The sequence below is a fragment of the Acinetobacter gandensis genome, from assembly GCF_001678755.1.
GTDB classification, from domain to species: domain Bacteria; phylum Pseudomonadota; class Gammaproteobacteria; order Pseudomonadales; family Moraxellaceae; genus Acinetobacter; species Acinetobacter gandensis.
In genome coordinates, this window is sequence record NZ_LZDS01000029.1 from 1 (window position 1) to 227,608 (window position 227,608).

212 protein-coding genes and 8 pseudogenes are annotated in these 227,608 nt (G+C 39.1%); 92 read left to right on the forward strand and 128 right to left on the reverse strand.

Going from position 1 to position 227,608, the window contains the following annotated elements:
• Positions 1 to 479 precede the first annotated feature (479 nt).
• From A9J31_RS13550 to ftsY, 4 genes are all read right to left on the reverse strand, one after another.
• Positions 480 to 1,133 carry a DUF2057 domain-containing protein gene (locus A9J31_RS13550; protein ID WP_067767043.1) on the reverse strand — a complete coding sequence of 218 codons (654 nt, stop codon included), beginning with the start codon at positions 1,131 to 1,133 and terminating at the stop codon, positions 480 to 482.
• 193 nt (positions 1,134 to 1,326) lie between these two features.
• Positions 1,327 to 1,920: a nitroreductase family protein gene (locus A9J31_RS13555; RefSeq protein WP_067767046.1), complete on the reverse strand. Its 594-nt coding sequence runs from the start codon at positions 1,918 to 1,920 to the stop codon at positions 1,327 to 1,329.
• 231 nt (positions 1,921 to 2,151) lie between these two features.
• Positions 2,152 to 2,838 carry a nitroreductase family protein gene (locus A9J31_RS13560; RefSeq protein WP_067767050.1) on the reverse strand — a complete coding sequence of 229 codons (687 nt, stop codon included), beginning with the start codon at positions 2,836 to 2,838 and terminating at the stop codon, positions 2,152 to 2,154.
• 175 nt (positions 2,839 to 3,013) lie between these two features.
• Positions 3,014 to 4,105 (reverse strand): signal recognition particle-docking protein FtsY, encoded by a 1,092-nt coding sequence (gene ftsY, locus A9J31_RS13565; RefSeq protein WP_067767053.1) that lies wholly within the window; start codon positions 4,103 to 4,105, stop codon positions 3,014 to 3,016.
• Between the two features lie 241 nt (positions 4,106 to 4,346).
• On the opposite strand from ftsY, the pseudogene A9J31_RS13570 reads away from it, so the two are divergent.
• Positions 4,347 to 5,681, forward strand: a pseudogene (locus tag A9J31_RS13570) (M16 family metallopeptidase); the annotation flags it as partial.
• A gap of 114 nt (positions 5,682 to 5,795) precedes the next feature.
• The gene (locus A9J31_RS13575) at positions 5,796 to 7,364 is read left to right on the forward strand and encodes an insulinase family protein (protein WP_067767056.1); all 1,569 of its coding nucleotides are present in this window, start codon (positions 5,796 to 5,798) and stop codon (positions 7,362 to 7,364) included.
• On the opposite strand, the gene A9J31_RS15500 is transcribed toward A9J31_RS13575, so the two are convergent.
• Together A9J31_RS15500 and A9J31_RS13580 are read right to left on the reverse strand one after the other, a co-directional pair.
• Entirely contained in the window at positions 7,288 to 7,611 is a 324-nt protein-coding gene (locus A9J31_RS15500; protein WP_081410338.1) for a hypothetical protein, read from the reverse strand. The two genes, A9J31_RS13575 and A9J31_RS15500, sit on opposite strands and share 77 nt — an antisense overlap.
• 109 nt (positions 7,612 to 7,720) lie before the next feature.
• Complete coding sequence (locus tag A9J31_RS13580) at positions 7,721 to 8,080, reverse strand: hypothetical protein (protein ID WP_067767059.1); 360 nt, start codon at positions 8,078 to 8,080, stop codon at positions 7,721 to 7,723.
• A gap of 223 nt (positions 8,081 to 8,303) precedes the next feature.
• On the opposite strand from A9J31_RS13580, the gene A9J31_RS13585 reads away from it, so the two are divergent.
• The 4 genes from A9J31_RS13585 (at position 8,304) to A9J31_RS13600 (ending at position 10,054) form a co-directional block, all read left to right on the forward strand.
• Positions 8,304 to 8,537, forward strand: coding sequence for an SEL1-like repeat protein (locus A9J31_RS13585; RefSeq protein ID WP_067767062.1), 234 nt, complete (start codon positions 8,304 to 8,306; stop codon positions 8,535 to 8,537).
• Between the two features lie 152 nt (positions 8,538 to 8,689).
• Complete coding sequence (locus A9J31_RS13590; protein ID WP_067767591.1) at positions 8,690 to 9,067, forward strand: DUF2750 domain-containing protein; 378 nt, start codon at positions 8,690 to 8,692, stop codon at positions 9,065 to 9,067.
• A 108-nt stretch (positions 9,068 to 9,175) separates the two neighbouring features.
• Positions 9,176 to 9,607, forward strand: a complete 432-nt coding sequence (locus tag A9J31_RS13595; RefSeq protein WP_067767065.1) for a CBS domain-containing protein — start codon at positions 9,176 to 9,178, stop codon at positions 9,605 to 9,607.
• Positions 9,608 to 9,784: 177 nt separating this feature from the next.
• Complete coding sequence (locus tag A9J31_RS13600; protein ID WP_067767068.1) at positions 9,785 to 10,054, forward strand: hypothetical protein; 270 nt, start codon at positions 9,785 to 9,787, stop codon at positions 10,052 to 10,054.
• An 8-nt stretch (positions 10,055 to 10,062) separates the two neighbouring features.
• Here the strand turns inward: A9J31_RS13600 and trpB are convergent, their stop codons facing one another.
• The 10 genes from trpB to A9J31_RS13650 form a co-directional block, all read right to left on the reverse strand.
• Positions 10,063 to 11,271 (reverse strand): tryptophan synthase subunit beta, encoded by a 1,209-nt coding sequence (gene trpB, locus A9J31_RS13605; protein ID WP_067767071.1) that lies wholly within the window; start codon positions 11,269 to 11,271, stop codon positions 10,063 to 10,065.
• A 141-nt stretch (positions 11,272 to 11,412) separates the two neighbouring features.
• Positions 11,413 to 12,600, reverse strand: coding sequence for a vWA domain-containing protein (locus tag A9J31_RS13610; RefSeq protein WP_067767073.1), 1,188 nt, complete (start codon positions 12,598 to 12,600; stop codon positions 11,413 to 11,415).
• A gap of 147 nt (positions 12,601 to 12,747) precedes the next feature.
• A complete protein-coding gene (locus tag A9J31_RS13615) occupies positions 12,748 to 13,302 on the reverse strand; it encodes a hypothetical protein (protein ID WP_150922981.1) in 555 nt (184 codons plus the stop codon).
• Between the two features lie 9 nt (positions 13,303 to 13,311).
• Positions 13,312 to 14,163, reverse strand: a complete 852-nt coding sequence (locus A9J31_RS13620) for an AAA family ATPase (protein ID WP_067767077.1) — start codon at positions 14,161 to 14,163, stop codon at positions 13,312 to 13,314.
• 21 nt (positions 14,164 to 14,184) lie between these two features.
• A complete protein-coding gene (locus A9J31_RS13625; protein ID WP_067767080.1) occupies positions 14,185 to 14,568 on the reverse strand; it encodes a hypothetical protein in 384 nt (127 codons plus the stop codon).
• A 21-nt stretch (positions 14,569 to 14,589) separates the two neighbouring features.
• Positions 14,590 to 14,898 (reverse strand): YcgL domain-containing protein, encoded by a 309-nt coding sequence (locus A9J31_RS13630; protein WP_067767594.1) that lies wholly within the window; start codon positions 14,896 to 14,898, stop codon positions 14,590 to 14,592.
• A 123-nt stretch (positions 14,899 to 15,021) separates the two neighbouring features.
• On the reverse strand, positions 15,022 to 16,164 hold the full coding sequence (locus A9J31_RS13635) for a ribonuclease D (RefSeq protein WP_067767083.1): 1,143 nt from the start codon (positions 16,162 to 16,164) through the stop codon (positions 15,022 to 15,024).
• A gap of 199 nt (positions 16,165 to 16,363) precedes the next feature.
• The gene (recR, locus tag A9J31_RS13640; RefSeq protein ID WP_067767086.1) at positions 16,364 to 16,960 is read right to left on the reverse strand and encodes a recombination mediator RecR; all 597 of its coding nucleotides are present in this window, start codon (positions 16,958 to 16,960) and stop codon (positions 16,364 to 16,366) included.
• A gap of 12 nt (positions 16,961 to 16,972) precedes the next feature.
• Positions 16,973 to 17,302 (reverse strand): YbaB/EbfC family nucleoid-associated protein, encoded by a 330-nt coding sequence (locus A9J31_RS13645; protein WP_067767089.1) that lies wholly within the window; start codon positions 17,300 to 17,302, stop codon positions 16,973 to 16,975.
• A 32-nt stretch (positions 17,303 to 17,334) separates the two neighbouring features.
• The gene (locus A9J31_RS13650; RefSeq protein WP_067767092.1) at positions 17,335 to 18,522 is read right to left on the reverse strand and encodes an O-succinylhomoserine sulfhydrylase; all 1,188 of its coding nucleotides are present in this window, start codon (positions 18,520 to 18,522) and stop codon (positions 17,335 to 17,337) included.
• Between the two features lie 142 nt (positions 18,523 to 18,664).
• On the opposite strand from A9J31_RS13650, the gene A9J31_RS13655 reads away from it, so the two are divergent.
• From A9J31_RS13655 to A9J31_RS13700, 10 genes are all read left to right on the forward strand, one after another.
• Positions 18,665 to 19,768 carry an alpha/beta fold hydrolase gene (locus tag A9J31_RS13655; protein ID WP_067767095.1) on the forward strand — a complete coding sequence of 368 codons (1,104 nt, stop codon included), beginning with the start codon at positions 18,665 to 18,667 and terminating at the stop codon, positions 19,766 to 19,768.
• Between the two features lie 9 nt (positions 19,769 to 19,777).
• A complete protein-coding gene (locus tag A9J31_RS13660; protein WP_067767098.1) occupies positions 19,778 to 20,650 on the forward strand; it encodes an NAD(P)-dependent oxidoreductase in 873 nt (290 codons plus the stop codon).
• A gap of 87 nt (positions 20,651 to 20,737) precedes the next feature.
• A complete protein-coding gene (locus A9J31_RS13665; RefSeq protein WP_067767101.1) occupies positions 20,738 to 21,007 on the forward strand; it encodes a YARHG domain-containing protein in 270 nt (89 codons plus the stop codon).
• Between the two features lie 32 nt (positions 21,008 to 21,039).
• Positions 21,040 to 21,453 carry an HIT family protein gene (locus A9J31_RS13670; protein ID WP_067767105.1) on the forward strand — a complete coding sequence of 138 codons (414 nt, stop codon included), beginning with the start codon at positions 21,040 to 21,042 and terminating at the stop codon, positions 21,451 to 21,453.
• 305 nt (positions 21,454 to 21,758) lie between these two features.
• Positions 21,759 to 22,838 (forward strand): porin, encoded by a 1,080-nt coding sequence (locus A9J31_RS13675; RefSeq protein WP_067767108.1) that lies wholly within the window; start codon positions 21,759 to 21,761, stop codon positions 22,836 to 22,838.
• A gap of 430 nt (positions 22,839 to 23,268) precedes the next feature.
• Entirely contained in the window at positions 23,269 to 23,460 is a 192-nt protein-coding gene (cydP, locus tag A9J31_RS13680; RefSeq protein ID WP_067767111.1) for a cytochrome oxidase putative small subunit CydP, read from the forward strand.
• Entirely contained in the window at positions 23,460 to 25,046 is a 1,587-nt protein-coding gene (locus tag A9J31_RS13685; RefSeq protein WP_067767114.1) for a cytochrome ubiquinol oxidase subunit I, read from the forward strand. Before cydP ends, A9J31_RS13685 begins: the two co-directional genes overlap by 1 nt.
• Positions 25,043 to 26,188, forward strand: a complete 1,146-nt coding sequence (cydB, locus tag A9J31_RS13690) for a cytochrome d ubiquinol oxidase subunit II (RefSeq protein ID WP_067767117.1) — start codon at positions 25,043 to 25,045, stop codon at positions 26,186 to 26,188. Before A9J31_RS13685 ends, cydB begins: the two co-directional genes overlap by 4 nt.
• 24 nt (positions 26,189 to 26,212) lie before the next feature.
• On the forward strand, positions 26,213 to 26,314 hold the full coding sequence (gene cydX / locus A9J31_RS13695) for a cytochrome bd-I oxidase subunit CydX (RefSeq protein WP_002120988.1): 102 nt from the start codon (positions 26,213 to 26,215) through the stop codon (positions 26,312 to 26,314).
• A gap of 3 nt (positions 26,315 to 26,317) precedes the next feature.
• Positions 26,318 to 26,620, forward strand: a complete 303-nt coding sequence (locus A9J31_RS13700) for a cyd operon YbgE family protein (RefSeq protein WP_067767119.1) — start codon at positions 26,318 to 26,320, stop codon at positions 26,618 to 26,620.
• A gap of 54 nt (positions 26,621 to 26,674) precedes the next feature.
• On the opposite strand, the gene A9J31_RS13705 is transcribed toward A9J31_RS13700, so the two are convergent.
• The gene (locus A9J31_RS13705) at positions 26,675 to 27,289 is read right to left on the reverse strand and encodes a MarC family protein (protein ID WP_004981851.1); all 615 of its coding nucleotides are present in this window, start codon (positions 27,287 to 27,289) and stop codon (positions 26,675 to 26,677) included.
• Between the two features lie 12 nt (positions 27,290 to 27,301).
• The gene (locus A9J31_RS13710) at positions 27,302 to 29,362 is read right to left on the reverse strand and encodes a choline transporter (RefSeq protein WP_067767122.1); all 2,061 of its coding nucleotides are present in this window, start codon (positions 29,360 to 29,362) and stop codon (positions 27,302 to 27,304) included.
• Positions 29,363 to 29,907: 545 nt separating this feature from the next.
• On the opposite strand from A9J31_RS13710, the gene betI reads away from it, so the two are divergent.
• The 6 genes from betI (at position 29,908) to A9J31_RS13740 (ending at position 37,801) form a co-directional block, all read left to right on the forward strand.
• Positions 29,908 to 30,534: a transcriptional regulator BetI gene (betI, locus tag A9J31_RS13715; RefSeq protein ID WP_067767126.1), complete on the forward strand. Its 627-nt coding sequence runs from the start codon at positions 29,908 to 29,910 to the stop codon at positions 30,532 to 30,534.
• On the forward strand, positions 30,527 to 31,999 hold the full coding sequence (betB, locus tag A9J31_RS13720; RefSeq protein WP_067767129.1) for a betaine-aldehyde dehydrogenase: 1,473 nt from the start codon (positions 30,527 to 30,529) through the stop codon (positions 31,997 to 31,999). Before betI ends, betB begins: the two co-directional genes overlap by 8 nt.
• A gap of 119 nt (positions 32,000 to 32,118) precedes the next feature.
• Entirely contained in the window at positions 32,119 to 33,783 is a 1,665-nt protein-coding gene (gene betA / locus A9J31_RS13725; RefSeq protein WP_067767131.1) for a choline dehydrogenase, read from the forward strand.
• A 493-nt stretch (positions 33,784 to 34,276) separates the two neighbouring features.
• Positions 34,277 to 35,911, forward strand: coding sequence for a malate dehydrogenase (quinone) (gene mqo, locus A9J31_RS13730; RefSeq protein ID WP_067767133.1), 1,635 nt, complete (start codon positions 34,277 to 34,279; stop codon positions 35,909 to 35,911).
• 73 nt (positions 35,912 to 35,984) lie between these two features.
• Positions 35,985 to 37,259 (forward strand): MFS transporter, encoded by a 1,275-nt coding sequence (locus A9J31_RS13735; protein ID WP_067767138.1) that lies wholly within the window; start codon positions 35,985 to 35,987, stop codon positions 37,257 to 37,259.
• Positions 37,260 to 37,315: 56 nt separating this feature from the next.
• Positions 37,316 to 37,801, forward strand: a complete 486-nt coding sequence (locus A9J31_RS13740) for a hypothetical protein (protein WP_067767140.1) — start codon at positions 37,316 to 37,318, stop codon at positions 37,799 to 37,801.
• An 81-nt stretch (positions 37,802 to 37,882) separates the two neighbouring features.
• Here the strand turns inward: A9J31_RS13740 and rodA are convergent, their stop codons facing one another.
• The 6 genes from rodA to A9J31_RS13770 form a co-directional block, all read right to left on the reverse strand.
• Positions 37,883 to 39,019 carry a rod shape-determining protein RodA gene (gene rodA, locus A9J31_RS13745; RefSeq protein ID WP_067767141.1) on the reverse strand — a complete coding sequence of 379 codons (1,137 nt, stop codon included), beginning with the start codon at positions 39,017 to 39,019 and terminating at the stop codon, positions 37,883 to 37,885.
• 96 nt (positions 39,020 to 39,115) lie between these two features.
• A complete protein-coding gene (ispD, locus tag A9J31_RS13750) occupies positions 39,116 to 39,838 on the reverse strand; it encodes a 2-C-methyl-D-erythritol 4-phosphate cytidylyltransferase (RefSeq protein ID WP_067767143.1) in 723 nt (240 codons plus the stop codon).
• On the reverse strand, positions 39,801 to 40,193 hold the full coding sequence (locus A9J31_RS13755) for a septum formation initiator family protein (RefSeq protein WP_067767145.1): 393 nt from the start codon (positions 40,191 to 40,193) through the stop codon (positions 39,801 to 39,803). The genes ispD and A9J31_RS13755 overlap by 38 nt, the downstream gene beginning before the upstream one ends.
• A gap of 16 nt (positions 40,194 to 40,209) precedes the next feature.
• Positions 40,210 to 41,499 carry a phosphopyruvate hydratase gene (gene eno, locus A9J31_RS13760; protein WP_067767147.1) on the reverse strand — a complete coding sequence of 430 codons (1,290 nt, stop codon included), beginning with the start codon at positions 41,497 to 41,499 and terminating at the stop codon, positions 40,210 to 40,212.
• A 62-nt stretch (positions 41,500 to 41,561) separates the two neighbouring features.
• On the reverse strand, positions 41,562 to 42,419 hold the full coding sequence (kdsA, locus tag A9J31_RS13765) for a 3-deoxy-8-phosphooctulonate synthase (protein ID WP_067767149.1): 858 nt from the start codon (positions 42,417 to 42,419) through the stop codon (positions 41,562 to 41,564).
• A gap of 30 nt (positions 42,420 to 42,449) precedes the next feature.
• Positions 42,450 to 44,090 (reverse strand): CTP synthase, encoded by a 1,641-nt coding sequence (locus A9J31_RS13770; protein ID WP_067767597.1) that lies wholly within the window; start codon positions 44,088 to 44,090, stop codon positions 42,450 to 42,452.
• Positions 44,091 to 44,319: 229 nt separating this feature from the next.
• On the opposite strand from A9J31_RS13770, the gene A9J31_RS13775 reads away from it, so the two are divergent.
• Positions 44,320 to 44,733, forward strand: a complete 414-nt coding sequence (locus tag A9J31_RS13775) for an internalin (protein ID WP_067767151.1) — start codon at positions 44,320 to 44,322, stop codon at positions 44,731 to 44,733.
• Positions 44,734 to 44,844: 111 nt separating this feature from the next.
• Here A9J31_RS13775 and A9J31_RS13780 read toward each other — a convergent pair whose 3' ends face one another.
• Complete coding sequence (locus A9J31_RS13780; RefSeq protein WP_067767153.1) at positions 44,845 to 45,729, reverse strand: LysR family transcriptional regulator; 885 nt, start codon at positions 45,727 to 45,729, stop codon at positions 44,845 to 44,847.
• A 110-nt stretch (positions 45,730 to 45,839) separates the two neighbouring features.
• Between A9J31_RS13780 and dkgB the strand changes: the two genes are divergently transcribed.
• Together dkgB and A9J31_RS13790 are read left to right on the forward strand one after the other, a co-directional pair.
• Positions 45,840 to 46,646, forward strand: a complete 807-nt coding sequence (gene dkgB, locus A9J31_RS13785; protein WP_067767155.1) for a 2,5-didehydrogluconate reductase DkgB — start codon at positions 45,840 to 45,842, stop codon at positions 46,644 to 46,646.
• A 1-nt stretch (position 46,647) separates the two neighbouring features.
• Positions 46,648 to 47,820, forward strand: coding sequence for an MFS transporter (locus tag A9J31_RS13790; RefSeq protein ID WP_067767159.1), 1,173 nt, complete (start codon positions 46,648 to 46,650; stop codon positions 47,818 to 47,820).
• Between the two features lie 56 nt (positions 47,821 to 47,876).
• Here A9J31_RS13790 and A9J31_RS13795 read toward each other — a convergent pair whose 3' ends face one another.
• The 3 genes from A9J31_RS13795 to A9J31_RS13805 form a co-directional block, all read right to left on the reverse strand.
• The gene (locus tag A9J31_RS13795; protein WP_067767600.1) at positions 47,877 to 48,971 is read right to left on the reverse strand and encodes a YheT family hydrolase; all 1,095 of its coding nucleotides are present in this window, start codon (positions 48,969 to 48,971) and stop codon (positions 47,877 to 47,879) included.
• A 157-nt stretch (positions 48,972 to 49,128) separates the two neighbouring features.
• On the reverse strand, positions 49,129 to 49,536 hold the full coding sequence (locus A9J31_RS13800; protein WP_067767161.1) for a nuclear transport factor 2 family protein: 408 nt from the start codon (positions 49,534 to 49,536) through the stop codon (positions 49,129 to 49,131).
• A 172-nt stretch (positions 49,537 to 49,708) separates the two neighbouring features.
• A complete protein-coding gene (locus tag A9J31_RS13805; protein WP_067767162.1) occupies positions 49,709 to 51,733 on the reverse strand; it encodes an NADPH-dependent 2,4-dienoyl-CoA reductase in 2,025 nt (674 codons plus the stop codon).
• Between the two features lie 182 nt (positions 51,734 to 51,915).
• Between A9J31_RS13805 and A9J31_RS13810 the strand changes: the two genes are divergently transcribed.
• Both A9J31_RS13810 and A9J31_RS13815 read left to right on the forward strand, forming a co-directional pair.
• Positions 51,916 to 52,455 carry a PadR family transcriptional regulator gene (locus A9J31_RS13810; RefSeq protein WP_067767164.1) on the forward strand — a complete coding sequence of 180 codons (540 nt, stop codon included), beginning with the start codon at positions 51,916 to 51,918 and terminating at the stop codon, positions 52,453 to 52,455.
• Between the two features lie 26 nt (positions 52,456 to 52,481).
• Positions 52,482 to 53,396, forward strand: coding sequence for an alpha/beta fold hydrolase (locus A9J31_RS13815; protein ID WP_067767167.1), 915 nt, complete (start codon positions 52,482 to 52,484; stop codon positions 53,394 to 53,396).
• Positions 53,397 to 53,470: 74 nt separating this feature from the next.
• On the opposite strand, the gene A9J31_RS13820 is transcribed toward A9J31_RS13815, so the two are convergent.
• Positions 53,471 to 54,382: a LysR family transcriptional regulator gene (locus A9J31_RS13820; protein ID WP_067767170.1), complete on the reverse strand. Its 912-nt coding sequence runs from the start codon at positions 54,380 to 54,382 to the stop codon at positions 53,471 to 53,473.
• A gap of 277 nt (positions 54,383 to 54,659) precedes the next feature.
• Between A9J31_RS13820 and A9J31_RS13825 the strand changes: the two genes are divergently transcribed.
• Entirely contained in the window at positions 54,660 to 55,559 is a 900-nt protein-coding gene (locus A9J31_RS13825; RefSeq protein WP_067767173.1) for a LysR substrate-binding domain-containing protein, read from the forward strand.
• Positions 55,560 to 55,867: 308 nt separating this feature from the next.
• On the opposite strand, the gene map is transcribed toward A9J31_RS13825, so the two are convergent.
• The gene (gene map / locus A9J31_RS13830) at positions 55,868 to 56,662 is read right to left on the reverse strand and encodes a type I methionyl aminopeptidase (RefSeq protein WP_067767175.1); all 795 of its coding nucleotides are present in this window, start codon (positions 56,660 to 56,662) and stop codon (positions 55,868 to 55,870) included.
• A gap of 348 nt (positions 56,663 to 57,010) precedes the next feature.
• Between map and brnQ the strand changes: the two genes are divergently transcribed.
• Together brnQ and A9J31_RS13840 are read left to right on the forward strand one after the other, a co-directional pair.
• Positions 57,011 to 58,303, forward strand: a complete 1,293-nt coding sequence (gene brnQ, locus A9J31_RS13835; RefSeq protein WP_067767178.1) for a branched-chain amino acid transport system II carrier protein — start codon at positions 57,011 to 57,013, stop codon at positions 58,301 to 58,303.
• Between the two features lie 562 nt (positions 58,304 to 58,865).
• Positions 58,866 to 59,102, forward strand: coding sequence for a hypothetical protein (locus A9J31_RS13840; protein WP_067767180.1), 237 nt, complete (start codon positions 58,866 to 58,868; stop codon positions 59,100 to 59,102).
• A gap of 213 nt (positions 59,103 to 59,315) precedes the next feature.
• Here the strand turns inward: A9J31_RS13840 and A9J31_RS13845 are convergent, their stop codons facing one another.
• Positions 59,316 to 59,777, reverse strand: a complete 462-nt coding sequence (locus A9J31_RS13845; protein ID WP_067767183.1) for a hypothetical protein — start codon at positions 59,775 to 59,777, stop codon at positions 59,316 to 59,318.
• Positions 59,778 to 59,935: 158 nt separating this feature from the next.
• On the opposite strand from A9J31_RS13845, the gene A9J31_RS13850 reads away from it, so the two are divergent.
• The gene (locus A9J31_RS13850; RefSeq protein WP_067767186.1) at positions 59,936 to 60,796 is read left to right on the forward strand and encodes an alpha/beta hydrolase family protein; all 861 of its coding nucleotides are present in this window, start codon (positions 59,936 to 59,938) and stop codon (positions 60,794 to 60,796) included.
• A gap of 182 nt (positions 60,797 to 60,978) precedes the next feature.
• The gene (locus A9J31_RS13855; RefSeq protein WP_067767188.1) at positions 60,979 to 61,464 is read left to right on the forward strand and encodes an Lrp/AsnC family transcriptional regulator; all 486 of its coding nucleotides are present in this window, start codon (positions 60,979 to 60,981) and stop codon (positions 61,462 to 61,464) included.
• Between the two features lie 139 nt (positions 61,465 to 61,603).
• On the opposite strand, the gene gltS is transcribed toward A9J31_RS13855, so the two are convergent.
• The 6 genes and pseudogenes from gltS to A9J31_RS13885 form a co-directional block, all read right to left on the reverse strand.
• Positions 61,604 to 62,827, reverse strand: coding sequence for a sodium/glutamate symporter (gene gltS, locus A9J31_RS13860; RefSeq protein ID WP_067767189.1), 1,224 nt, complete (start codon positions 62,825 to 62,827; stop codon positions 61,604 to 61,606).
• Positions 62,828 to 62,951: 124 nt separating this feature from the next.
• A pseudogene (locus A9J31_RS15505) lies at positions 62,952 to 63,173 on the reverse strand (hypothetical protein).
• Positions 63,174 to 63,278: 105 nt separating this feature from the next.
• Positions 63,279 to 65,450, reverse strand: coding sequence for an ATP-binding protein (locus A9J31_RS13870; protein WP_067767193.1), 2,172 nt, complete (start codon positions 65,448 to 65,450; stop codon positions 63,279 to 63,281).
• An 81-nt stretch (positions 65,451 to 65,531) separates the two neighbouring features.
• A complete protein-coding gene (locus tag A9J31_RS13875) occupies positions 65,532 to 68,171 on the reverse strand; it encodes a bifunctional aconitate hydratase 2/2-methylisocitrate dehydratase (RefSeq protein ID WP_067767198.1) in 2,640 nt (879 codons plus the stop codon).
• Between the two features lie 297 nt (positions 68,172 to 68,468).
• Positions 68,469 to 68,738, reverse strand: coding sequence for a hypothetical protein (locus A9J31_RS13880; RefSeq protein WP_067767201.1), 270 nt, complete (start codon positions 68,736 to 68,738; stop codon positions 68,469 to 68,471).
• 166 nt (positions 68,739 to 68,904) lie between these two features.
• Positions 68,905 to 69,264 carry a hypothetical protein gene (locus tag A9J31_RS13885; protein ID WP_067767203.1) on the reverse strand — a complete coding sequence of 120 codons (360 nt, stop codon included), beginning with the start codon at positions 69,262 to 69,264 and terminating at the stop codon, positions 68,905 to 68,907.
• Positions 69,265 to 69,655: 391 nt separating this feature from the next.
• On the opposite strand from A9J31_RS13885, the gene A9J31_RS13890 reads away from it, so the two are divergent.
• The 4 genes from A9J31_RS13890 (at position 69,656) to xseB (ending at position 73,219) form a co-directional block, all read left to right on the forward strand.
• On the forward strand, positions 69,656 to 70,294 hold the full coding sequence (locus A9J31_RS13890; RefSeq protein ID WP_067767212.1) for a LexA family protein: 639 nt from the start codon (positions 69,656 to 69,658) through the stop codon (positions 70,292 to 70,294).
• 15 nt (positions 70,295 to 70,309) lie between these two features.
• Positions 70,310 to 71,605 carry a Y-family DNA polymerase gene (locus tag A9J31_RS13895; RefSeq protein WP_067767215.1) on the forward strand — a complete coding sequence of 432 codons (1,296 nt, stop codon included), beginning with the start codon at positions 70,310 to 70,312 and terminating at the stop codon, positions 71,603 to 71,605.
• Between the two features lie 146 nt (positions 71,606 to 71,751).
• Entirely contained in the window at positions 71,752 to 73,032 is a 1,281-nt protein-coding gene (xseA, locus tag A9J31_RS13900; RefSeq protein WP_067767219.1) for an exodeoxyribonuclease VII large subunit, read from the forward strand.
• Positions 73,025 to 73,219: an exodeoxyribonuclease VII small subunit gene (gene xseB / locus A9J31_RS13905; RefSeq protein WP_067767225.1), complete on the forward strand. Its 195-nt coding sequence runs from the start codon at positions 73,025 to 73,027 to the stop codon at positions 73,217 to 73,219. Before xseA ends, xseB begins: the two co-directional genes overlap by 8 nt.
• A 67-nt stretch (positions 73,220 to 73,286) precedes the next feature.
• Here the strand turns inward: xseB and A9J31_RS13910 are convergent, their stop codons facing one another.
• Both A9J31_RS13910 and A9J31_RS13915 read right to left on the reverse strand, forming a co-directional pair.
• Positions 73,287 to 77,807, reverse strand: coding sequence for a translocation/assembly module TamB domain-containing protein (locus A9J31_RS13910; RefSeq protein WP_067767228.1), 4,521 nt, complete (start codon positions 77,805 to 77,807; stop codon positions 73,287 to 73,289).
• Positions 77,808 to 77,830: 23 nt separating this feature from the next.
• A complete protein-coding gene (locus A9J31_RS13915) occupies positions 77,831 to 80,569 on the reverse strand; it encodes an autotransporter assembly complex protein TamA (RefSeq protein ID WP_067767230.1) in 2,739 nt (912 codons plus the stop codon).
• 177 nt (positions 80,570 to 80,746) lie between these two features.
• Here A9J31_RS13915 and A9J31_RS13920 point away from each other — a divergent pair, with 177 nt between their 5' ends.
• On the forward strand, positions 80,747 to 82,066 hold the full coding sequence (locus A9J31_RS13920) for an MFS transporter (protein WP_067767233.1): 1,320 nt from the start codon (positions 80,747 to 80,749) through the stop codon (positions 82,064 to 82,066).
• Between the two features lie 3 nt (positions 82,067 to 82,069).
• The gene (gene coq7, locus A9J31_RS13925; protein ID WP_067767236.1) at positions 82,070 to 82,705 is read left to right on the forward strand and encodes a 2-polyprenyl-3-methyl-6-methoxy-1,4-benzoquinone monooxygenase; all 636 of its coding nucleotides are present in this window, start codon (positions 82,070 to 82,072) and stop codon (positions 82,703 to 82,705) included.
• 69 nt (positions 82,706 to 82,774) lie between these two features.
• On the opposite strand, the gene A9J31_RS13930 is transcribed toward coq7, so the two are convergent.
• The 7 genes from A9J31_RS13930 to A9J31_RS13960 all read right to left on the reverse strand — a co-directional run bounded on the left by A9J31_RS13930 (position 82,775) and on the right by A9J31_RS13960 (position 88,012).
• Entirely contained in the window at positions 82,775 to 83,455 is a 681-nt protein-coding gene (locus A9J31_RS13930; RefSeq protein ID WP_067767239.1) for a hypothetical protein, read from the reverse strand.
• A 77-nt stretch (positions 83,456 to 83,532) separates the two neighbouring features.
• Positions 83,533 to 84,111, reverse strand: a complete 579-nt coding sequence (locus tag A9J31_RS13935; protein ID WP_245668237.1) for a DedA family protein — start codon at positions 84,109 to 84,111, stop codon at positions 83,533 to 83,535.
• A gap of 137 nt (positions 84,112 to 84,248) precedes the next feature.
• Positions 84,249 to 84,698 carry a 2-amino-4-hydroxy-6-hydroxymethyldihydropteridine diphosphokinase gene (locus A9J31_RS13940; protein WP_067767242.1) on the reverse strand — a complete coding sequence of 150 codons (450 nt, stop codon included), beginning with the start codon at positions 84,696 to 84,698 and terminating at the stop codon, positions 84,249 to 84,251.
• Positions 84,655 to 85,035, reverse strand: coding sequence for a dihydroneopterin aldolase (gene folB / locus A9J31_RS13945; protein WP_067767245.1), 381 nt, complete (start codon positions 85,033 to 85,035; stop codon positions 84,655 to 84,657). Before folB ends, A9J31_RS13940 begins: the two co-directional genes overlap by 44 nt.
• A gap of 133 nt (positions 85,036 to 85,168) precedes the next feature.
• Positions 85,169 to 86,467 carry an ABC1 kinase family protein gene (locus A9J31_RS13950; RefSeq protein ID WP_067767248.1) on the reverse strand — a complete coding sequence of 433 codons (1,299 nt, stop codon included), beginning with the start codon at positions 86,465 to 86,467 and terminating at the stop codon, positions 85,169 to 85,171.
• A gap of 57 nt (positions 86,468 to 86,524) precedes the next feature.
• The gene (locus tag A9J31_RS13955) at positions 86,525 to 87,304 is read right to left on the reverse strand and encodes a HesA/MoeB/ThiF family protein (protein ID WP_067767251.1); all 780 of its coding nucleotides are present in this window, start codon (positions 87,302 to 87,304) and stop codon (positions 86,525 to 86,527) included.
• A gap of 105 nt (positions 87,305 to 87,409) precedes the next feature.
• Positions 87,410 to 88,012 carry a TetR/AcrR family transcriptional regulator gene (locus A9J31_RS13960; protein ID WP_067767254.1) on the reverse strand — a complete coding sequence of 201 codons (603 nt, stop codon included), beginning with the start codon at positions 88,010 to 88,012 and terminating at the stop codon, positions 87,410 to 87,412.
• Positions 88,013 to 88,083: 71 nt separating this feature from the next.
• Between A9J31_RS13960 and A9J31_RS13965 the strand changes: the two genes are divergently transcribed.
• The gene (locus A9J31_RS13965; RefSeq protein WP_245668238.1) at positions 88,084 to 89,283 is read left to right on the forward strand and encodes a multidrug effflux MFS transporter; all 1,200 of its coding nucleotides are present in this window, start codon (positions 88,084 to 88,086) and stop codon (positions 89,281 to 89,283) included.
• A gap of 101 nt (positions 89,284 to 89,384) precedes the next feature.
• Here A9J31_RS13965 and A9J31_RS13970 read toward each other — a convergent pair whose 3' ends face one another.
• The 3 genes from A9J31_RS13970 to A9J31_RS13980 all read right to left on the reverse strand — a co-directional run bounded on the left by A9J31_RS13970 (position 89,385) and on the right by A9J31_RS13980 (position 93,464).
• Positions 89,385 to 91,028: an AMP-binding protein gene (locus tag A9J31_RS13970; protein WP_067767256.1), complete on the reverse strand. Its 1,644-nt coding sequence runs from the start codon at positions 91,026 to 91,028 to the stop codon at positions 89,385 to 89,387.
• A 290-nt stretch (positions 91,029 to 91,318) separates the two neighbouring features.
• A complete protein-coding gene (locus tag A9J31_RS13975) occupies positions 91,319 to 92,455 on the reverse strand; it encodes an acyl-CoA dehydrogenase family protein (RefSeq protein ID WP_067767259.1) in 1,137 nt (378 codons plus the stop codon).
• A 238-nt stretch (positions 92,456 to 92,693) separates the two neighbouring features.
• On the reverse strand, positions 92,694 to 93,464 hold the full coding sequence (locus A9J31_RS13980; protein ID WP_067767262.1) for a 3-hydroxyacyl-CoA dehydrogenase: 771 nt from the start codon (positions 93,462 to 93,464) through the stop codon (positions 92,694 to 92,696).
• Between the two features lie 122 nt (positions 93,465 to 93,586).
• Here A9J31_RS13980 and A9J31_RS13985 point away from each other — a divergent pair, with 122 nt between their 5' ends.
• From A9J31_RS13985 to A9J31_RS14000, 4 genes are all read left to right on the forward strand, one after another.
• Positions 93,587 to 94,630: an AraC family transcriptional regulator gene (locus A9J31_RS13985; protein ID WP_081410339.1), complete on the forward strand. Its 1,044-nt coding sequence runs from the start codon at positions 93,587 to 93,589 to the stop codon at positions 94,628 to 94,630.
• A gap of 218 nt (positions 94,631 to 94,848) precedes the next feature.
• The gene (locus A9J31_RS13990) at positions 94,849 to 95,202 is read left to right on the forward strand and encodes a hypothetical protein (protein WP_067767266.1); all 354 of its coding nucleotides are present in this window, start codon (positions 94,849 to 94,851) and stop codon (positions 95,200 to 95,202) included.
• Between the two features lie 311 nt (positions 95,203 to 95,513).
• Entirely contained in the window at positions 95,514 to 96,482 is a 969-nt protein-coding gene (locus A9J31_RS13995) for an aliphatic sulfonate ABC transporter substrate-binding protein (protein WP_067767269.1), read from the forward strand.
• A gap of 2 nt (positions 96,483 to 96,484) precedes the next feature.
• Entirely contained in the window at positions 96,485 to 97,315 is an 831-nt protein-coding gene (locus A9J31_RS14000) for an ABC transporter permease (protein ID WP_081410340.1), read from the forward strand.
• Between the two features lie 122 nt (positions 97,316 to 97,437).
• On the opposite strand, the gene prmC is transcribed toward A9J31_RS14000, so the two are convergent.
• Positions 97,438 to 98,256, reverse strand: coding sequence for a peptide chain release factor N(5)-glutamine methyltransferase (gene prmC / locus A9J31_RS14005; protein WP_067767273.1), 819 nt, complete (start codon positions 98,254 to 98,256; stop codon positions 97,438 to 97,440).
• Positions 98,256 to 99,344 carry a peptide chain release factor 1 gene (prfA, locus tag A9J31_RS14010; protein WP_067767276.1) on the reverse strand — a complete coding sequence of 363 codons (1,089 nt, stop codon included), beginning with the start codon at positions 99,342 to 99,344 and terminating at the stop codon, positions 98,256 to 98,258. The genes prmC and prfA overlap by 1 nt, the downstream gene beginning before the upstream one ends.
• A gap of 367 nt (positions 99,345 to 99,711) precedes the next feature.
• On the opposite strand from prfA, the gene A9J31_RS14020 reads away from it, so the two are divergent.
• The 5 genes and pseudogenes from A9J31_RS14020 (at position 99,712) to A9J31_RS14040 (ending at position 103,681) form a co-directional block, all read left to right on the forward strand.
• A complete protein-coding gene (locus A9J31_RS14020) occupies positions 99,712 to 100,143 on the forward strand; it encodes a glycine zipper domain-containing protein (protein WP_067767282.1) in 432 nt (143 codons plus the stop codon).
• Between the two features lie 308 nt (positions 100,144 to 100,451).
• The gene (locus A9J31_RS14025; RefSeq protein ID WP_067767285.1) at positions 100,452 to 100,979 is read left to right on the forward strand and encodes a hypothetical protein; all 528 of its coding nucleotides are present in this window, start codon (positions 100,452 to 100,454) and stop codon (positions 100,977 to 100,979) included.
• Positions 100,980 to 101,155: 176 nt separating this feature from the next.
• On the forward strand, positions 101,156 to 102,163 hold the full coding sequence (locus tag A9J31_RS14030; RefSeq protein ID WP_067767288.1) for an LLM class flavin-dependent oxidoreductase: 1,008 nt from the start codon (positions 101,156 to 101,158) through the stop codon (positions 102,161 to 102,163).
• Between the two features lie 208 nt (positions 102,164 to 102,371).
• Positions 102,372 to 102,848, forward strand: a pseudogene (yiaA, locus tag A9J31_RS14035) (inner membrane protein YiaA).
• A 272-nt stretch (positions 102,849 to 103,120) separates the two neighbouring features.
• Complete coding sequence (locus tag A9J31_RS14040; protein ID WP_067767290.1) at positions 103,121 to 103,681, forward strand: NAD(P)/FAD-dependent oxidoreductase; 561 nt, start codon at positions 103,121 to 103,123, stop codon at positions 103,679 to 103,681.
• 300 nt (positions 103,682 to 103,981) lie between these two features.
• On the opposite strand, the gene A9J31_RS14045 is transcribed toward A9J31_RS14040, so the two are convergent.
• Together A9J31_RS14045 and ppsR are read right to left on the reverse strand one after the other, a co-directional pair.
• Positions 103,982 to 104,194, reverse strand: coding sequence for a hypothetical protein (locus tag A9J31_RS14045; protein WP_067767293.1), 213 nt, complete (start codon positions 104,192 to 104,194; stop codon positions 103,982 to 103,984).
• A 406-nt stretch (positions 104,195 to 104,600) separates the two neighbouring features.
• Positions 104,601 to 105,437, reverse strand: coding sequence for a posphoenolpyruvate synthetase regulatory kinase/phosphorylase PpsR (gene ppsR, locus A9J31_RS14050; protein ID WP_067767296.1), 837 nt, complete (start codon positions 105,435 to 105,437; stop codon positions 104,601 to 104,603).
• 153 nt (positions 105,438 to 105,590) lie between these two features.
• Between ppsR and ppsA the strand changes: the two genes are divergently transcribed.
• From ppsA to alr, 15 genes and pseudogenes are all read left to right on the forward strand, one after another.
• On the forward strand, positions 105,591 to 107,969 hold the full coding sequence (gene ppsA / locus A9J31_RS14055) for a phosphoenolpyruvate synthase (RefSeq protein WP_067767300.1): 2,379 nt from the start codon (positions 105,591 to 105,593) through the stop codon (positions 107,967 to 107,969).
• 81 nt (positions 107,970 to 108,050) lie between these two features.
• The gene (locus A9J31_RS14060; RefSeq protein ID WP_067767305.1) at positions 108,051 to 108,842 is read left to right on the forward strand and encodes an RDD family protein; all 792 of its coding nucleotides are present in this window, start codon (positions 108,051 to 108,053) and stop codon (positions 108,840 to 108,842) included.
• A gap of 303 nt (positions 108,843 to 109,145) precedes the next feature.
• Complete coding sequence (cyoA, locus tag A9J31_RS14065) at positions 109,146 to 110,213, forward strand: ubiquinol oxidase subunit II (RefSeq protein ID WP_067767308.1); 1,068 nt, start codon at positions 109,146 to 109,148, stop codon at positions 110,211 to 110,213.
• Between the two features lie 3 nt (positions 110,214 to 110,216).
• On the forward strand, positions 110,217 to 112,205 hold the full coding sequence (gene cyoB, locus A9J31_RS14070) for a cytochrome o ubiquinol oxidase subunit I (protein ID WP_067767311.1): 1,989 nt from the start codon (positions 110,217 to 110,219) through the stop codon (positions 112,203 to 112,205).
• 4 nt (positions 112,206 to 112,209) lie between these two features.
• On the forward strand, positions 112,210 to 112,830 hold the full coding sequence (gene cyoC, locus A9J31_RS14075) for a cytochrome o ubiquinol oxidase subunit III (protein WP_067767313.1): 621 nt from the start codon (positions 112,210 to 112,212) through the stop codon (positions 112,828 to 112,830).
• Positions 112,830 to 113,156, forward strand: coding sequence for a cytochrome o ubiquinol oxidase subunit IV (locus A9J31_RS14080; protein WP_067767316.1), 327 nt, complete (start codon positions 112,830 to 112,832; stop codon positions 113,154 to 113,156). The genes cyoC and A9J31_RS14080 overlap by 1 nt, the downstream gene beginning before the upstream one ends.
• Before the next feature lie 10 nt (positions 113,157 to 113,166).
• Positions 113,167 to 114,045 carry a heme o synthase gene (gene cyoE / locus A9J31_RS14085; RefSeq protein WP_067767318.1) on the forward strand — a complete coding sequence of 293 codons (879 nt, stop codon included), beginning with the start codon at positions 113,167 to 113,169 and terminating at the stop codon, positions 114,043 to 114,045.
• Positions 114,046 to 114,142: 97 nt separating this feature from the next.
• Positions 114,143 to 114,649, forward strand: a complete 507-nt coding sequence (locus tag A9J31_RS15930) for a hypothetical protein (RefSeq protein ID WP_342669186.1) — start codon at positions 114,143 to 114,145, stop codon at positions 114,647 to 114,649.
• A gap of 2 nt (positions 114,650 to 114,651) precedes the next feature.
• The gene (locus A9J31_RS14090; protein ID WP_342669187.1) at positions 114,652 to 116,190 is read left to right on the forward strand and encodes a PA5441 family protein; all 1,539 of its coding nucleotides are present in this window, start codon (positions 114,652 to 114,654) and stop codon (positions 116,188 to 116,190) included.
• A gap of 125 nt (positions 116,191 to 116,315) precedes the next feature.
• Positions 116,316 to 117,055: pseudogene (locus A9J31_RS15975) on the forward strand (DUF3142 domain-containing protein).
• 165 nt (positions 117,056 to 117,220) lie between these two features.
• The gene (gene rpsF / locus A9J31_RS14100) at positions 117,221 to 117,607 is read left to right on the forward strand and encodes a 30S ribosomal protein S6 (RefSeq protein ID WP_004696436.1); all 387 of its coding nucleotides are present in this window, start codon (positions 117,221 to 117,223) and stop codon (positions 117,605 to 117,607) included.
• A gap of 12 nt (positions 117,608 to 117,619) precedes the next feature.
• Complete coding sequence (gene rpsR / locus A9J31_RS14105) at positions 117,620 to 117,847, forward strand: 30S ribosomal protein S18 (protein WP_004278792.1); 228 nt, start codon at positions 117,620 to 117,622, stop codon at positions 117,845 to 117,847.
• 9 nt (positions 117,848 to 117,856) lie between these two features.
• Entirely contained in the window at positions 117,857 to 118,303 is a 447-nt protein-coding gene (rplI, locus tag A9J31_RS14110) for a 50S ribosomal protein L9 (protein ID WP_067767320.1), read from the forward strand.
• 238 nt (positions 118,304 to 118,541) lie between these two features.
• A complete protein-coding gene (gene dnaB, locus A9J31_RS14115; protein WP_067767323.1) occupies positions 118,542 to 119,984 on the forward strand; it encodes a replicative DNA helicase in 1,443 nt (480 codons plus the stop codon).
• A 48-nt stretch (positions 119,985 to 120,032) separates the two neighbouring features.
• Entirely contained in the window at positions 120,033 to 121,106 is a 1,074-nt protein-coding gene (gene alr, locus A9J31_RS14120) for an alanine racemase (protein WP_067767325.1), read from the forward strand.
• 47 nt (positions 121,107 to 121,153) lie between these two features.
• Here the strand turns inward: alr and A9J31_RS14125 are convergent, their stop codons facing one another.
• The 5 genes and pseudogenes from A9J31_RS14125 to A9J31_RS14145 all read right to left on the reverse strand — a co-directional run.
• On the reverse strand, positions 121,154 to 121,576 hold the full coding sequence (locus A9J31_RS14125) for a BLUF domain-containing protein (RefSeq protein ID WP_067767328.1): 423 nt from the start codon (positions 121,574 to 121,576) through the stop codon (positions 121,154 to 121,156).
• A 98-nt stretch (positions 121,577 to 121,674) separates the two neighbouring features.
• On the reverse strand, positions 121,675 to 122,409 hold the full coding sequence (locus tag A9J31_RS14130) for a proteasome-type protease (protein ID WP_067767331.1): 735 nt from the start codon (positions 122,407 to 122,409) through the stop codon (positions 121,675 to 121,677).
• An 18-nt stretch (positions 122,410 to 122,427) separates the two neighbouring features.
• Positions 122,428 to 123,207 (reverse strand): transglutaminase family protein, encoded by a 780-nt coding sequence (locus tag A9J31_RS14135; RefSeq protein ID WP_067767334.1) that lies wholly within the window; start codon positions 123,205 to 123,207, stop codon positions 122,428 to 122,430.
• Positions 123,204 to 123,806 (reverse strand): alpha-E domain-containing protein, encoded by a 603-nt coding sequence (locus A9J31_RS14140; RefSeq protein WP_067767336.1) that lies wholly within the window; start codon positions 123,804 to 123,806, stop codon positions 123,204 to 123,206. The genes A9J31_RS14135 and A9J31_RS14140 overlap by 4 nt, the downstream gene beginning before the upstream one ends.
• Before the next feature lie 25 nt (positions 123,807 to 123,831).
• Positions 123,832 to 125,265, reverse strand: a pseudogene (locus tag A9J31_RS14145) (circularly permuted type 2 ATP-grasp protein); the annotation flags it as partial.
• A 380-nt stretch (positions 125,266 to 125,645) separates the two neighbouring features.
• On the opposite strand from A9J31_RS14145, the gene A9J31_RS14150 reads away from it, so the two are divergent.
• Together A9J31_RS14150 and A9J31_RS14155 are read left to right on the forward strand one after the other, a co-directional pair.
• Positions 125,646 to 126,650, forward strand: a complete 1,005-nt coding sequence (locus A9J31_RS14150; protein WP_067767341.1) for a helix-turn-helix transcriptional regulator — start codon at positions 125,646 to 125,648, stop codon at positions 126,648 to 126,650.
• 543 nt (positions 126,651 to 127,193) lie between these two features.
• The gene (locus tag A9J31_RS14155) at positions 127,194 to 128,864 is read left to right on the forward strand and encodes an FMN-binding glutamate synthase family protein (protein WP_067767344.1); all 1,671 of its coding nucleotides are present in this window, start codon (positions 127,194 to 127,196) and stop codon (positions 128,862 to 128,864) included.
• An 82-nt stretch (positions 128,865 to 128,946) separates the two neighbouring features.
• Here A9J31_RS14155 and A9J31_RS14160 read toward each other — a convergent pair whose 3' ends face one another.
• The 4 genes from A9J31_RS14160 to A9J31_RS14175 are packed head-to-tail and all read right to left on the reverse strand — an operon-like array spanning position 128,947 to position 132,713.
• Complete coding sequence (locus tag A9J31_RS14160; protein ID WP_067767346.1) at positions 128,947 to 129,990, reverse strand: alpha/beta hydrolase; 1,044 nt, start codon at positions 129,988 to 129,990, stop codon at positions 128,947 to 128,949.
• Entirely contained in the window at positions 129,991 to 131,124 is a 1,134-nt protein-coding gene (locus A9J31_RS14165) for a YdcF family protein (RefSeq protein WP_067767347.1), read from the reverse strand.
• A gap of 23 nt (positions 131,125 to 131,147) precedes the next feature.
• A complete protein-coding gene (murB, locus tag A9J31_RS14170) occupies positions 131,148 to 132,188 on the reverse strand; it encodes a UDP-N-acetylmuramate dehydrogenase (RefSeq protein WP_067767348.1) in 1,041 nt (346 codons plus the stop codon).
• Positions 132,189 to 132,197: 9 nt separating this feature from the next.
• Positions 132,198 to 132,713: a low molecular weight protein-tyrosine-phosphatase gene (locus A9J31_RS14175; protein ID WP_067767351.1), complete on the reverse strand. Its 516-nt coding sequence runs from the start codon at positions 132,711 to 132,713 to the stop codon at positions 132,198 to 132,200.
• A 117-nt stretch (positions 132,714 to 132,830) separates the two neighbouring features.
• Here A9J31_RS14175 and A9J31_RS14180 point away from each other — a divergent pair, with 117 nt between their 5' ends.
• The 3 genes from A9J31_RS14180 to A9J31_RS14190 all read left to right on the forward strand — a co-directional run bounded on the left by A9J31_RS14180 (position 132,831) and on the right by A9J31_RS14190 (position 135,694).
• Positions 132,831 to 133,991, forward strand: coding sequence for an iron-containing alcohol dehydrogenase (locus A9J31_RS14180; protein WP_067767354.1), 1,161 nt, complete (start codon positions 132,831 to 132,833; stop codon positions 133,989 to 133,991).
• A gap of 305 nt (positions 133,992 to 134,296) precedes the next feature.
• Positions 134,297 to 135,115, forward strand: coding sequence for an OmpW/AlkL family protein (locus A9J31_RS14185; protein ID WP_067767616.1), 819 nt, complete (start codon positions 134,297 to 134,299; stop codon positions 135,113 to 135,115).
• Between the two features lie 141 nt (positions 135,116 to 135,256).
• On the forward strand, positions 135,257 to 135,694 hold the full coding sequence (locus tag A9J31_RS14190; protein WP_171256709.1) for an acyl-CoA thioesterase: 438 nt from the start codon (positions 135,257 to 135,259) through the stop codon (positions 135,692 to 135,694).
• 39 nt (positions 135,695 to 135,733) lie between these two features.
• Here A9J31_RS14190 and dnaX read toward each other — a convergent pair whose 3' ends face one another.
• The 5 genes from dnaX to A9J31_RS14215 form a co-directional block, all read right to left on the reverse strand.
• Positions 135,734 to 137,899: a DNA polymerase III subunit gamma/tau gene (gene dnaX, locus A9J31_RS14195; protein WP_067767360.1), complete on the reverse strand. Its 2,166-nt coding sequence runs from the start codon at positions 137,897 to 137,899 to the stop codon at positions 135,734 to 135,736.
• Positions 137,900 to 138,033: 134 nt separating this feature from the next.
• Positions 138,034 to 138,483, reverse strand: coding sequence for a copper resistance protein NlpE N-terminal domain-containing protein (locus tag A9J31_RS14200; protein WP_067767618.1), 450 nt, complete (start codon positions 138,481 to 138,483; stop codon positions 138,034 to 138,036).
• Positions 138,484 to 138,567: 84 nt separating this feature from the next.
• Positions 138,568 to 139,878, reverse strand: a complete 1,311-nt coding sequence (locus tag A9J31_RS14205; protein WP_067767362.1) for a serine hydrolase domain-containing protein — start codon at positions 139,876 to 139,878, stop codon at positions 138,568 to 138,570.
• 76 nt (positions 139,879 to 139,954) lie between these two features.
• A complete protein-coding gene (locus A9J31_RS14210; RefSeq protein ID WP_067767364.1) occupies positions 139,955 to 140,809 on the reverse strand; it encodes a MaoC family dehydratase in 855 nt (284 codons plus the stop codon).
• A gap of 171 nt (positions 140,810 to 140,980) precedes the next feature.
• Positions 140,981 to 142,372 carry a 3-oxoacyl-ACP reductase gene (locus A9J31_RS14215; protein ID WP_067767367.1) on the reverse strand — a complete coding sequence of 464 codons (1,392 nt, stop codon included), beginning with the start codon at positions 142,370 to 142,372 and terminating at the stop codon, positions 140,981 to 140,983.
• Between the two features lie 241 nt (positions 142,373 to 142,613).
• On the opposite strand from A9J31_RS14215, the gene A9J31_RS14220 reads away from it, so the two are divergent.
• Positions 142,614 to 144,134, forward strand: coding sequence for an acetyl-CoA C-acetyltransferase (locus tag A9J31_RS14220; RefSeq protein WP_067767370.1), 1,521 nt, complete (start codon positions 142,614 to 142,616; stop codon positions 144,132 to 144,134).
• 57 nt (positions 144,135 to 144,191) lie between these two features.
• Here the strand turns inward: A9J31_RS14220 and A9J31_RS14225 are convergent, their stop codons facing one another.
• Both A9J31_RS14225 and aceI read right to left on the reverse strand, forming a co-directional pair.
• Complete coding sequence (locus A9J31_RS14225; RefSeq protein ID WP_067767373.1) at positions 144,192 to 146,384, reverse strand: YncE family protein; 2,193 nt, start codon at positions 146,382 to 146,384, stop codon at positions 144,192 to 144,194.
• 201 nt (positions 146,385 to 146,585) lie between these two features.
• The gene (gene aceI / locus A9J31_RS14230) at positions 146,586 to 147,008 is read right to left on the reverse strand and encodes a chlorhexidine efflux PACE transporter AceI (RefSeq protein WP_067767376.1); all 423 of its coding nucleotides are present in this window, start codon (positions 147,006 to 147,008) and stop codon (positions 146,586 to 146,588) included.
• Between the two features lie 100 nt (positions 147,009 to 147,108).
• On the opposite strand from aceI, the gene aceR reads away from it, so the two are divergent.
• The 4 genes from aceR (at position 147,109) to A9J31_RS14250 (ending at position 151,263) form a co-directional block, all read left to right on the forward strand.
• A complete protein-coding gene (aceR, locus tag A9J31_RS14235) occupies positions 147,109 to 147,999 on the forward strand; it encodes an HTH-type transcriptional regulator AceR (RefSeq protein ID WP_067767379.1) in 891 nt (296 codons plus the stop codon).
• 89 nt (positions 148,000 to 148,088) lie between these two features.
• A complete protein-coding gene (gene tal, locus A9J31_RS14240; RefSeq protein ID WP_067767382.1) occupies positions 148,089 to 149,078 on the forward strand; it encodes a transaldolase in 990 nt (329 codons plus the stop codon).
• Positions 149,079 to 149,152: 74 nt separating this feature from the next.
• A complete protein-coding gene (leuE, locus tag A9J31_RS14245) occupies positions 149,153 to 149,803 on the forward strand; it encodes a leucine efflux protein LeuE (RefSeq protein WP_067767392.1) in 651 nt (216 codons plus the stop codon).
• A 281-nt stretch (positions 149,804 to 150,084) separates the two neighbouring features.
• Positions 150,085 to 151,263 (forward strand): benzoate/H(+) symporter BenE family transporter, encoded by a 1,179-nt coding sequence (locus A9J31_RS14250; RefSeq protein ID WP_067767394.1) that lies wholly within the window; start codon positions 150,085 to 150,087, stop codon positions 151,261 to 151,263.
• A 2-nt stretch (positions 151,264 to 151,265) separates the two neighbouring features.
• Here the strand turns inward: A9J31_RS14250 and A9J31_RS14255 are convergent, their stop codons facing one another.
• From A9J31_RS14255 to A9J31_RS14265, 3 genes are all read right to left on the reverse strand, one after another.
• Positions 151,266 to 151,832 (reverse strand): TetR/AcrR family transcriptional regulator, encoded by a 567-nt coding sequence (locus A9J31_RS14255; protein WP_067767396.1) that lies wholly within the window; start codon positions 151,830 to 151,832, stop codon positions 151,266 to 151,268.
• Positions 151,833 to 151,840: 8 nt separating this feature from the next.
• Complete coding sequence (locus A9J31_RS14260; protein WP_067767621.1) at positions 151,841 to 152,173, reverse strand: SMR family transporter; 333 nt, start codon at positions 152,171 to 152,173, stop codon at positions 151,841 to 151,843.
• Positions 152,174 to 152,305: 132 nt separating this feature from the next.
• Positions 152,306 to 153,295 (reverse strand): alpha/beta hydrolase, encoded by a 990-nt coding sequence (locus A9J31_RS14265; RefSeq protein WP_067767399.1) that lies wholly within the window; start codon positions 153,293 to 153,295, stop codon positions 152,306 to 152,308.
• Between the two features lie 371 nt (positions 153,296 to 153,666).
• Here A9J31_RS14265 and A9J31_RS14270 point away from each other — a divergent pair, with 371 nt between their 5' ends.
• Both A9J31_RS14270 and A9J31_RS14275 read left to right on the forward strand, forming a co-directional pair.
• Positions 153,667 to 154,110 (forward strand): universal stress protein, encoded by a 444-nt coding sequence (locus tag A9J31_RS14270; protein ID WP_067767402.1) that lies wholly within the window; start codon positions 153,667 to 153,669, stop codon positions 154,108 to 154,110.
• A gap of 106 nt (positions 154,111 to 154,216) precedes the next feature.
• The gene (locus tag A9J31_RS14275; RefSeq protein WP_067767404.1) at positions 154,217 to 154,663 is read left to right on the forward strand and encodes a universal stress protein; all 447 of its coding nucleotides are present in this window, start codon (positions 154,217 to 154,219) and stop codon (positions 154,661 to 154,663) included.
• 51 nt (positions 154,664 to 154,714) lie between these two features.
• Here the strand turns inward: A9J31_RS14275 and A9J31_RS14280 are convergent, their stop codons facing one another.
• The 3 genes from A9J31_RS14280 to A9J31_RS14290 all read right to left on the reverse strand — a co-directional run bounded on the left by A9J31_RS14280 (position 154,715) and on the right by A9J31_RS14290 (position 158,490).
• The gene (locus A9J31_RS14280) at positions 154,715 to 154,927 is read right to left on the reverse strand and encodes a hypothetical protein (protein ID WP_067767406.1); all 213 of its coding nucleotides are present in this window, start codon (positions 154,925 to 154,927) and stop codon (positions 154,715 to 154,717) included.
• 349 nt (positions 154,928 to 155,276) lie between these two features.
• Positions 155,277 to 157,886: an aminopeptidase N gene (pepN, locus tag A9J31_RS14285; protein ID WP_067767408.1), complete on the reverse strand. Its 2,610-nt coding sequence runs from the start codon at positions 157,884 to 157,886 to the stop codon at positions 155,277 to 155,279.
• Positions 157,887 to 158,211: 325 nt separating this feature from the next.
• Positions 158,212 to 158,490 (reverse strand): hypothetical protein, encoded by a 279-nt coding sequence (locus tag A9J31_RS14290; protein WP_067767411.1) that lies wholly within the window; start codon positions 158,488 to 158,490, stop codon positions 158,212 to 158,214.
• A gap of 490 nt (positions 158,491 to 158,980) precedes the next feature.
• Between A9J31_RS14290 and A9J31_RS14295 the strand changes: the two genes are divergently transcribed.
• The 3 genes from A9J31_RS14295 (at position 158,981) to thiM (ending at position 161,417) form a co-directional block, all read left to right on the forward strand.
• Positions 158,981 to 159,244, forward strand: a complete 264-nt coding sequence (locus A9J31_RS14295; RefSeq protein ID WP_067767417.1) for a hypothetical protein — start codon at positions 158,981 to 158,983, stop codon at positions 159,242 to 159,244.
• Between the two features lie 136 nt (positions 159,245 to 159,380).
• Positions 159,381 to 160,535 (forward strand): hypothetical protein, encoded by a 1,155-nt coding sequence (locus A9J31_RS14300; RefSeq protein WP_067767420.1) that lies wholly within the window; start codon positions 159,381 to 159,383, stop codon positions 160,533 to 160,535.
• A gap of 12 nt (positions 160,536 to 160,547) precedes the next feature.
• Positions 160,548 to 161,417, forward strand: coding sequence for a hydroxyethylthiazole kinase (gene thiM, locus A9J31_RS14305; RefSeq protein ID WP_067767423.1), 870 nt, complete (start codon positions 160,548 to 160,550; stop codon positions 161,415 to 161,417).
• 77 nt (positions 161,418 to 161,494) lie between these two features.
• Here thiM and A9J31_RS14310 read toward each other — a convergent pair whose 3' ends face one another.
• The 3 genes from A9J31_RS14310 to A9J31_RS14320 all read right to left on the reverse strand — a co-directional run bounded on the left by A9J31_RS14310 (position 161,495) and on the right by A9J31_RS14320 (position 164,734).
• A complete protein-coding gene (locus tag A9J31_RS14310) occupies positions 161,495 to 162,010 on the reverse strand; it encodes a hypothetical protein (protein ID WP_067767426.1) in 516 nt (171 codons plus the stop codon).
• A gap of 64 nt (positions 162,011 to 162,074) precedes the next feature.
• Positions 162,075 to 162,806 (reverse strand): hypothetical protein, encoded by a 732-nt coding sequence (locus A9J31_RS14315; protein WP_067767428.1) that lies wholly within the window; start codon positions 162,804 to 162,806, stop codon positions 162,075 to 162,077.
• A 404-nt stretch (positions 162,807 to 163,210) separates the two neighbouring features.
• Complete coding sequence (locus A9J31_RS14320) at positions 163,211 to 164,734, reverse strand: TerC family protein (protein ID WP_067767431.1); 1,524 nt, start codon at positions 164,732 to 164,734, stop codon at positions 163,211 to 163,213.
• 660 nt (positions 164,735 to 165,394) lie between these two features.
• Between A9J31_RS14320 and A9J31_RS14325 the strand changes: the two genes are divergently transcribed.
• Positions 165,395 to 165,859, forward strand: coding sequence for a MarR family winged helix-turn-helix transcriptional regulator (locus A9J31_RS14325; RefSeq protein WP_067767435.1), 465 nt, complete (start codon positions 165,395 to 165,397; stop codon positions 165,857 to 165,859).
• Positions 165,860 to 165,880: 21 nt separating this feature from the next.
• On the opposite strand, the gene A9J31_RS14330 is transcribed toward A9J31_RS14325, so the two are convergent.
• The 6 genes from A9J31_RS14330 to A9J31_RS14355 all read right to left on the reverse strand — a co-directional run bounded on the left by A9J31_RS14330 (position 165,881) and on the right by A9J31_RS14355 (position 173,698).
• Entirely contained in the window at positions 165,881 to 166,540 is a 660-nt protein-coding gene (locus tag A9J31_RS14330) for an SOS response-associated peptidase family protein (protein ID WP_067767439.1), read from the reverse strand.
• 107 nt (positions 166,541 to 166,647) lie between these two features.
• Complete coding sequence (locus tag A9J31_RS14335) at positions 166,648 to 168,090, reverse strand: aldehyde dehydrogenase family protein (protein ID WP_067767442.1); 1,443 nt, start codon at positions 168,088 to 168,090, stop codon at positions 166,648 to 166,650.
• Positions 168,091 to 168,201: 111 nt separating this feature from the next.
• A complete protein-coding gene (locus A9J31_RS14340) occupies positions 168,202 to 168,678 on the reverse strand; it encodes a hypothetical protein (protein WP_067767445.1) in 477 nt (158 codons plus the stop codon).
• A gap of 89 nt (positions 168,679 to 168,767) precedes the next feature.
• Positions 168,768 to 170,930: a malate synthase G gene (locus A9J31_RS14345; RefSeq protein WP_067767448.1), complete on the reverse strand. Its 2,163-nt coding sequence runs from the start codon at positions 170,928 to 170,930 to the stop codon at positions 168,768 to 168,770.
• Positions 170,931 to 171,454: 524 nt separating this feature from the next.
• Positions 171,455 to 172,606 (reverse strand): cell division protein ZapE, encoded by a 1,152-nt coding sequence (gene zapE, locus A9J31_RS14350; protein ID WP_067767451.1) that lies wholly within the window; start codon positions 172,604 to 172,606, stop codon positions 171,455 to 171,457.
• A gap of 84 nt (positions 172,607 to 172,690) precedes the next feature.
• Complete coding sequence (locus tag A9J31_RS14355) at positions 172,691 to 173,698, reverse strand: AraC family transcriptional regulator (RefSeq protein WP_067767454.1); 1,008 nt, start codon at positions 173,696 to 173,698, stop codon at positions 172,691 to 172,693.
• A gap of 154 nt (positions 173,699 to 173,852) precedes the next feature.
• On the opposite strand from A9J31_RS14355, the gene A9J31_RS14360 reads away from it, so the two are divergent.
• Both A9J31_RS14360 and A9J31_RS14365 read left to right on the forward strand, forming a co-directional pair.
• Positions 173,853 to 175,382 (forward strand): flavin-containing monooxygenase, encoded by a 1,530-nt coding sequence (locus A9J31_RS14360; protein ID WP_067767624.1) that lies wholly within the window; start codon positions 173,853 to 173,855, stop codon positions 175,380 to 175,382.
• 50 nt (positions 175,383 to 175,432) lie between these two features.
• Complete coding sequence (locus tag A9J31_RS14365; RefSeq protein ID WP_067767457.1) at positions 175,433 to 176,341, forward strand: LysO family transporter; 909 nt, start codon at positions 175,433 to 175,435, stop codon at positions 176,339 to 176,341.
• A gap of 76 nt (positions 176,342 to 176,417) precedes the next feature.
• Here A9J31_RS14365 and pyrF read toward each other — a convergent pair whose 3' ends face one another.
• From pyrF to A9J31_RS14505, 28 genes are all read right to left on the reverse strand, one after another.
• Positions 176,418 to 177,098, reverse strand: a complete 681-nt coding sequence (gene pyrF, locus A9J31_RS14370; RefSeq protein ID WP_067767459.1) for an orotidine-5'-phosphate decarboxylase — start codon at positions 177,096 to 177,098, stop codon at positions 176,418 to 176,420.
• Positions 177,099 to 177,350: 252 nt separating this feature from the next.
• Complete coding sequence (locus A9J31_RS14375; protein WP_067767461.1) at positions 177,351 to 177,716, reverse strand: lipopolysaccharide assembly protein LapA domain-containing protein; 366 nt, start codon at positions 177,714 to 177,716, stop codon at positions 177,351 to 177,353.
• Between the two features lie 26 nt (positions 177,717 to 177,742).
• Positions 177,743 to 178,045, reverse strand: a complete 303-nt coding sequence (locus A9J31_RS14380; protein ID WP_067767464.1) for an integration host factor subunit beta — start codon at positions 178,043 to 178,045, stop codon at positions 177,743 to 177,745.
• Between the two features lie 162 nt (positions 178,046 to 178,207).
• Positions 178,208 to 179,887 carry a 30S ribosomal protein S1 gene (gene rpsA, locus A9J31_RS14385; protein WP_067767467.1) on the reverse strand — a complete coding sequence of 560 codons (1,680 nt, stop codon included), beginning with the start codon at positions 179,885 to 179,887 and terminating at the stop codon, positions 178,208 to 178,210.
• 107 nt (positions 179,888 to 179,994) lie between these two features.
• The gene (gene cmk, locus A9J31_RS14390; RefSeq protein ID WP_067767470.1) at positions 179,995 to 180,678 is read right to left on the reverse strand and encodes a (d)CMP kinase; all 684 of its coding nucleotides are present in this window, start codon (positions 180,676 to 180,678) and stop codon (positions 179,995 to 179,997) included.
• 15 nt (positions 180,679 to 180,693) lie between these two features.
• Complete coding sequence (locus A9J31_RS14395; RefSeq protein ID WP_067767473.1) at positions 180,694 to 181,125, reverse strand: SRPBCC family protein; 432 nt, start codon at positions 181,123 to 181,125, stop codon at positions 180,694 to 180,696.
• A gap of 27 nt (positions 181,126 to 181,152) precedes the next feature.
• Complete coding sequence (gene tadA, locus A9J31_RS14400) at positions 181,153 to 181,704, reverse strand: tRNA adenosine(34) deaminase TadA (RefSeq protein ID WP_067767476.1); 552 nt, start codon at positions 181,702 to 181,704, stop codon at positions 181,153 to 181,155.
• A gap of 3 nt (positions 181,705 to 181,707) precedes the next feature.
• The gene (locus A9J31_RS14405; protein ID WP_067767479.1) at positions 181,708 to 182,832 is read right to left on the reverse strand and encodes an enoyl-CoA hydratase/isomerase family protein; all 1,125 of its coding nucleotides are present in this window, start codon (positions 182,830 to 182,832) and stop codon (positions 181,708 to 181,710) included.
• A complete protein-coding gene (gene ung, locus A9J31_RS14410; protein WP_067767482.1) occupies positions 182,829 to 183,542 on the reverse strand; it encodes a uracil-DNA glycosylase in 714 nt (237 codons plus the stop codon). The genes A9J31_RS14405 and ung overlap by 4 nt, the downstream gene beginning before the upstream one ends.
• Positions 183,543 to 183,580: 38 nt before the next feature.
• Positions 183,581 to 184,177, reverse strand: coding sequence for a 6-pyruvoyl trahydropterin synthase family protein (locus A9J31_RS14415; protein WP_067767484.1), 597 nt, complete (start codon positions 184,175 to 184,177; stop codon positions 183,581 to 183,583).
• 173 nt (positions 184,178 to 184,350) lie between these two features.
• The gene (gspK, locus tag A9J31_RS14420; protein WP_067767487.1) at positions 184,351 to 185,298 is read right to left on the reverse strand and encodes a type II secretion system minor pseudopilin GspK; all 948 of its coding nucleotides are present in this window, start codon (positions 185,296 to 185,298) and stop codon (positions 184,351 to 184,353) included.
• A gap of 36 nt (positions 185,299 to 185,334) precedes the next feature.
• Complete coding sequence (gene gspJ, locus A9J31_RS14425; RefSeq protein WP_067767490.1) at positions 185,335 to 185,964, reverse strand: type II secretion system minor pseudopilin GspJ; 630 nt, start codon at positions 185,962 to 185,964, stop codon at positions 185,335 to 185,337.
• Positions 185,961 to 186,341 carry a type II secretion system minor pseudopilin GspI gene (gene gspI, locus A9J31_RS14430; RefSeq protein ID WP_067767493.1) on the reverse strand — a complete coding sequence of 127 codons (381 nt, stop codon included), beginning with the start codon at positions 186,339 to 186,341 and terminating at the stop codon, positions 185,961 to 185,963. Before gspI ends, gspJ begins: the two co-directional genes overlap by 4 nt.
• Entirely contained in the window at positions 186,331 to 186,888 is a 558-nt protein-coding gene (locus tag A9J31_RS14435; protein ID WP_067767496.1) for a type II secretion system protein, read from the reverse strand. The genes gspI and A9J31_RS14435 overlap by 11 nt, the downstream gene beginning before the upstream one ends.
• A 9-nt stretch (positions 186,889 to 186,897) precedes the next feature.
• The gene (locus tag A9J31_RS14440) at positions 186,898 to 187,512 is read right to left on the reverse strand and encodes a TetR/AcrR family transcriptional regulator (RefSeq protein ID WP_067767499.1); all 615 of its coding nucleotides are present in this window, start codon (positions 187,510 to 187,512) and stop codon (positions 186,898 to 186,900) included.
• Positions 187,513 to 187,556: 44 nt separating this feature from the next.
• Positions 187,557 to 188,330, reverse strand: coding sequence for a TatD family hydrolase (locus A9J31_RS14445; RefSeq protein ID WP_067767502.1), 774 nt, complete (start codon positions 188,328 to 188,330; stop codon positions 187,557 to 187,559).
• Between the two features lie 31 nt (positions 188,331 to 188,361).
• Positions 188,362 to 188,703: a PilZ domain-containing protein gene (locus tag A9J31_RS14450; protein WP_067767505.1), complete on the reverse strand. Its 342-nt coding sequence runs from the start codon at positions 188,701 to 188,703 to the stop codon at positions 188,362 to 188,364.
• A gap of 15 nt (positions 188,704 to 188,718) precedes the next feature.
• Positions 188,719 to 189,702: a DNA polymerase III subunit delta' gene (locus A9J31_RS14455; protein ID WP_067767508.1), complete on the reverse strand. Its 984-nt coding sequence runs from the start codon at positions 189,700 to 189,702 to the stop codon at positions 188,719 to 188,721.
• Between the two features lie 12 nt (positions 189,703 to 189,714).
• The gene (gene kdsB, locus A9J31_RS14460; RefSeq protein WP_067767511.1) at positions 189,715 to 190,476 is read right to left on the reverse strand and encodes a 3-deoxy-manno-octulosonate cytidylyltransferase; all 762 of its coding nucleotides are present in this window, start codon (positions 190,474 to 190,476) and stop codon (positions 189,715 to 189,717) included.
• A 3-nt stretch (positions 190,477 to 190,479) separates the two neighbouring features.
• On the reverse strand, positions 190,480 to 191,493 hold the full coding sequence (gene lpxK, locus A9J31_RS14465) for a tetraacyldisaccharide 4'-kinase (protein ID WP_067767514.1): 1,014 nt from the start codon (positions 191,491 to 191,493) through the stop codon (positions 190,480 to 190,482).
• Positions 191,494 to 191,496: 3 nt separating this feature from the next.
• The gene (msbA, locus tag A9J31_RS14470; protein WP_067767517.1) at positions 191,497 to 193,224 is read right to left on the reverse strand and encodes a lipid A export permease/ATP-binding protein MsbA; all 1,728 of its coding nucleotides are present in this window, start codon (positions 193,222 to 193,224) and stop codon (positions 191,497 to 191,499) included.
• Positions 193,224 to 193,646, reverse strand: a complete 423-nt coding sequence (locus tag A9J31_RS14475; protein WP_067767521.1) for an ExbD/TolR family protein — start codon at positions 193,644 to 193,646, stop codon at positions 193,224 to 193,226. The genes msbA and A9J31_RS14475 overlap by 1 nt, the downstream gene beginning before the upstream one ends.
• A 14-nt stretch (positions 193,647 to 193,660) precedes the next feature.
• On the reverse strand, positions 193,661 to 194,302 hold the full coding sequence (locus tag A9J31_RS14480; RefSeq protein ID WP_067767524.1) for a MotA/TolQ/ExbB proton channel family protein: 642 nt from the start codon (positions 194,300 to 194,302) through the stop codon (positions 193,661 to 193,663).
• A gap of 31 nt (positions 194,303 to 194,333) precedes the next feature.
• Positions 194,334 to 195,221: a ParB/RepB/Spo0J family partition protein gene (locus tag A9J31_RS14485; RefSeq protein ID WP_067767528.1), complete on the reverse strand. Its 888-nt coding sequence runs from the start codon at positions 195,219 to 195,221 to the stop codon at positions 194,334 to 194,336.
• Positions 195,218 to 196,000: a ParA family protein gene (locus tag A9J31_RS14490; protein WP_067767530.1), complete on the reverse strand. Its 783-nt coding sequence runs from the start codon at positions 195,998 to 196,000 to the stop codon at positions 195,218 to 195,220. Before A9J31_RS14490 ends, A9J31_RS14485 begins: the two co-directional genes overlap by 4 nt.
• 24 nt (positions 196,001 to 196,024) lie before the next feature.
• The gene (gene rsmG / locus A9J31_RS14495) at positions 196,025 to 196,657 is read right to left on the reverse strand and encodes a 16S rRNA (guanine(527)-N(7))-methyltransferase RsmG (protein WP_067767533.1); all 633 of its coding nucleotides are present in this window, start codon (positions 196,655 to 196,657) and stop codon (positions 196,025 to 196,027) included.
• Between the two features lie 84 nt (positions 196,658 to 196,741).
• On the reverse strand, positions 196,742 to 197,431 hold the full coding sequence (gene murU, locus A9J31_RS14500) for an N-acetylmuramate alpha-1-phosphate uridylyltransferase MurU (RefSeq protein ID WP_067767536.1): 690 nt from the start codon (positions 197,429 to 197,431) through the stop codon (positions 196,742 to 196,744).
• Positions 197,431 to 198,444, reverse strand: a complete 1,014-nt coding sequence (locus tag A9J31_RS14505) for an aminoglycoside phosphotransferase family protein (RefSeq protein WP_067767539.1) — start codon at positions 198,442 to 198,444, stop codon at positions 197,431 to 197,433. The genes murU and A9J31_RS14505 overlap by 1 nt, the downstream gene beginning before the upstream one ends.
• Before the next feature lie 120 nt (positions 198,445 to 198,564).
• Here A9J31_RS14505 and A9J31_RS14510 point away from each other — a divergent pair, with 120 nt between their 5' ends.
• Complete coding sequence (locus tag A9J31_RS14510; protein ID WP_067767627.1) at positions 198,565 to 201,036, forward strand: LPS-assembly protein LptD; 2,472 nt, start codon at positions 198,565 to 198,567, stop codon at positions 201,034 to 201,036.
• Positions 201,036 to 202,343, forward strand: a complete 1,308-nt coding sequence (locus A9J31_RS14515) for a peptidylprolyl isomerase (protein WP_067767542.1) — start codon at positions 201,036 to 201,038, stop codon at positions 202,341 to 202,343. Before A9J31_RS14510 ends, A9J31_RS14515 begins: the two co-directional genes overlap by 1 nt.
• Before the next feature lie 127 nt (positions 202,344 to 202,470).
• Here the strand turns inward: A9J31_RS14515 and hfq are convergent, their stop codons facing one another.
• The 4 genes from hfq to tsaE form a co-directional block, all read right to left on the reverse strand.
• Entirely contained in the window at positions 202,471 to 202,986 is a 516-nt protein-coding gene (gene hfq, locus A9J31_RS14520; RefSeq protein ID WP_067767545.1) for an RNA chaperone Hfq, read from the reverse strand.
• A gap of 92 nt (positions 202,987 to 203,078) precedes the next feature.
• Positions 203,079 to 204,023, reverse strand: a complete 945-nt coding sequence (miaA, locus tag A9J31_RS14525) for a tRNA (adenosine(37)-N6)-dimethylallyltransferase MiaA (RefSeq protein ID WP_067767548.1) — start codon at positions 204,021 to 204,023, stop codon at positions 203,079 to 203,081.
• Between the two features lie 6 nt (positions 204,024 to 204,029).
• Positions 204,030 to 206,054: a DNA mismatch repair endonuclease MutL gene (mutL, locus tag A9J31_RS14530; protein ID WP_067767551.1), complete on the reverse strand. Its 2,025-nt coding sequence runs from the start codon at positions 206,052 to 206,054 to the stop codon at positions 204,030 to 204,032.
• Entirely contained in the window at positions 206,044 to 206,523 is a 480-nt protein-coding gene (gene tsaE, locus A9J31_RS14535) for a tRNA (adenosine(37)-N6)-threonylcarbamoyltransferase complex ATPase subunit type 1 TsaE (RefSeq protein WP_067767630.1), read from the reverse strand. The genes mutL and tsaE overlap by 11 nt, the downstream gene beginning before the upstream one ends.
• A gap of 132 nt (positions 206,524 to 206,655) precedes the next feature.
• On the opposite strand from tsaE, the gene A9J31_RS14540 reads away from it, so the two are divergent.
• From A9J31_RS14540 to A9J31_RS14550, 3 genes are all read left to right on the forward strand, one after another.
• The gene (locus tag A9J31_RS14540) at positions 206,656 to 207,561 is read left to right on the forward strand and encodes an RluA family pseudouridine synthase (RefSeq protein ID WP_067767554.1); all 906 of its coding nucleotides are present in this window, start codon (positions 206,656 to 206,658) and stop codon (positions 207,559 to 207,561) included.
• Between the two features lie 112 nt (positions 207,562 to 207,673).
• The gene (locus tag A9J31_RS14545) at positions 207,674 to 208,021 is read left to right on the forward strand and encodes a type II toxin-antitoxin system RelB/DinJ family antitoxin (RefSeq protein ID WP_067767557.1); all 348 of its coding nucleotides are present in this window, start codon (positions 207,674 to 207,676) and stop codon (positions 208,019 to 208,021) included.
• Positions 208,022 to 208,117: 96 nt separating this feature from the next.
• Positions 208,118 to 208,561, forward strand: coding sequence for a GNAT family N-acetyltransferase (locus A9J31_RS14550; RefSeq protein WP_067767559.1), 444 nt, complete (start codon positions 208,118 to 208,120; stop codon positions 208,559 to 208,561).
• A gap of 168 nt (positions 208,562 to 208,729) precedes the next feature.
• Here the strand turns inward: A9J31_RS14550 and A9J31_RS14555 are convergent, their stop codons facing one another.
• Complete coding sequence (locus tag A9J31_RS14555) at positions 208,730 to 209,437, reverse strand: pseudouridine synthase (protein ID WP_067767562.1); 708 nt, start codon at positions 209,435 to 209,437, stop codon at positions 208,730 to 208,732.
• Positions 209,438 to 209,588: 151 nt separating this feature from the next.
• On the opposite strand from A9J31_RS14555, the gene A9J31_RS14560 reads away from it, so the two are divergent.
• Positions 209,589 to 210,044, forward strand: coding sequence for a DUF441 domain-containing protein (locus A9J31_RS14560; RefSeq protein WP_067767565.1), 456 nt, complete (start codon positions 209,589 to 209,591; stop codon positions 210,042 to 210,044).
• Positions 210,045 to 210,102: 58 nt separating this feature from the next.
• Here A9J31_RS14560 and A9J31_RS14565 read toward each other — a convergent pair whose 3' ends face one another.
• The 9 genes and pseudogenes from A9J31_RS14565 to hrpA form a co-directional block, all read right to left on the reverse strand.
• Positions 210,103 to 211,266: an MFS transporter gene (locus A9J31_RS14565; RefSeq protein WP_067767568.1), complete on the reverse strand. Its 1,164-nt coding sequence runs from the start codon at positions 211,264 to 211,266 to the stop codon at positions 210,103 to 210,105.
• A 90-nt stretch (positions 211,267 to 211,356) separates the two neighbouring features.
• Positions 211,357 to 212,375, reverse strand: a pseudogene (locus A9J31_RS14570) (GAF domain-containing protein).
• Positions 212,376 to 212,576: 201 nt separating this feature from the next.
• Positions 212,577 to 212,905: pseudogene (locus A9J31_RS14575) on the reverse strand (gamma-glutamylcyclotransferase family protein).
• A gap of 18 nt (positions 212,906 to 212,923) precedes the next feature.
• Positions 212,924 to 213,844: a LysR family transcriptional regulator gene (locus tag A9J31_RS14580; RefSeq protein ID WP_067767570.1), complete on the reverse strand. Its 921-nt coding sequence runs from the start codon at positions 213,842 to 213,844 to the stop codon at positions 212,924 to 212,926.
• A gap of 231 nt (positions 213,845 to 214,075) precedes the next feature.
• Complete coding sequence (locus A9J31_RS14585) at positions 214,076 to 215,791, reverse strand: AAA family ATPase (protein WP_067767573.1); 1,716 nt, start codon at positions 215,789 to 215,791, stop codon at positions 214,076 to 214,078.
• Between the two features lie 90 nt (positions 215,792 to 215,881).
• On the reverse strand, positions 215,882 to 217,912 hold the full coding sequence (locus tag A9J31_RS14590) for a hypothetical protein (RefSeq protein ID WP_067767576.1): 2,031 nt from the start codon (positions 217,910 to 217,912) through the stop codon (positions 215,882 to 215,884).
• Between the two features lie 134 nt (positions 217,913 to 218,046).
• Positions 218,047 to 218,811 carry a 1-acyl-sn-glycerol-3-phosphate acyltransferase gene (locus A9J31_RS14595; protein ID WP_067767579.1) on the reverse strand — a complete coding sequence of 255 codons (765 nt, stop codon included), beginning with the start codon at positions 218,809 to 218,811 and terminating at the stop codon, positions 218,047 to 218,049.
• A gap of 9 nt (positions 218,812 to 218,820) precedes the next feature.
• On the reverse strand, positions 218,821 to 219,936 hold the full coding sequence (locus A9J31_RS14600; protein ID WP_067767582.1) for a beta-ketoacyl-ACP synthase III: 1,116 nt from the start codon (positions 219,934 to 219,936) through the stop codon (positions 218,821 to 218,823).
• Between the two features lie 30 nt (positions 219,937 to 219,966).
• On the reverse strand, positions 219,967 to 223,887 hold the full coding sequence (gene hrpA, locus A9J31_RS14605) for an ATP-dependent RNA helicase HrpA (RefSeq protein WP_150922979.1): 3,921 nt from the start codon (positions 223,885 to 223,887) through the stop codon (positions 219,967 to 219,969).
• Between the two features lie 544 nt (positions 223,888 to 224,431).
• On the opposite strand from hrpA, the gene ahpC reads away from it, so the two are divergent.
• The 4 genes from ahpC (at position 224,432) to A9J31_RS15510 (ending at position 226,185) form a co-directional block, all read left to right on the forward strand.
• Positions 224,432 to 224,995 carry an alkyl hydroperoxide reductase subunit C gene (gene ahpC, locus A9J31_RS14610; protein WP_067767636.1) on the forward strand — a complete coding sequence of 188 codons (564 nt, stop codon included), beginning with the start codon at positions 224,432 to 224,434 and terminating at the stop codon, positions 224,993 to 224,995.
• Between the two features lie 282 nt (positions 224,996 to 225,277).
• Positions 225,278 to 225,445 carry a hypothetical protein gene (locus tag A9J31_RS15620; protein ID WP_155857608.1) on the forward strand — a complete coding sequence of 56 codons (168 nt, stop codon included), beginning with the start codon at positions 225,278 to 225,280 and terminating at the stop codon, positions 225,443 to 225,445.
• Between the two features lie 33 nt (positions 225,446 to 225,478).
• On the forward strand, positions 225,479 to 225,754 hold the full coding sequence (locus A9J31_RS14615; RefSeq protein ID WP_067767585.1) for a hypothetical protein: 276 nt from the start codon (positions 225,479 to 225,481) through the stop codon (positions 225,752 to 225,754).
• 224 nt (positions 225,755 to 225,978) lie between these two features.
• Positions 225,979 to 226,185: a KTSC domain-containing protein gene (locus A9J31_RS15510; protein ID WP_081410344.1), complete on the forward strand. Its 207-nt coding sequence runs from the start codon at positions 225,979 to 225,981 to the stop codon at positions 226,183 to 226,185.
• Positions 226,186 to 226,262: 77 nt separating this feature from the next.
• Here the strand turns inward: A9J31_RS15510 and A9J31_RS14620 are convergent, their stop codons facing one another.
• Together A9J31_RS14620 and A9J31_RS14625 are read right to left on the reverse strand one after the other, a co-directional pair.
• Entirely contained in the window at positions 226,263 to 226,856 is a 594-nt protein-coding gene (locus A9J31_RS14620) for an O-methyltransferase (protein WP_067767588.1), read from the reverse strand.
• Between the two features lie 64 nt (positions 226,857 to 226,920).
• Positions 226,921 to 227,139, reverse strand: coding sequence for a DUF1653 domain-containing protein (locus tag A9J31_RS14625; RefSeq protein ID WP_067767639.1), 219 nt, complete (start codon positions 227,137 to 227,139; stop codon positions 226,921 to 226,923).
• A 284-nt stretch (positions 227,140 to 227,423) separates the two neighbouring features.
• Between A9J31_RS14625 and A9J31_RS14630 the strand changes: the two are divergent.
• Positions 227,424 to 227,608, forward strand: a pseudogene (locus A9J31_RS14630) (alkyl hydroperoxide reductase subunit F); the annotation flags it as partial.

Below are 227,608 nucleotides of genomic sequence, written 5' to 3' on the forward strand. Positions count from 1 at the left end.
TTAATTTCTCAAATAAACTTCGAGTAATTTCTACCATCAATCAATGAAAATAATTTCGACTGATCAACTAGTAAAAATCCACACAAGTTGTTCTTCATAATCTCTTAATGATCTTCTTACTGATTCGTCACCAGCAAGTAAAACCAAACACTCAACAATTTAGCACTTCGTGCGTTTGCTTGTCTGCGTTGGTATGCAGCGTATTCTATAGAGTTTAAAAACAAACACAAGCCCCTATTGTAGAAACTTCCACAATATTAGTCACAAGTGATCATATTTTAAACTAAAAGCATTTTTCTGCTTAGTATTCATTCAATATAAGCCGTTTTTTAGTTTTATTAAAGTGCTTACTTAAGCCAATTTTGAATTTATTAACACTATATAAAGATAAAGCCCATCCAAAGATGAGCTTATAATTTTATAAGGCAAAGAAATAAAACCTGAGCTTCATTGGATCCTTTTCTAATTAGGCTTTAATCTTAATTGGACTGTTCAGCCAACCAACTCATAAATTTCTGGCGTTCAACTTTGGTCGCCTTTTGCCATAACTGAATTAATTGTTGATCTGAAGCACTCACAACAGACTGTGCTTTTTGAGCTGGCACAATTACTGATGTATTTTGTGTATATACTGGCGCTGGCTGATTTGCAGGTGCAGCCGTTTTTTTGGTTAGATCAAGATTATTTCGAAAAATTGTATTTGAGAAAATTGCTTTCTGCTCTTGTTTTGCTCCTTGTTGCTCAACCAAAAGTTGATTCGCTTTATTGTATAAACCAAAAATTGGCTGATCTTTATAGTTTTGCGCTTTATCAAAGTCTTTAGGTGCATCTATTAAAGCCAATCGATATTCTTGACCATCAACCAGAACCGGTGTGCGTATTGAAGCAACTCCAGATTTTAAAATATCGTGTGAATTGTCTGGATGTTGAAAAAACTCGGTATAACGAACACTAATGACATTTTCGCCAGCGTTTAAAGTGTATTTTTCTGCCGAACGGAATAAACCACCACTTATCTCTTGATCATTAACAGCCACAATCTTAATTTCTTCTGGAACTGTTAATGTTACTGCAGCAAAACCTACACTACTCATCAATAATGTCGCAGCAGCAACTGTAAAGCGTAAAGTCATGGTTATCACTCATATTCAAATTTTAAAGTTGGTTTGCACTATGCTATGCATATATGACAATGGTATGACATCAATTTATTACTCTACGCTTAGCTTCAATCCATAATTCAGATATCTTTTTTTATTTTATACATATAAAAAAAAGGGCGAAATACGCCCTTTTAATATTCTGAATGCCTTTAAGTCACAAAACTTAATTAAATATTTTAAAGCGCTCAGCATCATCTATGAAGGTTTTCTCACCCGCTGGGGCTTCAATAGAACCAAATACAAGTTGCGCACGTAATTTCCAATTCTCAGGCACTGAAAATGCTGCCGCTACTTCTTCATCTACAATTGGGTTGTAATGCTGCAAAGATGCACCAATATTTTTTTCCGCCAATGCCGTCCATGTGGCAAATTGAGCAATAGCCGTCGAATGTTCTGACCAAACTGGAAAATTGTCGGCATATAACGCAAATTGCTCTTGAAGTGCTTTCACAACTGCTTGATCTTCATAAAACAGAGCTGTACCAAAACCAGCTGCAAAACTATTGATTTTGCCATTAGTACCTTCAAAAGCATCAGCAGGTACAATTTTTCTCAAGGTTTCGCGGACAATATTCCAAAATTGTTGATGTGAATCACCAAATAAGATAACCACACGAGATGTCTGTGAGTTAAATGATGATGGGCTTAAACGCACAGCATCTTTAATCGTCTGTTCAATTTCAGCTTGTGACAAAGTTACATTATTACCAATCGAATAAATGGTACGACGTTGTTCAATTTGGTTAAGGAATGACATAGAAAGCCTCTTTTTATTTTCAGATCATATAAATGGATTGAAATAATCTTAATTGAAGTTTTTAACAATTACATGACTGTATTTACAACATTGTGTTTTATTTCTAGAACAATGATTTTTAACTTTGTAATATTGTTTTATCTTAAAAAATACAGCGACAGCACAGACACCGCTGTATTTACACTATCTTCACATATTCATCATAGGTTAATTTTAAAAAGTTCAATTCAATTAAGTGTAAATTCGAAAGCGTTCTTGATCTTCAGGCTCTTCTCGCTCAGGTGCATTTCCTTCTACAGAACCGAAAACCAATTGTGCACGGAGCAACCAATGTTCATTAATCCCTAAAAAGTTTGCAATGGCTTGATCAATGTGTGGATTATAGTGTTGTAATGATGCCCCCATTCCCGCATCCGCAATGGACGTCCAAACAGCAAACTGCGCCATCCCTGATGTTTGTTCAGACCATACTGGGAAATCTTCGGCACTAAACGGTACTTTTTTCTGTAATTGCTGAATTACTTGTTGATCCTCATAAAATAATACCGTGCCAAAAGCATCAGCGCATTGATCAACTTTTAAGGCAGCCCCTTCAAAAATATGTGCAGCCACATTTTTACGCTGTACCTCTTTAACAATATCCCAAAATTGTTGATGTGAATCACCAAACAACACAACGATACGGGTACTTTGCGAGTTATATGCAGACGGACAACAACGAACAGATTCCTGAATTAATCCAGCAATATAAGCTTGGCTAAAATGAACTTTTTTGCCTAAATCATAAATACTTCGTCGTTTCTTTAAGTGCTCTACAAAAGAAACTGGTGTATCCATTTCGATATTTTTCTTTTTTAATTTAAAGTCTTTCGTGATATCCGCAGTCAATACATGACCAATTTTATCGAGCAACGCCACACCTACACCCCAAATTTAAAATTATTCAAATGAAATAAATCCATGTTTATTTTAAGGGTTTCTATGCCTATATTTTGATTTATAAAATTATTTACTGTTCCTTTTTAAATCAATCAACCACGCAAAAAACAACAAACTCCGCATTTAACGGAGTTTGTGTGAATTGTCACGCATTTCACTTATCGGTTTCAAATAGCGCAGCAACAAAAGATTTGGCAGAGAATGGGCGTAAATCATCAATTTTTTCACCCACACCAATAAAGCGAATTGGCACATGTGTACGGCTGGCAATATTAAATAAAACACCGCCTTTTGCTGTACCGTCCAACTTGGTAATGGTCAAACCTGTTAGTCCAACTGCTTCATCAAACATTTCAACTTGATTAATTGCATTTTGACCTGTACCTGCATCAACCACCAACATCACTTCATGTGGCGCTGTTGCATCAATTTTCTGCATCACACGTTTAACTTTGGTCAATTCTTGCATCAAGTGCCCTTTGTTATGCAAGCGACCAGCGGTGTCTGCAATCAGCACATCAACACCTTTGGCACGTGCACTCTCGAATGCATCGAAAATCACAGATGCTGAATCTGCACCATGACCCTGTGCGACAACGGGGATATTGTTACGTTCACCCCAAATTTGAAGTTGTTCTGTTGCTGCTGCACGGAAGGTATCACCTGCCGCCAGCATAACCTTCTTACCTTCACCTTGTAAGCGTTTTGCCAATTTGCCAATAGTGGTTGTTTTACCAACCCCATTCACACCCACAACTAAAATCACATACGGATTTTTGTTTGTATCGATATGCAAAGGTTTTACGCGTGGTGCAAGCAAAGCAACCAATTCTTCTTGTAAAGCTTTATACAATGAGTGCGAATAAATTAAATCACCACGCTCAGTACGCTCCGTCAAATTTGCAATAATGGTTTTTGTTGCTTCTACACCAATGTCAGCGACCAGAAGTTGTTCTTCCACTTCTTCCAAAAGCTCATCGTCAATTTCCTTACCACCAATCAGGATATTGACCATACCATCGGCTAAGTTTTTACGAGACTTTGATAAGCCTTCTTTCATGCGGCTAAAGAAACCACCTTTAGATGGTGCTTCAGTCTCACTCACTTCAGGTACAATTTGTTCCTGTGCTTTTGCTGTTTCGATAATCGGCACATTTACCGCAGGTAAACTCGGTAACGTGACATCGTCATCACCGATATCAGCATCAATCAAAAATTTATTCTGCCCATTAGATTGCTGTTGCATGCCGAATCCTTGAAAAGCACTGCGTTAAAAAAATGAGATTCTAACATAACTTATCTTAATTTGAGCCTTTCCTGTGCTATGAGCCACACACACACCAAAAAACAACACGTTTCAGTTGCTTTCAAAGCACGCTTAGGCAAAATATCAGTATATAAAATAGATTTTACCGGATAGATTTGTGTCCTCTAAAAAAACGATTTCTCCTCGTCTTTTCAATTATTTAATTCGCTCTCTTCTTCATATTGGCCTAGCTGCAAGCAGCATTTTGGCAAGCAGTTATTTATATGCTGATACACGTAGCCAACTTACGCGAACAACGTTTGAAACCACACTTAAAAATGGTTTAAAAGTCATCATTCGTGAGGATCATCGCGCGCCCATGGTCATGACGCATATTTGGTACAAAGTTGGGAGTAGCGATGAATCCGGCAATCTGCTCGGTATATCTCATGCCTTAGAGCATATGATGTTCAAAGGAACGACCAAGGTTCCGAATGATGAATTCACACGTTTAAGCCGAATTTACGGTGGCAGTATTAATGCCGCAACATTTACCAATTACACCAATTATTATCAACTCTATCCTAAGGCTTATTTTCCAATGGCTTTGGAATTAGAAGCCGATCGTATGAGTAATCTACGCTTACAACAGCAAGACTTTGACCCAGAAATTAAAGTTGTGATGGAGGAACGTCGTCAGCGTACCGATGACAATCCTCGGTCATTAGCATTCGAACGCTTTAAATGGATTTCATACCCCACCAGTCATTATCGCCAACCTGTGATTGGCCATATGAAGAATCTACAAAACATCAAATTAACAGACTTAAAGCAATGGTACAAAGAATGGTATACACCCAATAATGCGATTTTAGTCATTGTTGGAGATGTGGATGCAGAATCTGCGATTCGACAAGTCCAAAAGTATTTTGGAGACATCCCATCACGTAAAACGCCTGAACGGAATGATGTTTTAGAATTTGAGCGTATTGGTTATCGCCATATGGAACTTAAACTTCCTGTACAAGTACCAAATCTTTACATGTCTTGGAATGTACATTCACTTGCTACAGCAAAAAATCCGCAAGATGCGTATGCGTTAAACATCATTCGAAATGTCTTAGACAGTGGTATTTCATCACGCCTACAAGACAAGTTGGTACGTCAGCGTAAAATATTAACCGCGGTCAGCGCCTCTTATGATCCTTATAATCGTGGCGATAGCCTATTTAGCATCTCTGCACTACCCGCAGATGGCATCAAAATGGAACAGGCGCAAAAAGCCATTCAGGATGAAATTGATTTACTTAAAGCAGAATTAGTCAAAAGCCCTGAAGTAGAACGTATTACAACACGATTTATTTCCAATTTAATCTATAGCCAAGACGATATTAGTGGTCAGGCAAAAATGATCGGTAATTTGGAAGTCAATGGATTAAGTTTTCGCTTGATGGATGAACTTCCAAAATATTATGAAAACGTGAGTGCTCAAGACATTCAACGCGTTGCCAATGCTTATTTTGTACGGGAGAACTTAAGTACCATGTATCTCTTGCCTGAACAAGAAAACAATCAAATAAGCACCATTAACCCAGCCCCTGCTGACAAAAATGAAAAAGTTGAAGCAACGCCAAGTGTGCCACAAAATGCTCAATCTATCGAAACAGATAATGCGATTTAAGGAATAAACATGTCTACATTGAAAATTTTATGCCTGAGCGTGTTATCCATTACGAGCGGTCTGGTTTTTGCGGAAAGTTATACTGAAAATATACCTGATATTAATGACAATCCGAGTCAACTACAGTCCATTCCAATGCTGCAAAGTCTGCGAAACGTGCAGTTAGAGAAAGAATATCGTGCACCTCATGTGCAGGAACTAAAAAACCGAAATGGTGTTCGCACACTTTTTGTAGAATCACAAGATTTACCAATGGTCGATATTCAGCTTACTTTCAATGCAGGTGCCGCACGTGATGAAGAAGTTGGAAAAGGTTTATTTGGTACAGCGAATATGGCCGCTCGCCTGATGGATGAAGGCACGGAAAAATATAATGCTGCAGAAATAGCATCGGTATTTGATCAATCTGGTGCCCAGATGAGCATACAAGCACACCGAGACATGTTTGTGATGCGACTACGGGTTTTATCCGACCCTAAAAAACTTGAGCCTGCACTCGGCATGATGATGGAGATACTCAAAAATGCAACATTTAAAAATTCCAGTATTAGCTTAGCCTTAAGCAATAACCAAGCAGGTCAAAAGCAACTACAAGAAAGCCCAAGCCGACTCATGGGTATTCGCTTTAATCGTGAACTATATGGCACGCATCCTTATGCAGAGCCAATTACAGGAACAAATGGTAGTATCAAAAAAATCACACCGGAAATTCTAAAAACGTTTCGCGATAAATTTCTCGTTGCACAAAATATGAATATTGCGATTACAGGCAAATTGAGCACTAAAGAAGCCCAAAATCTTGCCGAACGACTTTCAGGTAACTTAAAACAAGGTGAAAAAGCAAAACCGTTAGCAACCCCAGTTGAAAAGAATGGTTTTAACATCGTTTATATGCCATTTAATTCGACACAAGCCAATGTGATGTTTGGGCACTTAGGCACTATTCGTAATAATCCAGATCGTTTAGCCTTAGAAGTTGCCAATCGAATGTTTGGTGGTGGTGGTTTTAACTCCATACTAATGCAAGAACTTCGTATAAAGCGCGGCTATACCTATGGAGCTTATAGTTCTTTTAGCTTTAGCCAATCCCCTGGAACATTTAGTTTTAGTTATGGCACACGTCAGGATCAACTCGTTGATAGCATCAAAGTAGCACACAAAGCCTATGTCGACTTTGTAAAAAAACCGATTGATGCAAAACAGCTTGAAGAAACAAAAGCAGGGATGCTTCGGGCTTTCCCCAACAATTACAGCAGTAACTCAACTATTAACGCTCAACTAGGGCTACTCGGTTTTTATGATCAACCAACGGATTACTTATCCCAATATCCAAAGCTTTTGGAAAAAATAACAGTAAATGATGTACAACAAGCTGTGCAAAAATATATGCATCCAGAAGATATGACAGTAATTGTTGTCAGTCAGCAACTGGACAAAGAACAACTGAAACACATTTTACAAGAGAATTTAGGAACAACACCTGAGCCTAAGCAATTACCCTCTAATGTTGCTCCTCTGCCAATGCCGGCAACTGATGTGCCCGCACAGACTCCATCTGATAAGCGTGCATCAATTTAAGATAAGCAGCCATTCGTATTTTATCTTGCTGTTTTAATAACACAGCCATTTCTTGAGTTTCAGGATAGCTTTGCTGAACAGCAAGACTTGATACGTTTTGATACTGTTGCACGGAAATAGGACGGCATAATGCAATTACAGCGAGAATCAAAATAATCGCAATCATCATTGAAACGAAAATATTATAGACTTGCTCAAGCTGTATTTTAGATTTGAATTGAATAATTTTTTCTAAATCAATAGTCATACACTACCTCAGGTTAAAAGTAGTGTATGGCTGACGTTAAATAAGTTCAAGTAATCCTGCTTAATTCATAAGCAATTCAAAATGGTGCCATGTGACTAAATCGTATCTTTTAATGAATAATGGTACGAATCACAGCAAAATAAAGGATTAATGCAATAATAGCCAACACAATAATGACGGCAAAAATACTCATCCCACCTTCTGCATGTGCAGGATGCAAATCATCATCATCAGCTATTTTTAATAGTTCTCCGTTATAAGCATTGTAAAATTCTAAGCGTTGATTCTTATCTAAATCACGCGTGAAATCATAAACCCGTTTACGCTGTGCTAAACCAAAATCCCCTAAATGTATTTCTTGATGAAAAATTGCATCATCTAAGTTGCGTCGATGTTGATGCGCCAACTCCACAATTTGAGACATTGTAGGAGGATAATCTAAAGTCAAACCGTCTAAAATTCTACTCATGTCCTTCTCCTTATTATCTACAACTTCTTATGTTAGTATTTTAATCAATTAAGCAAATGTTCATTGTTTAATCATGTAAACTATACCAACAAGTAAAATATTTGCAGTAATAGTTGACAATTCAAGCTAATTGTAATATTAGTTTAATAATACTTAGTTATATTAGTTAAAAGGGCTAAAGAATGGGCCCTTGAATGATCATAATTAGAATAAGGAGTTTAATATGATTCAACAATTCTCTCAGCATGAACTTGAACACGTTTATGCAACAGCAGTAAATACAATCCAATCTCAAATGAACTTCAGCGATGCAGTACATGAATTGGAACAAGCAGCTCGCGCTGGCCATGGTAAAGCAGCAATGTTTTTAGCTGAACTTTATTACCAAGGTTTCCGTGTAGAGCGTGACTCACTTAAAGCGCAATATTGGCAAAACATGGCCACATTGCAAGCATAATCAAACGTCACCCAGGTGGCGTTTTTTTCACCCTTTACTTTTTGACTTAGCTATTTATATACATAAATTCTTACAATCAAGTTCAAGACATACACAGTAATTTCATTTGAATTTTCTACAATAGGAGCAACATCAACAACACGCTGCATATGATGTCTAAATTAAAGCAATATAAACCGATTCAAAAAGATATATTTTTTAAAATTAATATTTTAAAAACCATGATGTACTGTGGTGTTTTATGGGGACTTTATCACCAACAAGGCTGGGCGATGACCAGCGATCAAGATGATATTATCTTCCCCTTTTGGTTAAATGGTATTCAGGCACATAAATATGCCAAGAAGAATTGGCCAAACTACACACCACGACGTATTACTCCACGTGATTTTGAAGTCGCGCTATTACCAACACTCACAAGGCTCAAAGTCACACCTGCCTTATATAGTTCAAATAACATCAAATTAAAACTTACGACTATGCAAATGCGCCATTTCTTTTTTTCAACGCCAAATATGCGTACTGTTTAATTCAAATTGACTAACAAAATAACTGATGCAGACACTGAAAAGTGTTTGCATTTTCTAAATTTCACGCTAATTTAAATTAAACAAAAAATACTATAAGGGACAAAATATATGACTACTGTTGCACAAGTTTTGAAAGACAAAGCCTACAAAGAAATTTACACAATTACACCGGATGCAACCGTACTCGAAGCGATCTCACTTATGGCTGAGAAAAGCATTGGTGCGCTTGTCGTTACTCATGAAGGCAATGTGGTTGGAATTCTCTCAGAGCGTGACTACACGCGAAAAATTGCCCTCATGGAAAGAACCTCTTTTGATACCACAGTAAGTGAAATTATGACCGGTAGCGTGATTACCGTGACTACAGCAGCAACGGTTGAAGAGTGCCTTGAATTGATGACAGATCGCCACTTGAGACATTTACCTGTAGTTGAAGATAAACAGCTGAGTGGTCTTATTTCGATTGGTGATTTAGTCAAAGCTGCGATGGATGATCAACGTAAATTGATTGAACAACTTCAACAATACATTTCAGGCTAAATTAATTTCCCCTTTATCAAATAGTTAAAGGGGGAGAATTAATCAATATCATTGCATAATTTTAAGCACCCAATAAACGTAATGACAATAAAATTACAAAGCAATTACTCAATACTAAATTCAGCTTCAGATAACTTAAATCAAATTGATTGCATAATTTCAAAACTTGAATCATTAATGGTATCAATGAAACATGATCCTTTACTCAGTTCACATAGACGTACCATTAACCTTGAGCTTGCGGCAGCAGTCACAGAACTATTAGATAGCAAAGCTGTTATCTATACCTTACATCCTGAACTTATTCCAATTTCATCAGTCTTTGACCACAGTTTTTATAAAAGCTATGTCAAAAAAAATATCCCAGTTAAAAACTGGGATATTGATGATCAAGTTCAGAAAATTTATACATCTTCAAACAAGGATGCACAACTTAGTCTTTTTTAATTGAGCGATTAGTTAAGACCTAATTTTGCAGCTACATAATCAGCATCTTTATCACCACGACCTGACACATTGACTACGATTTTTATGTCTCTAGTCAGTTTTGGTGCTTCACGTAATGCCCACGCAACTGCATGAGAACTTTCAAGTGCAGGGACAATACCTTCCACACGAGACAAAGTCATAAACGCATCCAAGCATTCTTGGTCAGTCGCTGTAGTATATTCAACACGACCTAAATCTTTAAGCAAACTATGCTGTGGACCAACACCTGGGTAATCTAGACCGGATGCAATTGAATGCACTGGTAACGGTTGACCTTGTTCATCTTCAAGTACATAACACGCCATACCATGAATTTGACTTGGCTTACCTAAAGTTAAGGTTGCAGAATGCATATCTGTATCCAAACCATGACCCGCAGGCTCTACACCTACCAATTTCACATCTGCTTCATTTAAAAATGCGCTGAATGCACCGACTGCATTTGAACCACCACCAACACATGCAACGACATAATCTGGATTAGAGCCAAAGCGGTCATTCGACTGAACTTTAATTTCTTCACCAATAATTGCTTGAAAGTCACGCACCATTTTAGGAAACGGATGTGGGCCAACCACAGAACCAATCGCATAAATGAAATTTTTCGGATCTTTTAAATATTCTTCAAACGCACTATCCACAGCATCTTTTAATGTTGCGGTACCACGTGTAACCGAAATCAGGTTGGCACCTAAAATCTTCATTTTCACCACATTAGGGTGTTCTTTTTCAATATCAACCTGTCCCATGTGAATTTCACATGGAATACCTACAAGTGCACATGCTGTAGCCAATGCAACACCATGCTGCCCTGCACCCGTTTCAGCAATCACTTTGGTTTTCCCCATGTATTTTGCTAAAAGTGCTTCACCTAAACAGTGATTAATTTTATGTGCACCCGTATGATTTAAATCTTCACGTTTAAGATAAATCTGTGCGCCACCTAATTTATCTGATAGACGCTTTGCATAGAACAATGGACTTGGACGGCCAACATAGTGTGCAAATAATTCTTTTAATTCATTTTGGAATTCTTCTGTATGACGGATCTGTTCATAAGCAACATTAATGTCGTCCATTGCCTGCTTTAAATCAGGTGGAATAAATTGACCACCGTATTCACCAAAGAAACCTTCTTCGTTGGGTAAAGCAATGCCATTAATTTGATGATCCATCGTATTTCCTTCGCTCTAAGAAATTAGGTATAAAAAAGACTGCTCCGATACTAACGAATTTTGACTTTATACAACAAGTCAAAACACATCTTCTCACTTAAAGCAGTCTATTATTTCTACAGCCTACCGCATTAAAATGATTTACCGCGCTAAATATTTTGTCATATCTTCTACACCCTTAAGGGTCATCGGATACATATGATCTTCAAATATTTGCTTAATCGCACCAATCGTTTGGGTATAGTGCCAATAGTTATCTTCTTCAGGATTTAACCAAGCTGTTTTATCAAAGTGATTACGTAAACGCTGTAACCAAACTTGTCCTGCCTCGTCATTCATATATTCAACTGAGCCGCCCGCAGAATTTAACTCATACGGTGCCATACTGGCGTCACCTACCACAATCACCCGATAATCCCGTCCATAGGTATTAAACAAATCCCACGTATTCATACGTGAACTTGAACGACGGATATTATCTTTCCATACATAATCATATAGACAGTTATGAAAGTAAAAATATTCTAAAGTTTTAAATTCAGTTTTGGCTGCACTAAATAGCTTCTCACACTGTGCAATATGTGCATCCATAGATCCACCAACATCAAACAACATCAAAACTTTGATGCGGTTACGACGTTCTGGCACCAATTGAACATCCAAAATACCTTGTTTGGCTGTTTCACGAATAGTGCCGTCAATATCCAATTCTTCTGCTGCACCTTGACGCGCAAATTTACGCAATCGACGTAATGCCATTTGCATTTGTCGACTACCCAAAATTTGATCGTCATCCAAATTGCGATATTGGCGTTGTTCCCAAACCTTAACGGCAGAACGCTTACGCCCAGGCCCACCAATGCGCACACCTTCAGGATGATCACCATAAGCACCAAAGGGCGATGTCCCTCCCGTGCCTATCATCTTGTTTCCACCCTGATGTTTTTTATGTTGCTCACGCAAACGTTCTTCAAGCATTTTCATGAGTTCTTCTAACGAACCCGCTTTCTTTAATTCTTCGCGTTGTTCAGGAGTTAAATGCTTTTCAATAAGCTCTAGATCAAACCAGTCTTTTGGCAGCTTATGAACCTGATTCAGCAATTCATCTAAATCAAACGTTGCAATGCCATCAAAATAATCTTTCATCGCTCGGTCAAACTTATCAAAGAAGCGCTCATCTTTTACCATGATGGTTTTTGCAAGCTGATAAAATTCGTCTTGATTCGCAAAAACAAGCCCTGCTGCAACCGCTTCATTAAGATCAATGAGTTCTCGTGTCGATACTGGCACGCCATATTTTCTGAGGGTATAAAACAGTCGCACAAACATAGGCGAGTAAAATCCAATAAAATTAAGTTTTCGGAAGGCCAAGCCAGTTTAATTGCATGAGATATTTTTATGCGTTATGCAACTGAGCTAACCTCTATACTGCACACATTATGAAAAATTGCACCTAGCAAGTAAAGCGAAAAGCTTTCACTGCCTATTCATATCATTCGAGCTGACATTATTGAGATTTTGAGTTTCTAGAGGTAAATGACAAGGAAAAGCTGTACCGATTAAAGTTTGCTGAAGCGCAACGAATTTATGGTTGATGTCGGCATGCTCCTGTTTCAGCTTTTGCACATCCACTTCCCGCGTAAAACCCATTTCTCGGCGGTATTGCTGATATTCTTTAAAATTCGTTAGTATAAAATCATAAAATTGCAGCTCATAATACTTCGAGATACATTGCTTAGATTGGATCGCCTGTTGAACTATTTCATTCTCAGCTTGCCCCATTAGCTTTTCTTCTAATTGTTTTTCGGCCACTTGTGCCCAATAGCCATCTTTTATCAATTGATCATGTGTTTGTTGAAATGTTTCCGCATCCATTGCTGAAATTTGTACAGAAATGCAGCTTAAATTTATTATCAGCGCCATTGTAAACAGCACATGAAATTTCATCTTTGAAAACTTAAACATAAAATACAGACCTGTAGCCTTAATACATACAAAAGAAAAGCCGGACAAACCGGCTTTAAATTTCAAATATGCAACTTAGCGACGTGACATAAATGCTAAACGTTCAAGCAATTGCACATCTTGCTCGTTTTTAATCAACGCACCATACAACGGTGGAATTGATTTTGATTTATCAGTGTTACGTAAAATATCTTCTGGCATATCATCTGCCATCAATAAACTTAACCAATCAATCAACTCAGACGTTGAAGGTGGTTTTTTCAGGCCTGGAATTTGGCGTAACTTAAAGAACACTTGTAATGCTTCAGATACCAATGTGTTTGAAATATTATCAAAATGTACATCGATGATTTCACGCATGGTCGCTTCATCAGGGAATTCAATATAATGAAAGAAACAACGACGTAAAAAAGCATCTGGTAATTCTTTTTCATTATTCGAAGTAATAATCACAATTGGACGCTGTGCCGCTGTGATTGTTTCGCCAGTTTCATAGACATAGAACGACATTTTGTCGAGCTCATGCAATAAGTCGTTAGGAAACTCAATGTCTGCTTTATCAATTTCATCAATCAATAAGACACAGCGTTCTTCGCTAGTAAACGCTTCCCAAAGCTTACCCGGCTTAATATAGTTTTTAATATCATAAACACGGTCGTCACCAAGTTGGCTATCACGTAAACGTGAAACAGCATCATACTCATACAGACCTTGCTGTGCTTTCGTGGTTGATTTGATATGCCATGTAATCAGTTTAAGGCCCAAGCTTTCAGCTACTTGTTCAGCCAACAGGGTCTTACCCGTGCCAGGCTCACCTTTAACAAGGAGCGGCTTTTGAAGTGAACGAGCAGCTTTTACAGCCAGTTTTAAGCTATCTGTAGCGATGTATTGCGCTGTACCAGTAAATTGTTGCATTTCAACAGACATGACATAACCTTATTTTTTTATTTAAAGCGGTGAAGTTTTCTTTTTTACAACCTGTGTAGGCTTTGTAGCAGCATATCGTGACCAGAAATAACCAATCACCAAGCCAATACCAACCACAAACATAATCAGAGATAAATTTGACCAAACTAATGGCTGATCTTTCGTCAACACACCAAAAATCAAACCAAAAATAGCCGGTGCAATTGAAGCATTGGTTCCAGCAGAAACAGTTGGTGTTAATAAAATAGCAAATACCAATAACCAACCTATTGCACCAAATGGCTTAGGTACGCGCTTCATGAGCCCATACCAACACAACAATGCAATCAACGCTCCCCCAAGGTATACCGTGATTGCAATGCTGCTTTCAGGAATTGAGTCCAATACAGTTACTACACCATTCATTTCACAACTCCTGAATTATTGTTATGCACCACGCAAGCCTTCTGGAGCTACTGCGTTTGGATCGATTAAACCTTCAGGCGGCACTTGAATAAAGAAGCCTTTGGTTTCAATTGAGTCCATAACATGCAACACATTAACACGTGCAAGTTTACGAGACTCAGTCAACTCTAAATCCATAACAAATGTCGCACGGCCAAAAGCCTTACGTAACGCTTCAGACAATACATCTAACGGATCGGCAGCTTCAGCTTCGTTTTCTTTCACTTCAGGGCGAGCAACGTAAAGATACATTTCATCTTTTTTGCTCGATTTGTAGATAGAACAGAACATAATTGAATCAATACTCATAAATCGCAAGGCAAAGGATACATCAAAAAAAAGACTGATACATTAGTGTTTATTAACGCATCAGTCGTGAATTTGTATAAGTGATAGTTCTTTAATCAATCTACCCTATTCCATCACCTTCATTTGACGTGATAGATACGTTTCATCTGCATGTAATACCTCTATTAAAGGCTTAGTTAACAAATCATAACGCCAGCCCAATAAATAGTTTGGCAAATCTTGTTCATCATTGTGAAAGACCACGTGTTGATACAAAGCATTTAGCCATTTTTTACGCATCAGCACTTCTTTCGGAACAGTGGTTTCATGCACAGCCTGCTGAATCACTTCATCTACACGAGCACCGATATCCTGCGAAGAGTGACGAATAGGACGTGCCATACGTAATGGCCATTCTGCTTGCTCAGGCAAGAACTTCAATAAATCCAAAATAGTCTTGCCATGTTCGCGCACGATATTGGCACGAATGTCTTTAATTGAACTCAACTGAAAATTATTACGCGGATTCTTTTCGACCATATCAATAATAGTTGAATTTTTTAAAATAAAACTACGCGGCTGATTTAACGCCTTCACCATTTGCTCACGCCATACCGCTAAATGCTGAATTTGCATAAGCTGACGACGCGAATGGCGATAATTACCAATATCATGATAAAGCTGATGGATTGGTGTTTCTGTACCAATTTCATGCGTTAAATTTTTACAGTCTTCAAGTACACAAGTTAATAAACTTTTTTCAGCCAAATCTTTTTGGATATTTTGACTCAAATTCATTAAATAATGCACATCATTCGCTGCATACATCATTTGTTCAGGTGTTAGTGGTCGAGCTAACCAATCAGAGCGTGTTTGATCTTTATCAATATCAACATTGAGCATGGTTTTAAGCGCATTTTGATAACTCACTTGCAAACCATGTCCTAGGAATGACATTCCAACTTGAGTATCAAATACATTTTGCAAAGACTTGTTCTGTGCATAATGATAGATCAAATCAATATCTTCACTGCATGCGTGAAAAATATTTTGCTGTGCGTTAAACAATTTGTCCCAAAACTGAGTCAAATCAAGGGTTGTACCATCAAGTAAATACACCTGATTTTGCACATTGATTTGAAAAAGTCCCAGTTTTGGCCACAAGGTATCAACTTTAATAAACTCGGTATCGAGTCCATAAATTGAGTTCTGGTTCATCAGATTTAGAACTGTATCTAAGTCCGTTTGCTTTTGAATAAATTGATACATAAATTGCTGAGTCTAATATTAGATGCTCTTTGAGCTTATCTTAACCGATATATAATATTTTTCTATAAGGGTTGATTAAATTTTGAGTATTTATTTCCGTTATATCGGTTTTTTATAAAATAATTCGTTTTTCTGTTATCGTTATAAACTATAACCAATTAAATAATTTAAGAAAAGCGAAACGAATTTCGCTCTACCTTTATTTCATTCTCATGCGGTTGTGTACAGCCTGACTGAGTGTATGGCTATCAACATATTCTAACTCACCGCCTTGTGGTACACCTTGCGCAATACGTGTCATTTGCACTGGTAAATGCTTGGTTGCTTCAACAAGATAATGTGCTGTTGCCTGACCTTCTACCGTGGCATTTGTCGCCAAAATGACTTCCTGAACCTTTCCATCACTTAAACGATGTACCAAGTGTGGAATACCAATTTCATCTGGCCCAATACCATCGAGTGGTGATAGATGCCCGCCAAGGACATGATATTTCCCTCTAAAGCTTCCACTTTGTTCAATTGCCATGACATCTGCTGGTGACTCAACTACACATAATAATTGCTCATCTCGCTCTGTAGATAAACAAATATTACATACTTCATCTTCAGTCAACGAATGACAGATTGAACACTCATGAATATAGTTCGTAGCTTCAGTCAATGCATGCGCTAGACCAATTGCCCCCTCTCTATTTTTCATGATTAAGTGGAGTGCCATACGCTGAGCCGATTTCGGCCCAACGCTTGGCAAAATCCGCAATGCCTGTACAAGTTGATCAAAACGATCACTAAACATTGGGATATTTCCTTAGAATAGACCAGCTAGACCTGGTGGTAGACCCATACCTGAATTTGCAGATTTCATTTTTTCTTCTGCCACCGCTTCAGCTTGACGAGAAGCATCATTCATTGCTGCTGCAATTAAGTCTTCAATCATATCAGCATCATCTTGAAGTAATTCAGGGTTGATTTCGATACGTTTAACGACATGACGTGCAGTCATCGTTACTTTCACCAGGCCACCACCTGCTTCAGCATGAACTTCGACTTGTGCAAGCTGTTCCTTGGCTTTTTTAATGTTGCTTTCAGCTTCTTTTTGCATGCGCTGAGCTTGCTGCATGAGCATATTAATGTTCATAAAAATCTCCGAACAAAACTGACTAATTGAGTTTAGATAAGATCTAAACCGCGTGAAATATCGCGAATAATATCATTAATATCTTCCAAACCAACAGATACGCGAATTAAACCTTCGCTAATACCTGCAACTTTCTTCACTTCTGCTGACATACGACCATGTGATGTCGTTGCTGGGTGTGTAATGGTTGATTTCACATCGCCCAAGTTACTTGTAATTGAAAGGAATTTAGTATTATCAATTACAGTCCAAGCACCTTCACGCTCACCTTTTACAACAAATGATACGACACCGCCGAAACCTTTTTGTTGCTTTTTCGCCAAAGCATGACCTTCATGATTTGGAAGACCTGCATAATATACTTTTTCAACTTTTGGATGTGCATCCAACCATTCAGCCAAAACTTGTGCACTTTCGCAATGTGCTTTCATACGTAGACTGAGTGTTTCTAAGCCTTTTAAGAAGATCCATGCATTAAATGGACTCATAGAATTACCAAGTGTACGAATTACACCAGTAATTTCTTCCATTAATTTTGCACTCCCCACGACCGCACCACCTAAAGCACGACCTTGACCATCAATATATTTGGTTGATGAGTAAATCACGAGATCTGCACCAAATTTAATTGGCTGTTGTAATACAGGTGTACAGAACGTGTTATCTACTGCAAAAAAAGCACCATGTGCATGTGCAATATCAGCAATCGCTTGTAGGTCGCCTACTTGCGCTAATGGATTTGATGGTGTTTCAATAAATAAAAGGCGCGTATTCGGTTTGATTGCTTGTTTCCAAGCATCTAAATCTTCTAAATCTACAAATGTAACGTCTACACCAAATTTGATGACATATTTTTCAAATAGAGAAATGATTGAACCAAAGACTGCACGTGAACAAACAACATGGTCACCAGACTTTAAATAGGCCAAAGTAATCGCATGTACACCTGCCATACCCGAACTTGTGGCAACGGCTGCCTCAGCACCATCTAAAACAGCTAAACGTTTTTCAAACGCTTGAACAGTCGGGTTGGTATAGCGTGAATAAGTATTGCCTTCAATTTGACCTGAAAATTTTGCGGCTGCGTCTGCGGCGCTTTCACAAACAAAAGATGAAGTCAGGAAAATTGGCTCACTATGCTCACCCTCAAAAGTACGAGTATGACCTGTACGAATCGCAAGCGTTTCTAATTGATATTCGATGTCGTCTTGTTGGCTCATCTGCATTACTCAGTCTCTGGGACTGCCTTTTGTGAAGAATTGCCAATATTTTGAGCGTCTAAGCTATTTAAGGTCAAGGAATAATACGCAAATATCGCTTAGACTTCGATCAATCCTACAAGGACTCAGGCAATTGACAGTTATGCACCCATTCAAACAAAAATTTATGACGCAGCAGAAAAAATTTAAGCACCTGTCTACTCGGGTATTTAATGCTAAATCGCTCATACTTTCACAATCCACGCCTTTTGAAGTCATTACCGAATATAAACATGCCAAAGTTCGATATTACGCCTCACCAGAACGTAAGTTTAAAGAACCTTTGGTTTTTGTCGCACCACTTGCCATAAATATGTCAATTTATGACCTGTATCCTTATCGTTCACTTGTTAAACATTTTCAGCATAGTGGATTTGATGTCTACCTTTTGGAATGGGGCAAACTCAGCTATCAGGATCGATTCTTAAACTTTATGTCTTTTATTGACGATGTCATACCCTATTGTATTGATCAAATCTGTGAACATTCCAATAGCCGTTATATTTCTTTACATGGTTGGAGCATGGCAGGCGTTTTTGTCACACTTTATACTGCACTTCACCAACCTGAACATGTCAAAAACCTGATGGTGATGGGTGCACCAATAGACAGTTATGCTTCGGGTAAAATTGGTACTTTATTTAAAAAGACCAATCAAATCATTTCGCGTAATAAACGACTTCAAGACACCTTTTATACAGGTAAAATTCCGAAGCATTTTCTGCATACACCAGGCCTAGTCAATGCGCTCGGCTTTAAAATTGTGGACCCTGTCGGATGGTTTAAGAGCCAAAAGCAATTTTTATCTAATTTAGACAATGTGCATGATTTATATGAACACGCAACCATGGGCAACTTTCTCAACCACATGATCGACTATCCTGGCGGTATTAATCAGGACATGGTGTTTAATGTCTGGCTGCAAAATCCACTAAAGACTGGAGTAATTCAGTTAAAAGAACAAAAAATTGAACTTAAAAATATCAATTGCTCTTTACTTATTGGTGCCGGTAAAACCGATCAGATTGTGACAGCAGATGCAGCAAAGCCTTTAAGCGAATTGACAAATAGTCATGATGTCACGTTTACTCTGATTCCCGGTGGTCATCTTGGTTTAATGTCGAGTTCTAAAAGCGCGAATATTTTCTGGCCTGAAATGACCACATGGTTAGAACAACGATCAAGTTTAGTGAAAGACAATATTTAGAGGGTAATTATGATTCAGTCAGTAGCATTTATCGGCTTAGGTGCAATGGGTTATCGAATGGCAGCGCACTTGCCAAAGCAATTTGATACTGTCTACGTATGGAATCGTAATTTTGCTAAAGCAGAACAGCATGCATCAGACTTCGGCACACAAGCGGTCTCACTAGAACAAGCCACTCAAGCCGATGTTATTTTTTCATGTCTACCGACCAGCCAAGATGTCGATAATCTAATTGCAAGTGTTCAACTTAAAGCTGGCTCTATTTGGGTAGATTGTACCAGCGGTGTGCCTGAATCAGCACAAAAGCTTGCTCAAATTGTTAAATCACAAGGCGTAGATTTTTTAGATGCACCTGTCAGTGGTCAAACCATTGGTGCAGAAAATGGCACACTTACTGTAATGGTCGGTGGTGATATAAAAGCTTTTGAACGTGCACTTCCAGCAATGCAGTGCTTTGGAAAATTGATTAAACATGTAGGGGCATCTGGTGCAGGATTCGCTGTTAAAGCTGTAAACAACATGTTAATGGCTGTAAATCTTTGTGCAGTTGCAGAAGGCTTTACTACACTCAAAGCACATGGCGTTAATCTCAATGAAGCCTTAGATTGTATTAATGCATCAAGTGGCAAAAGCATGGTCACGGAAACCGTTTTACCGCAACGTATATTAAATCGTCAATTTCCATTAACCTTTGCACTTCCGTTACTTGCAAAAGATACTGGCATTGCAGTTGATCTTGTTCGCCAAGCAAAACTGTCCGCACCCGTGTTATCATTAACACAGAATCTAATACAGGCAGCCAGTGATTTATCTGAAGAAAATAGTGACTTTTCCACTGCCGTAACTATGTATGAAAAATGGAGTAAAATTACAATTGAGTAATATCTCGCCATTGAATAAAGATAAATAACCATAATATTGTACTCTAGTGTCAAACACACATTGTTACAAATGACTGAGGAAACTCTCATGAACAAATTTACCCTTGCAACTTTGCTAGGTGCTGTAACGCTAATCGGGGCTTCAACTGCTGTACTTGCTTCAGAGCAAGAATGCCAGAAGTTAAAAAATGACCATGATGTGATTTATGCTTCAAAAGGTTTCTGCTTTAAAGATCCTGATGCGAAAGCGAAGTTCGGCAATGACAATTGCTACACAACTAAGCCTAAATTTTCAGAAAAAGAGCAACAACGACTTGACGCAATCAAAGAACGTCAGAAAGAATTGAGCTGTAAATAATTACGACTTAATTTAGCTTAAGGAATTTAGCAATGGCTTATGATGATCAAAACATTTTCGCACGTATTTTACGTGGCGAACTTCCAGCATTTAAAGTCTATGAAGATGAGCAAGTACTCGCTTTTATGGATGTAATGCCTCAGGCTGAAGGTCATACCCTAGTCATTCCAAAAACTCCTGCTGTTACCCTACTCGACCTAGATCCAGAGGCTGCTGCATATACCATCCAAATTGTACAAAAAGTTGCGAAAGCAATTGAAAAAGCATTGGATGTCAAAGGCATTGTTTTAATGCAATTGTCTGGTGCAGCTGCAGGTCAAACAGTGCCGCATGTACACTTCCATCTGATTCCAACTTCAGTACACGAATTGGGCAAGCATGCTGCAAAAATGGGTGACATGGAACAAATCAAAGCAATAGGCGAAAAAATTAAAGCCGCACTTTAAAATTCAACTGAATTTTTAGTTGTCATAAATGGAGCTTCGGCTCCATTTTTAATGCCTGCAAATTATACTTTTTCTCAAACGACCAAAATGCTCACCCCAAATAGATATAAGACATTAATAATTAATACTTTATTTATATACATCTCCAACACATCCTTAAATCAACTTTCACCATTTTGAAATATTTCCTTAATCGAACTGTCTTATTTGTAATGAATACTTAGCGCCATTAGATAGCAAATCATTTTAGCCAAGCTACTGATAAAACATATTGATATGACTAAAAAAGTCTTATGGAGCTTCAAATGAAAAAAACTCTATGTGCATTAGCAATCGGGGCAACAATTCTTACACCAGTGATGGCAACAGCAGCTGACGTTAAAGTTTATGGCCGTGCACATGTTTCACTAGACTACCTAGATGATGGTAAAGATTACAACGAATTTGGCCTTTCTTCGAATGCTTCACGTTTGGGTTTCAAAGTCGATCAAAAAATTAATGATGACTTAAACGTATTTGCACAAATTGAGCAAGAAGTTAACTTTGCAAGTGGTAGCGCTGATTCTAAAGGCGTAGATTTTTCAACACGTGACACATTCGTTGGTTTAAAAAGCGCTACTTATGGTCAAGCACGTGTAGGTCGCTTTGACAGCCCATTTAAAGTTGCACGTAGCCCTGTCAACTTCTTCGGTGACATGGTTGGTGATGTACGTAACGTAACACGTGTGGGCAACCTTAAATTTGATGAACGTAATGAAAATACCATTGAATATAAATCACCAAAATTTGGTGGTGGCTTCAATGTCCTTGCAGCAATGTCAATGCACTCAGGCACTCAAATTGATAAAGACGCAAACGGTGAAGGCGTAGATGATAACAAAGCTTATGATCTTGCATTAACTTATAAAGAAGGCCCAATTGACTTTGCAGCAGCATATGAAAAATATGACGAAAATGCTGCAAACGCAGCTGGTGGTGCAAGCCGTGATGCATTCCGTATCGCTGGTGCATATAAACTGACTGAAGAATTTAATCTTGGTGCGCTATACCAAATGGCAAAGCATGATAATGATACGGCCAATCCAGACGCTCAAGTATTTGGCCTAGCTGGTGAATACAAACTTACGCCTAAAACATCTGTACGCGGTGAATACTTCTACCGTGATGTCGACGCTGATGACGCAAATGCAAGCTTGATCGGTGTGGGCGTTGAACATAAGTTAGACAGCACTTTACGTGTATACGGTAACTTAGCCACTGTGATTAACGACAAAAACTCTAAGCTGAATCCTTGGAAAGAAGGTCGCAGCTTTGGTAACAGCATCAGTGGTGTAGCTGATGAAAATGCGACTACTCTATCAGTTGGTATGCGTTACGATTTCTAAGCATGATCAAAATGTAAAACAGTAAAGACATACTACGGTATGTCTTTTTTTTGGACTCTATTTTTTTGAGACACAATTCAATTTTTTTAATTATTTAGTGAGCTTTATCATTCAATGATGTTTTGCTGAAATATTCAATATAACAACTTACAAAACAATATATTGTTAAGATAATATTAAACAAAGCATTTTAGTCGGAATTAAAATATATTAAATATAAGCAAAATAGTCAGAATTAAATTCTATAAATACAACTGTTTTACTCAAGTATTATTACTCTCATTTTAGTTTATTTTTTAACTAACTAACAATATAAATTATTGTTTTTTATTAATTTAATAATATATTTTTATTTTAACTGTTCTAGCTATTTCATTTTTGTTTCGTTTTGTTAATAATATAGCTAAGTTTAAAAAATAGGCTTTATTTAATGAGCTTAGCATTCAAAGATTTAAATCGTCGCGTGGTCAAAGAAATAACCGCAATACTAATAATAAAAGTGATTATTTTAATGATCATTAAGAACATCTGGTTCGACGCCCCAACTATTCCCAAAAATTTTGACAATCAAGTTGCCGAGCATATTGCTGGCAGTCCTTCTCAAATCAAGGAGACACGTTGATGATTTCTGAAAGCGTGGTCGATCTTTCGCGGTTCCAATTTGCAATGACCGCGATGTATCACTTTATTTTTGTTCCACTGACTTTAGGTCTGGCTTTTATTCTTGCCATTATGGAAACCACGTATGTGATTTCAGGTAAAGAAATTTATAAAGACATGACTAAATTCTGGGGAAAACTCTTCGGTATTAACTTCGCATTAGGTGTTACTACCGGTTTGACCATGGAATTTCAGTTCGGTACTAACTGGGCATATTACTCACACTATGTCGGTGATATATTCGGTGCTCCATTGGCCATTGAAGGTTTAATGGCATTCTTCCTCGAATCAACTTTTATTGGTTTATTCTTCTTCGGCTGGGATCGGTTATCTAAAGTTCAGCACTTGGCTGTGACTTGGCTAGTAGCACTCGGTTCAAATATGTCAGCCTTATGGATTTTGGTTGCAAACGGCTGGATGCAAAACCCTGTTGGTTCTGCATTTAACTATGAAACCATGCGTATGGAAATGGTGGACTTTGGTGCACTCATTTTCAACCCTGTTGCTCAGGTTAAATTTGTCCATACCGTTTCTGCGGGCTATGTAACTGGCGCAATTTTCGTACTTGCTATTTCAAGTTACTACTTACTGAAAAAACGTGATTTACCATTTGCGCGTCGCTCTTTCGCCATCGCTGCAATCTTTGGTTTAGCGTCTACACTTTCAGTAATTTTACTGGGTGACGAATCTGGTTACGAAATTGGCGACGTTCAAAAAACAAAACTCGCTGCAATTGAAGCAGAATGGGATACTCACCCTGCACCAGCACCGTTTACTTTATTTGGTATTCCAAACAAAGAAACTATGTCTACAGATTATGCCATCAAAATTCCTTATGTGATGGGTATCATTGCAACACGTTCAACAACCAAAGAAGTGACAGGTATTAAAGACCTGATCGTTCAACATGAAGAACGTATTCGTAACGGTATGGTTGCATACTCTCAGCTAGAAAAACTTCGTGCAGGTGATACCTCTCCTGAATTAAAAGCTGCATTTGCTGAATCACAAAAAGATTTGGGCTACGGCTTATTGCTTAAGAAATACACTGACAACGTAGTTGATGCATCTGATGAGCAAATTAAAGCCGCTGCGAAAGACACTATTCCGCACGTTCCAAGTTTGTTCTGGGCATTCCGTGCAATGGTTGCTTCTGGCTTCTTGATGCTACTGTTATTCGTACTTGCAACATTTGCTGTAGGTAAACGCAATGCTGAAAACAAACCATGGTTATTGAAATTTGCCTTGTTTGCACTTCCACTCCCTTGGATTGCTGCTCAAACAGGTTGGTATGTTGCTGAAGTTGGCCGTCAACCATGGACTATTGGTGAAGTCCTACCAACTCACCTTTCAGCTTCTAGCTTAAGCACTGGTGATGTATGGGGTTCAATCCTTGCATTGGCCGCGTTCTATACTGTACTTCTTATCATTGAAATGTATTTAATGATCAAATTCTCACGTCTTGGCCCAAGCTCACTTCACACTGGTAAATACCATTTTGAAAAACTTGAAGCTGCGAAAAAGGCAACTGAGGAGTCACAAGCATGATCGAATATGAATTACTCAAAATAATCTGGTGGGTGCTTGTGGGTGTACTACTCATTGGCTTTGCCCTTACAGATGGCTTCGATATGGGTTCAATGGCAATCATGCCATTCGTAGGTAAAAAAGACGAAGAACGTCGTGCGGCAATCAATACGATTGCCCCACATTGGGACGGTAACCAAGTTTGGTTCATTACTGCAGGTGGTGCGTTATTTGCTGCATGGCCTATGGTTTATGCAACAGCATTCTCAGGCATGTATTGGGCACTATTACTGGTTTTATTTGCCCTGTTCTTACGCCCAGTTGGCTTCGACTACCGTTCTAAACTTGAGAACACCAAATGGCGTAACTCTTGGGACTGGGGCCTAGCTGTAGGTGGCGCTGTTCCTGCATTAGTATTCGGTGTAGCTTTTGGTAATATGTTCCTCGGTGTTCCTTTTACACTAGATGAAACTGTACGCTCAACTTATACAGGTAGCTTTTTCGCGCTACTTAATCCATTTGCCTTGGTATGCGGTATTGTAAGTTTATCTATGCTTTGCGCGCACGGTGGTGCATGGCTCATGCTACGTACAGATGGCGACTTACGTGCACGTTCTGCTAAAGCGACTCAAATTATGGGTATCGTTTTCTTGGTTTGCTTCTTGTTAGCAGGGGCTTGGTTATACTTCGGCAACATTCAAGGTTACACTTTGGTTCAACCTTTTGATACCAATGGCGTTGCTAACCCATTAGCCAAAGAAGTCATTACTAATGCTAATCCGGGTTGGATGAACAACTACAGCACATATCCAATTACGATGATTGCTCCAATCATGGCAATTTTGGGCGCTTTAATAGTCATCCTTGCCGCTGGTAAAGGCAAAGCTGGTTTTAGTTTCCTTGGTTCAAGCCTAGCAGTAACAGGTGCGATTCTAACTGCTGGTTTTGCACTATTCCCTTTCCTAATGCCTTCAAGCCTTAATCCAACTGTAAGTTTGACTATGTGGGATGCGGTATCAAGTAAAAATACGCTGACTGTAATGACAGTTGCTGCATGTATTTTCGTACCACTTATTTTGTGTTACACCACTTGGTGTTATTACAAAATGTGGGGCGTGGTCACTAACAAACATATTGAAGAGAATTCACACAGCCTCTACTAAGGCTGTGTCTAAGGAGATAAAACAATGTGGTATTTTGCTTGGATTCTCGGTATTTTGATGGCCTGCTTTGCTGGCGTACTCAGTGCCTTGTATATTGAACATCATCAAGATCTAGATGAGGAATAACAAATGACTGAAGCTGCAATCGAAAAACCTCGTGTAGAAAAAAAACCAAATAAGTTTGCAATGGTCATTTCCTGCCTATTGGCTTTTCCTTTGGCAGCCGTGTTACTTGTACATCCAGCTGCAATGCTGGACGATCAAGGTGGATATAGTCATCGTGCACTAATGTTCATCATGATTGGTATTTCTGGTGGTTTTGTCCATGGTGTTGGCTTTACACCACACCATTGGTTTTGGAAATGGCTGTTTAGCCCGTTTCTATCGTGGCCACTGATGATCTGGGGTTATTACACTTGGTTCTTCAGTTAAATAAAAAAGCCCTCATTGACTGAGGGCTTTTTTATGGTTCGTTTTTCTTGGATTCTACATTTCAGCCATGACACCAATAATCCCATTAATAATCATATCTACCGCAATAGTCCCAATCAGTAAGGCCGACAGTCGCCCCACAATATCAACATAACGGTCAATATATTTGGCATGCTTGTAACGCAAATGGTCATGCGCAAATTTCATTAAAATCATCAAGCCACAGGTCAACGCCAAAGTCAGGAAAATAATCATGGCCGCGCCGCTGATTGGCAGTGCCATACCGGTCACCACAGCAGCACTGATGGTTCCTGGACCAATCATAAAAGGCATGGCAATAGTTCCTGCCAAATGCTCAGGCGCACCACGCATTTCACCAATGGTATCTGCTCCCTGAAACACGTAGCGATAACCAATCACCAAGAAGATCAGACCACCAAATATTTGAAAGGCTTCAAAGCGTACATTTAAATATTTACTAAAAATCGCTTCCCCACCCCATGCGAACAGCATAAATACTATAAAAGCAATGAGACAGCCCTGAATCAAGGCCTTATTAAACACTTTAGCTTCGGAGTTCCGAATCATGCCAATCATGTAAATACTCATTAAAAACGGATTCAGCAATGAGAAAAACAAAGCAAAAGCATGTAAATATGAGGTCAACATGGTTCCTCCTAATTATCCTTGAGGGTCTGGAAATAAGGGACGATTCCCCGGACTGATTCGATTGATGTGTAAGAAGGTCATGTGACGTTCATAACGATCCAGCACATCATTAATCACTTGCTCTTTGGTGTACCCGACTAAGTCGTTGCCTTGAGAACCTTCATACAAATAAGTTTCAAGACGGTAATAGAAGCGTTTACCCAGTTTGCCACGCTCACTAAAGGTCGGCGCGATATAACGCACTGGCCAAATTTGATAGACAAAGTTTTGCTCTTCTTCCAAATGAATCATCAAATCTAAATGATACAGATTTGGGTCTTCTTCTAGCGCACTTTCTTGAACACTGATGTCGATACCTCGTTTTTGCATTTCTTCTGCAACGGCCATTACCGCAGGTCGGCAGATGTCATCGAGCATACGCCGAGTATCAGTTGTTCCTGGATGGTGCATGACTCGGGACAAACGCTTTTTCCAGTTGAGGATGTCGACATTGCCCACCACGGGTGCGGCATTTAAGCTGCTACTGGCTTGTCGATAGTCTTCTAACCGCAGTGATTTATACAAACCTGCCATCACCAAGAACATCACAAAACTAAACGGCAACCCCATAATAATCGTGGCATTTTGTAGTGCCGTAATCCCGTTAGCCATCAACATTGCAAGGGTCAATAAACCAATCGCTATTGCCCAGAACACGCTCAACCATCGCGGTGCATCATGATCGACATTGGTAAATTGAGTGGTGAAATTACCCAATACCAGTGCACCAGAGTCCGCTGAGGTCACATAAAATAGTAAACCAGTAATTGTGGCTACACCTGCAATAAACGGAAACCATGGATACTGTGCTAGCAAGTCATAAAAACCATGTGCTGGGTTGGCAATGACACTTTGTGCAAGGGCTAAATTACCATCAAAAATCACACTATGTAGTGCACTATTTCCAAAAATTGATAACCACGTAAGTGTGAAAAACAGAGGAATAATGAGAGTTCCACTAACAAACTCACGAATGGTTCGACCACGTGAAATACGTGCTAAAAACAAACCTACAAATGGTGACCAAGCCACCCACCATGCCCAAAAGAATAATGTCCAACTGTTCATCCATTCTTTCGGTTGTTGAAAGGCAAAACTCTCCAAAGTCATACTTGGAAAACGGTTAATGTAATCCCCAATATTTTGCACAAAAGCATTCAGTAAAAACTCGGTATTGCCTAAAAACAAAATAAATAGCATCAACCCGACAGAAACATAAATATTGATCTCAGAGAGAACTCGCAGTCCCTTATTCACCCCTGAAGTCACTGAAATAATCGTCATTGCCACCGCAACCACAATTAATGCGGTTTGCATCCAGAGGTTTTCAGGTAAATCGAACAACACATGTAAGCCATAGTTCAGCTGTACTACCCCAATCCCGCAGGTTGTCGCAATACCAAAAATAGTCCCAATGACCGCAGCGGTATCAACACTATGACCGATCGGCCCATGAATCTTATTGCCAAAGATTGGATATAAAGCAGAGCGAATGGTCAGTGGTAAGTTATAGCGATAACTAAAATACCCTAATGCCATGCCAATCAAGGCATACATACACCATCCCGTTAGACCATAGTGAAACAGGGTCCACACCATGCCTTGACGTGCAGCTTCTAGGGTCTGCCCCTCACCCACAGGTGGATGCATATAGTGGGATAAAGGCTCCGCTACCGAGAAAAACATCAAATCGATGCCTATCCCAGCTGAGAACAACATTGCAGACCAGCTTAAAAGGCTAAATTCTGGCTTGGAATGTTTGGGGCCTAATTTAATGTTGCCGTAGCGAGAACAGGCAATAAAAATGACAAAGACCATATACAAGGTCGCTGCGAGTAAGTAATACCAACTAAAAGTTGAACTTACCCACGCCAAAACCGTATTCAAGGTTCGGTTAGCAAAGTCATTAAACAAAATGGTGGTAATAGAAAAAATTAAAATAATGAGAGCTGAAATATAAAAGACCACACCATTTAAACGGTCTTTAGGCGCTAATGTTTGATCATCAACTGCTCTTGGATTATCTGTCGCCATACAATCCTCAAGAAAGTAAATAAAAAAAGACAAAAGCCAATTTTTAAACTTCTCGTGGTCGAGAGCTTAAAAATCGACTAACGAAAACGACAGTATTTTTATCAGGAATAAAAACGCTATCTTCTTTAAACCTGAAGGTCTAAATCATTTATGCGGTACATTTGCTACACAGTTTTAAAATGTGAGCCACCCTTGTTCATCGATATTTTGATAGGAATCTTACACATGTCTCCCTTCAACATGACTATAAGAGCTTTCTCAACTCGAGAAAAGTATAAAACCGTAAGCCTATAGCTCATCAGCTCACTTTTCTGAAAGATGTCCTGAGATTAAACCTTATGACACATCCTTTTGATAAATAAACAGTTATGTGGAATATACAAAGCAATTTAGCAGTATTTTGCTTTGAATATAACCATAAGTGTACTTTTTATTGATTGAACGTTCAATCAATAAAAAGTATCATAAAAAAATGCTATGATGCTTTCCATGTAAGTTATTGAATCTAACGCCTTTAAATTTAAGGCAAATTGTTCTGGATTGTCATGAATAAACGTAGAGTAAAACCTGAGCATGAGCGCCGTGAAGAAATCATTAATGCTGCCTATGCAGTCATTTATGAAGTGGGCTTATCCAACACCACTATTGCTCAAATTGCGAAAAAAGCACAGCTTTCTACGGGCATTGTGAGTCATTATTTTGGCGATAAACAAGGCCTTATTCACAGTTGCATGCGCCAAATGCTCAATGTCTTAGCCAAGACTACGGCAAGCTATAAGGCAAATGTGGCACAGCCCAGTCCAGAACATTCGCTCAAAGCCATTATTGATGCCAACTTTGACATCAGCCAGGTCAACAACACTGCTATGCGGGTTTGGCTGGATTTTTGGTCTGCCAGTATGCACCTACCCGACTTAGGTCGACTGCAACGAATTAATGACCAACGTCTGTATTCAAATTTGAAGTTTCATTTCTTGCAGCTCATGCCAAAGGCCCAAGCAAGCCAAGCCGCTAAAGGGCTAGCAGCACTGATTGATGGCTTATGGTTACGTGGAAGTTTAAGTGGTCATCAAGCATTTGATCGTGATTTGGCACGTTCTATTGCATACGACTATGTCGATATGCAACTTCGCTTAATTCAACAGATACGGCAGGAACAACAAAATGAATAATGTACAGCTTCACTCGCTTTATATTCACGGACAATATTTCAGTGCTACCAGTGGTCAAACCTTTGACAGTATCAATCCTGCTACAGGTCAGGTCATTGCCACTATTCAGCAAGCCTCTAAAGCTGATGTCGATTCAGCCGTACAAAGTGCTGTACAAGGACAGCGTGAATGGGCTGCCAAAACAGCGGTCGAACGTGCCCGTATTTTACGTCGTGCAGTCGATATTTTACGCGCTCGTAATGACGAATTAGCACGCCTAGAAACACTGGATACAGGGAAAGCGTTCAGTGAAACCTCTACCGTCGATATTGTCACTGGTGCAGACGTTTTAGAGTACTACGCAGGACTTGCAACGGCCATTCAAGGTGAACAAGTGCCGCTACGTGAAAGTAGTTTTTTCTACACGCGCCGTGAACCTTTAGGTGTGGTGGCAGGGATTGGCGCTTGGAATTATCCCATCCAAATTGCACTTTGGAAATCAGCTCCTGCCCTCGCTGCGGGGAATGCCATGATTTTTAAACCCAGCGAAGTGACCCCTCTTACCGCCTTAAAGTTGGCAGAGATCTACACTGAAGCAGGCGTACCTGCTGGTGTTTTCAACGTGGTACAAGGTTTTGGTGCTGAAGTGGGTCAATGGTTGACTGAACACCCCGACATTCAAAAAATTTCGTTCACAGGTGGTGTGGCAACGGGTAAAAAGGTCATGGCCAGTGCTGCGGCTTCTAGTCTCAAAGAAGTCACCATGGAGCTCGGTGGCAAATCACCTCTCATTATTTGTGCCGATGCCGACCTTGAACGCGCAGCCGACATTGCAGTGATGGCGAACTTCTTTAGTTCAGGCCAAGTGTGTACTAATGGCACCCGTGTATTTGTACCACAAACCCTCAAGGCAGCATTTGAACAGGCAGTAATTGAGCGTGTCAAACGTATCCGCATAGGTGACCCGATGCAGGCTGAAACCAACTTTGGACCTTTAGTCAGCTTTCCGCACATGGAAAAAGTCTTGTCTTATATTGAGTCGGGCAAACAACAAGGTGCGACTTTATTGATTGGTGGACAACGTGGCACTGAAGCAGCACTTGCTCAGGGCGCATATGTTTTACCGACCGTGTTCACCGACTGTCATGACGACATGCACATTGTGCAAGATGAAATCTTTGGTCCAGTCATGAGCATTTTAAGCTATGACAGTATTGAAGAAGCTATTCAACGTGCCAACAACACCAGTTATGGTTTAGCCGCAGGTGTGGTCACACAAGATATTTCCCAAGCACATCGCATTATTCATCAGCTTGAGGCAGGTATTTGTTGGATCAATACATGGGGCGAATCCCCTGCTGAAATGCCTGTAGGTGGTTATAAACAGTCAGGCGTTGGACGTGAAAATGGTATCACCACACTTGAACACTATACCCGCATCAAATCAGTTCAAGTTGAACTGGGCGCATACCAAAGTATTTTTTAAAGTCTGAATTTTAGCCATCTAAATCCTTACTTCCTTTTATTTATTATTTTTTTCATCCTCAACTCAACATGTGGCCACGTTCTCATGCAACGTGGTCCTGCCATAGAAAAAGGATCATTATGCATTCTCAACACTACGATTATATTATTATTGGCGCAGGTTCAGCAGGTAATGTACTGGCTGCTCGCTTAACTGAAGACCCCGATGTTTCCGTGCTCTTACTCGAAGCAGGCGGACCTGATTATCGTCTCGACTTCCGTACTCAGATGCCTGCTGCCTTAGCCTATCCCTTGCAAGGTCGTCGTTATAATTGGGCATATTTAACCGACCCAGAACCCCATATGAATAACCGCCGCATGGAATGTGGTCGCGGCAAAGGCTTAGGCGGTTCGTCCCTCATTAATGGCATGTGCTATATCCGTGGTAATGCCATGGACTTAGAACAATGGGCTAGCTTGAAAGGCCTTGAAAATTGGAGCTATGCCGACTGTCTGCCTTACTACAAAAAAGCAGAAACCCGTGATATCGGTGGCAATGACTATCATGGCGATGCTGGCCCTGTTTCTGTCGCCACGCCTAAAGCAGACAACAATGTTTTATTCCACGCCATGGTCGAAGCGGGTGTGCAAGCAGGCTATCCACGCACTGATGACTTAAATGGTTATCAACAAGAAGGTTTCGGCCCAATGGATCGAACCGTAACCCCCAAAGGCCGACGCTCAAGCACTGCACGTGGCTATTTAGATATGGCCAAAGGTCGAACGAATCTAACCATTATTACCCACGCCATGACCAATCAAATTTTGTTCAATGGCAAACAAGCGATTGGAGTTGAATATATTCAAGGTGCTAATCAAAACAACTTGCTTCAGGTCTATGCCGATAAGGAAGTTCTACTCTGTGCTGGAGCGATTGCATCACCGCAAATTTTGCAACGCTCGGGTGTGGGTTCAAGTACTTTACTTCAGTCTCTCGACATTCCAGTGGTGCATGACTTACCGGGTGTCGGTGAAAACCTGCAAGACCATTTAGAAATGTACTTACAATATAAGTGTAAGCAACCTGTTTCTCTCTACCCTGCTTTAAAATGGCAAAATCAACCTGCGATTGGTGCAGAGTGGCTATTTAACGGTACTGGGATTGGAGCAAGCAACCAGTTTGAAGCAGGCGGCTTTATTAGATCCTCCAAAGAGTTTGCTTGGCCAAATATTCAATATCACTTTTTGCCTGTTGCAATTAACTATAATGGTAGCAATGCTGTCAAAGAGCATGGCTTCCAAGCCCATGTCGGTTCGATGCGTTCACCTTCACGCGGTCGAGTACATGTGACATCTAAAAACCCTTTCGACCATCCAAGTATTTTATTTAACTACATGTCGACCGAACAAGACTGGCAGGAATTTCGTGACGCGATTCGAATCACCCGCGAAATCATGCAGCAACCTGCGCTTGATCCTTACCGTGGCGAAGAAATTAGCCCTGGAAAAGATGTGAGTAGCGATGCTGAATTAGACGAATTTGTGCGTAATCATGCTGAAACGGCTTATCATCCATCCTGTAGTTGTAAAATGGGTGAAGATGATATGGCGGTAGTTGATGGACAAGGTCGCGTGCATGGCCTGCAAAGTTTACGTGTGGTGGATGCATCGATTATGCCGCTGATTATCACAGGTAACTTAAATGCTACCACCATTATGATGGCTGAGAAAATCGCGGATCAAATACGTGGTCATCAAGCTTTACCACGTTCAACTGCTCCATTTTACCGCACCGAAATCGCATAACTCTTAATGGTGTAAAACCTGACCTTTTATTCAACTTTAGAATAATTAGGTCAGGCAATTATTCATATTTTCTAAAACACCATAATCACAACTTGCTTTATCTTTAGGACTTACTTTCCATCTCAACTTACTACATTTAAACGTTAAAAAGATTATGCTCTTGTATAGATATTCAACGTCTGTATTTTAAATACAGAAATTACACCTAAATAAAACCCAATAAAAACAAGAGCTAAAAACAAACATCACTGATATTTATAATTCAACCCAAACCATTTACAATAAAAATTACTAAGTCAATACATATTTAGTCTAAAATACCCATAAGTCAAGATGCGTGATAGCTTAAAAAGTTAAGCTTTGGCTACTTGAGATTTTAAGTATTACTTCAATTCTGCCAAGCTAATTTTTTACAAGCACCTCTATCACCATAATTGTTATTTTCTCTTCGCTATAAAGCGATCCAAAACCTGCCCCCCAAGGTCATAATCGCATGAACAAATTTTTAAAATACCTTTTGGTATTAATCGTACTGCTTATGATTGCAGTCGTAATTTTCTTATTTAGACCTATCACGTCTAAAAAAATTCAAACCACCAGCAATGAGCCTGTTGTTGACGCAGTCTTAGTGGGCGGTGGGATCATGAGTGCAACTTTAGGCACATATCTAAGCGAGCTTGAGCCAAACTGGCAAATTCGCATGTATGAACGCCTAGACAATGTTGCCCAAGAAAGCTCAAACGGCTTCAACAATGCTGGTACAGGCCACTCTGGCTTTATGGAAATGAACTATACCTCTGAAAAAGATGGAAAAATGGACATTTCTAAAGCTGTGAACGTTGCGGAACAATTTGAAGTTGCAAAACAGTTCTGGTCTTATCAGGTGAAAGAAGGTGTTTTGGGTCAACCAAATAGCTTTATCAATCCTGTGCCGCACATTGCCTTCGTTTGGGGCGATAACGTGAATTTCCTAGAAAAACGTTATGCTGCAATGGTTAAAAACCCAATGTTCTATGGCATGAAATTCTCTGAGAATCCTGCTGAAATTAAACAATGGGCACCATTGGTAATGAATGGCCGTGATGCTGCACAGAAAGTAGCTGCAACACGCATGGATGTAGGTTCGGATGTGAACTATGGTTCGATCACCACTCAATTGGTCGATCACCTTAAAAAACAATCTAACTTCAAACTACAAACATCGACTGAAGTGACTGGCATTAGCCAAAACGATGATAAAACGTGGACGGTTGCATTTAAAAACCTCACTACAGGTAAAACAGATCACGTGAAAACGCGCTTTGTCTTCATTGGTGCAGGCGGTGCAGCAGTTAAACTTTTACAAATGACAGGCTTACCAGAAGCGAAGCAATATGCTGGCTTCCCTGTAGGTGGCGTGTTCTTAATGACCGACAACCCGAAAGTCACTGAAGGTCATACTGCAAAAGTTTATGGCCGTGCTGAATTAGGCGCACCTCCAATGTCTGTTCCACATATTGATACACGTTATATCGACGGTAAAAAATATGTGTTGTTTGGCCCATTTGCGACTTATTCAAACAAGTTCTTAAAACAAGGTTCTCAGCTTGATTTATTGAAATCAACCACTAAGAACAACGTTTTACCAATGACTGCTGTGGGTATGGAAAATCTTGATTTGGTGAAATACTTGGTGAGCCAAGTAATGATGACCGATGCCGACCGTTTTAATGAGTTGAAAAAATACTACCCTGATGCAAAACCAGAAGACTGGCGCATGAATCAAGGTGGTCAACGTGTTCAAATCATTAAGAAAGAACCAGGCAAACCTGCAAGCTTACAATTTGGTACCGAGATTTTTGCATCTCAAGACGGTGCTGTGACTGCCCTATTAGGTGCTTCACCAGGTGCTTCGACCTCTCCTTACATTATGTTGAGCTTGCTTGAGAAAGCATTCCCACAACAAGTAGAAGGTAAATGGAATCCGAAATTACATGAAATTGTAAAATCGTACCAACAAGAACTCAGCACCAATCCTGTTCTTCTTGACCAAGTTCGCCAATACACCAGCACAACTTTGGGTTTGAAATATACACCTATGGCTAAGGCTGCAAATGACGAAACTGTTGCGGTAGCAAAAGCACAGTAATCTGCTTTAAACCCTAAAAAGGATGGACTTTGCGCCATCCTTTTTTTAATTCATATTTGAAACTATTCTGTTTATGTCGCTTTTCCATTCCGACGCATTTTTGGCTTTTCGTTCACGTGATTTTTCACTTCTGAGTGTCAATCAGTTGTGCTTAATTCTAGCCATCATGATTCAAGAAGTCGTCATTGCCTATAGCGTCTACCAACTTACTCAGAATCCACTCAGCCTTGGCATGATTGCCTTAATTGAGTTGCTCCCCTTTATTTGCCTCTCCCTGATTAGTGGCGACTGGGCTGACCGCTATAACCGACAAAAAATTGTGCAGTGGAGTTTTAGCTGTAGCACACTAATTCCCTTATTGTTTATTGTTCTTTTTTCTCAGTACCAACAACAGCACATTCAACAATATACACTTTTATGCGGCATTTATAGCCTCATCTTTTGCTTAGGCATACTTAGAGGTATTTACAGCCCATCTTTTAATTCATTACGCCCTTTTCTAACCCCAGAGTCAGCCTATAGCAATGCAGCCACATGGACTGCCCTCATTTGGCAAATAGGCGGCATTTTAGCGCCCTTATGCGCAGGACTTTTACTCGGCCAACTTGGGCTTGAAAAAACCCTCTTGATTGTTTTTTTCTTGTGTTGCGTGGGTAGCATCTGCTTGTTCGGATTAAGTGCTCGTGACTTCCCTAGCACGCATAAACAGCATTTAAGCAAAAGCTTAAAAGAGGCCTATTTATTTATCTTTAAACATCCACTGATGTTTTGGAGTATGTTGCTGGATCTCAGCGCTATGCTTTTTTGTAGTGTCATTATCTTACTGCCTATTTTTGCACACGATATCCTTCATCTAGGCGTTGAAGGCTTAGGTATACTCAGAGCAGCCCCAGCCATTGGCGCCTGTATCATGATGTTGATGTTGACCTGTTATTCTCCGATGAAAAATGCATGGAGAAACATGCTCTATAGTAGTTTTGCAATTGCTTTGTGCACTTTGGCCTTTGCACTATCCCCCCATGTTTGGCTCTCAGTCTTCTTCCTTGTTTTGATTGGCGCCTTTGATAGCATCAGCATGATCATTCGACAAACTTTATTACAGCAACTCCCCCCAAAAGCACTATTAGGACGTGTAGCCGCTTTAAATGGCATCTTAGTGACTTCAGGTAATCAACTCGGTGCCCTACACATGAGCCTGATGACGCGCTATTTTTCGGTAGTGCCAGCAGTACTTATTGGCGGGACGCTGTGTTTAATAATCTGTGGTCTAAGCTCTACTCGTACGCGACATTTACTCAATCCATCTCCAACACAACAAAAACATGTCACCGTCACAAAAATCGAATAGCATGTTAAGCTTCAAATCTCCTTTTAATATGATGTGAGTTTTCAATAGAGCAAATTATGAAACAGATTCTCCCCTTTTCACACACCCTCTATGTCAAACTCTATTCTTTCGTACTATCCATGTTGTTGGCTTATTGCCTATTCAATGCAATCTATAGTGTGATTATTGGTGGAAAAAGTGCATACCTTTTCAGTAGTCTGATTTTAATATTTCAAACCATTAATGTTTTTAAAGCATCGGTAAATAAAAAGATCTATAACTATATGGGATTAATTGGACTCATTTTAAGTCTGGTTTATCTCAATCATTGGAGGTTTCTTTCTCAGCCTGAGAGTATTGCCATTCTTCCCTCAGTCATACTCACCTTACTTAGCTTAGGCTATTTTTCACAGCAACATTCGCGTTTAAATCTATTGAAGGCAGCTTTAATTTTTGGGTTTTTAGTACTGGCTTATACGCAACACCATGACTTAAACACTCTGCAAAACTATTATGACAGCCTGCATACAGGCGAAACATGGCAACAATATGGTGCTTTATAAAGATCAAAAAAACGTTAGAGTTTTCTTGTTATTTTAAGCACAAAAAAGCCAGCAATATCGCTGGCTTGATTCTTCTAGACTTTAGCGATGCGTATGTATCGACATCACAATACCCATACCAGCCAGCATTGCTATCACAGCTGTGCCACCATAACTCATCAACGGTAGTGGATCACCTGTGACCGGTAAAATACCACTCACCATGCCCGAGTTTAAGAATACAAAGAAGAAGAAAGTGAGTCCTGTTGCACCTGCATATAAACGACCAAAGTTGTGGAAGCTATTCAATCCAATCATCAAACAACGAACAATAATTGCAGTAAACAAGCTGAATAAAAGAAAGACTCCAATAAAGCCAAATTCTTCTGCATAGGTAGACATAATGAAGTCAGTATGATGCTCTGGTAAATAGCCCAAATGAGACTGCGTTCCTTCGGTGTATCCTTTACCTGTCAGCCCCCCCGACCCAATCGCAATTTTTGATTGAATGATATTCCAGCCCGCGCCAAGCGCGTCAGACTCAGGATCAAACAAGGTCAATACACGTTTTTTCTGATACTCCTGCAAAAAGAACATCCAGAGTACAGGTGCCGCAATCGCAAATGCAGTTAAAGCACCTGCAATCAAACGCCATGACATGCCACTCAGAAACAATACAAAAATGCCCGGAATAATTAAACCAATGTTTAAATCGGGCTGCAAAGCCACCAAAACAAATGGAATCATTAGCAGGATGAGCGCACCAACAATTTGTAAAAACTTAGGAGGAAAGGGTTTACGAGCAAAATACCATGCCATCATCAAAGGCATCGCAAATTTCATAAACTCACTGGGCTGCATACTCCCAATACCCGGCAAACTAATCCAACGCTTTGCCCCCATGCGCTTTTCACCAATCACCAATACCAGCATTAATAACAATAACCCCAACCCGTAAAGGTAAGGACTCATGGACTGGTAAACTTTTGGCGGAATTTGTGCACAAATCAGCATCACAATAAAACCAACACCAAAACTCGTTGCTTGGCGCAGCACCATTCCCGAATCCTCTGCTGTTGCACTGTAGACAACCATTAGCCCCAACACAGCATTGAGAACTAGAAAGCAAAGTAACCATGGGTCTAAATGAAGTTTAGCCCATCGGGAAGAATCGTGTTTTATACTTCTGCCGTCACGTAATGACTGACGTAAAAAACGATACTGCTGAGAAGGGATCATTGCGAAACAGATCTAAAAAATAATTTAGGAATTATAGATTAAAGCGACATCGAATGAATCAGTGTCTCCAAAATATTCCATTAAATAATTAAAAATTTAAGCTGACTGAGAAGCCAATATTAATCGCGCTAACTCTAAATCATCAGGATAGGTAATTTTAATATTGTCAGAGCGACTTTGCACCACTTGCACAGGTTCCCCCATATACTCTAAAGCACTCGCTTCATCGGTAATATTCACACCTGCAGCAAGTGCCTGCTCAATGGCTTTCTTCAGCACACCTAATTTAGCAATTTGAGGGGTTTGCGCTTGCCACAATGTTGAACGATCTACCGTTGTTAATATTTGTGGCGCCGTCTCAACTCTCTTTAAGGTATCTCGGACTGGTATAGCTAAAATTGCACTTTGAGATGTCGTAACAGCTGTTTGCACCAACGTTTCAAGATTTAGCTGCGCAACACAAGGACGTGCCGCATCATGCACAAAAACCCAATCATCTTCACTGGCAATGGTAGATAAATAATTTAAAGCGTTTAAAACTGAATTCACACGCTCGGCCCCACCATTACAAAAGTGAGCTTTCTCTAGCTGCGCTAAAGGTAAGGTTTTGGCTACATGGTCTTCTGCGCCAATAGCCAATACATAACCTGTTAATTTAAGTTGGTTTAAACGAGCAACAGTATGCTCAAGCACTGTTTGACCATCAATGCTTTGATATTGTTTAAGTTCTGTTTTGGAAAAACGACTTCCAGACCCAGCAGCTGGAATAATTGCCCACAAATTAAGGCTCTGGTGGTAACTCTGCTGGTTCTGATTCATTAGTACGTAAATCTACTTGTGCGTTTGGATCGATATAAATGGGTTTATACTGGGTACTAATTGTACTCATCTGTACAAATGTTTCGTGAGGTTTAATTAAACCCAAATCAAGTCGTGCGTGTTCTTCAATAGCTTCCACACCATTTTTTAAGTCGTATACTTCTGCTGCGAGTACGCGATTCCGTTCTTTTAATTCATCATTAAGTTCAACTTGTTGCTGAACTTTTTGGCTGAGTTGCTGGTGCTCATGATAGCCACCTTCACCAAACCAGTATAAATATTGAAACCCTGCGATCAAAAAGATCGCAAGGCCCAACAATGCTTTACTCGCTTTGGAGTCAAATACATTTAACATAGATAGCATGATCTGCTTAGTTCAAACCTTTGAACTCAGCTTTACCGCGATATGCAGCATTAGTCAATTCTTCAATACGAAGTAATTGGTTATATTTCGCTACACGGTCAGAACGGCAAAGTGAACCAGTTTTGATTTGACCAGCGCCAGTACCCACTGCAAGATCCGCAATTGTAGAATCTTCAGTTTCACCAGAACGGTGTGAAATTACTGTAGAGTAACCATTTGCTTTAGCAAGATAGATAGCATCAAGTGTTTCAGTCAAAGTACCGATTTGGTTGTATTTGATCAGAATCGAGTTAGCAACTTTTTCGTTGATACCACGTTGAAGAATCTTCGGATTCGTAACAAATAGATCATCACCAACCAATTGGATCTTGTCGCCAAGAATAGAAGTCAGGTAAGACCAACCTTCCCAATCTGACTCATCCAAACCATCTTCAATTGAGATAATTGGGTATTGGTTTACAAAACCTGCAAGATAGTCAGAGAATTGGTTGCTTGTGAACGCTTTGTTACCCTCACCTGCAAGAATGTATTGACCATCTTTGTAGAATTCTGAAGATGCACAGTCAAGCGCAAGCATAATATCAGAACCAGCTTTGTAGCCAGTTTTTTCAATCGCTTCTAGAATAACTGTAATTGCTTCTTCGTTTGAACGAAGGTTAGGTGCAAAACCACCTTCATCACCAACAGCAGTATTTAAGCCTTGTTTCTTTAAAACTGATTTTAAAGAATGGAAAATTTCAGCACCTGCACGTAACGCTTCAGAGAATGAAGTGAAACCTACTGGCTCAATCATAAATTCTTGAATATCTACGTTGTTGTCTGCATGTGAACCACCGTTAAGGATGTTCATCATTGGAACAGGCATAGTTAAAATGCTGTTGTTACGAAGATCTGCGATGTATTGGAAAAGAGGAATTTTCTTTTCATCAGCAGCAGCACGCGCAGCAGCAAGAGAAACTGCCAAAGTTGCATTCGCACCTAATTTTTCTTTGTTTTCAGTACCGTCAAGCGCGATCATTGTGTTATCAATGTCTTTTTGTTCGAATACTGATTTACCCAACAATGCATCACGAATTACTGTGTTAACGTTGTTAACAGCAGTTTTAACGCCTTTACCTAAGTAACGTGCTTTGTCGCCGTCACGAAGTTCTAAAGCTTCACGAGAACCAGTTGAAGCACCAGATGGTGCACATGCACGGCCTACTACGCCAGAGGCTAAGATTACGTCTGCTTCGATGGTAGGGTTACCACGAGAGTCCAAAATTTCACGTGCACGAATGTCAACGATTTGGCTCATGAACAATTCCTCAGTTGATTAATAATAAGATAGGCCAAAAATGACCTATCAAGTGTTTCAAATTAATGTGTATCTAACTTGCTGAAACCTTTCACTAAGGTATCCAGTTCTTTTAGCTGTGCCAAGAATGGTTCAAGCTGTGACATACGAAGTGCGCATGGGCCATCGCATTTGGCTTTTTCTGGGTCAGGATGAGCTTCTAAGAACAAACCAGCTAAACCAGTTGCCATACCCGCACGTGCAAGCGTGGTGATTTGTGCACGACGTCCGCCAGCAGAATCTGCACGACCACCTGGTGTTTGAAGCGCATGAGTCACATCAAAAAACACAGGAACATTCATTTCCTTCATGATGTCAAAGCCCAACATGTCTACAACTAAGTTGTTGTAGCCAAATGCCGAACCACGTTCACAAAGAATCAGTTTGTCATTTCCCGCTTCTAAACACTTATGCAAAATATGACGCATTTCGTGTGGCGCTAGGAACTGTGCTTTTTTGATATTAATAATGGCATCAGTTTTCGCCATTGCTTCAACAAGGTCAGTCTGACGACTTAAGAATGCTGGAAGTTGGATAATATCCGCCACTTCTGCCACAGGTGCCGCTTGGTATGGCTCATGCACATCAGTAATAATCGGCACATTAAAGTGTTTTTTAATGTCAGCTAACCACTCAATCCCTTTTTCTAGGCCTGGGCCGCGAAAAGAGTTCAAGCTTGAACGATTGGCTTTATCAAAACTAGCTTTAAATACATAGGGAATATCAAGGCGTTTGCAGATATCTACGTATGTTTCAGCAATCTCAAAAGCAAGATCTTTAGATTCAAGTACATTCATTCCGCCGAATAGTACAAATGGCAAATGATTTGCCATTTGTATATCGCCTAAACGTACAATTTCCTGTGGTTTTAATTGCGACATTTAAACTCTTCCTGGTTTAGTCAAAACGCATTATTTTGCTTTTTTGTACTGCTTTTTAGCAGCATCAATGAAGCCAGCAAATAATGGGTGTCCATCACGCGGTGAACTTGTAAATTCTGGGTGGAATTGTACAGCAATAAACCAAGGATGTTCAGGAATTTCAACAGTTTCAACAAGACGTTGTACTGGAGAATAACCCGAAATCTTCATGCCTTTTTCTTCAAGCACTGGAATATAGCGATTGTTCATTTCGTAACGGTGACGATGACGTTCAATGATCTCTTCAGAACCATAAACTTCAGCAGTTTTTGTACCTGCAACCAATTCAGATTTTTGAGCACCTAAACGCATTGTACCGCCAAGGTCAGAATCTGCATTACGTTGCTGAACCTCACCACGCTCATCTAACCATTCAGTAATCAAACCAATCAATGGTGATTTTGTAGAACGGTTAAATTCAGTTGAAGTCGCGTCGCTAATACCTGCAACATTACGTGCGTATTCGATTACAGCAAGCTGCATACCTAAACAGATACCAAGGAAAGGCACACCGTTTTCACGTGCAAAACGAATCGCTTTCATTTTACCTTCTGTACCACGTTCACCGAAACCACCTGGAACCAGAATCGCATCAGCATCTTTCAATACCTCTGCTACTTCTTGGCTTTCAAGCTCTTCAGCATTTACGTAGTCAATCTGAACTTTCACACGGTTTTGAATGCCGGCATGTAAAAGTGCTTCGTTTACAGATTTGTAAGCATCTGGAAGTTCAACGTATTTACCAACCATTGCGACACGTACTGTGTATTCAGGGTTAAGTAATGCTTCTACAACATTATCCCAATCTGTTAAATCAGCTTCCGGAAGATCGTTATAGCCAAAACGTTCACAAATTAAATCATCAACGTTTTGTTCGTAGAATGTACGTGGAATTTGATAAATCGAGCGTGCATCTTTACAAACCACAACTGCACGTGCTTCAACGTTAGTGAACAGTGCAATTTTGCGTGTTGTATCTGCATCAACATCATGCTCAGTACGGCAGATCAAAATGTCTGGCTGAATACCGATAGACAGAAGTTCTTTTACTGAGTGCTGAGTTGGTTTAGTTTTTAATTCAGCTGCAGACTTAATGTATGGGAGTAACGTTAAGTGCATAAGCATCGTACGCTTGTGACCAAGTTCAACCATTAACTGACGTACAGATTCCATGAATGGGAGAGATTCAATGTCACCTACTGTACCGCCGATCTCAACGATCGCAACGTCATAACCTTCACCTGCGCGAAGGACACGTTCTTTAATGTTGTCAGTAATGTGTGGAATAACTTGCACAGTACCACCAAGGTAATCACCACGACGTTCTTTATTTAGAACATCTTGGTAAACACGACCTGATGTGAAGTTATTCAATTTGGTCATTTTCGCACGACGTAAGAAACGTTCGTAGTAACCCAAGTCTAAGTCTGTTTCAGCGCCGTCTTCTGTAACAAAAACTTCACCATGTTGGAATGGGCTCATTGTCCCTGGATCGACATTAATGTATGGATCCATTTTTACCATGGTCACTTTTAAACCACGAGCTTCTAAAAGTGCAGCAACAGAAGCAGCTGAAATACCTTTACCTAGTGATGAAACTACACCACCAGTCACGAAAATAAAATGGGTCATTGGGTTTCTCGTACAATCGAGCCTAAATCGGCCTGCAATGTTGCGCAATTTTACTTTACCTTGTACCAATAAAGCAAAGTCAATCGGCATCAATTCATAGAACAATAAACAATTGGTTATTGTAACAGCAATTATGATAAAAATTTAGAGTAAGTTCTTATCATTTCTATATTCTTATTTACTGTTATAATGTCGCCATCCAATCCACACTTTTTTGTTTTGTGTAACTATGAATAAGAAACTTTTAATCTGCGGTGCAATCGCAACAGGTCTACTTCTTACAGCATGTGTAAAAAAAGAAGCACCAAAAGAAGAAGAACAGGAACAGGTTGAAGTTGCAGCATCTGAACCAACAGCATCTGTACCTACACAACTAGAACCAGTTGAAGAACAACCAGTTGTTGAAGAGCCGACTCAACAGCAAGTTGAAGTGATTCGTGAAGAAACACCGAATACAACAACTGAAATTCGTCGTGAACCTACAACACCTGCAGAAACTCCTGCTCCAAAAGCAGAAGCGCCTAAAGCGGCAGAAAAACCTGCACAAGCTGCTCAACCTAAACAAAACTCAGGTTCTGCACAGTCTGAAGATGACGCCGTTGCTGCTGCCATTGCTGCTGCAACACCAGCTTTAGAGAACTAAGATCGAAGTTTTATCAAACAAATGATCAAAAAAACCCGGCAATTTTCGGGTTTTTTATTGTTTCTATGTAAAGAAAAATCTGTACTCAACAATGCACTGTTTTTCTCATAACTATTCTTGTAATTTTTCAGCTATATATTCAATAAATAAACGAACACGTTTCGGTAAATGCTCTTGTTGATAATAGACAGCATGAATAAGCTGTTCATGTGGCTCAATTTGATCGTCTAAAAGTTGTACCAATCGCCCTTCTGCAATATCTTTATCTACCATAAAAATTGATAGACAAGCGATACCCATCCCATGAATTGCAAGCTCGCGGATGGTTTCACCATTTGATGCCTTAATATTTGGTCGGATCGTCAAAGGTTTCCCTGCGACTTGGATTGGCCAAGTATTCATATGGGTAATTTGACTAAATCCAAGTAAAGTATGTGCGGTTAGCTCATCAACATTGTGCGGACGTCCATGCTGATGAAGATATTCAGGACTCGCCACCAAACACAGTCGACTCTTGTAGATAAGTTTTGCATGTAAACTGGAGTCGTTTAATTTTCCAAAGCGAATTGCGACATCTGCTTTATGCTCCAATAAATCAATCACTTGATCATGATTTACCAATTCAATCTGTATATGCGGATAACGTGCATTAAATTCTGGAATCAAGGGAACGATCATATGCAGAATAAACGAAATCGCAGAATCGACCCGCACTAACCCCGAAGTATCTGCATCTAATTTCAGCAGGGAATCTTCCGCTTCGCTCAAATCATTCAATATCCGCCGTGTTTTTGCTAAAAACAATTGCCCCTCTTGCGTCAGCTTAATTTTGCGGGTAGTTCGTTCCAACAAGGTTACATTTAATTTAGATTCCAGACGCTGTAATGCGCGGCTTACACCAGATGCTGTTTGATCCAGTCTTTCTGCTGCTTTGATAATAGAGCCGCTATCTACAATGACAGTAAAAGCCTGCAGTTCCTCAATTGTCGATTTCATTGCTTATTCGAATTCGTGATTTTTAATCAATAATATATTCCAAATTCATGCATTTTTCTTCATTAAAATTAGCAGCACAATAGCATCAATTCAAAAAAAGAGAATTCCAGATGATTGTTCCCCAATTTGGTGTCGGCACCTTCCGCTTAACAGGTGACACTGTCATTCATTCAGTTAAAACTGCCTTAGAAGTTGGATATCGTGCTGTAGACACCGCACAAATATACGCTAATGAAGCAGAAGTAGGCCAAGCAATCCATGAAAGTCAGGTCAATAGAGCTGATATTTTCTTAACCACGAAAATTTGGACTGAAAATTATGCTGCCGACAAACTGATACCCAGTCTAAAAGACAGCTTAATTAAATTAAGAACGGATGCAGTTAACCTCTCACTTATTCATTGGCCTGCACCTGCACTTGGAGTCAATATTCCAGAATTAATGGGACATTTACTTGAGGCAAAAAAACAAGGTTTGACTGAATATATTGGTGTATCTAATTTTAATATTGAGCTTACTCAGCAAGCTATTGACAGTATTGGTGCTGAGCAGATTGCAACCAATCAAATTGAACTGAGTCCTTATCTTCAAAATGAACGACTTGCGACTTACTTAAAACAGCAAAATATTGATGTCACCTCTTATATGACCTTGGCTTATGGCAAAGTGCTGAATGACCCAATACTTTCTGATATTGCAGCACAACACCAAGCTTCAGTTGCACAAGTGACACTCGCTTGGGCGCTGCAAAAGGGTTATGCAGTTATACCTTCATCAACAAAACCAGCACACCTGATGAGCAACCTCAAAGCGCAAGAAATTCGATTAAGCCAAGATGAAATGCAACTCATCGCCACGCTTGATCGCAATGGACGTGAAGTCAATCCATCTGAATTAGCCCCAGCATGGGATCTATAACATGAAAATTAATTTTACCCTGCTCGCTCTCGCAATTGGTGCATTTGCTATTGGTACCACTGAATTTTCACCCATGGGCTTCTTACCTGAAATTGCAGAGGATCTATCGGTATCAATACCGCAAGCCGGTTTGTTGATTAGTGCCTATGCTATCGGTGTCATGATTGGCGCACCCGTTATGACTTTATGGCTTGCACGTTTTTCAAAACGTACAGCACTCATGTTATTAATGACAATTTTCACCCTTGGCAATCTGCTTGCCACAGTTGCGCCAGATTATTTAGGTTTAATGGCTGCGCGTTTAGTGACTAGTTTAAACCACGGCGCCTTTTTTGGCTTAGGCTCTGTCGTCGCGGCAAGTGTTGTTCCAAAAGATAAACAAGCCGGTGCCGTTGCGATGATGTTTATGGGGTTAACCATTGCGAATATTGGAGGTGTTCCGCTCGCAACTTGGGTTGGTCAAAATATTGGGTGGCGTATGTCTTTTGCAGCAATTAGCATCCTTGGACTAATGACTATTTTCGCACTATTTAAAGCACTTCCTAAAGACAAACAACGCGTTAAGCCTAATGTAAAGCAAGAATTAAAAGTGCTCACACGCCTTCCAGTTATCCTGGCCTTACTCACTACAGTCATGAGTTCAGGTGCGATGTTTGCACTGTATACCTATATCGCACCAAGTCTAAAAATATTTACCCACGCGACTCCAGAACTTATCACTTTGATGTTGGTTTTAATTGGCATAGGATTTTCTATTGGTAACCATTTGGGTGGAAAATTTGCAGATATTTCACTCGACAAAACCCTGATTGGCTTTTTAGTGTTGCTCATGCTAATGATGTTTTTGTTCCCACTTCTGGCAACGACAACCATTGGCGCTGCAATCACTTTAGTAATTTGGGGTATCGCAGCCTTTGCAGTCGTACCACCTTTACAAATGCGAGTCATGTCTGTAGCACATGATGCACCAGGCCTAGCATCCTCTGTGAATATTGGTGCTTTTAATTTAGGTAATGCCTTAGGTGCTGTCGCAGGCGCAGCTGTTCTCAATATGCATTTTAGTTATGCAGCTATTTTCTACACAGGTGCTGGACTGAGTCTTGCTGCTTTAGGATTGGTTCTACTTCAAATAAAATTAAACAGCAAGACTATACCTTGTAGTGCCATTCATTAACCCCTAATGAGAAAGCCCACAATTGTGGGCTTTTGATATAAAGCTAAATATTAAAATTACGTTTTTGCATAAAGTTTAAAAAAGTCTGCCATTAATTTTGATGCCCATGAGTGCGTATCCACAGCGCCTTCATAATAACCACAATGACTGCCTTTTTTTGTTGTAACCACTACGACATTTGGCATTTCAGCAATCACCTGTTTATAGGGTTCAAAATTTTTAATATGGCAAACTGGATCATCTTCAGCATTTAGTATCATCAACGGAATTTTGACTTGATTAAAAACGTATATTGGATTTGTCGCCTTGGCATAGCTTTCATAATCACTAAAACCCGCCATTTGGAAATACCTTCGCTCAAATTGTTCCAATGACTGACTTTTTAAAACATCCATTAATGAAGCTGTATTTTCCCACGTCGCTGCATAAGGTTCGACAAACTTTTGAAAGAGCTTTTTGGTCATCATTTTGCTATAAAAAGGATGCACATTTTTAAAGCCTAACTCTGTGTCATAGCCGGGACATAAGGCAAAAGCTGCCTTTAATGGTGTTGCCTCACCTTCCTCCCCCAAATACCGCACAAGCAAGCCCGTACCAGCAGAGGAGCCAACACCATATAGCGTTGACTTTGGAAATTTCTGCTGTATAGATTTGATTTGCTCACGTAAATCCCGAGTTGAACCAAAAAGGTTGATTTGTGGAACAGGCATTGGAAGATTCGCATGACCTCGACGTAAACACAGCGCAATACGCCATCCTGTATATTGATGCAGATCACGCACCAATTCACGCATACTTTCAGGTGTGCCTGTAATGGTATGCATCAACACAATAGTTGGTGTATCTGGTGGCAAATCTAAACCTAGCCATGCAATTGCAGTTACACCGCCATCTGGCATGTTTAGTTGTTCAATTTGATCATACTGAAGTTTAATGGTGCGTTTTTTAATGACATCAAAATACAATAAATGCACATGGGCATTCGACAACCAAGGTGTTGGCCGATATTTTTCATGTAATTGTTTTAGTTTTGGTAAGACTTGAGCCATTGAGCCTGTCGGGCTGTAATACAACTGAGGGCATTCAGCACCCGTCACTTGATCTACAAGATTTAATACAGCTTTACGACCGAAATGAACAATATTTTTCATCGTCTTACCTTGTTTTGCTAGCGCCATGGTTATAGTGATTTAACTTTATAATTCCCCATAACGAACACCTTAGATTATCAATGCAAAAAGCATGACAACACATATCATGCTTTTCACATATTGAATAAGAATACGTCATTAATATTGAACGCATGGTTTACTGTGGCTGGTATTTTGCGAAACGCTCACCCATTTTTGCAGCCAATGCTTCTAAGCCACTTTTTGGACGTAACATTACTTCAAAATCTACAATCTGACCGTGTTGGTTAAATTGAATCATATCTATGCCTTTCAGTTTCTTTTCGCCAACATTCGCAGAAAACTCAAGTACAACATTGAGGCCATCTTCACTATAAAACTCACGGTGGTAAGTAAAGTTTTCAAAAATTTGAATGACATTGGTCAAAATAAAAGTGACCACTTGCTTCCCCGGATAAGGATTAAAAGCAACAGGTGAACGAAACACCACATCCTCTGCTAATAATTCATCCAAAATAGCCATATCTCGGTTATTTAACATTTCATGCCAACGTGCAAGAGATTTTTTTGTTGTTTCAATGCTCATGTATTTTTCCTTATCATTGCTCATGCACAGCACATTCAAAACAAATGTACTGTGCAAAAGTTCCTATTTTTAATTAAATATCTAAATTATTGAAATCAATGCCTTTGTTAAATCCTCCGCCAACAAGCAGAGGATTTAGCAGAATTTAAACGATTGTTTATGCCAACCCAGCTTAGATAATCGCGGCCAATTCAGCACCTTGACGAATTGCGCGTTTAGCATCTAGCTCACCTGCCTCTTTCGCACCGCCAATTAAATGCACATTTTTACCTTCAGCTTGTAATTGCTCGTACATCGCCGTGTAAGATTCCTGACCCGCACAAATCACGACGTTATCGACTTCCAGCACACGCGGCTGACCATCTACCGTGATATGTAAACCTTGATCATCAATTTTGTCGTAACTTGCACCAGCAATCATTTTTACATCACGATGTTTTAATCCAGTACGATGAATCCAACCCGTGGTTTTACCCAAGCCTGCACCTACAGACTTAGCCTTACGTTGTAGTAAATACACTTCACGTGGTGAGGTTTCTACATCTGGGTGTTTTAAACCACCAACTTGTGCATAGGTCGTATCAATACCCCATTCATTATAGAATTTTTGTGGGTTCAAACTACCACTTTCACCTTCATGGGTTAAGTATTCTGCGGTATCAAAACCAATACCCCCGGCACCAATAATGGCAACACGTTTTCCAACGGGTTGACGCTCTTTTAACACTTGTAAATAGCTCAACACTTTTGGATGATCAATCCCCTCAATTTGCAGATGACGCGGTGTTACACCTGTTGCGACCACAATGTCATCAAACTCAGATTTCACTAATTCATCAAAAGTTGCAGTATGGTTCAACACCAATTTAATTTGCGGTAAGAGTTCAATTTTACGTTTGAAATAACGTAAGGTTTCATAAAACTCTTCTTTACCAGGAATGGTTTTTGCAATATTAAACTGACCACCAATTTGATTGGATGCTTCAAAAATAGTGACATTATGTCCACGTTCGGCAGCATAAGTTGCAAAGCTTAAACCTGCTGGGCCAGCACCAATGACTGCAATATTTTTAGTTGTCGATGTTTCTTTAAAAATTAGTTCTGTTTCATAACATGCTTGTGGATTCACTAAACAAGTTGCAATTTTCATTGAAAAAATATGATCTAAGCATGCTTGGTTACAACCAATACAAGTATTGATTTCATCACTGCGACCCTGTTCAGCTTTTTCAACAAAGAATGGATCTGCTAACATTGGACGTGCCATAGACACCATATCAGCATGGCCTGATGCCAATACATGCTCTGCCATTTCAGGCGTATTAATACGATTTGATGTAATTAAAGGTACTTTTACTTCGCCTTTTAATTTTTCTGTCACCCAAGTAAATGCCGCTCGTGGTACTTTGGTCGCAATGGTTGGAATACGTGCTTCATGCCAACCAATGCCAGTATTAATAATCGTTGCCCCGGCTTTTTCAATTTCTTTCGCCAGTTGTACAACTTCTTCAAATGTTGAACCACCATCAACCAAGTCCAACATAGACAAACGGTAAATAATAATAAAATTTTCGCCGACCAATTCACGGGTACGACGGACGATCTCAATTGGAAAACGAATACGTTGTTCGTAACTGCCCCCCCATTCATCATCACGATGGTTGGTACGTGCAGCAATAAATTCATTAATGAGATAACCTTCCGATCCCATAATTTCAACACCGTCATAACCCGCTTTTTGTGCATAGCCTGCGCAAGTTGCAAAGTCATTAATAGTACGTACAACTTCTGCTGTTGTAAGTGCATGCGGCTTCACTGGATTAATCGGTGCTTGAATCGCAGATGGTGCTACATTATCTGCTTGATATGAATATCGCCCTGTATGCAAAATTTGCATGGCAATTTTACCGCCAGCCTCATGCACCGCTTGGGTAATCACTTTATGCTTTTCAGCTTCAGCCAAAGAATCTAATTTTGAGCCACCAGCAAAGGTCACACCATCATCATTGGGAGAAATACCACCAGTCACAATTAGCCCAACACCGCCTTTAGCTCGTTCCGCATAAAAAGCAGCCATACGTTCATAACCACCTGGTGCTTCTTCAAGTCCAATATGCATTGAACCCATTAATACGCGGTTTTTTAGGGTGGTAAAACCCAAGTCTAGTGGTGCCAATAAATTTGGATAATTTGACATTTTTACTCCTTAGCGTGCTGGAAAGCTGGCTATTTTTATGATGCTTTGCTGTTGATTTTGTCCATTATTTAAATCTAACACAAAACATTATGCAACTTGTTGCACTAATTTATATGCGAGATTTGATTTTTATGCAACATGTTGCATAATAAATCTCACAAAACTTTTTGACTGAGCTGTATATGTCTTTAGCCCATGTTTTACTCACGAGCTTGATGGAAAAACCGAGTACAGGTATTGACCTCGCCCGCCGTTTCGATCGCTCTATGGGCTTTTTTTGGAATGCAACACATCAACAAATCTATCGTGAACTCAGTGGCATGATGCAAAAAGGTTGGATTAGCACCATTGAAGATGACTTAAGCCATACCCGTAAAAAAACCTATCAGGTTGAACTTTTAGGGCGAACAGAATTGGCCAATTGGATGGTTGAACAAAGCCCACCTGCACAATTACGTGAAGAACTCATGGTGCGTTTACGTGCAGAAGCACAACTGGAAAGTAATGCAGTTCTACCTGAATTAGAGCGTCATCTTGAAATTCACAAAGAAAAACTAAAAACCTACCAGTCTATTTTTGCAAAAGACTTTGCTAATGGGCATGATGATGACCGTACCCTGTATATTCATAAAATGATTTTACAATTGGGTATCGACTTAGAAATGGGATGGATAAAATGGTTAGAAACCATCATTCCACAACTACACAAATTTAATCGTTAAAACAAAAAGATAAAAAGGACAATCACATGCCGCACTATACAATGCCTGATGGCGAACAGCTATTTGTACGAGAATACGGCCAAGGTGAACCGATATTGGTGTTATCTGGTTTAGGCATGCAAAGCTGGCAATGGCATCCTTTTCTATTTGCTCAACGTAAAAACTTTAAATTCATCATTCCAGACTGGCGGGGTTTTGGTGGTTCAAAAAACTGTAAAATTCCTGAGCTTGATACAATCTCTAGCCATTGGCGCGATATTGAGTGCTTAGTCAATCAACTACCTGTCGAAAGAATTACCGTTATTGCTTATTCGATGGGGGCAACCACCACCATGCATGGTCTGAAATACGGCAATTTTGCATCCAAAATTAAGCATTACTTGCATATCGATCAAACGCCTAAAATTAGTGTAGATGATGATTGGCAGTATGGTTTATACGGTAAACGACATGCTGAATTTTTAGCTATATTAGAAGACATATCAAAAGTCCTCGCACCAAATTTATCAACGCCTTTTGCGCAGCATCTAAACCGACAAGACCGACAACAATTGATCAATGCTTGGCTGCGTTTTATTGACCTACAAAATAGTAATCCTTATGCACTGAGTGCTTTTCGCTTTGCCTATAATCAACCATTGCTTCAAAAATTAATGTTACCTTCTCAAAGTGTGGCGTATTTATATTGGTACATTCAAAATTATTTAAATCATAAAGAAGATTATCGGGATGCTCTTGCCGATTTAGTCGCACCCACGACTTTTTTCACAGGCAAGCAATCTATCCTTTATTCTGCACAGGGGCAAAATCTAATTGCGAATCGACTAGCCAATGCAGAACAAGTTATTTTTCAAAAATCAGGACACACCCCTTTACTGACTGAGCCGCTGAAATTTAAACGTGAAATTTCAAAATTCCTCAGAAAAAGTAATACTGCATAAAGAACCAATCAAAAAAGGCTCAATTTTGATCGAGCCTTTTATTTATGTATTGAGATGAGTTTTTATTTAATTAATTAAAATACCCGACGATCATATTCAATTGCTTCAAGATCATAAACTTGATAAACACAATCGAATAATGGGCGTGCCAATTCACCTTCATCATCATTACGCACAATCAAGTAAATTGGACTCATCGCAGCGCTATCAGAGAGCTTTACGTAATTAACATGTCTAAATTGCATGATTCTTACTGACTCAGGCACGATACAAATACCTTCACCTGCCGCAACCATACCCAAAGATTGTTGTAAATCTGCTTGAGTACTGAAGCGCTTAGGTTCCATTCCATATTCTAAAAATAAAGATTTAATCTGTGTCGCATAACTTTGGCCATCACTTGGTGGGTACACAAAAATTTGCTCATCCTTTAAGTTATTCAAAGAAATGCTTTTTTGAGTAGAAAGCGGATGACTCGAATGTACCGCCGCAATCAATGGTTCTTCTCGCAGCAAAACCCTTTTAATAGCTAGATCAGAAACACGGACTCGACTAAAGCATGCATCCACACGACCTTCTTTTAAAGCCTGAATTTGATCAATAGCGTTCAATTCAATTAAATTAATATTTGAATGTGGGTATTGCTGACGATAGAGATACACAATCCGTGGTAATAGCCCACACAACAACGAACCACCATAACCAATATTGATTGTGCGCTCTGTTGCACTGGCACGTTGAGTAATTAATTTAATTTCTTCCGCATTTGTCAACAACTTGACCGCTTGCTGATAAAAGAAACGACCGATCGTTGTGGTTCTTAAAGGGCGGCTACCTCGTTCAAACAGTTGTGCACCTAGTTCTTCTTCCAAATTTTGGATTTGGCGACTTAAAGGCGGTTGAGCAATAAATAGTTTTTCAGCAGCCTTTGTGAAACTCTGCTCTTCTACAACTGCGACAAAGTAACGTAAATGTCTTAATTCCATGACATTGTCCTTTAATGTCGGTTTAAATCTTTTCGTAAATGCTGAGTTTTCTCTCTATACATTTCACTGAAGTTGAAGTGAATGTTTAGAATTATGAATACGTTGGCAACAAATTTATTTTAAAGTCATGCTAATGCGAAAGTGCGAAGACGTTAACCCGACTTTAGTCTTGCAAAATCTTGCTTTGAAATACAGTGAAATTAACAATTTGAAAATTGACTTAATGCAACAATTCCAGTTAATTAACAACATTGTTGCAAATATGGAATACAAATAAGTGCTCAGCGATCTGGATGATTTTTATTGTTTTGCTCAAGTGGTTGAACATGGTGGATTTAGTGCTGCCGAACGTGCAACGGATATTCCAAAATCCAAGTTGAGTAGACGGGTCTATAATCTAGAAGAACGTTTAGGTGTTCGACTAATTCAACGTAGTTCGCGCCATTTTGCAGTGACTGACATTGGCATGAATATTTACCGCCATGCCCAAGTTATGATGAATGCTGCTCAAGCAGCACATGATTTAGTCGATCATTTGAGCACTCAACCCCGCGGTTTGATCAAAGTTAGTATTCCAGTGTCAATTGCACAAAATGAAATGACCAAGTATTTGCCTGAGTTTTTAAAGCGTTATCCTGAAATTAAAGTTCAAATGATGGTGACTAACCGTCGAGTTGACATTATTAACGAAGGTTTTGACTTAGCACTTCGTGTGCGTTCAAACCTAGACGACGATCCAAACCTAGTTATCCGTAAATTTGAAAATATCGAGCAACACCTTTTTGCTAGCCAAGCCTATCTCAACCAATTTGGCGACTTAAAAAAACCTGAAGATTTATCCCAACATCAAATTTTAAGCATGGCAGATGAACATCTCGACCAACACATTGTGGTCAGTGATGCAAATCATCATCAGAAAAAAATTAAAGTAAACCCAACCGTTATGGGCTCTGATCTTTCAATGCTCGCCTCTTTAGCCTGCCAAGACTGTGGCGTGGTGTTATTGCCCGACAGCATAGTCGCAGATCATGTCAAATCAGGTGCTTTAGTGCGAGTTCTACCCGAATGGCGTTCTGCACACGGAATTTTCCATGCCGTTTATCCTTCACGTCGAGGCTTACTCCCTGCCGTACGTGTATTTATTGATTATTTAGTTGAAAAACTCAGTAAACATTAAAATTGCCAAATTTGAGACAAAAAAAAGCTTACCCACGTGGTGGGTAAGCGAAACTTTTAAAAGTTCAGAAACTACAGCAGAATCTGTATATCGCATTGTATAGATACAATGATGTTCAGCTAAATCGTTAAAAACTCTTAATTAAAATTGATCAAACTTTCAACACCAGATAATTCAACCGTCTAAGCGTTTGATTTAGCGTTTTTGTCTATTTATGTGAATTAGACACACAAACTTTAGACTAAAGTCTAAAACTCAATCAAATCAATACCTTTTGGGTCAAATTATAGAATTTCGAGATCGTATAATTAAATTGCAGGATAGCTACCTGTACCTTCTGGCCAAGGTGATAACAATTCAAAGCCTGTATCAGTTACAACAACCATGTGTTCCCATTGTGCTGATAACGAACGGTCAGCAGTAACCACTGTCCAACCATCTTTCAACTCTTTAGTACGCGCTTTACCCAAATTGATCATTGGTTCGATTGTAAACACCATACCTTTTTTCAAAATAACACCCTGGCCTGGTTGACCATAATGTAAAACGCTTGGTTGCTCATGGTAAACCTTACCAATACCGTGACCACAATATTCACGCACAACACTATAACCTTCACGGTGCGCAACAGTTTGAATAGCAAAACCTACATCACCTAATGTTGCACCCGGTTTTACCGCATGAATACCTGCAACCATCGCTTCATAAGTGGTTTCTACTAACTTTTTCGCAGCGGGAGTAACTGTTCCAACATAGTACATACGACTAGTATCGCCATAGTAGCCATCTTTAATGATCGCAACGTCGATATTAATAATATCGCCATCTTGCAAAACCGTATCTTTCGACGGGATACCATGACATATCACTTCATTCGGTGAAATACAGGTGGTTTTGGTATAACCGTAATAGCCCACATTGGCTGGAATTACTTTCAAAGTATTTACAATATAGTCATTACAGATGTCATCTAGATATTCTGTCGTCACACCAGGCTTGACATACTCCCCGATCATTTCTAAAACCTGTGCGGCAAGTCGTCCTGAAATACGTAATTTTTCAATGTCTTGCTCGGTTTTAATCGTGATTTTGGAAGCGTTCATCTGGACATCCTCTAATTTTGATAAGCTGAATTATAGACCTTTTAGATATTTTTTTGTTTTATTCATCAATGCTTTTACCTTTCAAAGCGATCTATTTAAGCGATACATTGATGATTTTTAAAGCAACCAATTAATCGAAAAAACATATAAAAATATTGATAATTTCACCCAAAGATTAATATTTCAAATATTTTCCATTAGTTTTCAAATGTATAAATAGAACTAATTTTAACTTTTAATATATTCATGAAAAATATTATAAATTTTTAGCATAACACTTATAAATTAAGCTCCAAAAAAGCACACAATTGCACTAAAATTGCCTTTTTTCTAAGTTCATCTCCCTTTATGACAAGTCTCCGTACTCGGGATATTGTTGCCTTAGGTTTTATGACCTTCGCACTGTTTATTGGTGCGGGCAATATTATTTTCCCACCGATTGTCGCTCAGCAAGCGGGTGAACATGTTTGGTTAGCTGCATTTGGTTTCCTAATTACTGCAGTTGGTCTACCTGTGATCACGATTATTGCTTTGTCGCGTGTAGAAGGTTCGATTCAGATTTTAAGTTCGCCGCTTGGTAAAGCTGCCAGTATTTTACTGACTGTTGCGTGCTACTTAGCTGTAGGTCCTTTATTTGCTACACCTCGTACTGCAACCGTTTCTTATGAAATTGGTTTTTCTTCATACTTTGGCAACTCATCAAGTAGCCTATTAATTTATAGTGTTATTTATTTTTCTTTAGTGACCATTGTTTCACTTTATCCAAATAAAATTTTGGATACAGTAGGTTACTTCCTTTCACCATTGAAAATCCTAGGTTTAATTATCTTAGGTATTTCAGCGTTCTTTATCCCTGCTGGTATCATCCCACCTGCAATTGGTAACTATGTTGCATCACCTGTCTCTGAAGGTGTTGTAAATGGCTACTTAACTATGGATACGCTTGGTGCATTGGTATTCGGTATTGTAATTGTCAAAGCCATCACTTCACGTGGTGTAACAGACAGCAAACTGGTAACTAAATACGCAGTTATTGCCAGCATTATTTCAGGTATTGGTTTAATACTGGTTTATATCAGCTTGTTTAAGCTGGGCATGGGCAGTCATGAAATCGCACCAAATGCGACCAATGGTGCCGTTATTTTACATGCTTATGTACAACATGCCTTTGGTGATATGGGCGCTTACTTCCTCTCTGCAATGATTTTTATTGCATGTATGGTGACAGCAATTGGCCTAACTTGCGCATGTGCTGAATATTTCTCTGAACTCACTAAAATCCCTTACAAAATATTTGTATTTATTTTAGTTGGATTCTCTTTACTCATTTCAAACTTAGGTTTAACCAAACTCATTGCGGTGTCTGTACCTGTATTAAGTGCAATTTACCCACCAGCGATTGCGGTTATTCTACTCAGCTTCTGTTCAAAATTTTGGAATAAGCCTGCCCGTGTTGTAGCGCCTGTTACTGCAATTGCTTTCATATTCGGTATTTTTGATGGTTTAAAAGTCGCTGGTTTTGAAAATGCGCTACCAAGTTTTATTGCAAACCTTCCACTTGCTCAACAAAATTTAGCATGGTTAATCCCATCTCTTATTGTGTTAGTGATTGCTGCCGTATTCGACAAAGTTAAAAAATAACCTTTTATAGCTTGTCTAAAATCTGAGTTTTACCCGAATGATGATTTTATATGTGACACATAATTGTCTTGTTTTACCCAAACAGACATTTATTTGTCCCAAACTGCAGCACTGAAGAACCTCTAAAAGTTAGTGATAAGCAGCTTCAAACCTAATAAGATGGCATCACACAACACCATGTCAGAATAAAAAAATATTTTTATTATTAAAATTCAGTTACTTTTACCATACAGATTGAAATATACGCTCCATTCTATATCCACAATATCGACTTATAGTTATTGGTTTCGCGCCATAAACACTTGGTCATATCTGGTACGTTAATTGCTTTATTTATCATTATAAATATCGTGAACATTTCATTCACCAACTTTGCAGCACAATACGATACACGATATTTATTATATGAATAAAACTATTATTCTTATACGATGATCTAACATAGTTTTATGACAAAATAATGACATTTGCTATTGAAATACTTCTGAATAAGAAGTACAACAGTAAATCAATCTAGACCAAAATCATCGGTTTTGGTACACAACAATAAGGAGGGGTGGAGATGTTATCAGTACATTTCAAAAAGCAATTCTTCATTAACGCTCTGAAGGCCAATAAGAATATGGTGACGTATATGAGCACCACTATTGCTCTGATGCTAACGTTACTCATCCAAGGCTTAATTCAAGGAAATTTAAGACCTGAATACTTCGCATACGCGCTGATTGTATCGGTCGCATTCTACTTCTGGGCAGTCATTGACCATAAGTATCGAAAGCGTAAAACAACAGAATTTTAAGTTAGAAGATGGATGAGTCATCATCCATCTTGAAAAAAGAAAGTTCTAGTTAAAAACTAAAAGAATGATAAATAAAAAACATTAAACTTCACATCAGATCTCAATCAAAATCCCCTCTTCGTTTTCAATACTTCTTAAGCTTCAACGCACAAATCCATTTATAAAATTTTATAAAACAATAATATTAGGCGAAATACACAATCAATTGATTAATTAACGGATAAAATTCAACGCCGTACCCAACAGCAATCCAAATGTTCCACCTAACTCCGCAACAATCAGTAAGATCATGGCAAAGCTCATTAATATATTCGGTAAATTCCACTTACCCACCACATGCGGAGTCTTAAATTGATTGGTCGTATCTTTTAGAAATCCATGCAATATGTAGCTCAATATTGAGAAGCTAAAAAATGCGACATTAATCAGCACAAATAGTAAATTGAGTGCAGCTGAAAATATTGAAAAATATGCTAAAACTGCAAGAATCAAACTCGCAGGTGCGTAAAGCAAGCTGCTTCGATGTGCAATATCAACATAATAGTGTGCTCTTGATTGTTCAGAATTACGAATCTGAATGTATTTCCATACACCCGTTAGCATTCCTACCCATAAAAATATCCCACTAAAAATAATTGCAATTTTGACAGCCCATGTCAGTTGAGTTAGGTCCATATATCACTCTTTATTTTTTAAATTTAATTTCCCATTACTAGCCATTGTCATCGATATTTTCAGATCTGACATGACTTTAGAGTCATATTTTAATCAAGTTTCTTTTTGGAACTTATGTAAATTATAATTTAATTGACCACCTTCTATAGATAGAAATTATGTCTGCTTTCGAAAATCTTTCCATACATTGCAACGATGGTTATGAGCTAAGTGCTCGTTTCTATCCGCATCAAACCACTTCTAAACATGCTCTACCTATTTTGATTTGCCCAGCAACAGGCATTACCAAGACCTTTTACAATAGTTATGCAACTTGGTTGACTGAACAAGGTCATGATGTTTTGGTTTTTGACTTTCGTGGCATTGGTGAATCACTACATGGTCCATTGAAGCAATCTACAGCCAGCATTGTGCAATGGGGTCAACTTGATATTCCAGCAGCAATTGATACGCTCATCAATAAAACACAAGCAGCACAAGTGATTATATTGGGTCATAGTGCTGGCGGTCAGCTTTTAGGGATTGTTCCAAATTATAATAAGGTCGCAAAAGTCGTAGCCGTTTCAGGTTCAACCGGTCATGTAAAAGACTTAAAGGGTCGCACCAAATTACTTGCGCCAGTGATGTTCAATATAATTTTTCCAATTGCACGCTATACCTTAGGTTATGGCCCAACCAATGCTATTGGCATGGGTGAAAACCTGCCTAAAGACGTAGCACGTGAATGGGCTCAATTTTGTAGTAAACCGGGTTATGTCCTCAATGCACTCGGCAAAACTGTGCAACAGGATTTTCATGCGCAAGTAAACTGCCCAATTACTGCGGTTTGGAGTACTGATGATGAAATTGCGACTAAAGCCAATGTAAAAGATCTACTACGTTTATACCCCAATGCACCAACAGATATGATTGAACTAAATCCAAAAGCAACAGGTCATAAAGCGATTGGACATATGCTGATGTTTAAATCATCACATAAAAATTTATGGTCAATTATTGAAAAAGAATTACACATTTAAGTTTTAAATCACTCAGTTCGTAATCCAGCTGGGTGGCTCTTTTTCTCATATACGCTCACCTAACATCTTCTCTTCATCTCTTTTTTAATTTTTTAGATAAATGTTAACTGTCTTTATATTCAACAATCCTCAAGCTTAAAAAGTGTTATAACTTATTTTTCTCATTTTTATTCTTTTTTGGCATGAATGAAACTCGTCACAACTTGGACAGAATTGATCGTCTAATTTTATCTGCGCTCAGGGTAGATGGAAGACTCACAATTGCACAACTTTCAGAACGTGTAGGATTATCATCCTCCCCTTGTTGGACACGTTTAAAACGCCTAGAAAATTTGAAAATCATTGATGGCTACACTGCAAATATCAATCCCAAAGCCATTGGTATTAACGAGCTGTTTTTCATTGAAATTACTTTAGAACGCCATGATGATGAAATACTTGATCAATTTAGTGAAACGCTCGCCAATATGCCAGAAGTTGTTGAAGCGCATTTGGTGACAGGCGATTATGATTATTTAGTGAAAGTTGCCGTTAAAAATGCAGAACATTATGAACGTTTTTTGCGTAAAACATTATATTCAATGAAAGGCATTCGCCATACACGTTCTATTTTTGCTTTACGCCAATTGAAATCGGCGAGTAGTGCTGACTTGATGATGATTGAGTAAATGCTGAAATTTTTTTGTCAATGTGTTTTAATATACGCAGTATGAGATGAGCCTTATATGAGTATCACGCGAGTGATACGACTAGCCCCTAACCATGGGGCTTTTTAATGTCTATATGATTTTGAAGTCGTATTAAAATTTAACCGAAAAATGCAATGATACTCTGAATCACCACAGCATTCACAATATCAATAAAAAATGCACCACATAGCGGTACGATCAAAAAGGCTTTGTGCGATGGACCATAGCTATTGGTAACTGCCTGAATATTGGCAATCGCAGTCGGGGTTGCTCCCATACCAAAACCACAATGCCCTGCTACCAATACGGCTGCATCGTAATTTTTTCCCATAATCCTAAAGGTCACAATTGCGGTAAATAAAATCAGTACCGCTGTCTGCGCAAACAAAATGGTAATGAGCGGGCCTGCCAAATCGGCCAGTAACCAGAGTTGCAGTGACAGTAAAGCCATAGATAAATACAGGGATAATGACGCATTTCCGAATACATCAATGGCACGGTCGAAAATATCGACTTTCAGTACATGCTCTAGGAAGTTACGTACAATCACCCCTGTCCCTAAAGCCCAGACAAAGGTCGGTAGTTCAAACCATCTTCCCTGACTGATCTCTGTCATTTCATTCGCAACAAATATACATAGTGCAAACATCCCCAAAGTCGACACTGCATTACTGGCTGTAATCAACCGGGTTTTCTTTGGATATTCGAAGGGTGCGGTGTTGATGCTAGTATCGAGTTGTTGTTCATTGGTCTCTTGCGCTACTGTCTCTGCCAACTGATTTCGTTTAATCAAGAATTTGGCAACCGGACCACCCACAAGCCCACCAATAACCAAACCAAAAGTAGCACTTGCCATTCCGAGGACAATTGCCCCCTGTATTCCATATTGAGTTTCAAGCACTTCACCCCAAGCACCGGCAGTACCATGTCCACCCGTTAAGGTAACAGAACCGACAATCAGACCAATCAATGGATCAAGCCCAAGTGCTGTGGCTAAACTCATGCCAACCGCATTTTGTACAACTACAAATAGAATGACACAGACCAGAAAGATCAGCAGTGATTTCCCACCTTCTTTGAGCTTGGTAAAGTCTGCACTTAAACCAACAGAGGTAAAGAACATCAGCATCAGAATGGTTTGAATTTCTGAGTCAAATGTGGCACTGATATTAAAAAATTTATAGAGAATAAAAGCTGTAATCGCTGCGACTAAACCACCGATTACAGGCTCAGGTAAGTTATAGTTTCTAAAGAAGCTAATTTTACTAACAAGATAGCGCCCAATAAAAAGAAAAAATACTGCAATCACCAAGGTGCCAAAGGCATCGATTTCATAATTCATAACATTCCCTATTGGCTTTATTTTCATACAGTTTTGGGAAAGAGAGATGAAAAATCAATCACAGAAATGTAATGCAAGTTATTGTTTCTAACAATTGTTTAATTTATAGCCTGAATAGACGCAATTAACGTGATGGAATATCATAAACCCAGTTGTGCGCTTGCTGATCTGTGGTCGTTTCACAGACATAGTAATCGTGATCCCAAGCATCTTGATGGAAGATTTCCTTTTTATGGTAATTCACCTGTTTACCATTTTCGACTCAGACAAAGCTGTCACCTTGGTCTTTGACTTGGGTTCCGTTGAGGAAGCCACCAATACAGAGGAAGCGGGATTGTTTTGCCATTATTACGTCAACTTGTTCAATCATTTTTCAATGTGCGGATTAAACGCTCAAATAAATAAAGTGTAAAGTACAACTAATCCCTTATGGGAAATATACCCAATCCCCTTAAGCCACTTGTGTTACATCAGCATGTAGCGTACTAATAGCATTATATAAATCAACCAAATAATTGATAGACATATCAACTAAAGGTTCAAACATAAAAGAATTCACATGAATATGTTCAGGTGTTATTAAGTTGACTTTATCAATCAATTTCAATGCATTTTTATCGACACCTTTATTTACACATAATTTATATAATTGTAACGTTTGATTTTTTTTAATAGATGTAACTTCATCAGGCTCTAGTTTTGAGATCATAAATATCTCAGCTTTCAATCTGCAAGCAATTGCTAAAACCAACTTATCTTCTAGATCAATAGAATATTCTGAAATATTATTAACAACTAAATTACTTTCTTCAAAAACCATATCAAGATAGTTTTTATCTTTAAAATCTAAAGTAATTTCTGATTTATTTTTCAAAACTCTAATTAAATAATTATGAATTTCAGAAACTTTTATTGCACTAGTATTTAATTTAATGTGTAAACAGCTTGTCAAAAATTCACTTCCTTCCTTGTCAGATAAGTAGTCAAATAAATTTCTTACAAAAGGGATTATCCCTATAAAATTCTTTCGATTTTTATAGTTCTTCACAAAAACATTATTAAATACATCTTTTGTATATTTACCTTCAAAAAGCTTAATTCTTCCTTCATCACATTTGCTTGCCATAAAACCGCAGTCTTTTATTGACAGTCTACTATGTACTGTTCTATAGAAATCAAAATTATGTGTAAGTATTAAGGCATTTACATTAGGTTTTTCCAATAAATCTTTTATATATTCTATGATTGCATATTTATTTTTATAATCAAAAGAATCAGCAACATCATCAAAAATGAGCATAAGTTCTTGACCATCACTCAGACGTGACTCAATTTCAAACAAAAATTTTAAAATAAAATATGCTCTACTTTCCCCTCGGCTTAACAGATTCAACAGGGTGGTTTCATTATTATCTTCTAATTTGCTTCCTTTATAAGTAAAAGTTAATTTTGGTGCTGCACTCTGAAGAATGATATCTGATTGATTTTCAAGTCCAATTGTAAATGGAACATAAAATCTTGAATTAAATAGCTCTATTGTTTCTTTCCATTTTTCAATTTCTGCATTTGCGCTACTGATAATAGCTTTTAGCTCATTTTTTCTAATTTTATAAAATTCCACTATTTGATTATTTTCATTCTTTAATTTTGATATATAACTTAACCAAATATATTTCCTAAACTCCTCATAATCTTTTAATTTTACAAGCAAGTTATGATCTCTCTCAATAACACTTTTAAAAGATCTTAGTGCTGGATTTTTAGATAATGTGTTATCAATTTTTTCAAACGTATTCAATAGTTGTTCATCTTTTAAAATTTTATCCATTTCATTTTTGATTAAGGCAGAAAAGGTATCTTTCGAAGAAATAATTTCATTTGTACTTAAACTTATAGTATGCCCTGCATCAAAAAAAGAATTATCTTTAACTGAATCAAGAAGATTATTAGCTTGTAAAGTCCCAAAAGAATTATCTGACTTTCTAAAAAACTTCGATTGGGTAAGTAGTTCGTTATAACGTTGAAAATAATCATCAAGTAGGGATTCATTCTCACTTATAAATACTTTTACCTTATTCGTCTTATCAAAAACATCATTATACTTAAAACTATAACTTTCAAACTTCCCACTTAACAGAGGATCTATTCTTTCAAGATAATCAAAAATTGTTTCATCATCTTCAAACACTGATTTCAGCTCTGATTCACAATCATTACTCTGGGACTGTTTTTTCAAATTTTTGATAAACCTATTTTTTTCTTCTAATAATTCATTATAAATTTCATCATATCTTCTTTTTAAATCACTACTTGCGATAAATTTTGTTATCGATTTTACTGTATCTTTATTATTCGCATTTATAACTAATATACTATTTTTATCAATAGGTTCATTATTTATTTGAATATCAACAACAGGAACTTTTTCTTTAAATACCCTATCTTTTATCTCACTTGTTTTATCTGTAGATAAAAGATCAAATACATTTGAGAACGATGTTTTCATTGTCCCATTAGGAGCATATATTAATTGAACATTACTATCAGCTGAAAACTTAAAGTCATGTTTCAACTCCCCAATACCAAAGCAATTTTGCAAATTTATTTTTAAAATTTTATTCATTTTTATTATCCAAAAAAATAAGGGCTGATTACTCAGCCCTTATCTTATACCGCTTATTGCTTAATTATCAATCAATTAAGATTAAGACAATTGAGCAGCAGCAATTTTCTTCGTATCAACGTCTTTAGCAGCGTCTGTATAGTCGCTCATTTTGTCGAAGCTTAAATATTGGTAGATGTCTGCAGACATGCTATCAATTTGAGCTGCGTATTCTTGGTACTCAGCTGGAGTTGGTAATTTACCAAGTACAGCAGCAACAGAAGCAAGCTCAGCAGAAGCTAAGTAAACGTTTGCGCCTTGACCTAAACGGTTCGGGAAGTTACGAGTAGAAGTCGATACACAAGTAGTGTTCGGAGCTACACGTGCTTGGTTACCCATACATAATGAACAACCTGGCATTTCTGTACGAGCGCCAGCTTTACCATAGATGTTATAGAAACCTTCTTCCATCAATTGACGTTCGTCCATACGAGTTGGAGGAGCCAACCATAGACGAGTAGATAAAGAACCACCAGGAACTTTGTCTAGAAGTTTACCAGCTGCACGGAAGTGACCGATGTTAGTCATACATGAACCAACGAATACTTCGTCAATTTTCACGCCTTGAACGTCAGAAAGCAATTTAGCGTCATCTGGGTCATTCGGGCAGCAAAGAACTGGTTCAGTGATTGTAGAAAGGTCGATTTCGTACACTTTAGTGTATTCAGCGTCAGCATCAGCTTTAAGAAGTGATGGGTTAGCCAACCATTTTTCCATGTTCTCTACACGGCGCGCCATAGTACGAGCATCGCCATAACCTTCAGAAATCATCCATTTCAACATAGTAATGTTTGATTTAAGGTATTCAGCAACTTTCTCTTCAGAAAGCGTGATAGAACAACCAGCAGCAGAACGTTCAGCAGATGCGTCAGAAAGTTCGAACGCTTGCTCAACAGTAAGGTCAGTTTCCATTTCTGTAAGGTCGATCTCAAGGATACGGCCAGAGAAGATGTTCTTCTTACCTTTTTTCTCTACAGTTAAGTCGCCTTCTTGGATCGCAACGTAAGGAATAGCATGTACTAGGTCACGTAGAGTGATACCAGGTTGCATTTTACCTTTGAACTTAACAAGAACTGACTCAGGCATGTCTAGTGGCATAACACCAGTTGCAGCAGCGAACGCTACAAGACCAGAACCCGCTGGGAATGAAATACCGATTGGGAAACGAGTATGCGAGTCACCACCAGTACCAACTGTATCTGGAAGAAGCATACGGTTTAACCAAGAGTGGATAATACCATCGCCTGGACGTAGAGAAACACCGCCACGGTTCATGATGAAATCAGGAAGCGTGTGCTGCATTTGAACGTCAACTGGTTTTGGATACGCAGCTGTGTGACAGAAAGATTGCATAACTAGGTCAGCAGAGAAGCCTAGGCAAGCAAGATCTTTAAGTTCGTCACGAGTCATTGGACCTGTTGTATCTTGAGAACCAACAGTCGTCATCTTAGGTTCGCAGTAAGTACCTGGAAGTACACCTTGACCTTCAGGAAGACCACAAGCGCGACCAACCATTTTTTGAGCTTGAGTGAAGCCTTTACCAGTAGCTGCAGGTTGAACTGGAGTACGGAATAAAGTTGAAGGTGCAAGACCAAGAGCTTCACGCGCTTTAGTTGTTAAACCACGACCAACGATAAGGTTGATACGGCCACCAGCACGTACTTCGTCTAGAAGAACTGGAGTTTTAAGTTCAGATTCAGCGATTTGAGCGCCGTCTTTGAACGCAGTTACTTTAGCAGCAGCGTGATCGATCTTAAGAACGATTTCGTCACCCATGTTCATGTTCGCAACGTCAATCTCTACAGGTAACGCACCAGCGTCTTCCATAGTGTTGAAGAAAATCGGAGCGATTTTAGAACCTAAGCAGTAACCACCGTCTTTTTTGTTCGGGATGTGAGCAATTTCGTCACCGAAGAACCAAAGTACAGAGTTAGTTGCTGACTTACGAGAAGAACCAGTACCAACAACGTCACCTACGTAAGCAACTTGGTTGCCTTTCGCGATAAGGTCTTTAATTTGGTTAAGTGGACCAACTTCGCCAGGAACTTCTGGATTGATACCGTCACGTACGTTTTTAAGCATTGCATTCGCGTGTAACGGAATGTCTGGACGGCTCCACGCGTCTTGTGCAGGTGACAAGTCGTCAGTGTTAGTTTCGCCAGTTACTTTGAAAACTGTAAGTTTGATTTCTTCAGGAACATCTTTACGGCTAGTGAACCATTCAGCGTCAGCCCAAGATTGCATAACTGCTTGTGCATTTGCATTACCCGCTTTTGCTTTATCAGCAATGTCGTGGAACGCATCAAATACAAGAAGAGTTTTCTTAAGTGCTTCTGCAGCTAATTCAGCAAGCTCTGCATCATCAAGAAGTGCAACTAAAGGAGCAACGTTATAACCACCAAGCATAGTACCTAGTAGGTAAACCGCACGTTCTTTAGTTACTAGTGGAGAAGTCGCTTCGCCTTTTGCCAAAGCAGCTAAGAAAGCAGCTTTAACGTATGCAGCTTGGTCAACACCCGCTGGAACACGGTTTTCTAGTAAATCAACTAAAAATGCTTCTTCGCCAGCTGGTGGGTTTTTTAATAATTCAACTAATGCAGCTGTTTGAGCATCGTCAAGTGGCTTCGGTGGGACTCCGAGTGCGGCACGTTCTTCAACGTGTTGGCGGTAAGCTTCTAGCACGGTGTTATTCCTCTTTTTTAAAAAATTATTTACGCATTCCTGCTTTAAATAAAGCTACGCAAATAATATGGACTGCTAAATTTTACTAAAATTCCAGTTAAAAGTTAATGCAACTAGAGTGTTTCTTCGTGATGCCCATTATTTTATAAATAAATGATAGTCATATTGCCTATACATTAAGCAAAATCAGCACTTATAGATATTTTAACAATCACTTTTTAAACTTTTAGCTGAAATCTGTTCGTAAAAAAAGGCAACTAAATGTTGCCTGATCTCAATAGTGTTTCATATTCCACCTTAGTGTACAGTGGTGGCAGATAAATATTGCTGAAGTTCTGCTCGATCGCCTGTAAATCTGAGACACCATTCGTCCTGACATGTGGTTTGATGTTGATTACTTGCAAAGCTGATATCGACCAAATAACGCTGAGAAAATTCATCTACTTTTTGGCGTAATGTGACTTTATCTCCAATGCTGAGCACGTAGTTCCCACCACCGATAATTGCTACGCCTTGTTCATCTTCTAGGAGTAGATCTGAGTGATGCATATATCCAATAACGTCCATTCGATACTCCTGTTTTCTTCTGATTATATTTTTCATTATTCATTAAAAAGATAAGTATTTCTATATTTATGATTTAGTAAGTGTGACAATTTATTAATCAATCTACTTAGGCTATTTTATTAAATTAAGATGATATTGAGTTGTTGAAGGCCTAAAAAACCGTTCCTTAGAACGGTTTGTAATCTGGCATTTCTGTATGCGGCGTCGCAATACATTTTTCAGTAAATTCTGCACGGATTTTTTCACGAGCACCTTCAACGTCAGCCTTAATTTCAGCTTCAGGTAAAGCGTAAACTTCTTCTAAAATTTCCATGATGAACTTTTTAGTGGTCTCATCTTCAATTTTAGCAGCATGTTCAACAGCTTTTTCTTTTTCAATCGCATTTTGACGATCTAGCATAATGGTTCGTGCAGCATTACCTACACTCTTACAATAGCCTTGCCACTGCTGTTCAGGGGTTAATGGTGCTTTTTCAGAACACCCCACAAGCGCAGCAATCACAGATAAAGCAAACAACTTTTTCATGAATCTCTCCTTTCAGGAGGCAATATAAAATATTGGTCATGATTTGTCATTTAAATTACCCGATCTGTACCGCATTAATCCATATCTCGCCATTTTTTAAATGAATTTATATCTAGAACAGCATGCACATCAGCACGATGTAGATGACTCATTTAGAATAAAACGACAAGCGGTGAAATGCGCGGTAGTCCTTGCTTCCAAGCAGTAAAACACCTTTGCATGCGACTATATTTCAGCCAAATAATCACTTAGATAAAGCCCTGTTTTCAAACGACTTATGTTGTCGCTCTATTGTTTTTAAAGACATTTTTATATTTGAAAATCATCTGCTGAACTCTTATTCTAAATACATCAATTGTCTTCAAACACGCCACGTTGCGTAGGAGCAAATATGTCAAAAAAACTGCCGATTTATTTTTCGGATGAAGCTTGGTCGTCTCTACAACAGCTTATGGGAAGTGACGGAAAGCCAAGTCCAACCATTAATGCCTTACTTGAGCAACAGTCTGCCGATCAGGCATTTTTCAATTCGTCCTTAAATGTTCAAGCCATTCAAAAGCAATCTCGCCTTGAAATCCCTGTGGCCTTAGAGCGCATTCCTGCTGGCCCTGCTTTTGCCAACAAGGACGTATTCGACAAAGCTTTAGACCTCAATGATTTACTGGTGATTAATCCGCTTGCAACCTTTATTGCTCATGTCGACAGTGAGTCTTTGCTTTATGCAGGTTTTGAAATTAATGATACTTTTTTGGTTGATCGCAGCCTAAAAGCCAAACACGGCGACATTGTGGTTGCCTTAATTGATAATCGTGAAATCACCTTAAAGCGCCTAATGGTGACTGAAAAAATGTCGAAAGAAGAAATCGCCAATATTTTTGGGGATGCCGACAAAGTATTGCCTGATATTTGGCTAAAGGCTGAAAATCCAGCCTATGAGCATATTATTCCCAATGATAGCGAATCTATCGTTGTGCAAGGCGTGGTGACTTTTAACTTAAAGCAACTCTATAAGCGCTCATCTCACACTTAATAATAAGAATTAAATATGAAAGCTGAAAATAAAGTATTTGCGTTGGTTGACGTAAATAACTGCTACGTTAGTTGTGAGCGTGTGTTTAACCCTAAGCTCAATCAATCCCCTGTCGTAGTTTTATCCAATAACGATGGTTGTGTCGTATCACGTAGTCAAGAAGCCAAAGATTTAGGCATCAAAATGGCCGTGCCTGTCTATCAAATACAAGATCTGATTCAACGTCATCAAGTACAGGTACTATCCAGTAATTATGCCCTTTATACGGAAATGTCGAGACGTTTTATGAATATTTTGGGCTTATTTGTCGGCCCAGAAGACCGTGAAATTTATTCTATTGATGAATGTTTTTTAGATTTAACAGCTTATCAAGATCTATTTGATTTGACTGCTTATGCAGAACAGATTAAAGAAACTGTATGGAAATGGTTAGGACTGCCCTGTTGTGTTGGTATTGGACGTTCAAAAATGGAGGCAAAGATCGCCAATCATTTAGCAAAAAAAAATGCTTATTTAAATGGGGTGTGCAATTTAATCGATATGGATCCTTGCTCGTCAGAACTTTTGCTTTCTCAAACACCCGTATCTGAGGTTTGGGGTGTCGGTCGCAATCATACGAAAGCTTTAAATCAATTGGGCATTCAACATGTTTTAGATTTAATTGAAGCACATCCGAAAAATATTCGACAAAAATTTAGTGTGGTAATGGAAAAAACTGTACGTGAATTACAAGGTATTTCCTGCATGGATATTGAACAAGATACGCCGCGCAAACAGCAAATTTTAAGCAGTCGTTCTTATGGTCAACCGGTCTATGAACTCGAGGATATTAAAGCCTCTATTCGCTTATATATTTCACGAGCAGTAACTCGCCTAAGAGAAGATCAGTCTTTATGTCGTATGGTTGGGGTCTATATTCAAACAGGTCGTTTCAATAATACTGAAAAGTATGCACCTTATACCGCCATCACCTTAAATGAACATACTGATGATTTACTGACTATTACCCAAGCTGCAACACATGCGGTGGAAAAAATATTTAAAGCGGGCTTTAAATATAAAAAAGCCGGTGTGGTGTTAATGGAGCTCATTCCCAAGCAAAGTTTCGTACCTGATCTTTTTTGCGATATGAGCCAGCGGCAAGCACGTGAAAAATTATCCAATACAGTTGGCGATATTCAAAAAAGATTTGGTCATCACTTTATTTCTCTAGGCTTGTCTCAAAACGAAGCATCGACATGGCGTATGAAACAAAATCTCTGCTCACCGGCTTACCTAAGTAATTGGAATGAACTTTTGCGCGTGAAATAAATCAAGACTATAGCTTAGTTTGTGTTGAAGTAATTCTTGGTTCAGCGGTGTATGTAATTTATTCACCGAAATGATCATTTGCTTTTGCTCAATATTTATTTAGTATTTAAATGAATATTCATTTATATCTTCCCGTATTTAAACTTATGTCCGACGCACAATTTAGCCTGAGCGAATACCTCTCTGCAGTCAAAGAAGTCATTCAATTGGCCTTTGATGATGCGGTTTGGGTCAAAGCTGAAATTCGTAATTTAAATATTAAAGGTGGGCATTATTACCTCGAACTCGCTGAAAAAGAACAAGACAGCGACAAAGTCATCGCCAGTTGCAAAGCCACAATTTGGAAATTTACGGCAGCCAAAGTTGTTGGAAAATTTGAACGTGAAAGTGGCATTGAACTCAGTCGAGACTTAAATGTCTTGGTAAAAGTACGTGCCCGCTTTGACCCGCAATATGGTTTTTCTGTCAATATTGAAGAAATCGACTCTAGTTTTACATTGGGTGATCTTGCTCGACGTTATCAACAGATTATCGAAAAACTCAGTATTGAAGGCTTAATACATAAAAATCAGCAACTACCTGCACCCTTTGATATTAATCAAGTACTGGTTATTGCTCCTGAAAATGCAGCAGGTTTAGGTGACTTCAAAAAAGATGCAGATGCGTTACAACATGCTGGGGTGTGTAACTTTGTCTATCACTCCGCAACCTTCCAAGGCAATACCGCAGCTCAGAGCATTCAAACTGCTTTGGCTCAAGCTTTAAGACAATGGGCCAACGATTACAATACAGCACCCGACTTAATTGCCATTATTCGTGGTGGTGGCGCCGTTAATGATCTTGCATATTTAAATGATTATGACTTGGCCGCCCTACTGTGTAAGCGTTCAGTACCCATTTGGGTGGGCATTGGCCATGAAAAAGACCGAACAATTTTAGATGAAATTGCGCATCGCTCTTTCGACACACCCAGTAAAGTCATAGGTGGTATTCGCAATCATATCGTTGAGCGCAGCCAAGAGGTCTTAGATGCTTTGCAAAGTATTCAACTGCATTCACAGCATCAAATCGCGCAATATCAAAGTCAAAATGATCAATTGATGCAAGTCATCAAGACATTAGCGCAAACTCAGATCAATGATGGTTCCCGTCTCATTCAACAGTTTAAAGACAACTCTGCATATTTTGCCCAATTACAGCTCAAAACAGCAGCTCAAAATATTGAAGTTTTAATGCGTGAAACCTTGCTACAAAACCCTGCACACGTACTATCCAAAGGTTATGCCATTGTAAGGCAAAACGGTAAAGCGTTACGCAGTGCGCAGCAATTGGACTCAACAACAACCGCGCCAGACATTCAAATTGAAATGCAAGACGGTTTAATCACAGCCAAAATTCAACAGATACAGGTGCCAACAGATGACTAATGAAACTTTAAGCTTTAAAGATGGCTATGAAATCTTAAAACGAAATGCTGAACAGCTTGAATCTCAACAAGAGCCAGACATTGATAATTTAATGAAAATTGTTGAAGAGTCCATGACCGCCTATAAGGCATGTAAATCACGTGTAGAAGCCGTTCAACAGGCATTGAACGACACATTTAAAGACTAATATACATGCTCAAATATAAAAAAACGCAATCCGAGGATTGCGTTTTTTTATTGCTTATATTTCTAAATTAGAAACGCCAATTGTAGAATAAATCGATTGCACGCTCTAAAGATTGACTCGCTTCTAAGTACAAGCGTTGGTTCATTTGGTAACGTAAAGTCAATTTGTTTACTGGCGTAAATACACCTACACCGTAACGAATAAACAAGTCAGGCGTGATATAACCCGTCACCGAAACTTGAGTATCATCCCCTGTTCCTTGTGCATCTAATGCTAGGCCACTTAGACCAAAAGTACGACCAATTTGATTGGTCAAAGCACGCGTACCACCCAAGCCCATACTGATACCGGCTGCAGCAATGGTATTATTTACATCAGAACGGAAACCTTCGGCTTGACTCAAGCCTGAACTACCTTCATTAATACGACCTGTAATTAACGCATTTAAAGCCTCTTGCTCAGACAAGCCTGCATCGTTATAGACTTGAATAGCAGGACTTGAAGCCGTACCAGTTACACGTACACCAACCGTACTGCCTTGCACCGATTTATTGGCATCAATATCCAGCGTAGGATTAGCCAAAGGCCCATTAAAACGTGCAATCGCACGATTAAGATCAAGACTTTGTCCATATGCTTCAATTTTTACACGCTGCGAAACACCAATTGCACCATTAGCACGCATGGCTGTTTCCAGGCCACGCTGAGTTAAATTCAAGCGACCAATGAGTGGAATACGACTATCAAAACCTTGGAAGATTACCTGATTACCAATATTGACCTGAACATCAGCACGAATATCCCATGGACGAGCGGATTTCAGGATTGCCAATTGGTCATCGCCTTCATTAACAATACGTACATCAGAAGACACACCTACAACACTCGCTGTAGCTTCAGGCATAGAAATCAATGCGCGTGGCACATCGACTTTACCTTTAAGTGTAAGTTTCTTGCTCATTGGCAAAACATCTAATGATAAATCAGGCGTAACAACAGCAGTGATTAATGGTGCTTGGCGAACCAACAAATCCGAACCACTTAAATTCAACTGAATCCGAGGCTCATTTTTCCAGTCAATATCACCCGTTAATTTACCAACACCGCGACCACTGTTAAATGCACCATCAATTGTGGCATGGTTTTGTTGTACTGCAGAATACAACTGGATATTGGTCAAGTTCACAGGCAACGAAATCATACTGATTGAGCCGTTTTTCACTCGAATTTCACCATCCATCAATGGCTGACTCAATGTTCCATTAATTTTAGCAGCATAAGATAATGTACCGCCCATCGAACGTACATCTTGAATGAATGGTTTTAAAATTTTTAATTGAACCTGATTAAAAGCCACTTCACCACGAATTGGTTTATTGGCTTTATACGGATCAATAATAATATTGGCATAGCCTGTGCCAATATCAGGTGCTTTGGTGTCTAGGCGAATTTGTAAACCATCCGCAACACTTTTTGCAATTAAACCCACTTCATCATATTTCAAAGTCGATGCTAAATATTGAGGGTCTTCCGCAGACAGCCCTAACAAACCATCACGTGTCACTAAGCGTGCATCAATTTTCGGTTTAGCACCTTGTGCCCATGATGCTTTTGCATAACCATTCACCTTACCTGTGATGGCAAGACCTTCAGGCATAAATGCAGCAAAGTCATTCAGGTCAAGGTTTTTGGTCACAAACGAAACATTACCGCGCTTTTTATTTACACGAATTGGCTGATCAAAACATAATTCACTTTGCTGACTCATCCAACAATGTGCACCAACAAATAAATCTGATTGTGCCGTGTTATAAATAATTGAAGCGTTTTGACGCTGAACCAAACGTGTCCGTAACGAGTCAAAATCACCTTTTTGGATTTGCCCTAACCAATTATTTTGTGCGTTAAAGCCACCCGCTAACTGTACATAGAAACGTGACAATTTATTTTCAGCACTAATTTTTAACAAATGTGCATTACGTGTACCTGCAAGTGAAATCTGTCCTTTCACAATCTCACGGTTATTACTACGTAAATTGTCCATGGTTGCAGTTAGTAAACTTGGTGTAGTTGCCGAGGTTGGTAACTGCCCCTGAACACGCATTTTCTTAACGCTAAATAAATTATTAAATGCAAAGTCGTCTACAGCAATATTGGCAGATGCTTGTAGTCGCGGTTGCGCTTGAACATTGAGATAACCATATGCACGACCACGTAATCCCGCATAAATTTCATAAAGTGCAGGAGCATTAATTTTAAGTTGTAGATTTTGAGCATTACCTGAGGCTTGAATTTGGTTATTGGCGTAGGCCAAAAGCAAATTATTCGCTTCAAATTGCTTCGGCATAAAGCCAGATTGGTTTGAATTAATCACCATTGCCAAGTTACCTTGACCACGTACAGGTTTGTTATTAATCATCCCTGCCAAATTCAAACGTTCGACTTGAATACGCTTTAATGCATCTGACCAAACGCCACTGGTTTTTAAATTACCAGAAAGCTCACCACGTACATTGGAAGCAAAATAATGGGGTTTGAAATGCACCAATGATGCATTGATATTCCAACCTATGGCATTTTGTAAGCTTACCTTACCGTTGGCTGCAATCTTGCCTGCAATACCATTATGACGCAGCTCAGTAATATTAATCAGCGTTGGTGTGCCTGAAACCTTAAAGTTTAAACTTCCTTTACTTGCCTCAAGTTGACTCGCGTTTAGACCACCATCATAGTTCACTGCAAAAGCCTTGAATCCACCGCCATGTTTTTCATCATGGAAAGTCAAGGCTGCCGTTGAATTACCTGTTAACTGCACAGTTTCTTTTTGCTGTGCTAAACGCCCTAACAAATTAATATCTTTTAATTGAATAATCTGCTGATTTGGTTTTGCATAACCACTGGCTTTTAACGAGCCAGTCACCTGATCGACTGGCGCAGCTTCAGCAATACTTTGTGGGTTAAATTGCTGTGCTTGCAAATTGGCTTGCCATTTTAATAAACGTTTTTCATCTGGCAATTCCACTACCGCGTTACCAGATAATTTGCCTTGATTTGCCACGTAGGTAAATGCAGGCACATTCAAGTTATTATTTTTCAAATTCAGTTTGGCTTGGTACTGACCAGCAGGGAGCATGCCCTTGTCATGACGCGATACCGAAGTTGCAACATTAATATTTTGCTGACCTTCAGTTAGAGCCAATTGTACATTACCCGAAGCACTGCTTAACCAACCTACATAAGGCACAGCACGGTCAATATTTTTCCATGACACATCCAGTTGCATTGGCTGAGCTTTATTATTTTTTTCAGGATTTTGATCAAGTTTTACATTCCACGTTTCATATTTATCAAAATCCACCAAAGCAGTCAGATGCATACCTTTTTCAAGTGTACCTTTTGACGCAATCGCGCTATCGAGGCTAACAGGTAAAAAATCCTGAATCACTTGCGGAATCAATTTGTCTTTCGGATTAATTTTATCTAAACGCCCCTGCATATCCCAAGTAACATGATCCTTCCAGCTCACCACGCCGCCAACATTGACTGCACCACCCATGACTTGACCATTCAAATTGGTAATATCCAATTGATTGACTAAGTCTGTATGCATAATTGCCGTATATTTACCTTCTGGAATATTGGCGCCGCTTAAGTCTGTATCTAGATTTAAATCTAAGCGCTCAATATCGCCCTTAAATTTTGCCACACCATTTTTAGCAAATAGCTTTTGATCAGTGAGTAAAGGTAAATGGTAATTTCTAAATTTGAGTGCCCCAAACATTGGAACATGTTGACGCATCGGATGAACCACAGCCCAACCAGTCAGCAAATCTGGCGTATGTGTTGCCACCCCCGCCTGAATTGTATCTAGCGAACCTTTAGCAACCACCTGAATATCATGAATATTAAGGCTTTCACGTAAAGACGGTAGGTTTACAGTAGCCACAGCATCCAAAGGATACTTGCCTTCAAATTTCATATTTCCTGAGGCATTACGAACAGATAAATAGCCCATATCCATACGAGTATCTTTAAACTTCAGCTCAGTACCTGACCACAATGCTTCATTAAGTTCTATATCGTAAAAATCGACACCTGAACTATGAGTTTTAATCAACATGTGATCAAGATCGGCATGATCTACACGAAGTACAAAAGGCAGTCGAATTTCACTAAATGCAAAGGGTTTATCACTTGGCGGTGTTTTGGTAATGATTTGCAGATTTTTGATATCAGCACTATTCAAATGAATTTCTTTATTAATAATCGCACGCCAACCTAATGTAATGTCAGCACGATCAATTTTGACATCCACAGGTTTCAGTGTAACCAATACATTACGCAGAATGATCCCGCGCAATAAATTACCACCCTCATATTCATAATGAATAATTTTTTGACGCTCGAGAACACGATCCAGCAGAAACTTACTGCCTTTATCTGTAGAGAACATGACCGCTAATGCAGCCACCAAAAAAATAAGCACAAACACGAAGGTCAACATGACACTTCTGAAGATACGGCGCTTCTTCGGTAGCGGTTCTACCGGCGCTTCGTTTTCTTGTTCCTGCTGTTCGTGTTCAGCCATAAAAAACCCAAATCACCTAAAAATTATAATTGTGAGCCAATAAAGAAATGTAATCGAATCGGTTTACTGTCATCTGAAAGACCGGTTGCCACATCTAAACGAATTGGACCGATTGGTGATGCCCAACGGATACCAATACCAGCACTATATGCGGTTGGCGTATTAAATTCTTTATCGTAAGCATTACCAAAGTCACTAAATACTGCAGCGCGCCAACCTTCTTTAAACTGATAGTTATATTCAAGCGAACCCGTTGCAAGGACTTGACCACCAATTTTATAGCCATTTTCTTCCGCAGCGAGACTCTTATAGTCAAAACCACGAATGGTCTGGTCACCACCAGTAAAATAACGCAAGTTATAAGGTACTTTGGCAAAATCTTCAGTCAAAATATAACCTAAATCACTACGCCCAACGAACTGATGATTATCGTTCTCCCCAAGAGAATAAATAAAGCGCCAACCTGCATTTAAAATGGCCATATCAGCATCGGAAAGTAACTTTTCGCTACCTAGTTCAACTTTATAGGTCTGCTTAATCCCTTTACTTGGATTGACACGTTTATCCGAATCAGTACGCGAAATTTCATAACCAACTAAAAGTGATTGCTGTTCATTATTGGTATTTACCAAGAATGCATCAGGAATATCATCTGCTGGATTGAGTCCATCATTCGTAATTCGGTCTAAACGATAACGCAAACCAAAGGCATGCTGCCAACTTCCTCGTGGATTTTTAATAATACGGTCTGCACCCGCTACCGCAGATTCAATTAATAAATTCACACCTTGACCGACATCATCACGTTCTTCACGCTCATAACCACCGACTAAACTAATATAGTCGTTCAGCGTATGGTTATATGGAATGTTGTAACGACCATCAATCGATTGACGAATTTTAGATACTTCCATGTTGGCATCAAAAGAATGCCCACGTTTATTCACAATAGCACGACGATATTGACCACGCACACGCACACCCGTATCCGTACCAAAACCCGCACCAATTTCAGCACTATTTAACTTATCTGCATTTAAAGTCACAATGACAGGCACTTTCTTTTCTTCACGCGCTTGAGCTTGTAAACGTTCCTGCTCAGCTTGTTTAGCATCTTGAGTGTCTTGCAAAGAACGTAATTTAGAAGATTGATCTAGATCATTCACCCCAGTAAATTGATCTTCATCAAAGACTTTTTGAGTGACTTCCTGATTCGAAGCAACTTCTTTTTTATCTTGTACCTGTAATGAACTTTCAGATAGCTTATTTTGATCGACTAAAGCTTGAATATCTGGTGGTAATTCTAAAGGTTTTTCAATAGGATCAGGACGTATTGCATCAACCAAGGTATAGTTAAAATACCGCGAGTTAGTCAAATTATTGGCCAAACCATTCACACGCCAAAAGGTATAATCCGCACCATCTTTCCATGTGACTAAGCTTTCTAAAATATCAGGATCGAGTGGAAATTCTTTTGAAGGGTCACTCATGCGGAATTCTACACCACCGAGTTTATAGCGCTCACCCGTTTCAAAGCGCATATTAATATCAGCAGTATTTTGTGGCTGCGCAACTTTTACATCGTGCAAACGCCAATATGAATCAAAATAGCCGTTATTGGTTGCCGCTTCATTAATTCGACTTTTGGTGAGTTCATAATCCCCATGATTAAGAATGTCACCTTCTTCCTGATCTGGTAATACACCAATCACCTGAAATTGTGCTTGATTAGCGCCAGGCCCACTAAATTCGATATTTTGCTCAGCAATTTGAACTGGAGCATTGGGTGTGACTAATACACGCACTTTACCGTTTGAGACTTTTTCAAACTTAAATTCAGCTTGATAAAAACCCACGGCCTGCGCAGCTTGATTGGATAAACTACGTAGCTGTGGCAAGGCAGACGGAAAATCGCTAAACGACTCTTGCGTGAAACTCGATAATTTACCCTTGATATTCGCTTTTAAATCTTCAAGCGCAGCACCATAAGCTTTGCTGGTTGTTTGACTGGTATTATGTGCCGATGTAATTTCAACATCAGCACTAATGCGTTCAACCTTTGCTGTATTGAGCTGTCTTGGTGGACGAACCTTATACAATAGTCTTTTAAAAATCCCTGGCTCTGCATCATCTTCAGGTTCAGCATTATTCAATTCATTTAAAGTATTGGCTTCTTCATTTCGAGTCGCCACAATTTCTTTATCCGAACGTATTTCGCCCATCAATTGATCAATATTGACTGGTGCTTGGTTGATCTCTAAAAGTTCTTTTTGAGTAATATCAGCAACTGTCACTTCAGTTTGCTGAGTCGAACGATATTCTTGTGCCTGACGTTTTGCTTCTTCTGCAACCTGAAAGATTTCATTTGCCATGTTTTGATCAACAGGTGTTACGGGCAAGTTTTCTAAATCTTCAAACTCAATCGGCTTAAAGGCTTCAATTGGTGTAGAGTTTTGTTGCTGTTCTTGCAACATTTTCATGCTGTCGACCGTCTCTTCAGGCTCATGCATACTTTCAATTTTTTCGATGGCTTCAGGTGTAGAAATACCCTGCTTTACAGCCTCGTTCTTGATTTCAGAGACAATCTCTGCTTTTGTGTCTGTCAGCTCAGTTGTGTTTTGTTGCGTTTGGGCGAAACTCTGCTGAGCACACAAGCTTAAAAAGATGCTCATGTACAGGCTTTTATTGCTATGATGCTGTCGTATGCAGTGTGCCATACTGTGGTGAAGCATTGTTTTTTTAAACGTGATTTTTGCAGGCATAGCAAACTCTAACAAATTTCATTATGTAATGGACTAAATCAACCAATCGGTGAGCTCAAGATCTTATATCTATTGGTTTTTCGTCATCTCCAAACTCAAAAACATATTACATGATTTTTTTAGAGATTTTACCAATCACTCACATTTCTTAATAAAACTTAATGTAGCAAGACGCTTATGAACAAGAATGAACATCTGTTAGGTACACGCCGTTTCCTACCTATGTTTTTGACCCAATTTTTTGGGGCACTCAATGACAATGTGTACAAACAGGCGCTGCTTTTAGTCATCACTTATGGCTTGATCCAACAACAGGCGCTGCCAATTAGTACGCTCAACAATTTGGCTGCTTTATTATTCATTTTACCCTACTTTATTTTTTCAGCGACAGCAGGTCAGATCGCCGATAAGTTTGAACGTTCACAACTTGTTCGTGGAATCAAAATATTAGAAATTATCATTATGCTGATCGGAAGTATTGGCTTCATCACAGGTCATTTGTGGTTACTTTTGCTGGCATTGTTCATGATGGGGACGCACTCAACTTTCTTTGGTCCGATTAAATACGCGATCTTACCAGAAATTTTAAAACCCAATGAATTGATGTCGGGTAATGCCTTGTTCCAATCTGGCACATCAATGGCCATCTTATTCGGGATGATCTTGGGTGGTGCCGTCATTGCATCATCACATGGCAATTTAACGTGGATAAGTCTGACGGTTCTCACCATTGCTGTCTTAGGCTATTTATCAAGTCGTTTTATTCTTAAACAAAATGTCACTACTCCAGATTTAAAAATTGACTGGAACTTTTTCCGTACCAGTTATCAAACCATGAAATATGCCAAAAGTTTGCCGCTGATTTTTACCATTTTATTGGGGAACTCTTGGTATTGGTTTTATGGTGCAACCTACCTCACCCAAATTCCACAAATGACACAGCAAAACCTACATGCATCAGAAAATGTCGTGAGTTTATTACTGACTTTCTTTTCTGTCGGTGTCGGTGTTGGTTCATTACTTTGTCGTAAGATTGGCGGTAGTCAGGTAAATATTAAAATGGTGCCGATTGGTGCCGTTGGCTTAACCGTTTTTGCACTGTACTTAGCAGCCAGTCTAAGCTTTGTACCTACTCATACCGGCCCACTTATTACCTTATCGGAAGTATTTCATCAAGGGTGGAGCTATTACCATGTAATGATCGCAGTGACTTTATTGGGGATTAGCGGTGGTTTTTACATCGTTCCACTATATGCCATGATGCAAGCCTATTCGCCTCGCTCACATCGTGCCCGTGTAGTTGCAGCAAACAACATTTTAAATGCCGTTTTCATGGTATCTTCTGCTATATTTTCTATTATCATTCTGAGCATATTAAAGATTGATATTAAAATACTTTTCTGCATAACTGCGGTACTGAGTGCGATCTTTTGTATTTGGTTGCTTATTCGCATTAAACCCTTGCTTAAAACTTCGCAAGTCTCTCTGGAGGATTAATCCATGCGTCAATTTACTGGTGTCGACAAACTTATTCATTCCTTTGACCAAGCCTTACGTAGTTTAGTACCTGGGGCGACTGCCGCACATCGAGAAAACCCTGCTAACATTGAAGAAACACAATTAGCAGTGAGTGAAGCGCGTCATGTTGCAGGTTTAATGCGGGTCAATCATAGTGGTGAAGTATGTGCACAAGCGCTCTATCATGGGCAAGCACTGACAGCAAAACTACCGAATGTACGCCGCGAAATGGAACAAGCAGCGATTGAAGAACAAGACCATCTAGCATGGTGTGAAGACCGCTTAAAAGAATTAGACAGCCATACTAGCCTGCTCAACCCTGTTTGGTACGGCCTTTCTTTTGGAATGGGCGCATTGGCGGGTATTGCCGGTGATAAATACAGCTTAGGTTTTGTCGCTGAAACTGAGCGCCAAGTGAGTCTGCATTTAGAAGACCATATTCGACAATTGCCAGAGCAAGATGATCGTTCACGTAAAATTTTAGTGCAGATGAATGAAGATGAACTTCATCACCGTGATACAGCGCTCAATGCAGGTGGCGTAGACTTACCTACTCCTGTCCGCATTGCGATGACAGGTATTTCTAAGCTAATGACCAAAACCAGTTATTATATTTAATGATTTTCTAATGATTGTCGCTGAGTTTTATAAATAGTGAACAAAAAGCCTGCAATAATGCAGGCTTTTTCATAGGTAATTTTTTGACTTTAATACAACAATTCCTTCGCCATCAAAACAGTTTATAGGATGCCATCGACTTGGTGTAAACCAATCAAAATTCAAACTATAAAGTTGTGCAGTGGACGGATAATCTGCTCCACTTAACTCAAGCAGCCATCCTGCCGGACAAATTTCTTTTTGGTTATTCATCATAACGGTTTGATCATGTACCAACTCAAGCAATAAATGACGATGAAGCTCAAAAGCAATCACATCAAATCCAGCCAATTGAACAGGTTGTGGGAAGCGAGCTGATGTTAAACCTTGACGAATATCAGTCATCTGTTCAAGAGAGTAGTCGGTTTCAAATGATCGGTTAATCCACGTGCCTTCGGGCAGTACAACCTCTCCAAATTTTAAGGGTTCCTGCAACTGTATGTAAATTTTCTTTTGATACTGCCACTCTACATAGTCAGAACGAAGACCTGAAATCACGAACAATCCAAGCGTTACTGCAACAAATAAAGGAAAAAACAATACGCCAGATAAACCAATTTTAAGTGCCGCATTTACTTTATATGGTCGATTTTTTTGCTTTTTATACCAATTATTCCAACTCAACCAAATCGCAATGACGATAAATAGCACCAAAATCGCAAAGCAAATAATAAGGAAACCTCCCGCACCTGCACCATAACCTAAGCCCATATTGCTCTCACTAAATATCCCTTTAAATCTTTTAATTATGTTTTGACGACTTTATCAGATCAACCACTTGCACTTTATCAATGTTGATGATGCTTACACCACCACGTCAACACCGTATAGAGCACACGGAAGAATACGATACATAAAAGAACGGCAATAACGATGTAAATTTCTTGATGATAAGGCAGCATTTTCGCCCAAAATAGATGTAAATAATGACTGATTTGAAACCCAATCGTAGCGACCAACATCGCCCAAATAAAACAGGCAACCAGATTAATCAGCACATATTTCCAGACTGGATAAGCACGCACACCTACAGCAATAGGTAAAATGGTTCTAAAACCCCAAGCAAAGCGCATAAATAAAATGGTCAAAATAGGATAACGTTCTATAAACTGGCTCGCACGATCAAATTTTTGTGCAAATTCCGCATTCGATTGGATAAGTTTTTGCCCATAGTGAGCGCCCATTTGATAATAAAACTGATCACCAATAAAACTGCCTAGTATCGCCACCGCAATCAACATTGGAAAATGAAGTATGTGTTGATGGACGGCGTAGGCGCCAATCATCAGCACTGTTTCCCCCTCAAACAATGTGCCAATAAAAATCGCAATATAGCCATAGTGCTGAATCAGATCCGTCCAGTTCATATTCTTTTTTTTAGACTTAAAAGCGTAATTTAACCCTGCTAATTACCTTATGCTAGCGCATAAAATAAAAGGATTGAATGCTTTTTGTTATTGAAGTTCGAATTACGTTGATGATAAAAAGTTTTAGGTAATACTTTTTAACCTGCTAAAAGCTGTTGGCAATTCACCATGGGAAATTGATGAGCAACGTGCTTAAACATTTCATCTTGCCAAATATCAAACATTGGAATTTTTACATCTAAAGCCAAAGGTAATTTTTTTGGATTAAATTGCATGTGCGCTAAACTTTCGCCCCACGCAATTAAATCCATATCCAATGCAATATTATGTGATGGACGAACACGACCTGAATCTGTTTCTATTTTTTTGAGTAAGGTGCTGATTTCTTCAACAGATAAACTACTTTTCACCAAACATGCTGCATTCCAATAATCCGCCCCAATGCCATCACGACAAGGAATCACATAAATTTTGGAAAATTCAGCATGACCCAAAGCCTGAATTTGACGTAAAGCCAGTTTTAAATGGGGTTTTGGATTGAAATTACTCGCCAGAGCTAGGGCGAAAATCGTTTCGGTGGCGTTCAAGACGAATTCCTACAGAATTGGCTTGCGCGATAATGGCAGGCTTTCGGATGGTAATCATAATAGATTCGACACTTGGATAGGTAGAAAAAAGTGCATCTAAAACCAGTTTTGCCGCATGTTCGATCAATTTTGGCTTCGCTTCTTGAATGACTTGCGCAGAAATCTCACAAATTTCAGCATAATTAAGCGTGTCGTCAAGTTCATCTGAATTCGAAGCTTGCTCTAAATTGTTATTGATCGTCAGGTCAAGCATTAAAGGCTGAATAATCTGACGCTCCCAATTAAAACAGCCAATCACTGTTTCAACTTTCAGGCCTTCAATAATAATTGCGTCCATTTGATCACTCGACAATATAATATTTTAACAATCTTCCTTAATCCCTCTTTAGACAAAGGGACTTTTCATTACTTATAAAATTAAGAAATGAAGCATCCTCCCTTTCTTTAAGAGAGGATGGGGAGGAATTAAATTAATGCTTTAACAATAAATTTGGGTCAATAGTCTGCACCATTTGAATACGCTGGTCTGCATAAATATCAGTATAAGGTGCAAGGATGCGCATAAAGCGATCGAAGTACAACATTTGTTTGAACAGCAAAGCAAAATCACGTGGGAAACGGATACCGTGACGTTCACCCACTTGTACCATGTCCATCATAATGTCATTTAAGTCGGCTGGATTAGATGTTAGCAATTCTTGCGGATCTGCCAACAACACGCCGCTAAATAAGCGTTCTAAATCGGCCGCCAAAACTTGCGTATCAATTTGCACTGCGGTCATGCCCATTTTAAGCATGTTTTCCGCCATCAAGTTGTAATCGGTTTTTTGCAGTGCATCCATAAAGGCTATACACGCTGTCCACACTTCAGGTTTTAACTGGCCAACGATACCAAAGTCAATAAAGCCTACACGACCATCTTCAAGGAGCATCAGGTTGCCAGCATGTAAATCAGCATGGAAACTATTACACAGCATTAAACTACCAAACCATGTATTCATGGCAGTCACCAAGACTTGCGATGGATCTTTAGCAACTTTTTTAACCACATCAAAATCTGTTAGCGGCACACCATACAAACGCTCCATGGTCAGTACACGACGAGTTGAATATTGATGATAAACCTTAGGTGCAGTCGCCGCTTTGTTTTGCGTTACATTTAGATAATTAACAAAATCATCTAGGTTTTGTGCTTCTTCAATGAAGTCTACTTCACGCACCATGCGAACTTTAATTTCTTCGACAATATCTGCAAGTGAAGCAAATTTTACCTTAGGAACCGCTTTTTCAATTAGTTTGGTTGCCCAGTGCAATACGTTTAAGTCGGTATATAGAATTGTTTCTACACCCGGTTTTTGCACTTTAATAACGACATTTTCACCGCTAACTAACTTCGCTGCATGGACTTGTGCAATCGAAGCAGATGCCAACGGTGTTTCTTCGATTGAAGCGAAAATTTCATCTAAATTACGGCCTGCAAACTCTGAGGCAAGCACTTGTTGTACATAGCTAAATGGCAAAAATGGCGTTTGGTCTAAGCAACCTTGAAATTCTTCTACATATTCACGTGGAAATAATGAAGGTGTGCTGGCAATAAATTGCCCTAATTTAATATAAGTTGAACCCAAAGATTCAAAGGTTTCACGCATTAATTTTGCGTTACTTGGTTTTTCTGTCGCATATTTAAATCCGGCTTTCGCCGCGACCACTGCGGTTTCACCCATACGGGCAACCGAGCGTATTCCATCTAACCAGATATTGTTTTTCATAATGTCTTAGGAAAAAATAATTAAAGTGAGTGTAGCAAAAAATTCAGGCTTGCTGTTTTATCTTGCCTGACAGATTGGACAACTTGGATCTTTTTCAAAAGCCAAAATTTTCTGTTTCATGTTCAATCCATCCCAAAGCAAAAGTTTTTGTTTAAGCACTGTCGTACCTAACCCCAAATACAACAATGCATGATGTGCTTGTAGACTAGCCATGACATTTGGCGTGGTCGCCAGTACCCCAGAATCCGCACAGCGTAAACTTTCACTGGCATGCTGTTCTTTAGGAAATAAACATTCATAGCACGCAGAAGCTGCTTCGACCATAAATAACTGACCTTGAAAGCCAATAGCTGAGGCGCTGATTAACGGTACCGCATGCTGGTAACATTGCGCATTAACCAAATAGCGCGTCGTAAAGTTATCGCATCCATCTAAAACCAAATCTTGCGCAGCGATGAGATGTTCAGCGTTAGACGCATCTAGCTTTATAGTATGTGCAATGACACGAATATGCGGATTAATTGAGCTTAAACGCTTAGCCAGTATTTCCGATTTATAGAAACCTAAATCTTGTTCTGTATAAGCAATTTGTCGCTGTAAATTACTAATTTCAATTTGATCAGCATCAATGAGCGTGATTTGCCCAACCCCCGCACGAGCCAACAGTTCTGCTGTGGTGCAGCCTATACCGCCACACCCCACAATTAACACATTGGCAAGTTTAAGTTTTTCTTGGGCTTCTAAGTCCCAGCCATCCAATAAAATTTGACGACTATAGAAGTGCATTTCCGCTTCGCTTAATTCCATCTCTGCATCTAAATCGAGCTGTGCATCCATGTTCTGCTATCTCATTTAATACCTAAAACCGAGGTCATTATAACGAGCAATCCAAACATAAGGATGAAAAATAAATATTGAATTTTGCAATGAAAATTTAAGTATTCACATTTTAAACAAAGCCTGAATACTTTGTTCAATTGTCGTATTTACCTGCTGCATATCTATCTTTCGATTTAAAAATAGTAAATCAACAAAAGGTTTGGAAATAGTCGCACCAAATAACATATCCGCTATGATATCTGCATTTAAGTTCAATACAAATTGAGCACTTGAAATATAACTCACAGCATGAATCAAATGATCTCGGCTTTTTGCTATGCCTTTTTCATAAAAAGTATCACTGATCCCGTCAACCCCCACACGCTCTGCAATCGCAAGTCTGCACAACTTAATATGGCGCTCGGAAAGGACATGCTCAGCGATTTTCTTTAGTTGATTTTGTAAGGCCAACACTTTGTCTGCACTATTGGTATCAAAAGCATCTTCAGTCCAAATATAGGATGACTCAACCAATGAAATCAGCAGTTCACGTTTATCAGAAAAATACACATATAACGTTTTTTTAGACATGCCTGCTGCGGTCGCAATTTCAGACATGGTGACATTTTCAAAACCCTTCTCTCCAAAGAGTTGTTCTGCAATAGAAAAGATTTCTGTACGCCGCTGTTCTGCCGACATGACCAAAGGACGGCCTAGTTTTGCCAATGCTGCTCTCCTTGACTTAAGAAACCAACAGGTTTCATAATGCGCCGTTTTCCACAAGATTCGACCACATTATGACAGCATCAAATATACGTGCAATGCCCATACTCATTGCGTTACTCGCAACCATTGGCCCGATAGGTATTGATATGTACCTACCAAGCATTCCCGCTATGGCAGCGTCTTTAGGAAGTAACGAAGGTGCGATTCAACTGAGTTTGATGACATTTTTTGTGGGTTTAATGCTCGGTCAGCTAATGTACGGTCCACTATCGGATAAATTTGGCCGTAAACCACTTATTTATTTAGGTTTAAGCATTTATATTTTAGGCTCGATTGGCTGCACGTTTGCACAAAGCGTTGAACAATTGCAATACATTCGTTTTGTTCAAGGTTTAGGTGGTTCAATTGGTATGGTGATTGCCTTTGCTATCATTAAAGATCAGTTTCAAGGCCCTGCAATGGGCAAAATGATGTCAATGGTTTTGGCGATATTGGGTCTATCACCAGTGGCTGCCCCCCTAATTGGCGATGGTTTACAGGCTTTAGGTTCATGGCGAAATATTTTTATTTTCCTAGCCGTATATGCTGCGATTGTATTGGCAGCTGTTGCTGTGCTGCTCCCTGAAACACGTCAAGTAGAACTGCGCCAACAATTCAAGCTTACCCAAACCATCAAGTTATATGGGCAAATTATCACGGATCGTAAGTTCATCATTTATGCCCTCACACTGTGTATTGCTCAAGCAGGTTTCTTTGCCTATATCGCCGGTTCAGCTAGCGTATTTATTAGTGAATATCAACTCAGTTCAACCCAATTTAGCCTGCTGTTTGCATTGAATGCATTTGGTTTAATTGGTGCAGCCATTTTAAACCCCAAAATACATGAAAAATTTGGCCCACTAAATGCCTATAAAATTATGAATATCAGTTTCTTGCTTATTATGGCTGTACTGATACTCGCGCTATGCTTAGGCTATTCGAATTTAGCGATATTTTGCATCACACTATTCATTGCCGTTGCACTGTTAGGTTTCATTATGCCTACGGGCAGCCAATTGGCTCTCATGTTCCAACATAAAAATGCTGGAACAGCATCTGCTTTATTAGGTGCATTACAATTTGGCTTTGGTGCGATCATTACGACTTTAACAGGTACATTTAGCAGTTTTGACGGCTTAGGTTTAGTCACGATCATGTTTGCCTGTGCATTGATATCTGCACTGCTTTGCCTCATTACATTTCCCAAACAGTTACCGATGTCGCAGCATTAAAATGGCAAGGTAAAAAATAGGTTTCGACGCAAAATAGAGATAAGAAAATAGAAAAAGGCTGCATTTACGCAGCCTTTTCTTAGATCAATCTGAGACTAAATTTAACTGACCTTTTGCATAAATTGAGCTTTAGCTACTTCTTGTTGCTTCAATAAATTACGCTGAATTTTACCGCTCGATGTTTTTGGTAAACCTTCAACAAATTCTATTTCTTTCGGATAGGCATGTTTCGATAGTCGTGAACGTACATAGGCTTGTAGTTGATCCATCAATGCAACACTTGCTTGATATTGTGGTTTCAAGACCACGAATGCTTTGACAATTTCAGTTCGCTCAGGGTCTGGCTTACCGACCACAGCTGACTCTAGAACTTCTTCGCATTCCAACAAAGTACTTTCTACATCAAAAGGCCCAACACGATAACCTGACGTTGTAATTACATCGTCTGCACGACCAATAAAATCTACTCCACCTTCTTCATTTAACTTAACCGTATCGCCAGTTATGTAATAGTTACCGACAAAGGCTTTACGGTTATTGCCACCATAACCTGTGAACCACATTAAAGGAGATTGGGCACAATCCATCGCCAGTGTCCCTACACCACCACGTTCTACTTCTTCATAGTCTGCATTTAATACAGCAAAACGATGCCCTGGAATGGCAAAGCCTGCTGAACCGACTTTTTTGTAGTGCTCTAAAGCATGATGATTGGCAATCACCATACCAAGTTCAGTTTGTCCATATTGATCATAAATATTGACATTCAGATCATGGTTGAACCACTGAATGACTTCTGGCGTAAGTGGTTCACCCGCACTACTCACTACACGTAAATGTGACTTGATGGTTTCATCAAACTTCTCTTTAAAGCCAAAGAACATGCGAAAAGCCGTAGGTGAACCGGTTAAATTACAGACTTTATATTTTTTAATGATTTGAACCGCATTGTCTACACTAAATGCTCGTTCATCCATAATGATGCTGTGACCTAAGCTAAGTGGGCCTGTAATACCGTAATATAGTCCATAGGCCCAACCAGGGTCTGCTAAGTTCCAAAAGCTGTCTTCTTCACGCAAATCCACAGCATGAGTCATATAACCTTTAAACGCCAAAATTGCTTTATTCGGAACAGGTACTGATTTCGCCAGGCCCGTTGTGCCTGAAGTAAACATCATCAAAAATTCATCATCAAATGTACGTGCTACAGAACTAAAAGTTGTTGTCTCTTTGCCAAGTTCAGTCCAAAAATCAGCATCGGTATGTAAGGCATCTTTAGCATGAACTGTCAAAATATGTGGCAGATCAATATTGTTTAATTTTGGACGTTGTTCTGAATTGGTCACAATCAATTTGGTGTGTGCCGTCTCAACACGATGCTCAATTGCTTTAGATTCAAAAGCCGTAAATAAAGGCTGATAAATCGCACCAATTCGCCAAGTTGCCAAAACCGTAATGAGTAAAGCAGGAGTACGCGGCAATAAACCTGCTATGCAATCCCCCTCTTTCAAACCAATTTTATTTAAATAGTTTGCAAGTTGTGCTGAAGCAGCATCCAGTTGTTCAAAACTCCATTGCTCTGATTCGCCGTTCTTTCCTTCCCAAATCAGCGCTGAACGATTTTCACCAACATAGCGACCACAACATTCATCATAGGCGTTTATCGCTTTTGCAGTACCAACCAATTGCTCTTGAACCATTTTTTCAAAATTAAAATCTAGATATGCCTGATCCAGTGTCTTCATTTCGACAAACTCCTATCCTGTATTATTTCCCAAAGCTGCCTGCTTTGCATGTCCATTTATTTTGTTGTTGTAGCGCTTTGTACTTACATCACATCCATTGCGATATAGGCTCAAAGTTTTGCGTTGCTTAGCTTGTAGTAAAGCAACAATGCAACGCTTTTTTACTGTCTATATGCTTAGTTAAACCTGTTTAAAATGACCCTGCAATTTCCATAAATGTCATTTAGCTTGCAGGGTTTGAACATCGACTAAAGTCTACTTTTTAGACAAATTAATATTTTTTATATGAATTAAACTTTGGTGACTTCACGTGCAATCACCAACCTTTGAATGTCAGATGCACCTTCATAAATTTGACTAACACGCACATCACGATAGATACGCTCTACAGGAAAATCAGATACATAACCATATCCTCCGTGGATTTGAATCGCATCTGAGCAAACACGCTCAGCCATAGTAGAAGCAAAAAGTTTAGCCATTGAAGCTTCTTTTAAGCATGGTAGACCTGCATCTTTTAATGTAGCTGCATGAAAAATCAGTTGACGAGCTGCTTCAATTTGCGTTGCCATATCTGCTAAGCGAAATGCCACCGCTTGGTGCTGCACAATTTCTACGCCAAAGGCTTTACGCTCATTGGCATATTCCACAGCTGCATCAAGTGCAGCGCGTGCCATCCCCACAGATTGTGAAGCAATACCAATACGGCCAGATTCTAAATTAGACAAGGCAATCTTATAACCTTCGCCTTCTTGACCTAATAAACTGTCTGCTGGAATGCGGCAATTATCTAAAATAATGGTCGCCGTGTCCGAACAGTGCTGTCCCATTTTTTCTTCTAAACGCGATACAATATAACCTGGTGCATCGGTAGGCACCAAGAAACAAGAAATGCCTTTTTTCCCAGCCGATTTATCTGTTACAGCAAAAACCAAAGCAACTTGCGCGTGCTTACCTGTGGTAATGAACTGTTTCGTGCCATTCAATACCCATTCATCGCCCGCACGTTCAGCTTTACATTCCAAAGCGCTGGCATCAGAACCAACTTGCGGCTCGGTTAAACAAAAACAGCCTAACCATTCGCCAGTCGCTAATTTCTTTAGGTATTTTTCCTTTTGCGCTTCTGTGCCATAACGCTGAGTTATGCCACACGGTAATGAATTTTGTACGCTCACAATTGTTGAGATTGCGCCATCACCTGCGGCAATTTCTTCTAGTGCGACTACAAGCGATACATAATCAAGTCCTGCTCCGCCCCATTCTTCCGATACAGTCATACCGAGCGCGCCAAGTTCTCCTAGCTCTTTGAGTTCTTGCGCTGGAAATGCTGCCGTCTTATCTCGTTCTGTGGCAGTTGGTTTCAGTTTTTCTTGCGAATAGCTTCGCATCATATCCTGAACCATCTTTTGTTCATCATTTAAAATCATTAGAGCTCCCTTACATATTTTTTAAAAATTATTTTTTCTAATCACGGTGTTTGTCTAAATGTAACGGGGACATGGATGTCGCCCGTGAAACTGAGATACAAGGATGTATCTTCAGTTTTACAAAGGATTTTTGTTTCTTTTGATCCGTCAAAAGAAAATGAAAGCGCCTAAACTGGTATTTAAATTTCCAATAGGTATCGGCAGCCATGCAGTCACATCAGTGTATGAATGCCTAAAATTATTTAGGCTGCATCCGAATCGCACCATCTAAACGAATCACTTCACCATTCAAATAACTATTTTCAAAAATATGCGAGACCAATTTTGCAAACTCTTGGGGCTTCGCTAAACGAGGTGGAAAAGGCACCATTTGCCCTAAAGCATCCTGAACATTCTGCGGCAAACCCTTTAACATTGGTGTTTCCATAATGCCCGGCGCAATCGTCATCACACGAATCGACTCACGTGCCAATTCACGCGCTAAAGGTAAAGTCATGGCAACCACTGCACCTTTTGATGCTGCATAAGCACTTTGTCCAATTTGACCATCAAAAGCAGCAACGGAAGCCGTATTCACAATCACACCGCGCTCTTCTTCACCTGCCTTTAACTCATATTTAGCAATCAACTGCGCCGCATAACGCAGCATGTTAAATGTACCGCTAACATTAATCTCAAGTACTTTTTGGAACATAGCCAAATCATGCAAACCGTCACGGCCTAACACTTTTGCCGAAGGTGCAATCCCCGCGCAATTTACCAAACCATTCAATTGCCCATAATCTGCTTCAACTTGCGTAAAGAAAGCTGCTACTGCGGGCTCATTGGCTACATCTAACTGAACAAATTTCGCATGATCACCCAATTGGCGCTGCATCGCTTCGCCATGTTCTTGATTCATATCGACAATAATGACTTTGGCACCCTGTCCAATAAAATGTGTCGCAGTCGCTGCACCTAGACCTGATGCGCCACCCGTTACGACAAAAACTTTTCCTTGAATATTCATCTGATTTCCCTATGACGATGGTTTCTTATAAATTCGACTTAAGATGCAGAGTAAACACAGAATTTATTCAGTACAATTTCCAAATGCTGCATCTTGAATGATGTATTTGGACAATCCTGAACATGGACGTATCAGCACTTATGCCTAAATTAGGACTTGAATACAGTAAAGGAACCATTTCTATCGACCTCGTGCATGAAGCACTACACGATGCACGAATCCAAAATATGGATATAGCTTTGATTCTGCAAAAGTCTGGCATTCCAGCAGAATTACTAAATTCAAGTAAAACACGCGTTTCCGTTTCGCAATACGCTGCGCTTTGGACGCACTTATCTGATGCTATGGATGATGAGTTTTTTGGCATGGATAGCCATGCTATGCGCCGTGGCAGTTTTAAACTGATGTCGAAAATGGCAATGCAAAACGCAACTTTAGGTGATGCACTCAAACAAATGCTGCAATTTTTAAATCTACTTTTAGATGATTTAAGGAGCACCCTGACTGTAGAAGAACATTATGCGTATATCGTCATTTATGATCAGAAAATCACCCCAAAGCGAATGTTTTGTTATGCAACTTATTTGATGTTAATCCATGCGGTGATGTGCTGGCTGAGCGGCCAAAGGGTCATATTGAATCAAATTCAACTCAAATGTGCTGCGCCTGAAAATGATCAGGATTATAAAGTTCGTTTTTGTGAAAACGTTCAATATCAATGCAGTCATAATTACATTCAGTTTGATGCCAGTTATTTAAACCTTGCGATTAAACAAGATCAGCGCTCTTGGTATCAATTTTTACAACAAACCCCAGAAAATCTATTGGTGCGATTTAAAAACCCGTATGCGCTGAGTAGTCAAATTCGCAAACAACTCTTACAAGTCTCACCTGCCGAATGGCTAGAATTAAATGAATTGGCTATAAACATGAATATGTCTGAAGCCACTATGCAACGTCGACTAAAAAGTGAAGGCGTGAGCTACCAACAACTCAAAAATGATATTCGCCGTGATACAGCGATAGAATTACTCACACGTAGTGAGCGTAGCTTACAAGACATCAGTGATGAACTAAACTTTCAAGAGCCAAGTGCATTCCACCGTGCCTTTAAAAAATGGACAGGTGTTAGCCCTGGAGCATATAGACAAAATAATATGGAATAATTCAATCCCCGATATTAGGTATTGATGCGTCATCAAAGCAAAAAATAGATTATCTTTCACATATTCAAAAGCTTAAGAATCAACTAAAAGTAGACTGACCATTCATCCGAGCAGGTTTGCTGTTTTAGCCCAAATAGGTTATTTTTCACTCAATTTAAAGCACTTTTGCTTATTTGGCTGTATCCCAACTCCCTTGCATCTCCTTGAAAGGCTATCCCATGCTTAAGATGATTGATGTTCTTGAACAACAACTTGTTCAAAACTTTTCAGATTCCCTTTTCACTCAAACTGACGCAATCGATCAGCAATTTAATGAACACCTTAAAGCTGTTGCCGATATTGATTTACAAAATTTAATTTCTCAATTCTTTAGCACAGAAAATGCTTTAGATGTTGCTCATGCACTTGATATTCATGCTGACCAAATTGCAGATATACAAGCAGGTGCAGACTTAAAAGCTGAATCATTGGTTCAAGCAACCGCAAAAATTGTAGCGTATTGCTTAGCTGTTGAAACTGAAGCACTCGATCAAGTTGAAGTGTTTGATAGCTTGCAAGACTATCCTATGTAAGTCTGAGCTATACATAAAGAAAAAGCGGCTTATGCCGCTTTTTTTATACTTTTCTGATTTGAATATATTTAATCTTTCTTCAACCTTAACGCATTAAAAAGTCTAAGCATTTTTCCAGAACTTCTACGCAAATTTTGATATATACCTAATTGACGATTTAAACATGATATAAACTTAATATTTTTCATGAAGTTATAACCACTAAATCACTTTATCGAAATTTTCTCAGTATTTAGCATTTTTTCTGTTTTGTATCCAAAATACTTTCATCGTATCTATGTGCACATAAATCAACATCTTATGTGAACGACATGACATCTGTTTTTAAACATTCAAAATTTATCTTCTCGGCAGTTTCACTCAGCTTACTCAGTTCAAGCGTTTTTGCTGCTTTACCATCAACGATTAAACTCGATTATGCCTACTATGCACCGACCAGTTTAGTGGTAAAAGATCAAAAATTACTGGAAAAAGCTCTACCAAAAACACAAATTAAATGGGTCTTTAGCCAAGGCAGTAATCGCTCACTAGAGTATTTAAATAGTGGTAGTGTCGATTTTGCTTCAACTGCAGGACTTGCAGCAGTACTGAGCCGCGCCAATGGTAGTCCAATTAAAACAGTGTATATCCAAAGTCAGCCCGAATGGACAGCATTATTAGTTGCAAAAAATTCCCCAATTAAGACTCTAAAAGATCTAAAAGGGAAAAAAATAGCAGCAACTAAAGGGACAGATCCTTTCATGTTTACCCTGCAATCTTTAGAGACTGTCGGCTTAAATAAAAAAGATGTGCAATTGGTGCATTTACAACATGCAGATGGCAAAACGGCACTTGAACGTGGTCAAGTCGATGCTTGGGCGGGTTTAGATCCATTAATGGCTTCAGCGCAAGTACAATCGGGCGCACGACTTTTATATCGCAATGTCGGATTTAACAGCTACAGTGTACTCAGCACTAAACAACAATTTAGCCAGCAAAGCCCTGAAGCTGTGGAAGCCGTAATTAAAGCCTACGAGCAAGCAAGAAAATGGGCAAAAGCAAATCCAGATAAATTGGCACGATTACTTGCACGTGAGTCGAAACTACCATTGGCTGTGGCAAAACTACAGCTCAGCCGAACTAATTTTGATCAAAACATCCCAACCGCTAAGCAAATTAATGCCTTGAAAAAATCTGGCAGCATTTTGACTGAAGAAGATTTAGTGCGTAAAAGCACCAATGTTAACCAAGTGATTGATCAATTGTTTGATGCCAAATATGCACAAAAGGTTGTGAAATAAGCATGTCGTTCTCTGCAACACAAAATAAAGCCATTGCATCGAGCTCGACCACAGATCACAGCACCACAAAGAAACCTTCAAAGATTAAAGCTGTAATTAAGGGTCTAACCATTCCGGTCATCTTACTAGTGCTGTGTGAAATATTAGTACGTCAAGGTGTGATTGAACCCTACCTACTCCCTGCACCGAGTAGTCTATGGCAATCCTTCCTTGAACTGTCCGAAGGCGAACTATGGCAACATATTTGGACCAGTACATGGCGAGTGTTTTTAGGCTTTTTTATTGGTAGCGGTCTAGCCCTGATCTTTGCATTATTCGTAGGCTTAAATAAACAAGCGGAAGCATTTTTAGAACCGAGCTTTTCTGCAATTAAATCCATTCCAAGTTTGGCTTGGATTCCACTGTTACTGCTTTGGCTTGGAATTGATGAATCTTCAAAAATTACCTTGATTGCGATAGGTGCATTTTTCCCAACTTACACCAATACAGTTGCTGCGATTCAAGGTGTAGACCGTAAACTTATTGAAGTTGCGCAAGTTTATCGCTTGAAATATTTCAGACAAATTCGGGAAATTATTTTACCTGCTGCCTCACCGGGAACTTTAACCGGACTACGTAACAGTCTGAGTTTGGCATGGATGTTTATGATTGCCGCTGAACTCATCGCTGCAACACAAGGTATTGGTTATTTACTCAGTGATGGACGTGAAACTTCGCGACCAGATATTGTAATTATTGCCATTATCTTATTGGCAGTATTGGGCAAAATTTCTGACAGCATAATGAAATATATCGAGCAATACTTGCTGCGCTGGCGTGATGTGGTGAAATAATTTTTATTGTTGATTGCACTTGATAAAAAAGTACAGCATTAGAAATAATAAAACAAAAATAAAGCGCATTGATTGCGCTTTATTTTTTAACTATTAGATGAATATAAGACTTTTAACAGATTTTAGTGCTGCCATTGCCCCAAAGTTACACGGTCATTACCACCATAATCTTTGACGGTACGTACTTCACGATAACCTGCTTGCAAAAATAAATGACGAACCGCCTCACCTTGATCATAACCATGCTCAAGCACCACCCAACCATGTACGGTTAAATGTTTTTTGGATTGAAGAATAATTTGTTCAAGATCTGCAAGACCATGATTATCAGCAACCAAAGCACGTTCAGGTTCTGTCGCCAAATCCTTCATGTGTACATCATTGGCATCAATATACGGCGGGTTCGATACAATCACATCAAAAAATGCACGGCCAAATGGTTTTAACCAAGAACCCAATACAAATTGCACATGTTCAAGATCATGCTTCTTGGCATTAAACTCAGCAACTTCTAGGGTTGGCTCATAAATGTCTGAAGCTGTAACGATCCAATCTGGACGTTCACTCGCCAAAGACAGCGCAATTGCACCTGTACCTGTGCCCAAGTCAACAACACGCGCATCCTCAGGCAACTCTAAACGAAGTACAGTTTCAACGAGCACTTCAGTATCAGGACGTGGCACCAAGGTATCTTTGGTCACTTTTAAATCCAAAGTCCAAAATGGTTGCGAGCCTGTCACATAAGCCAAAGGTTCACCTGCGGTAATACGTGCAAGACTTTCCATATAAAGTTGTTCTTGTTCGGCAGTCAGCTCTTGATCTTTTTTCATGATTAAATCAAAAGAATCAATTTTGGTGATGTGTTCTAACAACCACGCATTTTCCTGACGTTCATAGCTTTCAGGTTCACCACGATAGGCCAAAGCCTGTGCAATATTCATTAGCCACCATTCTGCTGTGCTAATAATGCCAATTGATCAGCCTGATATTCACGATGTAAGCTATCTAACAATTCGGTTAAATCACCTTCCATTACGCTATCTAACTTATATAAGGTTAGGTTAATACGGTGATCAGTCATACGACCTTGCGGATAGTTATAAGTACGAATACGCTCTGAACGGTCACCTGAACCCACCAAGTCACGGCGCATTTCAGACGTTGCAGCATCAGCAGCCGCACGTTTGGCATTTTCTAAACGTGATACCAATAACGCCATGGCCTTAGCTTTGTTTTTATGTTGTGAACGTTCGTCCTGACATTCAACTACTGTACCTGTTGGTAAGTGTGTAATACGTACCGCTGAATCAGTTTTGTTAATGTGCTGACCACCTGCTCCAGATGCACGGTAAGTATCAATACGAAGTTCAGACGAATTAATTTCGACTGTCGTATCTACATCAATTTCAGGCAGAATCGCAACAGTACATGCAGAAGTATGAACACGACCTTGCGACTCAGTCGCAGGTACACGTTGTACACGATGAGCACCGCTTTCAAACTTCAAACGACCGTAAACGCCTTCGCCATTAATTAGGCAAATAACTTCTTTATAGCCGCCATGCTCACCTTCATTTTCTGAAAGCACTTCAATACGCCAGCCTTGCGACTCAGCATATTTACTATACATACGGTACAAGTCACCTGAGAAAATTGCAGCCTCATCACCACCCGTTCCCGCACGAATTTCCAAATACGCAGAGTTGGCATCGTTCGGATCTTTTGGAATCATTAAAATATTTAAATCAGCTTCAAGCTGCGCAATCAAAGCTTTATTTTCTTTGATTTCCTCAACTGCCATTTCTTTAAAGTCTGGATCCGTTAGCATCATTTCAGCAGTTTCAATATCTTCTTCAGCTTGACGATATTTTTTCCAAACATCAGTAATTTCGGATAAATCACTATGCTCACGTGACAATTGACGGAAGCGCTTATTGTCAGAAATGACTTCTATATCCGCCAATAATGCATTTAATTCTTCGTGACGGTCAGAGAGTTGATCTAATCGTAAACGTAACGATTCTTTCATTTTTCAAAAAATCTCAATACACAGGCTCATCCGCCAATAATGCACGGTTATGCCAAATTCAAAATAATGCGGCTAGTTTACCGACTCTAGATTGGAAATGACATATTATTTATTCCAAGCATTGCTTTAAGCCCTGATTTTAGGAAGTGTGAACTGCATCACTCCTACTTTTCTCCACAAAGTTGCTGCTAATTTCGGCATATTCACTGCTATATTCACATTATTAATAAAACTCATACAAAGTGGTCACTCAAAGCATCAAATAAGGATAAAGCTCTCCATATTTATGCAGAAGTTATTTGTTACATTTAGCTCCATCGAATTGATGAAAAATAATAGTCCTGAACTTTGGGACATGGAGTGAACGATGAAACTGAATACTCTTTTAATGACAGCGACTTTAGCGACTGCTTCTATGTTCACTGTTTCTGCTCAAGCAGATAGTACAACTCGCGTTGCAGCTGCAAGTGCGCTCGGTAGTGTTGCAGGTACTGCAATTGGTAAAAACATGGGCGGTAATACTGGTGCAACAATCGGTGCTGCTTTAGGTGGTGCAGGTGGTGCTGCTGTAGCAAGTAACAAACGCAACCGTACTGAATCAGCTATTGGTGGTGCATTAGGTGGCGGTACAGGTTACACCGTTGGCAAAAGCATGGGTGGCACAAACGGTGGTTACATCGGTTCTGCTCTAGGTGCTGCTGGTGGTGCTGCTTTAGGTAATAAAATCTCTAAAGACAAAGCTTACGACAAGCAACAACAGCGTAAATACTACAAAAAACACCGTCGTAACCGTCACTAATCAAATGTAGTCATGCTGTAGTCTTAAACTCATTACAGTACTGATCAAGAAAAGCACCTTCGGGTGCTTTTTTAGCATTTTCAGATTAATACATAGATCACAACACTACGCTGTTGTCATTCCCGCAAGCGTCTTCTCTTTATTTAGATAGCAGTTGTAGTAAAACAAATATGTATAAATTCGGCAGATAAAATTACACAGTTCTTACTTAAATATCAAAATCATTTACAGCCTCTTCCACATCTTCACTAAGTGTTTTTCTATATTGGTATCAACAGATAAACAACGTACTTCGTCAGGAGTTCAAAATGAAAATCAATAAAATTCTATTTAGTGCAGCAATTGCAGCTTCAGCTTTAACAATGACTGCAACACACGCTGGTAACAGCACAAATACTGCACTGACTTCTGCTTTAGGTGGCGTTGTTGGTGCTGCTATTGGTAACCAAGTTGGCGGTCAAACTGGCGCTATGATTGGTTCAGCAATTGGTGGTGGCGCTGGTGCAGCGGCTGCGTCAAATAAGCGTGACCGTAATGGTGCAATTATTGGTGGTGCACTCGGTGGTGCCGGTGGTTATACTGTAGGTAAAAATATGGCTGGTACCAATGGTGGTTATATTGGTGCAGCTTTAGGTTCAGCTGGTGGTTCAGCCCTCGGCAAAAAAGTATCTGAAGACCGTCGATATGATGATCGCTATGATAGCCGTTATGATGATCGTTATGACCGTCGCTATAACAGCCGTGGCTACCGTACCAATAACTACAGTTACAATGATCGAAACTACCGTAAAGACAATGGCCGTCACTTAGGCTGGTATAAAAACGGTAAACGCTAATTTATAAATAAATGACTCTATCTAAGCACCTTCGGGTGCTTTTTTATTTTTACAAACAAGTTATTTAAGTTGATTCAAAACGACCTATAGATCTATACATAAATATCGAATTTTATCGATATACTTATCACCCCATATATCGTATTATCTCGATATAGAACTATTCGAGAGAAAACATGCGTACTCTATCCGAGACAAAATTTTCCATCCTAGAACTCGCACCTGTACGTGACGACAAATCCATTGCATTTTCGCTTCAGCATGCACTTGAACTGGCTCAAAAAGCTGAAGATCTAGGCTACGAAAGACTTTGGCTTGCAGAACACCATAATATGGACGGTATTGCGAGTTCAGCAACAGCTGTGTTGTTGGGCTACTTGCTTGCAAATACCAAACACATAAAATTAGGTTCGGGTGGCATCATGCTCCCTAACCATGCACCACTTGTTGTGGCTGAACAATTTGGCACACTAGAAACACTATATCCTGGGCGAATTGAATTAGGCTTAGGACGTGCACCTGGCACAGATCAAATTACCATGCGTGCCCTACGCCGTGGTCGACAAGAAACTGAAGAACAATTCCCACAAGATGTATTAGAAATTTTACAGTATTTTAAAGTACCTGAAGCCAATCAACGTATTGTTGCGACACCGGGACAAAACACCCATGTTCCAGTGTGGTTATTAGGCTCTAGTCTATTTAGCGCACAACTTGCTGCCCGTTTAGGTCTACCGTATTCATTTGCCTCTCACTTTGCACCACGCATGTTAGGTCAAGCCATTCAACTTTATCGTGAAAACTTCCAAGCTTCAGAATATTTAGATAAACCTTATGTTTCAATGGGCGTACCAACGGTTGTTGCAGAAACAGATGAAGAAGCTGAATATTTAGCAACGAGTGCTTACCAACGTGTATTGGGACTGATGCGTGGACAAAGCTTAAAATTAAAAGCTCCTGTTCAAAGCATGCAAGGGCTTTGGTCTCCTGCAGAAAAAATGTCAGTAGATAACTTCTATGCAATGGGACAGGTTGGCTCACATGCCAAAGTCAAAACAGGCTTAGAACGTTTGCTCAATAAGTATGATGTCGATGAATTCATTTTTACATGCGACATCTACGACACTGATAAACGAATCGAAAACTTTAGTCGTTTAATGGAAATTAAAAATGATCTAAATTAAGTAATTACTCAGTCTAAACGTATAATGACTCATATCGCATTCAGCATACGTTTAGACTGATTTGCATTTACTGTCCACCTTATCTCACTATTTTAATTCCCCAATATGTAGCGAAAGCATATTCCTTGGTTCCTTAAATATTTGCTTTTCTAATTTTCCATCATGTATAAATATTAAACAGAAGCAAAATAAATGAGAAAACAAACAGATGAGCCAATATATTAATAAACCAACACCCGCATTTATCGCAGCGAGTTGGTGCGCACTCATTTTAGGTGCAGTGGTATTTTGCATTGGTTTATTTAATGCAAATATGATGTTGAATGAGAAAGGCTTTTACCTGATTTTGTTGTTATATGGTCTATTTTCATCAGTGTCTTTACAAAAAATTATTCGTGACCGTTTAGAAGGCATGCAAGTAACCGCAATATATTTTGGACTGTGCTGAGCATCTGTCGTTATTTGCCTTGTACTTCTCGCGATAGGTTTATGGAATGCAGAACTTGCTTTAAGTGAAAAAGGTTTTTATATGATGGCTTTCTTAATGAGTTTGTTCGGTGCTGTTGCGGTACAAAAGAATATTCGAGATATGGATTATTTACGCACACATACAGATCAACCAGAACTGAAGCACTCAACATCAAGTAGCATTGAATTTAAGCCACAAGATGATGAGCACAACTAAAGCACTGATTTATCTAAGCTATAATTCTTTTATGCAGGGATCTGTTTCTTTATGCAGGTATATTTAGCGATATCTACTTTTTCTTCGACACATATACAAAAATAAAATTGGCACACTCTTAGAAATCTCAGAAAGACAAGTACCAAGCCAATCAATTCCGCACAAAATGCATGACTCATCAGACTGAAAAAATCCTTTACCCATCCCTATGCATCGCCGAAGATATTCCTACCAACAATCCAACTAAAATAAAGAAAAGATAAGGAATAAATATGGCCAACAAGCAGGATGCAACACACCATATTTTTAACAATACAGCTGAAGATCTTGAGCACTTTAAAGGGACGATTGTTAGCTCAGACCAAATCAAAAGCTACGATTTTAAAAATCAAAAAATTGCCATTATTGGCATAGACCAGCACGTAGTTTCAGAACTTCATCACCTTTGTCAGGTCGCAGACAATATTATGGTCTATCAAATCAAACCTCAGTTTGTCCTACCACGTACCGAACGACTGCTGAATAAATTAATTCAACATCCTTTAATTGCGAAAAACCGTCGCTTATTCACTAATCGCGTCAAGAGCATCTTGGCTTTACGTTTTTTAGAAGATCAAGTTCCAAACCACTGGTTAAGACATTTACTAAGCCCAAATACGGCTATACAAAACAAAGTATTTCTTAAATCAGATCATTATTATGCTGCCTTGCAACAACCTAATTGCATCCTGAATACATGGCCAATTATTAAAATTCAAGACTTTAAAATCACAGCTTTAGATGATCATACCTATGAATGTGATTTAATTATTCACTGCAATAGTCCAAAATAACAATTTTGTAATTACAAAGTAATCACAATTACATAACTTTTATAATATTTTTAATTAACAGTATTGTTGTTTGTTTTTATCTACTATCTGAGGATTTATAAGAGACTAATTATCTACTAGAAAACTTATGCTAGCCATGCCAAATTTCAAAACTGATCAAGCCAACTTTAAGCTACTATTCTTATTTGGCTACAATACAATTAGTGATCTGCATGTCACATGATTCACTATATAGTTAGTTTATACACAAAAATCGCCACCCTCTTCACTTAAATTAACGACCTAATTAAAGTGAATTTTTCATGTGAGATTTATGGCTAAACCTACTTCACCTGATACATCAAAATATTTTCTAAATGCTATTTCTTGAATAAATACCCCGAATTTAATCAACATTAAGGTCCTAAATTTTTCAAAATCCGACATAAACGCTTTAAAATTTGTATAAATAACACCCTCATAAATTAAATAAATACCATCATACAAACAAATTAAGCAGCCATCTTGAATCATTTGATCACCATTTAAACACTATTTGTATATTTTTTTAACAATCAACACTGCTGATTTGGCTATTTTTATATCAAATTTAAATTTTAGCTAGGAAATATCACACGAAAAAAAAAATTCATTTGGGGATAAAGCAATAGATTTTGCTTAATAAACCCATCAAAAATATCATTAAAATTAAACCCAAAAACCTATACAAATTCACTTAGTTTTTATGACTAAAAAGTGGATATTTTCTATGTAAAATAAATTGTTTTTTGATGAAATTTTAAACAACCTTTCAACATCAAATACATTGATAAAAGTCTTCAATAAAACCAATCAAAAAAATTATCTTTAATACAATTTTAGTATTATTTGTTGCATTTTTTTTATGATCAAAGAGCCACCGAAATGGCTCTTTTTTTGATTAACCAATACGACGTTTTAATCCAGTCATTTGAAGTACACGAGTCGAAATTTCCTCAATAGACATCTCAGAAACATTCAAATATTTCAAACCTTCTGAAATATAAATGCCTTCAATTGCGCGTAATTCCATTTGGCATTGGCTATAACTTGCGTAACGGCTGTTCGCTTTGCGTTCACTACGAATCGCTACAAGTCGCTCTGCGTCAATCATTAAGCCAAATAGTTTATGTTTATGCTCACGCAATACTGCCGGTAAACGGTTGTCGTCCAAGTCTTCTTCAGTTAGTGGATAGTTCGCAACACGAATACCAAATTGTAATGACAAGTAAATTGACGTTGGTGTTTTACCCGAACGAGAGACGCCAATCAAAATTAAATCTGCCTTATCATAATGACGTGTACGCGCACCATCATCGTTATCTAAAGCGAAATGTACTGCATCAATACGTGCTTTATAAGACTCAGAATCTGTTACCGCATGGGTTTGCCCGACTAAAGTCGTAGGTGCAGTACCCAATTCATCAGACAATTTACTAATAAGCCCTTCAAAAACATCAAGATTTATTGCATTTGCAGTATTAATAATGTCACGTACATACGGGTCAACAAGCGTATCGAAAACCAGTGGCTTTTCACCATCTTGCTGCGCACGTAAGTTAATTTCTGCTACGACATTAGTCGCAGCTTCTTCAGAGCTAATGTAAGGAATAATGTGGATATCAAAATCAACATGTGGAAACTGTGCTAACAGTGAATGACCAAGGGTTTCAGCAGTAATCGCAGTACCATCAGAAATAAAGAAAACACTACGCTTAATCTGTTTACCTTCCGACATTAAAATTCTCCTTAAACATTTGTCTTAGTGCTATATAATCTTTATAGTAAACCATCTTACATGACTGTCACTTAGTAAAATCAAAATGCTAAGTTTTTTGTTATAATTTCATGCCAAGATAGTGATTAATACTGCAAAAGTGGAGTAACAACTTTGGAAGCGCGCGTAATTGGTCTAGAAAAATTAGGGAAACACGACGTTGAACTCGTTGGTGGGAAAAACTCATCATTGGGCGAGATGATCAGCCATTTATCAAATGCTGGTGTATCGGTACCTGGTGGTTTTGCTACTACAGCTCAAGCATATCGTGAATTTCTCGAGCAAAGCGGCCTAAACGCTAAAATCAATGCTGAACTTGCAGCCTTGAATGTTGATGACGTAAATGCATTGGCTGAAACAGGCGCTAAAATCCGCCAATGGATTGTAGACACTCCGCTTACAGCAGAACTTGAAAAAGAAATCCGTGAAGCTTTCACAGTACTTTCAAACGGCAACCCTGAAATCGCGGTTGCCGTTCGTTCATCTGCTACTGCAGAAGACTTACCAGACGCTTCTTTCGCGGGCCAACAAGAAACTTTCTTGAACATCCGTGGTATCGACAATATTCTTGTTGCAATCAAAGAAGTGTTTGCATCACTTTATAATGACCGTGCTATTTCTTACCGTGTTCACCAAAACTTTGCACATGACGTTGTTGCGTTATCTGCTGGTGTTCAACGTATGGTTCGCTCTGAAACAGGTGCAGCTGGTGTAATGTTTACACTAGATACTGAATCTGGTTTCCGCGACGCAGTTTTCATCACAGCTTCTTATGGCTTGGGTGAAATGGTTGTACAAGGTGCTGTAAACCCTGACGAATTCTATGTGTCTAAACCACTTCTTAATGCAGGCAAACATGCTGTATTACGTCGTAACCTTGGTTCTAAACATCAAAAAATGATTTATGGTGAAGAAGGCGCAGCTGGTAAATCAGTTGTTGTTGTTGATGTTGAAAAAGCGGATCGTCAGCAATTCGCTTTGAACGATCATGAACTTCAAGAACTTGCGAAACAAGCGTTAATCATTGAAAACCATTACGGTTCTGCAATGGACATCGAATGGGCGAAAGACGGCGACGACGGTCAAATCTACATCGTTCAAGCACGTCCTGAAACTGTGAAGAGCCGCCAAAATGTAGGCACAATGGAACGTTACCTGCTTAAGCAAAAAGGCAACGTAATTTGTGAAGGTCGTTCAATCGGTCAACGTATTGGTTCTGGTCGCGTACGTATCGTAACTTCAATCAAAGAAATGGATAAAGTTCAAGACGGCGACGTACTTGTATCTGACATGACTGACCCAGATTGGGAACCAGTAATGAAACGTGCTGCTGCGATTGTAACAAACCGTGGTGGTCGTACTTGTCACGCTGCAATCATTGCACGTGAGCTTGGTGTTCCAGCAATTGTTGGTTGTGGTAATGCGACTGAAGTATTGACTGATGGTCAAGAAGTGACTGTTTCTTGTGCTGAAGGTGATACAGGCTTTATTTACGAAGGCTCTTTGGATTTTGAAATCCAACGTAACTCGATTGAATCAATGCCTACTCTACCGTTCAAAATTATGATGAACGTAGGTAACCCTGACCGTGCATTTGACTTCGCTCAAATTCCAAACGAAGGTGTTGGTCTTGCACGTCTTGAATTCATCATCAACCGCATGATCGGTGTTCACCCTAAAGCACTACTTAACATTGACAGCCTTCCACGTGAAACTCGTGCTGCTGTAATGTCACGTACTGCTGGTTACGCATCACCTATCGAATTCTATGTTGAAAAACTAGTTGAAGGTATTTCTACGCTTGCTGCTGCTTTCGCTGACAAACCAGTGATTGTTCGTATGTCTGACTTTAAGTCAAACGAATATGCGAACTTAATCGGTGGTAAGTTATACGAACCTGAAGAAGAAAACCCAATGTTGGGCTTCCGTGGTGCTAGCCGTTATGTGTCTGATAACTTCCGTGACTGCTTCGAATTAGAATGCCGCGCGTTGAAAAAAGCACGCGACGAAATGGGCTTAACTAACATTCAAATCATGATTCCTTTCGTACGTACTGTTGCTGAAGCGAAACGTGTAATTGAATTATTAGCGCTTAACGGTCTTAAACGTGGTGAAAACGGTCTTAAAGTGATCATGATGTGTGAACTTCCGACCAACGCATTGTTGGCTGAACAGTTCCTTGAACACTTCGATGGTTTCTCTATCGGTTCTAACGACTTGACTCAGTTAACACTTGGTCTAGACCGCGACTCTGGTATCGTTTCTCACCTATTTGATGAACGTGATCCAGCGGTTAAAGCATTACTTTCTATGGCAATTCATGCTTGCCGTAAAGCGGGTAAATACGTAGGTATTTGTGGTCAAGGCCCTTCAGATCACCCTGATCTTGCACAATGGTTAATGGAACAAGGTATTGAATCTGTTTCACTTAACCCAGACTCAGTATTAGACACATGGTTCTTCCTTTCTGAAGAAAAAGCTCAACAAGCTTAATAAACTGTGTTAAAAAAAGACCCACACGTGGGTCTTTTTTTTTATTTATACTTTTATAGACGTTTTTGAGACATTAGTTTTATGCAGATTTACTTGGCGCGAAATAATCAACAAGCAGGTCCTTATTCACTTGAGCAACTCAACCAAATGCTTGCAAGCCAGCAAGTTTTGTTAACGGATCTCGTTTGGCATCAAGGCATGAGCGAATGGAAAGCTTTGGGTGAACTTACTCAAGGTCAGCATGTGTACACGCCTGAAGGTTATGTAGCTCCTGCACCAACGACGCCTTTCGAGCAAAGTCCAAATAACACACAGCAAAGTTATACTTCTACAAATTCACAGGCACAAAATCAGTCTGTTAGCCTAGCAAGTATTCCTAAACGCGTATTGGCTAAAATAGTCGATTTACTCCTTTGGATTCCTGCGACTTTCATTTTGACAGGTTTTTTTAATACAGAAGAAAAATCACAATTCGCAAGTTTAAATGAACAGTTTATGCAAGCGGTAATGACACCAAATGTTGAACCAACAGTATTGCAAAATTTACAGACACAAATGATGGATATGTTTCCAAACCAAGCGTGGATCGCAATGTTTGCCTACATCTTTATCATGTTATTTATTCAGGCTTATTTAATTGCTAAGTCAGGTCAAAGTATTGGAAAAAAAATCACCAAAATTAAGATTGTAGATGCCGAAACACATGAGCAAGTAAACTTAATGCGTGGCTTCACTTTACGCAGTGTTTTATTTATTTTCTTAAACTTTTTATCTATGCCTCTCAGTGTAATTATTGATTCGTTGTTTATCTTTGGACAAAAACGCCAAACTTTGCACGACAAGTTGGCAAAAACTAAAGTCATAAATCAATAACTTAGCATTTTTCAAAAGGGATGATTTTTTCATCCCTTTTTTGTGCATTATATTGAAATTAAAATAAAATTTAGATAAAAAAAATACAATCCCGACTAGCAAAATAGGGTTTTAATACAGTCATTTAAAGCATGTTTATGTATAGCTTAGTTTGCCGATATCAGGCATAATGCCCTACAACGTAGCGGTGTCGCATCATTGTGACTGTTTTTTCATGTCTGAAAAAATCACAATCATGCGACACTTTATTCGCTATCCCAAATTTTAAATTTAGGGAATGGGACTCTTCACCGAGGTTGTAAAATGAGACAAACAATTTTAGCTGTATTGTCTTTATCTGCGATCGCTGCACTCTTAACTGGGTGTGGTGGTGATATGGTACTTCTAAACTCAAAAGGTCCAGTTGCTGAAGGTCAATCAAACCTCATGCTTACTGCGATCTACCTAATGTTGTTGGTCGTTATTCCATCAGCACTTATGGCGTTATGGTTTGGTTGGAAATATCGCGCGTCAAATAAAGATGCAGACTATAAACCTACTTGGGCACACTCGACTGCAATTGAAGTTGTAGTTTGGGGTATTCCTGTCATTATTATTGGTATTTTAGCGGCATTAACATGGTGGGGTTCCCACAAGTATGACCCTTACCGTCCACTCGAGTCAGATAAAGCTCCTTTAACTGTTCAAGTTATTGCTGAACAATTCAAATGGATCTTCATCTACCCTGAACAAGGCATCGCGACTGTAAACGAAATGCGTTTCCCAGAGAAAACTCCGGTATCGCTTCGTATTACATCTAACTTTACGATGAACTCATTCTTCATCCCTGCGTTAGGTGGTCAGATTTATGCTATGGCAGGTATGCAAACTCACCTGAACCTTTTAGCTGACGAACTTAGTCCTGCTGAAGGCTTCCGTGGTTTCTCATCTAACTACTCAGGTTACGGTTTCTCACAAATGCGCTTCCGCGCTCACTCTGTGACTGACGCTCAGTTTGCTGAATGGGTTTCTGCTGTTAAAGCTGGTAATGGTACTTCAGTAAATCCTGAAGCAGTTCAAAAAACTGTTTTAGACCAAGCTGAATTCCAAACTCTTAAAGACGGCGACCGCTCTAAACATCAGATCGAAGCTTTAGTTGCTAGAGCAACTACTCCTGAAGAAAAGGCTAAAGCTGAAGCAATGAAGCCTTACCCTACTAAGCCACATCCAGTGACTTATTACTCTTCAGTAGAACCTAAATTGTTCGAATCAGTGATCAATAAATACATGAGTAACTACCACGGTGCTGATCATACAGCTACTGTTGGACACGAAGCTGCTGCTTCTGAAGCTCATGCAGGCGTTGAACATGCGACTGTTGCAGGGGAATAAGACATGAGCTTATTAGGTAAGTTAGGACCAGATGCAATTCCACACGATCCAATCGTGTTGGTTACTGTTGCAATGATGATCCTTGGCGGTATCGCAGTTGTTGCTGGTATCACCTACTTTAAAAAATGGGGCTACTTGTGGAACGAATGGTTCACATCTGTAGACCATAAAAAAATTGGTATCATGTATATCCTCGTGTCAATTGTCATGCTTGTGCGTGGTTTTGCCGATGCGATTATGATGCGTCTTCAACTGTTCCTTGCAAAAGGTGGCGGTGAAGGTTACTTACACCCAGAACACTATGACCAGATCTTTACTGCCCACGGCGTAATCATGATCTTCTTCGTAGCAATGGGTCTAGTTGTTGGTTTAATGAACGTTGCTGTACCACTTCAAATTGGTGCGCGTGACGTAGCATTCCCATTATTAAACTCTCTAAGCTTCTGGTTATTCGCCGGCGCTGCGGGCTTGATGATGGCTTCTCTTGCAATTGGTGAATTCGCTGCAACAGGTTGGATGGCTTACCCTCCACTTTCTGGCATCGAATACTCTCCAGGTGTAGGTGTAGACTACTATATCTGGGCACTTCAGGTTTCTGGTCTAGGTACGCTTCTTACTGGTGTTAACTTCTTCGTTACCATCATCAAAATGCGTGCGCCTGGCATGAAACTTATGGACATGCCTATTTTCACTTGGACTGCATTAGTTACTGTAGTGCTTATCGTTGCAACTTTCCCAGTTTTGACTGCGACTATTGCAATGCTTTCACTTGACCGTTACTTCGGCTTCCACTTCTTTACAAATGACATGGGTGGTAGCCCAATGTTATATGTAAACTTGATTTGGACTTGGGGTCACCCAGAAGTTTACATCTTGGTATTACCTGCTTTTGGTATTTACTCAGAAGTTACTGCTGTGTTCTCACGCAAAGCGTTGTTCGGCTACAAATCAATGGTGTACGCAACTGTAGCAATTGGTGTTCTTTCACTGGTTGTATGGGTTCACCACTTCTTTACAATGGGTGCTGGTGCCAACGTTAACGCGTTCTTCGGTATCATGACCATGATCATTGCGATCCCTACTGGTGTGAAAATCTTCTCTTGGTTATTCACTATGTACAAGGGCCGTATCACCTATACAACTCCAATGCTTTGGACACTTGGCTTCCTTGTGACTTTCGGTATTGGTGGTTTAACAGGCGTGTTAATGGCAGTTCCACCAGCGGACTTCCTAGTACACAACTCTTTATTCCTTATCGCTCACTTCCATAACGTAATTATTGGTGGTGTAGTATTCGCGATGTTCGCGGGTATCATTTTCTACTGGCCAAAAATGTTTGGTTGGAAGTTAAATGAAACTTGGGGTAAAGCAGCATTCTGGTTCTGGTTCTTCGGTTTCTACTTTGCATTCATGCCACTTTATATCCTTGGTTTCATGGGTATGACTCGTCGTTTGAATACATATGACAACCCTGAATGGGATCCGTACTTAGCGATCGCGTTATTCGGTTCTGTACTTGTTGCTATCGGTATCTTCTGTTTTGTTATGCAAATTGTTGTTGGTTTCCTTCAACGCAAAGACAACATGGACGTTACTGGCGATATCTGGGATGGTCGTACTCTTGAGTGGGCTACTTCATCTCCTTCACCATTCTATAACTTTGCTTACCTTCCAAAGATCAATGGTATTGATACTTTCTGGACTGACAAAGAAAATGGTGTTGCTTACGCTAAGCCAACTACATACGAAGACATCCATATGCCTACAAACCGTGCGGCAGGTTTCGTAATTGCAATGTTTATTACAGTTATGGGCTTCGCATTAATCTGGCATATCTGGTGGTTAGTCGTTGTAACTTTCATTGCTTCAATTATCAGCTTCATCGTTTCTTCTTTCACTAAGAAAGTGGACTACTATGTTCCAGCTGCAGAAGTTGAACGTATTGAAAATGAACGCTACGCGCTTCTTGAAAAACATTTGAAGAAGGACTAAGACAATGGCTGAAGTACTTCATCACGACAACCACGGACATGACGAACATCATCATCATGATGATACTGACATCACTGTCTTTGGTTTCTGGACTTACTTGATGAGTGACTTGGTTCTTTTCGGGACACTCTTCATCGCGTTCGCTGTATTAAGTAGCCACGTTCCAGTGGACACTCCAAGTGCAAAAGAGCTATTTGGTGAATCTTTAGGTTTCGTTTTAACTGAAACTTTCGCCCTTCTTATCTCTTCTGTAACTTTTGGTTTTGCTGTTCTTGCAGCATACAAGAAAAATGTTAATCAAGTTTTAACTTGGTTAGCAGTTACTTGGGTATTCGGTGCAGCCTTCATTGGTATGGAACTTTATGAATTCAATCATTTAGTTCATGCTGGTCATGGCCCAAGCACAAGTGCGTTCTTATCTGCGTTCTTTACTCTAGTTGGTACGCACGGTATTCACGTAACTTCTGGTTTGGTATGGATGCTTGTGTTGATGTTCCAAATCAAGAAATATGGTTTGACACTTCCAAACACTCGTCGTCTTGCTTGCCTAAGCTTGTTCTGGCACTTCCTTGACATCGTTTGGATCTGTGTATTCAGCGTTGTTTACTTGATGGGAGTTATCTAATGAGTCACGATCATAACTCTGCTGGTGCAGCTCACGGTAACGTTAAACAATATACGATTGGTTTCATCCTTTCTGTCCTACTTACCGTAATTCCATTCGGTATGGTAATGGCAGGTGGTTTTAGCCGTGGTTTATTAGTTGCCGTAATCGCGATTACTGCGATTGCTCAGATTCTTATTCAGTTAGTTTACTTCCTGCATATGAACTCTTCTTCAGAGCAACGCTGGAACGTGATTGCATTTGTTTATACAATCCTCACAATTGCTATTCTTTTAGTAGGTTCAGTGTGGATTATGAACTACCTTCACTTCAACATGATGATCTAAACTGGTCGTCATGCTGAAAAAGTATTTATTCCTGACTAAACCAGGAATTCTCTTTGGTAACTTCGTTACCACTTTGGGTGGCTACTTTGTAGCCACTCAAGGTTCTGTAGATTTCCTTCTCCTGCTTCTTACCCTTCTAGGCACAACCCTTGTTGTTGCTTCAGGATGTGTGGTCAACAATGTTATTGATCAAGACATCGACATCAAAATGCAACGCACACAAAATCGTGCGTTAGTGAAAAAAACCATTTCAGAACCTGTTGCTTATGTTTATGCATTGGTACTCGGTGTGTTAGGTTTTGGCATTTTGTGGTTTTGGGTAAATGCTTACGCTTTCCTTTTTGCTGTTATTGGTTTTGTCGTATACGTTGTTTTCTATAGCTTATGGACAAAACGAACAACAATTCATCAAACCGTGATTGGCAGTATTTCAGGGGCTAGCCCTCCTGTAATTGGTTATACCGCTGTTGCCAACCAGTTTGATATTGCTGCGCTACTTATTTTCATTGGATATGCACTTTGGCAAATGCCACATTCGTGGGCAATTGCAGTGTACCGTTTCGATGACTATAAAAATGCAGGTATCCCGATTCTACCTGTGGCACGCTCTATTCAACGTACCAAAATTGAATCATTGATTTATGTTGTTTTATTTACCATTACCATGAATTTGCTATTTGTATTTGGTTATGCAAATTGGCTGTACTTGGTTATTTTAAATGCACTTTGTATTTATTGGTTTTATATTGGTGTATTGGGCTTCAAAGCTGAAAATGATCAAGTTTGGGCAAAACGCTTTTTCTTGTTCTCTGTAATTTTGATTACAATAATCAGTATTTGCTTTAGCTTTACCTCCACAGCGCCAGCAACAAATTTCGTTCTGTTTTAAAAAAGATAGAGTCATCTCTATCTTTTTTTTGCATCTCGCTTTTGTTTAGAATAATGACTTGCTACCATTGCGCCAACAACAATAAACCACTGCGCAAATGAACACTTCACTCAAATTATTCAATCAAGCTTTATTTTATTCTTTGATTCCTTTTTCTATTTTTTACAGCACAGCAAGCCAAGCAGGTGTCGATAATTACTGTGAACCTTCGACAGAAGTTCAGAGCAATCAATATACGGCTTGCCAGTCACTTCCCGCCTTAACCCCTGCAAATGACAACCAAGTTAATATGCTTCTTTTGCTCAGCGATCTCGGTTTAGCAAAAATCAAAATTGCCGAAACAAAATCAACCTTATGGATGGCTTCGTATAGTAAGGTGCCCTTTGAAGCATCAACTATGCTGAGTGTGAGTACAAATAAAACGGCGAATGTACGAAAAGCACAAGACATTCCTGCCTTAAGCTACAATGAACATTGTAATAGTTTATTGTACGGTTCTGAGGCATTTATTCAGCAAGTGAAAGCAGAAGCTAAACTTTCTGCAACTGAAAAACAAAGCTTGATCCTGAACGTCAAAAGATCGATCAATGTGCAGAAACATTAGCATTGATTCAAGTAAATCCCAGTTGGTCTTCTACTGCTCGCCAATATGCATCTTATTTAAACGCCACTATTTCTTTTTATAATACTAACTTTCCAACAGCTACTAAAATTTACACCGTATTAACACAAGTCGACTCTGCTTGGCTAAAAGAAACATCACAATATATGCTAATTCGTAGTTCACTCAATGAAGCCTATCAAAGTGGTGTGGCTGAATATGGCGATCTCGATCACAGCAAAATCAATCAAAAGTTAGTCACAAATTTTTTTAATACAATTACCCAATATTTTAAGCTCTACCCTCTAGGACTATACGCCGCAAGTGCGCGTGGTTATCTACGTCGTGGTTTTTGGTTAAGCGCTAAGCATGATCTATTAGTAAACGAATATGTTTGGCAACTCAATAATCCCAAATCAAGTGTCTACAACTTAGAACTGCCTAATCTAGTTCATGAAATGGATCGACACGTTTTTCAATCTTCACATTTCAATATCAAACATTTAAAAAATCCATTTTTTCTGAGTATTTATGATTTGATGCACATGCGAAAGAAACAAGCGGATGATGATGTGATTATTTCGTGGAATGAATTAAATACGCAGAAAAATATTTTTAAAGATCAACCTGAACTGTTTCAATATTTACAAGCCAACCATTTGTATTATGTGCAAAATAAACCATTGGAAGCGTTGAAATACTTACCTCAGACGATGCCAAATAGCATCAACAACTATTTGCAACTCAGTCAGTTACTTTTAAAAGGTCGAATTTTAGAAAATACTCAGTCGGGCAAAAATGCCCAGCAATATTGGGAAAACTTACTTGCAATAAGCAAAACTGCTGAGCAACGTGGCACAGCCGAGTTAATGTTATATCCACACTATGCGAAACAACAAAATTTAAACCAATTTATTGGTTCAAATGCCAAAATTAAACAAGCCTTTTTACAAAAGCAATATTTGATAGATGCTGCCGACGAAACCAGTTTAATGCACGTTATTAAAAGTCCAAATGCCACTCAAGATCAAAAAAATGTAGCACTTTATACAGTACTGAATAAATCATTAGCTTTTCAAAATTACCCACTATTCAATCAAGCCTTTACTGCATTACCCAACAATGCAGCACAATACCATTCAGGTGAAAACTCGCTGGATAAATTCAGTCATCAACCACCTTTTGCTAATTTCATCTGGAAAGGAACAAAGATTAGCAACGCTATCCAGTGCCATGATTTATTCACTTTAACTAAGCAGCTCCAAACAAATCCAAAAGATCTCACACTCAAAGTTTGCCTAGGTGAATATAGCCGTAGTTCACAAGCCTATGACCTTGTTAACTTAGGTTATCCGCATGACAACTCTCTACTTAGCTTTAAAGGCACTGACTTTGCCCGTGGAAATACCTATAAAGAGATTATCAAGCAAAATCAGAAAACTAAATTAACGGCTTATGCACTATTTCGTGCGATACAATGTTATGCACCTAGTGGCATCAATGAGTGTCAAGATTCAGATGTTGCTAAACCTTTTCGTAAATAATGGTATGACCAAATAAAACGTGATTATCCTGATACAGGCTGAGCAAAATCATTAAAATATTATTGGTAAAATTTATGCCAAAACATGTAGCACGATTTTTAATAAACATTTGTGCCTTGTTATGCATGAGCCTATTACTATGTGCTTGTACGCCGCAACAAACGTCACCCAAAGACTTAGAGCGTCATACAGCTTCAACTACAAATAAAACAATTGTAGATGCTTCGGAGTACTCAAGTTTTTGGATTTGGGGAAATATCAGCAGCGCCACTTACTTACAGCAAGCCAAAGAGCTTTATATTTTACAAGGTGAAATCAATTGGAATCGGGCCCAAAAACGCTCGGATTTTAGTCATCAAGGGATTTTAATCCTAAAAAACCTAATCAAAATATTTGGTTAGTTGTTCGTAGCCATCATTTAAATTGGTCAATGGAGAATATTCAACAAATTGTCCAATGGCTTCAGCAGTGGGAAAGCCAAGACAATCAAATACAAGGCTTACAGATAGATTTTGATGCACGTACTCAAAATATTCAGCAATATGCCGAATTTCTTGCAAAATTTAGACAGCATTTGCCGAAACATTATCGTTTAAGTATTACCGGCTTATTAGATTGGACAAATGTTCGTGATCAATCCACCCTTGCACTACTTCGACAAAATATTGACGAAATTGCGATTCAAACTTATCAAGGCTCAACGACCATTCCAAATTATGCGAGTTACTTAGCTAAAATTTCAAAACTTAAATTGCCCTATAAAATTGGTGTAGTGCAACATGGGAAGTGGCAAGCTCCACTCCATTTAACAAATGACCGAAATTTCAAAGGCTATATCGTATTTTTACTTCGTCAGGCTGATTGAACTAATCCTGAAATTATTTAGGGCTTTTTTATTGAATACCTTGTATTTCAATCTTAAACGCTCTAAAATTCAGGCTTCGCAAATTAATGCGACACAACTTTGGTTGTGACTCCTTGCTTCAACTTAATTATAGGTTGGGGCTGCCTAAACCGTAAGGAGCTGACAATGCGTCACTACGAAATCGTACTATTGGTACATCCAGACCAAAGCGATCAAGTTGTGGGTATGGTAGAACGTTACCTAACTCACATCAAAGAAGCTGAAGGTCAAATCCACCGTCTTGAAGACTGGGGCCGTCGCCAATTGGCTTACCCAATCAACAAGATCCACAAAGCTCACTACATTCTTATGAATGTTGAGTGTGGTCAAACTACTCTTGATGAGCTAGAAGAATTGTTCCGTTACAACGATGCAATCATTCGTAGCCTTATCATCCGTCGTGAAAACGCTATCACTGAAGAGTCACTATTGGCTAAGAGTGCTGAAGAAAAACGTGCGCGTAAAGCTCAACGTGAAGAAGCACAACAAGCTCAAGACTCTGCTGAAGCATAAGGAGAACATAACATGGCACGTTTTTACCGTCGTCGCAAGTTCTGCCGCTTTACAGCTGAGAACGTTACGTACATCGACTACAAAGATATCGACACTTTAAAACAGTACATCACTGAAAACGGCAAGATTGTTCCTAGCCGTATTACAGGTACTAAAGCTCGTTACCAACGTCAATTAGCGTTAGCTATTAAACAAGCTCGCTACTTGTCTTTGATCCCTTACACTGACAATCATAAGTGAGGTTGAGCTGTGGATATTATCTTATTACAACGTATTAAAAACCTAGGTAAACTAGGTGATAAAGTATCTGTTAAAGCTGGTTACGGCCGTAACTTCCTTATCCCTCAAGGTAAGGCTGTTGCTGCAACTGAAGCTAACACTGCTGCTTTTGAAGCTCGTCGTGCTGAACTTGAGAAACAAGAAGCTGAAGTATTAGCTTCTGCTCAAGCTCGTGCTGACCAATTGAACGAAGTTAACATCGTTATCACTGCTAAAGCTGGTGACGAAGGTAAACTATTCGGTTCAATCGGTACTCGCGACATCGCAGACGCATTGACTAATGCTGGTCTTGTTGTAGACCGTGCAGAAGTTCGTTTACCAAATGGTGCGCTTCGCAACACTGGTGAATTCAACATCGCAATCCAATTGCATCATGATGTTGTTGCTGAAGTTCTCGTTACTATCGTAGCTGAGTAATTTCCTGCAAAAAAAAGAGCATGCCTTGGCATGCTCTTTTTTTATCTGTATAAAAAATATTAAGCAAATTATTGTTTTTCAAGTCTTCATCCAATGTATGAAATCATGGTTTAATCGGAAATAGTTGTTTCGCAATTGCGGATAAAACGCCTATTATTTCGGTTGTATGAAGCGTTGAAACAACATTTTTCAACCCCACTTTTTACCGCATCCAGTGAATTGATCATCAGGGATTTTTATGTCACAGGCGAATGCCAACAGCAAGCAAAATTCAACTTCAGCAGCAAAACCGACTGAACAAGGTCAGCTGAAAGAGTTTCGTACCCCACCCCATAATCTTGCCATTGAACAAGCTGTACTAGCCGCACTTATGACTGTGGCTGAGTCTTTTGAGCAAGTGGGTGATGTGTTGACAGAAGCTGATTTTTATGCAACACGACATAAATATATTTTCCGAGCCATCGATCAATTATCGAAAGAAAATTCACCGTATGATGCTGTGCTGGTCAATGACTGGCTGATTAAACAAAACCTACTTGATGCTGCTGGTGGTGAAGAATATCTGATGCAATTGATGTCAGATTCCCCTTCAAGTTTCTATAACATTGAAACGTATGCAGCCAAAATTAAAGAGTTCTCAACCTTACGTAATATGATTAAGGTCAGCTCTGAAATTTTACAAAATGCCTATGACACCAAAGGTCGCACAGTTAGTGAAATTTTAGACTTAGCTGAAACCAATATTTTCTCTATTGCTGAACAACACAATAACAACGCCAAAGCCCAAGGGCCGAAAGCGATTAACTCAGTTGTTGCTAGTGTTTTTGATAAGTTAAATGAACTATCACAAACGGAAGGCAGTATTACCGGTTTAACCACTGGCTTCGTTGAACTCGATAATAAAACTTCAGGTATGCAAGCAGGCGATTTAATTATTGTTGCCGCACGTCCATCTATGGGTAAAACGACTTTCGCCATGAACTTGGTTGAAAGTGTATTGTTTAACAATAACTTACCCGCTCTGGTTTATTCAATGGAGATGCCAGCCGACTCCATTGCGATGCGTTTAATTTCCTCCTTTGGTCGTGTACATCAAGGGCATTTACGTGCTGGTAAAATGGATGCAGATGAATGGTCTAAAGTGACCAGTACCATCGTGCATTTACAAGAAAAGAACTTATACATTGATGACTCCTCAGCGCTACCGCCAACGGAAGTACGTGCTCGTGCTCGCCGTATTGCAAAAATGCATGGTGGTAAGCTCGGTTGCATCATGGTCGATTACTTACAGTTAATGAAAGTCCCAGGTATGGGTGATAACCGTGTCGGTGAGATTTCGGAAATTTCACGAAGCCTCAAAGCCTTAGCAAAAGAAATGAACTGCCCTGTTATTGCGCTGTCGCAGTTGAACCGATCACTGGAAAACCGCCCAAATAAACGTCCAGTCATGTCAGACTTACGTGAATCTGGTGCGATCGAGCAGGATGCCGATTTGATCATGTTTATTTACCGTGACGAGGTATATAACAAAGAGTCAAAAGAAGCTGGTACAGCAGAAATTATTATTGGTAAACAACGTAACGGCCCAATTGGCTCTGTTCGTCTAGCCTTTGAAGGCCAATATACCAAATTTAGTAACCTCTCTCCTGAGTTTTATGCTCAGTATGATGATGAAGAGTAAAGACACTTCATCATCAATTATCTCATCGACCCTGTAGGAGTATTTAGGGTGCGCCAAGCTACAGTTTATATTGATCAAGAAGCACTTCAATATAATTTAAACCGTGTCAAACAACTTGCCCCAACTGCTAAAATTGTAAGCATGGTAAAAGCCAATGCTTATGGACATGGAGTTAAAGACTGCTTAGCAGCCTTAAAAGACAGTGATGCCTTTGGTGTTGCCTGCCTAGAAGAAGCCTTAGAAATTCGTGAACTTGGTTATGAACAGCCAATTACACTGATTGAAGGGATTTTTTCAGATGATGAAATGCAAATCGTCATCGATAAAAAAATTGAATGTGTCGTGCACCACCAACAACAATTGGATTGGTTACGTGCCCATAAAGATGCCTATATTGCTCAAGGCTTAAAAGTTTGGGTCAAACTAAACAGCGGTATGAACCGCCTTGGTTTTAAAGTCCCTGAAATTATTGAAGTGATTAATTCACTTAAAGCCGAAGGCTTTACTTGTGTTCTGGCAATGCATTTTGCTAATGCGGATGCAGAAAACTACCCTTTGAATGATCAACAGCGTGATCAATTCTTACAGGTGAAAGAAGCATGTGCACCGATTATGGGTTCTTGCTGTAATTCAGCGGCGATTTTTAAATGGCCTGAATTAAACTTTGATTTTGTTCGCCCCGGTATCATGCTGTATGGTGCAACACCATTTGCAGACAAGACTGTTGCTGAACTAGATCTAAAACCTGTAATGACATTTACTGCTGAAATTATTGCTTTAAATACCATTCAAGCCGGTGAGTCCGTTGGTTATGGCTCGACGTTTATTGCTGAACAAGAAATGCAACTCGCTATCGTTTCTATTGGCTATGGCGATGGATATCCTCGTGCTTTCCCGAAACAAAACTATGTTTCGATTAACGGGCAACAAACTCGTTTGATTGGTCGTGTAGCAATGGACATGATTGCTATTGATGTGACCCATATCAATGCACCGATTGGTACAGAAGTTGAACTATGGGGCAAAGAGCGCTTAGTCGACGATGTAGCTGAAGCTAATGGTACGATTGGATACGAATTACTTTGCCGTATGAGTGCACGTCCTGTCCGCAAACTGGCATAAATGAATCATGCTTAAAAAAGCCCAGAATCTGTTCTGGGCTTTTTTATTTAGGCAGCTTCATCAGGCTGTGCATCATATAAATACGCTACAAATGCTTCTACCTGATCAGGATTTAAAGCAAATGGTCTAAATTTATCCTGCCCTTGTTCATGCAAATACTGAAGCGCATGGCTGCTTCTGCTAACATATTTCATCGACCAGTCTGCAAAATGTGTTTGATCAATGGTCTTTAATCCATAGATCATAATCTCCCGATGTCGAGAATCTTTTCGCAGCTTTTCCACAAGCAACTCAAGCACTGGATCTTCACCTTCCAAACACTGAAAAAAGTAGCCATCTGCGTAGTACAGCACCCCTGTAATTGCGTTGCGATAGTTAAAATCCCGTGCTTCACTGAGTATATTTCTTAAATCTTCCAGCAATGTTATAGAAGATGATGTTGAACAGCTTACATAACAGAGTTGCTTCATGATTAAACTGCCCTCATCTTTATTTATCCCGAAAAAAAACTGCATTGGAACTATCGGATTCTAATACAGTTTTAACATAGCATTAGTCAGTAAATAAATTAATTAAAATAATCTTCTGTCGGTTTAGCCAATTCAATTAGTCCCTGCCGCAACGCTTCAGACCAACCTTTGCTGATCATTGTGAAGTAAGGATCTTCTTCATAAATACGTTTGCCATTTGGCATTTCAAGGCTATCTTTTTTATAGATCAACGCATCTAAAGGCATTCCAACTGATACATTTGAGCGAATTGTTGAATCAAAGGAAATTAAACTACATCGCATTGCCTCATCTAGGGGCATATCGTATCGCAACGTCCGATCTAAAATCGGTTTTCCATATTTACTTTCACCAATTTGGAAATAAGGCGTATCTGATGTAGCACAAATAAAATTACCTTGCGGGTAAATGTTATAAAGCTGCATTTCTGCACCCTGAATTTGCCCACCGACCAATAAGCTACAATAGTAATTACTCTGTTCAAGCGTATCTGAGGTTACATCGGCAATCACCTTTTTTAAGGTATGCCCCACCAATTCAGCCACTTCGAACATGGTATTTACACTGTATAAATTTGGCTCTTGCTTCACTTCAAGTTGATTTTTTAAATGTCCGATGACCGCTTGTGTTGTCGCTAAATTACCCGAGGTTTGTATGGCAATAAAACGCTCGCCAGGCACCCCAAAAGTATATAATTTACGAAAAACAGAAATATGATCAACACCTGCATTGGTACGTGTATCACTAATAAATACCATGCCATCCTGTAAACGTAATGCACAACAATAAGTCATCTTTTTCCCTCTAAATGATTAACAGCCCAACACCTGAACAATTGAGTTCATTGACTCAACGCCGCCTTTATCACGTACACCGCGTACAGGAGCTACATCCCAGTAATCCCGTCCAACAGCAACATAAATGTGTGATTGTGGTGTAAACAACTGATTACTTGTATCAAAACAATACCATGTATCATCTAAATACGCTTCTACCCATGCATGACTCGCAAGGTGAGCCATATGTGGTACATATAAATAACCGGATACATAACGTGCAGGAATACCTAAATATTTACACATCGCTATCATGACATGGCTATGATCCTGACATACCCCCTGACGACGCTGAAAAGCCTCAATAGCTGACGTATGTACAGACGTTTGATTTGAGACATAAGGAATATGCTCCAAAATTGCCTCAGATAAACGAATGAGGTTGGCACGATTGATTCTAGGCACATAACAATCGGCGAAACTTTTCATGTCTGTATCACACATGGTGCTTAAAGTAGGCTGTAAAAAGAGATTTGGATTGAGGTCATCCTGTACCCCTTCAGGCTTATTGGGATTCATTTCCACAATTCCTTGCGCCATGATGGTCATCTGCTGATATGGCTTACGTTGAGTTGTGGTCAACCACACATTACGAAATGCATCCAGTTTCATTTCACGCACGCCTGGTACACTCACATCCCAATGTTTGACACATTGATGTGAATTGGTTGATGGCGTCATTTTGATGTATTGAATACTGCTATTTACCAGATCACTGTAAAAATAATGTGTTTGATGGTTAACCATTAATTTCATATATTCACCTCAAATAGGTTTTGAATATAGTCACTAAAATGATAAAAATTTTGACTATTTGGCTCAGCTTTTAATTTTAACCATGCGTCATCTAAACTATCCCAACCTTGTGAAACTAATGCACTCACAATATGTTCAATTTTAGATAGTGTCGTTTGCGTATCCTGATGCATACGAAGTTGACGATCAAATTGTTCTAAGCACTGCCCCAAACTAAAAAATAAAAATACATCTTCAGATTCAGTTTCTAAAACCTCTTGGCATTCATTGACAACATCACAGATATAACCAGGATTATCACTGGCATTTCGAATAAGCTGATTCAATTCCGCATAACTTTTTGCAGAAAGCACTCCACGCAAGTCCTGAATATTGCCACGCGCACATTCAAATTGACTGGAAAATGATGCTGGCTGTTCTGGATTCAAAACCAGCTCATTGAGAGAAGCCGCATCAAAAGCAGGTAAGCAAAATGCATGCGCATAATTGACTGCATCATCAGACGTTTGAAACGGAAATAAACTGCACAAATATTGTGTACGCGTTAAATAACGACCTAACCAAAAAATATGTTCAGCGTTACTATTTAATAAAATCATCGTGTTGCTCCTTATTTTGGAGTTCTTATGAGCGTAAATCGTCTACGACCCATGTATCCTTAATGCCGCCACCTTGCGATGAATTCACGACCAGTGAACCTGCTTGCATTGCGACACGCGTCAAACCACCTGGCACAATTTCAGTGCGATATGGAGAACTCAAGACAAACGGTCGAAGATCAATATGACGTTCTGAAATACCTGCCTCACATAAAGTCGGGCTGACAGACAAATCCAATGTCGGTTGGGCAATATATAAATGCGGTGCTGCAACGACTTTATCTTTAAATAGATTCACTTCTTGTGCTGATGCTTGTGGGCCAATCAGCATGCCATAACCACCCGAACCCTGTGCTTCTTTCACCACAAGTTGTTCCATGTTGGCCAAAACATAATCTAAATCATGCTGCTCGCGACACTGATAGGTTGGCACATTCTTTAAAATAGCTTTTTCACCTAAATAGAAATGAATCATTTTATCGACATACGGATAAATCGATTTATCATCTGCAACGCCCGTACCCGGCGCATTGGCAATAACCACATTATGGTGCATATAAGCTGACATGAGTCCTGCTACACCCAATGTACTGTCAGGTTTAAAACATAACGGGTCAAGAAAAGCATCATCCACACGACGATAAATTACATCAACTTGTTGTCGACCTTTGACTGTTTTCACATAAACCTTATCGTTTTCTACATAAAGGTCACGTGATGTCACTAAGGGAACATCCATTTCTCTTGCCAAGAACGCATGTTCATAATATGCACTGTTATAGCGACCGGGTGTTAAGACAACAATAAACGGATTATCTACATAAGCATTTTCAGCTAAAATTTCACGCAGTAACTGTGGGTACTGCTCAATACCCATGATATTGCTTTGCTGACACAGCTCAGGCATTAATTTTTGACTGATTTTGCGGCTTTCTAACATATAAGACACACCCGATGGGGTTCTTAAATTATCTTCTAGAACGTAAAATTCGCCTTTATTGTCACGAATAATATCAATTCCACTGATTTGGCTATAAATTTTGCCCTTTAAAGAATGCTTATACATTTGTGGTTGATAGGCTTCATGGGTTAACACTTGTAGTTCAGAAATAATCCCCGCTTTTAAAATATCTTGCTGATGATAAACATCATGTAAAAATAAATTTAACGCCTTTATCCGCTGCGCACAGCCCAAAGCTAAATTATTCCATTCTTTACGTGCCATCACACGTGGAATTAAATCGTAAGGAATCGTACGCTCTATACCTTCATCTTCACCATAAACCGTAAAAGTAATACCCTCATAAAGAAAATGTTGTTTCGCCACTTGATTTAGCTGTTTGAGCTCTTCCAAAGTATGATGTGATAACCACTGTTCAAGTTGTTGGGCAGTTGTAGTACTCAATGCCTTGTTGTCACGTATTTCATTAAAAAAATTTGAATTGAGTTGATCAAACAGCGCATACCCTCGTGCTACTGGTGATGTTCTTAGTGCAAGTGCTGTCGTAAAATGACCGCCAAGCTCCACCCCCAAACCCTCAATTCCATCCGAAGTTGTATTACGGTTCTCTTTCAGCATAGCAACTCCACGTTTCTTGTAATCTATTGTAAATAAGATTAAGCAATAAACATGCCACGGCATTACACACAGCTCATCTGTTTATTTATGCATCAAATTCAGTAAGGGGTACAGCATCAAACTGCTCAAGATGTTTCTAAATGCTTTAGCAGCGTCAAAGCTTATTTTTTAATTTCAAGACTTGCGAAACACATGAAGATTCCATATTGTGTCCAACAGCATCATTTTATTCATTTCAAGATCAGTTCAAGTTTGAGATTATGTCTTCACAAGAAAAAGAAACGTCGAATAGCCTCTATCGCCAGTGGCAAATTCTTTCACGATTATCCACAGGTAAGTGGATGGGAACACGTGAACTACAGGAAATCCTAAATCGCGAAGGCATTGATATTAGCCTGCGCACCATCCAACGTGATTTAAATCAAATTTCGCTTCGCTTCCCTATTGAAAGCAGTAAAACCACACCTCAAGGCTGGCGTTGGCGCTCAGATGCTCCAATTCAGAGTTTGCCGCATATGACTAGTTCGCAAGCGGTTACATTCATGATGGTAGAAGAACATCTCAAACATTTACTACCACCGAGTCTCATTGAAGAGATGAATCCTTGGTTCGATTTGGCACGTCGTAGCCTCTCTTCTCAAAATAATGTACGCCAATGGATTAACCGTGTCCGTATCGTTCCTGCAACACAACCCTCCATTCCTCCGGTGGTTGATAAAGCATCACAACAAGCGATTTATGAAGGCTTATTACAAGACAAACAATTGGAATGTATTTATCAAGGTCGTGGTCAACAAAGTGAAGAAAAAACCTATATTCTCAACCCTTTAGCTTTGGTCCAAAAAGGTGCGATTATTTATTTAGTGTGCACACGACATGATAAAACTGACATTCAAACCTTTGCCCTGCACCGTTTTAAGTCAGCGACTGTATTAAATTCACGTGCGCTACATCCTGTTGATTTTGATATAGATGGCTATATTGACTCTGGCGCACTGGGTTTCCGCGTAGACTTCAATAAACCGACTGAAATGATTCAATTAAAATTGACCATGTCTGAACGTGATGCGTTGTATTTTGAAGAAAGCCAACTCAGTAAGGATCAAACCATTTATAAAAATGAATTCGGTTTAGCTGAAGTTAGTGCAACTGTGCCCTTTACATCTCAATTGGTCTGGTGGTTACGCAGTTTCGGTAAAAAATTGAAAAAGATTGAACCTGAAGAAGTTTCAATTGTTGTACAACAGATAAATGAAGAAGACTAAACTTTGAACCGTTTTAGTTTTACAGTGGTTTAGCCTTAATTTAGAAGAAAATCACATCAATAATCTTCTTTTTACTTTAAAAGAAAAAGTCCCAAATATGGGACTGTCTAATTTTTTAGAATATTGTTGTGATTATTGTGGTTAATGCCATTTGGAACTAGTGCATAAGGCTCTGCTGAAAACCTTATGCCATAGCACGAATTTCTCATGATTCGTATAAATTAAGACTGACATAAGCAAGCTAAGTCTGAATTATTATATCGAATAGATTTCATTGTCATAATAAAAACCTCGTTCAGTGGAAGTAAAATCAATATAGCGGCCGCGTTGCAAAGATGGAAATAACAAGAATTGATCAACTTTGCAGATTTTTTCTTAAACAAGTTTTTATATTTTCTTATATCTAAATGCCCAAAACGCCATCTCCCATCTAAATGCGCAATTTTTAGAACAAAGCTACACTGAATCAACAAATTAAAGCTTGAGCATTGTATGTAAACTCGGCAAATTAGTAGAAACTGAGCTCATAAGATTGTCTAAAACATGCCAAGTCCAGCACAAACCATTCGACATAAACTTTTAAATACTTTTTTCTCACGACATTCTATTTGGTTTCTCTGCATTTTTATTGCCTTATTGATTACCAATTTTTATTTCGGCTATTCACCGCACTATCTTCAGTACTTTATCCCTGAAACCTTACTGAATACGATTTGGGTGATTAGTATTGCGCTGAGCTTCTTAGGTTTATATGACGTTTTACAAAATCGACATTCGATCTTAAAAAATTACCCAATCATGGGCCATTTTCGTTTTTTGTTTGAAGAATTCCGTCCCGAAATTCGTCAATATTTTATTGAATCAGACCAAGATGCATTACCTTTTTCACGTATGCAACGCAGTCTAGTCTATCAACGTGCAAAAAATCAAAATGCAGATAAACCGTTTGGCTCTATTGTCGATGTATACCAAAATGACTACCGCTTTCTAAATCACTCTCTTACACCGTGTGTACCCGCCATTCCTGAAACCTTTCGGATTAGCATTGGTAATGAACAATGTACCCAGCCCTATAGTGCTTCAATTTTGAATATTTCAGCGATGAGTTTTGGTAGTTTGAGTGCCAATGCCATTCGTGCGCTGAATTTAGGTGCCAAGATGGGTAATTTCTACCATGATACTGGCGAAGGAAGCATTAGTCCGTATCATCTCGAAAATGGTGGTGATATTGTTTGGGAACTCGGTAGTGGTTATTTTGGTTGTCGTACCATCGATGGTCAATTTGACCCAGTACGCTTTGCTGAGCAAGCCAAGCTTCCGCAAGTGAAGATGATTGAAATTAAACTTTCACAAGGTGCAAAGCCAGGTCATGGCGGTATTCTTCCTAAAGATAAAATTTCAGAAGAAATTGCACAAATTCGTGGTGTGAGTCGCGAACATGATTGCATCTCTCCTTCTAGCCATCCTGCATTCAGCACACCTATTGAGATGATGCAATTCATTCAGCAATTACGCGAATTGTCTAATGGTAAACCTGTGGGCTTTAAATTATGTATCGGTCAGCCTTGGCAGTTTATGAGTATTGTAAAAGCCATGCTACACACCAAAATCTATCCAGATTTTATTGTAGTAGATGGCTCTGAAGGTGGCACAGGAGCTGCGCCAATTGAGTTGATTGACAATATGGGTACACCTCTACGTGAAGGTTTACTCTTTGTGAACAACACACTGATTGGTGCAGGACTGCGTTCAAAAATTAAAGTCGGCGCCAGCGGGAAAATTATCAGTGCATTTGATATCGCTAGCACCATGGCTATTGGTGCGGATTGGGTGAATTCAGCACGCGGTTTTATGTTTGCTGTGGGTTGTATTCAAGCGCAAAGCTGCCATACCAACCAATGTCCTGTCGGTGTCGCGACCCAAGATAAAGACCGCCAAAAAGCCATTCATGTACCCACTAAGGCTGAGCGTGTTTTTAATTTTCATAAAAATACCATGCATGGCTTGTCTGAACTGATTGCTTCTGCAGGTTTACAGCATCCTGCGGATATACGTGCCCATCACCTCGCACAGCGCATTAATAATCGTGAAATCAAAAATTATGCTCAACTGCATTTTTGGCTCAAAGATGGTGAACTTTTAAGTTGTGAAAATAAAGATGACGAAAACTTTTATTTCCGTATGTGGAATATGGCGAGTTTAGAAAAGTTCTAATTCATACACGACGGCCAATGAACTATAAAAAAAGAGGCTTTAAAGCCTCTTTTTTACTATCTGAATGTCTAAAAAATATTAATTAATAGTAAGACTTACTATTGGGCTGTGCATGTAAAAATGCCGGAATTAATCCTGTCAAAGCCGCTCGAATATCAGCACGTTCATTAATTAACTGATGTGAGCCCTCTTCGAGCATCAGTAAAGTTTGTAATCGAAACTTACGACGAATAAACTCAATGTTATAGCGCCAATCCACTGTTTGATCCTGAGCACCCTGCGCTAACCATACTGGAATACGACAGGCAGGACGTGCTTCCATTTCCTGCATCCATTTTGACATAGCCAAAATCCAGTCCATACCCATCATACGAGGTTGTAGCGGATCTTTTAAACGGACAAAACGCAAAAATTCAGGGTTATGGTTATTACGACGGAAATGACGTGGAACTTCGCGCTTGATTCTGCGAATAATGCCAAGTCCAACCGAATTATGCCACCACGCCGATTTCGCTGGACGAATCAGCGGCGATAATAATAGCACCCGCTCCACGTATGGATTTTCGCGACGTTCTGCAAAATCGAGTAAATGATGTAGCCAAATTGCCCCACCGGTACTTTGGCCAATACCCAACCAAGGTGTCGGCAATTGCGCAGCATGTTTAACATAGCGATACACCGACTCTAATACTTGCTGATAATGATCAAAGTTTTGAATACTCGCAGGCGAACCATTACTTAAACCATGTCCAGGCAAATCATAAGTCAGTACACTAAAACCTTGATCGAGCAACTCACGAATGATCGGTTGATAAATGCCACTATGCTCTAAATAACCATGTAACAGAAAAACTGTGCCTTTGAGTTGTTCGTCTTCAGATTTTAAATTGGGTTTAAATACTTGAACATGAACTTTAAATAATGGCATTTCAACATATCCTTGCCAATGTTCACAATCTAGAGCATCAAGTGCATATAAACGACGATATGACTGAATCTCTACGGTCGGCTCAAATTTGCGATTTAAATTTAATGCTTCAAGCAACTGAGGCGTATGTTCACGGCTTGGAACTGGAAGGTCTAATTGTTTTAAAATCGAGGGATTTAAAAATGGGATATCTGGCATTTAAGGTACCTCGCGACAATCGCTAGAGCCAAACCAAACATCACGTAAGGTGGCCAATAATTCATAATTTGCCCGGCGACTATGATCGTAATTTTTTTCACTTGGTCGCCAAGCTGTAAGTGAGGTCGGCATCGGTGCTTCCACAGGAATGGTTTCAATACCATTTAATGCAAATAAACGGCGTGTACGCGGCATATGGTATTGATCCGTAATCAAAATCACCGTTGGCGCACCGCCTTTTTTCTGTAGTAATAATGAGCTAAATCGAGAGTTTTCGCATGTGTTCATGCTGCGATCTTCAAGTAACTTGGCATCAACATCACGCGCCTTTAACCATGCTTGCATATAGGGGGCTTCAACCCCACTTAATACAATTGGTAATTTATACTGGCGTTCAACATCAAGCGTGGTTTCTAAACGTAAACGGGTATAGTCATTAACCACAATATCTTTATCATTTTTATCCAGTGTTAAACCACCGCCCAATACCACAATTGCATAAGGTTCTGCAGTTGGCTGTTTAACAGGTTGATTTTGTCCCTGTAATTTTGCCAAATCATGATAAGTGGCATCATCAATCGGCTCTGCTTCAGATGCAGCTTGCTCAATTTCATGCGTTTTTAAAAACTCAAGATACTGCGTCATCAAACCTTTATTTTCTTCACTATTTAAATCAAGTAAATCCTTCATTTTTTGTGCAGGATTATCGGCTTGAATTTCCGAAGCAGACATTTCAACGGTATTTAACAGTGGAACTTTCGGCTTTTCTTTCTGATCATTTTCTTTCTGTTGCTCTTCTTCAATCAATTGTTGCAACGCTTTATAACGCGCTTGAATGACCGTTAAGTCCTGGGGCTCATCTGACTGAATCGCCTGCTCCATCAGCTTCAAATAGGCCTGACGTGCAATCCACATATCCGAGCCGGGTTCATAACCATCCTCATCACTCAAAGCCCCCATTTTTTGGCTTTGCGCTGCTAACTGATTTACCTCAACAGGAACAAAATAATTCAGCCCTTTCACCACCAGCTTTGAATAGAAAGGTGAATATATAAAAATCATTAGACAGCCGAACAGTACAAATAGCACAGCGACTATTTGTACAAGGCGAACCATCCAATGTGTCTTATTCATTCAGTAAAACCTATGTCCTATGATTAGCATTCATCTTGATGCGAGCAAATGAGACCTTGTGTATCAAATAATACAGGCTCAGGATGCAATTCAATGTTAAATTTTTGAAAAACATCATGTTGTACGGCTTTATACGTTGCACGTACATCTTGCAAACTAGCTTGTTGATAATTCACAAGCACCAAAGCTTGCTTATGGAACATACCAACTGCACCTAATGTTTTACCTTTCCAGCCTGCTTGGTCAATTAACCAGCCTGCAGCAAGCTTAACTTCATTATTCGGCTGCGGGTAATGGGGCAAATTTGGAAATTGTTGTGCAATTTGGTCAAATGCTTGCTGACTAATCACTGGGTTTTTAAAAAAACTGCCTACATTTGGATAATCTTTAGGATCTGGCAATTTAGTTTGACGAATATGGATGACCTGATTTTGCAAATTTTCTGCTGTCAGATCAGCACCAACTGCAGCTTTTAGATCACCATAATTTAATTTCAAATCTGGCTGTTTTAATAGTTTAAAAGTGACATGACTAATCACATAACGTTCTGGTTCATCTTTAAAGATACTATGACGATAAGAAAAATGACAATCCTGCGCAGCAATACTAATATTTTGTGCTATTTGACGGTCATAAACTTGCACTGACTCAATAAACTCACCTGCTTCTACACCATAAGCTCCAATGTTTTGTACAGGTGATGCACCCACTAAACCTGGAATTAAGGCTAAGTTTTGCAGACCAAATAAATTATGTTTCGTCGTCCACAGTACAAAATCATGCCATACCTGTCCAGCACCGACACGTATGGTACATGTATCTGCGTCTTCTGAAATACGTTCAATACCCTGAATATCCATATGCATCACCAATGCATGAATCTGTTCAGGTAAAAGCATATTACTACCACCTGACAATACCAAAACATTCAGATTTTCTGCTGCGGCAAAGTCCAATGCAGATTGAATATCTGCAACAGATTGAATACGGACATAATGTGATGCGACGGCATCCAGACTTAATGTGTTAAAAGGCTTAAGTTGAACCTGTGTTTGAATGTGCATTCTTAAACCTTAATAATTCTGCTGTGCTTTAAATTGATTTTGTAAAAAATTGACCCAGGCCTGACTACTCGATTCACATTGATCTAAAACGTGTTCAAATCCAGCATCCCCACCATAATAAGGATCAGGAACTTCCTGCTGCGGATATTGACCATCATACTGACTCATAAGCGAGATTTGAGCACGCAATGTGCCAAATTGGCGTTGAGCTTGTGCCATGAGTTGTTGAATATTTTTTAAATTTTCATAATCCATCGCTAATATAAGATCAAAATCAATGAAATCTTGTATGGTTAATTGACGTGCACGCAGCGACGATAAATTATAACCACGTAATTTTGCATGTTTTTGACTGCGACTGTCAGGCGCTTTACCAGGATGATAATTGCTTGTACCCGCAGAATCGACCTGTATATTGAGTTGAGCTTCATCACAAAAATGTCTCAGAACCACTTCCGCCGTGGGAGAACGACAAATATTTCCTAAACAAACACACAACACCTTGTATGGCGTGCTGGATGACATAACAACCTCAAGAGTACTTTTATTTCAAGCGTCTTATGTTAAGTTATTTACAAGATGAATCCTATATCAAGACTCAAGAATAATGTTCATTTCGATATAAAAATTAGGGATAAGCCAATGAGTAATTTTCAGTTTCAAACCGTCAGCAATATTATTTCTGGCTTAGGCTCGATTCAGCAATTAAAAGATGTTCTTCAAGAATATCAACCGAAACGCGTACTACTGGTTACAGACCCCGGCATGCTAAAACAACAACTGCATCTTCCTTTGCTTGAAATACTCGAAAGTATGCAGCAAGACTATGTTGTTTACTCAAGCATTCAGGCCGACCCTGCTGAACACATCGTATTAGATGCTGTGCAGTTTGCCAAAAATGAAAAAATTGATTTGATCTTGGGTTTTGGTGGTGGTAGTTCAATGGATGTAGCCAAACTGATTGCAATTTTGGCACATCCTGAACAAACACAACAACTTGCTGACTTATATGGCGTGGGAAATGCAAAACGCCCACGACTACCTTTAATTTTAGTGCCAACTACAGCAGGTACAGGTTCAGAAGTTACCCCTATTTCTATTGTTACTACCGGTAAAACCACCAAAACAGGCATCGTCTCACCTGTTTTATATGCTGACATCGCTATCCTTGATGCAACATTTACCTGTGACCTACCTACACATATCACAGCGGCAACTGGCATTGATGCTATGGTACATGCGATTGAAGCCTATACCTCCAAAGTAAAAAAGAATCCTTATGCCGACATGCTTGCAAAACAAGCCTTAAAACTACTCAATAAAAATTTGAAATTGGTATTACAAGATGGACATGATTTAGAAGCAAGGCAACACATGTTGGTAGGTTCAATGCTAGCTGGACAAGCCTTTGCAAATTCTCCCGTTGCTGCCGTACACGCCTTGGCATATCCGCTTGGTGGACATTTTCATCTCTCGCATGGGCATACCAATGCTTTGGTACTCACTGAGGTTTTAAAATTTAATGCTCCTGTAGCGAAACAACACTATGCTGAACTCATGACTTGGCTTGATCCATATAGTACAGGTTGTACTGACGGCTTATGTGACTTGTTCATAGACCACATGCAAAATCATTTAGATTCTAGTGGATTGACATTAAAATTGAATCAACTCAATGTGCCTGAACAGATGATTGATGAGTTAGCACATGATGCCTTATTGCAAACACGTTTATTGCAAAATAATCCACGTGAACTTAAGTTGCAGGATGCTCGGGATATTTATCAAGCGATCTATGTTTAATTGTAATTTTCACACAAATTATAGTGTGATACAAATCACACTATAGTCACTATATTTGTTTATTTTTCAAACAAACGACTAGTTATAACTTATACATATTAATCAATATATTATAAATATATATTTAAATAAAATCAATATATAATTGTTTTATATGAATTTATTTATTTTTACAAATACTAAAATAATTTAAACCTTGTGTAATTTTTATTAACTATTCACGAGTTTTGTTGATTTCATAACCTATGATTGTATCAACAGGTTCAAAGGATATTGAGAACCTAAACACAAAGATGGACTTAGCTATAAAATTATATAAAACAACAATCTTGGCAACTGCTCTTTTAAGCGCATTTTCTGTAACTCATGCAGCCACCAGTGACGGTAAACGATTTGCCGTATCAGCAGGTTGGTTACATGTGATGCCACAAGGTGAAAAACAAGGTATTTCTGGCTCGACGACAAAACAAACACCCCTATTAGGTGAACGCTCAGTTTCATCACCGGGCGCAGGTTTTGAAGTTGAAGATGCTGATACTGCAGGCCTAATGCTTGATTATTTTGTTAACGATAACGTTTCTTTAGAACTGGTTCTAGGTGCTCCACCAGAAATGGAACTTTCTGGACATGGAACAATTGATTTACCTGTTGTTGGACAAGCTGCAGATTTAAGTAAGTTCGATAAAATTGCGACAACCGATGCGTATACCCCAACTTTGTTGGCAAAATACCATTTCGGATCCATCAACAATAAGTTCCGTCCTTATGTTGGGGCTGGTGTGATGTATGCACATTTTAGCGATGTTAAAGCAGACCCGAATGTCAATGCAGAACTGAATAGTAATGGCCTATTGGCTATATTAAAACCTGAATTAGGAAAAATTAAAGTTGATGATGCCTTTGCACCTGTAGCTATTGCAGGTTTTGACTACAACTTAAATCAAAACTGGTTCGCTACCGCATCTGTCAGTTATGCCCATTTATCCACTACAGCAAAATTAGATGTCGTTGGAAATACCAAACTTATTGGCAAAGATATACCTCGCGCAACGATCTTAAAAGGACGTAGCGAAATCGAAATTAATCCTATCGTGACTTACGTCGGTCTTGGATATCGTTTTTAAACGTTTCTTTTTAGATAAATACATTCTTTGAAAAGGTTATTCTATAATTGGAATGACCTTTTTATCTTTTATATCAGCTTGATCTTTTATCTAATGCTGGGTAAAACAACTGAACAGTACTAAGTATATTTAGAATCCACAATAATGAAACCTGTATTAAAATTACGCCAAAATTATGCTTTTTTATTTCCAATACAAACACGTTGGGCCGATAACGATATGTATGGTCACGTCAATAACGTGACCTATTACAGCTACTTTGACACCGCAGCTAACGCACTTTTAATTCTACATGCTGGATTTCAATTAAAAGACTCCCCAATTATTGGTTTAGTGGTTGATTCAGCTTGTAGCTTTCTACAAGAATTGTCTTATCCAGAGATTATTGAAGTAGGTGTTGCAATTAGTAAAATTGGCAATTCTTCGCTACGTTATGACCTTGCTATTTTCAAACAAGGTCAAGACCAAGCTGCCGCACAAGGCCATTTTGTACATGTCTTTGTTGACCGCCAAACACGAAAAAGCACTTCGATACCGAATGATATGCGAGATGCTCTCATGCAATTTTTAGTCAAATAAGTTTTTATTTATTCAACTATTCTGTATCCAACTTAACGCTTATTTAAGTTGGATATTTTGTAATTCACCATCAAAACTTTTGAGTAAATCTTTTACCACTGGCTCTGCATGCAGTAATTCACTCGCACGAGCAAAAGCTTTTTCTTTTCGCACATGCTGTAATGCGTATGGCGTAACATCATCTACATCTTCAAAACGAATTTGGAAATGAACATTTGACCACTGCTCACGGATGGCATGTTCTAGAACATGCTGTAACTGGGTCACTAAAGCTTCATATTTTTTGGGAATATGGAAAATCGACTCCCCGTCAATGCTTCCGCTCATAATGCCATGCTGTGCCAACTCTTGTACTGCCGGTGAAAGTTGACTATTACGGAACCAATACTCCCACTTATCGACAGTCCACTCACCTTCAAGTATTTGTGGCTGTAAAGTCAAGATATCCTGAGGCATAAGATTAGCGCTGACAGGTGCTGTAACTACGTTCATCTCTGTAGTTTCAGCAACATCTGGTGTAGCTAAATCAAATGTATCTTCAACCTTAACAGCAACCGGAGTATCTTCCACAACTGGTGGTGTTTGAACAGATTCTGTAATGCTTAACTCTAAAGGTGCAATTTCTTCGAAATCAATATCGGCTGCATTAACCTCCGCCGTTGCCACACTAGGCGTTTCATCTAAATCAAATAGCGTATCTTCAGTAGCTGCATCCATGACTATCGTGTCATTTTGTGCAGTAGTCACAGATTTAGCGTGTTCACTCACATCGACTACGGCGTGTACACTTTCAGGTTCAGCATCTGCTATTTTTGACTGCTCGTCTAGCTCTTCATCTAAGAAGTCATCTGATGAAGGTTCATCGATAGCAGGTGCTGATGCGAAACCGTCATCTTCATCATAATGTGAATCATCAAAATCATCGAAAACTGGCGGCGTATCGACCACAGCTGCAGAAACTGGCTGTTCAGTAGCAACGTTGACTGGTGAATGATGCACATTCACATTCGTTTGTTCTAAAGGTTGCTCATCTAATGGCTGAGTATTCGTCTGCGCTTGAATCAGTTGAGGCTGTGCTGCTGTTTCTTGCTGTACCGCAGAAACTAACATTTCATTCGGTTGTAATGGACGGAATGCTAACAAACGTAGCACACACATCTCAAAACCTTGCTCTTGTGTCACCGCCAACTGTAGGTCTGCACGACCTTTACAAGCCACTTGGTAATACAACTGCAAATCTTGTGCAGAAATTAACTGCGACAATTGCATGATTTTTTGATTAATCTCGTCGCTATATTTTAAAGCCAAGTCTGGCAAATATTGCAACAATGCCAATTCATGCAAGGTCGAAATTAATTGATCTAGAACTAAAGAAACATCCAAGGCTTGTTGACGGAATTGCAGTAATAAAGCACTGACCCGTTCACGCTGATTTTGATGAATCGCTAAGATCAAATCATAAATAATCGTACGGTCAATTAAACCCAACATGTCTTTGACATCTTGGTGTTGAATCGAACCTTGACCATAAGCAATCGCTTGGTCAGTTAAAGATAATGCGTCACGCAGCGAACCTTGTGCAGATTCGGCAATTTGCCAAATCGCATCTTGCTCCGCTTGAATTTGTTCTTTTTGTAAAATATCAGTCAGATGCGTAGTAATTTCATCTACTGCTAAAGGCCGCAAAGTGAATTGTAGACAACGTGAAATTACGGTAATCGGTAATTTTTGAGGATCTGTCGTTGCAAATAAAAACTTCACATGCTCTGGCGGTTCTTCCAAAGTCTTTAATAACGCATTGAATGAGTGCGTTGATAGCATGTGCACTTCGTCAATGAGGTAAACCTTGAAACGGCCTTGTGTAGGAGCATAAGGAACGTTATCGAGTAGTTCTCGTGTATCTTCAACTTTGGTCCGTGATGCCGCATCGATTTCAATTAAATCAATAAAACGACCTTCATTTACCGCTTTACAGGTTGGACAAACTTCACATGGGGTTGAGGTTACCCCTGTTTCACAATTTAGACATTTTGCCAAAATACGCGCAATGGTGGTTTTACCTACACCACGTGTCCCTGTAAACAAATACGCATGATGTAACCGACCACGTTCTAAGGCACTCGTGAGTGCACGTGACACATGGTTTTGCCCCACAAGTTCAATGAAATTTCGTGGACGGTATTTTCGTGCAAGTACTTGATACATGTATGCTCCTTTTTACAGGTGTAAGCATACTGTTTTTTTGCTTAATAGTGAAATAAATGGCACAGTTTGAACAATAAAAACCCGATCTTGAGCTATCCTCAAAATCAGGCAAATTTAATACAAATTTCGAATGTTTAAACTGCTTTATTTAAAAGGAAATCACTCTGCATTTGATAGCGTTTCGCCGTCTGGTCTTCACGAATTTCGAGCAATTGCTGATCTAAATCTACATACAATAGATTGCGCGTTTGCACATGCATTAACTCTAACTGTTGCTGAGTATCATCATTAAAACGAATTGCACCTTTAAGCACTTCAACGTCATTATGACCGCTTAGACTTTCACGAGTGAGTGTATAAGTTTGGTCTTCATGTAGCTCAAGAGCCACAGCCATACCGGGACAATCTTCACAACGAGAAAGACATCCCATACACGGCGTTGTACCTTTATAATTACCCACCCAGGCCGCGTGTTGCTTTTCCGCAGTGATTGCTGTGTTGTCATTTGATTGAGGTTTTTTTGTGTCCTGACAGCCTAACAATGCAGAACTTGCCACCAAAGGAATCAAAATCACTTTTTTCATAAAACATATCACTGCCTTTAAAACTGCAAGGGAAAATAACATAGATTGCTAAATTCCCCTATTCACATTGACGCAATCTTATTCTTAAAGCCAGCCTTTACGCCCTTTTAATACTTTATCTGCACAGCGTAAAGTTTCTTGAGTTAGGCCCCATAAACGATAGTCACCCGTGATTGAACCTGTCGGAAAATTATGGGTATAGGCAAAACTCAAATCGCGCTGCGGATCACACCAGGCCCCAGAACCATTAAAGCCCATATGCCCAAAACCTTTGCTAGACTTCCCTAACGTTAGAATACGGTGGTAGCCCAAACGCCAATGCATCGGCAGAGGCATTACTCGATCTCGTTTGGTAAATTGAACCGTACTTAATTCATTAAAGGTGTCGGACTTTATCAAGGTTTGACCTTGCCATTGCCCTTGATTCGCCAGCATGGCATATATCTTTGCAAGACTATTAGCACTAAATACGCCGGTTGCAGCCGGAATAATTGCTTGCAAGCCTTCATCACTAAAAAATGAAAATTGACGCATACCTTTGGGAATCATGCCATCTTGAAAGTCTTGTAAATTTTGACCTGAAAGCTCTAACAGCTTATCTAGCATGGAGGGTTTGTGTGTAAGCTTTTTTTTCTTAACATTATTTGAAATAGAGTTTTCTGAATTAGCTATTTTTTGACTATTTTGTTGGGTTGTAACATCTACTATTTCTGCCTTCTTCTTTTTTGGAATTAGTCTTGCAACTTCACAGAGTTTATCTTGAGGCACACCAAAATATACATGATCTAATTGCAATGGCTCTACCAAATGTTGCTGCATCAATTCTACAAGTGATCTGCCAGTGGCTTTTTCGAGTACTCCACCCACTTGCCAGCCAAAGGTTAGAGGTTGATAAGCAGCATCTGTGGCAGCTTCAAAACGCGGTGTCGCCTGTTCGAGTATATGCAGCATATGCGACCAGTCTGCCATTTCCGAAGCAGTATCAATATTGTTTCGTATGTCATATAAACCACTTTGATGGCTTAACATATGTCTTAAGGTAATCTGCGACTTTCCATTTTGTGCAAACTCTGGCCAATATTTGGCAACAGGTGTGTCGTAATCTAAAAAGCCCTGACTCACTAATATATGTGCAAGCGTCGCAAGTACTCCTTTACCCGTAGAATAACAGACTGAGGGTGTATTGGACTGCCAAGCTTCTTCGGCTGACTTTTTACCCGTCCAAATATCAACTACTTTTTGCCCTTGGAAATACACCACCAAAGCGGCACCACCTAAATCAGTTCGTGCATCCTGCATTCGACTGAACTGTTCGGCTAAATCTTGAAAGGCACGATCTACAGTACCCTGATAATTATGCTTTTGTGCAAATAAGTATTCCTTGACCGCCTGCATCCTGCATTCCTTTTTATATGAACTGTCTGAGATTAAAACAAAAAAGCCTAAATCGATATCGATTTAGGCTTAAGTCTTACAGTGCTTTTACACTTCCAGCGACATGCGGTTTTTTGTTTTTACTATTTCGAATTGCAAACTCGGTATCTTGTCCAGTTTGAGCAGTTAAAAACTCAACTTGTGATGGGAGATACATCGGCAGTTTAAACCAGACATCTGCTTCATAAGCCTCTGGCAAACTCAGACTCGATAAAGCTTTAGCCTTACTCCACATACCGTGGGCAATCGCTTGTTTAAAACCAAATGCTTTAGCCGTCACAGCATGAATGTGGATCAAGTTAAAGTCACCTGAAGTCAGCGCATAGCGGCGACCGGTATTTTCTGAAACATCCCACTGCGCTTGAACCTGCAATTCAGCTGGCTTCGCCTCTGCAGGTTTTACTGCTGTTTTATTTTCAGTTTTTTGACGTGCTAAATATGTGGTTAATGATTCTACAACCACTTCATCACCAACTTTTGCAGTGGTAATAAAGTCAAATTGCACGCCCTTATCATGTGGTTGTAATTCACCAAATTTGCATGACAAAGATAACGTCTCATTCACACCCACTTTACGATATTGCTTCACTTGGTTACGGATATGCACCAAACCTAAAATCGCAAATGGAAATGCTTCAGTAGTCATCATATGCATTTGTAAGCTTTGCGAAAGCACAGCTAAATAAATAGCTGGAATATAACCATTATTTTTAAAACCACAGACTTCGTTATAGGCTTTTAAATGTTTTTGATCGACTTTAAAAGAATCCACCACATATTCAACTTGCGGCAGAACTTTTTCACCTTTTGGCTTTTTAAAAATCAAGCCTTGAATCACTTTTGGATAGGCTAAATAAGGCTTTGGAAGTTGACTAAAATGGCGAGTATTCATACTAAACCTTTTAATTATAAATATATCTATTTAAAAGCAATTCCCTCACCTTTAAGGAGAGGGTTAGGGAGAGGTTAACTTTCCCAATGAATTTTAATCCTCCTAAATCCCCCTTTAGTAAAGAGGGACTTTTCTCCTCCCTTTTACAAAGGGAGATCGGGAGGGATTACATTAAGCCCCTAACAAGCTTTGTCCACAAACACGTACCACGTTACCGTTCAAACCTGTAGAAGCAGTAGATGCAAACATTGCTATGGTTTCTGCCACATCAACAGGTAAACCACCTTGACTCATTGAGTTCATACGACGACCCGCTTCACGGATTGCAAATGGAATTGCTGCCGTCATTTGCGTTTCAATAAAGCCTGGAGCAACCGCATTAATGGTTACACCATTTTTAAGTAATGGTGCTGTGAATTTCACTACACCAATCACACCTGCTTTCGATGCCGCATAGTTGGTTTGACCTAAGTTACCTGCAATACCTGAAATAGATGATACGCACACAATACGACCATTTGCATTAAAGCCATCATTTTCAAGCAAGTAATCATTTACACGCTCAATTGCAGATAAGTTAATGTTAATTACCAGATCCCAAAGCTCAGGCTTCATATTCGCTAAAGTCTTGTCACGGGTAATCCCTGCGTTGTGTACGATGATGTCCAAACCACCTTGTGCCGCTGCAGCTGCTTTAATTTTTTCACCTGCATCAGTTGCGGTAATATCAATTGCCAGTGTTGAACCACCAATTTCACCTGCTACACGGTCAAGATCGGCTTGTTGTTGTGGAACGTCCAAACAAATCACATGTGCGCCATCGCGTGACAATACATGCGCAATTGCTTCACCAATACCACGGCTTGCACCCGTCACAACCGCAGTTTTGCCTGCTAGCGGTTTGTTCCAATCAACATCAACAACGTCTGCTTTCGAAACACGAATTACTTGACCAGATACATAAGCTGAACGTGGTGAAATAACAAAACGCAGCGCAGACTCTAAGTTTGCTTCTGCCCCTTCATCTACATAGACAAGTTGAGCAGCAATGCCTTTTTTGAATTCTTTACCGATAGACTTCACAAAACCTTCAAGCGCACGTTGTGCAATAGCTTGTTTCACGGTCTTCGCTGTTTCAGGGGTTGTACCCACAACCACAACACGACCAGATGCCTGAATTTGACGAGCAATTGGATTAAAGAATGCATAAAGCGTATGAAGTTGCTCTGAATTTTGAATACCAGATGCATCAAAAACTACAACTTTAAACTTAGACTCTTTATCACCTTCATTAAATGCGCTTAGGTTTAAACCTGACTTGGCAGCAGCTTGCTGTAGTTCCGCATTATTACCCGCATAACTGTTGGCATGAATATTTGCCAATACTTGAGCAATTGCACCTGACAATGTTGAAGCTGGTGCCGCACCTAATAAAACAGCACCTTTTACTACAGGTGTTGCAGACTCAAAACGCTCTAAGAAAGTCGGTGATGGTAAACCTAAATTTTTGATGACAAATTTACCAATAGGAGATTTTGCAAATGTTTGGTATTGATCAGTCATGTTTATTATCTCTCATACGGATTAATTTTTGATGGATCTGAAGATATCCCTTTAACTTCAAGATGATGTCAGATACTTATATTTCAATAGTTCCATCAGTTTCCATGGAATCATACTTGAGTTAAACCACGGATGGCTTGACCTGAATGCTTTTGCTAATGTCATTTTAGTCAATTTACCCCTTTGGTGAATATGCTAATGTACCCAACAAGAAGATCATCCACATGCTTGGAAAAGCCTTATGAGCAAAACAACTCAAGAAAATCCAGCAGTCGAAACTCCGACCACGGAAACTGTGTCAAATACATCAAAGAGTACACCACGTACCGCTAAAAGTACTGGCGCAGCAACCAAGTCAACCAGTGGTGCGGCTAAAACGACTCGTCCTCGTAGTGCATCTACTCGTACTAAAACACCAGCTTCAAATACTAAAACAGCTTCAAAATCAACAACTCAAACGTCTGTTCAACAGGATAATACCATGAGTCAAAACACAGTTCGCCGCGTTGCTATTATCGGTGGTAATCGTATTCCTTTCGCTCGTTCTAACGGCGCTTACTTCACTGCTTCAAACAGCGACATGTTCACCGCAGCATTAAATGGTCTTGTTGAACGTTTTAATCTTCAAGGTCAACGCTTAGGTGAAGTTGTTGCTGGTGCTGTTTTAAAGCACAGTCGTGACTTTAACATGACTCGTGAGTGTGTACTGAATACAGAACTTGCTCCTGAAACACCTGCTTACGATATTCAACAAGCATGTGGTACTGGCTTACAAGCGGCATTCCTTGTTGCAAACAAAATTGCCTTGGGTCAAATTGAAGTGGGTGTTGCAGGCGGTGTAGATACAACATCTGATGCGCCAATCGCTTTTGGTGATGGTTTACGTAAAGCACTACTTGAACTGAACATCGCAAAAACAGGTAAAGACCGCCTTAAAGCATTAACTAAAATTAATGTAAAAGACTTGATGGATGCTCCAAAGAACGGTGAGCCACGTACTGGTCTTTCAATGGGTGATCATCAAGCCATTACTACGCTTGAATGGGGTATTTCACGTGAAGCGCAAGACGAACTTGCTGCATCTTCACATCAAAAAATGGCAGCTGCTTATGAAGAAGGTTTCTTTGATGACCTGATTACGCCATTCCTTGGTTTGGATCGTGATAACAACTTACGTGCAGACTCATCTGTTGAAAAACTAGCGAAATTAAAGCCTGCTTTTGGTAAAGGTGATGCACGTACCATGACAGCGGGTAACTCTACTCCACTAACTGACGGCGCATCTTGTGTGCTATTGGCATCTGAAGAATGGGCAAAAGCAAATGGTCATGAAGTCCTTGCGTATTTAACTTTCCAAGAAACTGCAGCCGTTGACTTTGTAGAGAAAAAAGAAGGCTTGTTGATGGCCCCTGCTTATGCAGTACCACGTATGCTTGAACGTGCTGGTATTACTTTACAAGATTTCGATTACTACGAAATTCACGAAGCATTTGCATCACAAGTACTGTCTACGCTTAAAGCTTGGGAAGATCCAAAATTCTGTAAAGAACGTTTAGGTTTGGATGCACCTTTAGGTTCAATTGACCGCAGCAAACTTAACGTGAAAGGTTCTTCACTTGCTGCAGGTCACCCATTTGCTGCAACTGGCGGCCGTATTATCGCAACTGCGGCTAAGCTATTGAATCAAAAAGGTTCAGGCCGTGTATTGGTTTCAATCTGTGCTGCTGGCGGTCAAGGTGTAACCGCAATTATTGAAAAATAATACCTAAGATCTAAATTAAAAAAAACCGCTCAGATGAGCGGTTTTTTATGGATTGAATTATTTTTTAGCTAATGGATTGGCTGCAAAATATTGATCAATCGTGTTGATTGGTGTTTTACCCGGAACGGCATTAACAATATTTGATGTAACACCCGCATATAGCTGATCTGGCGATGCCAAATGGAATTTATTTACATCTGGATCCATATAAGGAATTGATCCCGCTTGTCGTTGGAAGTAGAAATGTAACCATGCCATCATTGGTTGAAAACCATAGGCCGAATTGGACCATGCACTACTGTGGCTACCAAAGCCATGACCAAATTCATGAGCAATGATGCCATAGCCTGAATGACGATAATGTCCATAGAAAATCCATGTATCTACTCCCAGTACTGAACCACCACCAAGACCGCCACCCATCGCTGTAATGCCAAGGTTAATTTCACTACGATTTAAAATTTGTTGATAAACCCGTGTGTAATCTTCTGCTTTGAAAATGCCATTCTCACCTTCAACCAAGCCGGCATTACCAAAGAACTCATGCCCCATGACTTTCTTATGATTAAACCATAAATGTTCAAACTCAGGGGTACTTAGCATGTATGCCAAATTAGTCATCATCATGACCCATTCACGCGCATATAACGCGTTTATTCTGCGCCAGCTTGAAGCTGGATCATTTTCTTGATTATAGGTACCAAAGAAAATTTTCCATTTGGCTTTAATCTGATTCAATTTTTGAACATGCAAATCTGTATCAGAATGGAATTTAAAATCAAATAGTCCAGCAGGTATCTGCTCCGTTTGGCTTAAACCTGACAATTGAATTGAACCTTGCCCATTCACCAATGAAAAACGAGATTGGTCATCTAACTTCAATGCTAAACGTGTTTTGGAAAATGCCTGAATTTCATCAATATGCGCTAACACGACCCACTGATCTGAATTTTTTAACTTGGCATGCAATTGCACGTCTTTCACAGGAACAGCGCTATAACTTTGTATGTCTAAACTTGCGCCATTCAACTGTGCAGATAAAATTTTATCCATGAACACATGACGCTCGTCTTTATTGGTCAAAACCTCCCAGCTTTCACCATCTTGTAGCATTCGAGACTGTTGTATTGCCTGAGCCTGCTTTAACTCAGTGGCTTGTGCCGTTTGATTACTTCTATTTTGCTGTAAACTTCGCATCGGCAAAAGGGTAATTTTTTGATTGGCTAAGTGCAATAAAGTTGACTCATGTACAACAAGATCACTAGCCTTTGCCAAATTTTGCGTACTGTCATTGCCTTTCACACGATAATTACTAAATTGATCAACCAAATTGGTTGGTAATATTTGTTTGGTATTAAATGACTTCGCCAAGTAACTTTCAATTACGCCATTATTGCGAGACACATAAACTTGACCATCAGCAGCTTGATTCATCACCGTTGATAATGTTGATTCTGTCAGTATCGGGGCAACATCCGTATCACCTTGCTTTAAGCTTTTTAAATTATGTACATAGGTGGTACCATTTGGCAGACTGGTATAAAGATAGTCACCCATGCTCTGCATCCGAGCATTACAATTACGTGCACAACTTGGCAAACTTAAACGAGCAAACTTATTGGCTTTTAAATGATTTTCAGCACGAACGTCACTTTGCTGCCACACATTAATACGTCCTTGAATATCTGGTACATAGACAAAACGATCATCTGCCGTAACGGCATTACTGTGTACTAAAGCATAATTTAAGGCATCTCCCCACCACACGCCGGTCCCTAATGCCATTACAAACTGAGGTTGCCCTGTTGCAATGTCGATAACATCAATACGATTCGAACCATATGAAGCAACATATAGACGACCTGCGTGTAGGCTAATATCAACGATACCATCCCAAGTTTTTGCTAATCCCGTTAGCAGTGTCGGATCAATTGCACTTAATGCCCGCTTTTGCTTTAAGTCATAACGTAAAATTTGCGAGGAAGTTTGGCTATTTGAGATATATAAAATATCGCCGTCCAACGCCATAGCAGAAGGATTCCAAGTCTCTAATGAAAAGTCTTGCGCTGTTAATTCTGCCCCTACATCTAGTACGCGAAATTCATTGACTTTAGTTAAACCCTCACCAGCATCTACCACTGGTTTATCTTCTAGTGAATTTACATTTTCTGATGTGCCTGAACCTCCACCACCACATGCGACTAATAACAAAGAGATAGAGACGGTTAACACCTTCAACTTAATACTCAAATTCTTCCCCAAAAATAAATCCAATAAACATATGTTTTATATAATTTTTAAGTATTTTATGCGACTGTATTTATTGATATACCCTTCAAATAGAATGGACAAAATAAAGCCCAGTTGACAGTTTTTTATAAAATGTCTAACTGAGCTTTATATTTTATTTTGAAAAATCTGAGTTTTCTTAGTGGTTTTTTAACTAAGTACTTATGCTGAAACTCGAATTCCCATCGATGCTTCAATATGGTCATAACACCATTGGAAAATAAATGTGTAAACCAAAATACATAGTGTCAAACTTAGATCCGTTAAGAAAGCCTGCCCCAAACTCATCTCTAAGGCATAAGCAACCATTGGAATGGTTGCAAGCATCAAACCACCTTCAAAGCCAATCGCATGCAAAATACGAACACCTACCGTTCTTTTTAGTTTTCTTTTTGCTTCATATTTCTCAAAAAAGTGGTTGAAAATCATATTCCAAACAACTGAAGTTATCGCCATAGCAATACCTAGCGTTCCTGTCACTTCCATTGGAACTGCAAAGATAAAACTTAAAGCGATAGCAATGATCACCAACAGGATGATCTCATAGCTAAGCGCATGAATAATCCTTCTTCTGGAAATCAACATTTTGAAAAACACCTAATAAAATTTAATATGCGTGCATTATATTTTCAATTTATTGATCATTCGAGTTAGAATCTTTCAATATATTTGATAGATAAGCAAAATGAATATTAATCAAGAACAACTCACTATCTTTAAGACTGTTATGGAAACGGGTTCTTTTTCTGCTGCAGCACGTCAACTCGGCAAAGTCCCTTCTGCGGTTAGCATGTCGATTGCCAATTTAGAAATAGATGTAGACATGAAACTATTTGAGCGTATAGGACGTGAGCCTGTCCCTACTGCACAGGCAAGCAGTCTATATGAAAAGACCCAACAGCTCCTCACTGAAATGCAACAGTGGAAACAACATGCTGTAGCATTAAGTCAAGGATTGGAGTCTTCACTGAATATTGTGGTGGTTTCAGAGTTAATTCATACTCAATGGACGGATTACATCAGTTTATTAGCACAGGAATTTCCCTCACTTCAAATCAATATTTTCACAGCCCCACAAGAAGATGCACAACAAATGTTAGGCGATGGACAAGCCCAATTAGCATTGATGTTCGAACGAGAAGAATTAGAAAATTATGAGCAATTTGTAGAACTGAAACTTGAGTCCCTCGTTCCAGTTGCAGCGAAAGATCATACACTCGCTCAATTTGAGCAAGTCAGTTTTGAACAAATTTTACAGAGCCGACAAATTGTGGTTGCTAGCCGAGATAAAACCATTAAGCCTGAATTACTGTTTTCCAAACAATACTGGCGTACGGATAACCATCATTCTGCCTGTTCGATGATCATTCAAAACCTCGGATGGGGTGTCCTTCCCTCACAGATGTTCAATGAAAATCCTCAGCTCATTCAACAACTGAAAGTTTTAAACTTTTTGGATTTCACACCTAAATTCGAATATTTTGTCGATTTGGTTTGGAATCGTGAAAAACTGATGGGCTCTGCTGCTCATTTTTTGATTAATCACATCCGTAATTCACGAAAAAATACCAATTAAGCACAGTTGTCGGGCGCTTTTCGGTTGGGTTCTAAAAAGATTGTGTTATAAAAGTACATACACCAAGAACATTAAGAACTAGATATCCAATGACTCAGAATGCGTTAAACCAATTAAAAAGCCTTACGACTATTGTTGCTGACAGCAGTGATTTAACTGCGATTGAAATTTTCCGCCCACTGGATGCAACAACAAATCCGTCGCTAATTACAGCAGCTGCGAACCAACCTAAAAATAAACAACTGATTGAACTCGCATTTGAACAGGCACGTAAAGAAGGTTATAGCAGTGATGAATTGATTGAACGCACGATTGATATCCTAACAGTCAAATTTGGCGTTGAAATTTTAAAATTGATTGAAGGACGCGTTTCAACGGAAGTTGATGCTGCGCTCTCTTATGATACAGATGCAACGATTGCTAAAGCCAAAGAGCTTCTCGCTTTGTATGCACAGTATGGCATTAACCAAAATCGCATTTTGATTAAAATTGCATCCACTTGGGAAGGCATTCAAGCTGCAAAAGCACTCGAAGCAGAAGGCATCCACTGTAACCTCACATTACTGTTCGGTTTACATCAAGCGCAAGCCTGTGCTGAAGCGAATGTAACTTTAATCTCTCCATTTGTTGGGCGTATTTTAGATTGGTACAAAAAAGCTGAAAATGTAGATCACTATCCAATTGAAAAAGATCCCGGTGTACTGTCAGTAAAACAAATTTATCACTACTACAAACAGCACAACATTAAAACTGAAATTATGGGCGCAAGCTTCCGTAGCGTAGATCAAGTTTTAGGGCTGGCAGGTTGTGATTTATTAACAGTATCACCACACCTTTTAGCTGAGCTAGAAAAAGATAGTCGCGTCGTTGAAGCGCAACTTAGTAACAATCATGCTCATGCACATTGTGAACATGACGTACAACCTTTGGATAAACAACGCTTCAACTCTGAAGTTGAAAAAGATTTAATGTCAGCTCAGTTACTGCAAGGTGGTATAGATGGCTTTATAAAAGCACGTGAACAACTCAGTAGTTTACTTCGCCAATCCTTTGGCATTGATGCTGAAATTAAAGCTTAAAATAAATTTTACTGCTTGTTCAAAAGCCGATGTTGCTATACTGTGACATCGGCTTTTTTATATGAGTATACTCAGTGTTTGGCATCACAGATCTAACGACCTTTATCATTGGTACGATTTTAATTGTGATTTTGCCAGGCCCAAACTCATTATATGTCATGTCCATTGCCTCTCGTTTCGGCATTAAAGTAGGCTACCAAAGTGCCTTTGGCGTCTATTTTGGCGATATTATTCTCATCTTATTTACAGCTCTTGGTGCCGCATCTTTACTGCATGCATTTCCTTGGTTATTCATATTATTAAAAATTATTGGTGCGCTATATTTAAGTTATCTAGGAATCAAGTTACTTAAAGCAGCCTATGCAACTTGGCATGCCGTTGTAATGCCCGATCAAGTTCAACAAAATCATCAAAGTTTAGAGGAGCTCAAACCTTTTCGTACAGCTCTCACCATTAGCATTCTGAATCCAAAAGCTATTTTGTTCTACCTGTCTTTCTTCGTACAATTTGTCGATCCAAATTATGCCTACCCAGCAATCACTTTTACTGCACTGGCTATAGTTTTACAAATTATTAGTATGAGTTATTTAACCGTACTGATTTTCTCTGGTGCAAAACTCGCAACTTATTTTACTCACCGCTATAAGTTCACCGCGTGCTGTGTGGCTTCTGTTGGGCTTTTATTCTGTGGTTTTGGCTTAAAGCTCGCAACATCAACGATGTAATAATTACGAGAAATACTGATTTTTTATATACTAAATACAACTCTCAACTCAGTATTACAATGGATAAGTTGGTATTGCTGGTTTTAGACTAAAATAAAAAGGTTAAATGGCCATTCAAAAGAATAGTTACTCTTTATGCTGAGCATACTTTTATTTAAGCATAATATTTTGGAAACTTCATTTTTACTTATTATTCAAAAAATCGTCTTTCCCTGTACGAGGGCTGAGCGTATCATCGTGAAACATCATACATTTTCCAATTAAAAAGTTGCACAAGGATTATGCAAAAAATTCTTCAAGATTGCTCTGTGCCCGCAGTTTTTGCTGGTTTTATTACTTTTCTGGTCGGTATAAGTGTCTCTGCTGTCTTAGTGATTCAGTCTGCCCAAATGTTAGGTGCAGATACTGCTGAAATTACCTCTTGGTTTTGGGCGCTGGGTTTAAGTATTGGTTTATGTGGTTTATTGCTTTCTTGGAAATTTAAATATCCTGTAGCGACATCATGGTCTACAGCTGGTTTGGCGCTTATTTTGGCTACTGCCAATGGCTATAGTATGAATGCTGCACTTGGTGCATTTTTTATCTGTGGATTAGTGACTGCCATTTTAGGTTTTTTAGGCATCTTCGAAAAAATTCTCACCCATATCCCACAAAGTTTAACCAGTGCCATGCTTGCTGGCGTGCTGCTAAAGTTCGGCATTGCATTATTTGCAAGCATTCAAAATGAATGGGCTTACGTACTCTGTTTACTCGCCGCCTATGTCATCATGAAGCGACTTTGGCCGCGATATAGCATTGTACTCACAGTGATTATTGGTATAGCCATGTGTCCAATATTACTTAACTTTAAAATGCCGGCAATTGATCTTGCTTTTGCGCAACCTGTTTGGATTAAACCTGAATTTTCTTTCTCTGCGATGCTTGGCCTCGCGCTGCCATTATTTGTCATCAATATGGCATCACAATATTTACCAGGTCTAGCCATGATCAAAAGCTATGGCTATCAACCTCATGTCAATCAGCTCATAGGTTGGACGGGAACTGCTCAAGCAATCTTTGCTCCTTTTGGCTGCTTTAGTGTCAATATTGCAGCCATAAGTGCTGCCATAAGTCTCGATGATCAAGCTCACACCGATGCTACAAAACGCTATATTGCAGGCATGAGTTGTGGGATCTTTTATATTTTGATGGGCATTTTTGCAGCCACTTTAGTCAGCTTTTTAATGTCCTTCCCGCTTATTTTTATTACATCACTTGCCGGTATTGCATTGTTGAGCACTATTGGTCACAACATTGTGATTGCCTTCCAAGATGCGAGTGAACGTGAAGCGGCACTTTTAACCTTTTTATTTAGTGCCTCGGGTGTACAGTTCTACGGTATTGGCTCAGCATTTTGGGGCTTGCTTTTCGGTTTAGTCGTCCATTTCATTTTCAAATTTAAAGCAAAAAAATCTGCCTAAGTTTATGAACTGATCCCACGATAAGTACGCGCGATCAGTTCGTCTTTAAGCAATTTTGTTTCGCTGATATCCTCAACTTCTGTAAATGCAGTCAACCAAATACCATCCGCAGCATAGCGTAAGATTTTTAACTCAATATCTGCATCAGTGCTTTGGTGTTTCGTTAATCGCTCACTCAACCACTCAATCCAATAATCGTTAAAAGTCCGATCTGTCAGCATGGTCATTGAGATTGCAGACCACGAATGCTCCAAGCCGTACACGGTTTTTTCTAGGGTAATTTCAATATAGGCGCGAGTAAAACAACCGTGCGGCTGAGGATCATCTGCAATAAGCCGATCGATGACATTATCCAACTGTTGCAACAGGCTAATAACCATCGCCTCTAAAAGTATTTTTTTATTTGGAAAATGATGAAAAACACCACCTTTCGTCACGCCTACCAAATCTGCAACAGCTTGAATTGAAACACCATTAACGCCTTTTTCTGCAGCCAGTTGAATCGCGTGCTGCAAAATACTTTGACGAATTAACTGCGGTTCTTTTTTACGCTGATGCGGATTGTCCATAAAATCCTTTAATGCCCTGTAGAATTTGAAAATATATTAATGACAACAACACCTGCAACAATTAAAGCAATGCCTAGCATTGCAGGAATATCTAAATTTTGTCGAAAGATAAAGTAGCCAATTAAAGCAGTTAAAACAATCCCTACTCCCGCCCAAATGGCATAAGCAATGCCAAGTGGTATGACTTTAATCACTTGCGACAATAAGTAAAATGCCAATGAAAAAAGTACCACCACGACTAAGGATGGAACCAATTTACTAAAGCCTTCTGACTTCACTAAAAATGTTGAACCAATTACTTCTGAAATAATTGCACAGGCCAATAACCCATATGCAAACATGACTGAATTCATTACACTCTCAAACAAACATACCGATCGGTAGGTATGTTATGTTTTTAAAATTATTTTCGCAAGCTAAGATTTATTTTTATGGCAAAATATATCTAAGCCACATAAAGATTGCTTTTATTTTTAATGCTTCGCAAGAAACTCGGTCGTGAGCTGAAAGGTGTGTTGACTGGCTTTTTTACCCATCATAAATTGATATTCATGTACAAGTAGCTCTTTGGAATCTGGATAAAATGCTGTACTTACTTTAACTCCCACGGCCTCTAACTGCTTTACGAAAGGCATGGATTGTGTTTCGGTTAAAAAGTCTTTATTACCCCCACTGATAAATACTGGCGGATAATTTTTTGTGATATGCGAACTGGTCGAAATACTTTTTAGAAACTCCGTATCATCCTTCTTATTACCTGTGTAGGCTTGAACAAGGTTATACACGCCCCATTCAATCAAACCAATCTCTTCAGGTGCTGTATTCACAAAAGAGGCTAAATCATAAATCCCACAATGTAGGATTAAGCCTTTAAGTTGATTGGGTTGAATGACAGGATGAATCTGAGAACTTTCCGCAAAAACTGGATTAGTCACCAAAGCAGCATAGTGACTGGCCATATTTGCACCAGCAGAATCCCCTGCTAAATACAATTGATTGGGATCTATTTTCCAGTCATTTGCATGCTGCCGAATAAAGTTCATCGCAGAATCAATTTGATGGAGTTGAGTCGGATAAATAGCTTCAGGTGCAAACTGATATTGTACAGATACGACATTATAACCTTCTGCTGCTAAACGCTTAAAATATCCACGCGCATGCTCTTTTGAGCCTGAAACCCAACCACCGCCATGTATCCAAACCACTGTTGGTCTTGGCAATAAATTGGCAATATTATCTGGTTGATAAATATCTAGATGTAAATCTGGATTCTGCTGATACAGTACATTACTGTGTATCAAAACATTTTCAGGCGCATGCCGATCAATAAATTGTTTTTGTACTTGAGTCGATAGATTAAATGCACCCGCAATTAATTTCGTGCTGCTCTGTGTATTTTGACAACCTGATAATTGCAAAACAGAACAAAGGCTCAATGCTGTGAATATTAATTTTGTATACATGCGATTATCCAATGTGCTTTCCAATCTGATGAACTAAGCTATTTACAAAATCATCTACACCATATATAGGGATGATTGATTGAAAATTAAATATTTATCGGCTGATATTTTAAGCTTATATTATTTCCTTGAACACAAGTAATTCTGCTTATAAATCCGACAATTTCAGTCAAATTTATTGAGTACAAAAAAATACTTAAATCCTAGTTTTTTGCTCTGCTTTATTTGACGGACAGTTGACAAATTAACATTTAAATTCTTTCTAATTTTATGAATTTACGATATTTTTTATATTTATAAATTGAACCAACGCACACAATATGCTATCAATAAAGCATAGGGTTTAAAGCAATAATAGTGGAGATTTTCTCATGTCATATCAACAAATTTTAGTCCCAGTCGACGGTTCAGAAATCTCATTTTCTGCAGTTAAAAAAGCAGCCATCTTGGCGAAAGCATTTAATAGCCAACTGACGCTGATCAGCCTTGTTGCTGAAGACCCATTTACTGATGCGGATTTCTATTATTCTTCTGCAATCATGAAAGAATATTTTGTCCAGGCCTATGCAAATGCTGAAGCTGCATTAAAAGAAGCTTTGACAATTACTGCAAGTGAAGGCGTAGACGCACAAAGTAAAATCGTGAAAGGCCAAGTTTCTGCTGAAGGTGTGGTTGAAGCAGCCAATGAAGTGAAGGCCGATTTAATTGTAATGGGTTCACATGGTCGTAAAGGCTTCAAGAAAATGCTTTTAGGTAGTTTTGCTCAAGATGTATTAAGTAATACTGAACTTCCAGTACTTGTTGTTAAAGCATAAATGTTTAAGCCCACTTCGGTGGGCTTTCTATTCTCAATATGATAATTGCATTATTCTGATTTACGAATATCTTAAAAATAATAGCCATAACCAAGGAAACTGATCTATGAGTCAATATAAACAAATTTTAGTTCCTGTAGATGAATCTCCTATTTCTTATTCTGCTGTTGAGCATGCATTAGCACTGGCAAAAAGCCAAGATGCCCATGTCACTATAGTAAGTGTGGTTGCTGTTGACCCTTTTGTGGGTGTTGACTTTTATGCCATTGCACCAGCGATTACTGAATACTTTATGCAAGCGGAAAAGAGCGCACAATTACGTTTAGAAGATATTAAACAATCTTTTATTCGAGATGGTATTGAAGTCGATACACGTCTGGTACATGGTGTGTCGCCAACTGAAGGTATTTTACAAGTTGCCGATGAACTCAATGTCGATTTAATTATTATGGGTTCACATGGCCACACTGGCTTGAAAAAAGCCATGCTCGGAAGCGTTGCACAAAATATTTTAACGCAGTGCCCAATCCCCGTGTTGATTGTAAAAGAATAAATAAAAAAGCCCTCATCGAGGGCATTTTTATTTATGTGATAACAATGTAAATTAGGATTGGCCAATAATTTTATGCAAACTTTGTAAATAACGTTCTGCATCTACACCCACCGAAAACTTTTTCTCAAAAAGCCCTGTGCTTTGCACACTATTAGGTGTGTATTCAACTGCTACAACAAAAGCATTGTGAACATCTTTAGATATACGAACCGCAATAATATGATGGGAGTTTAAATAAAATCCACCATCCACCTTAACCAACATACCTGCCTCAAAAATTCAAATTCTTGGGTTTAAAGATTGGCGTGTATATAAAACACACCCTACTTCGACACACGAGATCTTTAAGCCTTAATATTCTACGCTTATTATGTGATATATATTGCATTTTATATTAATTTAAAGTTAACAATCACACTTAAAAATTTAGTTTTATTATTAAATCTTTTGTTATCAAGTTAATAGTTTGACTTTTATAACTTAAAAAATTTGCTCAAAAAGATCTAAACCTTGCTTTCAGATGCAGCATTAAAAAACCCTGCTCATCTCTAGATAAACAGGGTTTAATAATTGATTTAAAACATGCAAGTTAAATCAGTATTTCAACGTCAGCTTAAACACTCAACATACTGTTTAATGTTTCAGACACATTTTTTGACTTAACCAATGGTTTTAATGCCTCAAGTTCAGCCTTCACTGTACTGCGCTGTGGTTCAGCCAAAGTATACCAACGCGACAAAATTTGCAGTAAACGAGAGCCGACAATCGGATTTTTCTCATCCAATATTTTTGCCAAATTAATAATATGTTGAACACCAAAACTCCAAGTATTGACTGGATTTGCATTTAATCCACCCGTTACAGCGCGAATACGGTTTGGCACTTTCAAGTCATAGTCAGCGTGTTCAGTCAGTGCCTTAATCGTTTCAGCCGTTGCTTTCGGATGTGCTGCTTGAAGCATAAACCACTGATCCATAGACAAAGCTTCATCTTTAAATTTGGTATAAAAATCTGCTAAAACAGCTTCCGCTTGTGGTGCATCATTCCATACTAATACTTTTAACGCGCCTAAGCGTTCAGACATATTTCCAGTAGTTTGATATTGCTGTTCAGCCAAATCAAATACATCTGCATCGCCTTGACGTGCCATCATCGAAAGCATGATGTTTTTCAGTGCTCGAACACCCATGGCTTGAGAGAAATCTTTTTGTAGATCCGGATCAAGTGTTAAATAGGTCTCTTTACAGAATGCGCCAAGTTCACGTGCCAAAGTACTCAATAGCGCTTCACGCTGTTCTTGTACTTTTTCTGGATTATATTCAGTGTCGATACGACTACCTAAATAACCTTCTGTTGGTACCTCAAATAATCGTGACGCCAACAATGGATCGCGTTGAACCACACTTGGTAATGTTTTTTGAATAGCTTGAATATAAATATCCGCATCATGGCCATTTAACAAAATACGTTCTAACAAGGTTTGGCTGGCTTGCCATTGGTTAAAACCATTCGGCTCGTACTGCATCAGGAATGCAAGCTCTTCATCTGAATAGTTAAATTCAAGATTAACGGGTGCAGAGAAGTTACGCAGTAAAGACACAACAGGCTTGGTTTTTACACCGCTAAATGTAATGGTTGCAGTATCGGTATCAAATAAATACACGCCATCTTTAATGCCATTTTCAACCAATGCATCTGAGCTGAGAAGTAACTGTTCACCACTCGTCGCATCAAACAATGCCAAAGCCACAGGAATAGGCACAGCTTTTAAATTTGGATATTTCGGGTGTGCCTTTAAGCTTTGTTTCAAGCTTAAAGTATAGGTTTGATTTGCAGCATCGTACTCACCTTTTGCTTCAAGTTTTGGTGTGCCCGGTTGGTTATACCAAATCAAGAAACTCGACAAATCTACACCTGAACCCGCTGTCAGTGCTGCTACCCAATCTTCAACAGTCACGGCTTGACCATCGTGGCGTTTGAAATATTCGTCAGTACCTGCACGGAATTTTTCTTTGCCCAAGAGTGTCGCCATCATGCGGTTAATTTCCGCACCTTTTTCGTACACTGTCGCGGTATAGAAGTTATTAATTTCAACAAAATGATCTGGACGCGGTGGATGTGAAAGCGGGCCTGAATCTTCTGGAAACTGATGGGCTTTTAGCACTGCAACGTCATCGATACGTTGTACCGCAGCAGATTGTAAATCTTCTGAGAACGACTGATCACGGAATACCGTCAAACCTTCTTTTAAGCACAGTTGGAACCAGTCACGACAAGTAATACGGTTACCTGTCCAGTTATGGAAGTATTCATGTGCAATAACTGACTGAACACGCATAATTGCAGCATCTGTCGTATATTCTTCATCAGCCAGCACACATGAGGTATTAAAGATGTTGAGACCTTTGTTTTCCATTGCGCCCATGTTGAAAGCACTAGTTGCCACAATCATATAATTGTCTAAATCATATGGACGACCATAGTGTTCTTCATCCCAACGCATTGAGTGTTTTAATGCTTCCATCGCAATGTGACATTTTGGAATATCTTTTTCTTCAGCATATATTTCTAAAGCAACATTACGACCTTCAGACGTCACGTAATGATCTTTAAGTACAGCCAAATCACCAATCACGCAAGCAAATAGGTAAGACGGTTTTTTAGTCGGATCTTGCCACACGGCATAATGACGACCCTCACCCGCTTCACCTTTTTCCAATAAGTTACCATTTGCAAGTAAAACTGGAAATTTCTTATCGGCTTCAACACGTGTAGTAAATACAGACAGAACATCTGGACGGTCAGGATAGAAAGTAATTTTACGGAAACCTTCAGGCTCATTTTGCGTCACAAATAAATCTTTTCCGGCAAGATATAATCCTTCAAGCTGAGTATTATTTTCAGGATGAATCACCACTTGAGTTTCAATCACAGCCTGATCTGGCGCATTCGAGATGCGTAGTTGTTCTGCATCTAATCGATAAGCATCTGCTGAAAGTACTTCTCCATTTATTGAAATGGATTTGAGTTCTAAATCACGCCCTAACAGTACAAGATCACCAGCCGTTTGACGCTGCATCACCAGTTTGCTATTTACATGGGTATAGTCATCAAACACTTGAATATCAAGATCAATACTATCAACTACATATGAAGGTTTTTGATAATCTTTTAAATATACAGTTTGGTCTGCTTCGACCATTGGATTTGCCGCGATGTTCATATCTTGTCCTGTTCCTTTGTTATCGTCGATCAGCGAAGCGTGAAAAAAATTCTAACTCGCTTGATCATACGACAAGTTTTATTGGCTGTCTGCGCATTTACAATGTTTTATATATGGGCGCAATTCCACCTATTTTCAATCATTCAATGAGAATAATTCTTTAAGTTTGGCGCATATTTAGGCATCTCTATAGCAATATCAGTGCCGTATTATTTGACTTCGGTTTTAGATTGATTCATTTAAAAAGCTTTGCATAAAAAAAGCACATTTCTGTGCTTTCTCTGACATTTATAAATCTTCACTGAAATTTAAATTTTTAAAGCCTTTAACTATTTGGAAAGATTTGGTCAAGCGCTGCGTCATAATCTGCCACAAATACAAAAGTAAAACGAGATACAAAGCCTTTTAGAAATTGTTCAATTTCATCAGTTGCTCCCGCGACATAGACCATTGAAACATTATGCTGAGTTGCTAACCCTAATAACTCCAAAGTCTTCTCTAACGTTTTATCGTGCCCAATGACCAATGCACCGACCATTACGCCTTGGTCTTTTTTATAGAGCTGCATACGAGTGATATTGCTTGTTTTTAATGCATCTGACATTTTGTATTTCCAATACGAATCTAAAGAGTTATTCACCATCATTTCCAAACGAATCTGCCTACCGATAGCAACCTATTGAGTAGCACAAATCCATTTAATTCAACTTTTAATTGAGTGCTCCATAAAAGGTGCAATGAAGATAAAATAAAATTTCATTCAATTTAACATAAGAGCCGTATAACCGCTGAAAAATCAGTGATTTTAAAGATGACTTAATCTGTCTCTCTGTGTTTTCACAATGTGCACCAGTATGTATCAATAAAAACATCTAGACTTTGAATAAATATTGCACTCAATCCTAAAATAGCTATTTATAGAATTGTTACAACTTAGACCCGCATAAAATATATTTTAAATATCAATAGATTAAAAATTATTATTTGATTTTTTATACATATGAATTTCAAGCTGATTATTTTGTGCACACTTTTTGCAATACCTATCTTGTAAAACAAACTTAATATTTATCAAAACAAAAAAGAGGTGCACTATGTTTATTAAAGATCATATTGTTCGGATGGAGAATCTTAAAACTTTAAAAGCGTTGGATGCCGCAAATATCGATCATAAAGTAATAGCAATGTTTATGAGCTGCGAAGGTGTCCCACTTCAACCTCATGAAGTAAGTTCGATATTGAACACTTACGATACGCTTGGCGCTAAAAAAGTGCCATCAAAAAAAGTACAAGCTCTCATTAATGCGAAACAACTTGGCGAGGAGGATGAATCAATTCCATGTCCAGCAGCCTATTAATTTTTCTTTTCAGCTAAAGTGCTGCAAATGATGCAGCACTTTTTTTATGCAAGCAAGAAAGGTATTAAATTCCGTAACCCGTACTTAAATAGAGATGTGTATAATCAACTTGAGCTTATCGAAATGATCTACAACTATGTTTAATGTGCTACGCAAACAAATGGATGACAGTACACAATGCCCTTTGTGTCGAGCATCTATGTATTGGGTAGACGCAGAACAAATGGATCAGGAATTCAACTTTCACGAATGCAGTCACTGCAAGCATCAAATCTTTCCTGAACAGCAATTGAATTGCCATTGTGAAAGCTGCCAACTTGCCCGTAAAAAACTACTCAAAGAAACGCGATTACAAGAACAACGCAAATTAAAAAATAAGGTTTTACAAGAACGTGAACTCAGTGAATTGAGTTTTGTGCAAAAACTTTTTCTACTTGCACTACTGGATAATCACGTACATGAGCACACTACACATGTGGAATACATTGATTGGGAATCCATAAAATATCATTACATCAGCCCCAATTATTTTTTTCAGCAAGCACTAAAAAAGCATTTAGTTAACGAGCAAGTTTTAATTGTTAAAGATAGTGCAATACAAGCTGAACAGTATTATATCAATGTGCGTTTAGATGGATATTCTGAACCGAGTCTATTTAGCATTACCACGCAACTGCGCGCTTGGTTTTATCAAAACCTCGCTATGGGTGTCGCATTCAAAAGTGCTGATGAAGTTAAAGAAACTTTGTATCTCGTGTTGTATCAAGAAATTGTTCAATTTATGCAGTTTTATTGCAAAACATGGGGAATCCAAATTGCTGGAAATAAAAGTTTCCAAGTGTTCTGTTACCGTTTATTAGACAGTTTGGCTGTCGGGCAAATCTATTACATGATTCAGTCTGCTTTAGAATACCTGCACAAGCAAAAAGCATTACAAGTTCGAAATGAAAATTTCATTAATACCAATCTATTGAAAAAGACCTTGCAGCAGTATCGTGAGCGTGGCCTACAAGAGAAATGGGAAACTTTTACCCTACCACGTCCGCCACAACTCCCTTTTAGCAAAATGAGTGAAATTTTACTGTTTAACTTTCTCGGACTAGATGAGAGCATTTTTGTGCAACCTATCCGCCATGCTTGGAAAAAAATTGAGCCTCGTTTAAGTTTTTACTCAACCAAACGTTGTATGTATTGCGGTTCACAGGAACTCTCTGTGGATTATGACGCTGAGGACTATGTCAGCTTATTCTGTCGTAATTGCAAACATCAAGACCACTACTTCACCCGTTAAGGGAGAACATGAATGAATCAATCTGAAAAATTTAATTCCACTATGAATACTGATTTATCTGACTTAAATAGTCCTCTCCTAGAAAGTGTTATCCAAGCTTGGACTGAACTTAAAACCAATCAACCTTTGGTGCATATTATTACCAATGCAGTTGCGAGTAATTATGTAGCCAATGTCCTACTGGCTGCAGGTGCATCACCTGCAATGATCGACAATCCTTTTGAAGCTGAAAGTTTTGCAACAATTGCGAGTGCTATCAATATTAATTTAGGTACGCCTACATCTGAACAAATGCAGGCAATGCAAATTACTGCGCAAACTGCACAGCAATTAAGTAAAGTTTGGGTGCTTGATCCTGTCGGTTATGGCCCAGTACTGCCATGGCGTTCAGAAATGGTAAATACTCTTTTGCAATATAGACCGAGCGTTATTCGCGGCAATGCATCCGAAATCAACGGTCTAGCCGGTAATCAAGGTGAATCTAAAGGTGTGGATAGCACCTTAAATAGTGCTGAAACCTATTTACAAGCCAGTACCCTACTCGAACACTGTGAATGTGTTGCAATCTCAGGGGAATCCGATTTTATTTTATCTAAGCAAATGAATACAGTAGTTAAAATAAATGGTGGTAGTTATCTACAACCCAAAGTGACTGCATCGGGTTGTGCATTAGGTGCACTCATCGCTGCCTATTGTGCTGTCAGTGAGAATGTAACGACTGGAACCGTTGCTGCACATATTCACTTCGCCATCGCTGGGCAAAAGGCATTTGAGCTTGCATCAAGTGTCGGCAGTTTTAATGTTGCCTTTTTGGATGAAATATTTAATCTCAAAGAAGAAGACATACAGCAATATGCAGACATTGAAATTTTACCACTCTAAGTTAGATAGTCTTTATAAAAAAGCCTGTACCCAAAATGAATTAGTACAGGCTTTCAAGAGTAATCCAAGTTTTAAAACTATTCTACTGTTGCCATTGAAGCATCATTAGATATTTCAATATCATCATCATCAGCAGCAGCATGCATGTCCTGTTCAGTCGGATTACTCAATAGCATGTCTAAATCGTAATCCCCTGTATAAATTATATTTTTAATCTTAGGGCAACCTTCTTCACTCATTTCATATTTAATAATTTTGGCTTCATTTCCAATTTTGAAATCAGCTTGCACAGTATGTGCTTTTTCATCAAAACGAAGTTTAGGGTGAATTGATGTAGTTGGATCTTGCGTATCCGTGAAGATATCGAAATCAATATTACATAGGTTTTGAGATTTCTTGCAGTGAATTTCATCATTTAGACGTTGTGCCATATTACTTTCAAAATAATGCTCTACTTTGGCTTCATTTAAAGTATTTAACTTTAGATTGTCTCGGTAAATTTGCTGAACCAAATCTTCAGCTGATTCACATCGATCACTTTTATTTTGAATGGGGTCATTCGTAGGCTGGCAAGCACCTAAAAATATAACCATACTCAGCCCAATCCAATGGCTAACCTTATTCAACAACATAAAACTTCCATGTATAAAATATTAATTATTCGACTGATCGCCCCATTGCGATATTCATTGTTGCTTCAAAAATCGTACCAACATTTAACTTGCAAATACACATCATGCCCATACCATCAAAATAATCGGGAACATGCTGCATAAAAAATTGAATGTGTTCATCTGATTTATTTCTTAAACGTATTAATTGCTCAGGTGTCACTTTTGGCAAATCACATGGGTGTACAAATATATCCTCTCCACGATGTTGTACATCATGTTGCCTAGCTTTAAAGACGTTTAATACTTCAACATATTCTTCAGGCATCGGGACACCCTGTCGCGGATAAAATTTGACGGAACGTGAAGCAAATAAGGTATATACCTTTGGCTGCGTTAAAGTCGTGACAAACCACATCGGCATTGAGGCAAAACGAATTTGGTATTGCATTGCCACTTTAATCGCTGAGTTTAAAGTCATATTACGGCGACGATACTCAGGTAAAAAACCCGCACGTGAATTAAAAATTAAAATCGGACGTTGATTATGTTCAAGCTTTAAAATACGTATAATATTTTGTCCGACTAATTGATTCTTATGAAAAAATTGGACAACAGGAATCGCAACAGCATCTGCATCATGCATATATTCATAGACTTGTTCGATGCTCGAATTTGGGAAAATTTTCCGATCAAACTCCCACATCTGCTGAAAATATGTATGTTTAGATTCTGCGGGTAGTTTACTGAAATCAATAATGCTCTCAGAAATTTTCATACACCCAACCCCAATCCTCTTTTAAATTGTGCTTTACACATCTTTAGGCAAATTCACTTATTGCTGCACTCCATCCAAATCGAAATTTCGTGCTTAAACATTTTTAAAATAAACTTATTTGAGAAAATAATTATTGAACTATAAAACGATAAGAATTCATTAAGGTGGTAAAAATTTTATCTGTGTTTTCATTCAAGCAGCCTAGCCTATTCATCATTCAAAAAAATGGAAGAAAATGCCAGTACCTATGAGCTGTATTTATAAACTAAGTGTTACATTGTGTAAATATAAACGAGCCTACAATTTACTTTTTATCGAAATAATATGTGGCATGGCGCAGATATTAATATGGGTAAAAAAAAGACAGCTTCGAAAAGCTGTCTTTTAACATCTAAATGGACGTATTAAGGTTGATAGAAAATCTCAACAGTCTTAATCCGGTTATCATCCATTTCGGTCACTTTAAACTGAATACCATTAAATTCAATTTCAGTACCAACAGAAACATTACCTTGTGTTTGGTCTAAAATTAAACCTGACACACTGATGTAACCATCATCTTCTTCGATTAAATCAAGCATGCCCAGCTCTAGCTCAAGTTGATACAAATCCAACATACCTGATGCTTTCCAGTGCTGATCATCCATTTTCACTAAATCGAGTTGTTCATCCGCATCAGGGAATTCACCTGCAATCGCCTCAAACACATCGAGTGGAGAAATCAAGCCTTGTACTGCACCGAATTCGTCAGTTACCAGCACCAATGAGCCTTTTGATGTACGCAAAGTATTAATGGCATCAATCACTTTCATCTTTTGGAAAATGAAGATTGGGCGATGACGCTTAATCAGTGCTTTTAAATCTTCTTCGCTATCAAGCACATCGATCAGTTCTTTCGCACGCACTATGCTGATCACTTTGTCCAAGCTACCACGACAAACTGGGAATAAGCTATGCGGGACAGAAAGCACTTGCTCACGAATCTGCTCAGGCGAATCATTTAAATCAACCCAAGAAATTTGATTACGTGGCGTCATAATTGATGCAACTGTACGCTCAGCAAGCGTCAATACACCACCAATCATATAGCGCTCTTCGTCTGCAAAGGTTTCCTGTGCTTGACGCTGACCAACCGTTTCAGCCTCAATACGACCACCCATCAATTTTAAGATGTTATCTGCCGTACGATGACGAAGCGGAATTTTTGATTCATGTTTGATCGCATTACGTTGTGTAAATTGGTTAAATGCTTCAATTAGAATGGCAACACCAATACCTGAATAGATATAACCTTTCGGAATATGGAAACCAAAACCTTCCGCAATCAAACTAATACCGATTAACAGCAAGAAGCTTAAACATAAGATCACAACTGTAGGATGGCGATTGACGAATGCAGTTAATGATTTAGATGCAAGTAACATCACTGCCATTGCAACAACCATTGCAACCATCATGACATAAATGTTGTCAACCATACCAATTGCGGTGATCACCGAATCTAAAGAGAATACGGCATCTAAAATAACAATTTGTGCAACAACGGCTGTGAAGCTTGCATAAACAACATTCGTTGTAACTTTAACTTCAGGTTTACCTTCTATTTTTTCGTGCAGTTCAGTAACTGCTTTATAAACAAGGAATAAACCACCAAATAATAAGATCAAATCTCGACCAGAGAATGTCCAATCAAATACGGTAATAAGAGGTTGAGTTAAGGTGACTAACCAAGAGATTGCAAAAAGCAATCCAAGACGCATGATTAAGGCAAGTGACAGACCAATGACACGTGCTTTATCACGTTGTTCTGGAGGAAGTTTTTCAGCCAAAATGGCAATAAATACGAGGTTATCAATACCCAGTACAATTTCTAAAACAATTAAAGTAAGCAAACCAACCCAGATACCGGGGTCTAATAAAAATTCCATTAGTTAATACCCTCACTCTGAATTGTAAAAAAATTAATTAGACCAGCGCACGGCGACGGATCCATAATGTTAACCTCTATGACTTAAGACCTTTTTATTATGCACAATCTTCAGAATTTGTATTGTGCAAATAAATATTTTTTTGATAATTACTCTAAATTTTAAATGATCTGGATTATTTTAAGATTAATTACTAAGCACTAAACATATTTTTTGTAATGCAATGATCTTACTTTATGTAATTTTATGCGCCACTTTTTTTCATTTTATTTTATGTCAATGCTGTAAGTTCAAATCGCTTGTTCAACCCACATCAAGTAAAGCGTATAAGAAAAATTTCATCCAAAACGTGTTGCTACAACTATCAACAGCAGCAAAACTAATGTAGTAATACTTAACAAATCAATAAATTCTTCTTAATTTATTACTCTCTCAATTCCAATACAGAAAAAAATAAAATATTTTATGACCTTCTATGAATGACTTAGTCATAAATCTTAGCTGGTTAAAACTAAATCAGTATTTTCTATTAAGATAATCTAAAAACGAGATATCAGTATCCTTCCTTTTTTTTAGTGTGAAGTATTGCTATTACCCTCTATTTTTCAATAGAATGTTAAAACATTAAATAAAATTACAAAAAAATTCAGGGGAAACTTCATGACAAAAAAATATTCAAAATTTTTGCCGTCCACGGACGACTTCAGTTTAGAAAATTTTCCATTCTATTGGGTAACTCAAGTTCATGCACAATACGTATTGAACGTTGATCATGCGCTCAAAAAATATGGTTTAGACAACTCTCGTCGTCGCATTTTACTCGCACTGAAATCTAAACCACATGCAAGCGTTTCTGACCTTTCAGAAATGGTCGTATCTAAAATGTCGACAACAACTAAAATTGTTTATCGACTCAAAGATGAAGGTTTAGTTGATACTTATTCATGTGAAGATGATGCACGAATTACCCGTGTCGTTTTGACTGAAAAAGGCTCAGAAATGACACAAAAAATTAATGATTTAACTAATGTCGTTCTTGAGCAATCATTTGAAGGTTTAACGCCATTACAAATTGAAAAAACTATGGAAAGTTTGAAACACATCTTCAAAAACTTAGCACGCTAAACATTCTGCATCACCGAAGTATCAATCGAAAAAGTTCAGTTGGGGACTGATTTTTTCGATTTTTATTTTGGGTACATGCGTACATTCAAATTCTTCAACTGGGAATCCGTGTATAAAACTGCTTATGTCAGGGCTTCTCCATGTGAGCCATTCTTGTAATCGGTCATGAGGAATAATAATAACTGAGCGTTTAACATCACCAGGCTCATGAAAGTCCTTCATCATTTCATGATCAATCGCATCCATGGTAATCATGCTACTAGATCGTATAATTTCATCCCCTTGTTTGCAGATTTCATAAAGTGCTGCAATATAAAAAGCTTGCCCATCTTTACGTCGAACACCCCATCGCTGAGGCTTATTTTCTATATATTTGGATTCATAAAATTCTGAAACGGGTATAACACCAAACTTACATTTAGAAATTGAATTTAAAAATGTTGGCTTTTGAAATAAGGTTTCATTGCGTGCATTATAGGTTTTTAATGCAATAGATTTGTCTTCTGCCCATTTCGGTACCATACCAAAACCAACTTTCCGCCACTCAAGTCCCTGAACAGATGCAAACAAAAGTGGAAGATCATAATTTGGATACACCTCATCGGGATACTCAAAAGTAATCTCAGGTAAATTTAATGACTTTAACTGAGCTAAAGTAATGGGTTTGAAATTGGCGCACATAATATACCAATGCGGTTCTCACAAATGAATACTCAGTCTTTCATAAATAAGTAAAGATTGAAATTTAAAAGCGCACCAATTGGTACGCTTTTATTAAAATGTGTAGTTTAGACTGGGAAAGTTTGCCAATGAGTTCGGGTAAATTCTTCAAAGATCCATTCCCCATTAAAACGCCCTAGTCCTGAATTTCGTTCACCACCAAACGGTGCATTGGCATGGTCTGCAACACTAATGCCATTAATGTGGGTCATTCCAACATCAAGTTTGGATGCAAACTCCCCACCACGTTCTAAATTCGAAGTACAGACTGCACTCGACAAGCCAAAACGGGTTGAATTGGCAATTTCAAGTGCATGTTCCTCATTTTGAACTTTGATAATAGGCAATACTGGGCCAAAGCTTTCTTCTAAGGCAATATCTGCATGTGGATCCACTTCAGTAAAGATATGTGGTGCAACTACTTGCCCTTCTATACCACCTGCATAAGCTAAAATTGCATTGTGCTGAATGGCATTTTGAATAATGGTTTTGAGTTTATCCACTTGGCTAGCATTAATGATTGGACCGATTAAGGTATCCGCCTGATTAGGATCACCGACGACAATTGTTTTTACTCGCTGAATAAGCTTATCCACATAAGCATCATGTATAGATTCATCCACAATGACGCGGTTCGTACTCATACAGATTTGACCTTGATGCAAAAACCGCCCCATTACAGTCAATTCAACAGCTAAATCTAAATCTGCATCATCCAAAATTACCAATGGCGCATTACCACCCAACTCTAGTGCAAGCCGCTTAATTCGTGAACTTGCCAAAGCTTTCACGCCAACTTGCTTACCGACTTCTGTAGAGCCAGTAAAAGAAATCATTTTAGGTACAGAATGTTCTACAAAATAATCCCCAATTTCACTGCCGCTGCCTGCAACAACATTCAATACGCCATGCGGCAAACCTGCTTCTTCAAATAATTTGCCGAGTAATGTACCACCTGTGACTGGCGTATCACTGGCTGGTTTAAGAACAACAGAGTTTCCACAAGCAATCGCCGTCACCACAGAACGCATCGATAAATGAAATGGAAAGTTCCATGGGCTAATCACCGCTATGACACCCAATGGCTTACGCAGTACAAAACTCTTTCGGCTCGGATCTTTACTCTCCAGTTGCGTGGTTTGCATTTTTTCAGGAAAACTCAGAGATTCTTTGATAATGCCAAGTGCTGCATCAACTTCAATATTGGCTTTTAAACGTGTACTACCAGATTCATCAATCAACCATTGAATAATTTCTTCGCGGCGCTGCTGAATAATTTCGCTCAACAGAGTAATGACTTGCTTACGAACTTGAATCGCTTTGATTCGTTCATCTTTAAAAGCGTGTTCTGCAGCACTATAAGCACTATCTACATCAACACTACTAGCTGCTTGTAAGTCAAAAATGAGCGTTTGATTATATGGATTTAGATTTTGGACATGACGTGTTGAAGTCCCAGCTCGCCATTGCCCACCTATATATTGAAGGTCTAAAGCAGTATATGCTGACATGATTTCAGTCCTATTTTTATCATTCGTTCCAATGTAAATGCTTCAGTTGTGAAAAGCTATGATAAAAACAGGATGAAACTTTATAATTAATTTCTTTTACAACCCTATACTTTAAACAGGCTGATTAATCTGCTGCATCGCTTTATAGATTCGCCAATAAATATAACAGCTTATGATAACTTCAAAACTTAGGTCTTTAATTGTGGTGATTTGCTCAAGCACAGCCTCATCCATATTCACGGTCAACATGGGTAACAGCCCTTCGACAACAACAGCGATCAAGATAAAGAGGACTAAACTCTGAATCGTCACGGGCAAATACAATGCGATAAAGCGTTTTAAAAAATCTCGACCATGTTCGCCACCATTGGCTTTAAAGATGGCATTCACCCAGCTAATCAAAAGCCCTATTTGCAGAATAAATGAAGCCCAAGCTTCAGTTAGTTTAGATTCTGGGGTTAAGGTCAGCGCTAAGTAGCTAAAGAAAATCAATATTGAGCTGGCAATATAGTAGTTTTTATAATGGGTTTCTGAGACTTTATTCAGTCGTATATCATCCACCAACCGATTTACATTCCATAAATACATGGCGTTTCCTTTTCATTTTTTATGTCGACATTCTAACTTTCTCAAGCAATAAAAAAAGCCTCCGAAGAGGCTTTTTTTGGATTTACAGATTAGTCACCTGTATAACCTTTTAATTTTAAACGGTAAGCATGAAGAAGCGGCTCTGTATAACCAGAAGGCTGCTCGCCACCTTTGAATACTAAGTCATAAGCTGCTTTGTATGCATAACCATCAAAGCCTGGGGCCATTGGTGTGTAAAGTGGATCGTTGGCATTTTGCTCATCCACAACTTTCGCCATGCGCTTAAATACTTCTTCAACTTGTTCAGCAGTTACGATACCGTGACGTAACCAGTTCGCAACGTGTTGAGAAGAAATACGTAAAGTTGCACGGTCTTCCATCAAACCCACGTTGTTGATGTCTAGAACTTTTGAACAACCTACACCCAAATCAACCCAACGAACGACATAACCTAAGATGCCTTGAAGGTTATTTTCGAGTTCTTTAGTTTTCTCTTCTTCAGACCAGTTTGTATCTGTCGCTAAAGGCGGCGTTAACAAATCATCTAAAGATAGTGGCTGAGTATTCAACAACTCTTTTTGACGCTCAGAAACATTGCACTGATGGTAGTGAATCGCGTGAATTACAGCACCAGATGGAGACGGAACCCATGCACAACTTGCGCCAGCTTCTGGATGCTCAATCTTAGTTTTGTACATATCAAGCAACATATCTGGTTTTGGCCACATGCCTTTACCGATTTGCGCTTTACCACGTAAGCCTGCTTGTAGACCGATCATCACGTTACGGTTTTCGTAAGCTGGGAACCAGATTTGAGATTTCACTTCGCCTTTACGAACGAATGGACCTGCTTCCATGAAAGTATGGATTTCGTCACCTGTACGGTCCATGAAACCTGTATTAATAAAGATCGTGCGATCTTTCGCTTGTGCGATACAGTTTTTCAAGTTCACAGAAGTACGACGTTCTTCGTCCATGATACCGATTTTCAAAGTCTTCGCAGGTAGACCAAGCGCTTGTTCAGCACGCTCAAATAATTCAACTGCAAATGCAACTTCTTCTGGACCGTGCATTTTTGGTTTAACGATGTACATAGAACCTTTACGAGAGTTCTTGTTTTCGTTTTCGCCCTTGATGTCTGCAAACGTCAATAACGGTGTGATCAATGCATCCATGATGCCTTCGTAGATTTCAGCACCATCTACAAGGATCGCAGGGTTTGTCATCAAATGACCCACGTTACGAAGAAGCATCAATGAACGACCGTGAAGCGTAGTTTCACCACCGATCAAGTTTTTGTGCGTACGGTCTTTGTTCAATGTACGAGTAACAGTTTTACCATTTTTCTCAATAGACTCAGAAAGTGTACCTTTCATTAAGCCTAACCAGTTACGGTAGCCTTCAACTTTCTCTTCAGCATCAACTGCAGCAATTGAGTCTTCCAAATCTTGAATTGTGGTTACCGCAGCTTCAAGAACTAAGTCTTTAACGCCAGCAGCATCTGTTGAACCAATTGGACTCGTCGCATCAACTTCAATGATTACATGTAAACCATTGTTTAAAAGTACGATTTCAGTTGGTGCAGCTTCGTCACCATTAAAACCAACAAACTGAGCTTCTTTCGCTAAAGTTGCAGTTGAGCCATCTTTTAGGCTTACAACTAACTTTTTGCCCTCTACCGCATATTTAGTTGCATCTGCATGCGAACCATTAGCTAGCGGGAAAGTTTCATTTAAGAAGTTTTTAGCAAATTCGATAACTTTTGCGCCACGAGCTGGGTTATAGCCCTTACCTTTTTCCGCGCCGCCTTCTTCAGAGATCACGTCAAAACCGTAAAGCGCATCGTAGAGTGAACCCCAACGTGCATTCGCAGCGTTTAAGCAGTAACGTGCATTACGCACAGGTACTACCAATTGCGCACCAGCCAATAATGCGATTTCTTCGTCTACATTTTCTGTGCTGATTTGAAAATCTTCTACTTCTGGTAATAAGTAGCCAATTTCAGTAAGGAAAGCTTTGTAAGCTTCGAGTTCAAATTTGTTGTTGCGGTGCCATTCATCAATTTTAGCTTGAATGTCGTCACGCTTAGCCAATAGTGCTTTGTTCTTTGGGCTAAGATCGACAACGACTTGTTCAAAGTTTTTCCAGTAAGTTTCACTGTCTAAACCTGAACCCGGTAGTGCTTCATTTTCGATGAAATCGTAAAGTTCTTTAGCAATCGCTAACTTGCCTTTTTGAATACGTGCAGTCATTGTCTTTCCTGATATTGCTATTTTTTATAACAAGAGATTCTAGTATACCCATTTATACTTTGCTGAATAGTACTATCACATTCCTAAATAATGATCATTTTCTATGTAATGAAATACCCTCATCATTCAACATAATAAAGATCAGAAATACGACGTCATCATCAGCCTGAATACCTTTTTACAGTGTATAAAGTTTTTGAAATGTCGAAATTAGACTTAAGTGCAGAATTTTGTTCTAAAACTGAACAAATAGACCCAAGCATCTAACAAACTCACTCGATTAAGCCATGAAATACGCTGAATGTCGATGCTACAACTTCAACCAATCAGTTTAAATTTAACGCTTTTATCGATGAATTATTAAACAGCCCGACTTCTTATTAAATGATGCTTTTATCTTGCGAAATCGCTTTTAAAGTCGATTGTTCGTTCTACATTTTTTCTTATCTATACAAGTAATCTAAAACTAAAAATAAAAAAAAAAACGCCATTAAGGCGTTCTTTTTACATTACAACAAAAACTCTTAATTTTCTACGGTAGATTCTGGTGCATTGATTTGACGATGCGATGTTTGAAGATAATCATCAGACTGCATTTCAAGCAAACGTGAGCGGGTACGCTCAATTTCAAATGCCAACTTCTCACCTTGATAAATATCAATAATACTATCTTCAGATGTAAGGAGTAATTTTACGCCACGATCATAGAATTCATCGACCAAATAAATAAAACGACGTGTACCTTCAGAAAGGTAATCTGTTAAATGCGGAACATTACTCACCAAAACCGTATTATAAATATTGGCAATTTCAATAAAGTCTGCAGGACTACGTGGCTTCAAGCATAGCTCAGAATATTCACACCAAAGCACATCCTCAGTATGGCCAATCGTTTCCACAATTCGATTATTAATTAAAATTGCTTCTTGCGACTGCACTTGTGTTTGCGTCAATGCCGTAAAGCGCTGCGCCATCCACAGTTTATGTTCATGAGTTAATGGTGATTTAAACAACTGCGCTTGCTTCAATACACGTAAACGGTAATCCACACCTGCATCGACATTTAAAATCACGCAATTCTTTTTCACCATTTCAATGGTCGGAATAAAACGGTCACGATGAATACCATTTTTATATAAACCATCTGGTGCAATGTTTGAAGTTGCTACAAGTGTGATTCCACGTGTAAATAATTTCTGGAACAAGTCACTTAAAATCATTGCATCAGTAACGTTTGATACAAAGAACTCATCGAAACAAATCACCACAGCTTCTTTGTAAATTTGATCTGCAACAAGCTCTAATGGATTACGTTGTCCTGATAGCTTATTTAACTCGCGATGCACATATTGCATGAAGTGATGGAAATGCATACGAGTTTTACGGCGAAATGGCACAGACTCATAGAACTGATCCATTAACCATGTTTTACCACGACCTACACCACCCCACATGTACACACCCTTCGGTGCAGTTTGACGACGGAAGCGACGGAATGCTTTTTTCGACGCTTTAAAACGCTGTATTAATTCCTGCCAAACACGATCCAGCTCATGCACTGCTTGCGCCTGCTCTTGATCTGGTAAAAATTGACCAGATGCTAAAGCTTGAGCATAACGCTCAGCCGGTGAAATCGGTGTGAAAGAGGTGTTTTGTGTAGACTGAAATTCGGACATATCATTGAATACTTTTTTGGGCTACATAAATTATAGCGGAGATTGAATTTGAAGATATAACACTTTGGCATTAATCAACTTAGGCTATTTGTTATATTGGCGCGGACTATGACCAAACCAGCGTTTAAATGCGTGATTAAACGCCGCCGGCTCAGAATAACCGAGCAATTCTGCAATCATTTCAATTGAATACTCATTATATTCAATCAGGCGTAAAGCCTTGTCTTTAATAATATCTTCACGAATTTGCTTATAACTAGTATTTAACTGCTGCAATTGATGACGTAAAGTTCGTTCCGGCAAATTTAGTGCCTGTGCGGTTGCCGCCATACTCGGCATAGCTCCACTTTGCAATTCTAAATAATCCTGAACACGTTGAATTAGTGATGGTGCATTTTCATCAGCAGACAAACGCTCTAGCTCAGTAATACATTTCGACTCATACAAACGAAAGGTAATCATATCCGCCGATGGAATACGGATATCTAATACATTTTCATCAAACCAAAAGGCAGCACATGGTGCTCCAAAACGAACTTGGGTTCCATAATAGTCTGTGTACATTTGTAGCGTTTCAGCTTGTTCAGGTTGAGCAAATGGCAAATCTATTTCAACTTGAGGCGTCGAAAGCCCCATCATCTTATATAAGTCACGAATGAACTTATACGTCCCAGAAATTTCAGACTGCGCAAGTAAAGCACCCAAAGGTGAATACACATCTTGCGGCTGATAGCATAGTGCAACTTTATGGTTACTCATTTGCAAACTCAACCGTCCAGTTAAGTGCGTCAGTTGTTGAAAACGAATACCTTGATTGAGCGCTTGGCGTAATGTGTCACTGGTGACCAAAAGCATCAGCAATGGACCATATCCAGCGAGTGCATAATGCTGCCCTATATAAAGTCCTTGCTCAGGTTCTACATCTTTACCTATAACTTTAAGGACATCCCATTCCAAACTCGGATGTATAACAGATGTGGGATCAAGTGCATCAACACGCAGCCCAATGCTTTGCAAACGCTGATCTACATCTACGCCTGCTTTACGCATACCTTGCACTAAATACATCAGGCTGAGAATAGATCGCTTCATAGACTCTAGAAAATATAAATTTCTTCTTTTTTACTACAAAATGATGACTTTGAAAATTGCCGTTTTGATCAATATTCCTGTCATCACTATCATATGCTTTGAATAGCTAGGTCATATATGCTAGTTAAAAAATAAGCATGGATTTCTCAGCATGATGCCAGAAGCAACAACAAAAACATCTCAAAACAAGACCACACCAAACACACTTCGCACTCAAGTTGCCATTATTGGCGGCGGTTTTGGTGGAATAGCGATGGCGATACGCTTACTCCAACAAGGCAATCAAGACTTTCTAATTTTAGAAAAAGCCAATGAGTTCGGCGGAACGTGGCGTGAAAACCGTTATCCAGGCGCTGCATGTGATGTGCAGTCACATATGTACTCTCTTTCATTTGCACCTAAAACAGATTGGTCTAAACGCTATGCTGAAGCCCCAGAAATATTTAGCTATATCCAAAGCGTAACTCAAGAATATAACCTCAAACAATTCTGCCGCTTTAATTGCGAAGTTTTATCTGCCAAGTATGATGAGCAAAACTGTGAATGGAAACTTGATTTAAAAGATCAATCTACACTGATTGCTCAATATGTCATTTTTGCTTCAGGCCCACTGCATGTACCGCAAATTCCACATATTCAGGGTATTGATAAATTTAAAGGCAAGGTTTTTCACTCCTCACAATGGGAACATGACTACTCACTTGAAGGTAAAACAGTTGCTTCGATTGGCACTGGTGGCAGTGCAATTCAGTACATTCCTGAAATTGCCCCTCAAACTAAGCAACTTTACGTTTTTCAACGGACTGCTGCTTGGGTCATTCCACGTGATGAACGTAGTTATCATGGTTTAGAAAAATCATTATTTAAAAAATATAATTGGTTTCGAAAAATTCACCGTGCTCGCCTGTATTGGACCAACGAATCACGTGTCGTTCCAATTGTTAAACCTATGACCATGAAATACGCACAAAAACTTGCTGAGTTATATATTAAATATCAAGTAAAAGATCCATCTTTGGCACAAAAGTTGATACCCAACTACATTATGGGCTGTAAGCGTATTCTTATCTCTAATAAATATTTTCCAACCTTTAACCGTAAAAATGTGGAATTGGTAACAGATGCCATTCAAGAGATCACTGAAAATAGCATTATTACCAAAGATGGAAAATCCCGTGAAATTGACTGCTTAATCTACGGGACTGGTTTTATTACTGACCCACGTATTTATCTCAAGTCCTTTGAATGTATTGGTGAAGAAGGTAAAGAACTGAAGCAGCAGTGGCAAGATGGCGCAGAGAGTTATTACGGCATTAGTACTAAAGGCTTTCCAAATTTGTTTCAACTATTAGGGCCAAATACTGTACTTGCACATAACTCTGTGGTCTTTATGATCGAAGCGCAAGTCGAGTATATTTTACAAATGATGAAACTGGTTTCAAAGAGTAAATCCAATGCCATTGTGGTTAAAGATGAAACTCAAAACCAATACAATGATTATGTGCAACACATGCTTGAAGGTACAGTTTGGCAGTCAGGTTGCGTCAGTTGGTATCAACAAAATGGTGGTAAAAACTTTGCATTATGGCCAACGTATACATGGAAATACTGGCTTGCTACACGCAAAGTTAACCCGGCAGACTTCAGACTTTTAAGTAAAAGCAAAGCAAGTCATGCAGCTTAAGCAATAACAGTTCATAATAAGCAGATATTGATTATCTGCTTATTGATTTTATGCAATCTTTTTGGTTAATTTTTCAACTCTTAGCATGCCTAGGATTAGGTTTTCTTTTTGCTAAAAGACTTCCAAGCTGGTTAGAAAAACTAGCTTTCAAAATACTTCCCTATTTCACCTATGTTTTACTATTTGCGATTGCAATCGAATTTTCTGAAACAATTCATACCATTACTGCGCCTTGGCAAATCCTTTCATCAGCTATGCTCATTGCTCTAAGCACATCGGTTGGTGCTTTTATTTGTTGTTATATTTTATTTAAATCATTGGGCTATCAACCCAGTCATGGCAAAGTATCCATGCAATTGGTCACGAGCTCACTGATTAATATCAGCTACGCATTTATCGCCCTAGGTGCTGGCTATGCTTTCGCTGAAATCGTCGCATATTTCCATATTAACCCACACATCAGTACATGGAATTTACTTTTAGTTTTTATGTTCCTGATTGGACTTGACCTTGCTTATTCTCCACTCGACCGTTCTTGGTTAAATTGGAAAATTTTCCTCGTGCCTTTAGGTTGTATTGTTGGGTCATTAATTGGAGCATTTATTGCTGCATATTTTTTACCTAATATAAATTTAAAAGATTTAATTATGCTGTCTCAGGGTTATGGTTTCTATTCCATGACGGGTATTGTGGTTTCAGAATTAAAGAATGCACATTTAGGCAGTATTGCACTGATGAATGATTTATTTAGAGAAATCTTTGCAATCGTATTTATGTATATTATTGGCTGGCGTTATCCACGATCAGCTATTTCATCTGCAGGTGCAACAGCAATGGACGTTACATTACCAATGGTGAAACAAGCCTGTGGTAATGATTTTATTCCACATGCAATGGTAAGTGGTTTTATCTTATCAGTACTCGCACCAATATTTGTGAGTATATTGGCAGCTATCTAACCCCTCACCTAAATCCTCTCCCAAAGGGAGAGGAGCTCCTCCTTCCCATGGCAGAGAGTTAGAGAGAGGGTAAATATTAAAGTGTCGCTAAAATATCTTTCATTGTCTGACGCATATTTTCCGACTTGGTAATCGGACGCCCAATCACTAAATGTGTTGAACCATCAAGCATCGCTTGTTTAGGTGTCACAATACGTTTCTGATCATCTGCTGCTGAGCCTTCAGGACGAATACCAGGTGTAACCAAAGCAAAATCATTTCCCAATGTATCACGCAACATTTTTGCTTCCTGTGCCGAACACACCACACCATCCAAACCGCTGTCTTTGGTTAGAGTTGCAAGTCGCTTAACTTGTTCAAAAGGCTCAATATCTAGACCCAAATCTTTTAAGTCTTCGCGACCCATTGACGTCAAAACAGTTACGGCAATTAACTGTGTATTATAACTACCCGCTTTTAAACGCTCTACACAAGTTTCCATCATTTTACGGCCGCCAGACGCGTGAACATTCACCATCCAAACACCCATATCTGCCGCTGCACATACCGCTTGTGCTGTGGTATTCGGAATATCGTGGAATTTTAAATCCAAAAAGACTTCGAAACCTTTGTCATGTAATGCTTTAACAACAGATGGTCCTTCGTGAGTAAATAGCTCTTTACCAACTTTTACCCGACATAATACAGGATCTAACTGCTCTGCAATTGTAAGTGCGTCATATTGGCTTTTAGCATCTAATGCAACAATGATACTCAAGAGATCTACCCTTCATTCTGACAAAATAAAAAGCATTATAAATACATTCCACGTGCGCAGATAGTCATAAAACTCAAGTTAATTGAATCGTTTAATTTAAACCAAGCTATGTAATTATTTTATATAGAATATGTGAGTTTGAGAAAATGAAATCCCATAAAAAAACACCCTAGTATTCACTAGAGTGTTCAAAATAATAAATTTAAGTGACTGTTAGAAAATTAACAGTACACCTAATCAGCAAATATTGCTTTATAACGGATTTGAAGGATGCTCATTCGCATCAATATCTAATACTGTCTTTTCATGACGAGTATGAGCTGCAGCTTCAGCAGCAGCCAGTTGAGCAGTTTGAATCTGCTCCTTACGTAGACGGTCAATATCTTTACGTAAACGCTTAATTTCCCAATTGTTCTGAAATACTCGGAACACTTGAACAGCAATTAAAAGACCTAAAACTATACCTAAAGCAAGTGTTAAGAGTAGTAAAAGCCCCAATCGCATTGCAGGTACTTGTGTAAACAACAAGTCTACTGAAAGCTCAGTTCCATTTTGTAGAACCATCGCCAATGAGTAACCAAAAAGTACGACTAATATAACGACCAATACATAACGCATAAATACCCCTAACTTTCTTTATAGTATTAGTTTGCTGATTCGTTTACCGCATCACGTAAAGCCTTACCTGGTTTAAAGTGAGGTACAGCTTTAGCAGCAACTTCTACAGACTTACCAGTCTTCGGGTTACGACCTACACGTGGTTCACGGTGGTGCAAGGCAAAACTACCAAAACCACGAATCTCGATTCGATTATCAGTTGATAATGCTTCAATCATCTGATCAATCATAATCTTAACAGCTTCTTCCACTAATGGTTCAGCTAGGTGTGGATTTTTAAGAGAAATACGCTCTATTAAGTCAGACTTATTAAGTGCTTCAGTAGTCATCTGCGACCTCTTTAATTATCAAGCTATTTAGGATCTATTCGCCGATAATAACCTGTTTAAATACAAAACGGTAGCGTAATAATCACTTACTACGCTACCGTTACAGTAATTGTGTAAAAAGTATTAATTAACTTACATTAACAATACAATTCAAACGCTTACTTAGTGGTTCATTTGAGCTTTGATCAAATCACCAATAGTCTTAGGACCATTGTCTGAAGTTGCTGTAGCTGTCTTGTTAAGGTTAGCTACTGCTTCTTTTTCTTCAGCTTCGTCTTTCGCTTTGATAGACAAGTTGATAGAACGTGATTTGCGGTCTACGTTGATGATTTTCGCTTCAACTTCTTGACCAACTTCAAGGAACTTAGTTGCATCTTCAACGCGATCGCGGTTGATTTCAGATGCTTTAAGAGTCGCTTCAACTTCGTCAGCTAACTTAACAGTAGCGCCTTTAGCGTCAACTGCAGTTACAGTACCCTTAACCAATGCACCACGTTCGTTGTTCGCAAGGAAATCATTGAACGGATCGTTGTTCATTTGTTTGATACCAAGGCTGATACGGTTACCTTCAGCGTCAACTGAAAGGATAACCGCTTCAACTGTGTCACCTTTCTTGTAACGACGGATAGCTTCTTCGCCTTGTTCGTTCCAAGAGATGTCTGACAAGTGAACTAGGCCATCGATGCCGCCTGGTAAACCAATGAAGATACCAAAGTCAGTGATAGATTTGATCGTACCAGAAACTTTTTCGCCTTTGTCGTGGTCTTTAGCAAACTCTTCCCATGGGTTAGCACGAGTTTGTTTGATACCAAGAGAAATACGACGACGTTCTTCATCAACTTCAAGAACCATAACATCAACTTCGTCACCGATCTGAACTACTTTAGATGGGTGGATGTTTTTGTTAGTGTGATCCATTTCTGAAACGTGTACTAAACCTTCAACGCCTTCAGCGATTTCTGCGAAACAGCCGTAGTCAGTTAAGTTAGTAACGCGTGCTTTAACGATAGAACCTTTAGGGTAACGGTTCATGATCGCTAACCATGGATCTTCGCCTAATTGTTTAAGACCTAAAGATACGCGGTTACGTTCACGGTCAAATTTAAGTACTTTAACAGTAACTTCTTGGCCAACTTCAACAACTTCTGAAGGGTGCTTGATGCGTTTCCAAGCCATATCAGTGATGTGAAGAAGACCATCAATACCGCCAAGGTCAACGAATGCGCCGTAGTCAGTAAGGTTTTTGATTGTACCAGTAACTGTTTGACCTTCTTCAAGCTGAGCAAGAAGAGCTTCACGGTCAGCTGAAGATTCAGCTTCCATAACAGCACGACGTGAAACAACAACGTTGTTACGTTTAGCATCAAGTTTGATTACTTTGAATTCTAACTCTTTGCCTTCTAAGTGAGTAGTATCACGAATAGGACGAGTATCAACTAAAGAACCAGGAAGGAACGCACGAACTGGACCGATGTCAACAGTGAAACCGCCTTTAACCTTACCAGAGATAACACCAGTAACGATTTCGCCGTCTTCAAAGATTTTTTCAAGTTTAGTCCAAGTTTCAGCGCGTTTAGCTTTTTCGCGAGAAAGAACTGTTTGACCCATACCGTTGTCAAGAGCTTCAACAACAACGTCTACAGTGTCGCCAACTTGAACTTCAAGTTCACGTTGTTCATTTAAGAATTCAGCGCGGTCAACAATACCTTCTGATTTAAGGCCAGTGTCAACTGTTACCCAGTCAGAATCGATGTTTACTACAACGCCTTGGATGACAGCACCCTTTTCAACGTTGAGGTTTAATTCGCTTTCTTCAAAGAGGGCTGCAAAAGATTCGGTCATGATATACCTGATAAAGTCAGCGGTCTTGGATCAGACAAGGCCGGTTTAATTAAGCGTCTACATAGTCCGTATAAGACTGATCAAGCTATGCTTCTGCTGAAAATTCTTTAGTTTGCTAATTGCTGATCGATGTAATTCGTCATCAGCGTGAATACTTCATCAATGGTTAAATTTGAACTATCAATGAAATAAGCATCAGGAGCAGGCTTGAGTGGAGCGACTGTGCGTTCCATATCTCGTTTATCGCGCGCTTCGATATTAGCTAAAATGTCGCTTATTTTAACATCCACACCCATAGCCTGCAACTGATTTACTCGACGCTCGGCACGAGACTGCGCAGAAGCGGTTAAATAAATCTTGGCTTGAGCATTTGGAAAAATAGTTGTAGCCATGTCGCGACCATCTGCAACCAATCCAGGTGATTGCGCAAATGCGTGCTGACGCTCTAACAGTGCTGTTCTAAGTGCTGGAATTGCAGCTACTTTTGATGCAAATTCACCAACACGTTCTGTACGAATAATTTTAGACACATCTTCGCCGTCCAAAAGAACGCTAATGCCACTTTCATTTGTGACAAATTTTATGTCTAAATTTGTTGCAATTTTTACGCATGATTCAAGTTGAGTGTCTAATGAATCAATCAAATCTTGCTTGTGCAATGACAATCCTAATAGACGATACAATGCACCTGAATCAAGCAAATGATACTGATAATGGGCAGCAATCTTTGCTGCTAAAGTACCCTTACCCGAACCACTTGGGCCATCAATTGTGATAATTTGAACTGTCATTGCGTTTCCACTTCGTTAAACGGTTTTTGCAAGTTTTGAAAAACCAATTTTAATCGCTGACTGTAGTTGTGCAAGGATTAATTGGCTAACAAATGGTGCTCGTGCCTGTAATTCAATCGTATAAGTGACCAAAGTACGGTTAGCATCAAGTCTTTCAAACTGAATAATACCCAAATGGTGTTTCACCAATGGGTTTTTAATAATTTTATATTCAATCCGTTGATTCGGTTCTAATAACGTAATTTGTTCTTGCAATGGTTTGATTGGACCAAAGCCCATACGGCGTACAGAACCCACTCCATCAGGACGCTCAGGGTCTGCTGAGTCTTTGACACGCACGACTTGTATCGGTGCAAATGCAACATTGTATGTTGCATGTTTAGATAGCAATTCGAAAACTTTCTCAATCGGTGCATTGAATTCTTTTTTTACTTGAATCGACTTCATGGTTGAACCTATGTTTATTTGACAATTTTAATTGTCATTCGATATTACCTGATTTTGCTGTAACTGTTCAGTGTTGTTTATTTTTTCCTGTAATTTTAATTCACGCTTTTGAGCCCGACGCATTTTAAAAAAAGTACTCAACTGTGCCGAGCATTGCTCTTGTAGACATCCTTGCTCGAAGGAAAAAATATGATTGTAATAACCTGCACTTAATAACTGACGCGCACTGACCAAAGAGCCTGCTTTAGGCTCAATTGCACCAAATACCACACGCTGAATACGTGAATGTACCAATGCCCCCACGCACATGGTGCAAGGCTCCAATGTCACATATATAGTCGCATCATCGGGTAATCGATAATTTTCTAAATTTTTACACGCTTCGCGAATCGCCACGATTTCCGCATGTGCAGTCGGATCTTGCATAGAAATAGGCGCATTAAAACCTGCACCTATCACCTTGTTTTGACTCACAATGACTGCACCAACTGGAATTTCTTGAAGTTCTGCAGCTTTTGCAGCCTGCTCATAGGCAAGCTGCATCCAATACTCGTCACTAAATTGTATTTGTTCAGACATGTATTAACTAATAACACCATAGTGTTTCAATAAAGCGTTCCAGCTTTCAATATTTGTCACAGGTGGCTCGTCTGACAAAATACCTTTAAGTGATAAGTCAGCACCTTTCTTCCACTCAGGAGAAAGGTCTTTATCAACCAAACGTGCACGAACACCTTCAATAAAGTCTGCGTGACGAATTTTCCAGTCTGAAATTTGAGTTTCAAGCTCAAATACTTCATTCCATGAATGTACTTGCTTGCCCCATTGCCACAATAGCCAAGTTAAAGCGGCAGTTGCAGGAGAACCCTTTTGCAAGTTTTCACTTGCTTGGCGCAACCAATCACTACGTGCATCACTCAGACCAATAATCGACTCATAATCATGCTCAAAGTTATGACCACGACACACACTTTGGATCACATCTAATGAATTTTGTAATGGCCCTGGCCCAACTGGACGATGCATACTATTAAGCGTGTCATCAATCGCGCGAAAATCACCTGCTGGATAATGACCCCAATCAATATTAACTACAGTTTCAAGCACATTATCACGCTGTGCATCACAAATATGTGTCGCCCAACCAATACCATAGGCACCTGCCGCCGTCATAATTGAACCTGTCAAACCAGTAAACAGGCCAATTGCACCACGATCAGCAAGGAAACGTGTAGCACCTACGTCAGGATACAAGCCAATATTAATTTCAGGCATAGCCAAACGCGAATAAGGCGTTACTAAACGAAAAGGTGCGGCCATAAACAAGCCGAGACCACCGCCCATCACATAACCCTCACCCCAAACCAATACAGGTTTAGCATAGTTATGCAATAGAAGGTCAAGCGCATATTCTTGTTCAAAAAATTGATTCGCCGTTTCAACTTCATCATTTACGACCAACTGACGAAGCTTACGAACATCACCACCCGCACAAAACGCTTTAGGCGTTGTGGAATCCAACCAAACCGCTTTTACAGATGCGTCATGTTCAAAGTCCTGAAATACTTCGAGTAGCGCGCTACAGATAGATTCATCTAAAGCATGAAGCGATTTTGGACGGTTCAAGCGCACAATGCGCCAACCGTTTTTCGCTTCTTCTACAATCAGATCTGGGTGATAATTTTTTGAAACGGGAGAATATGTCATGCGTCCAGCTGCCAGTCGATCGGCTCAATGCCATTTTGTTTAAGATAATTATTAGATTTTGAGAACACCTTACAACCAAAGAAACCACCACGGTTTGCAGCCAATGGAGATGGATGAGCTGCTTTTAGAACCAAGTGTTTATTTTGGTCGATACGTTGTCCCTTACGTTGTGCATATGCGCCCCAAAGTATAAAGACGAGATGTTCACGTTGTTCATTTAAAACATCAATAACATGGTCTGTAAAATCTTCCCATCCACGTTTTTGATGTGAAGTCGGTTGCCCAGCTTCAACAGTTAATACGCTGTTAAGTAAAAGTACACCTTGCTCTGCCCAGCGTGTTAAATCTCCATGCTTAGACACAGGAACCCCTAGGTCTGTATTTAATTCATGGAAAATATTACGCAAAGAAGGAGGCAAAGCAAGCCCCTTCTGTACTGAAAAACTTAAACCATGTGCCTGATTTGGACCATGATAAGGATCTTGCCCTAAAATCACCACTTTTACATTATCTAATGGTGTTGTATTCAGCGCATTAAAAATCAAAGCATTAGGTGGATAAATCACTTTATCCTGTTTCATTTCTTGTAGCAGAAAGTCTTTTAACTCATCCATGCGTGGGCTAAGTAAAAAATCACTCAAACCTAATTTCCAGCCGGCATCAAGCTGAACTTTTGCGAGTTTTGCTTGCTGCTGTTCTGTTAAAGACATCACTGTTACCTAATCCTAATTACAATTTTAAATATAAATTAAAGCTTCACTTGCAAATCCACAGTTGGATTTAGGAAAGTTTGACCTTGCTTTAATTTTTCATACATTTGGGTATCATTCCATTCGGCTTGCACTTGTTCTGAAAAGACAATTTGTTCAAGCGATAACAGTCCCATTTGACTATTTTCAATATCTTCTAAAAAGCTTTGCGCGTAGCCGGTGTCAGTTTCATGCACAATAACAGAATAAACTTCAACATCCCCTTCACCATTTTGGGTTTCAGTCGATTTTAAAACCTGCTGTGCCAAATAGAAGAAAATACGAGAAAACTGTTCTGCCGAAGGTGAAACTGGTAAAGCCACCCAACGTGCACTAAATTGTTTACAAGCTTTAATATATTCAGCGTCGTCATGCTGCCAAAAACAAATGGCATGATCAAAACTATCGAATAAGTCTTTAATCACACCTTTAAGCAGTCCAAAATCATACACCATTTGACCATGATCTAATCTTGATGCTTTCAGCAACAATTCAACTTTATAGCTATGTCCATGAATTGAGCGTTTGCAACGATCTGACGTGCAATTACGCACGATATGCGCATTTTCAAACTTAAATAACTTACGAATTAACATATGCCGTAATGCAATCAAATAATCTGTGGGTTCTCATCGATTATAAAGCAAAAGTAAAACAATGAGCATTAATTTTGCTGTTCAGCTAGATTGGCAAAACTTATCATGATTTTTTTGATTATTCCTTGTTTTGAATACGCATAGTCTTCCAAAGATTTTACTCAGAGTCTTGATTAAAATGGCGCCATATTGCGATAAGCCACATAAACCTGCTTTTCTTGACGTACCAAGTCACTGGTAAATTGCTTCTTACGGTCACTAAGCATTACTTCAATTTGTGCTTTAAAATAATTTGATTTCACCCCAAGCTGGCTATTCACCAAATCACGATTTTCCTGACTCACTTGTGAAAACGGCTCTATAGCCCATAAATCTGTAACATTTGAAAAGTGTTCAAGTTTAGCCGAGCGTTGTTGCAAAACTTGCTCAATCGTCACTGCATCCAAACGCTCATCAATAGTCGATAATAAAAAAGCTGAAGCCGTATTAATATTCACCATACTTTCATGTGTAGGTAAAGCACTGACATATTTTTCAATTAATTTGTATTTGCTATCTTCAAAACCACGTATCGATTTAAGCTCAGCTATATTGTGAAATTTAGCATTCGGTGGCAGTGGCGAATCATTCAAACTACGATAATAAGACAGCTCCGCGCCCATTGGCCCAGCATTTTCATCATTTTCATCTTGCCAATCAATAACCGCTTGGCTAATTTCGGCAGGCAAACCAACGCGCTGTAATATCTTTTCAAACCACAGCTTTGCCTTTTCATTTACAGTACCGTTATCGCTCACCAAGCTATTTAGATTAAATTTTCCTGATTCATCATGTAGCGAGCCAGAAACGGTTCCATCTTCAACAGGAAATGCGGGCATTGGTTTCGCCCAATTTTCCTGTAAATGATCGACATCACCAGCATTTTCTGCATCATTCACTAGCATTTCAGAAAAAAAAGCTTCCGCACTTTTCGCATAAAGTAGAGACTGATTTTGACGCATTAGATATGCAGTATTTTCCGCCGTACTTGCTTGTTGTTGGGCAATACCTGCCGCCACAATCGTTGCTAAAGCAACCATGACCAATATGGTGAGTAAAGCGATCCCCTGCTGATGTTTCATTATTTTAATCCAGCATCGTTATTCTTGTTGTTTATTTTAACGGCCATCTTTTTTATCCTGTAAATAATCTGTATTTAACAAACTAAATAGCCATTCATACTCCGTGCCACTAACTGCCAAATTTATTTTTATGCCGCGTGGCAACATTGCAAAAGAATCTTTATTGTTTGTATCCGCAGCACGATCAGGCCAACTGTCCGATTCACTGGGATTTAATACGACAATTTTAAACTGCTCAACATTATCTAGTAGTACACTTGAATCCGGTTGATCGTTCCCTGTTTGATTTAAGTTTCGAAATTTTAATCGATAGAGTTTTTTTTCATCTGCACGATACTGATATTCTATCCGTTCGTCTGGTGCTAGCCCCTGATTAAGTGGATCAGTTACACCGGTTTTACTAAAATTAAATCGACCATTTTGTAATACTAGCGCTGGCTGTATTTCACCATTAATATTGGCTGTCAAGGGAACCGCTTGCACGGTATCTCTTAATATCTGCTGATACGCCTCTTGCAACTGACTCAATTTGGCCTCGTGCTCAGCATTTCGCTCTTTCACTTTCACCACATAATCAAATACTTTCCATCCCAAGGCAGATAGTACTGCGAAAATAGCGATCGCAACTAACAATTCAACTAATGTGAATCCATATGACCTTTTCATGATTCAGCCACACGATAATTAAAGAAAACCAAACTGGTAATTCCAGCCGCCACATCGCCAGTGTCAGCATTCAATAAACTGACTTGCACATCAACGCGTTGAACATTTGGACTAATCGTCGCTTGAGCTTTTTTATCAATCTGCCAGCGTTCGCCTTGCTGCGTAACTTGCTTGGATGCTGTCCCACTCATCCACTCACGATTTATTTCCATGTAGGCAATTTCATTTAAAGCAACAAATTGTGCTTTAGAACGTAAAACTGCATTTGCAGTAGCTTGAGTATACTGCATTGCAACATTGGACAACGCCATGGCTGCGGTTGCAAATATTGCAAGCGCAACCATCACTTCTAGCAAGGTAAATCCTTTAGCCCGCATTTATTTTACCTAAATGGTCTATTTCTATTTCTTCACCAATGGGACGTTCTTCGAAATAGAATTGAATGCGTACAGGTTTGACTTCTCCATTACCCAACCATATTAACTGAGGTGCATCATGATTTAGTAAGTCTGAATTATTGGCCTTTTCATATTGCCGATCTAATGACTGAATTGAAAATGAAACATGTTCTGGTAATTTTTTTGCCTCAAAATCTTTATAAGTTTGCCATTTATTATTTTGGTCCAATAGGCCATTTTGCTGTCTTTGTGCTTCTGGAATATATTCTTGTACCGCATAAATTGCTTGATTCACATCTGTCGCAGTTTTTTGCTCAAGGGCTAAAATACGAGATTGATCATTGGATTCACGTAAAATTCTCTTCAGATCTAATACAAATACTTCACGCGCTTGCATGGCTTTTCGCTGATCAGTCCCACCAATATTCAACAATACCAATGAAGCCATGATACCCATGATCACTATCACCACCATCAATTCTACGAGGGTGAATCCACGAACCAATGATGGTGATGTTATTTTCATAAGCAGCCTTTACGCAAACTGTGCAACCGCATGTGTTTGTTTCGGCAATGCCAAGGCTTGATCAATATAAGCTACACGCAAAGTATCACGTGAACCTAAATAGCGCTGGTAGAAGCTAGAATTTAAAATTGCTGCTGCGCCATGCGTTAATGACCAAATCGAAGCCAAATAATCACGTACAGGCATTTTGCTTTCAATGGATTCTAAGTAACGTTCAGTCATGCGAATGATTAAACGTAAACGTTGCTTACGCACTTGGTAAAGCTCACTAAATAAGTGCTGAATACCAACACCTGTAGTCGATAAGCGCTCTTCAATTTGGTGAAATAAAACTGTACGTTCTGGATGATGTAAATGATGCAACATAAAGAATGCGAGATGCTCGGGAAAAGCCTTGTCCGTATCCTTAATCATTTCGAGCAACATGCGCTCATTACGAATAATGAGCAGCATATAAAGTTCATCTTTACTTTGAAAGTGTTTGTATAGTGTCCCTTTTGCAAGGTCGAGCTCTGCTGCTAATGCATCAAGCGTCATACCTGCTTCACCATTTTCTAAGAGCAATTGTTCTGCTACTTGGAAAATTAATGCTTCTCTTGCTCGAAATTGAGCCTGACGATCCATCTTCACCCTATACTCTCTTTTACTCTTATATCAATTCAAATTATTTACTTAAGATTGAGGAGATTTTCAAAGTTTTGCATTGTTATGAAAGCCATCTCTTCAACTGACTTATCATATACATCACTTAAAGCTTTGGCTACATAGGGAACGTATTTAGGTTCATTAGACTTTCCTCTATAGGGCATCGGCGCAAGGTAAGGACTATCGGTTTCAATAAGCACGCGATCAAGCGGTACCTGCTTGGCAACATCACGTAAATCTTGAGCATTTTTAAACGAAACTATGCCTGAGAATGAAACATAGTAACCACAATCTAAAACTGCTTTTGCTGTTTCCCAGTCTTCAGTAAAACAGTGCAAAATACCATGTGTTGATTTCTCAGCACGTATGATATCTACCGTATCATGTTTCGCAGAACGCGTATGTACTACAACAGGTTTCTTTACTGTTTGAGAAGCATGAATATGACGTGCAAAACAGTCTTTTTGTTCCGCAATAAAATCGGTGCTGTGAAAATAGTCGAGTCCAGTTTCACCTATCGCCCACACTTTTTCTGATTGAGCCAATTCAACCAGAGTATCGACAGTAGCTCGCGCCATTGTGGCCGGATCTTCACATGGATGAACACCAACTGAATATCCGACATCCGTATGGCGAGCAGCAATTTTTGAAAGTTCAATATGATCATCAAGGTCAACTGAGATACTCATAAATTTTGAGACCCCAGCAGCTCGAGCCTGCTCCAATGCTAGATCTAAATTACCATCATAGGGTGTTAGGTCAAGCATGGTTAAATGGCAATGGGTATCTACAAACACAATATGTACCTACTAGTTATCAACGTTATGACTACATAGTGTAACTTCTACGTCCTTCAGATTTAAGTCCTGCAAGTAGTCGTTCTGCTTCAGTTTTGAAATAAACACCTTTTTCGCCACCAAGTTGAATACCAAAACCTTGTGGTTTAATACCATTTTGCTTTTGCGAAACCCAAATAACTTTACCTGTCAGTGGAATTTTTATACTTTGCTCTGGCAAGGTCGCCAATAAAAAAACTTCTTCACCTAATTTGACTGTTTGCTTGGATGGTACAAATAATCCACCACCAACAACATATGGCATATAACTCGCAAATAATGTTTCCACATCTGGAATATTTGCATGGATAATCCCGCCCATACGTGGTTGCATCGATCTTCCCCTTTTTTAAATATTCATCAGTTTAATGCAAAGCTCATCTACGACCAGATTCCCCTGTACGTTCTGCTCAATGAACCGCTTAGACTGCTGTAATTCAGTATAAATATTAAAAAGTGTTTCAAGCGTATACTGCTCCGCAAGCACACCAAAATCCAAATCAATATTTTTAATGGATTGATTCAGCTTGACACAAATTATATCGGACAACAAGTATTCAAACATTTGACTAAAATCACTAAAACTCAGTGCTTTATTCCACTTGGTCGCAATTGCCATGGGCATATTTTTTTGCATGACCAATTTTAGCCAATCGTGTATAAATTCTTGTCGTAAATTCAACCACTCACTATTTGCAACTTGAATGGCTTGTAACGGCATCTGACTCGCTAAATTCATTAAAACTTGGCGTTGCGTCTCACCACTGTCAGGCAAATGTTGCAAGAGATAATCCTGCGACAGTGTCGGCTCAATTCGATCAAGTGCATAATGCTGCATACGACTACGTATGGTTGCAGGCAATTTTAAGTAATGTTCAGCCAATAAAATAATGACAATGCGTTCACCCGGTTCTTCGAGTGTTTTAAGCAACGCATTAGATGATGCAATATTTAATGCCTCCGCAGGCTCAATTAAAACTACGCGCCAACCGTCCACCGTTTGCTGAACAAATGGTAAGAGATCTCGTATTTTTTCAATTTTAATTTTTGCATTTTGCTTTTTATTGTCTTCATCAGTACTAATATGGACAAAATTGGGATGCGTATCCGACTTTAACCACTGACAACTTCCACACTCGCCACAAGGCTGCTTTTGTTCATCACGCTTTTGACACAGCACCCATGCAAGAAATTGTTTTGCAAATGCTTCCTTACCACAGCCTTTTTTTCCATATAGCAAGATACCATGCCCTAACTGCGGAAAACGTCCCGTCAGTGTTTCCCACGTATTTTGCTGCCAAGGATATACTTGCGCCACAATTTCATTTTGCATCAACGACCAACCTTATTCGAAGTTTGAAACATCCATCTGATTCAAACGATCAAGATCAGCTTGTGTATCCACACCCGGTGGTAAATTTGCTTCTGCTATTGCAATGGCAATACGATGACCATTTTCAAGTACACGTAGTTGTTCAAGACTTTCTAATTTTTCTAATACACCCATATCCCATGTCACATACTCTTGTAAGAGTTTCACACGATATGCATACAAACCTAAATGGCGATAAGCTTGATTATGCAATTGCTGTTCAGCTTGTTTAGCACCATCACGATCATAAGGGATAGTCGCACGACTGAAGTACAAAGCTTGATTATGTTTAGACATTACCACTTTTACAATGCTGTCACGCTGAAACTCATCCAAGCTATGAATAGGCTCACACAATGTAGACATTGAAGATTCAGGTTGATCTTCAAGTAATTGCGCAACCTGTTTTACCAACAACGCTGGAAGTAGTGGCTCATCACCTTGCACATTAACAATGATGTCTTCATTTGCCCAACCTTTAATTCGAGCAACTTCACTTAAACGATCGGTACCCGATGGATGCTCAGCCGATGTCATCACAACATCTACGCCTTCCGCACGACAAACAGTAGCAATACGCTCATCATCTGTTGCCACACAAAGATCATCAAATCCTGCTACTTTCTTCGCTTGATCGACTACCCGTAGAATCATTGGACGACCATGAATTTCAAGTAAAGGCTTACCTGGTAAACGTGAACTTGAAAAGCGTGCAGGAATAACAATATGTTTCATAAATCAAATGCCTTCAGGAAGTTTTAAACCCAGTTGCTTTAACTGCTGATGTAGAGTTTCATAGCATGCAGGTGAAAGTACCGCATCCACTGGGACAACCCATATTTCTCGTTTAAAATTTGGATTTTTTTTCAATATTGCCAATAGTTTGACAGCATCTTTTTCAGTGGTAATGATTGGATTTGCATCTTCAAATTGCAGGTCGTCTAATTCATATTCGTAATGATCAGGAAACTCATGACATTGGAAATGCTGTATCCCCATCTTTTCTAAAGTATTATAAAAACGCTGGGGAAATCCTATTCCAACTACCGCATAAAAATCTTTATTTGGATCGAATACAGTATCTAGATCTTTATTCAATAAATATGGCTGTGAAGACTCTAAATGCATATTTAAATCTGTTTGAGGATTTGAGGAATGCTCAATCACCGTACCCGTTTCTAGGCGCTTTTTAGGTTCGCGTAAATAACCTTCAGGCAATAGCTTTTCATTGCCTAAACCACGGTTATTATCTAGAACAATCCATTCTAACTGTCGTGCTAAGGCCCAATGTTGAAGCCCATCATCACAAATAATTAGATCAAGCTGATGTTTAGACAGTAACAACTCAATACTTTGCTGACGATTTGAACCAACCGCCATCGGTACATCTGTGGACTGGACTATCAATGCAGGTTCATCACCTACTGTTTCAGCTGTAGCATTTAGATCCACATAAGCTGGAAAAGGCCCTTTACCACCATAACCGCGGCTGATCACACCAACTTTGATGTCTAAGCTATTTAGATAACTCACCAAATGAATAAGTAATGGTGTTTTACCACTACCACCAACAGTAATATTTCCAATAACCATAACTGGAATAGGTGCGGTATAACTAGATTTTGCACCTATTTTATAAAGTTTTTTATTGAGTAAAAAACCACCACGATAAATCCATGACAAAGGTCTAAACACAATGAGCCACTTTGCCTGTTCATTCCAAGCATCCTGAATCATTTGTGCAAGTGACATGGCTTAGTTTTCCTCAAAATTACGCTGATGAAGTTGAAAGTAGGCACCTTGCTGCGCGATTAATTCAGCATGCGTACCTTGTTCAATAATACGCCCTTTATCCATCACCACAATACGATCAGCATTTTCAATAGTAGATAAGCGATGAGCAATCACGATTGTTGTTCGATCTTGCATCGCCGCATCAAATGCTTGCTGAATATAATATTCTGACTCGTTATCCAGGGCACTTGTTGCCTCATCCAAAATTAGAATTGGTGCATTTTTCAAAATTGCGCGTGCAATCGCAATACGTTGTCGCTGACCACCTGATAAATTCAGGCCTTGCGCACCTAATGGCGTGTCATAACCTTGTGGTAGATCCATAATAAAATCATGGGCAAAAGCAGCTTTCGCTGCGGCGATGACCTGTTCATCTGTCGCATGCTCTAACTGGCCATAGGCAATATTTTCACGAACTGTGCGGTTAAATAAGACAACTTGCTGATTCACCATCGAAATTTGGGTGCGCAGGCTATTTAATTCGAGATCATTAATATCATGTTGATCTAACAGTAACTGACCAGAAGTAACATCTTGGTAGCGCACCAATAAGTTCACCAGTGAAGTTTTGCCTGCACCAGAACGCCCAACCAATGCAACAGTTTCACCTGCATTCACCTTTAGGTTAAAATCATGAATTGCATGATGACCATCTGCATAGATTAAATTTACATTCTTAAATTCAACATCACCTTTCAACACTGGTTTTAATGTGCCGTTATTGGCTTCTTCTGGCATATCCAGCAATTCAAATACCGAATATGCTGCAGCCATACCACGTTGAAGCTTTTCGTTAACATCCGTCAATGTTTTAATCGGCTTGCTCAACATACCTGCCGCTGTAATATAGGCAACAAACTCACCAGCTGAAGTGTCCTGCAAAATTTCTGGGCGTAAAGCGATATACATGACAATACTGAGCGCAATAGACATGATCAGCTGAACAATTGGACTATTGAGCTGCTGTACTACCACCATTTTCAGGCCACGGCGTAAATTTTCCATCGAGCTTTCGTGAAAACGGTTTTGCTCATAATCTTGGCCTGCAAAGCCTTTCACCACCAAATTACCTTGAACTGTTTCCTGTACCACATGGTTCACATCCCCCATAGTACTTTGCACTTGCATAGATAATTTACGCATGCGTTTCGAGGCTTTACGTATAATTAAACCAATGATTGGGCCAAAAATTAAAATACATAAAGTTAGTCGCCAGTTGGTATATAGCAAATAGCCCAACAGTGCGATGGTAATAAGACCCTGTTGTACAATGGTTTTTAGCGACTCAGACGATGCTGCCGTCAATTGTTCAACGTTATACATAATTTTTGCAGTGATATGACCGCTCGAATTGTCTAAATAATATTGTGAAGGCAAACGCATCAACTTAGCGAAGACTTGCTGACGAATATTAAAGATTAAGTTTCGAGAAATCACTGCGGTAAAATATCCACCCATGAACAAACCGAGTCCACGGAAGAACATCAATAAAACCACCAAGAGTGGAAATAAGGTTGTAAAGCTTTGATCTTTGTTTTGTATAGCTTCAATAATGCGTTCCAATAATTTTGCGACAGAAACTTCCGTCGCAGCATTAATACTGAAACCAAGCAAAACAAGTAAGCCTATTGCCCAAAAAGGTTTTAAATAACTTAATAGGCGTAGGTAGACCTTAAAATCGTGCTTCACTAATAACCTCGAGTTGGTACTTTGGTACTGATGTTAATATTTACAAAGCCTAACTGCCCTGCAACATCCATCACGCGAATCACATCCTGATGCGTGGCTTTCGCATCAGCAGCAATCACAAACATTAAATCACGACGATCATTCGATATCTGTTTAATTGCCGTATTTAAATCTGAAACTTCCTTACTTGCCAAGGATTGCCCGTTGACCGAGTAATGCCCTGTAGAATCCACCACCACTTCAACTTTTTGATCATATTGTTTTGGTGGAACACCTTGTGCATCCGGAAGTGTTAAATTCATTCGACTCATCTGATTAAAGGTTGTCGAAAGTAATAAAAACACCAAAATAAACATCAAGCAATCAATCATCGGAGTGAGGTTGATATGAATATCTTCAACCTGACGGCGTTTAAATTTCATTTTTCCGCCTCCATTCAGCTGGCTTTCTGAATGTCCTGACTTTCGACTTCAGGGGCTTTTTTATAGAACAAAGCGGCATGAAACAAAGTCGATTGCTGCTCAAGTTCAGCAACATATTCTTGAACCAAACGCTGGAAATAACGATGTGCAAATAATGCAGGCACGGCAATCAACATACCTGCAGCTGTTGTAATTAATGCTTTAGAAATACCCGGCATCATCAATACTGGATCACTATTGGTTCCAATATCAATCATCAAAAACGCTTCAATAATACCAATGACAGTACCCAGCAAACCCAACAACGGAGCAACCGCACTTAAAGTTCCCAAAAAGTTAATGTTTTTTTCAAGATAACCAATTTCTTGAGATGCGGTCACTTCCATTTGGGCACGTGCGTATTGCTCAGATTGATTTTTACTTGCATAACCTGCAGTCAAAACACGACCTAACGTACTCTGTTGCAAGTCTTTACTTTGCTCCATGTGCTGAACCACATCTTTCACAGAAGAATTGGCCTTCATATATAAAGATGATGGTAAAACCATTGATTTTTTTAAGCGAATAAAACGCTCAATGGTAATGGCAACAGTAAAGATTGAACAAATCACGAGTGGGATCATTAACCACCCACCCGCTTTGACTAATTCCCACATTTGATTTTCCCCAAGTAAATAGACTGTAAAATTATTCAGCCAAACAAATATTTAGAATGCCGTCGAGTTCTTCAAGATTATGGTAGCTAATCACAAGCTTACCCTTACCTTGTTTATTATGATCAATTTTTACTTCAGCACTAAAACGATCTGAAAGTCGTTGTGTAAGTTGCTGTATGTCTGACGAAACATTTACTTTTGCTTTAGGTTGTTTCGGTGCATTTAAGTCACGAACATACTGTTCGGTTTGACGCACGGACATGCTTTTTTCAATGACCATTTCAGCGACTTTTAATTGGTCTTTGGCTTTCAAGGTCAAAATTGCACGTGCATGCCCCATATCAAGTAAGCCTTGCTGCATAAAATCTTTCACTGGTTCTGCCAATGAAAGTAAACGCAATAAATTACTGATCGTGGTACGAGCTTTACCTACTGTATCCGCAATTTCTTGGTGACTTAAACCAAACTCATCATGGAAACGTTGTAATGCCATGGCTTGATCAATTGGGTTCAGGTCTTGACGTTGAATGTTCTCAATCAGTGCTAATGCAATTGCAACTTGATCTGAAAGATCACGCACAATTGCAGGAACTTCTGTTAGTCCAGCAAGTTGCGCAGCACGCCAGCGACGTTCACCTGCAATAATTTCATAGGGATGTTTTTCGTCTTCAACAGGACGAATCACGATCGGCTGCATGACTCCATGCTTTTCAATTGAAGCCGCAAGTTCTTGAAGATCTTGTTCTTTAATAAAGCGGCGTGGTTGATATTCACCGCGCTTTAATAAGTGAACATCAATTTGCTTCAACTGACCATGATCTAATGCTTTGGCTTCTAACTGTAGTTTTTCTTTTTGGATCGAACCAAGTAAGGCATCTAAACCACGACCTTTAGCCAGTCCACGTTTTTTTACGGTCATGCTTTACTTCCTTTTTTCACTTTGGTTTTTTTTAACATCTCAGCTGCCAAGTTCAAGTAAGCAACTGCACCCTTTGAGCTTTTTTCAAAATAAATTACAGGCAAACCGTGTGCAGGCGCTTCCGCTAGACGAATATTACGTGGCACTACAGTTTCATAAAGTTTTTTGCCAAAATATTGTTCTAATTCTGCAGAAACATCACGAGTCAAAGCATTACGCGCATCATACATCGTACGTAATACACCCACGATCTCTAGATCTGGATTCAATGCTTGTTGAATACGATCAATGGTTTGCGTCAAATCTGCTAAACCTTCCAATGCATAATATTCACATTGCATTGGAATAAGCACACCGCGTACCGCTGCTAAAGCATTGACTGTAATTAAACTTAAACTTGGCGCACAATCTACAATAATGTAGTCAAAATCTTTTTCTACCGTTGCCAAGGCCTCACGTAAAATAAACTCACGTCCATCTTGGTCAGCAATCGCAAGTTCCACACCTGCTAAATCACGGTTTGCACCTAGAACTTTATAACCCACTTCAGCTTTATGAATTGCAGTTTCAATGGGTACTTCACCCAAAAGTACATCCGTCACTGAGTACAATAAGTCGTTCTTTTGAATGCCCGACCCCATCGTGGCATTACCTTGCGAATCCATATCTACAAGTAATACGCGTTTTTTTAATACGGCCAATGACGCAGCCAAATTCACTGCAGTTGTGGTTTTACCTACGCCACCCTTTTGGTTTGCAATCGCAATAATTTGAGCCATGGTAACCCCAGTCCTTTGAAAAATTTAAATACGTTTTAAGAAAATTAAATGGCGTTGTTCATCCAATCGTGGAACTTTTAACGCAACGATATCAATTTTGAACTCACTTTTCAGTGTTTCAACTTCTTCTTCTGGGATTAAACCTTTCATTGAAGCAATAATACTTTGCTCATGCATATACGGTTTAGATGCATCTACAAAATCAGTCAATGAAGCAAAAGCACGACTGGTAATCACATCAAATTGCCCTAGTTCATTGATGCTGTCTTCATTCTCAACACGTGTTTGAACTGCAATGACATTTTTTAGTTTTAGGTCTGCAATAAATTGCTTTAAGAATCGAATTTTTTTTCCGTTCGCATCTAATAGTACACATTCACGATCTGGCTGACACAGTGCAATGATCATGCCTGGCATACCTCCACCTGTACCAATATCGAGTAAACGGCCTGCTGGCAAGTCGTTCAAAATACTCAAACTATCCAGCAAATGCTTCACCAACATTTCTTTTGGATCACGAATTGCGGTCAAGTTATAGGCTTTGTTCCACAGCACTAAGGCATCTTGATATTTCAGCAATAGATTTAATGCTTCTTCACTCAAATCTAAGCCAAGCTTTTGACTACCTTGCTTTAAGTCTTGAAAAAAAGGATGCATAAAGAAGACATCTCAATAAAAATTAACTGAAGTATACCGATTTCTAAGCCGTGGAACAGTAGCTAACGCTTAGCGAATATGCACTTAAGCGTACATGCCCTGACGAATCTGTAGATCTAGATCACTTAATCGCTCAGGTGTGCCAACATCTACCCAAGCTGCTTGCATTTTTTCTGCAGAAATTTTTCCATCTAGCATCGCATCTTTTAATAATGGAGCTAAAGGTCGTTTTCCTGCATCCAAACCATCAAACATTTTTGGGTTAATGACCGCTACGCCACTATAAGTCAGTGCCTCACCTTGTTGTCCTTGCTCAAAGGTATAACTACGCCCATTTGCCAAGATAAAATCGCCTTTGGGATGTTGAGCAGGATTAGTCACAAAAACAAGATGTGCAAGATCTGCACCTAAGTTCACATTCAGTAAGGATGAAAAATCAAAAGTTGTCCAAACATCACCATTCACCAAAATAAATGGCTCTGTCCCAAGCAAAGGTAAAGCATTAATAATGCCACCTGCTGTTTCTAAACCTTCTGCTTCACGTGTCCAGCGAATAGTAACGCCAAATTGAGAACCATCGCCTAAGGCGCCAATCAACACATCGGCTAGCCAAGCAGAATTGATAATAATTTCAGTCACGCCAATTTTTTTGAGTTTTTCAATATGCCAAACAATCAGTGGTTTTCCACCCACTTCAAGCAAAGGCTTTGGCTTATATAAGGTTAAAGGACGCATCCGGTTGCCTAGACCCGCCGCTAAAATCATGGCTTTCATTATGCAACAACCTCGTAACTACCGTATTTGGCTTCAAATTTCGGCAATACTTTAGCTTGAATAAACTGAATAAATGGTTGTAGTTCTGCATACGGCTTACTTTCTTCAAGTAAATACCACATCACACGAGGTAAATCTTTCAAGTAGCCTGATTTACCATCACGCTCAAACAAACGAACAAAAATACCCAAAATCTTGATATGACGTTGAATCGCCATCAGGTCAGCATCTTGTTTAAATTGTTCAAAGTCACGACCTTCTTTTGCCGACGCAGGTAACAAGTCATAAAACACTTTAAACCAACCATATACACGCTCAGCATTCCACTGCACATAAGCGTCTCGAGTGATTGAAATAAGGTCATAAGTATCCGCACCAATCACTGCATCTTGGAAATCAATGACACCTTGATCTTGCTCACCATCGAGCATCATTAAATTACGACTATGGAAATCACGATGCACGATGACTTGTGGTTGTGCCAAGGCAGCATTGGCTAAAATCGCAAAGGTACGCTTAATTAAAGCTGACTCTTCGATAGTTAGTTGAATTTGTAATGAAGGCAATAACCAATCAGTTAAAAGCTCCATTTCAGAAATCAGCTTTTCATAGGCATATTCTGGAAAGTGGTTTACACCATCAATTGACTGTAATTGAATCAACTGTTTAAAACTTTGTGCGTAATGTGCGTCTACTGTTTGATCATTGAGCAATGTCGACAGTAAAACATCACCAAAATCTTCCAGCAATAAAAAGCCTTGCTCTAGATCTTTTGCCACAATATGGGGTACACGAACGCCATTCGCATCAAAAAATTCATCAATCGTCACAAAAGGCACACAATCTTCTTTTTCTGGTGGTGCATCCATCAGCATAAATGTTTTATTATTCAATTTGATTCGTGCATAACGACGGAAACTTGCATCGCCTGCTAGAAAGTTAATTTCAAATTGATCTGAACCAAGTACAGATGAAATCCATGTTTGTATCAATTGTTCACGTTGTGTATTCATTTGCGATAAATTCTAATACAGGCTGAGTTTTTAAAGTGCTAAGTGTAGCTACTTATCAACTTTTTCTCTATGATGCGACAATAATTAATTGCGATTAAGCATACTTGGTTAATGAGACAAATGAAGCAACAGTTTAAATTCAATCCTTTAGCGACTGCGATCTTAACCCTTCTTTGTGGTAGCTCTTTACCAAGCTATGCAGCGTCTGTTTCTACCGCTTCCACGGAAGATGATACTGAACAGTTGAAGCAGACAATTGCCGAAGCCTACCCGGGTCAGCAGTTCTTTGAACAATATTATGTTGATAAATCTGCCCCAGAAGCCCAAATCCGAAATACCAATCAACTTAGCTCTGCATTTTGTACTGGAACATGGATTACACCTGTAGCTCCAACCACCAAAGCTGTTGCCCCAGAAGATGCAACCTCTACCATTACCGCAGACTATGGTCATTTTGACCCGAATGGCGATTCCATTCTTGAAGGTAATGTTCTGATTGACCAAGAAGGTCGTCAAATACGTGCAGATCAAATCAAAATTGATAAAACGCAGACTTATGCAAATGCAACAGGCCGTGTACAAATGGCTCAGTCTGGTTTAATTTCACAAAGCGATTCGATTGACTACAACTTAAAAACGCAACAAGGCGACTTAAATAACAGTTTCTTCATCGCAGAAGAACAACATGCACATGGTCGCGCAGAAAAAATCGCACGCACTTCAACAGATACACTTGAATTAGAAAACGCAGAATATACAACTTGCCCGCCGGATGAGAAGCCAACTTGGAAAATCCAAGCGGATAAAATCAAACTTAATCAAGAAACTGGCCGCGGTGAAACCAAAGGTACAACTTTATACGTAAAAGATGTACCTGTGATGGCCGTGCCATATTTCAATTTCCCGATTGATGATCGCCGAACCACAGGTATTTTAACCCCAAGTTTTGGCTTTACCAATGATGGTGGTTTTGAACTTGCAGTTCCAGTTTATTTAAACTTAGCACCAAATTATGATGCCACAGTTACACCGCGCTATATCGCAGATCGTGGCCCGATGCTTGAAGGTGAATTCCGCTATCTCAGCAAAAACTTTGGCTCGGGGATGATTTTTGGTGGCTATTTAGCTGGTGACCAAAAATATGACGACCAAGATCGTAAAGATTTACACTTTCTACATAACTGGAAAATTAACGATCAATTCAGCACAAATCTCGAATACAACTATGCATCCGATAAAGACTATTTCTCAGATCTCAATAATAATCCAAACTCAAAAACTGACCTAAACTTACGCCGTGCATGGGAACTTAATTATAAAAATGGTATCCCCGGCTTAAAAGCACAGCTTAAAGTTGAGGACTTCCAAACTTTAGATAAAACAGTCAGCGATGAAGATCGTCCATATGCGCGCTTACCGCAATTTTTATTAAATTACAAAACTGGTAATCCGCTAGGCTTACAATATGAGTTTAATAACGATACTGCTTATTTCAAGAAAAACTTACGTAATAACAATATCCCTGTAAGCAATGACGAATCACCAATGTACGAGCCAAGCGGTGCACGTATTTACAATGATTTTAGTGTTCGCTATAACTACCGCACACCTTGGTCTTTCGTCATTCCAGAAGCCACAATTCGTAATGTAAACACAATTTATGATCAAGATACGGTTAATGCACAAAACATTAGCTCGTCTAATGAAAGTAAATCTGTCGTAGTTCCTCAGTTTACGCTTGATGCTGGCCTGGTCATGGAACGTGAAGGTCGATACCTACAAACCTTAACACCACGATTCTTCTATGCTTATTCACCATATAAGAACCAAGAAACTAATCCTAACTTTGATTCAACTACTGCATCTATTAACTATGATCAGTTGTTTAGCCCACGTCGTTTCTATGGAAATGACCGTCTAGAAGACAACAATTTTGCATCATTAGGCCTAAGTTACAGCATATTTGATGATGTTGGTTTGGAGCGCTTAAAAGCTAGCGTAGGTCAAAGCTTCTATTTTGAAGATCGTCGTGTCACTTTGAACAATGTCACCGACAAATTTGATAACGAACGTCACACTGGCCCTGTTGTGAGCTTATCGAGCCAGTTATCTGATCGTATCAGTGTCAATGCGAATTCAGCTTGGATGGCAAATGGCGATAATGCTCAGCGCGATATCCAAATGTATTATGCAGGTGATAAAGGTAATCTTTATAACGTCGGTTATTTCTATCGCAAAGACATTCCAAACCGTCAAGATAGTTATGACCAAGCAGTTGCTTCATTTATTCAACCCATCCATAACAACTGGCGTATTATCGGGCATGCACAATACGATTTAGACAATAGCATTGCGCGCGAATATCTATTGGGTGTGAACTATGAATCATGCTGTTGGGGTGTTTCAGTATACGGACGTTCATATTTTAATGATTTGGATGATGTAACATCTTCTGATGTAAAACCTAAACGTGCCATTATGGCTGAATTCACACTTAAAGGTTTAGGTGGATTCAACAATAAATTAACCTCTTTACTTGAAAACCGTGTTTTAGGTTTTAACAATATTAATCAATCTTGGACAGAACGTTAATGAAGACAGAACAGTTAAAACAAATTTTTAAAGCAACAGCATTAGCACTTTGTCTTTCTGCTTCAATGCCGACTTTCGCTGATGCACAACCTAAAGATGAAATTGTAGCTGTTGTAGATAATAGCGTTATTTTACGTAGTGATTTAGATCAAAGCATTGCAGAGATTACACATCAACTTCAATCAAAAAAACAGACTGTTCCTCCGATTGAATATTTACAGCAACAAGCACTTGAACAACTTATTACACGTCAAGCTCAACTTGAACAAGTAAAACGCTATAACGTAAAAGCAGATGAAAAATCTCTCAATGAAGCAGTTTTAAAAGTTGCAAAAGATTCAGGTTCTGCAAGCCTTGAAGCATTTCAACAAAAACTAGATGCAATAGCACCAAACACCTACTCTTCGTTACGCGCTCGTATTGCTGAAGATATTGCACTGCAACGTCTACGCCAACAACTTGTGACATCACGTATTCAAATTAGTGATCAAGACGTTAAAAACTTTTTAAGCTCACCACAAGGCCAAGCTGCGCTTGGCAATCAAGTTCACGTCTTACACGTTCGTATTTCTGGTGGTGAAAATGCTGTAAAAATTGCTGAGGATGTACGTAAAGAACTTGCAACTAGCAATGATGCTAAAGCAATTAGTACTAAATTCAGCACCAAAGATACTAAAGTAGATGCAGCAGATATGGGCTTCCGTAGCTTATCTGATATTCCAGACGAGCTTGCAGCGCGTGTTTCACCATTACAAGTTGGACAAACGACAGAATTGATTTCTGTACGCGATGGTGTTCATGTTCTAAAATTAATTGAACGCAAAGCATCAGATCAAAAAGCCATTGTTCCGCAATTTCAAACGCGTCATATTTTAATTCAACCATCAGAGGTTGTTAGCCCTGAAAATGCGAAGCAAATGATTGACAGCTTATACACACGTCTACAAAAAGGTGAAGATTTTGCTGTTATTGCCTCAACTTTCTCAAATGACCCTGGTTCTGCGGCAAATGGTGGTAGCTTAGGTTGGGTGAGCCCTGGGGTTATGGTTCCTGAATTCGAAGCAAAAATGAAAGAAACACCTAAAGGCGAAATCAGCAAACCATTTCAATCGCAGTTTGGTTGGCATATCCTACAAGTGACTGACACACGCCAACAAGACATGACACAAGAGGTTCAAGAGCGTATGGCGCGCCAACTCTTAGGTGAGCGTCAATTTGATACCGAGCTTGACAGCTGGTTACGTGAAATTCGAAACAATGCTTTTGTAGATATTAAAGACCCTGCTCTACAACGTAAATCGAAATAATACATAAAATAAAACCAGCCTAGGCTGGTTTTATTACGTCTCATTTTTACTAAAATTTAAAATATTTTTAGTCATTATTTCTAACAATAAAAAAAGCCTCCCGATCGGGAGGCTCTTAATGACTCAATTAACGATTGTTGTTTTCGTCGTCTTGAGCATCATCAAATTTAGTTTCGCTTTCAAAACCAGCATTTTGACCACCGAAGCCACCTTGAGCACCGAAGCCACCTTGAGCACCGAAGCCACCTTGAGCACCGAAGCCACCTTGACCACCAAAGCCACCTTGGCCACCGAAACCACCTTGACCACCGAAGCCACCTTGTTGACCACCGAAGCCACCTTGTTGACCGCCGAAGCCGCCTTGTTGACCACCGAAGCCGCCTTGTTGACCACCGAAGCCAGCTGCACCTTGTGCACCAGCAGGAGCGCCAGCTGGACGTGGGTTACGTGCAGGAACTACAGTTGAAATCGCATGTTTGTAAACCATTTGGCTTACTGTATTTTTCAAAAGAACTACATATTGGTCAAATGACTCAATATGACCTTGCAATTTAATACCATTTACAAGAAAGATAGAAACTGGAATACGTTCTTTACGGAGAGAATTTAAGAACGGATCTTGTAAAGTTTGACCTTTAGACATGTTATAACTCCAAAAAATAATAAAAATCAGCGCAAAAACTACCTTTATTTTTCAATTAAAAATTATCAAAAAGGTAGTCCCTAAATTTTGCTTTATCCGTAGCAGTTTCGCAAGTCTTCTTGAGCCTGCTTCGCTGTTAAATATGTAGTAAATTTATGCGTTTCTTGCAAAGATCTTAACCAAGTATATTGACGTTTTGCAAGTTGTCGTGTCGCAAATAGAGCCTTATCCTCCATTTCACGCTGTTTTTCGCTACTTAGATCACTATTTCTTAAAAAATCTAATGCTTGACGGTAACCAACTGATCGCATAGCGGGCAAATTTTCATCTAAATCGTATTTTTCAATTAGCCCTTTCACTTCATTTAAAAATCCAATTTCCCACATTATTTTTAAACGTTGTGCTATCCGCCCGTGTAATTCTAAACGGTCAGGCAGTAAAGCGTAATTATGAAAATTGTAACGGTAAGGTAAATTTTTAGGCTGTTCAGCTTGTAATTTTGTAATAGGTTGTCCGGTCAATTTATAAACTTCCAACGCACGAATAATACGCTGCTTATCACTGACTTTAAACTTTTCACCTGCTAAGGGATCTACACTACACAATTCAGCATAAACAGCATCCCACCCCTCACACTCACCTTTCTCTTCAATTTCTGCACGCACAGCGTAATCAGCACTGGGTAAGTTGGATGACAATCCCTCAAGTAAAGCCTTGTAATACAACATCGTCCCACCAACTAAAATTGGGGTTTTACCGCGAGCATGCATATCATCAATTAATACACATGCATCCTCAACAAAATTGGCTGCCGAATACACTTCTAAAGGACTAATAATATCAATTAAATGATGCGGATATTGCTCCAGCTCGGCTTTAGTAGGCTTGGCTGTACCAATATCCATATCTTGATAAACGAGTGCTGAATCAACGGATATTAATTCAAAATTTCCACGCTCAAAGAGTTCACATGCCAGCGCGGTTTTCCCACTTGCAGTTGGTCCCATAAGATTGATGACCGGCAATTGATTTGACATGTACAACTACTCTCCTCGAGCAAAAAGTTTATCAAGCTGAGCCAATGGGAAAGCACGCCAAGTTGGGCGTCCATGGTTACATTGACTGGCAAATTCGGTTTGTTCCATCTGACGTAATAATGCATTCATTTCAGACAGGCTTAAAATACGGTGTGCTCGTACAGCACCATGACAGGCCATACCCGCTAAAATTTGGTCACGTTTTTGTAGCAATCCTGCCACTTGATCAGTTGGATCTAAATCATTTAATAATTCTGGAATCAACGCATCAAAATCAGCCTTATGTAAAATGGCAGGTACGCCACGAACGATCACCTGCTCATCGCCATATTGATCAATTTCAAGTCCTAAGCGTGCTAATTGATCTTTCAGCTCATCTACACGCATGGCTTGCATACGACTAATGCTAACTACTTTAGGAATAAGCAATTGTTGTGAAGTCCAAAATTCTGGTTTATCCCACGCTGTTTTCATTTGTTGCAATACAATACGCTCATGTGCAGCATGCATATCAACAATAATCAAACCTTCAGTATTCTGCGCCAGAATATAAATACCGTGCAGCTGCGCAATCGCAATACCAAGCGGATGCTCATCCACTTTCTGTTGAATATGGGCTTGCATGGACTGCTCGACATCAATAGCCGTATCTGATGTTTGACGTAAGGGTGCTAAATAGCTCTGTAATGCGTTATTTAGCTGTTTTGATCCATTATATGAAGCAACATAGCCATTTGTATTTATTGAACCTGTAGATGGGTGTTGCGCAGCAGAATAGCCATACGCAGCCACTTGTTCAGCCGATTCAGCATAATTCACCCCAGTGGGTGAGCTAAAATCGGTTAATCCACCCGCACTATCAGGATTAACAAAATTTGCAGCAGTTTGTGTTACAGCTTCAATATTTTGATGTAATTGAAATTGTTCTTGATGCCTTGGTTGCGCAATCAAATTTTCTTGAGCTTGGGGTTCAAGCTTCATGGCACTAGAAAGTTCGGCTGTCGCAGTTTGGAATTGCGCTAAAGTCGATTTAGCATAATGACGCACAAATTCATGGACTTCACGTTGGTTTAAAAAGCGAATTTCATGCTTGGTTGGATGCACGTTTACATCAATATTTTCAGGATCAACCTCCATAAACAGCAAGTACGCTGCATGTTGATGTCCATGTAAAATACCGTCATACGCCATGCGTAGCGCATGTGAAACCGTCTTGTCTTTCACAATACGACCATTTACATAAACATATTGCATATCGGCTTGTGCGCGTGCATCCGAGGGATGGCCTAGCCAACCGCTTAAGCGCATGTTGACGCTATCTGCATCAATCCAGTACGCATTTTCGGTAAACTGACGACCTAACAACTGTTGTACACGCTGAAAACGTAACGCCCCACTATCTGCTACAGGCAGATTTAATTTAATGCTATTGTTGTGCTCTAAAACAAAACGAATATCAAAGTGTGTCAGCGCTAAACGACGGACAATTTCTTCAATATGTCCAAATTCAGTGCCCTGTTTTTTGAGAAATTTACGACGTGCTGGTACATTAAAAAATAAATCCTGTACCCGAATCGTTGTGCCTCTTTGTGCAGCAACAGGTTGAATCTCTTGATGATCAAAAGCAGTACCATTAACTTCAACCTGATAGCCAACACCATCTTCATTTTGACTACTAGTCAACGTCAACCGTGATACCGCAGCAATGGATGCCAAGGCTTCACCACGAAAGCCTAAACTCACAATCGCATGTAAGTCTTCTGCACTTTGGATTTTACTAGTCGCATGACGCATAACGGCCAAAGGGAGGTCTTCATGATGAATCCCCCGACCATTGTCAATAATTTCAATCAGTGTGCTACCGCCTTGCTCAACACGAATAATTAATTCTGTTGATCCTGCATCAATGGCATTTTCAAGTAATTCTTTGACCACAGATGCAGGGCGTTCAATCACTTCACCCGCAGCAATTTGGTTGGCTAGAGCAGGATCAAGGGTACGAATTCGGCGGGCACTGATGTCATTCAGCATGGTTGAATTTTTGCTCCAAAGCATTTTGCAAGGTTTCAGATGATGATGTTAATGTCGCCCTACGCGACATTTCATCTTCTGATTTTTCAATATTTATCACTAAATCGGCAGCTGGAATTTCGTCTCCACCTTTTGAAGGCCATTCAAATAAGAAAAGTGCATTCGGTGTTTCTAAGTAATCACGAATACCCATCAATTCAAGTTCATAAGGGTCATTTAAACGATACAAGTCAAAATGAAAAATATCTTTACCTTGAATATTGTAAGGCTCAACCAATGTATAGGTTGGACTTTTGACTGCGCCTTGATGACCCATTTGCTGTAAAAAATAACGGCTTAAAGTGGTCTTACCAGCCCCCAAGTCACCAATAAGGTAAATCACGCCCGTGGTAAAATGCGTCGACAGTACGGTAGCTAAGTTTTGGGTATCGACTTCACTATTTAAGTCCAAACTGAATGAATACTGCATATTACTCACAACATGTACATAAGAATTAAATATGATAGCATCGCGTTGCATGAAAATCATATGTCCTCACTTTGCTTTGGACATTTTTCACTACAACTAACCACCATCACTCAGATAGTTTAAAAGCTCTTGATGCAAAGCAACAATTTCACACCACCTATGATGAATGGCGTTAGTGCCAGCAAAGTTTTTCTAGACACAAACAAAGCAATTACAGCAACTGTTTTTGAATATTTATGTCAGCAATTTCAACACATTTCAGCTGATGAATGGACACAACGCTTTGCAGATGGTTTGGTCTATGATGCTGCAGGTGAAAAACTGCATATTCAGAGTCCATATATGGCAAATACACATGTGTTTTACTATCGTTTTTTAGCGCATGAAATCCATGTTCCTTTTGAACATCAAATCATCTTTGAAAATGAACACCTATTAGTGGTAGATAAACCACATTTTTTAACCATGAGTCCAACAGGGCAATATGTACAAGAAACCTTATTGGTTCGCCTTAAAAATCAAACACAAAATGAAGGTTTAACCCCTATTCATCGTTTGGATCGTGAAACAGCAGGCGTGGTGCTTTTTTCAAAGCGGGTAGAAACCCGTGGTGCCTATCAACAAATGTTTGCCAGCCGTGAAGTACAAAAAACCTATCATGCGATTGCGGCTTATCGAAGTGAACTCACATTTCCAATGACAACTAAACTACGTATGGAAAAAGGAAAACCCTTCTATACCATGCAAGTCATGGCGGGTGAAGCCAATAGCGAAACCCACATTGAACTAATTGAATATCATGGGCAATGGGCAAAATACAGATTAAAGCCACATACAGGTAAACAACATCAACTTCGGGTACATCTCAACGCGTTGAATATTCCAATTAAAAATGATCCATTTTATCCGCAGGTTGCACATAAACCAGATGATGATTTCAGCCACCCTTTGCAACTGCTCGCGAAAGAAATACAGTTTATAGATCCTGTGACACAGCAATCATTTCATTTCTGCTCTGCGCGTGAATTGACACTGTAATCTAGTTGTCATTACATTTTATTGATAAAATACTTCCAAAGAATATTGAATTTATAGTATTTTTGATTAGAATAAATGCGAAAAGTTAAGTAATTTAAAGCTTTCTAAAAATATGAGAAAAACTGAAGTCTACCAAATCCGCCTCGATTCTCAGGAAAAGAAGCAAGCATTTGCCGTATTTAAACAATTGGGGATTACACCTGCCCAAGCCGTACGCCTATTTTTCAAACAGGTGGTTTTAACTAAATCCATCCCCTTCTCTATTGAAAATCAAAATATCAATATTGAACAGCTGATTAAATTACGTAAATTAAAACAGCAAGAATCACTGGCGTTATCGACCACTGAGATTAGCCATGCTGAATTAGAAATTCTAAAAAATGATCCTTTGCTTGATGATGATCATTTAGATTTATTTGAAGAATTAAATGCCATTTTGGGTGAAAGTGACAAAACTTAACACTGTCGCATTTATAAACAATTTATAAATCAACCAATTCCAAAATTTCGATATGCTTCATGCAAGACTATAAAAATAGCATGGAGTATATAAATAATGATTGTTCGACGTGCCACTGATGCAGATCTCATTCCCCTTGCTGTTCTTTTCGATGAATATCGACAATTTTATGGCTCATCTTCAAATCTCGATTTATCTTCGCATTTTTTAAAGCAACGTTTTGAAAATAATCAAAGTGTTATTTTTATTTGTTTAAAAGATGAAACGATTACCGGTTTTGTTCTGCTGTATTTAGGTTTTTCTTCCGCTGCTTGCTCGACTTATTATATTTTAGATGATGTCTATGTCAGCCCAGTTTTTCGTCGCCAAGGCTCTGCGCGCCAACTCATCGATACTGCGGTATTATTTGCCCAGCATGAAAATGCATTAAGAATTAGTCTTGAAACACAAAAAAATAATTATCACTCACATCAGCTTTATGAATCCATGGGCTTTGTTAAAGATGATGAATTTCAAACCTATCATTATTTTATTCGCTAAATTCTTTCACCAACATTTTTTAATTCTTAAACACGACTTATAGTTACTTTTAGTAAGCTAATTACCAAATAAAATCAACCTTATACCGCATCGGCTTTCTTATTTAAATGATTCCAAAAATCAGATTTGTATAAGAAAGCCCTTTTCAAATTGACAGATACTTTGAAATTACAGAGCACGAAACTTGGACTGTTCAATTTGCTCGGCGGTTAAATACATCCATTCACCTTCATCTAAGCCGTCCAAGCTTAGTTGTCCTACTTTCGCCCGATGTAGCTGTTCAACTTTATTGCCAACAGCGGCGAGCATACGTTTTACCTGATGATATACACCTTGGTGTACCGTCATTTCCAATTGATGTTCAGCCAATATTTTTACACCTGTGGCTACAAACACACCGCTTTCATTCCGCAGTTCTACCCCGTGTTCTAACTGCTCAACTTGAGCCATCGTCACCGCATCCGCCGTGTGCATTTGATAAACCTTGGGCACATGCTTTTTTGGATGTGTAAGTGCCTGCAAATATTGACCATCATCTGTTAATAGCAATAGCCCTGTCGTATCCTGATCAAGACGCCCAACACATTGCAAGCCACGATTTAGCAATACCTCATCAAAAAGCTCAAATACACTAAAATGGTGTGTAGCCTGATGCGAACACTCATAGCCTTTTGGTTTATTTAATGCAATGTACACATGTTCCCGATAAGTATATTCATGCCCATACACTGAAAAAACTAAGTCTTTTAAATCAAGTTTTTGTTTTGGATTGGTTATCACTTCCGAATTAATTTCAATCGCACCGTTTTTAATTATTTGCTGACAATATTTACGAGAACCAAAACCTTGTGACTGCAGCATTTTTTCCAAAAACATAAACGGAACTCAATTGAAATTTCAGACTGACATTTTACCTTGTTTCAGCTTAGATAAGTTGCTGTTTGAACCGATTGTTGAATGCTTTAACTTTCTAGCGATAAAATTGGGGTAAAATAATGATCAAATTTAATTTCTCTCCCCAATCAACATGTCCCAATTAGACTTAAACTTAATCGTGCTTATCGTATTATTGGCATGCGGTATTTTCAGTCACAACACAGCCATTACTATCGCTGCTGGTGTACTTATCGTATTTCGTATTACACCGTTGAGTGAATTTTTCCCGTACTTACAGCAATACGGTCTAAACATCGGCATTATTATTTTAACCATTGGCGTTTTAACGCCTATCGCCAGCGGAAAAATTCCAGGGGATTCAATTCTAAAATCTTTTCTCAGTTGGAAATCAATTTTGGCCATTGCAATTGGTGTCTTTGTTGCATGGCTCGGTGGCCGTGGTGTTAAACTTATGTCAAACTCACCTGATATCGTTGCTGGCCTTTTAATCGGAACTGTAGCAGGTGTCGCAATGCTGCGTGGCGTACCTGTTGGCCCATTGATTGCAGCTGGGATTTTGTCCCTATTGATCGGGATTAAACCTTAATTTTAAATAAAGCACACTGAATAGATATGCAGCAGAATTACAATCTGCCGCAATGACCTTATAACGATTTAAATAAACGTCGACTTAATAAAATACCGACTCCAGATAAACTTGCCATAATGACACCCGCCCAAACCCAAGTCTGAGTTTGATCTACAGTCAATGCTATCACGGGAGGTAACAAGAACTGAGAAATTGCTGAACATTGTAAAACCAAACCAACTGTCGTACTGATTGCAGCTTGATATGGTGCAAAATGGATCGCCTGTGCAAAGACAATCGCTGCAACCAATCCACCGAATAAAGAAAAGCTAAACACGCTCAAATATTGCAGAATAAATGGCAACTGATCTTTAAAAAGATAGAAACTTAGTGAACATAAAATGAGAACACCAAATCCAACTTGGACTAAAGTTTTAGCTTGAAAACCTCGCTGTAACATCAACCCACAGCCAAATGTGCCAACGGCATTTGCAATAGCAACACTCGCTGTTAAAGCTCCAGCCAACTGTGCAGAAATATTATTCTGTACATAAATTGTCGGTAAAAATCCAACAAGTGCAAACCATTGCCCTGCATAAGTACCAAAAATAAGTGCTAACAACCAGGCCGAAGGATGCTTGAGTGTATGCTTGATTAATGTAAGGACTGAAACTGAGGCCAATTGCTGACTTGGATTTGGTACGAGCCATGCAATAATCAGCATCAATACAAAAGTTAATCCTGCGAAACTAAGCCATACAGCTTGCCAACCAAATTGCGCGATAACAAATGGTGCAACCAATAAAGCAATCCCCATTCCGCCGCCCATGTAAGAACTCCACAGCCCCATCTTGCTACTGATTTGCTCTAAAGGAACTAACTGACGAATAAATGCTGGGCCAGTCAAAGTCACAAGTAAAAAGCCAAAGCCTTCAATGACCCGTAAAATCAGTAACAGGCTTACACTTTGGGCAAAGCTACCAATTGCACTCGCAGCTACTAATAATGCCAAACCTAGCATAATACAGCGCTTAAAGCCTAATCTTTGAGTATAGCTACCAATAAGCAAGGCAAAGCACATTCCAGCGCCTTGTACCAAGGACAGCAATAAACCTGATTGAATGAGACTGATCCCCAACTGTTGCTGGAGCACTGGAATTGCAGGTGGTAATTTTCCAATATGCATTGCCGCAACAAATCCAGCAATGATTATGAGGAGATCTTTAGACAGCCATTTCATGGTAAGCAAACAAACACGGTAAACTTACCAATCAGCTTAACAAGACAATAAAATTATTTTAGTCGTAAAATCAATAAGCTAATATTTAAATCAAATATTTGAATGATCGTTAATTTGTTTACGCACGCGCTTATTGGCATACATTTTCAAATCTGCAAATTCAACCAATTGATCTATAGACTGTGCATCTTCTGGGAACAAAGCCAGGCCGACACTGGCACCAATTTTTAAACTGATTTTTTCAAAGATAAAAGGTAAACCACAATGCTCTGCGATACGATTCATCGCTGCTTGAGCACGTTCGTGATTGGCAATATTGGTTAAAATTACCGCAAACTCATCACCACCTAAACGTGCCACCAAATCATCTTGGCGCGTTTCACTGAGTATTCGCTGCGCAATTTCTTTTAATGCTGCATCACCAATACGATGTCCAAATTGATCATTAATCGGTTTAAGACCATCCATGTCAATCATCAAGATACCTAGGACTTTATTTTCTTGGCGTGCTTTCACAACACCTTGACGTAAAAAGTCGACAAACAACGCACGATTTGCCAAACCGGTTAAACTGTCTTGGGTTGCGAGTTTATATAATTCTTTAGCACCAAAACGAGTAGCATGATACATGGCAGCAGCAATTAGTCAGACATTAAACTGAGTATATGCAAATCTTCTTGTTTAAATGCATCTACCTGCTCAGAATAGATTTTAAGTACACCGACAGCCTCATCACAGTGCAGCAAAGGTACAACCGCCATAGAACGCAAGCCTACGCGGCGACATGCTTCACGATCAACCCGTGTATCATTCTCAGAATCTTTACAGTATAACGTTTGCTTTTGCTCAATACACATACCAGACAAGCTATTCTGAACATGTAAGCGTAATCCCAGTAAATGGCTCGCACCATTCGATACAGCACGATAAACCATATCACCATCTTCAGCCAGCTCAACAACTGCCCCTTTTGCATGAGTAATGGCCTACGCTTGCTCAGCAACAACTGTCATGACTGCATTTAAATCTAAACCTAACTTTGCTATGGCAGTCTGCGTCTGAATTACAGACATCAGTTGACTTGGAGTGGGTTCAATTGGTTTAGACATTATATTGCTCAGACAAACAGCAGATGAATGGGAGTTAGCAAATTTTAAAAACTATTCTTTCACTTGTATAGCCAAGAGCACATGACTTTACAGCCGTTACATAAAAAAGCGTCAACTCATAAGTATAAAATATAGATTTAGCGCTTTAGAGACTGCGTGAATCTATAATCAATATGAACGATAGATAGAAATAAATTGGCCCTAGTTTGATTTTAAAGCATAGATTTGGCTTCGCATGGTCTCTCCATTTTCTAGCATCACCATGACATTCACACGCTCATATTCAGCACCTTCAAATTCATCTAATGCAGCCCAATGTTGTTCTAGATGCACGGAACTAAATACATATCCATGTACTTGATCTTTCTGTGATGATAAGCGGATACCTGGGCTTCCCATCGCTGCACCCCAGCCTTCATTGATAATTCACCAAGCACATAGCCTTTTTGCCATGTCCCACCAATCGCTTCCATCACATGTGCATTTGGTTGCCCTAAACGTAACGTGCCATAAACAAAGAGATGTTGCATCTTACTGACCTTCTGTTCTTATGAAGTATAGTAATGATTGCGCTTTTGCGAAAACTTCGCGAGCTGCTTTAAGAAACCTTCAAAATAACTTTTTTCAGTTTCTTCAGTGCGATAGCCAGCATAAAGCGTTCGACGTAACCCTTGTGGAGATACACAGTCTAAACGACGTGAAGTCACCCAACCTTTTTGTTCATATTCATTAACTACCCAATCTGGCAATGCCGCAATACCACGTCCACTCGCAACCAATTGAATCAACATCTGTGTTAAATCTGTGGTTCGCACTTGTTTAGGTAAAATATTCGCTGGAATAAATAGTTTTGCCATAATATCCAAACGATGCTTATCGACTGGATAAGTGATCAGTGTTTCTTCTGCTAACTCTTGTACCGTGATATGTGGTACTCGAACCAGTGGATGAGTATTAGAAAGAACCAAACGTGATTCATATTCAAAAATTGGGAAATATTCGATTCCTTTCAAACTGATTGGATCGGCTGTAATCAGTAAATCAAATTCGCCTGTTTGTAAAAGCTCATGCGGATTAGATTCAAAACCTGATGCAAAATCCAGATCAACATCCGGATATTGCTGACGATAGACATTCAGTAATGGCATTAACCAATCAAAACAACTGTGACATTCCGAAGAAAAAATAATCCGCCCCGTTTGACCATGCACAATACGTGTAATGTCTGATTGAGCAATTTGTACTTGCGGCAAAATATCATCTGCTAAGCGCAACAAACGTTGCCCAACATTTGAAAATGTCACTGGGCGTGTACGACGGTTCACCACTTCAACACCATACCAATGATCTAATTCTTTCAATTGATGTGAAATAGCAGAAGGTGTTAAACACAAATCATTGGAAGCCGCCACTAATGAGCCGTGTTCTCTTAGGGCAAGCATGGTTTTGAGATGACGTAGTTCCAACATGAAGATAATCTCGTATATAGCAGCAATGCTTTAAAATTTTATATATTCAGCAAAGCATAAATGAATTTATCTCATTTTATCATTTTTTAAATCAATTTTATTCAATATTTAAATTAAGTGAGAGTTAAATCATCACTTCAACTTCTTTTGCATAAATTTTCTTTTAAATTAAAAAAGCCAGATATCTTTCATCTGGCTTTTTAGCTTTAAGTTTATTAATGACAAAAGCATTTATTCGACAAATAAGAGCGCCAATCGCACCTGATCATATCCCATACGAGGACTGGTTAATTCCACAATTGGGCGCAATTTAATTGTGCCATCATCATTGTAGTGTGCTGGATCTTGACGCTTATTCAAGCGTTTATAAATTTTGCGAACTTGTTCAACCACATCCTCACCAGGATGCGCAATTGAAATATCCAAACCTTGTTCTTTTTGCAAACGAGCTAAATGATTAATAATCGTCGCAGGTGTTAAGCCACGTTCCACAGCAATATCTTGAATTTCATAACCGTCTTCAAACAATTCTCGCGTTTGATCAAGGGTAGCTGTAGCAAAACTTTGCTTTGTACCAGATTTGGCTAATTTCTTTTCATTGCGCTCAATTTCCGTTTCATTCAACGTACCACCACAATGGCGAATAAAGGCTTTGTGTTGAAGAGTCAAATCCGTATCAATGAAATTACTTTCAGCTTCATCTGACAATTCCTGAAAACGCTTATCTGCCTTAATCGCGAGACTATCTAACTCTAATGCCTGCTCATTAAAACCAAGTAAACGTAAGCCTTCGAGTGTTTTTAAACGTGATAAAGCTACATAGCCCTGACCATTTTCAAAAGTATGACTCAGGTTAATTTCAGCTGCTTCTAATGTCATACCTTGAGATTTATGAATGGTGATTGCCCAGGCCAAACGCAGTGGAATTTGCTGAAAACTCGCAATCGTTTTCCCATCATCATTATCGACCGACCAAATTTCAGGCTCAACCACTAAGGTTGTGCCATCCGTTAGTTTTACTTTCGGTAAAATGCCATATTCATCATCTTCCTCAAAGCCAACCACTTCCCCCAAACTGCCGTTGATATAGCCCACATCAAAGTTGTTTTTAACAAACATGACTTTGGCATTTTTCTTAAGCGTTAAGGTTTCGGGTGCACGGACAGATGATTTTAAAGTTTCTATTAGCTTATCATTCCCATCGCACTGCGCATCAAACTGTTTTGATTCTTGGTCAATTTCATTAAGATGCTTAAAGTTAATACTGTCGACGTCCATGTTATGGGTATATAAACGCGTAAAGGTTTCACCAATATCTTGACTGCGCGTTTGTTGTAAGGCTTGTATATGATTGTCGTTAATTTGCTGGGCACGAATCGCATTTAGAATATCATTGAGATAATCATTACCTTGTCGATGCTGCTCAGTTAAGTAGCAAACACGAAATTTTGCTTCAACCCAAGCTTCTGACATAAAGCAAAACTTATCGCGGTTACGCTCTCCATTGCGACCAACAGGCGGTAACTGAAAGAAATCCCCTGCCACAATCACTTGAATACCACCAAAGGCATCGTCACTTTCTTTAAAAAATTTTAGGACTTTATTGACCAAATTAAGTTGCTTCGCATGCAACATCGAAATTTCATCAATAATCAAAACTTGCGCATTTTCTAAATGTTCTTTTAAGTACTTGCGTTCTTTTAGGCGTTTTAGTTCATCTTCAGAGATTGCATCTTTAATGCCAATCCCTGCCCATGTGTGAATAGTCATACCATTCATATGTGTCGCAGCAATGCCTGTCGAAGCGGTAATAGCCACGGTGACTTTGCGTGCTTTAAGATAGTTAATATATTGATTAAGCGTATAAGTCTTACCTGCACCAGCCGAACCTGTTAAGAATACATTTTCGCCTGCTTTGAGTAGCTTGAGTGCAGTTTCCTGTTTCATAAGACCTATAACCATAAAAGAACGGCTATAGCCTAACGATTTTTGCCACAAAAGTTAAGCTCACTTGGCTAAATGCTTTGCTAAGGCTTCTTATTTTTGTTTAATACTATTGAACCACTGAATAAATTTCTTTGCGACTTCAATCACTTCAGGAGATGCTGGTGTGTTATCAGGATATTCCAACTGATCAAAGATCAATTCATGCTGCTGAATGGCACATCCGAGTGTCATATGTTGCTGTGTTTCAAGTTGGCTTACATGAAAAGCAACATATTCCCCCTCTACAATTTTGTTGCTATAACTCATAGCTAAACAATGTCGATAGCGTTTTGACTCCTCAATAATACGGGTGATAGAGCTCAGCTCTTCAAACGCCCACCCTTCAAAAACCAAAATCGACTGTGGACTCAAAGATGGCCAAATGATTGTGTCATATTCTTTTTTTAATTTATTGATAATTTCTTGTTTTTGAATAGTGTCATGCCATCGTACTGCTTGATGAAACAATCCCTTCCAACTAATATTTTTTGCTATATATTGCCCTGTAAAGACCGCACTTATATAGTCGCGGACATAGGCATCAAATACTGTGACACGCGTATGATTGGATTTTAAATAAAACAATTGTCGAAAATCATGTAATTGAATTTTATGATGATGTAATTGGTTTATAAAATCCCGATTTTCTTGCAATTCTACACGTATATAAGGAACAAGTGCTGTAGGAAGTGTAACTATACATTCATTTAAATAGAGCATATACGCTTGCATCATACGACTAAGTGGCTGATAGACTTTTTTAATCGCTAAATCGTTCAAACCAACACTTTGCCGCATGAATAACAACCATTCATCTAGATATAAAATAGACGGGCTAATAGCAATACGATGATCATCTGTCTTATTTTGTCTATCTTTTAAAATAAATTGCGTATTTTCTTTAGCTTCGAACCAGCCTTGATCTAAAGCTTGTGCAAAACAACGCTGGATAAACAGCTTAACAGCTATGAATTGAAAATATTGCAAAGTCGACAAAATAACTGTGGGATGAATGCGACTGGTATCCACAAAACTCAAGGCTGTCATCGCAACACGTACACTACTATGTTGAAAATGTTGACTGAGCCAATCAGAAACTAAAGCAGGCTGTTTGAATAACCATTTCACTGCCCGCTTACTGTCGAGTATCGGTAATTTTCCAACTTTCTTTTGCCATACTGAATTGTGATTTAAAAAATGCGCTTGCGAAAGTAAATCCTGCTTATGCCAAGCATCGCGTTGCATTAACCGTATAAATCCCAATAGATTAGGTCGCTCATGTGAATGATCCATTAATAAAATAATGTCATCTACATGTTCATTCAATTCATTTAAATTAAATCGCTCTGGATAAGCCAGTGTCATAATACGATGGAAATCAGCATCTAAAAATTGCGCTGCTGAAAAGCAAAACTCATCATAACTATCCATTAAGGATTGAATGCTTAATAATGTCGGATCATCTAAATAACTCAAGCAAAACATCTGCTGAAATAGTGTCACTACCTGTTTTGGAATAGGTTGTTTCGTTTGAACATAATCACGCATCACATCATGTTGATAGCAGTTCTGCTTCATCATCAATTGATCAATAATTTTTGCTTGCACCACACTCATCTGCGATATGAAATTCGATATGCGCTCAGCCCCATCTAGCCACACATATACATGCTCAAAAATTAAAGTCCGTAATTGCTGAGCTTTATTACGCAAAAAAAGTGAATGCTGCGGCTTTAAATCACCTGTTAGAAAATAAATATCATGAAAAAAAAAGTCTTCAAGCGCTTCAAACTGCGGATATTGACTGTAAAAAGAAGCTATTTTTATGGGTTTAATTGGACTTCGAGGAAATTGAGCACTCAAAGATTTTGTGCTTTGAAATTGAATCTCGCAACAACCATTTAACACACTTACTTTATGTGCAGTGGAATCAATTTTAAAAAGATTTTGTGCATTAATGGCACCCACAATCGCCAACTGCTCTTGATAAAGTTGTTCTAAAACAGGTGAAATACGAATAATTTGCAGAGCAGTTTCTTGTAAATGTTGTTCTCGTTGCGGCTTTGCACTGTTCCCCTTCATTTCCGCACCCAATGACCTTGATTATTTTTCAAGCTCATAATATATGCTGCTGAAATAGATTGAGCCAGTGATTTAGATCAATGGTATTAAAATGCTTGAAAACTCAACATGACGCAGAAGAAAAGTTTTTAATATTATTTGGAAGAATGATGTTGCGCGCGAACCTGTTTCAAATTGGCTAATGCGGCATATATATCGAGTTGTAGTTGTTCACGGTACAGTTTTAATTCATCAATGCTTTGAATATGCTTCAGACTCTGTCTAGGCATAAATTGAAAATAGAAAGGAATTCTTTTCGGGATAATTCGTTTTGGCAAAGATGGGATCACATCACCATGGCGCAATAATTGATCAAGTTTTTCTATTTTTAAAAGTTGCTTAAACCAACGATTTTCCACAATAGCACTGGCATCAAAACCCAATTCAAAAACTTCATCACCACCTAACGCAGCAAAAGGCACAATGTCATAATCAAACTCTTGAGCCAGTTTTAAGAAGCCGTAACGCTGCTTCCAAATCAATTGATAAGCTTCACCTTTACGTTTTAATACTTCACGACCACCGCCAGGAAAAACCAAGATTGAATAACCTTGTTGCATCACGGATCGTACATAGTCTTGAATACCTCGCACGGCACCAAACTTTTTCACCATGCCACGCCATCCAGGCAAATAAAAATGGCTATGATCAGCAATACTAACCACAGCCACTTTATGTTCATTGTAGAGATAATCAATAATTAATGGTGAATCTAGAACCCCATAAATCGTGTGATTTCCTACATACATTGCAGGTTTAGATGCATCAATATATTCCGCGCCTAAAAATGTCGGTGTGAAATACATACGGGATAAAACGCTTAAACGCTTTATCCACTTTGCATCGTGCTCAACCTGCAACGTTATTCCTTATGCAGCGTCGTGCTTTTGCACAAGTACAGAACCGACTGAGTAGCCTGCACCGAATGAGCAAAGAACACCGTATTCACCATCGTTTACTTCGTTTGCTGTACGGTGTAATGCAATGATTACCCCAGCAGATGAAGTATTGGCAAATTCATCAAGAATGATTGGCACTAGATCTGGTTGCGCATGTTCTTTGCCCACAACCAATTTTAGAATCAATTCATTCATGCTGGCATTGGCTTGGTGTAACCAGAAGCGTTTCACATCTGTCGCAGCAATCTTATTGTCTTCAAGTTGCTTGGTGATCATTTTCGCAACCAATGGACAAACTTCTTTAAATACTTTACGACCGTCTTGACGGAAACGGTTATTGTCAATGTCAGCATCTACTTCGCTTAGGTTTAAGTAACCGAAGTTGTTGCGAATGTTGTTTGAAAATTGAGTGAACAGATCGATATCTAAAACTTCAAAGCCTGCTTTGGTTTCAGTTTCTTCAATGATTGATGCAGTTGCAACATCACCAAAGATGAAATGGCAGTCACGTAGACGGAAATCCGTATGACCAGAAGTAATCTCTACATTCACCAATAAAACACGACGTGCGCCTGCTTTGATCGCATCGTAGGCTTGTTTAATACCAAACGTTGCCGCAGAACATGCCACGTTCATATCGTAAGCATAACCTTGGATACCCAACGCAGTTTGAATTTCGATTGAAACGGCTGGATATGCACGTTGTATGTTAGAGCATGACAAGATCACAACATCGATGTCTTCAGCAGTCACACCCGCATTTTCCATCGCTTGCTTTGCAGCAGCTACGCCCCATTCCGCTTGAATAGACAATTCATCATTTGAACGTTCATGCAATACTGGACGTAAACGTTTTGGATCTAAAATACCGCTTTTTTCAGCAACATAACGTGCTTTTACGCCAGATGCTTTTTCAATAAATTCTGCACTTGAACCACGACGTGCTTCTAACTCGCCTGCTTCAATTTTTTCAGCGTTATCGCTGTTATACTGTTCCACATAAGCATTTAAAGCTTCAACTAACTCTTCGTTAGTAATTACGTCTTCTGGATGATAAAGACCTGTACCCGTAATGCGGATGCCCATGTAAAACTCCTTGTTCAGATTACCTATATCTTAACTGATTCCAAGCTTATCCCATACTTTTTGTAAGCGAGACGGAGAAATTGGCATCTTTGTCTTCATCGGTTGAGAGAATAAAGATATGCGTAACTCCTCAACCATGAAATACAATTCTTTAAGGCGAGTGTCGTTTTTAAACTTAAATAATTTTTCCATCCATGGGTCAACTTGATCAATGGCAGAATTGTCCCTTTGTAGATTATTTGGCAAGCGGTCTAAACGCAAGATCAATGCTTTCAAATAACGTGGAAATTCAAGCCACACATCGGAAGTTTTGCCATAAACAAAGTCCGCAAGTTGCATCAAATCCAACTGATCTTCAATGTCATCGATGTTCTTTCCGAACACAGAATCATCTAAAACCAACAATTTCCGGCGAATTTCCTGCCATTGAATGTAAGTTTCACTCAAAACAGCCAATGCCTGTTGCCCATGAGTTAAGAAAGATTTTTTTACATTTAAAATGAGGTTTTGATACTCCTGCACATTGACAGGAAGCTCATTTATTGAAAGCTGCAGTGTGGCATAAACTAACATTTGTTCAAGTTTTGCCTTATCCCCCAACGGCGAATAAGCCAATGCCAATGGTTTAGAAATTTGCTTTTTTAACTGTCGAATCAAATCGCCCAGTTGCATATGTACAAGATGAATGATCCCTTCACGATGCTGTTTTACCGCTTCAGCTTGATCATTGAAGGTTTGAATTACTACACCTGATTCGTCTTTTGCGGTTAATGCAGCAAAATCTTTCGATGGCACCAAGGCTTGGTATTGTTTCACCACAACGCCTGTGACTTTTTGCGATGCCTCAAACACAAAACTTTCTGGGAACGTTTTAAACTCGCCTTTCAGCTGTTTTACTGGACTATGAGTTTCTGTACGACAACGGGCTTTTAATTCATCCAGATCACGACCTTGCTCAATCACACGACCTTTTTCATCAATGACTTTAATTAGCGGTAATAAATATTGCTCAACTCGTTCCCACGAAAAATCTTTTTCCGTGATTTGCTCACCACGTAATTGGAATGCCAAGAAACTAAAAATATGCTCCCGTAAATGTACCGCATCCACACGATTCATTAACTTTTTCGCTGTGTCAGGAATGGGCACCAAATGACGACGTTTATCTTTTGGCAAGGCTTTGAGCAAGGCTTCGATTAAATCTTGACGCCAACCAGGAATGCCCCATGACCAAATATTTTCATCCACTTGCGGTAAAGCTTGCACAGGTATTTTAACAGTTGCACCATCTTCATCATGACTTGGATCAAAGCGATAACTTGCTGCTAAACGCAGCTCACCATTGCGCAGATAGTCTGGGAATTGCTGCGTCGTTGGACGGTCATTCATCCAAAGTGCATCATCATCTACAAATAAATAACGCGGATTCTGTGGTTCGACTGTCGCACGCCAGTCTTCAAATGAACGGCGGCTAGCAACATCTTCCGGCACTTTAGACGCATAGAACTGGTAAATGGTTTCTTCATCCACCACCAAATCACGACGACGTAATTTATCTTCTACACGTTCAACTTCTTCAAGCTTCAGCAAATTGTGTTTTAAAAATGGCGGTGTAATACCTAAATGACCTGTGGTTAAGGCATCTCTTAAGAAAATTTCATGTGCGGCAGGCTGATCAACTTTTTCATAGTTGATTGGACGACGCGGCTCAATGATCAAACCAAATAAAGAAATTTGATCATAAGCATTCACCACACCGGCTTTTTTCGACCAATGCGGCTCAAAGTAATGATGTTTCAGTAAATCCCCCGCAGCCAATAAAATCCATTCAGGTTCAATTTTCGCTAAAGTACGAATATAAACTTGAGAGGTTTCCACCATCTCAAAAGCCATCACCCACGGCGTATTGGTTTTATGCAAAGTCGATGCGGGGAAAATACGTGCTTTTTGCTGACGCACTGCCATAAATACGTTGCGTTCATCAGTCTTATTAGCAATAAACGAAAGTAAACCTGTCAGCAGCGCGCGATGCAGATTTTCATAACTGGCTTTCTTTTCATTAAAAGAAAGTTTTAAGCCTTGCGCTAAATCGACCAATTGCTCGTGAGTCTTTTTCCACTCACGTAAACGCAGCCAACTCAGGAAATGATTGCGTGCAAAGGTACGACGTTTGTTGTCACTCATCTCACGGTTAGCCACCAAGGCTTCCCAGAGCTTGATATAAAATAAAAAGTCCGAATCCGCTTCGCGGAATAAAGCATGTTTTTGATCCGCTTGCATTTGTTTATCGGCAGGACGCTCACGCGGATCTTGCACTGCTAAAGCCGCAACAATAATCAAGACTTCATTTAGCACACCAAAATGTGCACCACCCAAAATCATTCGGGCAAGTCGTGGGTCAATCGGCATTTTTGCCATTTGTTGACCGATTTTAGTTAAAGCACCCTCATTGTTCTGTTTTTTGTGCTTCGTATTGTTTGCTGTCGTTTCTAATTTCGCTTGATCCGCTTTGGCCGATTTATCTTTTAATGCGCCAAGCTCAATTAACAGTTTACGACCATCATTCACTAAGCGATGATCAGGCGGTTCAATGAAGTCAAAATCTTCTAATTCGCCAAAACCTAAACTTTGCATCTGTAAAATCACCGATGCCAAGTTGGTGCGTTTAATCTCAGGTTCGGTAAATTCAGGGCGACTCATAAAGTCTTCTTCTGAATACAGACGAATACACACACCTGGTGCAATACGACCACAACGCCCTTTACGTTGATTGGCAGCCGCCTGTGATACTGCTTCAATCGGTAAGCGCTGCACACGTGAACGATAGTTATAACGCGATATACGTGCAAAGCCGCTATCAATCACATAGCGAATATTAGGTACGGTTAATGCCGTTTCCGCCACGTTCGTGGCAATAATAATGCGTCGCCCGCCACCAGATGGATTAAAAATTCGTTGTTGTTCAGCCAAAGCCAGTCGTGCATACAAAGGTAATACTTCAGTATGGCGTGGGCCAAATTTCTGCAAGGTTTCTTGTAATTCACGAATTTCTTGTTCAGTACTGGCAAAAATCAAAATGTCCGCATGCTCAGGATGGCCTTTTTCCTGTGCATCTTGAAAACATTCTTCTACCGCTGAAACAACGGCACGCGGTAAATTTTCTTCAAAATCATCAAACTCATCGTCATCACTGCCAACAATGCTCAGCTCTGAAATTGGACGATAACGGAGTTCTACCGGAAAGCTACGACCTTCCACTTCAAAGATAGGCGCACCATTAAAGTAATTTGAAAAACGATTTACATCTAAAGTCGCCGAGGTAATGATGACTTTTAAATCTTTACGACGTGGCAAGAGCTGCTTTAGATAACCCATAATGAAGTCGATATTCAGCGAACGTTCATGCGCTTCATCGATAATAATCGTGTCGTATTTATTTAAAAAACGGTCATTAGAGAGTTCAGCGAGCAAAATACCATCCGTCATTAAACGAACAATCGAATCTTGCGAACCTTGCTCGTTAAAACGGACTTTAAAAGATATTGACTCACCGAGCTTCTCACCAACCTCTTCAGCAATACGCTGTGAAACACTACGTGCAGCCAATCGACGTGGTTGGGTATGACCAATTAAGCCTGTTAAACCTCGCCCAGCAAGCATGGCAATTTGCGGTAATTGTGTTGTTTTACCCGAACCAGTTTCACCCGCAACAATAATCACCTGATGCTGCTGAATCGCTTCAATTAGTTTGTCCGCATACTGCGTAACAGGTAAATCTTGATTTAATTTAATATTGGGAATGCGGGCAATCCGTTCGCGGACTTTGGTATTTGATTTTTCAAACAGTTCTTCATACTGTTTTTCGTTGGCGTCTTTCCCCTTACGCAATCGATTTAAACGGTGTGCATCACGAACCATCACCATTTTTTCTACATTTAAATCTTTCGCCACCAAGAGAACGCCCTATCACTATCTTAAAACACGATATTCTACTCGGTTTTATAACGATTCCCAATGTAGCTTTCATTAAAGTCTTTGCATTCAAATCTTTTTTGCACTATTCCCAGGCCTGCAAGCTTCAACGTTTTAGATAATCAAATCACAACACCACTGAGCGACACAAAATTTTTAACCAATATAGATATAAATCAACACACGATATAAAAGTAAACCTTAAACAGCTTTTATATATTGAATGGATTCAAAGATTCATCGGAGAATTTAGGCCATTTTTTGAAAAAAATTAAAAAGCCCCCCTTGAATTAAGCACTAAACATCTCCATATCTGTACAGGGCATAATTCAAGTCTTTGTTGTCATCTAATCCACATATATGTTCGGTTAAATGAGAAGAAATACTTGTCTGTTGGGAAATAGCTAAACATAGGTTAATTCGGTTTTCCGATATTAGTTATGTAAAAATACTATTTCAGCAATAAGAAAAATTTCTGTACCCTATTGGAAATCAAATACAAACCTCAATCATGGAGACAATGATGAGCTTAATTAATACTGAAGTTAAACCATTTAAAACAACAGCTTTCCAAAACGGTCAGTTCATCGAAGTAACTGAAGCTGATCTTAAAGGTAAATGGTCTGTAGTATTCTTCTACCCAGCTGACTTCACTTTTGTTTGCCCAACTGAACTTGGCGACCTTGCTGACAACTACGAAGAATTCAAAAAACTAGGTGTTGAAATCTACTCAGTTTCTACTGACACTCACTTCACTCACAAAGCTTGGCACGATTCTTCAGAAGAAATCAAAAAAATCCAATACGTAATGGTTGGTGATGCAAACTGGACTCTTGCTAAAAACTTTGACGTATTAATCGAAGCTGACGGTCTTGCAGATCGTGGTACTTTCGTTATCGATCCAGAAGGTAAAATCCAAATCGTTGAAATCAACGCTGGTGGTATTGGCCGTGACGCTTCTGAACTTCTTCGTAAAGTTAAAGCAGCTCAATACGTACACGCTCACCCAGGCGAAGTTTGCCCAGCTAAATGGAAAGAAGGCGACGCAACTCTTGCTCCTTCAATCGACCTAGTTGGTAAAATCTAATCTGTATTAGATTGAACTGATTCAAAAAAACCACGCGTTTTGCGTGGTTTTTTTATTCTTATCGTTTGTGATTTTACATGCAGCGACATCACACAATAAGCCAAAAATCTGCTGCATGCTGATCTTTTAATAATTTTATTGAATTTGGACAAATCCAAATTTACACACGCACTATAAAAAACTTGCAAACTACTTTTTTAGCTACTTATATCAATCTATAAAGTTCAGTATTTTTAACATGATATTTTATTCATTTCGCTTTAGGTTGGGAGAAGTTAATCAATGAAATGCATCATGCTATTTGCCTGCTTAGTCAGTTGTTCAATTCCTAGCTTTGCAGCCATCTATTGTGATGGTCAAATCAAACATCAAACGATCCGTGATGATATAAAAATTAAAAAAAATTGCTTATTAGAAGGTTTAATTATTCATGGTGACGTGATTTTATAAAATGGATCTAGCCTAGAACTCAAAGATAATCACTTGAACGGTAATATTGAAGCAGCAAACAACTTTTCAAAAATTATCGCTCAACACAATCACATCAGTGGAGATGTCAATTTTATCCAAGGGAAAAACATTCAATTACGTCATAATCAAATTTCTGGCGACCTAAAGCTAAATAAAAACAGTGGCACTATCGCGATTACGGATAATGAAATCGCAGGCAATTTAATTTGCGCAGAAAACACTTTCACAATGAATGGCAGTAACAATCAAGTCAAAGGCAACAAAAGCGAGCAATGCCGAACGTTCTAAGGACTCGAATTTTAGAATCATGCGCGAAAATATTTTACTTATTTCCACAATAAAGCATGCTATTTTTATGGAAAGTTTTACTATTTTTTAAGCTATGCTTATTCAGATAAAACTTTAATTTTTAACAAATCTGCAATACTTCAACATACGGATATAGCTTAGTTTCAAAATATAAAGACCTTCATCTGCAACACAACGATAACGATGCATTAAGGGGGATGTTTATGACTACAACTGCTGTAACTTCTTGGAAATATAGTTCTTCTTCACGATACTTAAAAATTTTTTATGCCAATGGTGCTGGCGATTTATTTTATCCAGTTTCACCATTTATTTATGATAATTTACTACGATGTAGCGACAAAACAGCATTTGTACACAAATACTTAGAATACGATCTACATTTTTCTAGGGTTTCTTTACAAGGATAGTTTTTCACAGTTTTCTAATAAAAATCAGGGCTAAACACCCTGATTTTACTTAACGTAATGATTTAAGTCTTTCTAGATTAATCTCGGAAAGTCACCATAAACAACCCTGCCCCAATGTTTAAAGTCGTACTCACAAAGCGATTATCTTGCTCAACCATTTTTATAAAGTCAGCCACATCATTCGCATGTGACAGAACATTATCCACAATCAATACACCACCTTGTTTATGCATAATTTGGGATAGATATTGCCAATATTGCACATAAGCATCACGTTCTGCGTCCAACAAAATCAAATCATAACTTTGCTTTAAATTTTGCAAAAAGATCAGTGCATCCCCTTGATAAAAATGAATATAATTAATCAATTGCAAATGCTGTGCGTGCTGTTTGGCTTGAATAATACGAGAATCATCTATTTCTATGGTATCCACATGTCCTTGTGTAGCTTTCGCTGCATCAGCCAACCATAGCGTTGAATACCCTGTTGATGTTCCTATTTCTAAAATCTGCTTTGCCTGCTTAAGGCGAATTTGTATCGCTAAAAATAATGCTGAATCTGGTTCAATATTGCGATAGCGCGCTAAACGATGATCTTGTGCAGCATCATGCGCGGTGAATGCAACATACAACTGCTGCATATAATTTTTGAAATTAGCATCCATGCTCATAGCAATATCCTTTTTTTTCTATTACTTACAACTACTCATAAATTCCAAAAAATCTAGCTTGGTTTTAATGTGTATCTTGAATCAGCTTAAAACGTGGAATCACTTCACCTTCTATCTCAACTGTTTCAGTAAACATGCTTAATGGTCGCACCCACATTGAATAATCACCATATAAACATTGATAAACCACTAATTTTTCTTCTGTTTCACTATGTGTCGCCACATGAAACACCTGATATAGTTTGCCTTTATAGTGTTGATAAATGCCTTGCTTTACTTGCATGTTTTTCTCTAAAATTTGATAAAAATCATTTAGCTTCGACTGTAGCATTGTCTGCCCGTTGTCGCGATAAATTAGTTTCTTTTTCTCTTATTTAACTTGTAGTTTTTAAATAAAACTCCATATTAAGTCACATCTTAGAAATCTACTTTTCTGATTTAGAAAGATATTTCTGCTATTGATTAGTAAAACCGATCATTTTTATAAAAACAAACCGTTTCATCTATTTAATGGTTTGTTCTATGATTCTCTTATCAAATAAATTTACTCCTTTGGAGACGTTAGCAATGTTAGATCAAAATACTTCTGCTCAATTAAAAACCTTACTTGAACGCCTTGAAGGCCCGATTGAAATCGTCGCAACTTTAAACGGTACAGACAAGTCTGACAAAATTAAAGAACTGGTAACTGAAGTTGCTGCTTTGTCTAACCTTGTTACTGCTCGTTTCGATGGCAACAACAGCCGTGCACC

Coding starts and splice junctions, on each gene's coding strand:
- A9J31_RS13550 (WP_067767043.1), bottom strand. CDS start 1,133: ATGACTTTACGCTTTACAGTTGCTGCTGCGACATTATTGATGAGTAGT.
- A9J31_RS13555 (WP_067767046.1), bottom strand. CDS start 1,920: ATGTCATTCCTTAACCAAATTGAACAACGTCGTACCATTTATTCGATT.
- ftsY (WP_067767053.1), bottom strand. CDS start 4,105: ATGCAACAGCAATCTAATGGGCAGAATAAATTTTTGATTGATGCTGAT.
- A9J31_RS13575 (WP_067767056.1), top strand. CDS start 5,796: ATGTCTACATTGAAAATTTTATGCCTGAGCGTGTTATCCATTACGAGC.
- A9J31_RS15500 (WP_081410338.1), bottom strand. CDS start 7,611: ATGACTATTGATTTAGAAAAAATTATTCAATTCAAATCTAAAATACAG.
- A9J31_RS13580 (WP_067767059.1), bottom strand. CDS start 8,080: ATGAGTAGAATTTTAGACGGTTTGACTTTAGATTATCCTCCTACAATG.
- A9J31_RS13585 (WP_067767062.1), top strand. CDS start 8,304: ATGATTCAACAATTCTCTCAGCATGAACTTGAACACGTTTATGCAACA.
- A9J31_RS13590 (WP_067767591.1), top strand. CDS start 8,690: ATGTCTAAATTAAAGCAATATAAACCGATTCAAAAAGATATATTTTTT.
- A9J31_RS13595 (WP_067767065.1), top strand. CDS start 9,176: ATGACTACTGTTGCACAAGTTTTGAAAGACAAAGCCTACAAAGAAATT.
- A9J31_RS13600 (WP_067767068.1), top strand. CDS start 9,785: ATGGTATCAATGAAACATGATCCTTTACTCAGTTCACATAGACGTACC.
- trpB (WP_067767071.1), bottom strand. CDS start 11,271: ATGGATCATCAAATTAATGGCATTGCTTTACCCAACGAAGAAGGTTTC.
- A9J31_RS13610 (WP_067767073.1), bottom strand. CDS start 12,600: ATGTTTGTGCGACTGTTTTATACCCTCAGAAAATATGGCGTGCCAGTA.
- A9J31_RS13620 (WP_067767077.1), bottom strand. CDS start 14,163: ATGTCTGTTGAAATGCAACAATTTACTGGTACAGCGCAATACATCGCT.
- A9J31_RS13625 (WP_067767080.1), bottom strand. CDS start 14,568: ATGAATGGTGTAGTAACTGTATTGGACTCAATTCCTGAAAGCAGCATT.
- A9J31_RS13630 (WP_067767594.1), bottom strand. CDS start 14,898: ATGTTCTGTTCTATCTACAAATCGAGCAAAAAAGATGAAATGTATCTT.
- A9J31_RS13635 (WP_067767083.1), bottom strand. CDS start 16,164: ATGTATCAATTTATTCAAAAGCAAACGGACTTAGATACAGTTCTAAAT.
- recR (WP_067767086.1), bottom strand. CDS start 16,960: ATGTTTAGTGATCGTTTTGATCAACTTGTACAGGCATTGCGGATTTTG.
- A9J31_RS13645 (WP_067767089.1), bottom strand. CDS start 17,302: ATGAACATTAATATGCTCATGCAGCAAGCTCAGCGCATGCAAAAAGAA.
- A9J31_RS13650 (WP_067767092.1), bottom strand. CDS start 18,522: ATGAGCCAACAAGACGACATCGAATATCAATTAGAAACGCTTGCGATT.
- A9J31_RS13655 (WP_067767095.1), top strand. CDS start 18,665: ATGCACCCATTCAAACAAAAATTTATGACGCAGCAGAAAAAATTTAAG.
- A9J31_RS13660 (WP_067767098.1), top strand. CDS start 19,778: ATGATTCAGTCAGTAGCATTTATCGGCTTAGGTGCAATGGGTTATCGA.
- A9J31_RS13665 (WP_067767101.1), top strand. CDS start 20,738: ATGAACAAATTTACCCTTGCAACTTTGCTAGGTGCTGTAACGCTAATC.
- A9J31_RS13670 (WP_067767105.1), top strand. CDS start 21,040: ATGGCTTATGATGATCAAAACATTTTCGCACGTATTTTACGTGGCGAA.
- A9J31_RS13675 (WP_067767108.1), top strand. CDS start 21,759: ATGAAAAAAACTCTATGTGCATTAGCAATCGGGGCAACAATTCTTACA.
- cydP (WP_067767111.1), top strand. CDS start 23,269: ATGAGCTTAGCATTCAAAGATTTAAATCGTCGCGTGGTCAAAGAAATA.
- A9J31_RS13685 (WP_067767114.1), top strand. CDS start 23,460: ATGATTTCTGAAAGCGTGGTCGATCTTTCGCGGTTCCAATTTGCAATG.
- cydB (WP_067767117.1), top strand. CDS start 25,043: ATGATCGAATATGAATTACTCAAAATAATCTGGTGGGTGCTTGTGGGT.
- cydX (WP_002120988.1), top strand. CDS start 26,213: ATGTGGTATTTTGCTTGGATTCTCGGTATTTTGATGGCCTGCTTTGCT.
- A9J31_RS13700 (WP_067767119.1), top strand. CDS start 26,318: ATGACTGAAGCTGCAATCGAAAAACCTCGTGTAGAAAAAAAACCAAAT.
- A9J31_RS13705 (WP_004981851.1), bottom strand. CDS start 27,289: ATGTTGACCTCATATTTACATGCTTTTGCTTTGTTTTTCTCATTGCTG.
- A9J31_RS13710 (WP_067767122.1), bottom strand. CDS start 29,362: ATGGCGACAGATAATCCAAGAGCAGTTGATGATCAAACATTAGCGCCT.
- betI (WP_067767126.1), top strand. CDS start 29,908: ATGAATAAACGTAGAGTAAAACCTGAGCATGAGCGCCGTGAAGAAATC.
- betB (WP_067767129.1), top strand. CDS start 30,527: ATGAATAATGTACAGCTTCACTCGCTTTATATTCACGGACAATATTTC.
- betA (WP_067767131.1), top strand. CDS start 32,119: ATGCATTCTCAACACTACGATTATATTATTATTGGCGCAGGTTCAGCA.
- mqo (WP_067767133.1), top strand. CDS start 34,277: ATGAACAAATTTTTAAAATACCTTTTGGTATTAATCGTACTGCTTATG.
- A9J31_RS13735 (WP_067767138.1), top strand. CDS start 35,985: ATGTCGCTTTTCCATTCCGACGCATTTTTGGCTTTTCGTTCACGTGAT.
- A9J31_RS13740 (WP_067767140.1), top strand. CDS start 37,316: ATGAAACAGATTCTCCCCTTTTCACACACCCTCTATGTCAAACTCTAT.
- rodA (WP_067767141.1), bottom strand. CDS start 39,019: ATGATCCCTTCTCAGCAGTATCGTTTTTTACGTCAGTCATTACGTGAC.
- ispD (WP_067767143.1), bottom strand. CDS start 39,838: ATGAATCAGAACCAGCAGAGTTACCACCAGAGCCTTAATTTGTGGGCA.
- A9J31_RS13755 (WP_067767145.1), bottom strand. CDS start 40,193: ATGTTAAATGTATTTGACTCCAAAGCGAGTAAAGCATTGTTGGGCCTT.
- eno (WP_067767147.1), bottom strand. CDS start 41,499: ATGAGCCAAATCGTTGACATTCGTGCACGTGAAATTTTGGACTCTCGT.
- kdsA (WP_067767149.1), bottom strand. CDS start 42,419: ATGTCGCAATTAAAACCACAGGAAATTGTACGTTTAGGCGATATACAA.
- A9J31_RS13770 (WP_067767597.1), bottom strand. CDS start 44,090: ATGACCCATTTTATTTTCGTGACTGGTGGTGTAGTTTCATCACTAGGT.
- A9J31_RS13775 (WP_067767151.1), top strand. CDS start 44,320: ATGAATAAGAAACTTTTAATCTGCGGTGCAATCGCAACAGGTCTACTT.
- A9J31_RS13780 (WP_067767153.1), bottom strand. CDS start 45,729: ATGAAATCGACAATTGAGGAACTGCAGGCTTTTACTGTCATTGTAGAT.
- dkgB (WP_067767155.1), top strand. CDS start 45,840: ATGATTGTTCCCCAATTTGGTGTCGGCACCTTCCGCTTAACAGGTGAC.
- A9J31_RS13790 (WP_067767159.1), top strand. CDS start 46,648: ATGAAAATTAATTTTACCCTGCTCGCTCTCGCAATTGGTGCATTTGCT.
- A9J31_RS13795 (WP_067767600.1), bottom strand. CDS start 48,971: ATGAAAAATATTGTTCATTTCGGTCGTAAAGCTGTATTAAATCTTGTA.
- A9J31_RS13800 (WP_067767161.1), bottom strand. CDS start 49,536: ATGAGCATTGAAACAACAAAAAAATCTCTTGCACGTTGGCATGAAATG.
- A9J31_RS13805 (WP_067767162.1), bottom strand. CDS start 51,733: ATGTCAAATTATCCAAATTTATTGGCACCACTAGACTTGGGTTTTACC.
- A9J31_RS13810 (WP_067767164.1), top strand. CDS start 51,916: ATGTCTTTAGCCCATGTTTTACTCACGAGCTTGATGGAAAAACCGAGT.
- A9J31_RS13815 (WP_067767167.1), top strand. CDS start 52,482: ATGCCGCACTATACAATGCCTGATGGCGAACAGCTATTTGTACGAGAA.
- A9J31_RS13820 (WP_067767170.1), bottom strand. CDS start 54,382: ATGGAATTAAGACATTTACGTTACTTTGTCGCAGTTGTAGAAGAGCAG.
- map (WP_067767175.1), bottom strand. CDS start 56,662: ATGAACGCTTCCAAAATCACGATTAAAACCGAGCAAGACATTGAAAAA.
- brnQ (WP_067767178.1), top strand. CDS start 57,011: ATGACAAGTCTCCGTACTCGGGATATTGTTGCCTTAGGTTTTATGACC.
- A9J31_RS13840 (WP_067767180.1), top strand. CDS start 58,866: ATGTTATCAGTACATTTCAAAAAGCAATTCTTCATTAACGCTCTGAAG.
- A9J31_RS13845 (WP_067767183.1), bottom strand. CDS start 59,777: ATGGACCTAACTCAACTGACATGGGCTGTCAAAATTGCAATTATTTTT.
- A9J31_RS13850 (WP_067767186.1), top strand. CDS start 59,936: ATGTCTGCTTTCGAAAATCTTTCCATACATTGCAACGATGGTTATGAG.
- A9J31_RS13855 (WP_067767188.1), top strand. CDS start 60,979: ATGAATGAAACTCGTCACAACTTGGACAGAATTGATCGTCTAATTTTA.
- gltS (WP_067767189.1), bottom strand. CDS start 62,827: ATGAATTATGAAATCGATGCCTTTGGCACCTTGGTGATTGCAGTATTT.
- A9J31_RS13870 (WP_067767193.1), bottom strand. CDS start 65,450: ATGAATAAAATTTTAAAAATAAATTTGCAAAATTGCTTTGGTATTGGG.
- A9J31_RS13880 (WP_067767201.1), bottom strand. CDS start 68,738: ATGGACGTTATTGGATATATGCATCACTCAGATCTACTCCTAGAAGAT.
- A9J31_RS13885 (WP_067767203.1), bottom strand. CDS start 69,264: ATGAAAAAGTTGTTTGCTTTATCTGTGATTGCTGCGCTTGTGGGGTGT.
- A9J31_RS13890 (WP_067767212.1), top strand. CDS start 69,656: ATGTCAAAAAAACTGCCGATTTATTTTTCGGATGAAGCTTGGTCGTCT.
- A9J31_RS13895 (WP_067767215.1), top strand. CDS start 70,310: ATGAAAGCTGAAAATAAAGTATTTGCGTTGGTTGACGTAAATAACTGC.
- xseA (WP_067767219.1), top strand. CDS start 71,752: ATGTCCGACGCACAATTTAGCCTGAGCGAATACCTCTCTGCAGTCAAA.
- xseB (WP_067767225.1), top strand. CDS start 73,025: ATGACTAATGAAACTTTAAGCTTTAAAGATGGCTATGAAATCTTAAAA.
- A9J31_RS13910 (WP_067767228.1), bottom strand. CDS start 77,807: ATGGCTGAACACGAACAGCAGGAACAAGAAAACGAAGCGCCGGTAGAA.
- A9J31_RS13915 (WP_067767230.1), bottom strand. CDS start 80,569: ATGCCTGCAAAAATCACGTTTAAAAAAACAATGCTTCACCACAGTATG.
- A9J31_RS13920 (WP_067767233.1), top strand. CDS start 80,747: ATGAACAAGAATGAACATCTGTTAGGTACACGCCGTTTCCTACCTATG.
- coq7 (WP_067767236.1), top strand. CDS start 82,070: ATGCGTCAATTTACTGGTGTCGACAAACTTATTCATTCCTTTGACCAA.
- A9J31_RS13930 (WP_067767239.1), bottom strand. CDS start 83,455: ATGGGCTTAGGTTATGGTGCAGGTGCGGGAGGTTTCCTTATTATTTGC.
- A9J31_RS13935 (WP_245668237.1), bottom strand. CDS start 84,111: ATGAACTGGACGGATCTGATTCAGCACTATGGCTATATTGCGATTTTT.
- folB (WP_067767245.1), bottom strand. CDS start 85,035: ATGGACGCAATTATTATTGAAGGCCTGAAAGTTGAAACAGTGATTGGC.
- A9J31_RS13950 (WP_067767248.1), bottom strand. CDS start 86,467: ATGAAAAACAATATCTGGTTAGATGGAATACGCTCGGTTGCCCGTATG.
- A9J31_RS13955 (WP_067767251.1), bottom strand. CDS start 87,304: ATGGATGCACAGCTCGATTTAGATGCAGAGATGGAATTAAGCGAAGCG.
- A9J31_RS13965 (WP_245668238.1), top strand. CDS start 88,084: ATGACAGCATCAAATATACGTGCAATGCCCATACTCATTGCGTTACTC.
- A9J31_RS13970 (WP_067767256.1), bottom strand. CDS start 91,028: ATGAAGACACTGGATCAGGCATATCTAGATTTTAATTTTGAAAAAATG.
- A9J31_RS13975 (WP_067767259.1), bottom strand. CDS start 92,455: ATGATTTTAAATGATGAACAAAAGATGGTTCAGGATATGATGCGAAGC.
- A9J31_RS13980 (WP_067767262.1), bottom strand. CDS start 93,464: ATGAATATTCAAGGAAAAGTTTTTGTCGTAACGGGTGGCGCATCAGGT.
- A9J31_RS13985 (WP_081410339.1), top strand. CDS start 93,587: ATGGACGTATCAGCACTTATGCCTAAATTAGGACTTGAATACAGTAAA.
- A9J31_RS13990 (WP_067767266.1), top strand. CDS start 94,849: ATGCTTAAGATGATTGATGTTCTTGAACAACAACTTGTTCAAAACTTT.
- A9J31_RS13995 (WP_067767269.1), top strand. CDS start 95,514: ATGACATCTGTTTTTAAACATTCAAAATTTATCTTCTCGGCAGTTTCA.
- A9J31_RS14000 (WP_081410340.1), top strand. CDS start 96,485: ATGTCGTTCTCTGCAACACAAAATAAAGCCATTGCATCGAGCTCGACC.
- prmC (WP_067767273.1), bottom strand. CDS start 98,256: ATGAATATTGCACAGGCTTTGGCCTATCGTGGTGAACCTGAAAGCTAT.
- prfA (WP_067767276.1), bottom strand. CDS start 99,344: ATGAAAGAATCGTTACGTTTACGATTAGATCAACTCTCTGACCGTCAC.
- A9J31_RS14020 (WP_067767282.1), top strand. CDS start 99,712: ATGAAACTGAATACTCTTTTAATGACAGCGACTTTAGCGACTGCTTCT.
- A9J31_RS14025 (WP_067767285.1), top strand. CDS start 100,452: ATGAAAATCAATAAAATTCTATTTAGTGCAGCAATTGCAGCTTCAGCT.
- A9J31_RS14030 (WP_067767288.1), top strand. CDS start 101,156: ATGCGTACTCTATCCGAGACAAAATTTTCCATCCTAGAACTCGCACCT.
- A9J31_RS14040 (WP_067767290.1), top strand. CDS start 103,121: ATGGCCAACAAGCAGGATGCAACACACCATATTTTTAACAATACAGCT.
- A9J31_RS14045 (WP_067767293.1), bottom strand. CDS start 104,194: ATGATTCAAGATGGCTGCTTAATTTGTTTGTATGATGGTATTTATTTA.
- ppsR (WP_067767296.1), bottom strand. CDS start 105,437: ATGTCGGAAGGTAAACAGATTAAGCGTAGTGTTTTCTTTATTTCTGAT.
- A9J31_RS14060 (WP_067767305.1), top strand. CDS start 108,051: ATGCAGATTTACTTGGCGCGAAATAATCAACAAGCAGGTCCTTATTCA.
- cyoA (WP_067767308.1), top strand. CDS start 109,146: ATGAGACAAACAATTTTAGCTGTATTGTCTTTATCTGCGATCGCTGCA.
- cyoB (WP_067767311.1), top strand. CDS start 110,217: ATGAGCTTATTAGGTAAGTTAGGACCAGATGCAATTCCACACGATCCA.
- cyoC (WP_067767313.1), top strand. CDS start 112,210: ATGGCTGAAGTACTTCATCACGACAACCACGGACATGACGAACATCAT.
- A9J31_RS14080 (WP_067767316.1), top strand. CDS start 112,830: ATGAGTCACGATCATAACTCTGCTGGTGCAGCTCACGGTAACGTTAAA.
- cyoE (WP_067767318.1), top strand. CDS start 113,167: ATGCTGAAAAAGTATTTATTCCTGACTAAACCAGGAATTCTCTTTGGT.
- A9J31_RS15930 (WP_342669186.1), top strand. CDS start 114,143: ATGAACACTTCACTCAAATTATTCAATCAAGCTTTATTTTATTCTTTG.
- rpsF (WP_004696436.1), top strand. CDS start 117,221: ATGCGTCACTACGAAATCGTACTATTGGTACATCCAGACCAAAGCGAT.
- rpsR (WP_004278792.1), top strand. CDS start 117,620: ATGGCACGTTTTTACCGTCGTCGCAAGTTCTGCCGCTTTACAGCTGAG.
- dnaB (WP_067767323.1), top strand. CDS start 118,542: ATGTCACAGGCGAATGCCAACAGCAAGCAAAATTCAACTTCAGCAGCA.
- A9J31_RS14125 (WP_067767328.1), bottom strand. CDS start 121,576: ATGAAGCAACTCTGTTATGTAAGCTGTTCAACATCATCTTCTATAACA.
- A9J31_RS14130 (WP_067767331.1), bottom strand. CDS start 122,409: ATGACTTATTGTTGTGCATTACGTTTACAGGATGGCATGGTATTTATT.
- A9J31_RS14135 (WP_067767334.1), bottom strand. CDS start 123,207: ATGAAATTAATGGTTAACCATCAAACACATTATTTTTACAGTGATCTG.
- A9J31_RS14140 (WP_067767336.1), bottom strand. CDS start 123,806: ATGATTTTATTAAATAGTAACGCTGAACATATTTTTTGGTTAGGTCGT.
- A9J31_RS14150 (WP_067767341.1), top strand. CDS start 125,646: ATGTCTTCACAAGAAAAAGAAACGTCGAATAGCCTCTATCGCCAGTGG.
- A9J31_RS14155 (WP_067767344.1), top strand. CDS start 127,194: ATGCCAAGTCCAGCACAAACCATTCGACATAAACTTTTAAATACTTTT.
- A9J31_RS14160 (WP_067767346.1), bottom strand. CDS start 129,990: ATGCCAGATATCCCATTTTTAAATCCCTCGATTTTAAAACAATTAGAC.
- A9J31_RS14165 (WP_067767347.1), bottom strand. CDS start 131,124: ATGAATAAGACACATTGGATGGTTCGCCTTGTACAAATAGTCGCTGTG.
- murB (WP_067767348.1), bottom strand. CDS start 132,188: ATGCACATTCAAACACAGGTTCAACTTAAGCCTTTTAACACATTAAGT.
- A9J31_RS14175 (WP_067767351.1), bottom strand. CDS start 132,713: ATGTCATCCAGCACGCCATACAAGGTGTTGTGTGTTTGTTTAGGAAAT.
- A9J31_RS14180 (WP_067767354.1), top strand. CDS start 132,831: ATGAGTAATTTTCAGTTTCAAACCGTCAGCAATATTATTTCTGGCTTA.
- dnaX (WP_067767360.1), bottom strand. CDS start 137,899: ATGTATCAAGTACTTGCACGAAAATACCGTCCACGAAATTTCATTGAA.
- A9J31_RS14200 (WP_067767618.1), bottom strand. CDS start 138,483: ATGAAAAAAGTGATTTTGATTCCTTTGGTGGCAAGTTCTGCATTGTTA.
- A9J31_RS14205 (WP_067767362.1), bottom strand. CDS start 139,878: ATGCAGGCGGTCAAGGAATACTTATTTGCACAAAAGCATAATTATCAG.
- A9J31_RS14210 (WP_067767364.1), bottom strand. CDS start 140,809: ATGAATACTCGCCATTTTAGTCAACTTCCAAAGCCTTATTTAGCCTAT.
- A9J31_RS14215 (WP_067767367.1), bottom strand. CDS start 142,372: ATGACTGATCAATACCAAACATTTGCAAAATCTCCTATTGGTAAATTT.
- A9J31_RS14220 (WP_067767370.1), top strand. CDS start 142,614: ATGAGCAAAACAACTCAAGAAAATCCAGCAGTCGAAACTCCGACCACG.
- aceI (WP_067767376.1), bottom strand. CDS start 147,008: ATGTTGATTTCCAGAAGAAGGATTATTCATGCGCTTAGCTATGAGATC.
- aceR (WP_067767379.1), top strand. CDS start 147,109: ATGAATATTAATCAAGAACAACTCACTATCTTTAAGACTGTTATGGAA.
- tal (WP_067767382.1), top strand. CDS start 148,089: ATGACTCAGAATGCGTTAAACCAATTAAAAAGCCTTACGACTATTGTT.
- A9J31_RS14250 (WP_067767394.1), top strand. CDS start 150,085: ATGCAAAAAATTCTTCAAGATTGCTCTGTGCCCGCAGTTTTTGCTGGT.
- A9J31_RS14255 (WP_067767396.1), bottom strand. CDS start 151,832: ATGGACAATCCGCATCAGCGTAAAAAAGAACCGCAGTTAATTCGTCAA.
- A9J31_RS14260 (WP_067767621.1), bottom strand. CDS start 152,173: ATGTTTGCATATGGGTTATTGGCCTGTGCAATTATTTCAGAAGTAATT.
- A9J31_RS14265 (WP_067767399.1), bottom strand. CDS start 153,295: ATGTATACAAAATTAATATTCACAGCATTGAGCCTTTGTTCTGTTTTG.
- A9J31_RS14270 (WP_067767402.1), top strand. CDS start 153,667: ATGTCATATCAACAAATTTTAGTCCCAGTCGACGGTTCAGAAATCTCA.
- A9J31_RS14275 (WP_067767404.1), top strand. CDS start 154,217: ATGAGTCAATATAAACAAATTTTAGTTCCTGTAGATGAATCTCCTATT.
- A9J31_RS14280 (WP_067767406.1), bottom strand. CDS start 154,927: ATGTTGGTTAAGGTGGATGGTGGATTTTATTTAAACTCCCATCATATT.
- pepN (WP_067767408.1), bottom strand. CDS start 157,886: ATGAACATCGCGGCAAATCCAATGGTCGAAGCAGACCAAACTGTATAT.
- A9J31_RS14290 (WP_067767411.1), bottom strand. CDS start 158,490: ATGTCAGATGCATTAAAAACAAGCAATATCACTCGTATGCAGCTCTAT.
- A9J31_RS14295 (WP_067767417.1), top strand. CDS start 158,981: ATGTTTATTAAAGATCATATTGTTCGGATGGAGAATCTTAAAACTTTA.
- A9J31_RS14300 (WP_067767420.1), top strand. CDS start 159,381: ATGTTTAATGTGCTACGCAAACAAATGGATGACAGTACACAATGCCCT.
- thiM (WP_067767423.1), top strand. CDS start 160,548: ATGAATCAATCTGAAAAATTTAATTCCACTATGAATACTGATTTATCT.
- A9J31_RS14310 (WP_067767426.1), bottom strand. CDS start 162,010: ATGGTTATATTTTTAGGTGCTTGCCAGCCTACGAATGACCCCATTCAA.
- A9J31_RS14315 (WP_067767428.1), bottom strand. CDS start 162,806: ATGAAAATTTCTGAGAGCATTATTGATTTCAGTAAACTACCCGCAGAA.
- A9J31_RS14320 (WP_067767431.1), bottom strand. CDS start 164,734: ATGGAATTTTTATTAGACCCCGGTATCTGGGTTGGTTTGCTTACTTTA.
- A9J31_RS14325 (WP_067767435.1), top strand. CDS start 165,395: ATGACAAAAAAATATTCAAAATTTTTGCCGTCCACGGACGACTTCAGT.
- A9J31_RS14330 (WP_067767439.1), bottom strand. CDS start 166,540: ATGTGCGCCAATTTCAAACCCATTACTTTAGCTCAGTTAAAGTCATTA.
- A9J31_RS14335 (WP_067767442.1), bottom strand. CDS start 168,090: ATGTCAGCATATACTGCTTTAGACCTTCAATATATAGGTGGGCAATGG.
- A9J31_RS14340 (WP_067767445.1), bottom strand. CDS start 168,678: ATGTATTTATGGAATGTAAATCGGTTGGTGGATGATATACGACTGAAT.
- A9J31_RS14345 (WP_067767448.1), bottom strand. CDS start 170,930: ATGACTGCACGTATTCAAAAAGGCAAGTTAGCGATTGCTAAAGAACTT.
- zapE (WP_067767451.1), bottom strand. CDS start 172,606: ATGTCCGAATTTCAGTCTACACAAAACACCTCTTTCACACCGATTTCA.
- A9J31_RS14355 (WP_067767454.1), bottom strand. CDS start 173,698: ATGAAGCGATCTATTCTCAGCCTGATGTATTTAGTGCAAGGTATGCGT.
- A9J31_RS14360 (WP_067767624.1), top strand. CDS start 173,853: ATGCCAGAAGCAACAACAAAAACATCTCAAAACAAGACCACACCAAAC.
- A9J31_RS14365 (WP_067767457.1), top strand. CDS start 175,433: ATGCAATCTTTTTGGTTAATTTTTCAACTCTTAGCATGCCTAGGATTA.
- A9J31_RS14375 (WP_067767461.1), bottom strand. CDS start 177,716: ATGCGTTATGTATTGGTCGTTATATTAGTCGTACTTTTTGGTTACTCA.
- A9J31_RS14380 (WP_067767464.1), bottom strand. CDS start 178,045: ATGACTACTGAAGCACTTAATAAGTCTGACTTAATAGAGCGTATTTCT.
- rpsA (WP_067767467.1), bottom strand. CDS start 179,887: ATGACCGAATCTTTTGCAGCCCTCTTTGAAGAAAGCGAATTAAACCTC.
- cmk (WP_067767470.1), bottom strand. CDS start 180,678: ATGACAGTTCAAATTATCACAATTGATGGCCCAAGTGGTTCGGGTAAG.
- A9J31_RS14395 (WP_067767473.1), bottom strand. CDS start 181,125: ATGAAGTCGATTCAAGTAAAAAAAGAATTCAATGCACCGATTGAGAAA.
- tadA (WP_067767476.1), bottom strand. CDS start 181,704: ATGTCTGAACAAATACAATTTAGTGACGAGTATTGGATGCAGCTTGCC.
- A9J31_RS14405 (WP_067767479.1), bottom strand. CDS start 182,832: ATGACATATTCTCCCGTTTCAAAAAATTATCACCCAGATCTGATTGTA.
- ung (WP_067767482.1), bottom strand. CDS start 183,542: ATGTCTTTAACAGAACAGCAGCAAGCAAAACTCGCAAAAGTTCAGCTT.
- A9J31_RS14415 (WP_067767484.1), bottom strand. CDS start 184,177: ATGTTAATTCGTAAGTTATTTAAGTTTGAAAATGCGCATATCGTGCGT.
- gspK (WP_067767487.1), bottom strand. CDS start 185,298: ATGAAACATCAGCAGGGGATCGCTTTACTCACCATATTGGTCATGGTT.
- gspJ (WP_067767490.1), bottom strand. CDS start 185,964: ATGAAAAGGTCATATGGATTCACATTAGTTGAATTGTTAGTTGCGATC.
- gspI (WP_067767493.1), bottom strand. CDS start 186,341: ATGCGGGCTAAAGGATTTACCTTGCTAGAAGTGATGGTTGCGCTTGCA.
- A9J31_RS14435 (WP_067767496.1), bottom strand. CDS start 186,888: ATGAAAATAACATCACCATCATTGGTTCGTGGATTCACCCTCGTAGAA.
- A9J31_RS14440 (WP_067767499.1), bottom strand. CDS start 187,512: ATGGATCGTCAGGCTCAATTTCGAGCAAGAGAAGCATTAATTTTCCAA.
- A9J31_RS14450 (WP_067767505.1), bottom strand. CDS start 188,703: ATGCAACCACGTATGGGCGGGATTATCCATGCAAATATTCCAGATGTG.
- A9J31_RS14455 (WP_067767508.1), bottom strand. CDS start 189,702: ATGCAAAATGAAATTGTGGCGCAAGTATATCCTTGGCAGCAAAATACG.
- kdsB (WP_067767511.1), bottom strand. CDS start 190,476: ATGAAACATATTGTTATTCCTGCACGCTTTTCAAGTTCACGTTTACCA.
- lpxK (WP_067767514.1), bottom strand. CDS start 191,493: ATGTCACTTGCACAAATGATTCAGGATGCTTGGAATGAACAGGCAAAG.
- A9J31_RS14475 (WP_067767521.1), bottom strand. CDS start 193,646: ATGAAATTTAAACGCCGTCAGGTTGAAGATATTCATATCAACCTCACT.
- A9J31_RS14480 (WP_067767524.1), bottom strand. CDS start 194,302: ATGTGGGAATTAGTCAAAGCGGGTGGGTGGTTAATGATCCCACTCGTG.
- A9J31_RS14485 (WP_067767528.1), bottom strand. CDS start 195,221: ATGACCGTAAAAAAACGTGGACTGGCTAAAGGTCGTGGTTTAGATGCC.
- A9J31_RS14490 (WP_067767530.1), bottom strand. CDS start 196,000: ATGGCTCAAATTATTGCGATTGCAAACCAAAAGGGTGGCGTAGGTAAA.
- rsmG (WP_067767533.1), bottom strand. CDS start 196,657: ATGCATCCTTTTTTTCAAGACTTAAAGCAAGGTAGTCAAAAGCTTGGC.
- murU (WP_067767536.1), bottom strand. CDS start 197,431: ATGAAAGCCATGATTTTAGCGGCGGGTCTAGGCAACCGGATGCGTCCT.
- A9J31_RS14505 (WP_067767539.1), bottom strand. CDS start 198,444: ATGAATACACAACGTGAACAATTGATACAAACATGGATTTCATCTGTA.
- A9J31_RS14510 (WP_067767627.1), top strand. CDS start 198,565: ATGAAGCAACAGTTTAAATTCAATCCTTTAGCGACTGCGATCTTAACC.
- A9J31_RS14515 (WP_067767542.1), top strand. CDS start 201,036: ATGAAGACAGAACAGTTAAAACAAATTTTTAAAGCAACAGCATTAGCA.
- hfq (WP_067767545.1), bottom strand. CDS start 202,986: ATGTCTAAAGGTCAAACTTTACAAGATCCGTTCTTAAATTCTCTCCGT.
- miaA (WP_067767548.1), bottom strand. CDS start 204,023: ATGTCAAATCAATTGCCGGTCATCAATCTTATGGGACCAACTGCAAGT.
- mutL (WP_067767551.1), bottom strand. CDS start 206,054: ATGCTGAATGACATCAGTGCCCGCCGAATTCGTACCCTTGATCCTGCT.
- tsaE (WP_067767630.1), bottom strand. CDS start 206,523: ATGCAGTATTCATTCAGTTTGGACTTAAATAGTGAAGTCGATACCCAA.
- A9J31_RS14540 (WP_067767554.1), top strand. CDS start 206,656: ATGCAAAGCAACAATTTCACACCACCTATGATGAATGGCGTTAGTGCC.
- A9J31_RS14545 (WP_067767557.1), top strand. CDS start 207,674: ATGAGAAAAACTGAAGTCTACCAAATCCGCCTCGATTCTCAGGAAAAG.
- A9J31_RS14550 (WP_067767559.1), top strand. CDS start 208,118: ATGATTGTTCGACGTGCCACTGATGCAGATCTCATTCCCCTTGCTGTT.
- A9J31_RS14555 (WP_067767562.1), bottom strand. CDS start 209,437: ATGTTTTTGGAAAAAATGCTGCAGTCACAAGGTTTTGGTTCTCGTAAA.
- A9J31_RS14560 (WP_067767565.1), top strand. CDS start 209,589: ATGTCCCAATTAGACTTAAACTTAATCGTGCTTATCGTATTATTGGCA.
- A9J31_RS14565 (WP_067767568.1), bottom strand. CDS start 211,266: ATGAAATGGCTGTCTAAAGATCTCCTCATAATCATTGCTGGATTTGTT.
- A9J31_RS14580 (WP_067767570.1), bottom strand. CDS start 213,844: ATGTTGGAACTACGTCATCTCAAAACCATGCTTGCCCTAAGAGAACAC.
- A9J31_RS14585 (WP_067767573.1), bottom strand. CDS start 215,791: ATGAAACAGGAAACTGCACTCAAGCTACTCAAAGCAGGCGAAAATGTA.
- A9J31_RS14590 (WP_067767576.1), bottom strand. CDS start 217,912: ATGAAGGGGAACAGTGCAAAGCCGCAACGAGAACAACATTTACAAGAA.
- A9J31_RS14600 (WP_067767582.1), bottom strand. CDS start 219,936: ATGGGCATCCGCATTACGGGTACAGGTCTTTATCATCCAGAAGACGTA.
- ahpC (WP_067767636.1), top strand. CDS start 224,432: ATGAGCTTAATTAATACTGAAGTTAAACCATTTAAAACAACAGCTTTC.
- A9J31_RS15620 (WP_155857608.1), top strand. CDS start 225,278: ATGAAATGCATCATGCTATTTGCCTGCTTAGTCAGTTGTTCAATTCCT.
- A9J31_RS15510 (WP_081410344.1), top strand. CDS start 225,979: ATGACTACAACTGCTGTAACTTCTTGGAAATATAGTTCTTCTTCACGA.
- A9J31_RS14620 (WP_067767588.1), bottom strand. CDS start 226,856: ATGAGCATGGATGCTAATTTCAAAAATTATATGCAGCAGTTGTATGTT.
- A9J31_RS14625 (WP_067767639.1), bottom strand. CDS start 227,139: ATGCAAGTAAAGCAAGGCATTTATCAACACTATAAAGGCAAACTATAT.